This is a genomic window from Salinibacterium sp. SWN248 (assembly GCF_015864575.1).
GTDB lineage: Bacteria > Actinomycetota > Actinomycetes > Actinomycetales > Microbacteriaceae > Rhodoglobus.
On sequence record NZ_JADYWW010000001.1, the window covers coordinates 1,304,640 to 1,532,780 of the forward strand.

Sequence of the window (228,141 nt, forward strand, 5' to 3'; positions counted from 1 at the left end):
CGCACGATCGGCTCCCTGGCAATGCGCACTTCACGTTCCCGGGTTGCGAGGGGGACTCTCTCTTGTTCCTATTGGATGTCGCAGGTTTCAGCGTTTCGACGGGTTCCGCTTGTCAGGCAGGGGTGCCAGAAGCGAGTCATGTTTTGCTCGCGATGGGTCTCGACGAGCCCACTGCTCGCGGTGCTTTGAGGATCTCGCTCGGAGAGTCCACGACGGCTGACGAGGTTGCTCAGTTCGTTGCGGCTTTGCCGCACGCGGTGGAGCGGGCGCGAGGTGCCGGCTATTCGGACCGCCTGACTGTGCTCGGTCGTTAGGGCAACTTTCTGCTCGTGCGGTGCCGCGCACCGTCAGTCTTGACCTCGCCATCATCTATGTGTAAGTTTTTTATTACAGGTGAAAGGATTCTTGTGAATTCTGAAGAGCTCGGAGCGTGGTTGGCCGCGGTGGCTAATCCGCAACGCATGCGCATTCTGGCCGAGCTGTCGAGCGGCCAGAAGCACGTGAGCGAGCTCGCTCGTCGCGTCGGAATGTCCCGCCCCTTGCTTTACATGCACCTCGCCAAGCTTGAGGAAGCGGGTTTTGTCGCCGGCCATCACGAGCTGAGCGACGACGGCAAAGCGCTGAAGCTCTTCGAAGTGGTTCCCTTTCGCGTCACCGTTACGCCGGCTCTGCTCGCGAGGGCAGTGGCGAAAACTGCGGCGACGAGTGCGGCACCTGACATCGCCGTCGACGATGCAACTCCATCCGACAACAGCAATTCTCACGAAGGAACATAATGGAAATCTTCTATAGCCTCTGGTTTTGGATCGCAATCATTGCCGTCACGGGAATCATCGCGGGCGTGATCACCAACGCGGTCAACAAGAGGGCCGAAACGGCCAAATACGTCGCAGATGCGCACGCGGGCGGCGATTATCGGGCGCTCGCCGAGCAGACGCTCGAAGCCAATCAGGTGCTCATTCAGCGCCTGGATGCCGTTGAACAGCGCCTCGCTGGCGTCGAAAAGACACTCACCGACATCCCGCAGTAAGAACTTGCCCAGCAACTCGTCTCGTACACTTGATGTATGAAGGTTTTAGCGGCGATGAGTGGCGGAGTGGACTCCGCGGTTGCTGCCGCGCGTGCAGTCGAGGCAGGGCATGAGGTTGTTGGGGTGCATTTGGCGCTGAGCCGGCAGCCAGGAACCCTGCGCACCGGTGCCCGCGGTTGCTGCACGATTGAAGATTCCATGGATGCCCAGCGGGCCGCCAACATGATTGGCATCCCGTATTACGTCTGGGACTTCTCCGAGCGCTTCAAGCTCGATGTCGTCGATGACTTCATCGCCGAGTATTCGGCCGGACGCACTCCGAACCCCTGCATGCGCTGCAACGAGCGCATCAAGTTCGCGGCTCTCCTCGAGAAGGCTGTCGCCCTAGGGTTTGACGCTGTCGCTACCGGCCATTACGCCAACATCGTTGAAGATGACAACGGCAACCGTGAGCTTCACCGCGCTGCGGCCTGGGCGAAAGACCAGTCCTACGTTCTTGGTGTGCTCACGACCGAGCAGCTCGCGCACAGCATGTTCCCGCTCGGGTCTACGCCGTCGAAGGCAGAGATTCGTGCTGAGGCCGCAGAGCGTGGTTTCTCGGTAGCGAACAAGCCTGATTCTCACGACATTTGCTTTATCCCTGATGGCAACACTCGCGGCTGGTTGGCCGACAAGGTTGGCGCAGAGCAGGGCGAAATTCTCGACCGCAATGGCGAGGTTCTCGGCAAGCACGAGGGCGCTGTCGCGTTCACGATCGGCCAGCGCAAGGGCCTCAACGTCGGTTATCCCACGGATGACGGCAAGCCCCGTTTCGTGTTGGAGATCCGTCCCAAGACCAACGAGGTCGTTGTCGGGCCCCGCGAAGCTCTTGCCCTCTCCGAAGTCGCCGGCACCAAGTTTTCGTGGGCTGGGCTTGATCCGCTCGCCTCGGGTTTCATCGGCGAACCCGGTGCAAGCTTTGAGTGCCATGTTCAAGTGCGCGCACACTCCGACCCGATGCCGGCCACCGCTCGGATTGCCCCGGCAACCGAGGGCGTCGACAACGTCGGCGATGCGAAGGGTCCCGAGCTCATCGTGCGGCCCCACGAGCCGCTCATTGGTGTCTCGCCCGGCCAGACTGCGGTTCTTTACGTTGGCACGCGAGTGCTGGGCCAGTGCACAATCGCACGCACCGTTTCTGCGGTTCCGGTCGGGGTCTAACACTCCTCGATTGGCCCCTCGGTCGGCTCTCCTGCGGAGTCGGCATGGTTGCACACTCAGAAGTCAGTGCCGCTGTTTACACTTGAGGCGTGGCTACTAGCACCGAGAACTCAGGTTCCTCCCACTCGTCCGACGACCAGGTCGTTGAGACAACCGATCCGTCGCTCGCCGAGGCGCGGCACGAGGCAGAAAGCCTCACCACGCGCATCCTTGAACTACGTGATGCGTACTACGTGCGCGACGAAGTGCTGGTCGATGACGCCGAGTATGACGGTCTAATTCAGGGGCTCGAGAAACTTGAGACCCTGCATCCTGAACTCCAGGGCCAAGACAGCCCGACCCTGCGCGTTGGCGGTAAGGCAGCCACCCTCTTCGATCCCGTTGAGCACGCCGAACGCATGCTGAGTCTCGACAACGTCTTCTCGCTCGAAGAGTTCGCTGAATGGGCCGCGAAGGTGCAGCGCGATTCTGCGCGCGACGTCGACTTCTTGTGCGAGCTCAAGATCGATGGGCTGGCGATCAACTTGCGCTACATCGATGGTGTGCTCGTCAGTGCCGCCACCCGGGGCGACGGTCGCGTGGGCGAAGACGTGACCGAAAACATTGTGCGCGTGGAAGGCATTCCGCAGCGACTGGCGGGCACCGGGCATCCGCCCATCGTTGAAGTGCGTGGAGAGGTGTTCATTCCGCTCGAGCTGTTCCGCGAGCTGAATGCCGAACAGGCTCGCATTAGTGAGAAGGTTTTTGCGAACCCGCGCAACGCTGCGGCGGGGTCGCTTCGTCAAAAGTCTCAGGGCAAATCTGAAGAGAAGCTTGCCCACATGCGTCGGCGATTGTCGTCGTTGCGGATGCTCGTGCACGGCATCGGCGCGTGGAATGGTGAGCGTGAGGGCCACGAGCCCATTCGCACCCAGAGCGAGATCTACGGTGTTCTTTCCGGTTGGGGCCTGCCGACGAGCAAGTATTTTCGAGTAGTGCCGACGGCGGGCGAAGTAGAAGAATTCATTCGCTACTACGGCGAACACCGGGACAGCGTTGAGCATGAGATCGACGGCATTGTGATCAAGGTCGATGAGCTTGCACTTCACGACGAGCTCGGCGCTACCTCTCGCGCGCCGCGGTGGGCGATCGCCTACAAATATCCGCCCGAGCAAGTGAACACGAAGCTGCTCGACATCGTGGTGGGAGTGGGGCGCACCGGTCGCGCAACACCGTATGCGGTCATGGAGCCGGCGCTCGTTGCCGGGTCTGTCGTGCGGCAGGCAACACTGCACAATCAGGATGTCGTCAAGCGCAAGGGTGTGCTCATCGGCGACACCGTTGTGCTGCGCAAAGCGGGCGATGTGATCCCCGAGATTCTTGGCCCAGTCGAAGAACTGCGGGATGGCAGCGAGTACGCCTTTGTCATGCCCGCGAATTGCCCAGAATGTGGAACGCCGCTACGGGCGATGAAAGAGGGCGATATTGACTTGCGGTGCCCGAATGCCAGCAGTTGCCCCGCTCAAGTGCGAGGTCGTATCGAACACGCCGGCAGTCGGGGCGGGCTCGATATCGAGGTGTTGGGTGAGGTAATTGCTCGTGCCCTGACCCAGCCCCGCGAACCCGAGATTCCTCCGCTGATCAACGAGGCGGGGTTATTCGATCTCACGGTGGAAGATATCTTTCCGATTGTCGTTGCAGTGCGTGACTCCGAGACGGGGGAGGTGCTCGTCAACGACGACGGCTCCGAGCGACTCGTCACTCCGTTCCGGCGTGCACGCAAGTTCACGGGCAAAGACGCTGACCCCGAGTTCGATGCCGACGCGACCGAATTTTCTGGAACACCCGATTGGGTGCCGTCGAGCAACGCGATAAAACTCATCGCCAATCTTCAGGAAGCGAAAACCAAACCCCTCTGGCGACTCCTGGTGAGCCTCAGCATCCGCCATGTCGGTCCGGTCGCCGCGCGTGCTCTCGCCGACTACTTCGGCTCGCTCACCGCCATCCGCGAGGCCACGCGAGAAGAACTTGCCGCCGTAGATGGCGTGGGCGGAATCATCGCTGATTCTGTGGGGGACTGGTTCGAGGTCGATTGGCACCAAGAGATCGTGCAGCGGTGGACAGATGCGGGTGTGCAATGGTCAACTCCCGGTCATGCCGGCCCCGGCGCCGCTCAGTCCAACGACGGGATTCTTGCCGGATTGACCATCGTTGCGACGGGCAGCCTCGATGGATTCACTCGTGAAGGCGCACAAGAGGCGATCATCGCGGCGGGCGCTAAAGCGGCCTCCAGTGTGAGCAAAAAGACTGACTATGTTGCCGCCGGGCCGGGTGCCGGTTCCAAGCTCACCAAGGCGGAGCAATTGGGTATCCCGGTGCTCGACGCTGCACAATTCGCTCGTCTGCTCAAAGGTGGCCCTGAAGCTATTTAAAACTATGCAAAACGACAGTAATGCCTTTGGTTTACCCCCGAACAGGGCGCGATTGCCTTAGGATTGCCTGAACGTGTTCGTGTGCGGGGATGGCACATGGTCAATGTTCCTGAGGGGAATACCCGTCGTTGCTGATTGAAATTGCATTCGTTCTAGCTACCTCGGTCGTCGGCTTACCCGCCACCGAGGTCTCTGGCGTGCCCGAAGTGCACTTCAGCTCGATTGTCACCAGCGATGCACCGGCCCCCTTTGTGGGTCCCGTCGTCGACACCACTGGGGCGTTGAGCGGCTCCGCGGTAGGAACATCCACGTTCAGCGGTCGTACTCTGACAGCCCTCGCGAGCATTCCCACTAGCGGCATTGCGGAGTATCTTGCAGCCCGCCCGGGTACCGTGGAACAGATCCTTTCAGCGCAGCCGCCCGCGCAAGAAGTGGCTCTCTGGTGGGGCGACCTCGCGATTGACCGCCAAGAAGCGTTAGAAGTAGCGAGTCCCCAACTCCTCGGCAACCTTGAGGGCGTGCCGTACACGATTCGCGATGTCAGCAATCGCACGGTGCTTGACGAGACAATCGCCGAGCTCAATTCGGTTGCGAATTCGGATGCCGGTCGTGCCGTGCAGCAGAGCGCACGTCAACAACTCAGCATGTTGTCCTCCATTTCGGAGGCTCTGGTCTTTGATAGTTCTAACCCCGAACGCACTCTGGTCACCTTGGATGTCACGGGGCAGGGTCGGGCTGCCATTGTGCTTGGCGACCTGAACGACGCCGACTACGTGAGTTTCTTGGTGCCGGGCATGTTCTTCACCATTGAGGGGCAGATGTCGTTTTGGGCGGATGCCGCCAACACTCTGTACACCGAGCAACAGGCGTGGCTTGAGCTCTTTGATTCTCAGTCGGTCTTCACGAGCAACGAAACGGTCGCCACCGTGGCGTGGATTGGCTACGACACCCCTAACCTCACCAATGTGGGGGCGATCGATAACGCCGTACAGGGGCGTGACACTCTGGCGAACGCCATTCTCGGTTTGCAGGCGCAACGTGGTGCCGATCAGCCCTACATCTCGGTAGTCGCACACTCGTACGGAACGACGGCGGCGATGATGGCGTTGTCGGAATATGACTTCGATATTGATGCCTTAGCAATGGTGGGTTCGCCCGGAAGCCCCGCAGAGTCCGTCGCTGATTTGAATGTGCGCGATGGCAACGTGTTTGTCGGCGAGGCCGCGTGGGATCCGATTCCCAACAGCTCCTACTTCGGGGCCGACCCTGGCACGGCAACTTTCGGCGCTCATTCTCTCGGCGTGAATGGCGGCTTCGATGTGCTGCAGAAGCAAGAACTGGCTGGCTCTGTTGGCCATAATGAGTACTTCACTCCCGGCTCTGAAGCGATGCGTAATTTTGCGTTGATGTGTATCGGTCGCGGTGACCTAGTCATCCCCGAAGACGCTTCCGTCGTAGCGCGAGCAATCGGCTCAACGGCTCACGATCAGAGCTGATTCGAGCCTTGTCGCTCCTCGCTACGCGCTAAGCCGAATACACTTATACGGTTCCCTGTCTGTTTCCCATCTTCGGAGCTCCATGACTGACACCAATCCTGGTGCGATCACCAGCGAGGTCGTTTCGCACCTCGCCTCGCTCGCCCGTATCGCCCTCACCGCCGACGAAATCGAGAAGCTCACTGGCGAGCTCGGCGCAATTGTCGATTCTGTGGCCAAGGTCAGCGAAGTCGCTACCGACGATGTTCCCGCAACAAGCCACCCGATTCCGCTGAGCAATGTTTTCCGTGCCGATGTTCCCGGTGTCACGCTCACGACAGAGCAGGCCCTGGCCGGAGCACCCGAGCACGATGGTTCACGTTTTGCGGTTAGCGCGATTCTGGGAGAAGAGCAGTAATGGCAGATCTGAACGACCTCACCCGCATGTCGGCATCCGACTTGGCAACAAAGCTGAGCTCGGGCGATGTGTCGTCGGTTGAAGCAACCCAGGCGCACCTCGACCGCATTGCTGCCGTCGATGACAAGGTCCACGCGTTCTTGCATGTGTCGGCGGATGCTCTGGCCAACGCCAAGCGCATCGACGAGCGTCGCGCGGCAGGGGAGTCGCTTGGCGAGCTCGCCGGTGTTCCCGTTGCGGTCAAAGACGTGTTGTGCACGATCGATATGCCCACCACTGCTGGGTCCAAAATTCTTGAGGGCTGGGTTCCGCCGTACGACGCGACGCCTGTTGCGAAGCTGCGTGCGGCCGGTCTGATTCCGCTCGGCAAGACCAACATGGATGAGTTCGCCATGGGGTCGTCAACCGAGCACTCGGCGTATGGTCCGACTCACAACCCGTGGGATCTCGACCGCATCCCCGGTGGCTCCGGTGGAGGTTCGGCCGCGGCAGTGTCTGCGTTTGAAGCTCCGCTTGCTCTCGGTTCTGACACTGGTGGATCGATCCGTCAGCCGGCATCCGTGACGGGTTCTGTTGGCGTCAAGCCCACCTACGGTGGAGTATCGCGCTACGGTGCGATCGCGTTGGCGTCGTCGCTCGATCAGGTTGGCCCCGTCTCGCGCACCGTTCTCGACTCGGCGTTGCTGCACGACGTCATTGGTGGCTGGGACCCGCGCGACTCCACGTCGCTCAACGAGCAGTGGCCGTCGTTTGCTGCTGCCGCTCGTGCCGGTGCCACCGCCGAAAGCCTCAAGGGCGTTCGTGTTGGTGTTATCAAGCAGCTCGACAGCCCCGGCTTCCAAGCCGGCGTCTCGCAGCGCTTCCACGAGGCACTGCAGTTGCTCACTGATTTCGGTGCCGAGATCGTTGAAGTGGATGCTCCGCACTTTGAGTACGCCGTCGAGGCGTACTACCTCATCCTCCCCGCCGAGGCCTCGAGCAACCTCGCCAAGTTTGACTCGGTGCGCTTCGGCCTCCGTGTCACGCCCGAGGGTGGCGGAACCGTCGAAGACGTGATGGCAGCGACCCGCGAAGCCGGTTTCGGTGACGAAGTCAAGCGCCGCATCATCCTCGGTACCTATGCCCTCAGCGCTGGTTACTACGACGCGTACTACGGCAGTGCACAGAAGGTTCGCACACTCATCCAGCGCGACTTCGCTGCGGCCTTCGAGAAGGCTGACGTTCTCGTCTCGCCCTCAGCGCCCACCACCGCGTTCAAGCTCGGTGAGAAGCTCGAAGACCCGATGGCGATGTACCTCAACGATGTGACGACCATTCCGGCGAACCTTGCCGGCATCCCAGGAATGGGGCTCCCGATGGGGCTCGCTCCTGAGGATGGTCTGCCGACCGGCTTCCAGATTATGGCTCCGGCTCGCGGCGATGCTCGACTCTACGAAGTCGGCGCGACACTTGAGCGTTTGCTTGAGCAGCAGTGGGGTCACACCCTGCCGAGTCAGGTTCCGTCGCTCGGCTAGTTGCCTGCGGCTTGCCGCTCGCGGTAGGCGATTTGATTCATCCGGTTTCCACAACGGATGCTGCAGAACCGGCGTGAGCCGTTGCGCGACAGATCGGCCATGAGGCCTTCGCAATCGGGGGCTTGGCAGCGCCGTAAGCGCCACATGGCGTCGGAGCGCACAACGTCGACGAGCGCAAGGCCGACTTCGGCCTGAATGCGCTCGGCGAGGGGCGCTTCGGGGTCGTTGGCGTGTAGGTGCCAATCAAAGTCGCCGTGCCGCGCTAGGAAGGGCAGCGCCTTTGCTTCGGCGAGCATCGCGTTGATTTCGACGGCGGCATCGTCGCGGGTCAACTTCCAGACCTCACGGATGCGGTCGCGAACGGCGCGCACTTCGGTGACTTCGTTGGTGTCGCGGTCGATGCGCCCGCTGAACCGGAACTGCATGATGAGAGCGTGCACGTGATCGGCCGTCGAGAGCTCGTCGGCGCCCGATCTGCTCGCGAGTTCGTGTGTATTTCCGAGCAGAACGGCAAACTCGAGACTCTCCACGGTGTCAGGGGCAAAATGCAATTTGACTCCTTATTTGTTTCGAGACTAGCGTCAGCAGAAATACTCGTCAATCTCGTTCAAAGTAGTCGCCCATGAAACGCTCATCCACAACTCTCGGTTTGCTTATTGCCCTTGTTGCCGCCGCTAGTTTTGGGCTCTCCGGAGCGCTCGTAAAACCAGTCCTCGAAGCCGGGTGGAGCCCAGCTGCCGCCGTAACGCTTCGCGTGCTTATCGGTGGCGCAGTGCTCGCTCCGTTCGCGATCCTGGCGCTCAAAGGTCGCTGGATCGCCCTGTGGTACGCCCGCAGTCGCATCCTCCTGATGGCCATCATTGGCGTTTCAGGAACCCAGTTGGTCTACTTTGCGGCGATCGAACGCATCCCAGTCGGCATTGCGATTCTTCTCGAATACATGGCGCCGTTGCTGCTGGTTGCCTTTTCGTGGGTCACGTCGCGGCGCACGCCTAAGGCCGTTGTGCTCATCGGTTCCGTCGTCGCCCTCGGCGGGCTCATCCTCGTGGTCTCCCCAGAGGGTTCCGGGGCCCTTGATCCACTCGGAATCATGTTCGGTGCCTGCGCTGCTATCGGCGCCGCCGTGTATTACGTCGTTGCCGCGCGCACGAGCGAAGGGCTTCCCGCGGTGGCGCTGGCCTCAGCTGGCCTGCTCATCGGAGGCATCATTCTCGGGCTTGTCGGCCTCGTCGGCATTGTGCCGTTCGATATGCCGATGGTGGATGTCACGGTGCTGGGCGTTGTGGCTCCGTGGTGGGTTCCGCTGCTCATCGTGGGTATCGTCGCGACCGGTATCGCGTATTCGACGAGCATTATGGCGAGCGAAATGCTCGGTTCCCGCCTCGCGTCTTTCGTCGGATTGCTCGAGGTTGTCACGGCAGCGATCTACGCGTGGTTGCTGATCGGCGAGAACCTGTCGATCATGCAGTTCATCGGGGGAGCACTCATTTTGGCGGGAATCGCCTTCGTTCGCTCCGAGAAATCCGAGGAGTTCAGCGACTTCACGATTGAGGCCGAAGCTATTCCGAGCGACGACGATGAACCAATTTTGGCGCCAGCATCCGCGCCGCTCGAACCGGGTACCGATACGGTGCCGTTGCGCCACGTACAATCATCTGGTGGCTAAAGCTGAATTGATGGACTACGACAAAGCACTCGAACTATTTGAGCCGACGCTCGGTTTCGAGGTGCACGTCGAGTTGAATACCCAGACCAAGATGTTCTCGGATGCTCCGAACCCGGCAGCATCCGGTGCTGAGCACGGCGAACCGAACACCATGATCACTCCGGTGGATCTCGGCTTGCCCGGCAGCTTGCCTGTCGTCAACGAAGAGGCGATCAAGTATTCGATCTCTCTAGGCCTTGCGCTCGGCTGCCAGATTGCGCCGAGTTCGCGCTTTGCCCGCAAGAACTATTTCTACCCCGACCTGGCGAAGAACTACCAGATCAGCCAGTTCGATGAGCCGATCGCGTTCGAGGGTTCTGTCGACATTGAGCTCGAGAGCGGCCGCACGATCACGATTCCGATCGAGCGCGCGCACATGGAAGAAGACGCCGGCAAGCTCACGCACGTGGGTGGCGCAACTGGTCGCATCCAGGGTGCCGAGTATTCGCTCGTCGATTACAACCGTGCTGGCGTTCCCCTCGTCGAGATCGTCACGCACATGATCACGGGCACCGAAGCGGATGCTCCCGAGGTCGGCAAGGCCTACGTTTCGGCTATTCGTGACATCGTTCGTTCGCTCGGCATCTCCGAGGCGCGCATGGAGCGCGGCAACTTGCGCTGTGACGCGAACATTTCGTTGAGCCCGCGCGGCTCCGGAAAGCTCGGAACGCGCACCGAAACCAAGAACGTGAACTCGATGCGCAGCGTCGAGCGCGCGGTTCGTTACGAAATCCAGCGTCAGGCGGCCATTCTTCAGAAGGGTGGCACGATCACTCAGGAGACGCGCCACTGGCACGAGGACACCGGCGTCACGAGCGCTGGTCGCCCGAAGAGCGATGCTGATGACTACCGTTACTTCCCGGAGCCTGACCTTTTACCGGTTGAGCCGTCGCTCGCACTGATCGAAGAGCTGCGCGCGGCACTTCCTGAGCCTCCGGCAGAGCGTCGTCGTCGACTTCAGGCGGCCTGGGGCTTCACCGATCTTGAGTTCCGCGATGTTAATAACGCGGGCCTCTTCAGCGAAATCGAAGCGACTATCGAGGCTGGCACGACGGCGGCTCAGGCTCGCAAGTGGTGGACAGGCGAGATTGCTCGACTGGCCAACATCCAGAGTGCAGACCCGAGCTCGTTGATTACCCCCGCGGATGTCGCGGCTCTCGTCACGCTCATCAACGATGGTGTTCTCAACGACAGTCTGGCCCGCCAGGTTCTCGAGGGTGTCATTGCGGGCGAAGGTGCTCCTGCCGAGGTTGTCGAGAGTCGTGGACTCAAGCTCGTCTCGGATGACGGCCCGCTCATCGCGGCGATCGATGAGGCACTTGCTGCTCAGCCTGATGTTCTTGCGAAGATTCGCGATGGCAAGGTTCAGGCTGCCGGCGCAGTTATCGGCGCAGTCATGAAGGCAATGAAGGGTCAGGCTGACGCCGCTCGCGTGCGTGAACTTGTCTTGGAGCGCGCTTCCGCCGAATAACGCGAGCAGCGCTTGTCGGCTGCAGGCAGTACCGTTGTGGTCATGTCTGATTCTGCTGAACTCGTTGTCGAAATCCACGTACCGCTTACCCCCGACGCCAATGCGGCCGAGGGCGAGTCGCGGTTCCCGTGGATCGAATCGCTCGTGGAATTCACGAACGAGCTCGAAGAGGGTGGCGAGATTTTCGTTGTCGAAGAGGGCGACGTGTTCAACGACGCTTATGTCATCGTGATCACGGGTGCCGACGAGTCGACGCTCACCGGTGTGGCCAATCGTGTGGCGAACCTTCCCGGCATCCCGACCGGTGTTTTTGCGGTTGTCACGGATGCCGATGCTGACGAGTTGGGGCAGGGCACGGTCGTCGAGATTTCTTAGTCGCATGCACAGTCGCGCCCGCATCCAAACTTAGTCAAATTTGTTTGATTTGGAGCGCGGGCGGCATACACTGGAATGGCACCGCAGCCGCCAGTGTGAGCGCGTGATTATCCGCCGCACCGACGAGGAACCATCCGTTCCGTCTGCAGTAGCTTCGTACTACTGAAGAGCTCAACACCATGACACGCAACATCCCCGTGGGCGCAACCACTGGCCCCATTTCTGTACCCACGAGCATTTTTTCTGCGCACCTGCGATGGACAACGATCGGGGCGTTCGCCCTGATCTTCTTGGGCGCTTTTGAAACGCTCGCGGTTACTACGATCATGCCGACGATCAGTCGTGATCTGAATGGCCAAGCGCTCTATTCGGTCGCGTTTTCCAGCACGCTGGCAGCGAGCGTGATCGGAATGGTGCTTGCTGGTCAATGGTCTGATCGCACGGGGCCAGCCAAGCCGTTGATCGCCGCAATGGTGGTTTTCACCCTGGGGCTGCTGGCGGCAGGCTTCGCCGGAACGATGGGCATTTTCATCGCCGGGCGCTTTCTGCAGGGCCTCGGCTCCGGAGCCCTCATCGTTTCGCTCTATGTGGTTGTCGCACGGTTATATCCGGCGGCGCTGCATCCGAAAATCTTTGGGCTCTTCGCTTCCGCGTGGGTGTTGCCCTCGTTGATCGGCCCACCTCTTGCGGGTGTCGTTGCTGAGCAGATCAGTTGGCACTGGGTGTTCTTTGGTGTCGTGTTTCTGGTGCTGGCGGCGGCATCCGCGATTTTGCCTGCGATTCGCATCCTGATGAGTCAGCCGGTGGTGCCCGCCGAGAAGTCGTCGGGCGGCCGCGCTGTGGTGTGGGCGATCGTTGCGGCCCTGGCGGTGATGGGCATCAGTCTCGGTGGTGAACGCGACGGGGCGCTCGCGTGGCCGCTGGCCGGGGGAGCGTTCGTGATCGTCATCATTGCGCTGCGGCCATTGCTGCCGACAGGTTCGTTGAGCTTCCGCCGCGGACTGCCCGCCACGATCGTGTTGCGCGGCTTCTTCGCTGCTGCCTTCTTCTCGACCGAGGTCTACCTGCCTTACCTGCTGAACGAACGTTACGGTCTGCCCGCCTGGGCGGCCGGTCTCATCCTCACCGTCGGCGCGGTCTCGTGGGCGGTGGGCTCAGCGCTGCAGGGGCGACTTCCCGAATCCATTTCTCACGGCCAGGTCGTTGTTGCGGGCGCGCTCTTGCTCAGCGTCGGCATCGCTACCCAGTTCATCACTGCCTATTTCATGCTCTCGCTGTGGGTGGCTGCAGTGGGGTGGCTCGTCGCGGGCGCCGGTATGGGCATCACGTTCCCGCGGCTCTCCACCCTCGTGCTCAGCCATTCCAGCGCTCGAGACCAGGGTTTCAATAGTGCTGCGCTGTCGATTTCGGATGCCGCTGGTGGCGCCATTGCGATCGCCTTCAGCGGTCTCGTCTTCGCTGCCGTCGGCGGGCTCGTGGACGGGGCGGGCTTCGTCGCTGCGCTCGGTCTCGCCGCAGTCGTGGCTATTGCTTCCGTGCCGGTCGCACTGCGCGTTCGCACGTAATAAATCTCTTTGTTAAGCACTGTTTCGGTCTGTTACGGCGTGCTCTCGCGACCGCCGCGGATTGCGATTACCGTCGCCGCATGACACTTCTCACGAATGAAACCACGACCATTGATCTCGCTGCCGACCGTGCAGCCCGACTCACCGCTGCCGGCGCTGCCTGGAACTCGCGAATTGCTGCCAAGCCAGCCGCAGCCGAACTCACGTACGCCGTCACCGGCAAGGGGGTCGGCTCTGTCGGCACCGTACTCAAGGCAGGAAAGCATGTCTTCCACATCGACGAGCCCGAGGGACTCGCCGGGGATGATGTTGCCGCCAGCCCCGTTGAGATTGCTCTTGGCGCGCTGATCGCCTGTCAGGTAGTCGTCTTCCGTCTCTACGCTCAGGCGCTAGACATCCAAGTAGATGACATCTCGGTCAAGGCTGAGGGTGACCTCGATGTTCGCGGCCTCTTCGGAATCGACGAGAACGTGCGCAACGGCTTCGGCGCCATCCGTCTCTTCGCGACCATCACCGGTCCAGAGTCGCAGGAACGTTACGACGAGTTGCGTGACGCAGTCGACGCCCACTGCCCCGTACTCGACCTGTTCGCGAACCCCACCTCAATCACCACTCAGGTGGTCAAAGGCTAAGGGCACCCCATGATGATGCCCTCTGACATGCTCGACCGGTAGCTCAGGCTACCGGTCGAGTTTTTTAACTCCCGTGCCGGTTGAGGCCCGCACTGCCAGCCAGCACAACCGCACAATCCCGCCCCGAACGGGGTAGACCGTTTCGCGCCGCCAGCTTCAGCACGCCCCCTACGCTGGAGATATGAGCCGCACAACCGAGCCACGTCCCTGGATTAAACGTCGCTCGAGTCAGATCGGCTTAGTCGCTTTGTCTCTCGGTATTGCTGCTGCTCTCGTCTGGACGCTGAGCCCCTGGCCCGCAGCACTGCTCATCCGGGCGATGTTCGAGGCCGATGCCTCCAAGGTTGTCGCCGAGATGGAAGGCCACGCCACGACTGTTCCCCTCACCGCGACGCTGGATGAGGTGTACGGCGATGCGGGCGCGGAGACCTCGCTCGATGTCTATTCTCCCGCCGCGTCATCCGGCCCCCTCGCGACTGTCGTCTGGATTCACGGTGGTGCCTGGATCTCGGGCGACAAGTCGAACATCACCCCCTACGCCCGCAATCTGGCCGCCGAGGGATTCACTGTTGTCGCGGTGAACTACACGGTGGCGCCCGATGCGATCTACCCCACTGCGCTCACTCAGCTGAACGAGGCGATGGGCTATCTCGTTGACAATGCTGAGCGCCTGCAGATCGATCCCGACAACATTGTGTTCGCGGGAGACTCTGCTGGTTCTCAACTCAGCGCCCAACTCGCCACGGCCATCACGAACCCCAGCTATGCGACGACGCTCGGGCTCACACCAACCCTGAGCGCTGACCAACTGAGCGGAGTCATTCTCAATTGCGGCATCTATGACGTCAGCGGCATCCCTAATGCTCCGGGGCTTGGCGGTTGGGGTTTCCGCATCGCGTTGTGGGCGTACATCGGCGACAAGGACTGGTCTGATCAGCCCGGTGGCGACGAGATGTCGGTCATTGACGATGTAACGGCTGACTTTCCGAGCACGTGGATCTCCGGTGGCAACGCTGATCCGCTCACCCCCTCGCAGTCGGTGGCCTTCGCTGACGCCCTCGACACTCTCGGGGTCGACACCACACGTGTGTTTTACGCGGACGATCACGCCGCGCAGTTGCCGCACGAGTACCAGTTCCACCTTGATTTTGAGGATGCTCGCTCTGCATTCGACTCGACGGTCGCCTTTGTGAAGTCCGTCGAGCAGTAACTCGCCAGTAGCTCGTCAATATCGCGACTGCAGACTGTCGAGTACGCTCAAAGTATGAAGCCCGAGTTCGAGTTCACGTCTGAGATCACGCCGTGGTCGTCGAAGCCGAGCGTCTATTTTGTGCAGGTGCCGCCGGATGTCGGAGCCGACGTTAAAGAGATCCCGTCACCGCCGCGGGGGTTCGGTGCCGTCGCGGTAGAGGTCACTATTGGCTCCACCACGTGGACGACGTCGATCTTTCCCAACAGCAGCGTGGAAGACAGCTTCTTCCTCCCCGCGAAAGCCGCTGTGCGCCGCGCTGAGGGTCTAGAGCTCGGTGACACGGTTCAGGTGGCTATTCAGCTGATTTAGCGGGCTGCAGCGCGCGTGGTAGCCGCTGCGGTGTGGGCAAGGGCTACGCCGGCCACACCCCGATGATGATCGCCATAACCACAATCGTCACGAACTCGTGGCTCACATTCAACACGGTGAGGCCGTTGGGGCGCCCATCGAACTGGTCGTGAGTGATGAAACGTGCCGCGGTGAATCCGCCCCACAACACGATGCTGGTCAAGACCGTGTTGAGAAAGAAGCTTCCGCCGTAGAAGTCAGAGGCGATGAACGCGGCGCCGGCAAGAATCCAGGCCGTAAAGAAACTCACGATGACCGTGACCACAATTGGTCGAACGGCATCCGCGGTGTTGCCGCTGGGGGTGACGTTGGCCGCTTTCATCCAGTAGTTACCAAATACGCGCGGGGAATACCAGATGGTGCCGACGATCATGCTCGATAGCGTCGCAAGAATGACGGCGATGTAGTTAATTTCGGGAACCATGACAACCTCCGGTCGATAACGGTCACCGAAGCCTACTCTCCGAGCGACTAGCCGGTAATGCTCTCTTCGAACCGTTGAATCGGGTCGTACCAGCCCTGCTCGAGCACGTAGCTCTGGAACTGCTTGTCGAGGCCCAGAATTACCGCGAGACCAACCACTAGCAGAATGATGCCGATCACGCGCTTGAAGACACCGTTGGGGTTGGCGAGCCAGCCGAGTTTGCGAGCGAATGCCTGACCGAGAAACGCGATCATGAGCAGTGCGACGGCGAGGCCGATGGCATACACCACGATGTAGAGCAGGCCCTCTGCGAACGAGACCGGCAACACTGTGGCCAAGATGAGCGCATAGGTGGGGGAGCAGCTGCTGAAGGTCGGGCCGAGTGCTGCACCGAGCATCACATCTCCGCCAAGACCGCCGCGCGAATACGAGCGGTTCATGACAGCGTTCGCCCGGTTCTGGATGCCGGTGGCGAGCATGAATCGTTCCCACAGCGCCGGGAACACCAGCGTGAGTCCGAAGATGATGAGGATGCCGCCGGCAATGATCTGCCACACCAGCTGCGGGATTCCCAGCAGAGCTGTCGTTGCTTTGAGCAGCAGGGTGAAGATGATCACCGACCCTGCGAGGCTCACCGCGATAACCACAGGGCGGAACCACTGGCGTTCAGCCACCGTGGAGTCACTACTGGTGCGCGCGATCGAGCCACCCACGATGACCGGCAACAGTGGCAGCACGCAGGGCGCAGCAACCGTCAGAACTCCCGCCACAAACGAGAGCAGAATCAGGCTGAGCATCGGGGCCTAGCCGAGGGCGGTGAGAACCGCGTTCAACGTGGGTTCGACGGTCGCAACAAAGTTGTCTTGTACCTTTTCGCCGTTGGCATCGACCTCAACGAACGTGGTCTGCTGGGTAACGCCGTATTCGGCGCGGAGATCCTGGTTGGTGTCGTAGTCGACCTTCACGATCGTGATTCCAGAGGGAACGCCCGAAGCCTTGATGTCGCCGTCGGCGGAGACGCACTGGGGGCACCACGTGGCGTGGAAGAACAGGATGACGCGACCATCGGCATCCGCAATGGCCGAGGGGCTGTAGTCGACGTAGTCACCGCCGCCATCGTTCTCGATGGCAACAGCGTCGTCGGTCTCGGCGCCGGAGTCGCTTGAGCTCTCCGAACTTTGAGCTGCGCTGTTAGCGGCAGGCGACTCGCTAGAGTCGTTCGAGTTCTGGGCTGAGACGATCCAGACTGCTGCAATAACAACGACGGCAAGAGCAACAATGACCGCGACAATTCGCTTGTTCATGCCTCTAGTAACGCACGCGGCCTCAAAATACTTCCGCGGCTGGCGAAATTTCTCTGGTTATACCCAGACTTCAGCGGTGTGCGAATACAGCTTGAGATCGCCGAAAGTCAGGGCACCTGTGAATCTGGCTCGCGTATACGGGAGCAAAACCATGAGCGCTGCGCCCGCTTTGTGCTCGACTCTCACTTCAATGGCGTCAGACTTGAGCGACGCAATTCTCGTGTTCGAGACGATGGCGCTGCAGCGAGAAATGGCCGCCATCTGGCGCAACTGAGTCACGGTTTGCGCAATCAGTTTCTCGGCATCTAGGTGCTTCTTCTTCAATGCTTCGTCAGCAGTCATTTCAAGCACCCGGCCGCTGCCATCCGTCATCAGCGCGAACGTCATGAACTCACTCGCATGGCCCAAATGGCTTCGTGCCACATTGAGCGCAGAGTCGAGAATTCGATCAACGTCAGCCTGCTGCTCGGCGTTGAGCGCGTCCCTCCACGATTTCATATTCCAAACCGTAGCGACTCTCACACCCGCTTGTCCTGCGAAGCGCCCAAATCACCCGCGTTTTGGTGTCAAGACTGATTCTCACGTTGTGCACTCGATTGCGCCGATTTTCCACGTTCGTCGCACCGCTGCGCTAACGTCGAACCATGCAAAAAGCGCAGCTAACCAGTGCACAGCGGGGCCATTCTCTTGTTGCGGGAGCGGTTGCCCACGCCTTCTTCGCTGTGGGTTGGCTCATGCTCGGCTTCGTCGCCCTCGGCGGGGGACTCACTCTGCTCGTCGGTGGCACAGCAGCGGGAGTGAGCGGTCTCTTTGGCGATGTGCCGGCGGTGCGTGACGTGGTGAGCGGTGCGGGCAGTGTGATCGGCACCGTGATTATCGTGGTCGCCATCGTCGCGCTTCTCTTGGTGGCGCTCGCTGCATTTGCGAGCATGTTCTTGCTCAAGCGCGGCGGCGTTCGCAAACCGTGGCAGGTCACCTTCCAGTCCCTCGGCATTGTTGCGCTGCTCGATGTCCCCCTCTTTGTGGCCTATCTCACGATCGCGGCGAATGTCACCGACTCTGCTGTTGGCGGCACGGTTCTTCTCGGCCCCGTCGTCGGTATCCTCGGCTCCGCCATTGTCGGCGCCCTGGTCTGGTGGTGGATGGCATGGTCGCGTCGTGGATCAGCATCCACATTTGCTGGTGTCACAGCTACGGCATCCGCGACCGCCGTTCCGACTCAGCAAGCACCGAGCGTCGATGGGGATACTGGCAGCCACGAAAAGTAGTCGTTCGAGTTTCAGCAGTATCGAGCAGAGAGTGCATGATGACGGCACGGATTGAAACACTGATCATCCTCGGAGCAGGCGGAGACCTCACGTCGCGCTTACTCTTGCCCGGCCTTGCGTCATATCTGGGCGGTGGCGAAGCGCAAAAACTCACTCTCATCGGCGTGGATCGTCAAGAAATGGATGACGCGGCCTGGCAGAAGCGCGTCGCGACATCGTTTGCGGCTCAGGCTTCGCCCGCTGCTGACGCCGTGGCCAGTGCAGCGCACTACGTGCAGGCCGACGTCACTGACGCGCAACAAGTGCGCGACGTGATCGAGTCGGCTACCGGCCGTGTGGCGTTGTATTTCGCCTTGCCTCCGGCGGTCGCCCATCAGGTTGTTTCGGTGTTGGCGACCATTGATTTGCCCGAGGGGATTGTGCTTGCCCTTGAGAAGCCCTTCGGAAGCGATGAGGCCAGCGCTCGTGATCTGAACCGCGTGTTGCAGACGATCGTGCCAGAACAGCAGGTCTTCCGGGTTGATCATTTCTTGGGCAAGTCGACGGTGCTGAACCTTATCGGTTTGCGGTTCGCTAACCGTGTCTTCGAGCCGCTCTTGGCCGCACCTAATGTGGCAAAGGTCGAGCTAATTTTTGATGAGGCGCTCGCGCTCGAAGGTCGGGCTGGCTATTACGACCGCGCCGGCGCTGTGGTCGACATGATCCAAAGCCACTTGCTGTTGGTGATGGCGCTTACTGCGATGGAACCACCGGCGAGCGTGAGCTCAGAAGACTTGCGGGGGTCGATGGCTCAGGTGCTGCGAGCAACGCGCGTGCAGAGTATCGACGGCACGTGCGCTCGCCGTGCGCGCTACACCGCGGGCACGATCGGCGACCGCAGCCTTCCCTCGTACGGTGACGAGAAGGGCGTGAACCCTGATTTCGGCACGGAGACTCTGGCTGAGGTCACGTTTGAGATCGATAACTGGCGTTGGGCTGGTGTGCCGTTTGTGTTGCGCTCGGGCAAGGCCATCGGCAATGCCCGTCAAGATATCGTGATTACCTTCGCGCCGGTTCCGCACCTTCCCTACGGCCTCACGGGCAGCGAAGATCCCGCGAAGCTCACTATTTCAATCAAGCCGGCAACTCTCGAACTCGATCTCATCGTGAATGGCGCTGGCGATCCGTTCACGCTCGACCGCACGCAACTCACGACCACCCTCGGCGCCCCGGCCATGAGTGCCTACGGCGAAGTGATTGCATCTCTCGTTGAGGGGGATCCAGTGTTGTCGGTGCGCGGAGATGTCGCTGAACAGTGCTGGCGAATTGTCGCTCCCGTGCTCGAGGCATTCCGCACTAATCAGGTTCCTTTGGAGGAGTACGAGGCGGGTTCGTCCGGCCCGGGATCGTGGGAGTCAGCATGACCAGCACCGGCCGTCGTGGGGTGACCGCAACCGCGCAGGCCCGCACACGAGCGAGCGCCCGCCAGGCCTACGACTACTCGGGACCGCTTGACCCTGCGCAGTTCTATCCTCGCTTCGGCCCCTTGCCGGCGGTCGTCACTGTGCTCGAGCAGTCCGGAACGTGGGATGCTGTCGGTCACACCCGACGATTAGTGCTCTCGGATGGTGGTCACGTGGTTGAGACGATTACCAACGCGGATTCTCCCGAACTTTTTGCTTACGAACTCAGCGACTTCCAGAAGCTTTTTGGCCTGCTCGTTTCGGGGGCGCGAGCAGAATGGCGGTTCGATGACCGTTCGACCGGTTCGCGCATCCGCTGGTGCTATACCTTCTTCGCGAAGCCGGGGCGAAGCTGGATCGTGTGGCTGATCATTCGCCTGTGGTGGGGGCGTTACATGCGTCGGGTGTTGCCGCCAATTGCGCGTGAAGTGGAGCGGCTCGCGGCTCGCTAGGGGAGCGCAGTTACCGAATCGTTGCCATAAATGGCGCTGTTCACATCCTGCTTCCACCCTTCTCACAACTGGCGCAAAGATGCGCTTGTGACAATGGCTGGTATGTTCCGATCGAGATTTGCCGTTGCGTTAGCCGCAGCGCTCTACTTCGCCGCCCTGGCGAGTCTCGCTTTCGTGATCGCTCCGGGCAGTAACGGTCGCTTCTGGATCTGGACCACCGTTGCGTTTATCCCCGTTGGTATTTTCTTGGTTGGAATGTTCGGTCGTCGCCGTTGGTGGGCAGCACTCGCCTTCAGCATCGTTGCCGCAGCGTGGCTCGAAGCCGCCCAGACGGTGTGGATGCCCGTCGGCTACGCGGATGTCGTTGACATTCTGCTCGCGGCTATCGGTTCCGGAATCGGTGTTTCTTCCGCCGTGGGCATCGCGCTCTGGCGAGAGCATGCCCAACGCCCGGCAGCCACCTTCGCGCAACCGTCGACGAACCTTGCGAGCTCCCGTCGCGCCTCCGCCAGCAACTCGGCGGCACCGCTTAACCTCGATCGGTGACTGACGACCGCTATTCCCACGACGTTCTCGCTGACTTCTCGATCAAACGCGGGCCAGCAGTGCTCCCGAAGGTTCCGATCGAATCCGGGATGGTCGTCGAGGTAATCGCTGACGGTTACGTGGGTGCCCTCGTTGGTTTTGCGAACGGGCTCATGGAACTCGAAGACCGTCGCGGCAGTGCGCGAGCGTTTCCTCTCGGCAGCGGCTACCTCATCGACGGCGTGGCGGTAGAGCTCGTCAAGCCCGCGCCGAAGGCTCCCGCCGCCCGCAAAACAGCCTCAGGGTCGTTTGCGGCCCCCGAGCAGCGTGCCCGCACCGCGCTCGCGAGTCGCATCTATGTCGAAGGCCGCCACGATGCGGAACTCGTCGAAAAAGTGTGGGGTGATGACCTGCGCGCCGAAGGCGTTGTCGTCGAATTCTTGGGCGGTATCAACGACCTCGAGAAGATCGTCGCCGACTTTGCACCCACCTCCGACCGCAAGTTGGGAATCTTGGTCGATCACCTTGTTCCTGGCTCGAAGGAGAGTCGAATTGCGGATGCCGTGGGGCGCGGCAAGTACGGCCAGTACGCGCTCGTGGTCGGGCATCCATTCGTCGATGTGTGGCAGGCCGTGAAGCCACAAAGCCTCGGAATTGCTGCCTGGCCATCGGTGCCGCGCACGATCGAGTGGAAGCACGGCATCTGCGAAGCATTCGGCTGGCCGCACGAAGACCAAGCCGACATTGCTCGGGCGTGGCAGTTCATTCTGTCGAAGGTCACCAACTTCGGTGACCTTGAGCCAGCGCTCTTGGGGTGCGTTGAACACCTCATCGACTTTGTCACGGTCGATCAGGACTCCTAAAGCGGCCCCGCAGCACTATCAGTCGAGCTGGGGAATCACTTCGCGGGCGAGGAAGTCGAGCTGGTCGAGATCGTGGAAGTCCATGATTTGGAAGTACACGCGTGTGAACCCGAGTGCCTGCAGCTCTGAAATTTTGTCGACGACTTCGCTGGCAGTTCCCGCGAAGCCGCCAAGACGCAGGTCGGCGGGAGTTGCGTTGGCTGCGGTAGCGCGCGTCTCGACCTGAGCTTCGGTGGCGCCGACAGCGGTCGTGCCGGCAATGGAAAGCACGAGCGTGGCGGGGTCGCGGTCGAAGTGCTCGCACGCGGCACGCACGCGGTTGATGCGCTCCTTCAGCGGTGCGATGGTTGCAAAGCCCGCGTTGTATTCGGCGGCAAACTGAGCGGTGAGCGCCGGCGTACGGCTTGGACCACTGCCGCCGATGATGATCGGCAATGGGTTCTGCACGGGCTTCGGCAGCGCGGGCGACTGGCTCAGCTGGTAGTGCTTGCCCTCATACGAGAAGGTCTTTCCGGGCTCCGTTGCCCAGATGCCGGTGATCACGTCGAGCTGCTCCTCGAGCATCCCGAATCGCTTCGCCGGGAACGGGATGCCGTACGCAGCATGTTCGCGCTCGAACCAGCCGGTGCCGAGCCCCAGCTCCACGCGGCCGCCCGACATGTCGTCGACCTGAGCCACCTGAACGGCCAAGATTCCCGGATGCCGAAAGGTCGCCGAGGAGACGAGCGTGCCCAAACGAATCGTCGAGGTTTCGCGCGCCAGCCCTGCAAGAGTCGTCCAGGAGTCCGTTGGACCAGGCAGCCCGCCGTTGCGGTCATCCATCGTCACGTAGTGGTCAGAACGGAAGTAGCCGTTGAAACCGAGCTTCTCTGCGGCTTGCGCGAGAAGAAGCTGATTGGTGTAGCTGGCGCCGTTCTGAGGTTCAGTGAAGATGCGGAAGTCCATACGCCGAGCCTATTGATGATTAGACTGGGTGGCGAACACGGGAGTCCGGTGAGCCGGGCTGAGAGGGAGCTTCTCCAAGCTTCGACCGTCGAACCTGATCTGGATCATGCCAGCGCAGGGAGCAGACACTCTTGAAACCCGTGCCATTCACTAGTGAAAGGCACGAAAGTGACCACAACAGCACCATCCTCATCCACGTCCACCCCGACGAAGCCCGGATCGCGTTTTCAGTGGCGGGTGATCGACATCGTCGTGGCGAGCGTTATTGGCGTCGCAAGCGGTTTGATCTTCGTCGTCTGGAATGTCGCCTCCACGCCGGCTCTCGCTCCCTTCGCGGCGCTCCTTCCTGGCCTGCAGGCCGTTGGCGGTGGTTTCTGGCTCTTCGCCGGCGTGCTCACCGCACTCGTCATCCGCAAGCCGGGTGCCGCGATTTACGGAGAGATGGTCGCCGCCTCCGTGTCGGCCCTTATCGGTAACCAGTGGGGTGTACTCACGCTCGTGAGCGGCTTCACACAGGGCATTGGTGCCGAGATCGTCTTCGCTGCCTTCCTCTACGCCAACTGGCGCGTCAGCGGTGCGATTCTTGCGGGCGCCGGTGCCGGCCTCGCGATGGCTATTACTGACTTGCTGCTCTGGTACCCGGGATCAGCGCTTCCCTTCATCATCATCTACACGATCGCCGCCATCGTCGGCGGGATGCTCATTGCTGGCCTCCTGTCGTGGCTCGCGACACGCGGTATTGCCGCAACCGGAGCGCTCAACCGCTTTGGTGCTGGCCGCGAGATTGCGAAACGGGTCTGAGCCCCACCACGCCTGTTGGCGTCACCGTCGCAGGATGGGGGTGGCGCCATTCCAGCAGGCTCGCTTGGGCGGTACGCGGTCTCGATCTGCGTATTGAACCGGGCGAACGCGTGTTACTCCTCGGCGAGTCCGGGGCGGGAAAGTCAACGTTTCTGCATGCCCTCGCCGGGGTAGTCGGCGACGACGAAGGCGAAACAGAAGGTTCCCTGCTCGTTGCGGGCGAGCATCCGGCCGCCCATCGTGGGCGCACCGGTCTCGTGATTCAAGACCCCGACAGCCAGGTGATCTTGGAGCGCGTCGGAGACGACGTTGCGTTCGGTTGTGAAAACTTGGGTGTTCCGCGCGACGAAATCTGGATTCGTGTGCGTGACAGTCTCGCCTCCGTCGGCCTCGAGGTTGCTCTCGACCGCAACACCAGTGCGCTCTCGGGCGGTCAGAAGCAGCGGCTCGCGCTCGCCGGGGTGCTGGCCATGCGACCCGGTTTGATCGTGCTCGACGAACCAACCGCCAATCTCGACCCCGCGGGGGTGACCGAGGTTCGGGATGCCGTCATCCGCGTCGCCGAGGCAACCGGCGCCACGATTGTGGTTGTCGAACACCGCGTCTCGGTGTGGAGCGATGTTGTTGATCGCATCGTGGTGCTCGCCGCCGGAGGGGGAGTCATCGCCGATGGCGCACCCGCCGACGTTCTCGCGCGGCAGGGTAAAGAGCTCGCCGCTCGGGGAGTCTGGATCCCGCAGTTTCCGCCACCGCGCCCGGTGCGGGCAGTGCGGGGCCCGCAACACGCGCTCCTCAGCGCTCAGCAGTTGACCGTGGGTCGCGGCAAAGAAGCCCTGGGGGCTCCGCTCGACCTCCAGATCATGAGCAGCCACGCTCTGGCAATCACCGGCCCCAATGGCGCAGGCAAGTCAACGCTCGCGCTCACCCTTGGCGGGCTTTTGTCGTCCGTCAGTGGTGCTGTCGTGGCGAGCCCGGCGCTCGCGAATGGAGCGGGCGAGCATCCGATCCGCTGGAAGTCGCGTGAACTGCTCACCCGTATCGGCACCGTGTTTCAAGATCCCGAGCACCAATTGCTGACGAGCACAGTGCGCGCAGAACTCGAAGTGGGCCCGCGGGCATTGAAGCTCCCCGAGAGCGAAGTGGATGCTCGCGTCGACGAGTTGCTCACCCGGTTGCGCCTTGACCGGCTAGCCGACGCCAACCCGTTCACTCTCTCGGGCGGCGAGAAACGTCGCCTGAGCGTCGCTACAGCCCTCGCTACGCGCCCGCAGGTGCTCGTGCTCGATGAACCTACGTTTGGGCAAGATTCGCGCACCTGGAGCGAATTGCTCGCCCTGCTGGCACGACTCGTGGATGACGGAAGCAGCGTAATCGCCGTCAGCCACGATCTCGATTTCGTCGATGCACTCGCCGACTCAACGGTCGTGCTCGAATGATCCCTATCGCGTCGGTGAATCCCGTGGCCAAACTAGGAGCAGGGCTCCTCGTGAGCCTGTTCTTGCTCGCCACGATCGACTGGGTGTCGGCCACGACCGCGCTCGTGCTCGAGCTTGCCATCATCGCGTTCTTCGGGATTGAGCCGAAACGATTCTGGCTGCGCACTTTGCCGGTGTGGGTGGCGGCGCCGCTGACCGCTCTCACGATCCTGCTGTATGGCCGCTATGACGGCACCGTGTACTTCGAATTCTTGTTGATCAGAATCAGTGATGGTTCGATCGAGCTCGCCCTCGCGACCTTCTTGCGGGTGCTCGCGATCGGCCTGCCCGCCGTCGTGTTGTTCATCTCGATCGACCCCACCGACTTCGCTGATGGCCTCGCTCAGCGACTTCGACTGCCCGACCGCTTCGTTGTTGGCGCGTTAGCAGCCGTGCGCATGGTCGGGCTCTTTCTCGAGGATTGGCGCTCTCTCGAACTAGCCCGTCGCGCTCGTGGCGTGGCAGACCGTGGTCGCCTCCGCCGTATCGCCGGTCAGGGTTTTGCGTTACTTGTGCTCTCGATCCGTCGAGGCAGCAAACTGTCTATTGCGATGGAAGCGCGCGGTTTCGGCGGCGATACGACCCGCACGTGGGCCCGGGAGTCGCCGTGGGGGCGGGCTGAATGGCTCACGCTGCTCGTGGGTCTGCTGATCGGCATTACCGCTACAGTCGTTGCCGTGCTCACGGGAAGTTGGAATCTCATTGTTGGCTAGCGCGCAGCCGCCTGCTCCGCGCTGGCGGTGTCTTATCGACGGTCGCTCTGGTTCGGGCAAGACCGAACTTGGCCGCGCCATGGCCGCAGCCTGGCCAGAGGTTCAGCTAGTGAAACTCGACGACTTTTATCCCGGCTGGGATGGCTTGGATGCCGCTAGCGCCCTCGTTCCGCGCATCCTCACCGAGTTGCGGTGGCAAGAATGGAACTGGCTCACCAACGAGCCGGGGCCTTGGCACGAGCTCGACGGCGATCGCCCCCTCGTGCTCGAGGGAATCGGTGCCCTGAGCCGCGCATCCGCCCCTCTCGTCGACCACAGCATTTGGGTCGAGCTCGACGACGCCTCACGCAAGAAGCGGGCCCTCGACCGCGACGGAGACACCTACGCCCCACATTGGGAGCGGTGGGCACGCCACGAGCTCCGCTTTATGGCGCGCGAGAACCCCCGTGAACTGGCGGATGAGACGCTCGACGGTGTCGATATCTCACGCTGGTTCGCTGGGCGTTAGTTGGACTTGTTCCACACCTGAATGAGGTCGGTTCCGCGCGGGTTGACCGTCATCACGTCCCCTTCGCAGGTGAGCACTAGCCCGAGCATGTCATCGAAGTCGCTGCGGGGAATCGTGTACTTCAACTCTTCGACAGGCTCATCGGCGAGCACTGCCGTGGTATCGACCGTGTAATCGGAGATGTCCCAGTCGCGGGGGATCGCGACATCCACGTTGATGAGGGCCTTGCCGACGACGGTTCCCGTGTAGGACTGGGTGATCGTCATGACTTGATCTGTCTTGGGCTCAGCGCTAATTGTGAACACGAGGTCTGACTCGATCGTGAGAGCACCAGTGCTCTCCCACGTGAGAGTTTGTCCGCCGCTAGGTTCAACAGCCTTCGCCGGAACGTCTTCAGCGGGTAGTTCTGCCAGAAGCTTTTCAGCGAGATCAGCAGTGTCGAGCGTCCACGTGTGACCCATCGCGCACAATTCCATGGCCGTAGGCGGCTCGCTGGTATCGGCGGGTTCGATCAGTGCGCAACCAGACAGCACCAGCAGTGCGGCGGGGGCCATCAACAACGCACTCGCGCGCTTGCTCGAAATCATCAATCCTCCTGAGGTTCGTGACACTCACGAAATCCTACGCGGTCAGGACCGGATGTCGGCTCACCGACCGCTAGGCCCAGCCGAGTTCATGCAATTGCTCGTCATTGATGCCGTAATAGTGGGCGATTTCGTGCACGAGAGTGATGTGAATCTGTTCTTTCAGCTCGTCGAGCGACTCGCTCACGGCCAGCAGTGGTTCCCGAAACAGGACGATGCGGTCGGGCAATTCGCCAAAGCCGTACTGACCGCGCTCGGTGAGGGCAACACCGTCGTACAGGCCGAGCACCGAGAGCGACCCATCGTCGGGGCGATCTTCGGTCACAAATACGACGTTCTCAAGCCTCTCAACGATCTCGTCAGAAAGTGCATCAAGACCTTCGACAACGAGCGTCTCGAACTGTTGGGCATCGAGATTCTCCATAAACCCAGCTTGCCAGCTTCTGCTGGGAGAAATGACAGTGCGCTCTCCGGTGAAACTCCCGTTGTGGTCTTAGCAAACCGATAGAAACTTTCTTTAGCGTCGCACTCATGCAAAGAAAAAAGTTATGGGGCGTAGTCAGCACTACCGTCGTTCTCACTCTTACACTCGCGAGCTGCTCCGTGGGTTCGACTGACACGGCAGGAAGTACAGGGACCACCGACTTTGTGAACGTGAGTCTCACGACTGAAGCGGACTCGTTTTTCGACTCTGCTGTTGTCCACTCGATCGAAATTGACGTCGATAGCGACGAGGTTCTGGCGATGGTCGAGACGTATCTCGATTCCGGCGATAAGGAGTGGCTGGAAGCGACCGTGGTTATCGACGGCACGACCTACGAGCAGGTGGGAATCAAGCTCAAAGGAAACTCGAGTTTGCGCGGAGTAACCGCGGACACTCCCATTGAAGAATTGCCCTGGAGAATTCGTCTCGACAAGTATGTTGACGGACAAAGCATCGAGGGAGTCACCGATGTTGTGGTGCGCTCCAACAACACTGAGACCTCACTGAACGAGGCTGTTGCTCTTGAGACGTTGAGCGCGGCTGGGTTGGCGAGCGAAGAATCAGTTGCGACACGGTTCTCCGTGAACGGAAGCGAAGAGACTCTGCTTCTCACTGTCGCGGTGCCGAACCAATCATGGATAGAACGAAACTACGAGGCCGGCTTGCTGCCCTCGGATGATGGCATCCTCTGGAAGGCAGAGAGCGAAGGCGATTACTCCTGGTTAGGTGACGACCCGGAGCTCTACACGGACGTGTTTGATCGCGAGGCCGGAGATGATGACTACGAGCCCCTAGTCGACTTTCTCGATGTCGTAAACAACACGACAGACGAAGAGTTTGTCGATCAACTTTCCGACGTTCTCGACGTGGAATCCTTCGCGCGCTATCTCGCGGTTGAAGATCTCATTGACAACTTTGACGACATTGATGGGCCTGGCAACAACTCGTACCTGTATTACGACCCAGATTCTGGACTCATGTCAGTCCTCGCCTGGGACCATAACTTGGCGTTCGGCACGGTAAACGAAGCCGGCGGCGCTACCGCGGGCGGCGCAGCACCTGAAGGTGAGCTTCCCGAAGGTGAGCGTCCGGGCGGCGCCGCTGAGGGTGCTGCTCCCGGAGGCTTGCCTGCCGAAGGCGGCGGGGATGCCGCAGGCGGTGGACAGTCTCAGCAAGGCAACAACATTCTGACAACACGGTTCACAGAAACTCCGGAGTTTGCTGCGATGTACGAGGATGCGCTCGACGAGTTGCAGGAGGAGATTTTCGAGAGCGGGCAATTTGCCAGCATCGTGGAGTCGCGCTCCGAAACGCTTGCTGACGAGGCAGCTGATCTCATCGACGGCGCAGTGCTGGAATCCGAAACGGAAGCGATACTTGCCTACTCGTCCGGTGAAGTGCAAGAAACCACGGCAGGGCAAGGCGGTGCTCAAGAAGGCACGCGACCGGGCGGTCGATGATTCATAGGTCGCTCGCTGCAGGGCGCCGGTAAAAACAAAAATGAGGCCCAACCCCTCGCGAGACATCGTGCTCGTCTCGAGGGGTTGGGCCTCATTATCTTGGGGTGAACGACGGGGCTCGAACCCGCGACTTCCGGCTCCACAAGCCAGCGCTCTACCAACTGAGCTACGCCCACCAAGGTTGTTTTTCGCCCTGCGGCGATAAGCAACTGTATAAGTGTATTACAACCGCGGAGCGAATCCAGCCACTACGTCAGCAGAAATTGCTTGAACCTGTTCTGTCGTCGGTCCTGGCTCGCCCACAAAGACCGCTTTGCGGTAGTAATCGAGCTCACGAATCGATTCGAGAATGTCGGCAAGAGCCCGATGTCCTCCGTTTTTGTCTGGGGCGTTGAAGTACACGCGCGGGAACCAACGCTTCGAGAGCTCTTTGATCGACGACACATCGACGCTGCGGTAATGCAGGTGAGTGTCGACGCGTGGCATGTACTTGGCCAAGAAGGTGCGGTCGGTGCCAATGGTGTTGCCGGCCATCGGGGCGGTGCGGGCGTTGGGCACGTAGCGCACGATGTACTCGTTCACGGCGAACTCGGCGTCAGCAAGAGAAACCCCGTTGGGCATCTCTTCGATGAGTCCGCTCGAGGTGTGCATGGCGGTGACGAACTCGCCCATATTTTCGAGAGCAGCCTCACTGGGCTTGATGACAATCGTCATACCCTCATCGACGGGAACGAGGTCGTAGTCGGTGATCACCACCGCAACTTCGACGAGTTCGTCGATTTCGACATCCAATCCCGTCATCTCGCAGTCGATCCAAACCAGATAATCAGCGTGTGATGCCATGACCCGATTCTACCGCTCCTGAAATGTCACCAGCGTTCGTCCACTCTTGTCTGGTAAACCTGTGGTCATGAGCGAATCAACCCCCACTCTCGCGCACGGCGACGAGTACATCGTGTTTTTTGTCGGCGGCCCGTACAACGGCCAGAACGATACGCGTATTGCGACCGAGGAGGGATGGGATGATTATGTGACGCTGATCGCTGCAGACGCTGTAGGTTCCGAAACGCAATTGCGTTACGAATCTCCGGTAGCGAAGCAGGTCGGCGACAAAGTCCACGTGACATATACGTGGGATCAGGCCGATAGCGACCCTCTGGAAGACCTTGACGAACGAAACGACCTCTAACAACAGCATCTCTGAACAGCCAACGGTGCTGTTCTTTTCGTCTGCCTTTTGTGACCCGTGTGCGACGGCGCGCCGAACCCTCGACGAGGTGGCGCGCCTCGTGCCGGCGGTGACCTATGCAGAATTGGATGTCGCGCGTGAGGCAGAGCGAGCCGAGCAGGCTGGCATCACCTCTACGCCCACCATCGTGATTGTGTCTGCGCAGGGCGAAGAAATTTTTCGCGCTCAGGGTGCGCCAACGCTCAACCAGATGCTGGTGGCGCTCGCGAAAGCCATCTAGCGACTAACGCGCTATCGTTTAACGCGTATACCCCGCCCTCGTAGCTCAGGGGATAGAGCAGGAGCCTTCTAATCTCTTGGCCGCAGGTTCGAATCCTGCCGAGGGCACCGCATCGAAGGGGATGGTCCTGACGTGAACACACCGAACAAAACGGCCCCCACCACGGTCACCGTTGCCGAGTTCATCGACTCCGTGCCGACCGAACGGCGGCGGGATGAGGCGCAGACTCTTCTGGATATCTTTGGCCGTGTCTCTGGCCAGCCTGCAGTGATGTGGGGCACATCCATCATTGGGTTCGGCTCTAGTCACTATCGGTATGCCACCGGTCGTGAGGGAGATACGGCCACGATTGGTTTTTCTCCGCGCAAGGCCACAATCTCGCTGTACACGGCTCGCAATTTTCGGGAGTTCCCGGAGCTGCTTGAGCGACTGGGAACCCATGAACTGGCGGTGGGCTGTCTTTATGTCAAGAAGTTGGCGGATGTCGATCTTGCGGTTCTCGAGGAGTTGCTGACGCGAAGCTATGAGGTCGCCCGTTTTGATTACGATGCGCTCGCCGAGGATGACTGAGGCTCCGGCGTGAACCGTAGGCGGGCTCTCCTGGCGGCCGCGGTAGCTGGTGTGGCGCTAATCACCGTCTCGGGGTGCATCGCAGGGCCGGAGCCGACGGTCGCAGTTTTCGAGGTCCCCAGTGGTGGTCAGTTCACGATCGAGCTTGTGACCCCGGAACTCGTTGAGCATGCTCAGGCACTGCTGGCGGGGGAGAACCTGGCCGCGGTGCCTCAGGGAGTCGTCGTGCGGGAACCGTCGTCGGTAAACATGCCGTGGTCGTGGCACATCGACCCTGCCACGCTTGAGTTCACCAACATCACGACCGAGGCGTGCGATGGTATTCCGCAGTATGTCGAGGATGAGATTCTGACCTCAGACAGTTTTTGTCCGTGGTCTGCTCGTGTTATTGCGGTTGAGGGACCTGACGCCTAGGCCGTGTGGTGGTCCACGTTGTTAGTCGCGCTCGGGAGTGATGACGACTGTCGGAGTCGGTTCCGAGCCTGACGCGGTAGCGGAAGACGGCGGTGTGGACGAACCCGTAGACGGTGTTGAGCTGCCTTCGGCGGCTTGACGCGACGCCCATTCTTGCTGCTTGACGACGAGCTCGTCTTCGGCTTCGCCGGTTTCGTATTTCCAGCTGGCGAGGTCTTGAGCGAAGAGCTTCTTGGCGCGACCGGGACGGGCTTGCCAATCGATGAGGCCGTCTTGCAGCTCTGCGAGGTCTTGTTCGGCCTGGAAGCTGTAGTTGACGGAGTTCTTCTTCATGGCCGCGAGCTTGTGAGAAGCCCAGTCGGCGGCGATGTTTGCACCCTTGAGGGGGAGGAGGCGCACTCGAACTTCGGCTTCGCTTGCCTGGTAGTCGACGTGCTCTTTTTCGCCGGCGGAGAGAGTGCTCCAGGCAGCAGCGCGACGGCCCGATGAAATAAGAGCAGCGACGGCGGCAGCCTTGGCTTGGCGGTCTTGGTGGCCGATAAGGCGACGCAGCGAAGAGCGCGCGATAAGCCCGACAATGATTCCTCCGACAACGATCGCGAGGAAGGGCACTAGAGCGTTCGTAACAAACGTCCAGCCTGCATCGGAGTTGAACCAGTCGACGATGTCGTTCCACCACTCAAGAATCATGTTGGCACTGTAACCCGGCTAGCGCACGTGACCCGATAGCGACAGGCGCGTCACATCAAAACCGGAAGATATCGAGCGCATCGTCGATGGTCCAGAAATCGCCGAGGGGCAAGAAGCGACGCTGGCGTTGCAGCATTCGCTTGGCTTGAAAGCGGAATCCTGCCGCAGATTGCCAGCGGTGAACGTAGCCCAACACTTCGCCATCTTGGCGGGTGATGCGCCACAGATCGTCGTTGAGTTGAATAGTCACAACGCTTGAGCGAATCGAGCGCGTAGGGCCAGCGAAATCGAGAGTGGTGGTCATGGGTGCTCCTGACAAATATCGAACGCGAATGTGTGTAATTCGAATATATGTTCGAACGCTGACATTTGTCCGTTAGGAGCACCTCAATGACGAGGTTGGGTTAGCGCAAAGCTGTACCGTCGACCGCGAGCGGCTCGATGGCGGCAAGTTCGGCATCCGTCAATGCTGGGCCTTCGAGGGCGGCAAAGTTGTTCTCCAATTGCGAGACGCTGCTGGCTCCGACGAGAGCTGAAGTGATCTGCGGATGCCGCAGCACCCACGTCAGCGCGAGCTGAGCAAGGCTTTGTCCGCGGTTATGAGCGATCTCGTTGAGGGCGCGAACACGCTGCAGGTACGTGTCGCTAAGGGCTCCGGGTTGAAGCCAGCGACCTTCAGCGGCGCGAGAACCTTCGGGGATCGTGCCGTCCATGTAGCGGTCGGTGAGTAGCCCCTGAGCAAGCGGCGAGAACACGATGCTGCCGGCGCCGATCTGGTCGAGTACGGGGAACAGCCCGTCTTCGATGTGCCGATCAAACATGTTGTAGCGGGGCTGGTGAATCGTGAGCGGAATGCCGTATTCGGCGAGTGCTTCTTGCGCGGCGAGGGTCTGTTCGGGGGTGTAGCTAGAGACGCCGACGTAGAGCGCCTTGCCCGAGTTCACGGCCGTCGCGAGGGCGCCCATGGTTTCTTCGATGGGAGTCTCGGGGTCGGGGCGGTGGTGGTAATAAATGTCGACGTAGTCGAGGCCCATGCGGGCGAGGCTGGCGTCGAGCGAGGAGATCAAGTACTTGCGCGAACCGAAGTCTTGGTACGGGCCCGGGCCCATGTCGAAGCCGGCCTTCGTCGAGACGATCATTTCGTCGCGGTAGGGGACGAAATCGTCGGCGAAAATCTCGCCAAAGTTGCGCTCGGCGGCGCCGATTTCAGGGCCGTAGTTGTTGGCCAGATCGAAGTGGGTTATGCCGAGGTCGAACGCGCGGCGCAGGATCGCTCGTTGCGTTGCGCGGGGGCGGTCATCGCCGAAGTTGTTCCACAATCCCAACGAGATCGCGGGAAGTGTGAGGCCACTGCGGCCTACGCGGTGATATTCGGTGGTGTCATATCTAGTGGGGGAGGCTTCGTAAGGCATTCGTTCAGCATATGCCCAGCGACTGAGGGAACACAGCACGCGAGGTGTGCGTTGTATGAGACATCCAGCCCAAGAAAGTAGGCTCAACTTATGCACACATTTCATCTCGCAGGCGGCTGTTTCTGGTGCCTCGACGCGGTCTACCGCACCCTTAACGGCGTCACCGACGTAGTCTCTGGATACACCGGCGGCACAGTGCCCAACCCCAGCTATGAGCTGGTTTGCACTGAGACCACGGGCCACGCGGAAGCGGTTGCGGTTACCTTTGACCCTGAGGTCATCCCCGACGAAGTAATTCTCGACGTGTACTTCACCCTCCACGACCCGCGCCAGTTGAACCGTCAGGGCAACGATGTTGGTTCGTCGTACCGTTCGGCGATGTTTTATGAGGATGACGAACAGAAGGCGCTCTTCGAGGCGGCCCGTGACCGCGCATCCGAGTATTGGGATGGCGGCATTGTCACCACGATCGAGCCTCTCGACACCTACTACAACGCTGAGTCGTATCACCAGGACTTCTTCGCGCAGAACCCCGGCCAGGGGTATTGCATGGCGGTTGCGTTGCCCAAGGTCAACAAAATTCGTTCATCGTTCTCGAGCTACATCAAGTAGTACTCGGCAGCGACACAATCTGTGCGCCGTCTCGCACGAAGGTCTTTATCTTCGTCGCGAGGCGGCGTACGGTCGTTAACGAACGACACTGGCGTCGCTTTCTTACTAATTCGAAGGAGGTTCGGAAATGACAAACCACACTCTGACCGGACAAACCTGGGTGGCATTCACGCAGGCGGGAGCAGTTGGCTCGGTGCACCGGGTAACAGACGGGTTCACCTTCAAGTTATTGAAAGACGAAGACTATCGAGCGGTGTATCCGACTCTGGATGCCGCGAAGGCTGCCCTGCACGCAAACCTGCTTCCCGGCACGGCGTGGCCTGAGTTCCGCGAGCACTAGGCTGACCGACCACTTCTCCTGATAGCGGGCGCGGTGTGTCCGGCATCCACAGATGCTTTCACGCACCTCGCTCGCTTTGGCGTGCTGACGAACACTGGTGTCAGACGGATGCCGGGTCGGCTTCCCGGCACGAGTGTCGGCCCGCATCTGTCTCCCACATCGGCCGCGTTGTTCGCTTCGTGGCCCAGACCAAGGAGCAGATATGTCAGACACCATTACCGTTTCGGGGCTCGTCGCGACGACCCCACGGCACATCGTCACGAGCGAGGGCCTGCCGATTACATCATTCCGGCTCGCATCTACGCAGCGTCGGTTTGACCGCAGCAATCAGCGGTGGATCGACGGCGAAACCAACTGGTACACGATCACCTCGTTTCGCCAGCTCGCGATCAACAGCGCTACGTCGATCGGTAAGGGCGATCGCGTCGTGCTCAGCGGGCGGCTGAAGATTCGCGAATGGGAGAACGCTGACCGCAGCGGCACCAACATTGAGATTGAAGCAGACTCGCTCGGTCACGATCTCATGTGGGGCACTGCTCAGTTTTCTCGAACCATCTCCAGCGTGAGCTCAGCGAGTCACCAGACCGAGAGCGACGATACGTTCCCCGCAGCTGACGCTGACGCTGACGCTGACGCTGACGCCGCTGAAGAAGGCAAGCTCGTTGCAGCGGGAAGCAGCGCAGTCAAACCCTTCTGAGCGGATCGTGCGCGCAAGCAATCTAGACTTGATGCGGCCCTGAAGTCTCGTGGCCGATGAAGGGAATGCAATGCGCGTACGACCCACTCGCCGACTCGGTGCAGTTCTTGCCCTTACCTTGGCGGCAGCAGTCGCGCTCAGCGGTTGCGTAGCGGAGACGCCCGAACCGACAGCAACCCCCACAACATCAACGACGCCGGCTCCCGAAGCCAGCGAGACTGCCCCCATGCTGCGCCCCGGCGAGAATGCCGTCGCTAATCGTCGATTCTTCGACCAGATCAACACCGAGTACTTCGAAGCGAACGGTCGCGGAGATGGCCGCAGCATCGTCGACAACCTCATCGAAAACGGTTTCGAGAAGCAAGACATGGAAGTTACTGCAGACACCACTGCAATCGGCCTCGCCACAGACTCCATCGTGGTCTCCGTGCGCATCAAGGGAGAGTGCCTGCTTGGCCAGTTTGCTCCCGATAACTACGTCTCATCCATCGAACCGCTTTTGGGCACCGGTGGCTGTCTTGTCGGAAAGACGCGCGCAATCGACTGGTAGTCCCTAATCGGGTTCGACTCACGCTCAGCGCTCCGTAGAATGGTCACATGGCCGAATTCATTTATTCCATGGTGCGCGCGCGAAAAGCGGTCGGCGACAAGCTCATCCTTGACGACGTCACAATGTCGTTCTATCCCGGCGCGAAGATTGGTGTGGTCGGCCCTAACGGTGCCGGTAAGTCCACAATCCTCAAGATCATGGCGGGCCTCGACATCCCCAGCAACGGTGAAGCCCGCCTGAGCCCTGGGTATTCCGTCGGCATTCTCATGCAGGAGCCCGAACTCGACGAAACCAAAACGGTTCTCGAAAACGTGCAAGAAGGCGTTGGACCGATCAAGGCCAAGGTTGACCGTCACGCGGCCATTGGCCTCGAAATGGCTGAGCCAGACGCCGACTTTGACGCGCTCATGGCTGAAATGGGTTCGCTTCAGGAAGACATCGACGCTGCTGATGCGTGGGACCTCGACTCCCAGCTTGAACAAGCAATGGATGCCTTGCGCACCCCGCCAGGAGACTGGCCCGTCAACAAACTCTCCGGCGGAGAGAAGCGCCGTGTTGCGCTCACCAAGCTGCTCCTTCAGAAGCCTGACCTGCTGCTTCTCGATGAGCCCACTAACCACCTCGATGCCGAAAGTGTTCTTTGGCTCGAGCAGCACCTCTCCAAGTACCCGGGCGCCGTACTGGCCGTAACCCACGATAGGTACTTCCTCGACCACGTCGCCGAGTGGATTGCTGAAGTTGACCGCGGTCACCTTTACCCCTACGAGGGCAACTACTCCACCTACCTCGAGAAGAAGCAAGAACGTCTCCAGGTTCAGGGCAAGAAAGACGCCAAGCTCGCGAAGCGTCTCTCGAGCGAACTCGAGTGGGTGCGCTCCAACTCCAAGGGCCGCCAGACCAAGTCGAAGGCTCGACTCGCACGCTACGAAGAAATGGCGAACGAAGCGGAGAAGACCAGAAAGTTGGACTTCGAAGAAATCGTCATCCCGATGGGGCCACGCCTCGGCGCGCAGGTCATCGACGCCAAGAACCTCAAGAAGGGTTTCGACGAGCGCATCCTGATCGATGGGCTCAGCTTCACCCTTCCCCGCAACGGAATTGTGGGAGTGATTGGCCCGAACGGTGTCGGTAAGACCACGCTGTTCAAGACCATCGTGGGGCTTGAGCCGCTCGACTCTGGAGACCTGAAGGTCGGCGAAACAGTCGACATCTCGTACGTCGACCAGACTCGTGGCGGTATCGACCCCAACAAGACGCTGTGGGAAGTTGTTTCTGACGGCCAGGACTACATCCAGGTCGGCAAGACTGAAATTCCGTCGCGCGGGTACGTCTCGCAGTTCGGCTTCAAGGGTCCAGACCAGCAAAAGAAGGCCGGTGTGCTCTCCGGTGGTGAGCGCAACCGCTTGAACCTCGCGCTCACGCTCAAGCAGGGCGGAAACCTTCTCCTGCTTGACGAACCGACTAACGACCTGGACGTCGAGACTCTCGGAAGCCTCGAAAACGCGCTCCTCGAGTTCCCCGGCTGCGCTGTGGTGATCACTCACGATAGGTGGTTCCTCGACCGCATCGCTACCCACATCCTCGCCTATGAAGGTTCGGAAACGAATCCCGGTTACTGGCACTGGTTCGAGGGCAACTTCGACGCTTATGAAGAGAACAAGATCGAGCGTCTCGGCCCCGACGCGGCCAAGCCTCACCGCAGCGCCTACCGCAAGCTCACCCGCGACTAGCCATGAGATTGCACATCCCGCTCCCGCTGCGCTGGTCAGACGTTGACGCGTACCAACACGTCAACAACGCCGAAGTGTTTCGTCTCCTCGAAGAGGCGCGCATTCACGCATTCTGGCCAGTAGCGGGAGCGGATGCGCCCCTCACCGCCGTGCTCGATGGTCGTCCAGGCGGCGCCACCATGACGCTTATTGCGCGTCAAGAAATCGAATACCTGCTTCCGATCCCGTACATGCGCGAACCCATCGACATCCAGATGTGGATCGGGCGCGTCGGGGGAGCAAGCCTCGAAGTTTGCTACGAGATTTACACTCCCGTGGGCGTAGAGCCTCAACAACTTTTTGTTCGAGCATCCACCACATTGGTGCTTGTTGATGCTGCAACCTCACGGCCCATGCGCATTAGCCAAGCGCAACGCGCTGTATTCAACGACTACGCCGAGGAACCGCTTCAATTCGCCAAGCGGCGCTAGTCGCACGCGCTAATTCCGAAGTGCTAGCTGTCAGACGCTAGGTGCCAAGCGCTAGCTGTCAGACGCTAGTTGCCGAGCGTCGCGTCGTCGTCGCCTTCTTCATCTCTGAACTCGGCGTCGAGGTCAGTGGGCTCGAACCATTCGGCGATAGCGTGCGCGCCACGCGCTTCGAGCAGCGGAGCCGCCAGCTGGAAGAGTTCTTTGCGGCTCTCGATACCTGAGCCCAGCGGCAGAGCTACGTCGATGCCAGCAGCCTTCGCTTCGCTCGGGCTCATTCCCACACTGCCCGCAATTACCGCGAGCCACCCGCTTGGGCCTTTGGCGCCGCGCAGGTAGTCAACAACTTTGCCGTCGAGCGACTGCGAATCGAAGCGGCCCTCGCCGGTAAGAATGATGTCGGCGCTGGCGATTACCTCGCTCAACCCGATCGCATCGGCAACCAGCTGGGCGCCGGGAACCAACTCTGCGCCGAAGAGCGCCACAAGAGGAGTGGCCATACCGCCGCCGGCTCCCATGCCGGGCAGGGCGCAGATTCCGGCGGCAGAGAAGCCGCGTTCGGCAGCCAGCGGTGTCTCTGCCAGCACTTCGGCAAGTCTGGTGAGCCCGGCATCCAAGACAGCGACATCGGATGCCGAAGCCCCCTTCTGAGGCCCGAAGACGTGGGCTGCGCCCTGTTCTCCCACCAGCGGGTTGGTCACATCGACGGCGATGCGCCACTGCGTCTCCCGTGCGCCGGCGATGAGCCCGCTGAGGTCGATCGTTGAGAGGGAGGCTAGCGCGCCTCCTCCGGGTGCCAGTTCGTTGCCCTCGGCGTCGAGGAATCGCGCACCGAGCGCGCGGAGGATGCCCGTACCGCCGTCGGTGGTTGCGGAGCCGCCGAGAAAGAGCGTCACGTCGCGCGCGCCATTGTCGATGAGGCGTGCGGCGATGAGGCCGACGCCGTAGCTGTCGGCACGCAGCGCCTGCAGCGGAACATCGCTGACGTAGGGGAGTCCATTGGACTGTGCGGCTTCGATGATCGCCCGGCGACCTTCGCTGTCGAGTCCGTAGCTGGCTTCGCGTTCGCGACCGATGGCATCCACCGTCGTCATCGTGAGCGCCGGCTGGAGCCAGGCGGCCAGTACGGCATCGAGTGAGCCTTCTCCGCCGTCAGCCATGGGGAACGTGAGCACAGTGGCTGACTCGGGAAGCATTTCGCGGGCTCCACGTTCGAGAGCCGCTGCGGCATCCGCAGCGCTCAGGCTGCCTTTGAACGAATCGGGAGCGATGACGACGACAGGATTATCAATTGCTGGCACCATTCGACCCTAGCGTGACACCGGATGGTTGCCGTGCGCACGCAAAAAGGGGCCGCCCGAAGGCGACCCCTTTTCGTGAGTTACAGCACCGAAGTGCTGAAAGCTACAACAGTATTAGCTGGTGAGGCCGTCTACGTAGTCCTGGTTCGCTGCAATCCAGTCAGCAACGATGGGCTCGAAGTCGGTTCCTTCGTACTCGTTGTACATGACGTTCTCGAGCGAGTAAAGCAGCTCGGAGTCCATCTTGAAGCTCGAGATCCACTCGGTGACCTCAGGCATGTCGTCGCTCAGGGTGTCGCGTGCGAAGGAGTGAATTTCTTCAACGTCTCCGAGCGTTCCCTCGGGGTCAGCAAGGTCCTTGATGTCGAATGCATCGTAGGCCCAGTGCGGACGCCAGAGAGTGACGGCAATGTTCTCGCCGTTGTCGAGTGCAGCCTGCAGTTCAGCAAGCATGGCGGGGGTCGACGAGGTGAGAAGTTCCATGTCGTCGAGGCCGTAGGTCGGCATGGTGTTGTTCAGGACTGCTTCAGTGAGTCCTGCACCAGGCTCGATACCAACGATGCGGTTGCCGAAAGCGTCAGCGTTTGCTGCGAGCTCGTCGAGCGAATCGATGGGGGCATCAGAGTTGACTGCAACGGTCAGGCCAGCTTCGCTGTTCCATGCGCCGAGGTCTTCAATGGTGTCGCCGTACTCTTCCATCAGGCTTGCGTGAGTGATGGGGAGCCATCCGTCAAGCGCGATGTCGTAGTCACCGGTGCTGAGGCCCGAGAAGATCGGGGTAACGTCAGCGTATTCGAGCTCTACGTTGTAACCCTTTTCTTCAAGGATTGCCTTCCAGAGGTACGAAACTGCTTCGCCCTCAGGCCATCCGTTGAATACGGCAATGCTGAGATCCTTGCTCTCAACAGCGTCGCCGGACGCGGTGTCGTCTCCGCCTGCGGCGCAAGCCGACAGACCGAGGAGCGCAGCGGCTCCGATTGCAATTGCAGCACGTGTCTGCTTCTTCATTGTGTCGTCCTTTTCTGTCAACGCTAAAGCGTCGACGATGTTGACGTCGATGCATACAGGATTTTCTGCATGCGGGAAACGAGCGCGGGTTGGCGCCCGAAAATTAGCGAACGGGGGGAGTGTGTTCGGCTGGTTCGGTCGTAGCGGCCGAGCTGTCTGCGGTGGTGTCAACCACTTCCGATTCTTCGCTACGGCTACGAACCTTGAAGGACTCGATAATGAACTGGAAGTAGCCCTTGCCCGATCCGAAGGATGCCGTGAGGCGGTCCAGGAAGATGGCCAAGATAACTACAGACAGTCCAGCCTCGAAGCCGAGTGCGACATCCGCTCGGCTCAAGCTCTGGATAACGGGCTGGCCGAGGCCGCCGGCACCAACCATGGACGCGATAACGACCATGGAGAGCGAGAGCATGATGACCTGGTTGATACCGGCCATGATTGACGGCAGAGCCAGCGGAAGCTGAATCTGTCGAAGGATGCGGCCGGGCGATGCGCCGAAAGCCTGGCCGGCTTCAACAACTTCGCTATCCACACCGCGAATTCCGAGTTCCGTGAGGCGAACACCGGGTGCAAGAGCGAAGAGCACGGTCGCGACGATTCCGGGAACGTCACCAATGCGGAACAGGATGAGCGCAGGAATCAGGTAAACGAAGGCGGGCATCGTCTGCAGGAAGTCCAAGATCGGCTTCACGATGGTCGAGACCGTTCGGTACTTAGCCGCCAGAATTCCTAACGGAACACTGATAATGATGGCTAGGAAGGCCGCGACGAGCACGAGCGCCATGGTGTCCATCGCGTTTTCCCACTGGTCAAGCGTGAGAATGAGCAGAAAACCAAGGATGCTTCCTACCGAGAACATCCAACCGCGAGCCACAAAAGCAATGACGGCGAAGATGATCAGGATGACCCAGAAGGGTGGGGAGGTGAAGAGGAAGTTCATTCCGTCGGAGATCGACGCAATGATGAACTTAATGACGTCGAAGAAGGCGCCAAAAGTTTCAGTGATGTAGTCAATACCGTTTTCGACCCACTGGCCGAGGGGAATTCTGAGGAAGTCGTTCATCGTGCGTCCTCCTTCGCGTCGGAGCTCGTATCGCTGGCGTCAAGGGCGTCGGTGATGACCGAGGTCGAGACGGTAAGAGGCGGTTCGATGGCTTGAAATTCATCGGTGTCGGTCGTGACGTTGCCGAGAGCAGCAAGCAGAGTAACGCGAGGTACGACACCGCGCAGGCGGCCACGCTCGTCGAGAACGGCGAGCGGAAGGGGGCTTTCGACCGAGGGAACGAAAAGTTCCGACAGGTAGGTGTTTTCGTCCACCGCGTTGTATTCGTCGCTCAAGATTGTTGTCAGGTCGCTGACGCCCTTGCGGACGAGCCTCATGACGTCAGCATCGCGAACGACGCCCTGGAGCGTGCGGTCGCGGCTGATCACGAAAGCCGTTGAGGTCTGAAGGTCACGCATGACCTTCAGTGCTGCGCGCGGTCCGCCACTGGCGAAGACCGTCGCACGGACGGGCTCCATGACGCTGGCGGCCGTGAGAACACGCGAGCGGTCAACATCCTGAACGAACTGAGCAACATAGTCGTTGGCCGGGTCGGTGAGGATGTCTTCTGGCGTGCCGATCTGAACGATGCGGCCGTCACGCATCACTGCGATGCGATCTCCGAGGAACATTGCCTCGTTGAGATCGTGAGTGATGAAGATGATGGTTTTGCCGAGTTCGGTCTGAAGCTCAAGCAGCTGCTCTTGCATTTCGCGACGAATCAGCGGGTCGAGAGCACTGAATGCCTCGTCCATGAGGAGGATGTCGGTATCGGCAGAGAGGGCGCGGGCCAGGCCGACGCGCTGCTGCATTCCACCGGAAAGTTCGGAGGGCATCTTGGAGCCCCATCCCTTGAGACCAACGAGGTCGATGGTCTTCTGGGCGCGAGCGAGACGTTCAGCCTTCGGCATTCCCTGAACTTCAAGGGCGTACGCGGCGTTCTCAAGAACGGTGCGGTGCGGGAACAGGGCGAAGTGTTGGAACACCATCGAAATGTGACGGCGGCGAACCTCGCGAAGCTTGGGACCGGAAATGCCGGTGATCAGGTCGCCACCGACGGTGACGCTGCCCGATGTGGTGTCCCACAGTCCGTTAAGCATGCGGATGAGGGTGGACTTTCCGGATCCGGAAAGGCCCATGACTACGAAGATTTCACCGGGGCGAACGTCGAAGCTCGCATCGATGACGGCTGCTGTTCCCAGGTCCGTAATCTCATCGCGGGTGGCGCCATGCTGAAGCCGTTCAACGGCTTCCTGTGGACGGCGGCCGAACACCTTGTAGATGTTCTTCGCGCTAACAGCAAATTTCTCGGTCACATTCTCCTGATTACTCGGCACCTTAAGGGCTTCGCTTCTCTCAATTACGGTCCGGGTTGAACGCAGGGCTCTGTCAATTCCAAGGTGGTTCTGCTGGGAAAAGATAGGGGAGCGCTTTCGGAGCAACTCCACTGCGAAACAACCGTACGAGCGACATCCCGGTGACGGGGTGGCGCGCGCGGCCTGATTTCGTAGCACCTTGCCTACAGGGCCCAAAAAAGGGGCACACCGGCAGCAAGGCCGATATCAACGGTAACGTTTTTTGGGTTTTTCCGCAGTTTCAGGTCCACCAGATTGGGGACATCCAGTGACGGCGACCGGGCGCGATCCGCGGCACAGTAGGGATCGAGCGGGGTCATCTTTGTTACTTGTTTGTTACCTATCGGAACTAAAAGAGCCGTCCAATTTGACGAATCGGGGCCTTCTAGCGAGGAGGGCGCACCATTCCCTCTTGCGCAACGCTCGCGATTAAACGGCCAGAGCGATCGTAGATTCGACCGAGCGAAAGGCCACGGCCACCAATGGCAGTCGGAGACTCCTGCACATAGAGGAGCCACTCATCCACTCGAGCTTCGCGATGCCACCACATGGCGTGGTCAAGACTCGCCACCTTGATTCCGGGTGTGACCCAGGCGAGGTCGTGGCGTCGCATGATTGATTCCAGAATTGAGTAGTCGCTCGCGTACGCCAGCGCTGCCCGGTGCAGGTTCATGTCGTCGGGCATCGGGCCAACCGATTTGATCCACACGGCCTGATGCGCGACGCTGCCGCCATCAACGCTCATAAAGATGGGCGAGGTGACGTAGCGCATGTCGAAGGGGCGCTCAGATGCCCAATAGCGAGCGACCGGATGATCGACGCTCGCCAGTGACTCAGCGGTCGTGGGCAGCGACTCCGGGTCAGGAAGATCTGCGGGCATGTCGATCTGGTGGTCGAGGCCTTCATCGTCATCCTGGAACGAAGCAATTGCCGACAAGATCGGCACGCCATCTTGATACGCCTGAGTGCGCCGCGTTGAGAAGGAGCGACCATCGTGAATGCGGTCAACAGAGAACGTGATCGGAAGGTTCACGTCGCCCGGGCGGAGGAAATATCCGTGCATGGAATGCACGACGCGGTCCTCAGCGAGAGTGCGCTGCGCGGCAACGAGAGCCTGCGCTAACACCTGGCCGCCGAAGACGCGGCCCTGCGGCATCCACTGGCTGGGACCAGTGAAAATGTCTTCGCTTGTTCGTGCGCCGGTGTCGGTCAGATCGAGGGCAGTCAGAAGCCCAGACATAGGGTCGCTCATGCCTGTAGTTTAGAGGCCTATGACTGGATCGTTTACTTTGGTGGATTCCCTGGCGCTGGGAGATCTGCAGGTTTTCTTGGGCCGTGCCGCCCGAGTCGATGAGGGCTCTGTGCGACTCATCGGTGGCGCCGGCGTTCTCGCCGTCTATGTATCCGTTCTTCACCCTGCCGGGCTCCTTGACCAGAGCCCCACAGTGCTGGGACTTCGCACCTTCGCTTTGTCATCAACGGATGATTTCGATGCCGTCGTTCCGGTTCGCTCCCTGCTTGGCCGCATTGAGAGCGCCGTCGAGGCTTCTGCCGCTAGCTTTTCTGAGCCTGTTGCCGTCAACTTGCCGATGAGCGTCAACACCGTCACGTGGGCCGCGATTACGCCACCGCGCGGGGGATGGGTCGCGATCGATTCTGTTCCGAGTGCCGTGCTTGAAGAAGCAGCGCGGGCGGGCATTGAAGAAGTCGCCGCCGCTATTCCCACCGGAACCGGCGAAGCGATTGTGCACAAAGTGCGCACCGAAGTATGGGGGCGTCCGCTAGACGAACCCGACTACGTGCCCGCGGGTGCAGGGTTCGCAGCCGTTAGCTTGGGTTTTCTCGCCGATGATGAGGCGGCATCGGTCTATGAATCTGGAGCGTGGACGCGACTATCGACTAAGCGCGGTCACATTCTCGTGAAGCGCCGCGCCTGGTCAGTCGCGCGCTAGAGGGTTTCTACTGCCCGGCTGAACAACATGCCCATGAACACGACTGTTGTCGCAAACATGATGGCCGTGACGCCGAACGCTGCCCACATCGGCGCGAGTCCTTGACCGGTGCGCTTCTTGACCACAACACAACGGCCGATGACGTAGATCAGCCAACCGAGGAAGATGAACGCCCAGTGGAAGGGGCGGTCGATGCCGCGATGATCGAGTTCGCGTCGGTCGAAGATCGCCAAGGGAATGTTGACCAGGAACATGAGCCAACCCGAGATCATCATCCACAGGTAGCCGGGGTCAACGAGCAGACGTAGCTGGGCGTCGGTCGGAGTGTCGGTCGGGCGCGGGACAAGAGCGTCAAGGTCGATGGCGAACAGGCCGGGAAGTGAAATCAGCGGCAAGAGCACGAATACCCACATTTGCCAGGTGTTCGTTCCGGTATCGCTGACGTCGCTGGGGGCTGCATAGGTGTAGTTGGCGGCCGGGTTCACGACTGGTGGGGTAGCAACCGTTGCTGCTGGCGTCGTTGTCGCTGCCGGCGTCGTTGCGGCAGGAGAAACGGGCGTAATTGGAGGCACCGAATTCGCCGCTGCTGATGGCGTCGCGGCAGGGAAAGCCCCCGATTGCGCCGAGGATGTAGCTGTTGCTGCCGCTGCCGCTGCAGCGGCAGGAGCAGGAGTCGGCAACGGGGTCGCATCTTCGGGCACCGTGTTGGCAGCAGCCCAGGCGGTTCCACTCCACCAACGGGGTGCGGCTCCTCCGGCGGGATCGCGATACCAGCCGGCAGGAGGAAGGGGAGTCGATGCGTCGTTCACCCTGCGATTCTAACGGCGGCGAGAGGCAAATCTGACACTTACTCGGTGGCGACACTCCGCCCCGCCACGCTTCGACCGGCGGCACGCCCGCTGAAAAGGCAACCGCCGAGAAACGTGCCCTCGAGCGCGCGATAGCCGTGCATCCCTCCGCCTCCGAAACCGCTGGCTTCTCCGGCCGCCCACAAGCCGGCAACGGGTGCGCCATCGGCGTCGAGCGCTCGTGCCGAGAGATCAGTCTGGATGCCGCCCAAACTCTTGCGGGTAAGAATATTCAGCTTGACCGCAATCAGCGGTCCCGCTTTTGGATCGAGGATGCGGTGGGGCTTGGCCACCCGAATCAGCTTGTCTCCGACGTAGTTGCGCGCCTGGCGCAGCGCAGTGATTTGGGAGTCTTTGGTGAACTTATTGGTGAGTTCGCGATCCCGAGCTTCAATCTCGCGGCGCACGTGAGCGGCGTCGATCGCAATGTCGGGGGTGAGGTTCTGCATGCCGTCGAGTAGCTCGTCGAGAGTGTCAGCCACCACGAAGTCAGCGCCGTGCTTCTTGAACGCTTCGACGGGACCGGTGGCGCCCGTGCTGAGCCGTTGCTTGAGCAACTCGCGCATGCTTTTGCCCGTGAGGTCGGGGTTCTGCTCGCTGCCCGAGAGGGCGAACTCCTTCTCGATGATCGACTGTGTGAGCACGAACCAGGAGTGGTCGTAGCCGGTGGAGACGATGTGCTCAAGCGTGCCGAGAGTGTCGAAGCCGGGAAACAGGGGAGCGGGCAAGCGGTGTCCGGTGGCATCGAGCCAGACGCTCGAGGGGCCGGGGAGGATGCGGATGCCGTGCTTCGGCCACACCGGATCCCAGTTCTGGATGCCCTCCACGTAGTGCCACATGCGGTCGCCGTTGATGAGGCGAGCTCCGGCGCTTTCAGCGATGCCGAGCATCCGGCCGTCGACATGCGCGGGAACGCCGCTGAGCAAATTCTTGGGTGCTGAGCCCAATCTGGTGGGCCACTGGGCGCGCACGAGATCGTGGTTGCCGCCGATTCCACCCGAGGTCACGATCGTGGCGGGAGCACGGAGTTCGAAATCACCGACTACGGTTCGGTTGCTTGCCGCACCACGCACCGCGTCATCCGGGGCCAGTGTTGCTCCACGGACGCCCACGACGGCACGGTTCTCGGTAATCAGTTCATCGACACGGTGGCGCACGTGAAGGGTGGCGAGCCCCTTCTCGATGCCGCTGCGGAGAGCCGCAACAAACGGCTCGATCACCGCGGGGCCGGTGCCCCACGTGATGTGAAACCGCGGAACCGAATTGCCGGGGCCCAGGGCGGTATTCCCGCCGCGTTCGGCCCAGCCAACAACGGGGAAAAACTTCACCCCGCGCTCGCGGAGCCACTCGCGCTTCTCGCCGGCAGCAAACTGAAGATAGGCCTCCGCCCAGCGGCGCGGCCACTCGTCTTCGTCTCGATCAAAACCGGCAGTGCCGAACCAGTCCTGCGTAGCGAGCTCGAGAGAGTCTTTGATGCCCAGCCGTCGCTGTTCCGGCGAATCAATGAGGAACATCCCGCCGAACGACCACCACGCTTGGCCGCCAAGACTCGCCTCTGGCTCCTGCTCGACGAGCGCGATGCGCTTGCCCGCCGCGAGTAATTCAGCCGCCGCGACCAATCCGGCGAGGCCTCCGCCGACAACGATCGCGTCCAATTCGGGGGACTGCGGCATCCGTGACTCCTTCGACACTCGGTGCCGCCGACATTGGTGACCCCTGCGCTGACAGTATGCCGGTCATCCTCACAATCTGGGGCAACTTTGGCGTGGAACCTTGTGCCCCGCCCACGGGGTAGGTACCGTCAGATTAACTCCGAGCGACGAGGCTCGGATCAACCTGCGATTTACCAATCGCGGTTGTGAGGATCGCTAGAGCGCAGCACATCAGCAGGCGCGCTGGCGGATCGGAGAAACGATGAGTACCACCGTGCCCGTGAAAGCCCAGATGTCTGGAGCGAAGAAGCAAACTCCTGAGTTTGTTCAACTTCTTGACCCAGACGGAAAACGGTTAAGCGACGAACTCTATGACCCTTGGGTGTCAGACGTCACCGGTGATCAGCTCGCAAGTCTCTATGAAGACCTCATCATCGTGCGCCGTATCGATACGGAAGCAACCGCTCTGCAGCGTCAGGGCGAACTTGGCCTTTGGCCACCACTTCTCGGGCAGGAAGCCGCTCAGGTCGGCTCTGCCCGCACTCTGCGCCCCGACGACTTTGTCTTCTCCAGCTATCGCGAGAATGCGGTGGCGTACTGCCGCGGAGTGCAGCTGCCTGACCTAGTGCGGGTCTGGCGCGGCACAGCAGCCTCTGGTTGGGATCCTTTCGAAGTCGGAATGGCAACGCCGGCCGTCATCATCGGTGCCCAGACGTTGCACGCCACCGGCTATGCCGTTGGCTGCACATTCGACGGCGTTGACAGCGTTTCGGTTGCGTACTTCGGCGATGGTGCGACGAGCGAGGGAGATGTCAGCGAAGCGATGGTGTTCGCGGCCTCCTTCAACGCTCCCGTGATTTTCTTCTGCCAAAACAACCAGTGGGCGATCTCTGAGCCTGTGGGGCTTCAGGCTCAGCGGCCGATTGCCGACCGTGCTCCGGGGTTCGGGATTCCGAGCATCCGGGTCGATGGCAACGACGTGTTGGCCGTCATGGCGGCAACCCGCAGTGCCCTTGACCGGGCGCGCAATGGCGGTGGGCCCACGTTTATCGAAGCCGTGACGTATCGTCGCGGGCCGCACACGACCTCCGATGACCCGAGCCGCTATGTTGACCCGGTTGTTGCCAAGGAATGGGAAGCGAAAGATCCCATTGCGCGCGTGGAAGCCTTTTTGCGCAGCGAAGGGGTGCTGACCGACGAACTGGCGGCATCCATCCAGGCTCGAGCAGATGCAGTGGCGGCCGAATTCCGCGCCGGATGCTTGGCGCTGGAGAACCCCGAACCGCTCAGCGTGTTCGACAACGTCTATGCAACCGAGCACTCGGGGCTCACGCGTCAAAAGAGCCAATACAAGGCCTACCTCGAGGGATTCGCCAAATGACTGAACTCACTCTTGCGAAAGCTCTCGGCTCTGGCCTGCGTCGCGCCCTCAGCGACGACGACAAAGTTGTCTTGCTTGGTGAAGACATCGGTACTCTCGGTGGCGTTTTTCGCGTGACCGACGGTTTGCAGCGCGACTTCGGCAAGGACCGTGTGATCGACACCCCCCTCGCCGAAGCCGGAATCATCGGTATGGCGGTGGGCCTCGCCTTCCGTGGCTACCGCCCGGTCTGCGAAATCCAGTTCGACGGCTTCATCTATCCGGGCTTCGACCAGATCGTTGCCCAGGTCGCGAAGCTGCATTACCGCACAGCAGGCAAGGTGCGGATGCCGCTGACGATCCGTGTGCCGTATGGCGGAGGTATCGGCGCTGTCGAGCACCACTCGGAGTCACCGGAGGCGTACTTCGCCCACACCGCTGGACTGCGCGTGGTCACGTGTTCGACGCCGCAGGATGCCCACAGCATGTTGCGCGAAGCAATCGCGAGCGATGACCCGGTGCTGTTCTTTGAGCCCAAACGTCGCTACTGGACCAAGGGCGAGGTCGACGAAGACGCCACCGCTCTGCCCATGGGCAAAGCGCGTGTCGTGACCGAGGGAACCGACGTCACGCTCGTGACCTATGGCCCCCTCGTCGCCACCGCTCTGGATGCCGCAGTCGCCGCCGCCGATGACGGCGTTTCTATCGAGGTGGTTGATCTTCGCTCGCTCTCTCCGGTCGACTTCGACACTGTTGAGGCGAGCGTGCGCAAGACAGGGCGGCTCGTGATTACCCACGAGGCCTCGGAATCTGGCGGCCTCGGTGCCGAGATAGCCGCAACGCTCACCGATCGCTGTTTCTACTTCTTGGAGGCGGCTCCTGTGCGCATCACGGGCTTCGATGTGCCGTACCCGGCCGCAAAGTTGGAGGACCACTTCTTGCCTGACCTTGACCGCATCCTTGACGGTGTTGACCGTGCGCTGGGTCGCGTGAATTCACTCACCGGTTGGAGCGCGTAATGGCTGTTAAAGAGTTTGCTCTGCCCGATTTGGGTGAGGGTTTGACCGAGTCTGAGATCGTTGAATGGCATGTTGCTGTCGGCGACCTTGTGACGCTCAACCAGCCCATTGCTGAGGTGGAGACCGCCAAGGCGATTGTCTCCCTGCCTTCGCCAGTCGCCGGCAAGATTTCGGCCCTGCACGCTGAGCCCGGTTCAACCGTGCAAGTGGGTACGCGTATCGTTACGTTCGAGTTGGATGGTGGCCCAGACGCCGCCTCTGACGCCGCTGGCACTCCGGCTGGCGGTGGTGCCTCTGCTGGCGCTGGCGCTGGTGCTGGTGCTGGAACTGGCGCTGGCACAGAGAGCGCGAAAGCGGATAGCGCAGGACAGGCCCCGGCCGCTGAGGTTGCCCCTGAGCGCAACGCCGTACTCGTCGGGTACGGTCCCGCCGTTGAGAGCGGCAAGCGCCCTACGCGCAAGCCTCGCGCCGTGCGTGCGGCATCCGCAGCGGCAGCGGAAGCCCCTTCGGCTGCGACTGTTGCAGAACCCGCGCCAGTGGCCGCGCCAGTGCCTGCACCCGAGACCGCGCCACAGACGGCGCCTGAGCCTGCAGTTACTCCCGCTGACGCCCGCACCAAGACGACTCCACCGGTGCGCAAGCTCGCGGCCGATCGCGGCGTCGACCTGACGCAGCTGACCGGCACGGGCCCCGAAGGCATCATCACTCGTGATGACGTGCTGAGTGCGGCCGAGCAATCGTCCGCCCCAGCGGCGACCAGCGAGGAGAGTGCGGCGGGATCACCGGCACCGCAGGCGGCGAGAGCCTTCGCGGGCACTCGTCCGCGCGAAACCCGCACCCCGATCAAGTCGGTGCGTAAGGCAACCGCGGCCGCGATGGTGGCGAGTGCGTTCACGGCACCCCATGTCACCGAGTTCTTGACGATCGATGTCACGCGCACGGTGGAGCTGGTAGCGAAGCTGAAGGCGAAGGGCACCGCAGCATCCGTTCTCTCCGTCGTTGCGAAGGCGCTGTGCATCGGTGTGGCGCGTCATCCGTCGCTCAATTCGCGGTGGGATGCCGAGGCGAACGAGATTGTTGAGTTCGGTTACATCAACTTGGGTATCGCTGTCGCGACGCCCCGGGGCCTGATGGTGCCGAACCTCAAGGATGCGGATGCCATGAGCCTCGCCGAACTCACCGACGCGATCGGCGACTTGGCGCGCAATGCGCGAGCGAGCAAAGCAACTCCGGCCTCGCTCAATGGTGGAACTATTTCGATCACCAACGTGGGCGTCTTCGGTATTGACGCGGGCACCCCCATCCTGAACCCGGGAGAAGCCGCGATTCTGGCGATGGGTGCTGTTCGCAGGATGCCGTGGGAACACCACGGCGACATTGCCCTCCGCGACGTCATGACGTTGAGCCTGTCGTTCGATCACCGGCTTGTCGACGGTGAGCAGGGCGCCCGTTTCTTGACCGATGTCGGTTCGATTCTGAACGACCCCGGCACCGTTTTGACGATGGTGTGAAAGCAGCGGTGGCCGCAACAGGTAAGAATGGTCTTATGACCGAGAATCTCGACCCTGCTGCGGCCACCACTCCTTCACGCGCACCGCGCCGTTTGCTGGTGGGTGTCTTTGCGCTCGCGGCATTCGTGATCGCGGCAGACCAGCTCAGCAAGTGGTGGGCTGAAACCAACCTCGGCGGCGGCATCAACATCCCCATCATTGGTGATCTGCTGTCGTTCCAACTCGTCTACAACCCCGGCGCCGCATTCTCTCTCGCCGAGGAATACACCTGGGTGCTCACGATTATTGCGGCGCTCGCCGTCGTCGCGATCACGTGGTACGCGTGGACGGTTCAGTCGCGCGCCTGGGCCATCGCGCTCGGCATGCTCCTCGGTGGTGCGATCACTCACCTTGGTGATCGCCTGTTCCGTGACCCCGGTTTTGCGCGCGGTCACGTCGTCGATTTTATTAACTACAACGGCTACTTCATCGGCAACATCGCCGACATTGCCCTCGTGGGCGGTGCGATCATGATCGTCATCATTTCCATCATGGGAATCGCCGCCAAGCCCGAAGAGGCAACGGCATCGAGCGCGGATGCTCCAGCGGAAGCAACGACAACCGAATGACCGATCTCAGCCTGCGCATGCCCAACACGCGTCTGCGGGCAGTGCTCAACCTCGGAACGCAGCGCTCCCCGGCGCTCGACCTCCCGCCAGCACTGAAAGCTCCCGAGCTCTTCGGCGACTGGGATGACGAAGCTCAGGTGAGCGATCTCTACGTCGAGTATGCCGATGGGCAACTGCACTTCGAAACAACGAGTGCGGGCAGTAATCACCATTTCCACACTCCGGCTGGTGAGCATCGCGGCTCGAGCCCGTGGTCGGCTAACGACACCCGCGTGCTCCTGCAGTGGGCAACGCAGCTTGCCAGTGCCTTTCACGCGCTGCTGCCGAAGCTGCTCGACGACATCACCCAGGCCGCGGCGTGGCATGATGCCGGGCTCGACCTCTACATTTGCGAGGTCGAAGAGCCGGTGCAGCTCGATCTGCTCGAGATCGAGGTCGAGGGAGAGCTCTTGACGCTCCCGTGGCTCGGTGCCGGCACCGTGACGCACGACCACATCGAGGGCGAGAATCATCCGATTGCGCTGCTCTGGGGTGCAGGGGATTCCGAGCCCGACCGACCGATTGCTCAAGCGTGGACCGATCCGCGCACGGGCGAGCCGCGCTCCAAAGCTGTGCCCGGTATTGACTGGAACGTCATCGGTCTTGCTGCCGAAGAAGTGTTGCCGTGGCTTGAGGGTATTTACCTCAACCACCATGTGATTCCGGATGCCGCGGGCACGCTCTTGAACGCCGTATTGCGGCGTTTGGGCGGCCTGTCTTCAGACCGCGCCTCGTCCTAGCGCTTCGTAGCGCTTCGTAGCTAGTCGAAGCTGATCGACGGCTCGTCGCTGACAGACAACGTCAGCACGGCCTTCTTGATCAGATCATTACCTTCGATCGAGCGTTCGAGCTCACGCAGTTGACGTGCGACTTCTTCTTCGCGGTGGTTGCCCTCCAGGTCGATGGCGGCCACGACGAACAGTTGTGACGGGCCAACAAACTCGAGGTGCAGGTAGGTGACGCGACTGATTTCGGGATGCTCGGCGAGAGCCCGCCCCGCTACAGCGCGCGCAGCATCGCCCGGCGTTTGACCGACGAGAAACCGACGATTGCGGTTGATGAGAACGACCGCCACCACACCGAGAAGGAGGCCGATCGCAAGAGAACCAACGGCATCCCACACTGAATTGCCCGTGAGCTGGTGCAGAAGGATGCCGAAGAAGGCGATGGTGAGGCCGATCAGGGCGGCAGCATCTTCGGCCAGCACCGCACGAAGGGTGGTGTTGGAACTGTTGAGGGCATATTCGAGGGTGCGGCGGCCGAAGCGCGCGGCTCCCTTTTTGGCTTGGACCATCGACTGCACGAAGGATACGCCTTCGAGCACAGCGGCGATCCCGAGCACGAGGTAGGCGATGCCGAAGTCACTGGCGGGTTCGGGGTCGATCAGCTCGGAGATTCCGTGCTGCACCGAGACGACAGCGCCCGCGGTGAACAAACCGACGGCCGCGAAGAGTGACCAGACGTAGGCCTCACGCCCGAATCCGAGTGGATGGCTCGCGTCGGCGGGTTTTACCGAGCGGCGTTCGGCAATGAGGAGAAAGATCTCATTGCCGGCGTCGGCCCACGAGTGTGCGGATTCGGCGAGCATCGAAGCCGAACCGGTGATCAATGCTGCGATCGATTTTGCAATTGCTACGAGAAGGTTGGCAACGAAGGCGACCACGACGGTGCGCACTTGTGCCGTTTTCTTGGGAGCGTCACTCATAGTTGCACGCTAGTACCGTGGCTCCTAGCCGCGGTACGCAGGGCTGGTCGATCAGCACCGAGCGCTGCGTCAGTCTCCGACTGCACCGGTGATCCTAGTGTCGCTCCTGGCTTGAAAACGAAGCGTCGCTGCACCTGGAAGCTGATGATGTAGAGCGTCACATCGGAGAAGACCTTGGCGATGACGAGCGGAACGCCCCAGTCGACGAGCACCGAGAGCCACACGTAGCTTGAGGCGACGAGCGCGAGCGCGAGAATGACGTAGCGCAGGGCATCCCGCGCCACATGTTCGCGATTGCTGGCGTTGAACACGAGGTGGCGGTTGATGAGGAAGTTCACGGAGGCGCTCACGAGCCGTGCGCCGACCACTGACACGAGCAGCGACTGGGTGAGGGCAAAGAGGATGAAGAGGCCGATCGCGTCGATCAGGAAGGCCGCCAGCGACGAGGAAATGTAGCGCAGCAGTGGCGCGAAGACTTTCACCGAATCAACGATTGGTCGAAAGTGCGAAGAGGCATTGTGCTGCAAGTAGACCGTCTCAATCTCGATTTCTTCAATCCGGATGCCGGCCGAGCGCGACCCGAGCAATGCATTCAGTTCGTACTCGAACCGTTCGCCCTTCACGCCGAGTAGCCAGTCGAGCATGGTGGCGGGGTAGCCGCGCAGCCCGGTCTGAGTGTCGCGCACGGCAACACCGGTGGCGAACTTGAAAGCGGACCGCGAGACCGCGTTGCCGAAGCGGCTGCGGGTGGGAACGTCGCCCGCGAAGGCGCGGCCGCCGAGCACCATCGCGCCGTCGGATGCCTGCAGTTGGGCAACCACGCGCAGGATGTCGCCCACTGTGTGTTGGCCGTCGCTGTCGGCGCACACAACGCCTTCGCCCGGGTGATTCTTGCGGATGGAGCGGAAGCCGAACTTGAGGGCGTGACCCTTGCCGCGGTTGTCGTCGTAGCCGATCACGTCGGCGCCGGCGTGCTGCACGGCAGCGAACAGGTCGGCATAGGCCGGGCCGCTGCCGTCATCCACCACGACGACGCGGAGCAGAGGGGCAGTCGCGCGCAGATCGCCCACGAGCTGCAGGAGCCGGCCATCCGGTTCAAATGAGGGGATGAGGATGATCATGATGCGGCTCCCACGTAGAGGATGTCTGAGGTTTCGCGTTCTCCGCCGTTGGACGGTTGGTTGACGACGGTGCCGTTGAAGTACATGGTCGAAGAGCCGCCGCCATCGAGGTTGTAGGCGGTCGTGGCCCCCAGGCTCTGCATGATCTCGGCAAGCTCGGGCAGGGTCACGCCGGCGCTGTAACCGGGGTCGCGGCCATCGACGACCACGAACACGAGGTGGTTATCGTCGATCACGCCGACCGCGGTGCGCGGCTGTTCGCCCTGGATGGAGTGATTGCCAAAGTTGGTGTCGATCTCGACGTTCTCGATACCGGCAACGACATCGCCGTCTTCGACAATTTCGGGCCCGAAAGAGAGCGTGTTCCAGACGCCGTCGGCGATCAACTCGTCGGCAGAGGTAGTGGTTTCGTCATAGACCTCGACGCTGCCGTCGAGATAGAACGCGAGCCCATCGCGGGCCGGTTCGTCGCGGTAGGTGACACCGTTGCGGATGACGATGCCAGTGTCTCGAAAGCCGTAGTAGTCGCCATTGATGGCGAAAATCGCATCGTGTTCAGCGGCGATGGACGAGGTGAGGTCGATGATGTTCTCGCCGAAGCTGTTCTGGGCAAAGGCCGACCGCAGGGCGGTCGCATCGGTGAGTTCGACATCCGCGACGTAGTAGGTGACGGTGTCGGCTCCGCTGCCAGAGACGACCGTGGAGATTGTGACGTTGGCGTCGTCGGAGGTATAGCTGGTGTCGGTAAGAACGGGCTCGGTCGTCGCTGCGGCCGTCGGCTCGGTACTCGTGGTGGTGGTGCTGTTGTCGGCTTCGTACTGGGCAACATCCGAAATCTCGACGTGCTCAATGACAAATCGATCGAGAGCCCACGCAGCGGTGCTGCCCAGACCGAGCACGAGCACCAGCACGGAGCCGATGACGATGTGCCGTTTTCGAAGAGGTTTCTTTCGCATACGTCAAGAAATACGCGCGGCAGCTATCACTCTCTAATGGGGACGCTGTGAGCTTGCCATGACGTTTGAGGGAGTCTTCGGTGAGCGCGCGCCGGGTGAGTGGCCGCTAAAAGTCGCGGCTGCTGGCGGGGTCTGTCGCTGACTGCGACGAGTAGCGGCCGAGGTGAACTCGTCGCGAGAAACGGATGATCGGGCGAATCAGCATTTCGACACTACCCAGCACGAAGAGCCAGGTTCCCGCGTGCGTGAGCTCGGGCGTGAAGAAGAAGATGCTGCCCACGAGAAAGAGCAGGCCGATCAGGATGTCGTTGACGATGCTGATGACTTCGTAGCGTTGGCGAATAACCAGTTCTTCGCGCCCGATCCGCACGACAAGCGGGTGGGAGGTGCTGTCGCCGTTGCTCGTGCTGCTGTCAGTAGCGGGAGGGGAGTCGCCCATGCGTTTCATCCTTCGGTTGGTTAACGCGCGTGGCCCACAGTTTCGCAGTCTCAGTGATTCGATGCCACACGGGATGCATCACTGGGCGCCGCACGGGCCGCCTCGCCCACTGCCGCACAGCGACCTGGAGCGCACACGAAAGGGCCTGCGACCGATCGGTCGCAGGCCCTTCGTCCTCGGGGGAGGTGCTGGGTGGTGGTTAGTCGTCGGTAGGCGCTTCTTCGACGGCCTCAGCGTCACCATCACGGTTGGGTCGATCTGCGACGTCGCCGCGATCGCCGTGGCCTGCGCGGGCGCCCGGCGTTCCTTCGCCCTTGCCAGCGCCGACACGTTCGTCACCAGAAGCTTCTCTGGTGGCTTCGCGGTCAGTTCGAAGGTCAGCAAGTGCGGTGGTTACCGTGTCTTCGTCAACGTTGAGTTCGGCAGCGAGAGCCGTCACGAACGCAGCCTGGCGGGCATCCTTGGCGGCCATCTTTTCATCGGCGGTCGCGTCTTTATCGAGGGTTGTTTCGGATGGTTCGGTTGCGTCGCGCACTGCGGTCACCGCGTCGGAGACTTCGGTTTCGGTGAGTCCGAGTGCGGTGGCGAGGGTTGCAGCATCAAGTCCGGCGCCTCCGTGGCCGTGACCACGGGGAGTGCGGTCGCCGGTGGCGGAAGTGCCCGATTCAGAGGCGCTTGAGCTGGAGGTGGCGGTTGTGAGCGTCTCGGCCTGAGCGGGCAGGGCCACTGCAAGTCCGACGCAGGAGGCCAAAACTACTCCGGCCGCTCCTGCAATCAGTGTCTTCTTCATGGTTGATCCTTTTCGTCATTTCCGGAATCTCCGGGGTGTGAAGGCAACACTGCGGGCCGGGTCTATCAAGGCCCTGTGCTGGCGCTGCACGCCCCGTGGGGAAGTGCTGATGTAACCCAATGAGGCGGCTATGCGCGGCGTTGAGTTCGGCCGCGGGATGCCGGCGGCTGGCGGCGAGCGAGTGATTAGGCGTTGAGCGCGCGGCTATGCGTCGAGGGCGGCCAACGCCATCCGCTCGAGCACGTCGCGCGTCGCGCCCGCGCGCCCGCTGTGGGGAGTGGAGTTGATGAGCCCGAACGTGGCGTGGGCACGCGTGCGCAGCTCGGTGGTTGCGGCATCCGGATGCAGGCGGGCGAGTGTGGCAACCCACTGCTCGACATAGCTGCGCTGCAGGGCGCGAACCTCGTGGCGGTCGTCGTCGGTGAGGCTGTCGAGGTCGCGATCTTGCACGCGGATGACGTTGGCATTGCGGAGCGCAAATTCAACATGAAACTGAACAAGGTTTTCGAGCGCGGCGCGTGCTGTGGGGGCGTGTTCGATCACGGTCTGGGCTCCGGCGCACAGGCTGGAGCTGGCATCCACGAGTATCGCGGCGAGCACGTCTTGTTTACCGTCGAAGTGGCGGTAGACGGCGGGGCCGCTCACGCCGGCGGCAGCACCGAGTTCTTCGAGCGAGACGCGCGTGAAGCCGCGCTCGGCGAAGAGGCTGGCGGCGGCGTCGAGGAGGGCCTCGCGGCGGTCGGCCTTTGCTTGGCTTCGCGGAGTTGGCGTCTCGTTCATGTTCTGAGTCTAGACAGTTCGGTTAATGCTCGCTAACCTAAATTGAGTTAGTAATGACTAACCCAAGTGGCCACAAGCTGCGCTGAACGAAGGTGTTCGATGGAGAAGATTTCCTCGGCCGCTCAACCGTCCCACCCGACGTTTGTGGCCAACGAAGAGTCAATGCGCGGCCTTGTCGAGCAATTGCGCGAGCGACTCGCGACGACGGCTCTCGGCGGCTCTGAGAAATCTCGCGAACGCCACGTCTCCCGCGGCAAGCTGCTGCCGCGCGACCGCGTCGATGAACTGCTTGACGAGGGCAGCCCCTTCATCGAGATCGCCCCGCTCGCCGCGAATGGAATCTACGACGACCAGGCTCCCGGCGCTGGCGTGATTGCCGGCATCGGCCTCATCCACTCTCGCCCCGTGCTCGTGATCTCCAACGACGCGACGGTCAAGGGCGGCACCTACTTTCCGCTCACCGTCAAGAAGCACTTGCGGGCGCAAGAGATTGCGTTCGAGAACAAGCTGCCGTGCGTCTACCTGGTCGACTCGGGCGGCGCTTTCTTGCCAATGCAGGACGAGGTCTTTCCCGACCGCGACCACTTCGGGCGCATCTTCTACAACCAGGCTCGGCTCTCCGCGGCCGGCATCCCGCAGATCGCCTCGGTCATGGGATCGTGCACCGCGGGTGGAGCGTATGTGCCGGCGATGAGCGACGAAACGATCATCGTGCGCAATCAGGGCACGATCTTCTTGGGCGGCCCGCCACTCGTGAAGGCCGCCATCGGCGAGATTGTCACGGCCGAAGAGCTCGGCGGGGGAGACGTGCACGCGCGCACCTCCGGCGTCACCGATCACCTCGCTGACGACGACCGCCATGCGCTCGAAATTGTGCGGGACATCATCAAGACGATCCCCAAGCCTGCCGCTCCCGCGTGGGATGTCGTCGCCTCGCGGCCGCCCGCCGCGAACCCCGACGAGCTCTATGGCGTCGTGCCGACCGACGTGCAGAGCCCCTACGAAGTGCGCGAAGTCATTGCGCGGCTCGTCGACGGCAGTGAGTTCCACGAGTTCAAGAAGGAATACGGCACGACCCTCATCACCGGGTTTGCGACGCTGCACGGGCATCCGATCGGCATCGTCGCCAATGCCGGGGTGCTGTTCAGCGAGTCGGCGCTCAAGGGCGCCCACTTCATCGAACTGTGCGACCAGCGCGGCATCCCGCTGCTGTTCCTGCAGAACATTTCTGGCTTCATGGTCGGCAAGGAATATGAAGCCGGCGGCATCGCCAAGAACGGCGCCAAGATGGTGACGGCGGTCGCCACCACGCGCGTTCCCAAGTTCACGGTCGTGATCGGTGGCTCGTTCGGGGCCGGCAACTACTCGATGTGCGGTCGCTCCTATTCGCCACGTTTCTTGTGGATGTGGCCCAACGCCCGCATCTCGGTCATGGGCGGCCCGCAGGCTGCTGCCGTGCTCTCGACGGTGCGCCGCGATCAACTCGGCGAAGACGCCTTCACCGACGACGACAAGGCCGAGTTCGAGAAGCCCATCCGCGAGCAGTATGAACGCCAGGGCAGCCCGTACTATTCGACAGCCCGCCTGTGGGATGACGGAATCATTGACCCCAAAGACACGAGAGACGTGCTCGGCATGGCCCTCGATATCGCCGCGGCTACCCCGCTGCCAGACCCGGGCTTCGGCCTCTTCCGGATGTGATGGCGATGTTCTCTGCTGTTCTGGTCGCCAATCGTGGCGAAATTTCCTGTCGCATCACGCGCACCCTGCACTCCATGGGCATCCGCTCGATCGCGGTGTACACCGAACACGATCGTGACGCGAAGCACGTTCGAGTCGCGGATGCCGCGGTGCTGATCGACAGTTACCTCTCGGTCGAATCGATCGTTGCTGCCGCGCATGCCGTTTCGGGTATGAATGCTGACGCGATCCACCCGGGCTATGGCTTCCTCTCCGAAAACGCGTCCTTGGCCGAGGCCTGTGCCGCCGCCGGAATCACGTTCATCGGCCCCGGCGTCGAAGCGCTTGAGATCATGGGCGACAAGATTGCGTCGAAGAAGCACGTGACCGAGCGTGGTGTCGCCGTGATCCCCGGCATCGCTGAGCCGGGCATGACCAACGACGATCTGGTGGCCGCTGCGGCCGAGGTCGGGTTCCCGCTGCTGATCAAGCCGTCGGCCGGTGGTGGTGGCAAGGGCATGACGATCGTTCGTGAAGCCGATGCCGTTGCGGGCGCGCTCGACTCTGCTCGCCGCGTGGCCAGTGCTGCGTTCGGCGATGACACCCTCTTTCTTGAGCGCCTCGTGGAGAAGCCCCGGCACATTGAGGTGCAGGTGCTGGCCGATAGCCACGGCACGACAATTCATTTGGGCGAGCGCGAATGTTCGCTGCAGCGCCGCCACCAGAAGATCATCGAAGAAGCCCCGTCGCCGCTGCTCGACGAGGCAACGCGGCAGCGCATCGGCGAAGCCGCCTGTGAAGTCGCGCGCAGCGTGAGCTACGTCGGCGCGGGAACCGTCGAGTTCCTCGTCTCCGACAATGCCCCCGACGAGTTCTTCTTCATGGAGATGAACACGCGACTGCAAGTGGAGCATCCGGTCACCGAAATGGTCACGGGCATCGACCTCGTGGAGTGGCAAGTGCGCATTGCCGCCGGCGAGAAGCTCACGGTGGAGACGCCAACGCTCACCGGTCACGCGGTCGAGGCGCGCATCTACTCCGAAGACCCCGCCAACGACTTCTTGCCCTCCGCCGGTCAGATCGTGCACCTGCACGAAGCTGCCGACGGCAGAGCGGCCAGCGCCGGCACAAGCAGCGCCGCCCCAGCCACAGCCGGCACAGCCGCGACCAGCGTCCGCGTCGACAGCTCGCTCATCCAAGGCGGCACAGTCTCGGCCAACTACGACCCGATGCTCGCCAAGGTCATCGCCCACGGCGCCACCCGCGCCGAAGCCCTCCGAGCCCTTGACCGTGCCCTCGCCGACACTGTCATCCTGGGCGTCACCACCAACATCGAGTTCCTGCGTGCCCTGCTCAACCGCGATGACGTAAAAGCCGGAGATCTCGACACCGGCCTCATCGAACGAGCTCTGGCCGAGATCGAGTTCGCTGCCCCCACCCGGGCGGTGCTCGCGGCCGCAGCCCTGAGCATCCATTCCGAGCGCTGGATGCCGGGCTCACCCTGGCAACGCCCCAGCGGTTGGCGCGTGGGTCAGCATCGCCCGGCCCGCTACCGTCTCGCGAGTGCGGGGCAGGTGCACGAGGTTTTGGTTGCCGGCCCGCCCGACGCAGCGGAAGTCACCATCGACGGCACCACCACCCCGGCTCGCCTGACAAGCACCGGCATCGAGTGGGGCACGCAGAGCATCCGCCTCACAATCGAAACGGTTGATGCCACGGTGTGGATCGCGCAGGAGGGCACTTCCTGGGCTCTCACTGCGCAGTCCCGCGCCGAGTCACTCGCGGCCCACCGCGCGACGCTCGCGCGGGTAGCCGGCGTCATCGATCCCGAACTGCGTTCGCCCATGCCCGGCACCGTTGTTGCGGTCGCCGTCGCGCACGGAGACTCGGTGACCGCCGGTCAGACGGTGCTCACGATTGAAGCCATGAAGATGGAACACCCCGTTGTCGCAACCCTCGATGGGGTTGTCGACATCAGCTTGAAGCCTGGCGATCTGGTCACACGCGATCAGATCGTTGCCCGAATCGAATCGCCACAAGCGAGCACTGAAGGAGAAACCTCATGAGTCACGACGCTACCCGCGGCGAAATCACCCACCTCGGCCTCACCGATGAGCAGCTGAAGTTGAGCGCTGACGTGCGCGACTTCGCTGACAAGGTTGTTGCTCCGGCAGCGTATGAGTACGACACGAAGCGTGAACTACCCTACGGCATCATCGCTCAAATGGGTGAGATGGGGCTCTTCGGTCTGCCGTTCCCCAAGGAATTCGGCGGGCAGGGCAAAGACTACGTATCACTGTGCATCGCGATTGAGCAGCTTGCTCGCGTTGACCAGTCGATCGCCGTGACGCTCGAGGCCGGCATCGGTCTTGGCGCCATGCCGATCTTCAAGCACGGTAGCGAAGAGCAGAAGCAGCAGTGGGTTCCGATGCTCGCGCGCGGTGAAGCTCTCGCTGGTTTCGGTCTGACTGAAGCGGATGCGGGCTCCGATGCCGCGGGAACCAAGACCACTGCCGAGCTCGTCGATGGCGAATGGGTCATCAACGGTACGAAGCAGTTCATCACTAACTCGGGCAGCGAGATCACGAAGGTGGTGACGGTCACGGCGGTTACGGGTCGTCGCGAGAATGGTCGGCCTGAGCTGAGCGCTATTCTCGTTCCGAACGGTACGCCCGGGTTCACGGTGCACCCGGCCTACGACAAGGTCGGCTGGCACACGTCTGACACTCATCCGCTGTCGTTCGACAACGTGCGCGTTCCCGAAGCGAACCTGATGGGGGAGCGTGGCCGTGGTTTCGCGAACTTCATTGAGGCTCTGGATGAGGGTCGCGTCGCGTTCTCAGCACTTTGCACGGGTGCGGCTCAGGGTTGCCTCGAGGAGTCAATCCGCTACGCCAACGAGCGTCACGTCTTCGGCCGTTCGATCGGTTCGAACCAGCACATTGCGTTCAAGATTGCGCGGATGCAGGCCCGAGTTCACTCGGCACGCTTGGCAACGTACGACGCAGCCCGCAAACTGGTTGCCGGAGTTCCTTTCAAGATGGAGGCGAGCTTGGCGAAAATGATCAGCAGCGAGGCGGCCATGGATAACGCTCGGGATGCCACCCAAATCTTTGGGGGCTATGGCTTCATGAACGAGAACCCGGTCGCCCGCCACTACCGCGACTCGAAGGTGTTGGAGCTGGGTGAGGGCACCACTGAGGTGCAGATGATGGTCATTGCTCGTGAGTTGGGGTTCGCAACCCTATGACCGGCAAACGTATTCAGCAGCGCGGTCTCTGGTTCGACGAGTTCGAGCAGGGCGCGGTCTATCTGCACGCGCCCGGCCGCACCGTCACCGAGGCCGACAATGTTCTCTTCACGACGATGACGATGAACACGCAGTCGCTGCACTTGGATGCTGCGTGGTCGGAGCAGCAGCCTTTCGGGCAGCGTCTGGTGAACTCGATGTTCACGCTCTCGACGATGGTGGGGGCATCCGTTGCTCAACTGACGCAGGGCACGATTGTGGCGAACTTGGGCTTCACAGAGGTCAACTTTCCGCATCCGCTCTATCACGGTGACACGATGTATTCGGAGTCTGAGGTGCTGGAGAAGCGGCTCTCGAAGTCGCGCCCCGGCCAGGGAATCATCTCGTTGCGGCACACGGCCAAGAACCAGGACGGTGTTGTGGTGGCTGTTGCGACCCGTTCGGTGATGGTCTGGACTGAGGAGGGCGCACCGTGAGTTTTACTTTAGGGCCGTCGATTCTGTTTGTTCCGGGCGATCGCCCCGACCGTTATGCCAAGGCGCTGGAGCGCGCGGATGCCATCATCATCGACCTTGAGGATGCCGTCGCCAGTGTCGACAAGGCTGCGGCCCGCGCTGCCCTGATCGCTAACCCGATGGATCCGGCCCGCACGATCGTGCGACTGAACCCGGCCGGCACGGAGGATCACGACAGTGACCTCGAGGCGTTGGAGCAGACGGAGTACCGCACGGTGATGCTCTCGAAGTCGGAGTCGGTTGCTGACTTCGATGCGCTCACTGACCTCGACGTGATCGCCCTGTGCGAGACGGCGCGGGGTGTGCTGGCGGCCACCAGTTTGGCGGCGCTGGATTGCGTGGTTGCCCTCATGTGGGGTGCTGAAGATTTGGTGGCATCGCTCGGTGGTTCGTCGTCGCGCGAAGATTCCGGCCCCTACCGTGGCGTCGCATTGCATGCGCGCTCGTCTGTGTTGTTGGCGGCTGGTGCCTACTCGAAGGCTGTGATTGATGCGGTGCATCTCGACATTGCCGACACCGATGGTCTGGCTGCTGAGGCTCGGGATGCCGCAGCACTCGGGTTCACGGCCACGGCCTGCATTCATCCCTCTCAAGTTGCTATCGTGCGCGAAAGTTATGCGCCCACGGTCGAGCAAATCGCCTCAGCCCGAGCACTTCTCGCCGCAGCGGAATCGCAGCCCGGAGTCTTCAGCTTCGAGGGCCGCATGGTCGACGGGCCCATCTTGCGTCATGCGGAGTGCGTTGTTGCTCGGGCGGGGTTGCGCTAAAGCTAAATTGCCGCCCCTTGTATTCCCAGCGCTCTATGGGCAAATTCTCATCGAAGCACCATTAATCCGCGGGGGCCGTCCAGCGGGCGGAGTCTTGGGTTACTGTTTGGACCCATTGCTCAACTGTTTTGTTGGCCTTTGATGGCCCAGTTCAGATCATCCGACGTATGTAACAAATTGTGTACTGAACTTCGAACTTTTTGTGCCAACGTCATTGAAAATTGGGAAGCGGGGAAAACGAACCTCTCTATCGAGGCGGTGGAGTCTCTACTCGACGGAGGTCGGTTTCAATTCGACGATTTACTGCGGTTCAGCGATTTCGAGCCGCCCCAGACGGCTAGTTTAGGCGCGGTTCTCACTAGGAGCAGGCCCAGAGCGCTCGCCGAGTGAAAAGAACTTATCGTGCGTGGGGGGAAGCCGAAAAGGCGGTAGTCCAAGCTTTGAACTGAGATCTTCGATCATCTGTCGGTGATAAGGATAAAGCTCCTGATTCGCTCGCTCGACAGCAGCTTCCAAAGTCCCGCCGTCGTGAGAATCGATCTCACCCAAGATACGACTCGCTTCGAACGTTACAACGTGCTCCGAAAATAGAACTCCGATTACTTCGCTCTCGTCTGTGGCATCTGGGCCACCTTCACTTTGAGTGATTTCAGACTCATCATCCGTGGAGGCGCTTATCGTGGCGTCCATACGAGTTGTAATGCGAACCATTCTGTCTCCAGCTTTGAATTCCGCATTCGGAATCCCGTAAGAGACCTCAGTCCCGAGCCCCTGAAGCGTTGGTTTCTTCGGCCCGCGTTGAATGCCACATGCCTGCAAGAAAATGCTCTCGACTTCAAAATCGACTTCGTTGATCATTATTTCTGCCTCCGAGAGCTCGAGCAGTCCGGTGAGTCTGTTCCGACCAAGTGCGACTCAGGTGCCAAATGCGCGCTCCAACTGTAACGACGATCGTAAGCAATCCGAGTGATCCTCTCCGGAGCTCCGACAGTTTTAGCGTCTATGTCCACTCCGGCATCGACCATCGTCAAGCGATGAGATAATTGGCCTTTGCTCATTATCGTCTGTCGGTAAACGTCGATCTCAACGCTCTCGCGACTCGCGGGAGCGCGATGAATTCGTGGCCGAATAGGCGGTAACGAGTGGTTTACGGATTCGGCTGTCATGAATACTTCATATTCGAGGGCTGCCAGTGTCCGGGCCAAGCTGGCGATCGTCAAATTGCCATCACCGTTGAGGACCTGTGAAATACGGCCGGCGGTCACGCCCAACGCTTCTGCGAGTGCGGCCTGGGTAAACCTCGTATTCTGCATTGCTTGCTCGATCAGAAGCAGTACCTGGCGCTCAAGGCGGGCTGCTTTTCGTTCTCGCAAGCGCGAGGCAGAAATCTGAACGACAAGCTTCGAATTCTCATTCTTTTGTGAGAGCAGCTTGGTCCGCGATGGCCTTTGTGTTTTTGTCATGTTCTAAATCCTCCACCCTTACCTGATAGCTGTTCTGCAAGTCAGCTTCGTCGGTCTTTTGGCCAATTTTCTTGAACCAGTGGCCGAGACGAATGAACTTGTCCATTTCCTCTGGGATATAAAAATTTCGGTTCTTGCCCTGACCCATCGCCCATTTGCGTTCACCAGACTTTGGGGAGAAATTGCCTATACCGTCTGTGTCGTAGTAGGTGAGTCGTACGTTCTTTTCCCTTAGCTCCCAAATCCCGTCATGCAGGTAGTTGTAAGCTGCGAGCGGAAGGTCCTCGCCTGTGCACAGCGCCCATATCTTGTCCTCGAGACCCTCCAAAAGCCGCGCTGGACCATCGAAGTCGGGGAGGGTCTCTTCCTCTAGGCCATCTAGTAAGCTCACCGCCGGAAGCGAGCCGTCAGCCCTCATTCCGTAGCAAACGTGGAAACTCACTACTTCTGAATCAAATATAGGTGAGCGATCAGGTTTAGTCAAAGCTAAACTCCTTCGAGGTCCGCGTGATTATCAGCAAATAATGAGCACATCTCCAACAGTAGCGTCGCTCTCGCGTAAGCAGGGGAAAAGGGCCGGAGACTCGGCGGACAAGCGGGTGATCTCAGCCCAAACTCGGCATCGCAGCGCAGGAGAGGCCCGGGACATCGCCCCGCCTGCATTATGCAAAAGCAGCGGCAGCGGCAGCGGCAGCGGGCATCCGGGTTCACGTTGAAAGTCATGCACCGCACGCGTAGACAAGGTGCCTGCATTCCTAGACGTACTTGTTCTGCTGTCAATGCCCCTCAGCGAGGGTCTTTGGGTTCACGCCGGCGCCCTCAATGTCGGGATGCTCCGGACACTTCCACGCCTCAAAGCCATCGACCCTTGATCTGCCTGCGTCGACGGGTGCGCGGCGATGGTGAACTTGATCTGGTGCGTAGCGAGGCCGTTCTTCATTGCGATCGTGTTTGCGAGTTCGGCATAGTCGTCCCCGAGGAGGTGTCGCCGATTATGCGGTCGGTGCTCTTGTCGACCAGAACCCTTGTCGCCCCGGGTGTTTCAGCAATGCGTTGGTCGGAAAACCATCCGCCTGTGTTCGGGGATCGCAGGTCAAGGTCTACAAGCCCCGCAGCTTCTCTCGCAGTTGGTCAACGGTGGGTGCGCCGGCAAAGCCATCCGGGGTGACGTAGCGGCGGCAGGCAAGCCCGACCGGGGCATCCGGCTGGGCAAAGGGATCCACGCCATTGAAGAGGATGCTCGGCGACCCGCGGAACCCCACGCGCTCAGCTTCCTCGACCGTGTCGACCAGGTGTCGCGACACCGTGATCTGCGGGAACTCTCGTACGAGCTCGGTGATGTGCTGATCGGCAACCCTCCAGTTGGGGCAGCCCTCGAAGTATTGCAGCGTGATCTCCATACCCTCACGGTAACCCCTGAAGTTCAGACGAAGCTGAAGCGGTGAGGCGGGCGTCACAGCGCGCGCGACCAATATAGTGGGCGTCATGGCCATCACTAGCCCCGCTATCGAGACGCTTCGGCGTGCAAAGGTAACCTTTCGGCTCATGCCCGATGCGGATGCGCAGGGCGAGGACCCTACCGAGCAGACACAGGGTCTGATCAAACCGTTCCGTCCGCTCGCCTGCTTCTGCGTGTACCGAGAGAAACTCCCACCGGTGTTCGTAGTGCTTTCGCCAGAGCGCACGATAACTCAGCACAAGGTCGCCGATGCCGTAGCCGACACCATTACGTCGATTGAGTCGCGAAAGCCCAGCGACATCGCGACACGGCTAGGGATCGAACGCGCCCCAAGGGTGCCTTCGCGGGTCATCGTGGATGTTGCCCTGACCAAGAAGACCAGACACCTCATGCTTCCCAGCGGTGCGAAGGGTCAAACCATCGTCATCAGCCCCGAGGGCCTAATCGTTGGCTTCGACGCGCATGTCTGGGATGTGAGCGACGCACCGGTGTGGGAACGCGTGGAGCCCTACTTCGCCGTCACTGCCGACGGGATCCGATCACTCGAGCCCAACAAGAAATATTTCCACGTGAGCCCCGGTGAAATCTACTTTCCCGAGGTTCGCCAAATCGTGAGTGTCGGCGCCACGGACGAGTACATGGAGTGCTTCGACCGCGCGCTTCTGGCGGGCAAGAAACATCACCCGAAGCCGTCACAGACCGAACACGCGGCAGCACATTTCAAATTCCTCAAGGAACGTTAAATGCACATCGCGCACGGTGGGGATGTCGAGAAAACCCCACCGTGCGCGACGGCGGAAAGTTAGCGGAACAGAGCGCGGCTGCGCCTAGCTGATGCCGTTTCCGGTGTAGGCATACACGTCGAGGTCGTCGCCGCTGACCTCAAAAGTGACGACAAGGTTGGTGTCGTTGTCGGCATACCAACCGTGGTATTCGAAGATGACCCCGCCGGCGTCGTAGTCATTGTTCACGTAGTAAGCGCCGTCAACACCGAACATGTCGGCAACATCCTGATAGCTCGTGGCGTCTCCGCTGAGGTTTGCCGCCTTCAGCTCCTCGAACGCCGCAGCGAAATCATCCGCTGGGATCAGCGGGTAGTCCTCGGGGAAGGCCGTGACATCCAATTCCTCGACATCAACCGTGTATCCCGCTGAGTCTTCCTCTGAGCTGATTGCGCCGGTGCCGTCGATGCTTGCGCTGCCGCTGCTACAGGCCGTCAACGTTAGAAGTAGTGCGCTGGTAAAAAATAATGCTGTGAGGCTCTTCACAATCCCTAATCCTTAGTCGTAGTCATTCCGAGTATTGGTTGCGGATAACCTCTAGGCACTAACGGAGTGACGCCTCATGCACAGAGGCCCCACCGACCACCGCCGGTCGAGACGTGAATTGGCTGTGCTCGGGTGCTGGGGCTCGCTATCCGGCGCCAGTTTAGGGAAGGCCTGTTGCTGAAGAAAGCGCAATAGACCAATTTATGACGAATAGTCGAGATTAATCCTCGAACGTATTGACCATGGCGTGCGCGGCACGGTCGAGGTACGCCCAGATTTCGGCATCATAGAGGGGGTGGGGAGTTTTAAAGTGTCGAGGGCTGGGATTCGCACCGCACCGTGCACAACTAGGTCAACATACAGCGTGGATTCTGTGCCGCCCTGTCGAGTCGTGACGCGGAATCCTCGAAGGGGCTGCTGCCGCTTTGGCGATCATCATCTTTATCGCTGGCATCTCTTGAAAGGATCAGCGTTCGTAGCAGATGCCATCGCCGTCGCCGTCGCGACAGCTGAAATAGCCCTCTCGAATCTTGCGTTCAATCTCAAGGTTAAAGAGCCGCTGTCTCTCTTCCTCCGCAGCCCGCCGCACTTGTGCATCCGCCAAGTTATTCTCTGCAAGATCCCTACACGTGCCTAGCCCTCCTACGGAGTTCCGGACACCGTCATTGGCGGCTGCGGCTATCAGCGGTGAATACTCAAGTTGCGCGCCACTCAGATCTGATTTCGGAATGTAGCTCGTGACCGCGGCGTCGTTGTGGTGGTCGATGTCATAGCCGCCGCTGAACTGCGTTGCTGAAGGCTCCCACCAGCCGGTGCTCACCAGCTCTTCATTAGCAGAATTAGCGGGTGCGTCGTCTAGATCACTGGCGTCTCGGAGAACATGAAGGAATCCATCCCCTTTACTTGCGCTGCGGACCACGAGCACGCGTGACCCCAGAGGGATTACAGCCTCTAGAGCAACCCGCGCGTTGTCGAAATCGGCTTCGGCCGAGGGGCTTGCGCATCCGCCCGCGATTGGGCTAATCAAGTCGAGATCGATCGTGGCATCGTCGATGATTATTCTCCCGAAACCCTCAGTTGTCGAAGTAACGGTGCCAACGAAACGTTTTTCGTTGAGATGAAAATCAGTCCTAAGCGTCGCCGCGATCGCGTCGACCGACTCTGACTTTTTGAGAACTAGAAGATCGGCGAATTCCCCGTCCTTCATCGGTGTACCAACGATCGGATCTTGGCCGACGACCGCCCAATTTCCCCTTACCCAAGCAATTCGATCAGCCTCAGAAGCATCTTGATACTCCACCGAGAAATCGAACTCGTCCGCGATCGCCCGCACGTCTGCAAAATTCAGCCCAACGAGCTGTGGCATATAGAAATCGTGGCCGTAAGGCAGAGGAAGATACTCGCGCTCCATGAGCCCAAAATTGGTTGGATTGGGAGCCACTTCGTCTGATGTGGGCGATACCTCAGGGGCTGAGATCGTAGCTGCGGTCGAACAGCCGCTAATTAGTAGAACTGACAGTACCAAGGCGATTGAAGCGCGGCGTTGCAACATACGTTCATGCTACGGGGTCGACAGCTGATGGGTAGTTCTCCTGAGTCGATGATGAATCGACGTGTGAGGCAGTGCAACCCGACAGCTTTGGCCACATCCGAATATTCTATGGGCGAGATGTGTGGCTGGAAGCAATGCGTTCCACGAGGTAGAACGGCTAGTCCTCAAACGTATTCACCATGGCGTGCGCGGCACGGTCGAGATACGCCCAGATTTCGGCATCGTAGAGCGGCGGCAATTCGAGAGTGTCGAGGGCGTTGCGCATGTGGTGCAACCAGCGGTCACGGGCATCCGGGTTCACCTTGAAGGGCATGTGGCGCTGGCGAAGGCGGGGGTGTCCGCGTTCCTGGCTGTACGTGTTCGGGCCGCCCCAATACTGTTCCAGGAAACCCGTGAGGCGCTGGATGGCACCCTCAAGGTCGGGCTGCTCTGGGTACATCGGCAGCAAAACCTCATCCGTTGCGACGCCCACGTAGAACTCGCGCACGAGCTTCTCGAACGTGGCGCGACCGCCGATGAGTTCCCACATCGAATCGGCCGGAGCATCCGGAGTCACTGCTGGCTTCGCAATGATGCGAATCTTGGGGCGCTTCGCGGGTTCAGCCGTGTTGCTAGGTTCAGCCGCATTCGCACCCTCGGCCACGTTCTCGGCACCGGCACCAGCTACGTTCTCCGGCCCAGCCACATTCTCGGATTCGGTCATTTCTTCGGCTTCTCCTCGGGAAAACTCACGGGCACCGGGCGCGTGCGGGGCGGTCGTGCACCTCGCACACTCGCAGCACCCTCAAAGCCACTCAACACGATCGAGTTCAAAGCGGGAAGTTTGACACCCGCCTCGTCCAGATCCTTCTTCAAGCGGGCCCGCAACTCGCGAGCAACATCATCCTTCGTCGCGGATGCCGTCTTCACCACCAGGCGAACAACCACCGCCTCCGACGAAATAGATTCAATGCCCCAAATCTCGGGCTTCTCCAAAATGCGGGTAGCCCACTTGGGCGTCTTCGACAGATCAACCGCGGTCTTCAGGATGCGCTCCTGCACGGCATCCACATCAGAGTCATACGGTACAGCCAAGTCGATGATCACGCGGGCCCAGCCCTGCGACATATTGCCCACTCTGGTGATCTCACCGTTGCGCACAAACCACAGGGTGCCGTTCACGTCGCGAACCTGTGTGGTGCGGATGTCGACCGACTCCACCACACCCACAGCGGGCCCGAGGTCAACAATGTCGCCCACGCCCAACTGATCCTCGGCCACCATGAATAGACCGTTCAGTACGTCCTTAACGACGTTTTGGGCGCCGAAACCGAGCCCGGCACCGGTTGCAGCCGTGATGAGCGCGAAGGCGCCAGTGGCGTTCGGCGCGAAGAGGTCGAAGAGCAAGATCATCACGATGATCACAATGACGACGGTGACGATACTGGAAAGCACGCCGCCGAGGGTGCGCGTGCGCTGAACGACTCGAACCGCAGCCAGCGGCGAGGTCAGCAGAACTTGGGTGTCGTGAATGTTTTCTTTGTGTTTGACACCGTTGACGACGCGATCAACAACGCGCTTGATGACGAACAGCAGCACGAAGCGCAGCAACCACGCGCCGACAACAATCGCGAGGCCGCGCAGCAGATGAAGGCTGCCGTCAATGGCGCCAAGGGTGGCCCACAGCCCATCCCACGTGAAATCTTCCATGCTCGGAGCCTAGCGAGTGACTTCTGTGTAGTCACCGCTAGGCCCCAGCATGCCCGCCGTGAGGCGGCTGAAAGGGGTTAGGAGTTGTCGCGAGCCTGAACGATTAGCGCACGCTCAACACCCGCAAGGTTTTCCACGATGATGCGGCGCAGGGCCGGCACATCGGGGTTCGCCTCGAGCCAGGCGTTCGTGGCATCCACGAGACCCTGGTTAGCCAACGGTGCCGGATAGAGGCCACGCAGGACCGTCTCGGCAATCGCGTAGCTGCGGTTCTTCCACACATCGTTGATCGCCTCAAAGTACGGAGCCACAAAAGCTTCCAGCACAGCGGGGTCGTTCACGTGGGTGTAGCCCATGGTCACGTTGCGCACGATCGCGTTCGGCGCCTTGTCACTCTTTACGAGCGAGTCGAAGGCGGCCTGCTTGCCCGCCTCCGTGGTGATCGTGGCGCGAGCGCGGGCCGCAGCCTGCTGGCCGTTTGCCGTCTTGTCCTTGGCGAGAGCCTCATCCACTTCAGCATCACCGGCAGCACCGTTGAGCACGAGGCCCTCCAGAAGCTCCCAGCTCAGGTCAGTATCAATCTCAAGACCCTCGAGCGTGGTCGAACCGCTGAGCAGAGCGCGAAGCACCGTGACGTGCTGTTCGGTGGAGGCCACATTCGCGAAGTACTTCACGAACTGGAACTGAGCATCCGATCCCGCTTCAGCACTCTGAGCGAGACCCCACAGGGTGTCGCCAATCTTCTCGATCGTGGCGGCACGACGTTCGGGAGCAACGTACTGCTTAGCAACCAAAACCAGCTGCGCGAGCGTGGTGCGGATGGTGGTCGACTCGGTCTCCGACGCAATGTTGCCGAGAACCAGGGCAACATAATCGCTGGCCGGAGTCTCAGCATCGCGAGCAGCATCCCAGGCGGCACCCCACACGATGGCGCGAGCCAGCGGGTCAGTGATGTCAGAGAGGTGCTTCATCGCGACAGCAAGCGAGGAGTCATCGAGACGGATCTTCGCGTAGGCAAGGTCGTCATCGTTGATCAGGATGAGGTCGGGGCGCGTCGTGCCGACGAGCTCGGGAACCTCGGTGCGCTCGCCCACAACATCGATCTCGATGCGGTGGTGGCGAACGAGCTTGCCGTCCTGCAGGGAGTAGTACCCGATGGCCAGACGGTGCGGGCGAATCGTGGGGTAGTCCTCGGTGGCGGTCTGAACGATCGCGAAGCTTTCGACGGTTCCGTCTTCAGCGGTCACCACATCCGGGCGCAGCGTGTTCACACCAGCGGTCTCAAGCCAGAGCTTGCTCCACTCCATGAGCTCGCGGCCACTGGTCTTCTCCAGCTCGACCAGCAGATCCTTGAGCTCGGTGTTGCCGTAGGCGTGCTTCTTGAAGTACGCGGCCACACCCGCCATGAACGCTTCGAGGCCAACCCAAGCAACGAGCTGCTTGAGAATCGAGCCGCCCTTGGCATAGGTGATGCCGTCGAAGTTGACGAGAACATCATCGAGGTCGTTGATCGAGGCATAGACGGGGTGGGTCGAGGGAAGCTGGTCTTGCTTGTACGCCCAGCTCTTCTCCATAGCCGCGAACGTGGTCCATGCTTCGGTCCACTCGGTAGCTTCAGCAGTAGCGATAGTCGATGCCCACTCGGCGAACGACTCGTTGAGCCACAGGTCGTTCCACCACTTCATGGTGACGAGGTCGCCGAACCACATGTGAGCCAGCTCGTGCAGAATCGTGACAACGCGACGTTCCTTGATGGCGTCGGTCACCTTCGAACGGAACACATACGTCTCGGTGAACGTGACAGCGCCCGCGTTCTCCATGGCACCCGCGTTGAACTCGGGCACGAACATCTGGTCGTACTTCTCGAAGGGGTACGGGTACTGGAAGTGCTTTTCGAAGTACTCGAAGCCCTGCTTGGTCTTCTCGAAAATGTAGTCAGCATCGAGGTACTCGCTCAGCGACGCACGCGTGAAAATTCCGAGGGGGATGACGCGGCCGTCGCTCGAGGTGAGCTCGTCGCGAACCTCGGCATACGGGCCCGCCACGATCGCGGTGATGTAGCTCGACATGATCTGAGTGGGCGGGAACTCCCACGTGGCGTTCTCGCCATCCACCACAGGCTCAGGGGTTGGCGAGTTGCTGATCATGGCCCAGCGTGCCGGTGCGGTCACCGTGAACTGGAACGTGGCCTTGAGGTCAGGCTGCTCGAACACAGCGAACACGCGACGCGAGTCGGGCACCTCGAACTGCGAGTACAGATAAACCTCTTCATCAACAGGGTCAACGAAGCGATGCAGGCCCTCACCGGTGTTGGTGTATTCGGCATCCGCCACAACCTCAAGAACGTTGTTCTCAGCAAGGTTGTCGAGCTGGATGCGCACACCATCGTTCACAGCAGCAACATCAAGAGCGGTGCCGTTGAGCGTGACCGAATCAACCGTGCGGGTGATCGAATCAATGAAAGTGGATGCGCCAGCAGTGGCAGTAAAGCGAACAGTCGTGCTGCTCTTAAACGTCTCAGGACCCGTAGTGAGGTCGAGCGCAATCTCATAGCTGTCAACGTTGACAATCGCTTTACGTTCTTGCGCTTCAACTCGGGTGAGGTTCTCTCCGGGCACGTACAACTCCTTCAATTGGGGGCGGTTTGTGACCGCACCTATCTACCTTATGCCGCACCCCGGCAATGTAACCAGTGGCGTTCACAGGCAACCGTAGACTGGAGGAATGCGCATCCATATCGCCACCGATCACGCCGGCCTCGAGTTCAGTGCCACCCTGCAGCAGCACCTCACGGATGCGGGTCACCAGGTCATCGACCACGGCCCGGTTGCCTACGACGCTCTCGATGATTACCCCGGGTTCTGCATCGCCGCAGCCCGTGGTGTTGCCGCCGACCAGGCCGCCGGTGTTGACGCGCTTGGTGTTGTCTTTGGAGGGTCGGGAAACGGTGAGCAGATCGCCGCCAACAAGGTTGTGGGCATCCGCGCTGCTCTCGTCTGGAATGACTCGACCGCCGCTCTGGCCCGCCAGCACAACGACGCCAACGTCATCTCTATCGGCGCTCGCCAGCACACTGTCGACGAAGCCACCCGCTTCATCGACCTCTTCATTGCGGAGCCCTTCTCGGGTGACGAGCGTCACGCCCGCCGCATCGCTCAGCTCGCCGAGTACGAGACGACTGGCGCTATCGCCGCGCACCCCTTCACCGACTAATGCCTGAGGGGCATTCCGTACATCGCATCGCGCGCCAGTTCGCGCTGCACTTCGTCGGCAAAACCGTCGCAGTGTCGTCTCCGCAAGGTCGCTTTGCTGCGGGAGCCGAACGCATCGATGGGTTGCGGATGCTCAGCGCCAAAGCCGTGGGCAAGCAGATGTTCCTCGAATTCGAGCACGACCGCTGGCTGCGCGTGCACCTCGGGCTCTACGGAGCGTGGGACTTCGCGGGCAATTTCACTGCCGATGCGACTACGGCATCGGCTGCCGGGCGTATGGGGCAGACCAACCAGCACGGCACTGTTGTGGGGGAGCACGAGGATTCGCTCGCGAGCATCGGTGCCCCACGGCGCACTCGCTTGCGCATGTCGGAGCAAGAGAAAGCCAGCGACACCGTCTCAGAGTTTCCGCCCGAGCCCATCGGCGCCGTGCGCGTTCGGCTGCTGACCGACACGACGTGTGCTGACCTGCGCGGGCCCACCGCGTGCGAAGTGCTGAATCCCGACGAAGTGCAGGTCGCGCTCAACAAGCTCGGGCCCGACCCGCTCGTCGACGACAACGGCGAGGCCGAAGAGCGTTTCGTCGCTACCGTTCGCAAGAAGCAGACGGCTATCGGCATCCAACTCATGGATCAGTCGATCGTCAGCGGTATTGGCAACGTCTACCGCGCCGAGATTCTGTTCCGCGCTCGCCTCGATCCGCATACGCCGGGCAAGCTCATTCCCGAAGAACTGGTGCGCGAACTCTGGCGCGACTGGGCACACTTGCTAGAAATCGGTGTGCGTACCGGCCAGATGATGACGATGGATGGGCTCACCGGCGACGACTACACGGCCGCGCTCGCGAGCAGGGATGACCGTCACTGGGTGTATCACCGCGAAGGTCTGCCGTGCCGTGTGTGTGGCACGAACATCGCGATGGAACTCGCTTCGGCCCGCAAGCTGTACTGGTGCCCCAGCTGCCAAGCGCCACTAGGTAGCTAAAGTGTGTCACCGCTCTAACTGCGCGTACGCTAGCTCAGAACTAGCCGCAGAAATGACAAGGGCACTACCGAGTGAAACTGACTAACGCGCGCATCGTCGGCGACGATGCCTCCGCCCTGGTCGATGTCACCCTCACCGAGGGACGCATCTCCGCTATCGAACCCCACGGGCAGTCGGCGGATGCCGCTGGCGACGTTGCTGCAGACAGCGACGCTGCCGATCACGACACCATCGATCTCGACGGCCGCTGGATCATGCCCGGCCTGTGGGATCAGCACGTGCACTCCAGCATGTGGGCGCAGCAATCGCAGCGCCTTGATCTCAGCCACACGACCTCGGCCACCGAAGTTGCTGTCACCCTCGCGACCTCGGTGCTCCCGCAGTCCGACGGCATCATCGTGGGGCAAGGCTTCCGCGATGCCCTCTGGCCCGACCAGCCCACTCGCGCCCTGCTCGACTCGGCCGTCTCCGACATCGCCGTCGTGCTCGTCAGCGGCGACCTGCATTCCTGTTGGCTCAACAGCCTCGCGCTCGAACGCTTCGGCTTTTACGACCACCCCACCGGGTTCCTGCGCGAAGAAGAAGCCTTCGCTGTCGGAAGTGCGCTCAGCCGAGTGGAACCCGACATTCTTGACGGTTGGATCCGTGACGGGGCTGCGGAAGCGGCATCCCGTGGCGTCGTCGGAATCGTCGATCTCGAAATGACCTGGGAGTTCGAGAACTGGCAGCGCCGCATGCTCGAAGGGTTCGATCTGTTTCGCGTGCGCGTTGGTGTTTACCCGCGCTTCCTGGAACGCGCCATTTTCGAAGGCCTCGCCACCGGGCAACAGTTGGCGCCGCTGCTCGAAGTCGGGCCGTTCAAGATCATCACTGACGGCTCTCTCAACACCCGCACCGCGTACTGCGTCGAGCACTACCCGGGCGAACCACACAACAGGGGAGTGCTCAATATCCCCGCTGATGAACTCGTCGAATGGATCCGCACCGCCAGCGGCGCCGGTTTGTCGCCCGCCGTGCACGCCATCGGCGATGACGCGAACACGCTTGCCCTCGACGCTTTTGAAATCGTCGGATGCCGTGGCCGAATCGAGCACGCCCAGTCACTTTCTGAATCGGACTTGCCTCGCTTCGCGGCTCTCGGAATCGCAGCGAGCGTGCAACCCGAACACGCCATGGATGACCGCGATGTTGCCGACGCTCTCTGGCCCGGACGCAACCACCGCACGATCGCGCTGCGTTCCATGCTCGATGCCGGCATCGAACTTCTGATGGGATCGGATGCTCCGGTCGCCCCGCTTGACCCGTGGGCAGCGATCGCGTCGGCTGTGAGTCGCAGCCGCGATGGGCGGGAGCCGTGGTATCCCGAACAGCGCATCACCGTAGCCGAAGCTCTCAAGGCCTCAGTGCAATCGACCATTGCCGTGGGCGAAGTTGCTGACATTGTCGTGACACGCAAAAACCCGCTCGACTGCAGCGGTGAAGAGCTGCGGGCGATGCGGGTTGACGCGACGATCCTGGCCGGGCGCTTCACTCACAACCAGCTGTAGCTACTACGAATCGTAGGCTCAACTAGTCGCGCGCGAAGCGACCGCCAGAGAAGTTACTTGGTGGCGAGGTGAGCGAAGAGGAACCAGCGGTCCTTCTCCAGCCCACGGGCGATCTCAATCGCGACGTCTTCGCTGACCTTGTCGAGCTCACCGAGCTCGTCGACGGCAGTGCGGACGGTCACGAGAGTCGCGTCGATCGCGGCGATAACCTGCGCGATGACCTCGTCGGACTGCTGGAAGCCAGCGGTCATGCTGGGGGTCGTTGCCTTCGCGCCGACGGTCTGCGTGCGAGCGTCAATCGGAAGTCCGAGAGCGACTACGCGCTCTGCTGCCGTGTCAGCCCACTCGCGGGCGTGGTCGACGATGACGTCGAGAAGTTCATGGACGGCCTGGAAGTTCGCGCCGCGAACGTGCCAGTGAGCCTGCTTGCCGTCAATCGACAGGGCCGTGAGGTCGGTGACGACCGGGCCGAGGAACTGGGCAACACCCGAGGTGACATCAGGGTCTGCTGAGGTCTGCGGAACTGCTTTAATTTCGGTCATTGTGTGCTCCTTCGTTGTTCTACAGGTACAACGCTACGTCGGTGCAAAAAATTCGCAAGCAAGCTGAGGCAACGCTAACCCGCTGCAACACGCGGTTTCCGGCAGTGCCGAATGGATGCCAGTCTGCAACGCCGAGCTCGCTCACGGGGGATATCCCCACTGCCGTTTTGTGTGCATCCACGCTGGGGAGTATTTCTGGTTTTCGCGATTCTGTAGGAGACGAACATCCGCCCCGCCAATGCGCGAGACTAAAGCGAGAGACTTATGACTACAGACACTGTGACGAAGCCCCGAAACCCCTATTGGCAGCTGTGGCGCACCACTCCAAAAGAGGTGCTCTATCTGATCCTCGGATTCCCGATTGCGATAACCGGATTCGGCGTGGCAATGTCGCTTGTCGCTACCGGGATCGGCACACTCGCGGTCTTTCTTATCGGGTTCTTTGTCATGATTTTGGCGTTGTATGTTGGCCGCGGCTTCGGGCTGGCCCATGTCAACCTTCTGGAATGGACTGGCCGGGCCCGTCTAGAGCGCCCGGATTGGCAAGACGACCGAGCCGCTACAGGGTTCGGCGGCTGGCTCGCTGCGACGCTTGGCAACGCGCACTACTGGCTGTACCTGCTGCACACCACAATTCTTGGCTTCATTCTCACGATCATCACGTGGACGATCTCCTTCGTGTGGCTCACCGTCGGACTTACCGGAATCTTCGCGTGGGCCCTCGATGGTGAAGTGCAGACGGGCGACCCCGACTGGTCGATCGGCGAGTGGTCCTTCGGCCTCTTCGGGGTCAACACTGCCGGTTGGAACCCTGTAATTGCCGACAACATCGTTGCGTTCGTCATCGGCCTCATCTTCATCGCCACCCTCCCGTTCGTCACTCGCGGCCTCGTTCTGACCCAGTGGTGGCTTGCCCGCGGAACCCTCACCGCCTTCAAGTCGGATGGTCTTCGCCGCGAAGTGCAGTCCCTCGAAGAGTCGCGTGGCGCTGCCCTCTCGGCAGAAGGTCATTCGCTTCGCCGGCTGGAGCGTGACATCCACGACGGCCCCCAGCAGCGTCTCGTGCGGTTGCAGATGGATCTCGCGGCTGCTGAACGCCAGCTCGATACCAATCCAGACAAGGCTCGCCAGTTGCTCACGGAAGCCCAAGCGCAGTCGGCTGAAGCGCTCGAAGAACTGCGGGCTCTGTCACGCGGGTTCGCACCGCCACTTTTGCTCGACCGTGGCCTTGTGGCAGCCCTTGAATCAGTAGCCGCGCGCGCAGCCGTGCCAACGACGCTCACCTCCGATCTCCCGATCCCGCTCGTTTTGCCGGGCGAAGTCGAGCGTGCGTCGTACTTCGTTGTCGCTGAATTGCTCACCAACGTCGCCAAGCACGCTCACGCTGGCCATGCCTCCGTTCGGCTTCTCACCGAGCAAACGGATGGCCGTCCCTGGCTCCTCGTTCAGGTCACGGATGACGGCCAGGGCGGTGCCGCGGTGCTCGCCGACCACGGTCTTGCTGGCATCGAAGAACGTGTTCGCGGTGTCGGCGGACGCCTTGAGATCGAGAGCCCCGCTGGCGGGCCAACGACGGTAACGGCGCGGCTGCCTTTGCCCAAACTGAGTGCAGATCGGGCGCCCGTTGACCTCTAGTCTTAAGCGCATGAGCCCTTTGCGCGTTGCTGTTGCTGATGATTCGGTACTGCTGCGCGAAGGGCTCGTGCGTGTGCTCGTCGAAGCCGGCTTCGATGTTGTCGGTGCGTTCGGCGATGCGGATGAACTGCTCGCGAACCTCGATGACTGTGCTCCTGATCTTGTGGTGCTCGACGTGCGCATGCCGCCGACGTTTCGGGATGAGGGAGTGCGGGCTGCCATTCGCTTGCGTGAATTGCGGCCCCAGATCGGCATCCTCTTGCTCTCGCAGTATGTCGAGGTTGTGTACGCGCAAGAGCTGCTCTCCTCGGGTCGCGGCGGGGTCGGCTATCTGTTGAAGGATCGCGTTGCGTCACTGGATGAATTGCAGGATGCGGTGGAGCGGATTTCTGCCGGCAGCACGGTGCTCGATCCCGAGGTTGTTGCTCAACTCGTCGGTCGCCGTCAGGATCCGCTGATGTCGTTGACTCCGCGTGAGCACGAAGTCATGACGCTCGTGGCCGAGGGACGCACGAATGCGGCTATCGCCAAACAGCTCGTCATCGGTGTTGGCGCGGTCGAAAAGAACGTGACCGCAATTTTTCAGAAGCTGAATCTCGAAGATTCGGGCAGCGACCACCGCCGCGTTCTCGCGGTGCTCACCTGGCTGCAGCGCTAGCGTCGCCTTCTTTCTGCTTAGCGAAGGGCGCTGAATTTGGTGTTGAGCGTCTTGAGATCGCGGATGCGTCGCTCGAGCGTAATGCCGAGGAACAACACGATCGCGCCACCGACTACAGCCCACAGCCACCACGAGGTCAGCTGGTAGAAGCTGATGAGCGCGGGAGCAAAGGTGTGCGAAGCGTGAATGAGAACGACAACGGTGGCAATGATGAGGGGCGCTTTGAGCTTCAGCCAGGCTCCGAGCACGATGATCGTCACGCCGACGATTCCGAGAGCAACAATGCGCCACTGAGTTCCCGCGCTATCGGTGTCCACAAACGTCGCGATGAGACTGGGGGCCAGCAGCACAACGAGGCCGCCGCTAAGCCACTGCATGCTGCGCGCATCCGGATCGCTCACCATCCGCAGCCCTCCGTGGGCGAGCAGAGCCACCCCGAGAAGCACAGACACCCACTCGAGTGGCTCCACGAGCGTTCCGAAGTACCCGATCACGCCGAGGATGCTGGCGAGAGTGAAGGCGAGGTAGCTCATGCGGTGGGTAAGCGGTCGCGTAGAGGCACGAGCCGCGAGTACGAGAAGAACGCTGCCGAGTGCGACCAGACTAATGATGCGAACGGTGTCGACCGACGCGTTTCGCTGGTCTGTGCCGAGTAACGTCAGGATTTCCATCCCATAAAGCAGCACGAGGGCACTGCCGAGCAGCACTTCGCTCATGGCTGCCCACCCCGGGCGGTTCTCGTCACGAGAGAATCCACTGGCAGCGGCACCGAAGCTGGCGAGAGCCAGCAGCGCAACCGCGACCAGCAGACCGGAGTCGAGTTCGGGCAACAGCCCTCTATTTTCAGACAGCAGGATGAACGCCCGTGACGCGGTCGCGAGAATGAGCCCGGATGCGGACGCAATGATTGCGACGCCCCAGAAGTCGATGAGCTCGCTGCGTGGCTCTACGAAGGCGGCAGCCACTAAGAGAGCTCCGCAGAGTCCCGCGATGATGAGAGTGCGGAGTCCGTTGCCGTCTGCAGCATTGAGCGCGAGGGGGAGCACCGCAATGAGCAGGCCGACGAGAGCGATCGCCGGTGCGGAAGCTAGCCGCGCCGCTCTCAACTCTGCGCGTGCAATCAGTATCGAGAGGACGATCACGACGGCGCTGAGAGGCAGAACGTACGCTTCAAGAGCTTCTACGCGGGCCTGATCGAGTCGAAGCCACAGTGCCCACGTGCCAAAGGCCACCGCAGCCCACACCATGTGGCAGCGAAGCGATGCCGATCCGAACACTCCGTCAGTCGAAATGGAACTGAGTAGCAGCGCGACCGACACAAACAACACGATCAGCCATGGAGTGCTCTGTGGCTCGAGAACCGCACTCACCGTCGTGATTGCGGCAACCGTAAGAGCACTGATCTCACTTGCTCGACGAACAGCGCTGCGGTGATCCCGCAGTCGCAGAATCATGCTGAATGCAGCGACGAGCACAGCTGCCGTTGCGGGAGCGAGTTCGATCACGACTGCCGAGAGCTCGAGTAATCTGCCGGTGCTATCGAACAGCCAGGCGGTCGCGGGGGCGAGAGCTGCCGCTGCGGCAATGTTCTCGGGCACAAACGTGTGTGCGCCTCGAGCGAAAATGGTGAAGCTCAACGCCACGACGAGGAGCGCGGCACCCACGGTATTGATGACGGCTACATCGAGCATGAAAGGAGCAGTGACTCCTGATCCGCCGACGACGTTCGCGTTCCAGAAGTGTGCTCCGGCGAATGCGGTCGCGCCAAAGCCTGTCCACCAGAGCGCTTGCGGTTCGAGCATCGCGACCTCACGCGAGCGAATAATCAGTGCTCGTGCGATCATCCCGAAGCCAAGGATGGCGGCGATCAGCCAGAACTCGAGGTACTGCACGACGCCCAGGGCGTAGGTCGCGAGTGCAATGAACGACGCGAGGGTGAACGCAAGGTAGGTCACGTGGGGGGTGAGAGGCGGCGTCGCGAAGCGCGCGCCCACAACGAGAAGCACCGCGCCAAGAGCGACTAAGGCAAGCACCCGGATGTCGGTGAGCGGTGTCGACGAAGTAGACGGGTCAATCACGATGATGCCTTCAACCACGGACAGCAGTGTCACGGCGGCGCCGAGCAGCACGGGCCCCGACCGCTGCCACAGGGTGGAGTGCGAGACACGCGCGAAACCGGCGGAGGCGAGTCCGAAACTCGCGATCGTCATGACGGCTACAGCCCCGATGAGCCACACTTCTGCTTCGGGCAGCGCGCTCGGTGCGGCGGTCACGGAGTAGAGAACGCGCGCTGCTGTGGCGGTGATGAGTCCCGTGGCTGAGGCGACAACGGCGATTCCCCAGAAACTGAGCAACGACTCGCGCGGCGCAATGAACGACGCGGCGATCAGGAGCGCCGCACACAGGGCGGAGATGACTAGGGTGCTGGTGCCTGAGCCACTTGCGGAGTTCAGCGCGAGCGGCACAATGGCGATAAGCAGTCCAGCGAGAGCGATGAACGCTCCAGAACGCAGGCGGGATTCGCGTAGTTCTGCTCTGGCCGTAAAGATGGCGATTGCCACCACAACCGCGGCAAGCGGCAGTACGTAGGCCTCGAGAGCCTCGACTCGGTATTGCTCAAGGCGTAGCCACAAGGCCCACGTGGCGAATGCGACCGCACCCCAGATAACGAAGCGCCGTGGCGAACGTGAGCCTACGATTCCGTCGGCGGAGATCGATGCCAGCAGAAGGGTGATCGAGACGAGAAGCGCGATCAGCCAGTGTGTCTCGTGGGGCTGAAGAATTGCACTCGCTGTGGTGAACAGTGCAACGGTGAGCGCGCTGAGTTCAGCGATACGTCGCACGAATGTGTGTCGGCCCCGCACACGCAGGGCCATCGTGAGCGCTCCGACGAGAACGGATGCCGTGGCCGGCGCTAACTCGATCGCTATAGCGCCGAGACCAGCGGTACGGCTCGCACTATCGAGTGCCCACACCAGTGCGGGCGCGAGCGCCGCAGCGGCAACGAAGCTTTCGATCGAGCGCCCTGTCGGTGCACTCGTTCCACTCGTTGCGCTCGCAGCATTCGTAGCGCCCGTATTTGCTGATGCTCGGGCAAGCAGCGCGGTGTTGTTCAGCATGGTGACGATGAGCACTGCGACGAACAGCACAGAGACGAGCAGACTGATGGACGTGAGGCTCAGGGCGAGTGGTGCATTCGCGAAAGGGGCCCCGCTGCCTGTTGCTACCCAAAGAATGGTGCCCGCAACTGCGGTGCCGACAATCCCTATCCACCACAGAACCTGTCGTTCGAGGGCGGTCACTTCGCGGGTGCGGGGCCAGAGCGATCGCGCGCTGATGACGACGGCGAGAACCGAGACGGTCATCCACGATTCGAGCGGATGGGGATCGAGGGGAGTGAGTGCGAATTGCAGCTGTTCTCCCACGCCCGCGGCCGCGAGCAACAGCACAAGCATCGTCAAGCCCAGCATCGTCGTGCGAACTGAAACAACGGTCACGAGGTAGCGGGCGGCAAAGAGCACGGCCGCGGTGCCGAGGCTGGCGAGAAGCCACGTTCCGTAGCTGGACCATCCTGAACCGAAGGCAAGCGCTAGCGGTGTGAAACCGCCCAGGGCAAGAATGACTGTGCTGAGGCGCAGTCCGGGGCGGCGGCGCTGGCTCACACCGATTGCCACGACAGCCAGTACAGCTAGCGCAAGCCACACCGCAACAGCGAGCAGCAGCGTTCCGGCCAGCGGCGCTGCTAGGGCGAGCGCGGCACCTGCGCTCGCGAGCAGCAGAGAGAGCCGACCGCGGAGTTGCCGCGTGGCCCACCACGCCAACGCCATAATCGCTGGAACGCTGAGGAGGGCAAGCTGAGGCCACCCATTGTCGCTGATGGCGAACGGCGCGCTCGCCGCGGTGGTGCGGCGCAGGGACGTCTGAGAGAAATACTGCAGCGCTACAGAGAGCGACGCACTGAGGGGCGCGATCAGCGCAATCGCGGTAATCGCCCACACGCCGAGCGATGCCCACAGGGTGGTACTCCGGCTTGTCGCGCCGAAGTGTCGCCCGCTCGCCTCGCTCAGCACCGCAAGAGTGGTGAGCGCAGCGGCAACGGAGAACACCGCGATAGGGGAGTCGTTCGATAGGAGAGTCGACACTGCTGTCGCGATCGTGAGACCTGCGATCATCGCGAAAGTGTTGCGGATGATCGGATCGAAGGCCGCACGATGAGCCGCGACGCTGTGGATTGCCGCTACCGCGCCCAAGACGAGGAGCCAGATTCCCGTCGAGCGATTGCCAGCGAATTCTGACGAGACGAACAGAGAGATGATGGCGCTGAAGAACCCGATCGAGAGCCCCAGGTAGGCGAAAACGAGCATGGTCGTGCGCTCTGCTCGCCCCGAGTATTCTCCGTGCGCAGCCATGAGGTAGATGAGCGTCGCGGTGGTGAACGCCACCATGGGGAGCAGCACATTGGCCTCAGGGAACCGTCCGTCGGCCAAGCCGGCGACGACGAGGGCAGCTGCGGGCGGGAAAGCCACGAACGCCACCACATTGACGAGCCTGATTGTGCTCGCCCGATGCCACCACATAAATCCCAGCGCAGCGACGATCATCGCTGAGCCCCAGTACGTGCGGCCGGCAGAGTCGCCGACGACAAGTAATTCATTCGCACGCACAGCGTAAATATCGAGTCCGACTAGCACGATCGCAAGCGCGGACAGCGCTTCAGCGGTAGCGGAGAGCCCACGCTTCTTCACCACGGTTGCCCCGACGATGCTGGCGATAGTGATGGTTGCGATGATCGCCGACCGCCAAATGAGCCCAAAGCTAATGAAGGCGTAAATAAGGAAGAAGATCGCGCCGACCGAGAGCAGCGACACTCCCACGATCAGCAGGATGACTTGGATGCCAGCGTGCGAGCGAGCAGCGGCGGCGGCGTCGATCGTTGTCGGAGCTGTGGCTTCAGTGGTGGGTGGAACTGAAACGGGAGTCAGCATCGCGGAAGCGACCGGGGTGGGAGCAGCGATGGGAGCGGACTGCGGGAACTGCGGATGCACCGGAGCCTCGATCGGAGCCGGCGGCTCCGGGGCCGCAACGGTCTGATTGCTGGATTCCAACATGGCGGCCACGAGGGCTGCGCGTTGTGCTGCTGCAGCTTCGAGCGCAGCGTATTCGGCATCCCGAACTTCGTCACGAACGCGTTTGCGTTCGGCGGCGGTCTCGAAACGGATCTTGCCGATGAGCTCGAGCCGGGAATCGAGCAGAGCCGCGACGTCGAGTGATTCTTCGCGGAGAAGGGCGGCATCCGGGTGATTGAGATCAAGCCCACATTGTGAGCACACCGCGGAAGGCGGGAGCGTGACAAAGCACGCCGGGCATCGCGAAGTATCTGTGAGGTCTAGCGGTCCACGGGGAAAAAGAACGTGACCGACGTGCTCTATGAACGAACGCGGTGCATCAACCATGTACTCGGGACTTCCTTTCGGGAGGAAGCCCCAGAGTATCGCTGACTAAAGCTTAAGAAGCGATAAGCCGCGAAAGTGTGGACTGATTGTGGTTGTAACCATTCGCAGCCTGGATTTCGGGACGAGGCTTTTCGAGACGGTTAGTCCACGCCTTGCCGTCCCACCAGCGCAGCATGTGGCTGCCTGCGGGGTCCGGGTACCAGCCGAAGGGAGGAAGTTGGGTTGCAGTGTTAGACATCGGGGGAGTCCAAAGGTGCCCTGCCACGAGGGGCGATACGGGTGTGGCATTCGATCCAGCCGCGGAGGATCAGTTCGGGGGTAACGGCTATCCCCAGTATAGGGGGCACGCTAGAGCCCTGACAAGAGGTCACTTTCCGCGGCGAGGGTGACTTCGGAGTTCGAGTCTGCATGGGTAAGATAGAGCCGTGAACATCTTCGGTTTCGTAATCTCCTTCGTGCTCTTTGTGGGCGGCATCTACATGATGGGCGAAGCTTTCTACGTGGAGGGCCTTGAGTCGGTCGTATTCATCGGCGGCTTGCTTGTTTCCACGGCGGGCGTCTTCATTCCCATTCACGTCATGAAGCGCGTCGACAGCTAGCGCACAATGGCGAGCCTTCTTAGCCGGCTCGCTCCACTTGCGTTGACCCTGCGAGGGTCAAAACGCATGTTCAGCGATCCAGAGCGCACTCTCGCGCGGATCGCTGAGCTTCGAAAGCATCCAGTTTCGTTTGATCCACCGGCATCAATTGCCCGGCACGTGAATGTTTCGTCTCACGATGTTGGTGGCTGGCCCGTGTTTACGATTGCGCCGAAGACGCCATCGAACGCTGGTCATGTTGTCTACCTTCACGGCGGGTCGTACGTGTTCCAGATCAATCCGCTGCACTGGAAATTCATCGCCCGCTTAGTTCGTGCAACGGGAACCACCTTTACGGTCCCGATCATGCCTCTGGCACCGGAGGGGCGCGCTGCGGTCGTAGTCGACCGCGCAGCAACGATCGTTCAGTCGATTGTCCAAGACGTCGGTGCCGAGAACGTCAGCATCATGGGGGATTCCTCGGGCGGCGGGATGACGATGGCGGTGTCAATGGAGCTGCGCGATCGCAAGCTTCCGCCGCTTCACGCGATAGTGCTCATCGCACCCTGGCTCGACATCAGCGGCACGGATCCGATGCTCGCAGAGATTGCACCGCACGACCCGTGGCTTGCTGTTCCCGGCACCCATGCGGCTGGGGCGCTCTATCGAGCCGAGCTCGACGAAAGCGATTGGCGGGTCAGCCCCATCCATGGCGATCTCAGCGGACTGGGGCCGATCACCCTTTTCACGGGCACACGCGATCTTGTGCACGCGGATGCGCTGCGCCTTCGTGAGCGCGCACAGCACGAAGGCTTCGCCCTCGACTTCCAGGTGGGGGAGGGCATGATCCACGATTACCCACTCTTACCGATTCCTGAAGCAGCGCACGCCCGCAGGATCGTTGAACGAGCAATCGTGTGCGGTGGCTCGACGGTGTGACGAGCTAAGACCAACACGCTACGCATCCGGCCAAGGATGGCGCAGCCGGATGCTGTGCGTCAGTTAACGAACGAAGGCCACCTCAACCGAGGTGGCCTTCGTTCTGTAGTGGAGGGGATACGGAGAATCGAACTCCGGTCATCAGTTTGGAAGACTGAGGCTTTACCATTAAGCTACATCCCCACTTGGCACCCGATCATGCTGTGCACCGAGGAATACTGTACCCGAAACCTAGCAAAGTACGAAGTCGAGATCGCTGCCCGCGTAATCTGCCCCATATTTGCTGGGTTCTGGCCCCGTAAATGCTGCAAGCGCGGCCCGAAAAACATTGATCTTGGTATCTCGTCAACATTCGGTGCGCGCTCAGGCTAGACTTGCCGAGGTCAAATTTGTACCGGCATTTCTACGTGATGCCATGACCGTAAGACAGCACGGCGCCCCGGGGCGTAGCTCAGCTTGGTAGAGCGCTCGGTTTGGGACCGAGAGGTCGCAGGTTCGAATCCTGTCGCCCCGACGAAATACACCATCGAATTACAGGAGATCCACGACGTGAAGACAACCGTTGAGAAACTGAGCCCGACCCGCGTCAAGCTCAACATCTCGGTCACCCCCGAAGAACTCAAGCCGAGCATCGATCACGCGTATGGCCACATCGCCTCGCAGATCAACATCCCCGGCTTCCGCAAGGGAAAGGTTCCGCCGCAGCTGGTAGACCAGCGTGTCGGCCGCGAAGAGATCCTGAACCACGCGGTCAGCGACGGACTTGACGGTTTCTACCGCCAGGCCGTCACCGAAGAAGAGATTCGCGTTCTCGGTCGCCCCGAGGCAGACATTGTCACGTGGCCCGAGGTCAAAGACTTCAGCGGAGACCTCGTTCTCGCTATTGAGGTTGACGTTCGCCCCGAGTTCGACATGCCCGCCTACGACGAGCTCACCCTCACGGTTGAAGAAGTCAAGGTTTCGGCAGACGACGTCAAGGACGAGCTCGACACCTTGCGTGCCCGCTTCGGCACGCTCGTTACGGTCGAACGCCCCGCCACGAAGGGCGACTTCGCTCAGCTCGACCTCGTCGCCAAGATTGGCGAGACCGAGGTTGACTCCGCAACCAGCATTTCCTACGAGCTCGGCTCGGGTGAACTGATCGAAGGCATCGACGAGGCACTTGACTCGCTCAGCGCCGGCGAATCGACCACCTTCGAGTCCGTACTGCTCGGTGGCGACCACGAGGGTGGAACCGCTGTAATCAGCGTGTCGCTTCTCACCGTCAAGGAGCGCGAGCTTCCCGAAGCAGACGACGACTTCGCTCAGATGGCTAGCGAGTTCGACACCATCAAGGAACTCAAGGCAGACCTCAAGGAGCAGATCAAGCGCTCCAAGTCGTTCGGCCAGGGCGCAGAAGCTCGCGACCAGATCGTTGACGAACTGCTCAAGAGCGTTGAGATCCCCGTTCCCGAGAAGCTCGTTGAAGACGAAGTTCACCGTCACCTCGAGAACGAAAACCGCCTCGAAGACGACGAGCACCGCGCCGAGGTCGTTATCGCTAGCGAGAAGACCTTCCGTTCGCAGATCTTGCTCGACTCCATCGTTGAGTCCGAAGAGATCAAGGTCAGCCAAGAAGAGCTCACCTCGTACCTCGTGCAGGGCGCACAGCAGTACGGCATGGAGCCCGGCGAGTTCATCCAGATTCTGGACAAGAACGGCCAGATCCCGGCCATGGTTGCTGAGGTCGCTCGCAGCAAGGCTCTCGCAGTCGTGCTCAGCAAGGCCAAGGTCGTTGACACCAAGGGCAAGTCGGTAGACGTTTCGGCATTCACCGCCGTAGCAAACGCCGAGCCCGTTGAGGAAGCTCCCGAGGTTGCTGCAGTAGAAGCAGCAGACGACGAGTCCTAAAACACTTCGCTTAACCCTCACGGCCAACTAGTTATCTAGTTGGCCGTGAGGTCGTTAATGGGCTGTTTCGCTTGAACTACCGTGTGATGGTGTCGAGGAACAGCTTCGCGTAACGGGCGCTATTGATCCCGAGCGCCACATCAATTCGGCGGAAAAGGGGATCTCCGGCTCCGGCCTGGTCGTGGCCGGCCGTGCGATGATCCACGACCGTTTGTCCGCGAGTGAGAGGATCAGCCAGGCTCACTCGCACCGGCAGATGTGTGGTGCTGAGTCCATCCGGATCGATCGCAGCGCACACCGCGCCCGCATCGCCAATATCGCCGTGTCCATCACCGGCGACGCGCACCTCACTGCCTTTTACTGTGACCAAATGCTGCAGCAGGCGCCCGGCGAGCTGCGTGCCGGGTTCGGGACTGGCGGCGAGCCGAACGATGTCCTCAGGCGGGATTGTCACGGCATAGAACACATCCAAGCCATACATGGTGATGGGGGCGCCAGAGGTCAACACGATTTCGGCGGCCTCGGGATCGTGCCACGTATTGAACTCGGCAACCGCAGTGGCATTGCCGACAGAGGCTGAACCTCCCATGAAGACGATCCGCTCCACGTTGTCTAACACTTCTGGGTACAGTCGCACGAGAAGCGCAATGTTGGTCATCGGCGCAAGCGGCACGAGCGTTACCGGCGTCGGGCTCGCCAGAATTTCTCGACGCAGCAGTTCAACCGCGTGTAGTGGCACGACAGTGCGCGACGACTCGGGCAAACCGAGGTCGCCAAGACCGTCAGCGCCGTGCACGTGAGCCGCTGAATGAGCCTCCGAGAGCAGCGGACGGTGAGCGCCTGCCGCAACCGGAATATCTCCCGCGCCCGCAGCGTCCAAGACCGTCAGAGTGTTGCGCACCACCTGCTCGAGGCTCGCATTGCCGGCGACGCACGTGACAGCCCGCAGATTGACTCCCGGATGCCGCACCGCCAACAGGAGCGCGAGCGCGTCATCAATTCCGGTATCAACGTCGAGAATCATTTGCTGCATTCGGCAATGCTAATGGTCGCAGGGAACCTGCCGACGCTGAGGCGACTGAGGGGAGTGGGGTGCCGTAGTGCTGCCGTAGCAAGCGCTGGGTGACGCTACTCGGCCACGAGCTCCGCTGCGTAGCCCCGCACCGAACGCTGATAGATCGGCAAATAGTTCGCCAATGCCATCAGTGCAACCGAAGCCCCCAGGGTGGGATCGCCGCGAGTAGTGAGGGCAAGGGCGAGAAATGCGGCGGTTGGCCCCGTCCACTCATCGTCGGGATGCTCGTGCAACTGCTGCTCGAGCAAAGCAATCGACTCATCGACGCGACCAAGATTGCGCAGCGTACTCGCCAACTGGATGACCGCGCGTGGCCGCAGGGCGGCATCCAACCCATTGTTAAGAGCACTGCGGTACAGCGGCTCTGCCTCAGTCTCACGACCGGCATAGTCGCGGGCGCCCGCTGCCTCGAACAACGCCTCAGCGTCGTCAGGGGCACGTTCAGCAACGAGCTCATCAATTGCTGCGACAACATCTCCCTCGGCCATAGTGGCGGCGTGGGCCCAAATATCTGCGATTCGATCGCGCCAAGTCTGCTGCATTTAGCGAGCCTACAAGCAGCCACCGGCGACGCGGTACTTTGCCTAGGGCGAACACGACAGAATAGCGGCGCGTACTCGGATAGATTCGTATCACGCGATAACTGAAATGGAGCGCAACAATGGCCCAACCGGCATTGGTCTCGAGCATCTTCGACCAACTCCTCAAGGACCGCATCATCTGGCTCGGCTCAGAGGTGCGCGATGCAAACGCGAACGAGATCTGCGCAAAGATCTTGCTGCTCGCCGCAGAGGATCCCAAGCGCGACATCTACCTTTACATCAACTCACCCGGTGGATCCATCACCGCGGGAATGGCGATCTACGACACGATGAAGTTCGTGCCGAACGACATCGTCACCGTCGGCATTGGCCTTGCCGCCTCGATGGGGCAGTTCCTGCTCTCCTCGGGCACCAAGGGCAAGCGCTACATCACCCCCAACGCGCGCGTGCTCCTGCACCAGCCGTCGGGTGGATTCGGTGGAACCGCTGCAGACATCCAGACTCAGGCTGGCGTCATCCTCGATATGAAGAAGCGCATGGCCGAGCTCACCGCCGAGCAAACAGGCAAGAGCGTCGAGCAGGTTCTCATCGACAACGACCGTGACAACTGGTTCACGGCCAAAGAAGCCCTCGAATATGGCTTCGTCGATCACCTCCGTGAATTCGCCTCTGACGTAGTTGGCGGCGGCGGAACTGAAGACAACGCAACCGGCAAGAAGGACTAATTATGGAGAACTTTAACCTCGGAGCACAGGCTCCCGCCGGCATTGGTCGTCCGGATGCTGACGCTCGCTACATCTTGCCGACGTTCGAAGAGCGCACGGCCTACGGCTACAAGCGTCAAGACCCATACGCGAAGCTGTTCGAAGACCGCATCATCTTCTTGGGTGTGCAGATCGACGACGCTTCCGCTGACGACGTTATGGCTCAGCTTCTCGTTCTCGAGAGCCAGGACCCTGACCGCGACATCGTCATGTACATCAACTCACCCGGTGGCTCGTTCACCGCGATGACGGCGATCTACGACACGATGCAGTACATTCGTCCGCAGATTCAGACCGTTGTTCTCGGCCAGGCTGCGTCAGCGGCTGCCGTGATCACTGCCGGTGGAACCAAGGGAAAGCGTTTGGCTCTGCCCAACGCTCGCATCCTCATCCACCAGCCCAGTGGTGGTTCTGAAGGCTCAAGCCAGGCTTCGGACATCGAGATTCAGGCTCGCGAGATTCTGCGCATGCGCGGATGGCTCGAAGAGACCCTGTCGTTCCACTCGAACCGCACCCCTGAGCAGATCAACAAGGACATCGAGCGCGACAAGATCCTGAGCGCAGCTGAGGCAATGGAGTACGGTCTCATCGACCAGGTACTCACGAGCCGCAAGACGCTTCCGGCGATCACGAGCTAGTTCTACGTTCTCAACGTTACTGAGGCCGTTACCCATTGCGGGTGGCGGCCTCAGTGCGTTAACTGCGTTACGCCAAGGCCCAATCTCGCCACACGGTATCGAGCGGCGAGAGGTGGGTTTCTCGTCCAAGCCACCGTGCAAGGCCGCCCGGCTCCTCGAAGTCGAGCACGACTGCACCGAGATCGATGGACGACGCGGGTGCCCGCACGCCAGCAAGCAACACAGTATCCATGACACGCTCGGCACCAAGGTGACCCCAGACGGGTGCGCTTCCATCGAAATCTTGCTGCTCAATCAACACGGGGACAGCGTTTGCCGAGACGGAGGTTCGGGTCATCACCCGACCGCCTTTTTCCCCTTCGCGCCCTAACACAAGAGTCTCCCGAATGAGCGCTACAGCGCCTTCATCCAACTCGACGTCAAGGACCCGCTCGACGCAGGCGCCGTCGGCGATGATGAACGGGAGGGTTGCCCAAGACAATTGGGCTCCAGCCTGCAGCCGGACCTGAATCGTCATGGTCGCAGACTGCCCCTCACCGTCGTACGCAACCATTCCGCCAATGTCTTCGAGGGTGAGGCGGCAACCCGCGCCGACCGTAATTTCGATCGCAACAGTGTCGCCGCCGAGCAAGAGCGCGCCCCCGGCGACCAGAGCGACATCCGCTGACTGATCCGTGCAGGAGATGAGTCGCGGTATGAGTATTCCTGCCCTTAACTCCACGCGCGCGTTCCCTGACGCGTTCGCGTTTACCGAGACTCGCGTGACTCGCGAAGCCGCATCAGACTGCACGCGAAGGCCTTAAGCTCTCACTGGATGGTCGTGGTCGTGGTCGTGGTCGTGGTCGTGGTCATGGCCGTGGTCTGAACTGGGACTGTGGGTGTGAATCACAGCTTGGCCGCCCTCATCGAGGTGACTATGCGGCGCCATCGGACCGGGGTCTTGGGGGCTGTGGGTTCCGGAGCGATAGGCGGCGAGCATTTCGAGCACCCACAGCCGTAACTGGGCAATCGAGTTGTCATCCGTTCGCGACAGGGCAATAACGGGCCGACCTTCGCGCGCGTGAGTTGCGTCAGAGACCATCGTCGCGACATCAACGCCGACGTAAGGCGCGAGATCTGTCTTGTTCACGACGAGCAGATCGGCGCGGGAAATGCCCGGGCCACCCTTGCGCGCTACGTCACCACCACCGGCGACATCAAGCACGAAAATTTGCGCGTCTACGAGGGCGGGAGAGAACGTCGCCGTCAAGTTGTCGCCGCCGGACTCGATGATGACAATGTCGAGGGGAGCGAAGTCGGCTTCAAGATCTTCGGCAGCCAGCAGGTTCGCCGTCACGTCATCGCGGATCGCTGTGTGCGGGCACGCTCCCGTCTCCACAGCACGGATTCTCTCGGGATCCAGTACTCCAGCAGACCGCAGGAATCGCGCATCCTCATCCGTATAGATGTCGTTGGTAATGACACCCAGTCTCAGTTCCTCACCAAGGGAACGACACAGAAGTGCGATGAGCGACGACTTTCCGGTTCCCACTGGACCGGCTATTCCCAGACGTAGTGCGCGGGAGGGCGCGTTTTTTTCAGGCACGGAACAACCTCTTCTTCATAACGGAGTGAGCCTCAGCCCACCCCTCGGCTTGCGGAGCGCCCAAGGCGGGGATCGCCTCAGGCGTAGTGATAAGTGAGAGCTGATGGACAAACGGTTCGGCTACTTCGCAGGCATTGAGCACCCAGGTAACAACTGTCGCGGGGTCGATCGGGTCGAGCTTGAGTACGGCGGATGCTGCATTCTGAACCTCTTCGTAGACGACAAGACGAACCAGGTCGGCTGGCTTCATCAGGGCGGTTGCCGCTATCGCTCCGAGCACGACGGCCCGGGGTGGCCGTCGCAGCTGAGCGCAGAACGCAATTGATGCGCTGCTCGGCCATACGGTGCGGCCGATCCTTGTGTAGCCGCGACCGAGGAGTCGGGAAGCGTCGCGCAATGCCGGGCTAGGGGTTCTCGCCGCCCAGGCCGCGATTAGAGCGTCTATCCCCGACGGCGCGGCTTCGCTGATGAAATGATGCCGTGCCACTACCGCCGTTCCGGCTTCGACGAGTGTTGTCGAGCGTGTTTTGCCGGCAAGGAACGAGGGGATGTCGTCTCGCTTGAGCCCACCAAGCAAAGCAGGTTCCATTCCCGCCGAGTGAGTGTGTCCGCCGGTGGGCAGGCGCGCATCAGCGAGGAGCATCGCGAGCGTCCCCGAGTCGACCATCAGAACATCGTGTAGAGCTGAGCGAGGGGCAGGGTATCGACGGGAGCGGGCACGACAAGTTCGTCATCGATCGAGATCGCGAAGGTATCCGGACGAATATCGATCTTCGGGAGCGTGTCATTGTTCTTCAGGTCATGCTTGGTCACTTCCCGAGTGGACTGCACGGCGACAACGGTGCGCCCAAGTCCCATCCGTTCCTCAAAGCCGTCATCAATTGCGGCCTGCGCGACGAACGAGAGTGAGAGTCGGTCGCCAATGGCATCCGCAAATGATGGTCGCATGAGCACCGGCTGCGGGGTAGGGATTGAGGCGTTGGGATCGCCGAGAGCGCCCCACGCTAAGCCTCCTCCCTTGATGACAACTTCGGGCCTAATGCCGAAGTATCGCGGATCCCACAGCACCAAGTCGGCCAGCTTGCCCGGCTCAATGCTCCCTACTTCTTTATCGATTCCGTGACCGATGGCGGGGTTGATTGTGTATTTAGCGATGTAGCGCCGTGCGCGCTCGTTGTCGGCCGGGTGCGCGACGCCCAATGACCCACGCCGTGCCTTCATGACGTGGGCAACCTGCCACGTGCGGGAAATAACTTCACCGATTCGACCCATCGCCTGAGAGTCTGACGACGTGATCGACAGTGCTCCGATGTCGTGGAGGATGTCCTCCGCAGCGATCGTTGTTGCGCGAATTCTGGACTCAGCGAAAGCGAGGTCCTCCGGCACCGACGCATTCAAGTGATGGCACACCATCAGCATGTCGAGGTGTTCCGCAACAGTATTTATGGTGTGGGGGAGCGTCGGGTTCGTTGATCCCGGGATGACATTGGGCAGAGACGCGATCGACAAAATATCGGGCGCGTGACCGCCGCCAGCACCTTCAACATGAAATGCGTGGATGCCGCGTCCGCCGATCGCATCGATCGTGGACTGCACATAGCCGGCTTCGTTGAGCGAATCGGAGTGCAAAGCGACCTGTAGACCGAAGGTGTCGGCTGCCTCAAGAGCCGCATTGATCGCTGCAGGTGTCGCGCCCCAATCCTCATGAATCTTGAAACCACCAGCACCGGCTAATGCCTGTTCCTTGAGCGCCTCTGGCGAGACGGTGTTGCCCTTGCCCAGCAGGAGCAGATTCACCGGCAGGCGATCCATGGCGCGGTGCATGGTTTCCAGATGCCACGCGCCGGGGGTGACAGTGGTGGCCTTTGATCCCTCGGAAGGTCCGGTGCCGCCACCGACCACGGTAGTGATTCCTGTGGCGAGCGCTTCATGAATTTGGGAAGGGGAGATGAGGTGAACGTGAGAATCAATACCGCCGGCGGTGAGGATGCGACCCTCTCCCGAGATCACGTCAGTCGATGGGCCGATCACGAGTAGGGGATGGACGCCGTCGGCGATGTCAGGGTTTCCTGCACGGCCTAACGCAACGATTCGTCCATCTTTGATGCCGACATCCGCCCGCTGAATGCCCCACCAGTCGAGCACGATGGCATTCGTAATGACGGTGTCTAGCGCGCCTTCGGCGCGAGTGCGCACGCCTTGAGCCATAGACTCTCGAATCGATTTGCCGCCACCGAATACGGCTTCTTCTCCACCAACGGTGAGATCGCGCTCGATTTCGATCCAGAGGTCGGTGTCGCCGAGGCGTATCTGGTCGCCCGCAGTAGGACCATAGATTGCTGCGTAGCGTTGTCGGTCAATGGATACCATCGAGTTGCTCCTTGCCTGCATGCGAAAGCTGGAGGCCGGGAATGCGCCTCGCTCCCTGAATTGCGACCGCGTCGAGTTCTCGAGACGCACCTGGTTCGAACCGTTGCGATGTTCCCGACGGGATATCGAGCCGGAAACCGTGGGCCGCTTCGCGGTCGAAGGTGAGGGCGGCGTTCGCGTCCGGCAGGTGAAGATGAGACCCGATCTGGATAGGCCGATCTCCAGAGTTGAGGAAGACAACGCGAATACGCTCAGCCTCCGTGCGGTCGGCATTCAGTTCGATGATTCCCGGTCGAATTCTGAAGGCGCCCGGCCCTTCGGAGCGTGCACTAGCCATGATCTATCTCCCTCTTACTGGATGGGGTGATGCAAGGTGACGAGCTTGCGGCCGTCGGGAAAAGTTGCTTCTACTTGAACGTCGAGGATCATGTCGGCGACACCGGGCATCACTTGGGCGCGCGTGAGCACCTCCCGGCCTTCGTCCATGAGGTCGGCGACGAGCGCGCCGTCGCGGGCGCGTTCGATTACCCAGCTACTGAGCAACGCAATGCTCTCCGGGTAATTAAGGATGACCCCGCGGTCGAGTCGCTCCCGAGCGACCATCGCCGCAACGCTGAGCAATAGTTTTTCGGTATCGGCAGGTGTGAGATGCATCAGACGCCTTCTTTCATCATCGGCTGAGGAGTAACGAATGCAGAGGTGCGATCGCTGTGTGATCGTCCGATTGCCAGCACAACAAGCCAGCCAACAAGGATGAGCCCCGCTAGTACGAAGCCAAGAGATGACACTTCGGCACCCGAGATCCAATTCAGTACACCCGCAGTTCCTCCGGATGCAGTAACCGCCGAAGCGAGCTGCACGACACCGACAACAACCGCGACGGTGACAGCGACGACAGTCATTCCGACGCTGAAGGCTCGTTGGACGCGTGAGGAGCGCGAGCCTGGTCGGTAAACGCGGCTCGCCATGAGGCCTTGAAGGGTATCCATCGCGGTCATTCCTGCTGCGAACAGAATGGGAAGCGCGAGCACAGCCCACAGCGAAGTAGACGAGAGAGCGGCTGCGCCCAACAGGACGAGAAGCCAGATCTCTGTGGCGGTATCGAGGCCGAGTCCGAACAACAGACCGACTACGTACATTCGACTTGGTCGATCCACAGCCTTATCGAAACGTCCGAGTAGCCAAGTGACGGGGCCACGAACTCCGTGACTATGGGAACGGGTGAGCGCAATAATGTTGGCAGCGGCGATGACGAGCAGGAAGACTCCTGAGATCGTGGGGCCGTAGACAGTCGTGGTGAACTGAACCGCTGAGCCGTCAGCTGCCATGGCGGTTTCCAGTGCCTGCCCGAATGCCATAAGAAGCACGCACAGGACCGTGACGATCGTCGAATGCCCCAGCGCGAACCAAAAACCGACGGTGCCGCGCGCTTCGCGGGGCGACGTCGCGAGTCGTCGGGTCGTGTTGTCGATGGCGGCGATGTGATCGGCATCAAAAGCGTGACGAACTCCCAACGCGTAGGCGGTGAGCCCGATTCCGAGAGCGACGGCCAACCCGCTCGCTGCGCCCGAGGAGTCCGCTGCTGACGGCGCGCTCGCGAGAACGAGCGCGCCGAACCCGACGACGTGGAGCGCAACGATGGCACCGAGAACGCCCCAGGGGCGGTTCATGCGTGTGGTCGTGGCAGACCGTGACGGCAGGCTCACGACTTATCCCTCGGTCTGATCGTCACTGCGACCGGAGAGTTCACTGACGAGGGTAAACAATGCCGAATGATCGAGGTCGCCGTCGCCGCGGGCTTTGAGCGAACCCATGAGCTGCGCCACCACGGCTCCGAGAGGAATAGCGACCCCCGCCTCCCGTGCCGCAGCCGTAACGATTCCCAAGTCTTTGTCGTGCAAGGTCACACGGAAGCCCGGTGCGAAGTTTCTGGAGAGCATGTTCGGAGCTTTCCGCGAGAGAACTGTGCTGCCGGCAAGACCTCCCGAAAGCACCTTCACTGCGGACTCCATGTCTACTCCGTGGGCTTCGAGGAAGACGAGAGCTTCGGCGACGAGTTCCATCGTGCCGGCCACGATGAGCTGATTTGCAGCCTTTACCGTCTGACCAGAACCTGACGGGCCCACGTGAACGATCGTTGATCCAACAGCGTCGAAGACGGTGGAAGCCTGAGCGAAAGCCTCGGCTGATCCTCCGACCATGACGGATAGTGCACCCTCCACGGCTCCCGCCTCACCACCCGAGACCGGCGCATCGAGCATATGAATCCCTGAGCTCGCTGCTTCTTCGGCCAACCGGATAGCAACATCCGGTCGGATCGTCGAAAAGTCGATGACGAGGGTGCCCTGCGGCACACGTGCGAACACGCCGCTTTCGCCGCTCAATACAGACTCGACATCGGGGGAGTCCGGCAGCATCGTCACCACAATTTCGGCGCCGGCGATCGCTTCTTCGACGCTCTGTGCGCCTGACCCGCCCTGCGCAATGAACGTGTCGACGGCGGCCCGGCTGCGGTTAAACCCTGTGACGTCGTGGCCAGCGGCAACCAAGTTGGCCGCCATAGGCGCGCCCATGATGCCGAGACCGATGAATGCAATTTTTGTCATAGTGAAGAACCTCTCGTTACTGAAACTGTGATCGATGGGAAATCATTGAGATTGGCGATGCTGGCTTGAGTGTCGCCAGTGGACGGCTTGTACTCGAGCGCGACCGCCCCGGTATAGCCCTGCTCGGTCAATTCGCTGAGATAGCGGTCTAGATCGAGCGTTCCGGAGCCGGGTTCTCCTCGGCCAGGGAAGTCCGCGATTTGTACATGCGCAACGGATGAGGCGTGACTCTTGATAGCGGCTGAAACGTCATCCCCGTTCGCGGCTAAGTGGAAAATATCGAGCAAGAAAGCAACGTTGGAGTGTCCGGATGCCCGGACGCGATCTACCACCGCGATAGCGTCCGCCGCGGTACGCAGCGGATAAGGCTTGGGGCCGCTCACGGCTTCGATGAGCACTGTCGCCCCGATGGTGGCGGCAGCGTCGGCGGCAAAGCCGAGGCTCTGGATCGCGAGCTCATCCTGTGCTTCCGGAGTCGAGGTCTCGACTCGGTTTCCATAGAGCGCGTTGAACGCTCCCACGTTGAGGCGCGAACCGATGGCCGTTGCGATTTCCACGCTGTCGCGAAATTCTGCTTGGCGGTCGGGAAGAGAGAGGACACCGCAATCGGGCCCGAAAAGGTCACCAGCAAAGTAGTTGAGTCCGACAAGCTTCGCTCCGGAATCGTCAATAGCCCCGACAAACTTGTCGACGTCGCTATCAGTGGGCGAAGCAGAATCGAACGGCCACCAATATTCGATCGAATCGAAACCAGCGTTATAGGCGGCGGCTGGCCGCTGGAGGAGGGGCAACTCCTGGAACAGCAGCGAGCAATTGGCGACGTAGGTGGAACGTTGGGGGGAGTTCATGCGATGTCCTTACTTGAGTCCGGAAGAAGCGAGGCCCTGCACGAAGAAGCGCTGAGCGAAGAGGAAGAGGAGGATCAGTGGCACTGTGGCCACAGCGGCGCCCGCGAACGTCAAGCCCCAGTTGGGCAGCTCACCCGCAGATACCGACTGGGCAATGGCGACCTGAATGACCTGATTCTGAGAACTTTGCACGACCGTCAACGGCCAGAGGAATGCGTTCCACGAGAACAAGAAGGTCACGAGGCACAGAGTTGCCAACGATGTGCGCACGTTGGGAAGGATGATCGACCAGAACACCCGGAAGTGTCCTGCACCATCGAGTCGTGCCGCCTCATCCAACTCCATCGGGATCTCTTCGAAGGCTTGCTTCAGAAGGAAGAGCCCGAAAACGCTCGAGACCCAGGGAAGCGCGACAGCGAGGAGTGTGTCTTGCAGGTTGAGGCCAGCAATTACCCCATACATCGGCACGACAAGCGCTTCTGCCGGAAGCATGAATGTTGCGAGGATCACCGCGAAGACCACGCCGCGGCCCTTGAACGAAATTCTCGTCAACGCATAGGCAGCGAGGGTGCAGACCACCAGGGTGCCGCCCACTTGGATGAACGCGACGATGAGCGAATTGACGAGAGCGAGACCGATTCCTTTTTCGAAAAGCGCCACAAAGTTGTCGATCGTTCCGCCGACGGGAAGAAATACCTTCCACGAGAGCGGGTTGAGATCATCGAAGATCGCGGTCTGATTTTTGAATGCAGACGACACCATCCAGAGGTAGGGCAGGAGGAATGCGCCCACGATGATGGCAATCACTACAAACGAGACGCCGAAGCGAGCGATAGTCATGGGGAGTCGGCGAAGCTGATGTGGTTCCGCTATGCGTTGAGTAGTCATGGCGCCCTCCTAATAGTTCCAACGAGTGCGAAGTAGCCGCATCTGGATCAAGCTGATGATGATGGCGAAAGCAAGCACGACGAGCGCCATTGCGGAGGCGTAGCCCGGCTGCTGAAGAATGAACGCCGTCTTGTAGATGTGATAAATGATGAGGTTCGTCGTGCCCTGAGGGGCGCCACCCGTCATGATGTACGCCGGCGCAAATGCTTGGAGTGCGAAGACAGTCATCACTACGACAATGAACAGGGTCGTGCGGGAGAGCAGCGGAAGAGTGATGCTGAGCGTGCGACGGAGGGGCCCGGCTCCATCCATATGTGCTGCCTCGCTGAGCTCGGCGGGAACTGCTTGCAGTCCACCGAGAAAGAGAACGGTTGCCAGGCCCACTTGTTGCCAGACGGTCATCACGATGATGGCGGGGAGTGCTTGGGTGGTGTCGGTGAGAAAACCTGCGGACGGAATTCCAACTGTCGCGAGCACCGAGTTGATCAACCCCGTCTCATTGAGCAGGAACGTCCAGAGTGTCGCGACGACAACCGACGAGGTGACAACGGGAAGAAAGATCATGGTGCGTACGAGAGCCCGAGCGGGCAGCTTGCCGTTGAGAAAAACCGCCAGTGCGAAGGACGCAGGGACGACAAGAACAAGGACACCGAGAATGAACGCGAACGTGATCAGCAGCGACTGGATTGTCTCTGCATCCGTGAAGATCCGGATGAAGTTGTCCGCACCGACGAAGGTTGCGTTGTCGGGGCTGAAAAGGCTGTAGTCGAGCACGCTGCTGCGAGCCATGACTGCCAGCGGAATGTATTGAAAGACCAGCAGAAGCAGAAGGAACGGGGTGAGGAAGGCAAGCGCAGGTAGTGCGCCCTTCCCCATCGCGCTCTTCGATCTGCGCCTGGGCGGAAGCGAAGTGCTTCCGCCCAGGTCTCTGACCGCGAGCGGCGTGGAATCGATCGGGCCAGAATGCATGACGATGTTTCCTGTTCTACTTCGAGAGGATCGGGTCGAGCTTGGCGACTGCCTGATCGAGCTCAGTCTTCGGATCCGCTCCGTAAGCGATGTTCTTCAGCGCTGCAGTCACGTAGAGGTCATACGCGTCGAAGTGCGGTCCGGGAGGACGCGGTACGCCCCACTCCTGGATCTCTTCGACGGGAATGTTCAACGGTGCTTCGCTGAGCGAAGGCAGTGCTTCGGTCGTCGACACCAACACTGGAATCCGGAGGTTGTTCTCAACCCAGTCGAGGTACTGGTCACCGGTGTCCATAGCGACGACGGCCGTGGCCGCGGCCTCCGCGTTGTTCGAACGTGCGGTGACGCCGAATGTAACAGCGCCGGTGTGCACAACAGGGGTAACGAGATACGGCGTTGGGCTCACACCGAAGTCCACTCCCGCGTTAGTAAGAGTCGTAGCGTTGGAGCTCACTTCGAGGTCGAAGCACGCCTTGCCATCGATCAGCGCATTGGGAAGACCAGTCTTCGACGTCACAGCATCCGGGCCTTCGAACAAGTTCTGGTAGAAGGTCGCACCCTCGATAGCTTCAGGCGTGTTCAGCCAGCCATCGACAGTGGTTCCGTCGTCAGAGATTGCATAGAACGTCTTGTACGCCGATGATGACTCAGGAGCAGTGGGGTCTCCCATGCTGCGCAAGAAGAGCTGATCGCGGTACGACGTTCCCGGGGTGCCGTCTCCGAGTCGTGACGGTGCGAGACCGTACACGGTCGACCCAGCAGCCTCGGTTGCCGATACCTGGCAGGTCAGCATTGCGGCTTGCGCCTCTGGCCATGTCCACGCGGTGTCAAGAGAGGTGGGAGGTGTGATGCCGGCTGCATCAGTCAGCTCCTTGTTGAAGTACAAGGAGAGAGTGTCTTGCTCGTTGCCGGGCGAGTAAACCTGGCCGTCCCACGAGTTCTCTGTCAACGTCGCTGACGTCACGTCGTCAAACCAGCCATCGGGCAGGTAATCGTCAAGGGGAAGCAAGAAGCCCTGCGATGCGTAGGACGCGGTGCTTGGAGCGTCGAATCCGACAATGTCTGGCGGGTTCGACGACGGCGCGAGTACCGCGATCTTTGCTGCCAAGTTGCCGAACGGAACTTCGTCCACGGTGAAAATGACGCATTTGTTGGCGGCTGTGTAGGCATCCAATTGCTCGTCAGTGGGGGAGTTGTTTTCTGCGCGGAGTACGGAGAGTTCCGTTACGCCGTCCTCGCAGCCTGCGATGGTGGGGGTGGAGCCGGCAGAACATCCGGCGAGAGCCATAATGGCTACCGTCCCGACCGCCGTGCTCAGTGTTGCGATGTTGCGTTTCATTGTTTTCCCTTGCTTAGGTGGAGCGAAATATTCGAAACGTGAAGAGCAGTGGTTATCGCTGGATAGAGACACACTCCTTCAGCAGTCGATAGAAGACGTCAGCGTTCGCCGTCAATGCGACGTAGGCGTTCGGTTCTTCTATGCCTCGGTGACGAACGTCGATAACAGTCCTGCCGAAGGTGCGCACTCCTGTTGTCTCGATGCCGACGTGAAGGTGGTTAAGAGGAAGGACAGCGGGGTCGAGCAGATACGCGATGCAGACGGCATCGTGAATGGGGGCGCTGTCGGGAATCGCCTGTGGCTGGCTTTCATCGTGGGCGACGATGCGCTGTTGGATACAGATCGCGGTCGCCAGACCAGCGGGGGTACTGAGAGCGTGAAGCTCGGATGCCTGTGCTCCGGTGACGAGTGCGTCGTGCGTCGCGTCGAGGGGAACCAGAACAATTCGCTTGAAGCCGGCTTTGAAAACGACGTCAGCAGCTACGGGGTCATGCCAGATGTTCGATTCTGCCGACGGCGTTGCGTTGCCGAAAGCGTGCGCGCCACCCATGATGACGATCTCGTCGACCTTCTCGATGATCGAGGGGTCGAGGGTGATCGCAGCCGCGATGTTTGTCAGTGGACCGACTGGCACCAGCGTGATGGGTTCAGTACGAGCTCGCAGCGTCTCGACTAACCACTCGACAGCGCCCTGCGTTTGAGCAACCGAGGTGGCGGGCGGGAGGTCGAGCTCCTTCGGGTGCATCTTTCCGCCGCTGTGATCGTCCGAAGGGCTGGGCTGCGGTACGCCGATAGGGCCGAATGGCTCATCGAGTCCCCGATAGACAGGGATGTCGGAGCGGTTGATGTAGTCGAGCACGCGAAGCGTGTTGTCAGTCGTATTCTCGACCGGACGATTGCCCCACACGGTGGTGCACGCAACGAGGTCGATCTCTGGCGATAGCGCTGCCATCATGATTGCAATCGCGTCGTCAGTTCCTGTGTCGACATCGAGGATGATTGACCGTGGCATGTAATGTGCTCCTTCTTGGTTGGTGATGATGAGGATCAGACCGCGAGTGCGGGGTCTGTCCGGAAGCGATCGTTCAGCATTTCTCCACGGAAGTCCTCGCGTGGGAACTCGCCGTCAGCGAAGACGACGACGCCGCCGCATACGGTCACGCTCGGCCACATCCGCAATGTCATGCCGGCGTAGGGCGAGTAATCGATGGGCGAGTGAAGATCTTCGATCCGTACGACTCGCTCACCTTCCTCGAGGATGACGAGGTCGGCATCCATACCGATTGCGACCTTGCCTTTGCCTTCGAGACCGAATCTCACGGCGGCATTGCGCGAGGTGAGTTCGATGAGGCTTTCCATGCTCATGCCGTTGTCCACGACAAGGTGCGTCAAGAGCAGCGGGAGCATGAGGCCGATACCGGGCAATCCAGGCTTGGAAGTTTCCCAGTCAGTTTTTGCGGCGCTTGGCCATTCGTTGTGGTCGGATCCGAAGAAATCGATCTCGCCCGCGAGAACTGCCTCGGTAATGGCGTCGGAAAGACTGCGGTCGCGGATGGGCGGGGCAACTTTGCCCTCCGGGCCAATTGCCGACTCAGTGCTGAGCACCATGTAGTGAACACATGATTCAAGCGCCGCGCCCGGGTAACCCAATGCCTTTCTGGCTTTGATCGCTTCCAAGCTCGAGACGTGCACGATCGATACTTGGCAGCCTGCCTCTTCTGCAAGATAGAGAGCGGTCCAGGCGGCATCCCCTTCGGCGATGGTGGGGCGCGATCGCTCCCACCCTGCGAGCGAGTCGAGCCCAGCGGTGCTTTCCGTTTGCATAGCAGCGTCGACGATGTCGCCATCTTCGGCGTGCACCAGTGCTTGAGCACCGTTGGCTACGATCGCGGCGAATGCTTCTCGCATTTGCGCGTGGTTGAGGCTTCCGATTCCGCCCAGATTCTTGGCCTCTTCGCCGCGATACGGCATGAAGATCTTGAACGTGCGCATGCCTTCTTTGGTGGCCTGCTCGATTTCTGAGACTTGGCCCATATTCATGAGGCAGCCGTGGAACATCACATTGATCTGAGACTGAGCGCGTGCTGCGGCAAGGCCATCGTGGAACGAGTCAAGAAGCGACGGGGTACCGAACTGTACGTAATTGAGCGCAGTGGTGCAGCCACCGGCAAGCGCGCCGCGCGACTCAGCGGAGAAATTATCGTCCGGTCCAAGGCCGGGAATGTGGTTGTACTCGTCAGCGCGCTGGTTGATGTGAGCGTGGGAATCGATCGCACCGGGAATCACCCAGCGACCCGCGGCATCCGTCGTTTCTGTTGCGTGGCCTAAATCTTGCACGTTGCTCGACATTGCGACGATGACGCCGCCCTTGATGCCGATGTTGTAGAGCGCGTCGTCGTCGGAACGAATTTTTGCGTTCGTGATGACGAGGTCAAGTTGCTCGGCGGGCGCGGAGGCGCTGTGATCGTGGGACATTACTGTGCCATCCATTCAGTCTTCAGATAATCGGTGTCGAGGTAACGTTCGGAAAGTTGGGTGCGGTACCACTCGTCTCGCTCTGTTTCATCGAGGGCTCGGTACTCGCGCCACAGGAGTCCGATGGCTACCCCGGCGTAAAGCTGGTAGTCGAGAACATGGGCGAGCGCCTCGTGGTCGTTCAGGAGCGCGTCGGCGCTTTCAGTGGTGAGCGTTTGAGGGGCCAACGTGACGAAGTCAGCGAATGCTGCGCTCTCGACCGCTGCGAGCGAGTCAACGTGGGGTCGTCCTTCGGGGCGGGAATCGACGTACGTCACGAGATCGTCGTAAAGAGCGAGCCACTGGCTCCGTTGAGGCTCATCGAGCCAGAGCGCAGAGCTGAAGAGCATGAGGGCGTGGTGCCGGATCATCGTGTAGTCGTCCACTAGCCCGTCGAGCTGAATTTGGAGAATGTCGTTCGTGATCGACATTTGGATGCGACTGGTATCGGTCAGCAACGTGCGGTACGACGGGTTCGCGTCGAGCACCGGAGCATAAGCGATCTCGATGAGTTGGAGAAAGAATGCTGCATCAGGAAGATGCCAGATGCGGCGAACTTCTTGGCTTGAGTCCAACCACGTCAACATGAAGTTTCCGAAAGTCCAGTCGGTCTCGTCGTCGGCGAGCACACCGACGACGTCGGCGCGATGCGCAACGGGCCCCGCTAAGGAGAGCAGGTGATCAGAATGCGACTGGGCCTTCGCTACCCACGCTGGCACATCAGCCGTGACAACGGGGGCACAGGTTGGTGCGTGGTGGTGAGGCGAGGGGAGTGAGGAAAGAGCCACAGCCTTGGTTCCTTTCGAATCGCCGGATGAACGTGCGATGTGAGGTTTGTTTAGCGATCTACGCGGGTAGATTGTGGACTATACAAACAGACCGTTTCGTCAGGGTCAAGCACTAATTTTGAAAATGGACCAGTGATTACGCAGATTTAACGTCGAAGAAACATGGAAATCTGCGTGAATTCTTTCTGTACGCACGTTTATTGCCTACCCGCGTAGATATTTTTCGGGTAAAGTGATTTTTCTTTAGCCTTCCACCTTGGATTGCGACATGATCGTCTGTGCGGCGTGTGCGCCGTCAACGTGCTCCGAACGGCACAGGGGAAAGCACTGATGAATAGGGAATCGGATACACCTTGGTAACCAGAGACGATGTTGCTCGCGAAGCGGGCACCTCTACTGCCGTTGTCAGTTACGTCATGAACAACGGCCCCCGCAATGTTGCCGCGCCGACGAAACAGCGTGTGCTCGATGCGGTTGCTCGGCTCGGTTACCGCCCTAATGCCACTGCTCGCGCTTTGGCCTCAGCGTCCAGCACGGTATTAGGGCTGATCGCTTCGGACATCACCAACCCCTACTGCAGTGAGCTCGCCATCGAGGTGGAGAACTCCGCACTTGCCCGTGGCCATTCGCTGCTGCTCGGAAACGCCATGAATAGCGATGAAAGGCAAGCACGCCACCTTCGCTCGTTTATGGAGCACCAAGTGCGCGGGATTCTCTTCGTCGGAAGCACGGACGAGCGTCGTTCAAGTCATGAAGAGACGTCTAGTGTGCTTGAGGGCAACCACACACCACTCGTGTTTTTCGACCGCCCGGCAAGCGAGCTTGGAGCGACCGCGATACTGGTCGACAACCGTGGTGGAGGTTTCGCCGCCACCTCTCACCTACTCGACCACGGGTACGAATCCGTTGCGTGTTTCTCTGGCCCGGCGCACCTGTATGGAGTCAGCGACCGACTAGCCGGGTGGGGCGATGCTCTCAAGGCAAAGGGTATGAAGGTCGACGACCACGAGGTATTCGAGAGCGAATTCGATCGCTACAGCGCTTTCGCGCTCGCACGGGATATTTTTGCGCGACCCACGCGCCCGCGGGCAATCTTCGTCCATAGTGATGAGCAAGCGTTCGGAATCATGACCGCGGCGACGCAAGCGGGGCTCAGCATTCCCGAGGACCTGGCGCTCATTTCTTTCGATGGGCTCAAGGAATCGAGCATCGTCTTGCCCCGCCTCACGACCGTCCAGCAACCGTTCCACACTGCGGCCTCGCTCGGGGTGGATGTTCTTCTTGACGCAACTCCGGGTTCTCAAGAAGCGCCCCACAATCGTGTTCTTCCGCTGGACCTCACCATTCGTGAAAGTTGCGGCTGCAGATAATGGCTGGCTCGGCCTGCTAAGACTCGTCTTTCTCGTCCTTATTGCGCTTCGCAGTAATCAAGAAGATCGCTACTCCCGCAACTAAGACCAAGGCGACCGCTCCGCCCACGAGCACGACCGTGCCGGCGTTTGCGGCAGCAGCATCACTATCCGCGTCGTCCTGCGCTGGGTCGGTTGCATCTGCCGGGGGAGTGGACTCCTCGAGTGTTCCGCCGCCACAGGCTGGAGGCCCGCTCAGTGGGTCGGAGATCGTCTGGTCGGCATCCGGTTCCCACGTGAAGTCGATTTCGTCTGACACGGTGTGGCCATCGGCGGAGACCAGTTGCCAGAGCATCCGGTAGTCGCCTGCTTCGCCCAGGGTCGCGCCGGTCGACAGTGTTGAATCGCGGATGGTGAAGCAACCGTCACCGTAATACCCGCCGCTCGAATCCAGGATCTGAATCGCGAACCCGCCACCGTCGCCGGCAAGGTCGAGCAGGGTGTCGTTTGTGGTGACCGAGAACTCGTCGGGGAGCACGGTGAGGGTGTCGCCCTCAAGCGGCGTGCTTTCGACGAGGTAGTTGTGCGCGTACGCGGGCGCGGCCACGAGCAGCGTGAGTGCTGCTAGCGTGGCCGCGCCGAACGCGGCGCCTCTGCGAATAGCTTGACGCATAGGGTGAACTACTTTGCGGTGGGGCGGCGGAAGGCGAATGCTGCTACGAGACCGGCGAGGCCAGCGACGAGGCCGGCGATGCCGAGACCGCGGGCAACCGGGTCGCCGCTGCTTGCGGATTCGGCGGAGTGCATTTGCTCGTCGGTTTCGTCAGCGTCGTGGTCACCGGTGTCGCTGTCAGCTGCAGCGTCGTGGTGGTCGACGGCCTCGTCATTGACGTAGAGGATCGGCGCCGGCTTCTCTGCATCCTCTTCGACACCGTTCCAGCTCACGACGCTTCCGTCGGTGTAGGTCTGGTCGGCCGCGAGTACGACACTTCCGACATCAGGAACCGGGCCGAGGGAGACAGGCAGGAGCAAGAGTCCGCCATCACCGAGCTCTGAGCCAGCCTGAGCGGTCCACACGATCGAGGTCACCGCCTCCGTGATCTCGCTTTCGCCGATCATGACAGGCTCGGGCAGTTCGCTGTGCACGAGTTGAGCATCCCAGCCGGCTACCGGCACGAAACGTACGCTCGTGAAGGGAGTGTCGGTAGGCAAGAACAGCTCAACCCGGTTGGTCTTTTCGGTTTCAGATTCGTTGGGAACCTTGACCGTGATGAGGGCGTAGTCGCCAGGGTCTGCCTGACCGGGATCGATCGTGACATGGGCCATGGCGGCGAGTGGTGCTGCAATGGCGAGGGCGGCTCCCGCCGAGAGCGCGAGTGCAGCTTTAGTGAAATTCTTCATTAGTTTCTTTCTCAAAAGGGGTCGCGAAAGTGCGACAAATATCGGGGATGCTGGGCGGCGTAGTGCTAAACCGCAGGCATGGTGGCTGGTGGGCCCCGATAACGCGTGATGGAGAGAACTCGTGCAACAAGCGGCGTTGCCGGCGCTGCGACAGGCACAACGCGGAACTCGAGAATGCGTGTTCCGGCGATGCTCGCGGATGCGAGAAGCCGCGACACAAAGACGCGGGCCGTTTCGAACAGCCCCCAGAAGGCAACCTCGGCGTAGCGGAACATCAGAATCGTGACCGCTGCCGCCGCAAGATGCGAAAGCGACATGGTCGAGTCCGCAGTCTGGGTCGCCGAGGAGAAGTCAAACGTCATGGCAGCCATGTTGTGCGGCGCGATACCTTCCGGCGCCAGCATTGAACTAAACAGTGTGTGGTACATCGCCTGGCTCACCAGAATGGCAGCACTGAGGCGAACAATCGAGACCGTGCGCCCGGCCAAAAGGGTGCAAATGGCGACGGAGATGACGAGCGAGACGCCGATGCCGAACATCGACGGAGATGCTCCGCCAGCGACGACGTGGGAGAGAGCTGCGGCACACGTAGCAAACAGCGCAGCTAGGCCGCCGCGGAGCACGCGCGTTGCACGAGTATGCATGGGGCCCCTTCTGTTAGCTAGGTCGAACTCGTTAACCCTAGTTCGTATCCGTAGGCACATTCGCTTGGTCAGATGACGCTTGTTTCGACGCGCCGAAACGCCGCCGGTAATTGTGACGGAGACTGAACGAATATCGGGTTAGGCTCGTTATCAAGGTATTTACTCAAGGAGAGGAACCGGCATGGCCCGAATTGGGGAAAGCGCGGACCTGCTCAAGTGTTCCTTCTGCGGCAAAAGCCAAAAGCAGGTACAGCAATTGATCGCCGGTCCGGGCGTATATATCTGCGACGAGTGCGTAGATCTGTGCAACGAGATCATTGAAGAGCGTCTTGCTGAAGCTGGCGAAGAAACGTCGAGCGAGTTCGACCTGCCTAAGCCGCGTGAAATCTATGACTTCTTAGAGGAATACGTCATCGGCCAGGAGGCAGCTAAGCGCTCGCTTTCGGTGGCCGTCTATAACCATTACAAGCGTGTTCGTGCTCGCAACACCATCACTTCGGCGGATGCCGTGATTGATGACGTCGAGATCGCTAAGTCGAACATCCTGCTGATCGGTCCTACCGGTTGCGGAAAGACGTATCTCGCTCAAACTCTGGCCAAGCGCCTCAACGTGCCGTTCGCTGTAGCGGATGCCACAGCCCTCACCGAGGCCGGCTATGTCGGTGAAGATGTCGAGAACATTCTCCTCAAGCTTCTGCAGGCTGCTGACTATGACGTGAAGCGCGCGGAGACGGGCATCATCTACATCGATGAGATCGACAAGATCGCTCGCAAGGCAGAGAATCCCTCCATCACGCGCGATGTGTCAGGAGAGGGTGTGCAGCAAGCGCTGCTCAAGATTCTTGAGGGCACCGTCGCTTCTGTTCCGCCGCAGGGCGGCCGCAAGCACCCGCACCAAGAGTTCATTCAGGTGGATACCACCAACGTGCTCTTCATCGTGGCTGGCGCATTCTCTGGTCTCGAAGAAATCATCTCGAACCGCGCTGGTAAAAAGGGCATCGGCTTCGGTGCTCCGCTGCACAGCAAGGGCGACGATGTGAACCTCTTCGGCGAAGTTCTGCCAGAAGACCTCCACAAGTTTGGTCTCATCCCTGAGTTCATTGGCCGGCTGCCTGTTGTGACCACGGTCACGCAGCTCGACCAAGTCGCCCTCATGGACATCCTCACCACTCCCAAGAATGCTCTCGTGCGCCAGTACCAGCGCATGTTCGAAATTGACGGCGTTGAGCTTGAGTTCGAACACGATGCCCTCGAGTCGATCGCTGATCTTGCCGTGCTGCGTCAAACGGGTGCTCGGGGCCTCCGTGCGATTCTCGAAGAAGTGCTCGGCCCGATCATGTTCGATGTGCCCTCCGACGAAACCGTCGGCCGCGTCATTGTTACTAGGGCGGCGGTGCTGGAAAATGCAGCGCCCACGATCGTGCCTCGCAAGCCGGTGCGTGCGGAGAAGTCGGCCTAACCGCAGTCCTTTACAAGCGCAGGTGACCCACTGGGTCGCCTGCGCTTTCTGGTTTTAAGGCGGATGCGGGCTATGAACGCGCGCCCGCTGTGCCGATTTTCACCCCATCATCCCGGTACTTTGCAGGCGTGTGGTCTCGCGCCATTGACATTTGCCCGTACTTAATTCTATGGTTTGTTTAGTCCTGAACTAAGGGGAACCAATGGCGATTCGTCCGATGGCACGTACCGATGTAAACCGGTCAGCAATCCTTGCTCACCTGGGTGCACACGGTCCGGCATCCCGTGCTGAGCTTGCTCGCACGCTGAGCCTCTCACCGGCCCTCATGACGCAACTCACCAAAGACTTGCTCCACGACGGCCTCTTGCGGGAGCTTGAGCACCAGCCGTCACAGGGCGGACGACCGGCGCGGATGCTCGGCCTCGTCTCCAGCGCAGGGCGCGCGGTTGGCGTGAAGGTGGCCTCCGATCATGTGGCTTTCGTCGAGGTCGGAATCGATGGCATCGTGCTGCGGACGGCGAGCGAACCGTTCGACGCGTCAGCCACCACGATGCTCATGACGCTTGCTGGGCTGCTTCGCTCGTTCATCGCTGGCGGCTCGTCGGCACCACTCCTCGGCATTGGCGTCGGTGTTCCCGGCTCTGTTGATTCGCAAGCCGCCGGAGTGGTGAGTTCGACCCAGCTGAAGTGGAACAACGTGCCGATCGGGGCCACGCTGCGTCGGGAGCTGGGGTTGCCAGTACTCGTCGAAAACAACGTGAACGCTCTCGCGATGGCGGAGCGTCTTTACGGTCTCGGCCGTCGTCACCGCAACTTTCTTGCCGTGACGATCGGAACGGGAATCGGCGCCGCAATCGTGATCGACGGTCTCATCGTCCGTGGCTTTGGCGGCGGCGCGGGAGAGATCGGTCATATTCCCGTGCGCGACAGCGGTCCCCGCTGTACCTGCGGAAACACCGGATGCCTCGAGACCTTTGTCTCAGAGGGCGCACTTGTCGCGACGGCGCGCGATCGCGAGATCATCGCTCCCGGAGCGGGAATTGCGGCACTTCGCGACGCGGCAGATCGCGGCAATGCCGACGCCATCGCTGTCTTCGGCGAGGCCGGGCACCTGCTTGGTCGAGCAATTGCGGGGCTCGTGCATGTTCTTGACCCTGAGATTGTGATCCTGCTGGGGGAGGGCACTGCGGACTGGGGGCACTGGTCCTATGGCTTTGAGCCGGCTTTCCGTGCTGCGCTCATGCCTGCTCGGCGCGGTGTTCCCGTTGCAGTCGAGACCTGGCAAGACGCCAGCTGGGCGCAGGGCGCAGCGACTCTCGTGCTCGCGACTCCGTTCGACGCCGAAGGCATCGCCGGCGAGCAAGGCGACTTGGTTCGTCAGCGCCTTGTGCAGCAGGCGTCTCCGCAGGAGAACTCCTGATGGTTCTGCCGACCGCCCTCGACGCGCCAACGGTGCCCGCACCGTCGCGTGCGCCACGAAGCAGGAAAAAGCCGCGCGCCAGTGCAGGCTATGTGCTGACCGTGCTCGCCTTCCTGCTGCCGAGTGCCATCCCACTGACTCTCTTCGTGCTCGGACCCATGGTTGCGGCCGCCTGGATTAGCTTCACCGAGTGGAATCTCATCACTCCCATGGAATTCATCGGATGGGAGAACTATCGTTCACTCCTCGCCGACGAACGCACCGGAGAAGTCTTCCTCCACACAATCGGGTACATCGCCGGATATCTTCCCCTCGTCTACATCGGCGGATTGGCGCTAGCGCTCGCACTCAATCAAGCCCTCAAGGGGCGGTCCCTCTGGCGCGGAATCTACTTTCTGCCGGTTGTAACGAGTTGGATTGCCGTGGCCATCGTGTGGCGCTGGCTTCTCAACCCCAACAACGGTGTCGTCAACCTCGCGCTTGGCTGGTTTGGCATTGACGGCCCGGGCTGGTGGACAGACCCTGACTGGGCAATGATCTCGATCATCCTTGCCAGCTCGTGGAAAGACCTCGGCTTCGTGATGGTGATTCTGCTTGCGGGGCTGCAGACGATCAACCCTGACCTGTATGACGCCGCCAAGGTGGACGGTGCTGGCGCCTGGAGTCGATTCCGGAACGTCACGATTCCGATGCTGAGCCCCAGCACGTTCTTCGTCGTGGTGATTTCACTCATCAACGGCTTCCAAGTCTTCGACCAAGTCTATGCCATGACGGGCGGCGGACCGGGCGGGTCTACGCAAGTGGTCGTTCAGCAGATTTACGACCTCACCTTCCGCTATGGCGCTGCGGGCGAGGCATCCGCCCTCTCATGGTTGCTCTTTATCGTGATCCTCGCGGTTACCGTGATTCAAATTATTGGACAAAAGAGGTGGGTTCACTATGGCTAAATCGCCGCGCACTCGCCCCAGGATGATCGTCTTGCACGTTGTCGTTATTGCTGGCGCGATCGCGATGTTCTTCCCCTTTCTGTGGACGTTCATCACCTCGATCACTCCGGGCGCTGGATTTTCTATCGCTCCCCAGCTGTGGCCGGAAAACCCATCATTCGAGGCGTACCGAACGCTGTTCACTGAGCGTCCCTTCGGTCGCGTCGTCGCGAACAGTGTGGGGCTTGCCCTCGTGACCACGCTGGCGCAACTCTTCACGAGTGCCACCGCTGCGTATGCGTTTAGTCGACTCCCATTCCGCGGCCGTGGCGTTGTCTTCGCGGTCTACCTCGCGACGATGATGATTCCGTTGCAAGTGCTCATCGTGCCGCTGTTCGCCGAGCTCAAGGCATTTGGGCTGCTCAACACCTACCTCGGAGCGTTGCTGCCGACGTTCGCGAGCGCTTTCGGTATCTTCTTGCTTCGTCAGGCCGTGAACCAGGTTCCGCGGGAACTCGACGAGGCCGCGAAGCTCGACGGCGCCGGTCACTTTCGGGTGTTCACGCAAATCATTCTCCCCAACATCCGGCCCGCTCTCGCCACCCTCACTGTGTTCGCCTTCATGAGCAGCTGGAACGCGTTTTTGTGGCCGCTCGTGGTGCTGCGCTCGCCCGAGTTGCAGACTTTGCCGATCGCTCTAGCCGGACTTCAAGGTCAATACACGACCGCGTGGGACGTCGTGATGGCCGGCTCGATCGTGAGCATATTGCCGATGCTCGCGCTCTACATTTTCGCCCAAAAGTACATCATTCAGGGCGTCGCAAGCTCAGGGATCAAGTAAGGCCCCGGGACACCAGAGATCCAATCATCACGTGACATCAAAGGAGATATCTAGCATGAAACGTTCACTACTTGCTGCGGGAGGAATCGTCGGCGTCTCAGCACTGCTCTTGAGTGCGTGCGCCTCCGAGCCCGCCAGCGAAGACGGCCCCGTCACCATCACCTACTCGAACTTCACCTCTGCCGGCGGAAACGAAGACAACCTGCAGACGATTGTTGATGCGTTCGAGGCGGAGAACCCCACCATTACCGTTGACATCACCACGCTTCCCTACGGTGACTACTTCACAACATTGCAGACAGACCTCGCGGCCGGAACAGTGGCGGATGTCGTAGACACCAACTACGACTTCTTCCCACAGTTGGCATCGAGCGGTTCGCTCGCCCCTCTCGAAGTGACTAACCCCGAGTCATACCGTGAGTCGCTCATCGACGCCTATGCCGTTGATGGCACGAGCTATGGACTACCCAGTTCGTTCTCCGATGTTGTGCTCTATTACAACGCTGATCTCTTCGATACGGCCGGACTCGACTACCCGACGAGTGACTGGACCTGGGCTGACGAACAGGCAGCTGCTGACGCTCTTACCGATTCCGCTAGCGGAACCTGGGGCGACCACCAGCCTGTGTCGTTCTACGAGTTCTACAAGGTGCTCGACCAGAACGGTGCATCGTTCTTGAGTGACGACAGAACCTCCGTCGCGTTCAACACGCCCGCGGGCATCGAGGCAGCCGAGTGGCTCACCGACAAGAGTGGCACGGTGATGCCCACGATTGAAGAGGGTCAGGGCACAGCAGACTTCGACACCAACCTGTTCCTCGAGGGCAAGCTCGGGATGATGCACTCCGGCATTTGGGTCTTCGGCGCCCTCGCCGACGCACCATTCACGTGGGACATCGCCGTAGAGCCCGGAAATACCCAACAGGCCAGCGCAGTGTTCTCCAACGCGGTAGGTGTGTCAGCAGCATCCGACCACATTGCCGAAGCGACCGCGTTTGCAGAGTTCCTGACGTCGTCCCAGACAATGATCGATGTCCGTCTCGACAGCGGTTGGGAACTGCCGCCGACAAGCGACGAAGATCAGCTCGCCGTCTACCTCACCAAGGACACCCCGGCTAACCGTCAGGCGGTCTTTGACTCGCTCGACTCGATTGCGCTCACCCCGCTCGTCGAGAACGGCCAGCAAGAGATGCAAGACATCGTGACCGAGGAACTGATCGAAGCACAAGCTGGGCGCAAGTCAGTTGCTGACGCTCTGGCCAGTGCTGAAGAACGCATCAACGCAGTAATCGGATAGCACGTCTCCCGAGTGAGGCTCATCCCGTTCACGCGGGGTGGGCCTCCCTCCCAGCTGGCCCAGGAGGGCACTTCATGACTTCACGCCCGGACGACGAGTCCCTCGCGTCTCTCGCAGCGCACAGCGTCGAGCTGATCTCGGCACTGCAGCACCCCAGTGGTGCGTACCCTGCGAGCCCCACCTTTTCGGCCTACACCGGCTACTCCTGGTTCCGCGACGGCGCCTTCATCGCTGATGGAATGTCGAGCGCCAACGCGATCGATTCCGCATCACGTTTCTTCGACTGGTGTGCGAGCATCCTTATCGCTCGGCGGGGCCAGATCGAGACCATCGAGCGAGCCGAAGCGGCGGGCGCTCCGCTCGCAAACTCCCAGATGCTCGCTACCCGTTTTACCTTCGATGGTGTCGAGGGCGACGACGACTGGTGGGACTTTCAAACCGACGGCTACGGCACGTGGGTGTGGGCCGTCGTAGCCCATGCTCAACGACACGGGCTTGAGCTGGAGCGCTGGCGCGAGGGCATCGAGCTCTCCGTCCGCTATCTGCTCGCGACGTGGGAGCGCCCCTGCTTCGACTGGTGGGAAGAGTTCGAGACCGAACGTCACGTCTCGACGCTCGGCTGCGTGGTTGCCGGGCTGAGTGCTGCGGCATCCACTGATGTGCTCTCGGTCGACGTCGCCACCCGTGCCAGAGCTGCCGCGAGTGCTGCTCGCGAACTTATTGAGACGGACGGTGTTCGCGACGGCCACCTCGTCAAATGGCTGGGATCGGATGTCGTAGACGGCTCCCTTGCTGCCCTCATCTCTCCGCTGGCGGTTGTCGACGGCTCACGGACCCTTGCCAGGGCGACCGTAGCCCAGATCGACCACGACCTCACCGTCGATGGCGGTGTGCACCGCTACCTCGGCGACACGTTCTACGGCGGGGGCCAATGGCCACTACTGAGTTGCATGCTCGGCTTGGCCTTCGCAGCCGGAGGCAATACCGCACGCGCACGTAGCCAGCTGCAGTGGGCGGCGGAGACGGTGACCACAGATAATTTCCTGCCCGAGCAGGTCGACGATGACCTGCTTGACCCCAGCCGAGTCGCGGAATGGCGTGAACGCTGGGGGAGCGTGGCCACACCGCTGCTCTGGAGCCACGCGATGTACGTTCGCCTCGCCGTCGAGATTGGCGTGTACGTGCCGCCCGCACACCCGCTGGCGTCGTTAGCCACCACCGAAGCCCGTCACGGAAATGAAAGCGAGACCGACTAGTGCTGAGACATAGACCACTGGGCTCGGGGCATCCGTACTCAGTTGACACTGAGCAGCGTCACCCCGCCCTTCCGATTGCCGGCGAAGCTCTGCGCCTGGGAGTTCGTGCAACAGCGGATGTCGACGTTGTCACTCTCGAATGGGATGACGGAGAGTCGGTCACCGACTTCGCCCTCGAACGAGTGCAGCAGCGCTCGCGGGGCCAAGCCGTCGACGGCGGACACCTTGCGTCGGCACAAGCGAAACTGGCACGCGCAAGCACCGGATTCGCTGTTGATGTTTCTGCACTCACCGCAGCGGCGCAGTATCGCTATCGGTTCGTCGGCGGCCCAACGGCGGCCCCGCGATCACAGTCCACTCGGTGGTTCGACGTGCGAGTGGCCGGATGGCGCACTGCGCCTGATTCGATCGTCGCCGCTGACGAGGCGGTTGGTCTTGTCACCGGCAGCACCACTGTTCTCGACGACGGCGAACGCATCCACCGGGTTCGGTTCGCGCTGCGGCTCGACGAGCGTGAGCACGTCTCCGGGTTCGGCGAACGTTTTGACGCCCTCGACCAGCGCGGTGCACGCCTTGATTCGGTTGTTTTCGAGCAGTACAAGTCTCAGGGTGCGGAACGCAAGACCTATCTGCCGATGCCGTTTGCTCACGTTATTGGGGGACGCGGTTGGGGTTTCCATGTGCGCACCAGCAGACGTGTGTGGTTTGACGTAGCCGACAGCGATGCCGGGATGTTGTGGATCGAATCCGAGGTTGATTCGCCCAGCGACGCCTCCGACGTGCTGTCGGTTGGTGGCTATGCGGGAACTCCGGCGACGGTGCTCGATCAGTTTCTCGCTGAGGTCGGCCGTCCCGAAGTGTTGCCGAGCTGGGTTCACCGTTTGTGGGCGAGCGGCAACGAATGGAACACTCAAGCCGAGGTCATGCGTCAGATGGATGCGCATCGGGAGCACGGCATCCCGGTCGGGTCTGTTGTTATCGAGGCGTGGAGCGATGAGAGCACCTTCACGGTGTGGCGGGATGCGCAGTATGCGCCGAATGCGAACGGTGGGCCGCTGCGGCTCAACGACTTCAGTTTTCCCGCAGAAGGTGCCTGGCCTGACCCGAAAGGCATGATCGACGAGTTGCATGATCGCGATGTGCGCGTGCTGCTGTGGCAGATTCCGCTCATCAAGATGCGCCCGCATCCTGTGGGTCAAGCTCGGTTCGACGCGGAGGCAGCGCAGCGAGAGAACGTGCTGATTCAGGATGAGACGTCGCGCGGTGCGCTCAAGCCGTACCGCAATCGCGGTTGGTGGTTTCCGCTGTCGCTGATGCCTGACCTCACCGACGATCGTTCAGCTCAGTGGTGGACGGAGAAGCGTCGTTACCTCGTCGAGGATCTGGGTGTTGACGGTTTCAAAACTGACGGTGGCGAGCATGCGTGGGGTTCCGAACTTCACTATCAGGATGGCCGCCGTGGTGACGAAAAGAACAACACCTTCCCGGTTCACTATGCCCGTGCCTACGGCGATCTCCTCAAGAGTGCAGGCAAAGCGCCAGTGACGTTCTCGCGCGCGGGGTACACCGGATCACAAGCGCACGGTGCCTTCTGGGCCGGAGATGAGAACTCTACGTGGGATGCCTTCCGCTGGTCGCTGTTTGCCGGGCTCAATGCGAGCGCGTGCGGCATCCTCTACTGGGGCTGGGATCTCGCTGGTTTCAGCGGTGATGTGCCCACGGCAGAGCTCTACGTTCGATCACTTGCGGCCGCGGCCTTCGTGCCAATTATGCAATATCACTCAGAGTTCAATCACCACCGATCGCCGAGTCGTGACCGAACCCCCTGGAACATCGCCGAGCAATCAGGGGATGCACGCGTTCTCGAGATGAGTCGCAGCATCGTCGAACGGCGTGAACGTCTCGTGCCGTACCTCACCGCCGAAAGTGAGTGGGCCGTTTCTGCTGGCACGAACGTCATGCGGCCGCTGTTCTTCGACTGGCCTGACGACGAGCGCCTCTGGGGGCAACCTTTGCAGTGGATGCTCGGGCGCGACATTCTCGTATCGCCCGTGACTGACGAGGGCGCCACCGATCACACGGCGACTCTTCCTCGTGGTGACTGGGTGTACGCGTTCACTGGCGAACGGGTTGAGGGCGGCAGCGTCGATACTCGCGCAGTGCCGTGGGAGCAGGTGCCTGTGTATGTGCGCGCTGAGGCCTGGGAACGACTGAAGTTTACGTTCGGGAACGAGACCTGAAGTGGTGTTCCTGAGGGCGATCGCACCGGGCAAATGCATCGCAGCCGAATTCGGGGGAAGCTGCGAAGAGATCGCCCTCAGGACACCGTGCTAGGCGACGTCTAAGACTGAGGGGGCGCGACAAGCGCGACCCGCACTATTGTGCACGACTACAGGGGGTTCGCGAAAGGTTTTCACCAATTTTTGTGGAGCGAGCACAATAAATCGTCCACACGTGCGGTTTTGGTAGGAGTTTCGGACAATACGTCCCTTGAATTTTCGCGGTTGTGGCGCAAAAAACGCGGCAGTCTCCGAAAAGGCTGCCGCGTTTCTGGCGTGACTGGGCGCCCACTTGGGGCGCCCGGCGCAGTTGCGGTGCTGCGGTGGCTAGTTTAGCCCGCGACGGTTCAACAAAGGCTGCAATTCGGCGTCACGGCCGCGGAAATCGCGGAACGCCTCGAGCGGGTTCTTCGAGCCGCCCACACCGAGGAGTCGCGAACGGAAGCGGTCGCCGTTGGCACGGGTGAGCCCACCGTTTTCGGTGAACCACTCGACCGTGTCGGCGTCCAACACTTCACTCCAGATGTAGGAGTAGTAGCCAGCGTCATAGGCCGAGTTCGCGAAGATGTGCTGAAAGTAGGTGCTCGAGTACCGGGGCGGCACCGCGGGGTTGTTGAGGCCGACCTCAGCCAGCGCCTGCGCTTCAAAAGCGGCGACATCCGTCACGTCGTCATCTGACGTGATGCGGTGCCAGGCCTGATCGATGAGGGCGGCAGCGAGGTATTCGCTCGTGAGGAACCCCTCATTGAACGCGGCGCTGGCCTGAATGCGCTCCACAATCTCGCGCGGCATCGGTTCGCCTGTTTCGTAGTGCTTGGCGTAGTTGTCGAGAACCTCGGGCCAGAGCATCCACATCTCGTTGACCTGGCTGGGGAACTCGACAAAGTCGCGGTAGGTGTTGGTTCCCGCAAACTTGGGGTACGTCACGCGAGCGAACAGGCCGTGCAGGGCGTGTCCAAACTCGTGGAACAGCGTGTTGACCTCGTCGTAGGTGAGGAGCGTGGTCTCACCCGCGGCGGGCTTCGGCACATTGAGGTTGTTGGTGACGATCACCGGATGCCCGAGCAGATCCGACTGCGAGATGAGCGAGTTCATCCACGCTCCGCCGCGCTTGGAGTCGCGCGTGTAGAGATCGAGAGTGTAGAGGCCGACCTCGCTGCCATCCTCGTTCGTGACTTCGAATACGCGCACGTCGGGGTGGTACGCCGGCAGGTCGCGACGTTCGGTGAAGGTAACGCCGTACAGCTGGGTCGCCGCAAAGAACACCCCGTCGCGCAGCACGCGCTCGGCCTCAAAATAGGGACGCATCTGGGTGGTGTCGACGTTGTACTGCTCGGCGCGCACCTTCTCGGCATAGAACGCCCAGTCAGCTGCCGTTACCTCAGTGCCCGCAAGCTTCTCCAACGCGGCATGTTCCTCTCGCGCGTTGCGTGCCGCGGCCGGAGCGAGCTTACCAAGCATGTCCGCGACTCGCTGAGGCGTCTGGGCGGTCTCATCGGCGGTGACCCAAGCGGCGTGGCTTTCGTAGCCGAGAAGGGCTGCACGCTGCGAACGCACCTTCGCAATCTCGAGCACGAGCTCGCGGTTATCGAACGTGCCGCCGCGGATGCCGCGCGAGCGCGATGCTGCCAAAACACGGCCCCGAACGTCGGCGTTCTTCAACACCGAGAGGTGTGGCTGGTTCGTGGGCAGAATGAGAGTGATGAGGTATTTGCCCGTGAGTCCACGATCGTTGGCCGCGCTGGCAGCCGCAGAAATCTCTGACGGTTCAAGACCATCAAGTTCCTGGATGCTGTCAACCACGATCGCAAGATCGTTGGTGTCGGCAAGCAGGTTTTTCTCGAACTTCGTGGTGAGGGTCGAGAGGCGCGAGTTGTAGTCGCGCAGAGTCGCCTTCGACTCTTCGCTGAGGCCCGCGCCAGCAAGCGTGAACTCGGTGAAATAGCGCTCGACAAGATAGCGGGCTTCGGCGTCCAACTCGGTGTCGTCGAGTCCTTCACGAATGCCGCGGATGCGTTCGTAGAGCGCACTGTTGAGACTGATGGCGTCATTGTGCGCGGCAAGTTGGGGAGCGATGACTTCTTCGAGTGCATCCGAAGCTGCATCACCATCGGCAGAGGTCTTGTTGAAGAAGACGATCGCGACCCGGCTGAGTAGCTGACCGCTCTTTTCAAGCGGGATCATCGTGTTCTCGAACGTGGGCGGGTCTGGCTGCGAGGTGATCGCTTCAATCTCTGCGAGCTGCTCTGCCATGCCTTTGTCGAAGGCGGGCGCGAAGTGCTCATCTTCGATGTCGGCAAAGGGTGGCATGCCGAAGGGCAGGGTGCTGGGCTCAAAGAAAGGATTGGTCATTCATCTACCCTATTCTCGGAAGATGACGAGCGAGCGATATACCCACGGCCATCACGAAAGTGTTTTGAAGTCTCACACGTGGCGCACGATCGCTAACTCGGCCGCGTACTTCGAGCCACGCCTTGAGGCGGGGCTCTCGTTGCTCGATATTGGGTGTGGACCGGGAACGATCACGGCCGAGTTTGCCGAACGACTTGCTCCTGGTCGTGTTGTGGGGCTGGATGCCGCTTCCGCAGCGATCAAAAAAGCGTCGGCTTTCACTGCTGACAACCTCAGTTTTGTGATGGGGGACGCGTATGCGCTGCCGTTCGATGACAACAGTTTCGATCTCGTGCATTCGCATCAGACGCTGCAGCATTTGGGCGACCCGGTCGCGGCTCTTGTGGAGATGAAGCGGGTTGCCAAGCCGGGCGGCCTCATTGCGGTGCGTGATGTCGACTATGCGGGCACCATTTGCTTCCCTGAGCCGCCGGGGCTGAAGGTCTGGGCCGACCTCTACGACGCGGTGCACCGCAGCAATGGGGGAGAGCCGAATGCGGGTCGGCGCCTCAAGTCGTGGGCGATGCAGGCGGGATTGGCTGACGTCGCAACGTCGGCATCGATCTGGAACTTTTCCGACGAAGTCGACCGGGAGTGGTGGGGCAGCATGTGGGAGGCGCGAGTGCTGGAATCGGCGTTTGCTGCGGATGCTCTAGGGAAGTCGTTGGCGACGCAGGATGTGTTGCAGCAGATCAGCGATGCGTGGCGTGAGTGGGCTGATTCGCCCGAGGGGTGGATGGCGATGCCGCATGGGGAGATTCTCGCGCGCGTGTGAGTGTGACTGTCTCTGCTGCCTCTGCTGTCTCTGCTGGCTCGGCGCGCGGTGTCTGCTCTATGACCTAGCAGCCGATGCCGGTGGGGTTGGCGATGCAGTCTTGGTCAACGAGGACTGTGGTGGCGTGCCCTGCTGTGGCGGTGAGGGGCGGCGCGATGATGGTGAGGGTGCCGACGACGTTCTGCCAGCTGCTGCCGGCGACACGGTATTCGGCGGCGTAGGTGACGGCGAGGGTGATCGTGTAGTTGCCGGGTTCTTCGTAGACGTGGCTGGTGGGCGTGGGATCGAACTCGGTGATCCGGTATTTGTCCCAGGTTTTGCCGGGGTTGCTAGTGGTTGCGGTGCTGCCGTCGCCGTAGTCCCAGTTGTAGGCGATGGGGGTGAATCTGACTTGCGCGGTGCCACCGAAGAGGGTGCCGTCGACAACATGGGCGGATGTCGTGGCGTAGAAGTTGGTGTCGAGGCCGACGATCATCCACTGGTTGGGTTGCATCCCAGCGGTGGGGGTTTGTGGGCGGAAGCTGGCGACATCGGAGATCGTTACGGGGCCTGTGGTGGCCACGTCGGCGGGCGGCGTCCACGGCACGCACTCGATGCGTTGGATGTCGCACCATGCTTCCTCGACGCTGTCGAGCTCATCGTCGACGGGAATGTAGGCGACGCCGTCAGCCTCGTAGCCGGAGTCGAAGTTCCCGTCGCCTGAGCCGACGTGCTCTTGCGTAGCTTCTAGCTGAACTGTTCCGTTGCCAACGTCAGCTTGAGGGCACGAGCCAGAAAGTTTGCCAGCTAGTGTGCAGTCGGGGGACGAGGTTTGCAGGGGTCCACCTAACCCGCTTGCCCCAAGCAACAGAGCTGTCGACAGCAGAATGAGCTTGGTCAGCATTTTTCGCCCCAAGGCTCCCGGTCAGAGACTCGCAGCGCATGAGCGGAATCGGAATAATCGAATGTGATCTGAGCGAGTTCGGTCGAAAACACCTCATCGGTAACGCGAGTGCCGTCAGGGTTGACTAGATAAACGTCCGACAGGTCTTCGCAGACGTAAATCACCAGCAACTCGTGGAGCGACCCGTCCCTTGAATAACGCTGTAGTTGTGCGTCGTTGAACCTGACTTCACCGATGCTTCGAGTGTCCGCCTCCGCAAGTCGACTGTGAGACTCAATTAGCCCAGTGAGTTCGTCGCCGATAGCCACCGTAGCTAGGAGGCCTTCGTCGATGACGCCCTCGTTCAGATGAAAGTTTATAACTCGCAGGTATTCCGCATAAGCCTCTTCAGCCGCAGCCAGCGCTTCTTCGTCGGTCGCGTAGGGCGCGACGAAGGTTGAGGTTGGCGCAGGTGCGGTACTCGCGTCGGAGGGCACGCAGCCGCTCAACGTGGCGAGGAGGAGGGCGCCAATCGATAGTCGTAGGAGATTCGGTTGGCGCATACTACGACGCTAAACATCTGGGCCGATTGTGGTGCTCAACTATCCACAAGACCAGGTGTTGCTCGCTCCGGGCTGACGAGTGCGTGAGCACTGGCGCGGAGCGGGCAACAATCAATGTGGCTAGGAGCTAGGTGCCTTAGGAAGCAGCTTCTTCTACGGAAATGCTGCCATCGGCACCTTGGCGCACGGTGGTGCCATCGTCTAGTTCTGCGACTGGCCGCGATTCAAGCCAGGTGAGCGTCCAACGCCACGCGCTCGTATCGAGGTGAGCGACATCCGCTTCAACGCCAGCAATCGCTTCGCACATTTCTGCCGAAAGACGTTCGGGAACCGCTGCTCCGACCGACCATCGTGTGCCGAGCTGCACTACACGCTCTTTTCGTACAAGATCCACGACGTGCGGTCAGCAACCTTGTCGTAGAGGCGCTTCGCGCTGTCATTCTCCTTGTTGGTGATCCAGCGGAGCTTTCCGCCACCATCTTCTGCTGCACGGGCAGCGATGTCATCGATGATCGTTCCGGCAACTCCGGCACCACGGTGCTCAGGGTCAACGTAAAGGTCATCCATGAACCAACCCCACGAAGCGGTGAAGGTATCGGGCAAACGACGGTAGAGCCCAAATGCACACACAATGCCGGGATCGGGAGCGCCCTCAGGAGCTACAGCTACAACTGCGTTGAGTTGTGCTGAGTCATCCATGAGCCATTCCCAGACACCCTGAACGATGGCATCGGTGAACTCGGTTTCGTAGAACACTCCGTAGTTGACGAAGTGATCTTTCCAGACTTCGAAATCGGTTTCTTGAATATCGCGAACGGTGTACGAAGGCTTCTCTGAGTTCGTCATTTACTCAACAATACGCGGTTTTGGGGTTCGACGCCGAACTCGACGCCGAACCCTTTGCCGGACTTTACACCGAAGCTTCGGGGGCTGCCTCAACCAAAACGATGTCGCGAACCTCAATCTCTTCCGCTTCAACAATCGTGAGGTCATGGATGCGACCCACAGCCTTCAAATCGTCGATGGCCGCAGCGATCAGGGCTGGTCCCGCGAGGGTAGCCGAGGTCACTTCAGTCTTCTGCGAAGCCTTCGCGTCTGTTTTAGCGCGTCGGATGCTGATGAGCGCTTGGCTAACCGCGTGGAACAGTCCGCTCGGCTCTGCCGTAACACCGAGTTCGTCGGCGGTAGGCCACGATGCCGCATGCACCGAGGTGTCGTGCGTCCAGCGCCAGACCTCTTCCGTAGCGAAGGGGAGGTAGGGCGCGAAGAGACGCAAGAACACGTCGATGGCGGTGTGCAACGCACGGTTGGCGCTTGCCTGGGCTTCGGGAGTTCCGGCGCCATAGGCACGTTCCTTCACGAGTTCGAGGTAGTCGTCGCAGAAGGTCCAGAAGAACTTCTCGGTGACTTCAAGTGCCTTCGCGTGATCGAAGTTCTCGAGAGCCGTTGTGGCTTGGTCGACAACGGACGCGAGCTCAGTGAGCATTTCGAGGTCGAGCGCTTCGGTAACGACGGCAGTCGAGCCCGCAGCAACAATGGGCGCCGGGAACGAGTAAACGAACTTCGAGGCGTTCAAGACCTTGATCGCAAGACGGCGACCGATCTTGATCTGCTTCGGGTTCTGCGGGTCAAACGCTGCGTCAGTACCGAGGCGACTGGATGCTGCCCAATAGCGCACCGCATCCGAACCGTGGTCATCGAGCATGCCCTTGGGCGTAACAACGTTGCCCTTCGACTTGGACATCTTTTTGCGATCGGGGTCGACGATGAAGCCGGAGATGCCGGCGTTACGCCACGGCACAGTGCCGTGCTCAAGTTCAGAGCGCAACGCGGTCGAGAACAACCACGTACGAATGATGTCTTGGCCCTGACTGCGCAGCGAGTAGGGGAAGACCACGTCGAAGAGCTCGGGGTCGGTCTCCCAACCACCGGCAATCTGTGGGGTCAACGACGAGGTCGCCCACGTGTCCATGATGTCGAGTTCGCCCTCGAAGCCACCGGGAACACCACGCTGGTCTTCCGTGTAACCGGGAGCGGTGTCTGAGGACGGGTCGATCGGCAGCGAAGCTTCGCTGGGGACGATCGGGGCACCCTTTTCGCCGTCGGCATCGAGCTCGTACCAGACGGGGATCGGCACACCGAAGAAGCGCTGGCGCGAAATGAGCCAGTCGCCCGTGAGGCCACCAACCCAGTTGTCGTACCGAACGCGCATGTGATCGGGGGTGAAGTTGATCTGCTTACCGGCCTCAAGAAGGCGGCTGCGCAGCTTCTCATCGCGGGCACCATTAGTGATGTACCACTGGCGCGTCGAAATGATCTCGAGAGGCTTGTCGCCCTTTTCGAAGAACTTCACCTGGTGCTGAATCGGCTTCGCGTCGCCGATCATTTCGCCAGACTCCTTGAGCAGAGCGACCATGGCGGCTTTCGCGCTGAAGACCGTCTTGCCCGCGAGTTCTGCGTAGGCAGCCTGAGCGGCGTCGCCCACGATGACATCGGGAGCGTCGGCAATGATGCGACCGTCGGCACCGATGATCGTGCGGTTCGGCAGATCGAGCTCGCGCCACCAGACAACGTCAGTGACATCACCGAAGGTGCAAATCATCGCGATTCCGGAACCCTTGTCTTGCTGAGCAAGGTGGTGAGCCAGGATCGGAACCTCAACACCGAAGATCGGCGTCGTGACCATCGTGCCGAAGAGGTGCTTGTAACGCTCGTCATCGGGGTGAGCCACGAGCGCAACACACGCCGGTAGAAGCTCGGGGCGCGTCGTCTCAATGTGGATGTCGTCGCCATCCGCCTGGTGGAAAGCAAGACGGTGGTAGGCGGCAGGCTGCTCTTTGTCTTCGAGCTCGGCCTGCGCAACAGCGGTGCGGAACGTGACATCCCACAGCGTCGGAGCGAACGCCTGGTAGGCCTCGCCACGGTCGAGGTTGCGCAAGAATGCACGCTGAGCAGCACGCTGAGCGTCGTCACCGATGGTGCGGTAGGTGAGGTTCCAGTCAACGCTCAAACCAAGCTGGCGCCAGAGGCCTTCGAACTGCTTCTCGTCTTCGGCGGTCAGCGTCTCGCACAGCTCAACAAAGTTGCGGCGAGAAATGGGCAACTGCGCGGCAGCCTTTGTTGACTTGCCTTCGCCACCCTGCTGAGGAGGCTCGAAGCCCTCGTCGTAGGGGAGCGTGGGGTCGCAGCGCACACCGTAATAGTTCTGAACCCGACGCTCGGTGGGCAGACCATTGTCATCCCACCCCATCGGGTAGAAAATCTCCTTGCCACGCATGCGCTGAAAGCGCGTGACCAAGTCCATGTGGGTGTAGCTGAAGACGTGGCCAATGTGCAGGCTGCCGGATGCCGTTGGCGGGGGAGTATCGACCGAGAAGACACAGTCAGATCCCTCAGCAAGCGCCTTCTGGCGATCGAACCGGTACGTGCCTTCGTTCTCCCACACGGGAGCCCACTTGTTTTCGAGGCCTTCTAGGGCGGGCTTTTCGGGAACGCTCGACGACATAATTACTCCGGTTCGATATGTGCGGCACCGAGTCAAAGAAGAGGTGCCTGAGTGTGAGGTGTACTACCAATCGTAACGGACGGCGTCGCATGAGGTCGCGCCGCGCGAGGACGTCTAGTTCTTTGTCACTGTGACCGTTTTGTGGGTGAGGTTTCCACCCGCATCCTCGAGCGTCACCGTGTAAATCTCGGTCTCATTGCTGCACTGGTAATCAAAGGTATACGTCGCGGTGGTGGGAACCTCTTCATACGGCTCCTCCTTCGCGTTGGTGGTGCGCACCCCAAACCACGCCATGGTTGCGTCGGCGCTGCTCCAGGCAAAAGTGAGCTGACTTGTGGGGTTCGCAGCGGTGCAGTTTGCGCTGGTGGGCGCGCTGAAGGTGGCGAATGACGGACTCGCGGTTGCGGGCGGCGGAGCAGTCGTCGGCTCAGCAGTCGGCTCTGCTTCCTCCGTGGCAGAAGTGCTGGGCGTGGGAGTCTCGCTCGGTGTGGCCGAAGGGCTCTCCGATGGAACTGGCGTGATGTCGCCACCAGACCCGCGAGAGAACAGCAACGTCAGCATGATGACGACTGCAATCAGTAGCACCCCGCCAATGATCGACAAAATAATGAGGAGCTTGCGCGACTTCGGTTCCGGCGATGACGGAGGATCGAGCGGCGGCCCGACCGGAGGCTCACCGCCACCCGGAGGTGGTGCTGCTCCCGCCGGCTCAAACCGCACCGTGGGCGCGTCACCATTCTGCGCATCGAAACGTTTGGTTGGTTGATCGTCACTCATGGCTTAGCTCCAAGATGGGGGATCATGCAAGCAGTCCAGCGTGGCTGAAGCCTAACCCCGCGCTTCGACCCTGTCGAGAGGATCTCAGCAACCGCGCAGCTCAGCGATCGTGTGGTGAGAGAGGTGCCAGCGCGGTGTCGAACGCACGGTTCACGAAGGGTTCGAGTCGTCCGCGCTGGGGGCCAGCATTGGCCCACTCTTGCGCAGCAGAGACGACACACGCGATGAGAGCGTAGGCGTGGGTGCGCGCGGTCGCCGCATCCACCCCGTGGCGCTCGAGGAAGCCACTCAGTAGGCGAGCCTGCGTCGCAAAGCGGCTCATTGCAGACGCCTGCAGTTCCGTCGCGCTACCAATCAGGTCGTACTGGGTGAGCACAAAAGGCACATGGCGCGATTCCAGCTCCGCCAGTGAACGCAGCATCGCCTGACGGATAGCAAGCGGGGCGGATGACGCGTCGCCGGTGTCGGTCGGCTGATCAGCCAGCGCCGCCCTCAGCCGCTCGGTCGCGGCATCCAGCTCGACCCAAAAGACTTCGCCCTTGGCCTCGAAATAGTTGAAGAACGTATTGCGGCTCACCCCGGCACGGGTAGCGATCTGATCGACGGTGGTGCCGGTGTAGCCATTCTCGATAAACAACTCGAAGGCAGCCTCTTGCAGGAGTTCGCGGGACGCAGCGGGTGGGCGGCCACGGGTGGGAGTGCGGGGAGGTGTCACCGCATCATCCTCTCACTCGTGGGAGAGCCGCAATCAACGACCGGGTATACGGATGCTGTGGCGCGATAAAGATTTCATCCGTCGGGCCCGTCTCCACAATGCGGCCCTCGTTGATGACGGCCACCCGATCACTCATGTGGCGAATCACCCCAAGGTCGTGAGAGATGAAGAGATAGCTGAGGTGAAGGTGGCGCTGCAGCTCGTCGAGCAGATTCAGCACGCGAGCCTGAGTGGAAACATCCAGTGACGATACCGGCTCGTCGCAGAGGATCGTCTGCGGCCCCGGCGCGAGCGCGCGAGCAATTGCCACCCGCTGGCGCTGGCCGCCCGATAAGAGCAGCGGGCGACGGTTCTTCACCGCGCGAGGCAGACCGACAGCATCGAGTAGCTCATCTGGCGTCGTCAGTGACTGGTGGTTCGCGGATGCTCCAGCGCTCAACGCATCGGTGAGGATGCGCTCGACGCTCAAGCGAGGATCGAAGGAGCTCAAGGCATCCTGATAAATCGCACCCAGCGTTGGGCGCAGCGGGCGGCGCTCGCGGGCATTCAGTGACCCCCACTCGTGGCCGGCGAGCAGCACTTCGCCGCTGTCAGCTGTCTCCAGGCCAAGGGCGATGCGCGCAATGGTGGTTTTGCCGGAGCCAGACTGGCCGACAAGGCCCAGAGTGGTGCCGGAAGCGAGGGTGAGCGAAACGTTGTCGAGCGCCTGAATTGCCGCCCCGTGCGGGGTGGGATAGCGGCGAGATACTCCGCGCAGTTCCAGCGCCGGTAGCGAGGAAGCGGCGGCGGTAGCTGTGGCAGCAGCTCCGGCGCTCGCGGAAGTGTCGGGGACAGTGACGGCTTCGGCATCCGATGGCAGCGTCAGAGGAATGCCGCGCGTCACGTCAACCGGAATGGCTGCGAGCAACTGCTGGGTCGGCACTGTCGCCGGCGCTCGCAGCAAGCCCTTCGTTTCACCGGTTTCCACAATGCGGCCTTCGCTCATGACGGCCACGCGGTCGGCGACGCGAGAGACAACGGCCAAATCGTGGGTGATGAGGATCATGGCGGTGCCGTTGTTGCGCAACGACGACAGCAAGTCGAGCACGCGCGCTTGCACCGTGACATCGAGAGCGGTGGTGGGCTCGTCGGCGATGATGAGGGCAGGGCCGGCCGCGATTCCGGCAGCGATGAGGGCGCGTTGGCGCAGCCCGCCCGAGAGTTCGCCGGAGCGTTGCCGGGCTCGCAGCGCAGGATCGGGAATGCCCACGGCATCGAGCAGCTCAAGCACACGAGCCTGACGTTCGCGCTGGCTGAGGGTGGTGTGTAGCCGCAGCACATCATCGATTTCGCGGCCGACCGGGCGCAGCGGGTCGAGTGACACGAGCGCATCCTGCAACACCAGCCCAATGGATGCTCCGCGAATCGTTCTCCACCGTCGAGCACCGGGTGCCGGAAGGCTTTCTCCCGCCAAACTCAACTCGCTGAAGCTCACGTGGGCTCTGGCGGGCGCAAGCCCGAGCAGGGAGCGAGCTGTGACGCTCTTGCCTGATCCCGACTCTCCGACAATGGCGAGGCATTCGCCGGCGGCGACGTCGAAGCTGACATCGTCAACGGCCGGGCGGGCGCTGCGGTCGAAGTGCACGCTGAGGTTGCTCACGCGCAGGAGCGGGGTGGCGGTCATCCGCGGGCCTCCTGGCGGGTGCGGGCGTTGAGGGCGCGGCCGAGCACGGTGAACGATGCGGCGGTGGCGACGATAGCCAGACCGGGGAAGACCGTGAGCCACCAGGCGACGTCGATGTAGGTGCGGCCGCTCGAGAGCATGGCGCCCCATTCGGCGGCGGGCGGGGCGACGCCGAGCCCGAGAAAGCCGAGCGAGGACGCCCACACGATGGCTTGACCAACGCCCAGGGTGCCGAGCACAAAGATGGGCGAGAGCGCGCCGGGCAAAATGTGCTGCCACACGATGCGCGCCCGCGAATGGCCGAGAACGGTCGCTGCCTCCACGTAGCTGGCGTTGCGCACACTCCGCAGTTGGCTGCGGATGATGCGGGCGTAGCCGGGCGCGGTAGAGAGGCCAACCGCCACGGTCGAGGTGACCACTCCGGGCCCGGCGATCGCGATGAACACGAGAGCGAGCAGCAGGCCGGGAAGAGCAAACATGACCTCGACGATGCGGGTGCTCACGAAGTCGCCGAGTCTGCTGCCGAGCCCGCCTAGGAGCCCGAGAATGAGCGCAAGGCCAAGCCCGACCGCGGTGGCGGCGATTCCGATGAGGAGGGAGTTTCCTGCTCCGAAAACGACGCGGGTGTAGACATCGCGACCGGACTCGTCAGTGCCGAAGAAGTGGGCAGCCGATGGCGCTTGGAAGGCCTCGGCAGGGGCAACGGCATCCGGGTCAGCGGTCGTGATGAGCTGCGGCGCGAGAGCAGCGGTCAGAATAAGCGCAAGTACGGCCAGCGCGATGATGACGTCGGTGTTGCGAAGCCACCCGCCGCGGCCCCGGATGCCGAGAGCGCGTCCCGAGGGCTGCGAGAGACGGCCAGCCAAGATTTCGGTCATCGTGCTGCCACCTCCGTCACGCGAGGGTCCACGATGCGGTCGACGACATCCGTTGCGATCGTGACGATGATGAAGGTCAGCGCCGAGAGCAGGGCGACGGCGGTAACGACGGGAATGTCGCGAATGGTGACAGCGCTGAGGAGGGTTCTGCCGAGGCCCGGCCGGGCAAAAATCGTCTCGACAACAACGGCGCCGCTCAGGAGTGAGCCGAAGGCCCAGCCAGAGAGGGAGATGCCGGGAAGGGCTGCGTGGCGCAGCACGTGACGAAGGCGCACACCCCATTCGCTTTCGCCGCGTGCCCGCGCCGAGAGCACGAAGGGTTGTTCGTAGGCGTTGGTAAGGGACTCGCGCATCACTTGGCCGAGGAAGCCGGTGAGGGGCAGAGCAAGGGTGAGCACGGGCAGAACAAGACCGAGGGGGCCGGGGACGCTAATCGGGGGAAGCCAGTGCAACGTATTGCTCAGCAGAATGATGAGCAGCGATGCCAACCAAAAATGGGGAACGGCAGCCGCCAAAAGTTCGAACCCGGACCCCAACGCGCGTGCAACGCGACCGCGACCGCTCGTAGCCAGCGTGAGGGCAAGGGCGCCAAACCAGGCCACTACGAGCGAGGCAAGCGTGAGCACGAGCGTTGACCAGAGTTGTGTCAGTACATAGGGAGCCACCGCCACCTTGAGCGCGTACGACGTGCCGAAGTCGGCGACCGCGAGCTTGCCCATCGCCAGAAAGTACTGAACGATCAGCGGCTGGTCGAGGCCATAGTCGGTGCGAATCTGGGCCACGGCTTCGGCGGACGCTTGAGAACCGGGGCCACCCAGAATCGCATCCACCGGATCGCCCGGAATCAATCGCAGCGCGAAGAAGATGACGGTTGCGACAGCCCACAAAACAAACACGCCGCCGCCCACCCGGCGCGCGATCCACCCCAGCGACCGCAATCGGGTCGCTGGGGTGGAGACACTCGCTGCTGTAGGAGCGTCAGTCGAAACTGTCACAGAGGGCGTTCCTCTAGTTACTCAACCACGCATCGTAGAACGTTGGCGCTGCCACGGGAGGCAACGCCCGGAATCCCTCAACACTCGTGCTGTAGAGGTAATGGTTCTGCTGGTCATAGAGGGGCAGAACATAGAAACCGTCAACAATGATCGACTGAGCCTCGGCGTACAGGTCTTGGCGCTCGCTGGCATCCGATGTTTCGCTGGCCGTCGTGAGGATGGCATCGAGGGCGGGGTCGCTCAGCTGGGCCAGGTTCGCGTAGTAGCCGCTCGGAGCCGGAATGATCGAATCGGAGTGGTACAGGATGCGCAGCACGTCAGCGCCGACCTTCGTGTACGGAGCGCTCACGAGGTTGTACTCGTTCGTGAACAGAGCGCCATACCAGGACGACAAATCTGTCGGCTGCAGGATGACCTCAAAACCGACGTCCTTAGCGGAAGCCTGAATCTGCTCAAACAGTGACTGCTCAGCGGGGATCGACTGGTTCGTGCTGATCGGGAACGTCAGGCTCAGGCGCTCGCCGTCTTTCGTGCGGTACCCGTCGGAGTCGATCGTGTCCCAGCCGGCCTCGTCGAGCAGGGTCTTTGCTGCCTCCGGGTCGGTGGTGAACACGTCTGGGGTCGAGGTGCCCGCGGCTTCGACGCTCGAGAGCACCGAATACGAACGCTCGGCCGTTCCAAAGAACAGGCTCTCGATGCCGGGGTTGACATCCACAGACCGGATGAAGGCTTCGCGCACCCGGATGTCGTCGAACGGCGCCTTGCCCGAGTTCAGTTCGATGCGGTTGGCGGCGCCGGGGCGCGGTGCATCGAGTTCTTCGATGGTGGCCACGTCGGCGGCGGACGAGATGTTGTTGGGCTGCGCGTTATCGATCACGTCAACGTCGCCCGACTGGAGGGCGGCATAGCGGGTGGCGGCATCCGGAATGAAGCGCCACTCAATAGCGTCGAGACGGGCCGCACCGGTGTGCTCGGCGTCAGCGGGAGCCGAGTTGTAGTCCTCGTTGCGTTCGAGGGTGACCGACTGCTGCTTGACCCAGTCGGTCACGATGAAGGGGCCGGTTCCTACAGGGCTCTCACAGTTGGTGGCTTGATCGCGTTCGAGCGCGGTAGGGGACTGGATGCTCACCCACGGCTGCGAGAACGATTCCAGTAGCGCGCTATCGGGTGCTGACAGGGTGAAGCGCACCTGATCGGCGGCGACGGCTTCGATGCCGTCAATCTTGCCCACGGCGAGGTAGCCGGTGGAGGACGCGGTGTCGGGGTCTTTCAAGTGCTCGATGTTCGCTTTGACGGCCTCTGCGTCGAAGGGGGTGCCGTCGGTGAAGTTCACATCGTCTCGCAGCGTGAAGTCCCAGGTGAGTCCGTCTTCGCTCTCGGTCCAGTCGGTGGCGAGCCACGGGATGATTTCGCCGTCATTGTCCTTGGAGACCAGTGACTCGAGGTACTGGGTGCTGATGAGTCCCTGCGGGTAGTTGCCGCCGACGTGCGGGTCGAGGCAGCCAGGCTCGGCATCTCCGGTCGCGTACACGAGCGTGCCTCCGTCAACGGGCTCAGCAGCCGGTTCGCTGGCCGCTGTGCAGCCGGCAAGCAACGCGGCGCTGGCCGCGATCGAGAGGGGGAGTAACAGGATGCGGGGCGCGTTCACGGGGATCCTTTTGTGGGGGAGAAATACTGCTCGGGTGCGAGACACTCAATTATTGTTGAACTGAGTACATTAAGTCCAACTGAGCAAAAAACCGGGCCGGTTTGCCTGAGCAAAACCGACCCGGTTGGTGAAACTAAAAGAGCGAGCGTTAGTCCTGCTTGCGCGAGAACTTGGTGGCGATCTTCCACGTGGTGGGGATCACGGCTGCGGCGATACCTGCCTTGATGAGGCCACCGATGATGAAGGGGTAGAGACCCCAGGCCAGAACCTGCTCGAGCGTTCCGCCGGTCACGATGGCGAGCCACGTGAGACCGAATGCGAAGGTGACGACAGTGCCACCGAGGAACGACAGCGCGGCGCCGAGGAACTTCTTGTCCCAGTCGCGCTGGGCGAGCCAGCCGGTGAAGGCAGCAGCGACGATGAAGCCGATGATGTAGCCGCCGGTGGTGCCAGCAAGAACGCTGATGCCAGAAGAAGCTTCGCTGAAGACGGGGAGCCCGACCACACCGAGCAGTGCGTACAGCGCCATCGAGATCGCTCCACGTGTCGCACCAAGCGAAGCGCCAACAAGCAGCACAGCGAGGGTCTGGCCCGTGATCGGTACGGGGTAGAGCGGAACGACAACTTGGGCCATCACAGCAGTCAGGGCGGCGCCGGCGGCAACGAGCGTGATGTCAGTGGCGAGGCTACGAGAAAAGACGGTGTCGGCGAGCGTGGGCCGGCCGAGGGTCAAAGTGAGAGTCGACACGCGACGCTCCTTTCCTTTGTCTGCGAACTGTGAAGAGCCCAGCCTGAATAGGCGGGTGCCTGAATAACCCTAGTCATAGTTCGCGGGCATCGGTGTGCGCCGCGTGCTAACAAACCTGCTCAGATTTGTGCGATGCGTAACAATCGCGATTCTCACGCCGCCGGAGCGACCGGCGCTGCAACGGCTGTCGCATCGCCGACTATCGGCGGAGCCAAGAACAATGTGCCCTGGATGATGCTCCCCGCAAAGGTGCGCAGCGCTACGAGTACCCAGGCGCCCACAAGAGCTACGAAGCTCACGAGTGCCATCACCTCGAGCACCGCGGAACCGGTAGCCACGGCGAGCACGCTCAGCGCAACCACCATGTTGCCCACGGGGAAGGTGAACGACCACCACGTGAGGCTGAACGGCAGGCCGCGTCGGGCGGTGTGCACGGTCATCGTGATTGCTAGCGCCGTCCAGAGGAGTGCAAAACCTAATGTGGGGACGCCGTAGATGAACCCGAAGAAGCTGAGAGCCTCGGCGAGCTCAGCAGACACCGCGGAGGGGGCGATCGCCCCAAGAACAATCGCGGCCGTAATGGATTGGCCGAGTGGGCCAAGCACAATCCACAGGGTTGGAACCGCTGCGGAGTTGCCCATGTTGTGTCATGCCAGTCGTCCCCAGATCAGCGGGAGGATCACCGCGGTGGCGATCATGCTGAGACCGAACATCGCGTAGCAGGCGATCAGCATCGTCAACCGTGCCTCGCCCTCAGGCAAGAACGGGATCAGCGGTGCTCCGGCTGCTGCCGAGACCAGGGGAGGGACCACGGGCATGATCCAGCCTCCGAACGGCGATTGATCTGTGCCGGATGACGACGTGAAGGTCAAGAACGGGACAATCACGGCGGTGGCGAGGCCAAGGACGGTGCCGATTGACCACAAGATCAGTGCGACGGTGAGCGCGGCATCCGCCCCCATGATGTCGGGGCCGAAGAGCAAAGCACCGGCACCGATAGTCAGAATTGCCAGCGGTGGAGCCCCATAGAAATGAACCATTGCCGGATGCCGGTGGTGCGAAAGCGCGACCTCCCGGTGGGCGATCCAGTGTGCTGCGCTCGCGGCGATCAGCCCAAGGAGCAATACCGTCGCGATCACCCAGACGGTGCTCGCAAACACGTGGAGTTGCGGAGCGATCAGGGGAAGCGTTGCGGCAGCGTTCGCGACGATGCCCGTGCCCATAACGGAGGCAAACCAGTTGGGGCTGATGTGGGAGATCACATCGCGGGGGCTGCTGAGGTCGCGCAACAGCACGCGGCGGCGAGGAATCTGGCTGCTCATGAGTCGTTTCTGAAAGTCGGAGGCGCGACGGGTTCGGCCCACCGGTGCAACCGCGGGTATTCGTGCAGCATTCCCGTAGCCTTGAGCCACCCCGGTGTCGCGCAGCGGTTGTGCGCGGCGACGGGGCATGCCGCGCTTCGTTCTGCAGTGGAGGAACCATGACCGAACTCGTGATCGTTGCCCTCGTGGTGTTCGCCTTCGCGATGGTGTCGCGCAAGCTTGCGCTGTCTCCTTTGACCGCGCCGATGGTCTTTACGGCTGTGGGCATCCTGTTGGGTGTTGTGGGTGCGCGGTGGTTTCAGCTCGACCTCAAGAGCGAGGTCGTCTCGATCCTCGTCGAGGCCACCCTCGTCTTGGTGCTCTTCACGGATGCGGTACGCATCGATCTGCGAGCGTTGCGCAAGCAGATCTTTCTTCCGCTGCGCTTGTTGGGTATCGGCCTGCCGCTCACGATTGTGCTCGGGGCAGTCGCCGCGGCGGCTCTCTTTGGCAAGCTCACCTTCATCGAGGCTGCTCTCATCGCCGCGATTCTGGCGCCGACGGATGCTGCGCTCGGCCAAGCGGTTGTCAGCGATAAACGGTTGCCGGTTCGCCTTCGGCAGGCCCTCAACGTAGAGAGTGGCCTGAACGACGGAATCATGGTTCCGGTTGTCACAGTCTTTCTGGCGATTGCCGCCACCGAAACGGGAGCCGCTTCGGGCGAGAGCTGGGGTCTGTTCGCGGCTCAGCAAATTGGGTTCGGGGTCATCTTCGGTGGGGTTGTCGGAGTACTTGGCGGGTGGTTGTTGAGCCGAGCGTCGAGCGCCGGATTTGTTGACGGCATTTACCGCCAGCTGGCGACCATTGCCATCGCGGTCGCAGCGTTTGCGAGCGCCGGTGTTGTTGGCGGCAATGGATTTATTGCCGCGTTCGTGGCCGGTCTCGCGTTTAGTGCGGTTGCTCGCGACCACTGCGAGGATGTTCAAGACTTCACTGAAGACGGGGGGGAGTTGCTCAGCTCGATCACGTTCTTGGTGTTCGGCGCGGTACTCGCAGCACCGATCCTCACCTCGCTCACGTGGCAGATCGCGCTCTACGTGGTGCTGTCGTTGACGGTGGTGCGCATGGTGCCCGTTCTGATTGCGTTGGCCTGGTCAGGAACCCGCTTCGAGACACGGCTCTTCATCGGCTGGTTCGGGCCGCGGGGGCTTGCCTCGATTCTGTTCGCGCTGCTGGTGTTCGATGAGCTGAGCGGGTCCGTGGCCGACACTGTGTTCTCGGTAGCCGTGTGGACGATCCTCGTCAGTGTCTTTGCGCATGGCGCGACGGCAAGCCCGTGGACCGCGCGACTTGCGCGCCGTCTGAGTTCGGCTCCGGCATCCGCGGCCGAGATGAAGCATGTGCAGGAGATGCCGGCACGTCGTCGGTTCTGAGGCGCACGGTGATCCACCGAGAGCGCGCTTGTGCTAGTCCAACTAGAACAATTATGATGGCGTCATGCTAGTTCGAGTGGATCCCGCGTCCGAGACGCCGCTCTTCGAGCAACTCGCGGCGAGCATCCGCCAATCTGTTATCGACAAGACGGTCACAGCAGGGGAGAGGCTCCCCAGCGCACGAGAACTAGCCAGCTCTCTCGGCGTCAACATGCACACCGTCTTACACGCCTACCAAGAATTGCGCGACGAGGGATTCATCGAACTCCGCCGTGGTCGTGGAGCAATCGTTGCCGCCACCGCCCAGAGCTACGATTCGCTCGCCGACGGCATCACCGCTGTTGTTGCTGAAGCGCGCGCCCACAAGGTTTCACTCGCTACTCTTACCGCCCTCATCCGAGAGGAATACCAATGACCCTTCCCGCCGAGAATGTTTCGCCCCAACTCACGCGAAACCGCCGTCTGATCATCGTGATCGGCGTGGTGATCCCGCTGCTCATTACTATGGCCGCGGCCTTCGTCATGGCGCTCTGGGTTCCCGAGCTGCCGAACCCCGTAGCCTCGCACTGGGGAACCTCTGGACCCGATGGCTATTCCACGGTGGGTAGTGTCATCGCCCTTCCGCTGCTGATGACTCTGGTCTTCGCCGGCCTTGCCGCGTTCGCGAGTTGGAAGGGCGCGCCCAACGGTGGCATGCTCTGGGCGCACAAAATCATGGTGGCGGCATCCGTCTTCCTCTCCATTTCTCTGAGTGTGACCGCGGCCGGGTCGCTCGCCGTGCAGCGCGGGCTCGAGAACGCCGAGAATGCTCCGGCGATCGCAGGCATTGCGCTTGTGGCTTTCCCGATCGCGTTTGTTATGGCCGTGTTCGCCTGGCTCATGCTTCCGCCTGCCGAGTACATCAAGTCGACCTCGGTTGCCGCGCAGCCGATCAAGGGCAGCGTGACGCAGCGCGTTCATTTCTCCAGCACCACTCGCGTAGGAACCGGAGTTGTCGTGGTGGCTGCTGTTGCACTCGGGGCTCTCGGAATCGCGCTGGGTATACAGGCGGTCAGCAACCCCGCTGAACTCTTGCTGCCGGCCGTTATCGGCCTCGTTGTGATGGCACTCGCCGTGAGCACCTTGTCGTGGCGCGTGACCATTGACCAGCGTGGACTGCGGGTTCGTTCCGCCTTCGGTTTTCCTCGGGCGACAATTGCGCCCGACCAGATCGCGTCCGTTGCCACGGTCGAAGTGAACCCCATCGGCGAGTTTGGTGGCTACGGCTGGCGTTGGGCTCCCGATGGTCGCAGCGGCATCGTGCTTTCCAAGGGTGAAGCCCTCGAGGTGACGCGCACGAATGGCAAGAAGTTCATCGTCACGATGCACGATGCGCAACTTGCCGCAGAAGCGCTCGCCACGGTCGCCAAGAAATAGCGCTCAACGGCAAGCTAACTCGCGTATCATGGGGGCACACGCTATGAACCGGCTATCACCGGGGAGCGTTCGGAAGAAACCATCTCAACTTCAGCTTCGGCGGGGGAGCAGGCGGCGGTAGAACCGAACGGGTAAGCCCGTTACAGCGATATGAGTGGTGTGCCTCCGGGTGCATAAGCGGGGTGGTACCGCGGCTGAAAGGTCGTCCTCGTGCAGATTATTCGCACCTACGTACCACTGGAGCCTCATGTCGTATCCCCGCCACAGCTCAGACGATTCCGTCGCGCCGTCCCCGAAGTTTCCGGCGATCGAAGAGCAAGTGCTCTCGTACTGGAAGGCAGACGGCACTTTTCAGGCATCCATTGATCAGCGTGAAGGCGCCGATGAGTGGGTCTTCTACGACGGCCCTCCTTTTGCCAATGGCCTCCCGCACTACGGTCACCTGCTGACTGGCTACGCCAAAGACCTCTTTCCGCGCTACCAGACCATGCGCGGCAAGCAAGTGCACCGTCGCTTCGGCTGGGACACCCACGGACTCCCCGCTGAACTCGAAGCGATGCGCCAGCTCGGCATCACCGAGAAGAGCCAGATCGAAGAGATGGGCATCGACAAGTTCAATGCCGCCGCTCGCGAATCGGTGCTCAAGTACACCGGCGAATGGCAAGAGTATGTGACGCGCATGGCGCGTTGGGTCGACTTCGAGAACGACTACAAGACGCTCGACGTCAACTTCATGGAGAGCGTCATCTGGGCGTTCAAGCAGCTGCACACAAAGGACCTCGCCTACGAGGGTTTCCGAGTGCTGCCCTACTGCTGGAATGACGAAACCCCGCTTTCCAACCACGAGCTGCGCATGGATGACGACGTCTACAAGATGCGTCAAGACCAGACCGTCACGGTCACGTTCCCGCTCGACGGTGTGAAGGCAGAAGCGCTGGGGCTCACCGGCGTAAAGGCTCTTGCCTGGACGACCACCCCGTGGACGCTCCCCACCAACCTTGCTCTCGCTGTCGGCCCCGACATCGACTACGCGATTCTGCCTGCCGGCCCGCTCGGTGCTGGCGACGGTTCGGAACAGGGCTCCGCCCAGTTCATGCTCGCGGGCGACACCATCGCGGCTTATGCGAAAGAACTCGGCTACGAGACCGCTGAGGAAGCTCTCGCTGCAGTCACGCGCACTATCAAGGGTGCCGAACTCGCGGGCGTTCGCTATGACCGCCTCTGGGATTTCTATGCGGATGCCGAAACGTACGGCACCGAAAACGCGTGGCAGTTCTTGGTCGCCGACTACGTTGCCACCGGTGAAGGTACTGGCATCGTGCACCAGGCGCCCGCCTACGGTGAAGATGACCAAAATGTGTGTGCCGCTGCCGGCATCCCCGTTGTTATCTCGGTTGACGATGGTGGCAAGTTCTTGCCGTCGGTGCCGCCCGTTGAAGGCATGCAGGTGTTCGATGCCAACAAGCCGCTCACGAAGTTGCTGCGCGAAGAGGGCCGCCTGCTCAAGGTTGCCAGCTACGAGCACTCCTACCCGCACTGCTGGCGCTGCCGCAATCCACTGATCTACAAGGCTGTGTCGAGCTGGTTCGTCAAGGTCCCGGAGTTCCGCGACCGCATGGGCGAGCTCAACCAGGAGATCAACTGGGTTCCCGAGAACGTCAAGGAAGGGCAGTTCGGCAAGTGGGTGAGCAATGCCCGCGACTGGTCGATCAGCCGCAACCGCTATTGGGGTTCACCGATCCCGATCTGGAAGAGCGACAACCCTGACTTCCCGCGCGTGGATGTCTACGGTTCCCTGGCCGAGATCCAAGCGGACTTCGGCCGCCTGCCTCTCAACCACGAGGGCGAGCCCGACCTGCACCGCCCGTTTATCGATGAGCTGACGCGCCCGAACCCCGACGATCCGAGTGGTCAGTCGACGATGCGTCGCATCGAAGACGTGCTCGACGTGTGGTTCGATTCGGGCTCGATGCCGTTCGCTCAGGTTCACTACCCGTTCGAGAACCAAGAGTGGTTCGACACCCACAGCCCGGCCGACTTCATCGTGGAATACATCGGTCAGACTCGCGGATGGTTCTACACCCTCCACACGCTCTCGACGGCGTTGTTCGACCGCCCTGCCTTCTCGAACGTCATCAGTCACGGCATCGTGCTGGGCAATGACGGCCAAAAGATGTCGAAGAGCCTGCGCAACTATCCGGATGTCTCCGAAGTCTTCGAGCGTGACGGTGCTGACGCGATGCGTTGGTTCCTGATGTCGAGCTCGGTGATCCGTGGCGGAAACCTCATGGTCACCGAAGAGGGCATCCGTGATGGTGTTCGCCAGATGCTGCTGCCGCTGTGGAGCACGTACTACTTCTTCACTCTCTACGCCAACGCTGCCGATAACTATGAGGCGAGCTGGCGCACCGATTCGACACACGTTCTCGACCGCTACTTGCTCGCTAAGACGCGAGAGCTGATCGAGGATGTCACCGTTGAGCTCGACGCACTCGACAGCCCCATGGCAGCGGCCAAGCTCCGCGACTTCGCCGACGTGCTCACCAACTGGTACGTGCGTCGCAGCCGTGACCGCTTCTGGAGCGGCGACGACAAGGATGCCTTCGACACTCTCTACACGGTCCTGGAGACCGTCGCGCGAGTTGCTGCCCCGCTGCTCCCGCTCGTCTCCGAGGAGATGTGGCGCGGCCTCACGAACGGCCGTAGCGTTCACCTCACGGACTGGCCTGACGCCTCAGCGTTCCCTGCTGACCACGATCTGGTTGCAACGATGGACCGTGTGCGCGAGATCGCCTCGAGCGGACTTGCTCTGCGCAAGGCGCGCAGCCTGCGCGTTCGACTGCCGCTGGCTTCGCTGACGGTCGTGAGCGACACTCCCGCAGCCCTCGCACCGTTTAGCGACATCCTTCGCGATGAGCTCAACGTCAAGGTTGTGAAGTTTGACGCTCTCGAAGAGGGTTCGTTGGAGAGCTTCGGCATCACCAAGAAGCTCACCGTCAACGCTCGGGCTCTCGGCCCGCGCGTCGGCAAGCAAGTGCAGCAGGTCATCAAGGAGGCCAAGGCCGGCAACTGGGAGACCACGGCCGACGGTGTTTCCGTCGACGGGATGCCGCTGGAAGCCGGCGAATACGAACTCCAGATGGAAGCGGCCGATGAGGCCAGCGCAATCGCGTTCCTCTCCGAGGGTGGCTTTGTGATCATTGACACTCAGCTCACTCCGGAACTCTCAGCGGAGGGCCTCGCGCGCGATGTCATCCGTGCGATTCAGGATGCCCGCAAGGCGGCAGGATTCGACGTGAGCGACCGCATCTCTCTGACGATTGGTGCGCTAGACCCCGCCGACCACGAGGCCATCGGATTCCACAGCGCCATGATTTCCTCAGAAACGCTTGCAGCGCAATCCACCGTTCAGGCCTTCGCGAATGACCTCGAAGAGGGCACACTAGAGGTGCACCGCACGCAACTCGCGGCAGGAAAATACGCCAATATCGGCGCGCTGGTGATCGACATCACCAAGATGGGAACGACCAATGTCTGACCGCGATGATGAACTCGGCAACGACGGCCAATTCGATGAAAACGGCGACCCCATTGAGGCGTCGCTGACCGACGAAGAACGCGCCGAACTCGGCCCGGAGCATCCCCTCGCCGACCTCAGCCCTTTTGCTGATGGTTTTGAGGGCACGAACATCGACGAGGATTCAGACTTCGAACTCGAAGACACTGAATACCTCTCGGATGCCGACAACGTGTTCGAAGAACTGCTTGCGCGAGTGGGGGAGCAGGCGCCTCAACCGCGTCTCGAAGCAACTCGTCGCGCCGTCGAGTTGATCGGCGACCCGCAGCGCACTTACCCCGTTATTCACATCACGGGCACGAACGGCAAGACTTCCACGAGTCGCATCGTCGAGAGCATTCTGCGCGCCTACGGGCTGCGCACAGGGCTCATGACGAGTCCGCATCTGGTGCGCGTCAACGAGCGCATCGTGATTGATGGCCGGGCGATTTCGAACCGGGCACTGGCCGAGAACTGGGCTGACATCCGTCCGTTCCTGCTCATGGTCGATGCCGAGCTGATGGCCAAGGGCGAAGAAGCGCTCACCTACTTTGAGGCGCTGACTGTGTTGGCATTCGCGAGCTTTGCGGATGCTCCTATCGATGTGGCCATTCTTGAGGTTGGCATGGGCGGCGAGTGGGATTCTACGAACGTCGCCGACGGTCAAGTTGCCGTGTTCACGCCGATTGCGCTCGATCACACGCATCGTTTGGGCACGACAATCGCGCAGATTGCGCGCACCAAGGCGGGCATCATCAAGCCGGCTGCCGCGATCGTGTCGGCTATTCAGTCGTCGGATGCTCAGATCGAGTTGGAGCGCGCCGCAGACCTTACCGAGTCCACAATTGGTGTCGAGGGCGATGCTTTTGAACTCCTCAGCAGCAACGTTGCCGTGGGTGGCCAACTTATTTCGGTGCGGGGACTCGCAGGCACCTACTCTGATCTGTTCATGCCGCTGTTCGGTGAGTTCCAGGGGCACAACGCCGCGCTCGCTATTGCTGCCGTCGAGTCGTTCTTGGGCGCTGGCAGCCAGGCGCTCGTTCACGATGTGCTCGCTGAGGGCCTCGCTACCGTCGCGTCGCCGGGGCGACTGCAGGTTATTGGTGCGGAACCCACCGTGATTGTGGATGCCGCTCATAACCCGCATGGGGCAGCGGCTCTCGCCGTGGCGCTCAAGGAATACTTCACCTTCGAAGACATCGCTTTTGTCATCGCTGTTGTCGACGACAAGGATGCTGCCGGCATCGTGGAGGCTCTTGCCCCCATTGCTAATCGCTTCTATGTGACGGCATCGCAGTCTGACCGGGCCGTTCCTCCGGAGGAACTCGTTGAGACCGTTCGCGCGTTTACCGATGAGACCACCGATTTTGATTCCTTTGCTGAAGCAATGGAGTTGGCGCGCAGCTGGGCGGCAGAAAACGAACGCCGGGCGGTCGTCGTGACCGGTTCCATCACTCTTGTTGGCGAGGCTCTTGCTCTCGCTGAGGCAGAGGGCTGGAAGCCGTGACCTCCGCACCCACGGTTCGCCGAAAGCGCACCGTCACCGAACTGCTGCTGAGCATCGTGTTGGTGCTCGATGCCACGCTGATCTTCTTCGTAGCGCTCACGGCGTTCGGGCTCAAAGCCCTCGCTCCGGCCCCGGCGTTCATCGGGGGAGCAGTTCTGATCGTCGTGTTCGTCGCGCTTGCCCGGATGCTGCACCGCCCGGGGGCCCTCTGGGTCGGTTGGGCGCTGCAGGTCGGTCTCATTGCTCTTGGTTTCATCCTCACGCCGATGTTTTTCGTGGGGGCAGGTTTCGCTGGCATCTGGATCTATTGCTTCATCAAGGGCCAGCAACTCGACCGCGCCAAGGCCGAAATTCTTAACACCCAGTCCATGACCACCCCCTCTGAGGAGACACAATGAACATCGAAGAGACCCTTGTACTGATCAAGCCTGACGGCGTTGCTCGCAATTTGACCGGTGAAATCCTTCGCCGTATTGAGGCCAAGGGCTACCAGCTCGTTGACGTGCGTCTCGTGCAGGCGGATGTCGACCTTCTGTCGCAGCACTACGCCGAGCACGAAGGCAAGCCGTTCTACGAGCCGCTGCTCGACTTCATGCAGTCGGGGCCGACGGTCGCGCTGCGCATCGCGGGCAACCGTGCGATCGAGGGATTCCGTTCTCTCGCGGGCACGACCGACCCAACCACGGCAGCTCCCGGAACTATCCGTGGAGACCTCGGTCGCGACTGGGGCCTGGCTGTTCAGCAGAACCTCGTACACGGCAGTGACTCGCCTGAGTCCGCAGCGCGTGAGCTTGCACTCTGGTTCGCCTAAATCGCTTTCCTGAACTCTTATAGCTCTCACGGGCAAGCGACGGATTAGCGCGGCATTCTCAGCGGCTAAACCGTTCAACCCACAACACAATGGCGAGGGCCTGACAACCGTCAGGCCCTCGCCATTGTTGTGTTCCCCTGGGGGAATATGTCCTACAGGTAGGACAGAGCGTCGAGTCGAATCTGGGCGACAATCGCGATGATGATGTAGCCAACAATCGTGATCACAGGGACCCAGCTGTAGGCGGTGCTGGCGGCCTTGCGGAGCGAACGGGGAGCGCGAATCGCGCCTACTTTGATGTTGCGCAGTGTCACAGCCCAAAACATGGGGATCGTGACCGACCACACAACCATGCACCAGGGGCACAGCGTGCCGAGGTTGAAAATGCTCTGGTAGGCGAGCCAGAGAATGAACGCGAAGGCGCCTGCTGCTCCGATGTTGAAGGTGACCCAGAACCAACTATTGAAGCGCGCTCCGGCGAGTATTGCGGCGCCGACTACAACTGGCGCCATGAACGCCACCAGTCCAATGATGGGGTTGGGGAAGCCGAACAACGCGCCCTGTGCTGACTCGAGGTTGGCTGCGCACTGCACCACGATGCTGAAGTCGCAACTCAATACGGCATCCGGATTTTCGAGCACATGGAGCTTCTCCAGTGTGAGCTGGAACGACGCCCAGAGCCCCACAAGCCCAGCGAATATCAGAAAAATAGCGAGGGCAATGGGCCTGTTGCGAACCCCGGAAGCAGTCATGCTGGGATTATCGCACGCGCGTCAGGCTCACTTTCTGAGAATGCATGCGATAATGAAGCGTAGTTATTCCGAGCCGCGCTCGGAACAACACCAAGAAGTCTTCCCGGGCATAGCGACCGGACCAGTTGCGCAACGCTAGTTGTGTGAGTCGGATAGCCAGTTCCGAAGTGCTGTGAGAGAGCACAACTGCAACGCGAGCCACGGGCCCGTTGCAGGACCTGAAGAATTAGTAGCGGTTCCTGAACCATAGGTTTGGTGGGGGAATAGCGCACGAGAGAGTACCCGGTGGGTGGCGCGGTCGCCTACAAGGGCTAGGAGTACACCAGCAATGGTGAATGAAAGCAATAATTCGAAAGATGTTCCCAAGAAGAAGGGCCTTTTCGGCCGTATTCTTCCTTCGGCAAAAGCGCCGGTAGAGAAGCCAGCGGCACAGAAGCCGCCGGTCGACTCACCCGTCGCTGACGCTCCGGTCGCCGCGAGTGAGCCCCGTGCAGCGAAGTCTTCTCAGCGTCCCGCTGCGAAGACGGCAAGCGAACACCTTGGTCGCGAGGTCCCAGATGCCGTCACCGGCATGAAGGCTGAAACTGCGAGCGAGCCCACGGCCGCGAACTCCGAGGCAACCGCGCCAGCTGCAGCTAAGGCAGACGTGAACGCAGACGCAAAGGCCGGTTCACCAGCTCCCGCACGCTCACGCTCACGCAAGAGCCCGGCCGCTAAGACACCGGCCGAAAAAGCGAAGACCGAGAAGGTAACGACCGCGAAGGCAGCTCGACTGACGCCGCCGTCGACGACGTCGCTGCTCTTTCAGGCACCTGATCTTCCCGACCTGCCAGAGCTTCCGGCCCGGTCGTCGCGTTCGCGCAACGACAACAATGCTGGCTCTGACAACCGCAGCACTGACAACCGCGACGGTCGGGACAACCGCAGCAAAGACGACAGCGATAGCCAAGACGAAGCGGGCAACGTTCGCCGTCGCTCACGTCGTCGTTCTGGTGAGGATGCTCGTCCCGGTGACGAGTCGCCCAACACCGTTGTGCGCGTTCGCCAGCCTCGCAAGCAGGCAGAGCCCAGCAATGAACCCACTCGCGTCAAGGGCTCCACTCGCCTTGAGGCGAAGAAGCAGCGCCGCCGTGATGGCCGTGATGCTGGTCGTCGTCGTCCCGTAGTAACGGAGAGCGAGTTCCTCGCGCGCCGTGAAAGCGTCGACCGCGTCATGGTGGTCCGCTCGAAGTTTGATCGCATCCAGATTGGTGTTCTCGAAGACGGCGTCTTGGTCGAACACTATGTAGCGAAGGCTCAAGACGCGAGCCTCATCGGCAACGTCTATCTCGGTCGCGTTCAGAACGTTCTGCCCAGCATGGAAGCAGCCTTTGTCGACATCGGGCGTGGCCGCAACGCTGTGCTCTACTCCGGTGAAGTCGATTGGGATGCTGCCGCTGAGAACTCTGCTGATGGCAAGCCGCAGGCTCGCCGTATTGAGCTCGCGCTCAAGCCAGGTGACCGCGTTCTTGTTCAGGTTACAAAAGACCCGGTAGGCCACAAGGGTGCCCGACTCACGAGTCAGGTTTCTTTGCCCGGTCGTTACCTCGTCTACGTTCCCAATGGTTCGATGAGCGGCATCAGCCGCAAGCTGCCCGACACGGAGCGTTCGCGTCTCAAGAAGATCCTCAAGGGTGTTCTTCCCGAGAACGTCGGTGTCATTGTGCGCACCGCCGCGGAGGGCGCGACTGAGGAACAGCTCACGCTCGACGTGAACCGTTTGACTAACCAGTGGGCTGACATCAGCGCGCAGGTTGAGAACGCTCAGAACCAGGGCCCAGCATTGCTGCACTCTGAGCCTGACCTTCTGATCAAGATCATTCGTGATGTATTCAACGAAGACTTCCACAAGCTTGTTATCGAGGGTGACGACGCTCGCAAGACAATTGAGGGCTACGTTCGTTCGGTCGCACCTGACCTGCTCGATCGTCTGCAGGCTCACGAGGGAACCGTTGACTCCTTCGAGGAGTACCGCATTTCTGAGCAGATCGAGAAGGCTCTCGACCGCAAGGTGTGGTTGCCCTCGGGCGGTTCGCTCGTCATTGACCGCACGGAAGCGATGACGGTCGTTGACGTCAACACCGGCAAGTTTGTCGGCTCCGGCGGCAACCTTGAAGAGACCGTCACCAAGAACAACGTCGAAGCTGCGGAAGAAATCGTTCGCCAGCTGCGTCTGCGTGACATTGGTGGAATCATCGTGGTCGACTTCATCGATATGGTTCTCGAGTCCAACCGTGACCTCGTTTTGCGTCGCCTCGTGGAGTGCTTGAGCCGTGACCGCACGAAGCACCAGGTTGCTGAAGTGACGTCACTCGGTCTCGTGCAGATGACACGTAAGAAGCTTGGTCTTGGCCTGCTTGAGACGTTCAGCGAGAACTGTGAAGTGTGTGCTGGCCGCGGTGTTGTCGTTCATCACGACCCCGTCACTAAGCACCGCTCGCAGCCGACACAGAACGAGCAGGCTGGCGGTGGACGCCGTGGTCGCAACCGTGGCGGCAACAACAACTCCGGCGGTTCGAACAGCAACTCGGGCAACTCGAACGGCAACAACGGCAACAACAACGGCAACGGTGGTGGATCGCAAACCCAGCAGTCCAACAACTCCGCGAAGACTGCTGCTCCGTCTTCGGCTCCCAGCAATGGCACGCACGCGATCACTGAAGACGTGCGCAACGCGCTTGCTCGTGTCGCCGCGAGCACTGTGGTTCCCACCGTCGAGAACTCGGCGAGTGAAACTCCAGCAGTGGATGCCGCGGCATCCGCTCCCGCAGCGACAGAGACAGCGGCGGCTCCCGAGCCCAAGAAGTCACGACGCAGCAAGGGCGGAAACAAGTCATCTCAGCCCGCTCAGCGCGCGAGTGACGCTGTCGAGCCGGCCGCCGAAGCTTCTGTTGCCATTTTCGACATTCCCATCACGAAGACTGAGAGCTCGACTCCCAAGATCAGCACGCAGGATGCGGAGCAGATTCTGGGTTCGGTTCTCGAGGCTCTTCCTGAGCCCAAGCAGCCTGGTCACGGCAAGGCTCGCGGTTCACGTCGCGCCAGCAGCCAGGGAAAGATTGTTACCGCAACGCCGACTGACGACAACTAGTTATTCGACACTCGGCACTTTAGTAGTTTCGAGTTTGTAAGGTTTATCCGTGAGCACCACTTTGCCAGCGAGCGTCGATGATCACCATCATCAGCATGATCATCGGCCTCGCCGCTCACGCAACCGTTGGTTGTGGCTGGCTATCGGCACGATCGGTGTCGCGGCAATCTTCGCGCTGCGAGCGTTCACTGGAGAGCTAGAGTCCGTCGGCGTCCCGGGTCTCACCGCTGATCTCCTCACCCTGGCGACGAGTGTCATCATCGAGTCGCTGCCGTTCGTTGTGCTCGGCATCCTGCTGTCAATCGTGGTGCAGACGTGGCTTCCGGATGACCTGCTGATGCGGTATTTGCCGCAACGTCCGGTGTTGCGTCGGGCCGCAATCTCGCTATTCGGTATTGCGTTACCCGTGTGTGAATGCGGCAATGTTCCACTGGCTCGCGGGCTTATCCTCAAGGGCTTCTCAGTGCCCGAGTCGATGACGTTCCTGTTGGCGGCGCCGATTATCAACCCGATCACGATTGTGACGACTCATCAGGCTTTCGGCTTCGATGATGGCATCCTCGTGGGGCGAATTCTTGGTGGCCTTGCGATCGCCAACATCGTGGGTTGGCTCTTCAGCTTGCACCCGCAGCCCAACGCGATGCTCACTGGTCGTTTCGCTCAGCAGTGTGCGGTGGGTTCTCACGGGCCCCGTCAGTCACGCACAGAAAAAAGTCTCGACATTTTCATGCGCGAGTCCAGCGTGCTCATGCCAGCGGTGTTCATCGGCTCGCTCATCGCGGGCGCCATTCAGGTTGCGGTACCGCGAGACGTCTTGGTGTCGCTCGGTAGCAATCCACTCTGGTCGATTCTCGCAATGATGGCGCTGGCGTTCGTGATCTCAGTCTGTTCCAGCGTTGATGCGTTCTTTATTTTGCCCTTTGCCAGCACCTTCATGCCCGGTTCGATCGTGACGTTCCTGGTGTTCGGACCGATCATCGACATCAAGATGCTGGCCATTATGCGCACTACCTTTACGGCCAAGGTGCTGCTGCAGCTATCGCTTGTCGTTGCCCTGATGAGTGCCTGTATCGGATTGGTGATCAACTATGTGGTCTAGCCTCCAACGCTGGTGGGGCGTCATCCTGATTCTCGTGGCCGTAAGCGCCACGGTGTGGCTTGGGGCGACTCAGCAGCTTGTTCTCTACATTCACCCCCGCTATGTGGTGTTCACGGTAGTTATGGCGGCTCTCGCGCTCGTGATGGGTGTGCTGAGCCTCGCAATCCGTCCGGCTAACACCGAAGAAGCGGTGGCTCCGCGCGGGTGGTCGCGGGTTGTTGGGGGAGTAGCGCTGCTTCTTTCTGGTGCAATCGCTCTCACGTTGGTCATTGTGCCTCCGACGACGCTGTCGAGTGCTACCGCAAGTCAGCGCGACATTGTTGGTTCCACGGTGGGCAGTGATAGTCAGAACGTGGATGAGGTCGCGAATGCCGACGATGAACTCATCGCGAGTTTCACAGTCGTAGATTGGTCGTCCTTGCTCCGTCAAACAAGCGATCCGAATTTCTATTCGAACAAGACGGCGGATGTCGTGGGCTTCATCACGGCCAGCGAAGATGATCCCGCCAACATTTTCTATCTCTCGCGCTTCACCGTCACGTGCTGCGCGGTTGACGCGCAGCCCACGGGTGTTGCCGTCTACGCCCCAGACTGGGCGAACGAGTTCGACGTTGATGCGTGGGTGGAGATCACCGGCTCTTTTGAGATCAACCCGAGTTCGCGCAGCGATCTGGCGCTCGTCCTTGTTCCGGAGACGATGACTGTTGTGGAGCGGCCGAGTGAGCCATATCTCTATTAGTGCACGCCCTCCGGAGACGGAGCACAGCATCCACTCGTTCCGGCGAACTTTCGCATGGACGATTGCTGTGCTGTTGGTGCTGTGCGGAATCTTTCTCGGGCTGGGGTACCTGCAGGGACCCAAGTTGTCGAGCGCTCAGGTCGACGTGGATGCGGTGGTGTCATCGTCAGATCAAACGTTGCGTCTCTTTGCGAACCAGACTCTCGCTGCTGTGGACTCTGACGCGGTCACTGTTGATCCGGATGTCGCGGCAACGGTGTCGAGTGAGGGCGACCTGATCTCGGTGCAGTTCGCGGAAGCGTTGGACTACAACACGGAGTACACGGTGTCGGTAGACGACGTCGTGAGTCCCTCTGGTGGGTCTGAGTCCACGCTGAGTTATTCGTTCACGACGGGAGAGCCGACGCTCTACTACCTTGACCGTGGCGTACCGAGCGACGAGATCGTGCAGACCGGAATGAGTTCGCAGGAGCGCACCGTGGTGTACTCGGGCGAAGGCATCCAAGAGTTCGTGCCGGTGGGGGACGTGTTTGCGGTTACGACCGCGGCTGCTGATCGCACTGGAACCCTCACGCTCGTGAACCCCGACACGGGAATCACAGAACAAGTGTTACTTCCCGAGGTCGGTGAAGTCGCAGATCTGGATGCGGCCCGCTCGGGTTCACTCTTAGGTTTCACGATTTCGAGTCTCGATCCGGGACCAATTCCCACGGTCTCGCACACTCTGTACACGATGGATGTTAATCGTGGCCGTGACGTCGTAGCCGTAACTGACTTGGATGGCGACCCCATGCGGGTCGTTGGCTGGCAATTTGTGCCTGGTTCGTCCACGATTGTGGCGCTCACGACTGAGAGCACGCTCGTGCGGGTCGATACGGCATCGGGCTTGGTGGTGCCGCTCGGTGGCTACTTCGAGTTCGATCGTGTCTCGGCTGACGGCTCAAACGTGGTGGTCGTTGATCCGCGTGGCAGTGCGGCGGTCGCACTCTCCGACGGTACCGAGTTGCGTTTGAACCCGTCGACAATCGATGGTGAGCAGCCTTTCTTGGGGCAAACCGATGCGGATGCTGCAGGAAACCTGGTTGCCAAGATGGTGTTGGTGGATGCCGACGGCGGCTCGTTCAGCAGTGTGCTGGCTTTCGATGACGGTGAGGCTTCGCGCATCCTGTACCAAACGGTTGATGACAAGGGTGCAATTTTGGACTTCCACGTGTCGCCAAACAACCAGTTTGTGGCGGTTGAGGTGCAACCGAACGTCTCGAACTTCGACTCAGATGAGTATGTGAAGAATCCGCGTCCGCAGAGCGTGACGACCTACCTTGTGGAGATTGCGACGGGCGCGGTGACGCGCAGTGTTGAGGGATTCGGGCTCGTGTGGCGCTAGGTTCGTCCTATGGCAGCGATTTCTGACCTCAACGAGTTAGTTGCGTCAATGGAGCCTCATCTCAACGAGGGCGTCTTCGTGTTCGCGACGGTGGGCTCGCTGGCGGAGGTCGACGAGTCTTCGATTGTGGCGCTGATGCGGGAGCCTGAGGGGCTTTCTGTCGTGATGTCCGAGGCGGATGCCGGGCGTCAGGGCATCGCGCATGAGTTCCGCTCGTCGTGGATCACACTTACGGTCACGTCCGCTCTCGAAGCTGTGGGGCTAACGGCAGCGTTTGCGCAGGCGCTCGGTGATGTTCAGATCAGCTGCAACGTCATCGCCGGACGTCACCACGACCACATCTTCGTACCCACTGATTCGACGGATGCCGCCCTTGCGGCGCTACGCGGACTGCAGGTGTCCGCTCGTTAGGTGGGCCGCAAATGGCCTGGCGCGCGTCTCAGGAGCGTGCTGACTATTTCGCTGGTCGGTCGCGTTGGGCTACGCGCAGCCCGCTCGCTTCGAGCCTGCGCACGAACTCGCGCACGCCGACGGGTTGCGCTCCGAGAGTGACGAGCTGCGTCCACATGCGGGCAGGTACGTCGTAATGGTCGAGGTCGAACCCGCGGCGGGGGATGCCGGCCCGGCTCGCAAACTCGTGCAATTCGTCGAGTGATACGTCGCTGACGATGTGCGCCCAGACCGTGTCGTGGGCTGGCCAAATTGGCTGGTCGATCAACACGGTCATACTGTGAGCCTAATTGACGGCGAATCGTGAGGTGGAGGTTTTGACCCAGTGCCCATTCGCAACGTACTATGGACTCTGCTGCACCCGAGTTGTGGTTCCGATCGTCGAGATCGTGACCAATGTTGGTGTACACGTTCTCGTTTTCGTCGGGTCAAGATCATGATTGATTCAGTCGAAAGCTACTGCAGCGTGTCGTTTGACCGGGAGTGCCCACGTCGAGTATTGTTGATCCTTGGCGTGTGCTGGGCAAAGCCCGCAGAATTCGCCACAAGCTTCAGTAGTTCTAGCTATTCAATCGTTAAGTAAGGGTCAAAAGTGGTTTACGCAGTTGTGCGCGCCGGTGGGCGGCAGGAGAAGGTAGAGGTCGGCACGATTGTCGTTCTCGACCGCATCGCAGCCGACAAGAACGGCAATGTTGAGCTCGCTCCAGTTCTGTTCGTTGACGGCGACAAGATCACTCACGACGCCAAGGCGCTTGAGAAGATCAAGGTCGTTGCCGAGGTATTGAACGATGAGCGCGGTCCCAAGATCGTTATCCAGAAGTTCAAGAACAAGACCGGCTACAAGGTTCGCCAGGGTCACCGTCAAGAACTGACCCGTATCAAGATCACCAGCATCAAGTAACTGCTGACGGACGTAAAGGACTTCTAGACAGATGGCACATAAAAAGGGCGCAAGCTCCACCCGTAACGGCCGCGATTCCAACGCACAGCGCCTCGGCGTAAAGCGCTTCGGCGGCCAAGAGGTTCTCGCCGGCGAAATCATCGTTCGCCAGCGTGGCACTCACTTCCACCCCGGCGTTAACGTCGGCCGTGGCGGCGACGACACTCTGTTCGCTCTCGCACCGGGCGCCGTTCAGTTCGGCGCAAAGGGCGGCCGCAAGGTCGTCAACATCGTTTCCGCGTAACTTTCCGCGGCATTTCCACGCAGCCTGCTTGCAGGCACGCGTTACAGCGAAGAGCGAGCTTCGGCTCGCTCTCGCCATTTAAGATGGCACTACAGGCCAGTCATTAGCTCACGAGAACAGGAGGAACCATTGTGGCATCGTTCGTCGACCAGGTAACCCTTCATCTCCTAGCAGGCCATGGTGGCAATGGGTGTGTTTCGGTCAAGCGCGAGAAGTTCAAGCCTCTCGCCGGCCCCGACGGTGGCAAGGGCGGTGACGGTGGAGACATCGTTCTCGTCAGTGACCCGCAGGTAACAACACTTCTTAATTACCACCGCTCACCGCACCGCAAGTCTCAGCACGGTCAGCCCGGTCAGGGTGACCACAAGGCGGGCACCGCCGGCGCAGAGCTGCTGGTTCCTGTTCCCGTCGGCACTGTGGTCCGTGATGCTTCCGGTGAAGTTCTCATCGACATGGATGCCCCGGGAATGCGACTGATCGTTGCTCCCGGTGGTCAGGGCGGACTCGGCAACGCTGCGCTGTCATCCACGAAGCGCAAGGCTCCTGGATTCGCGCTGCTCGGCACGCCTGGCTTTGAGGGCGATATTCACCTCGAACTCAAGACTGTTGCTGATGTCGCACTCGTCGGTTATCCCTCCGCGGGAAAGTCGAGTCTGATCGCCGCCATGAGCGCGGCTAAGCCCAAGATCGCTGACTACCCCTTCACGACTCTCCACCCCAACCTCGGTGTGGTTGAGTCTGGCGAGGTCCGCTACACGATCGCTGACGTTCCCGGTCTTATCGAGGGTGCCAGCGAAGGCAAGGGGCTCGGCCTCGAGTTCCTGCGCCACGTTGAGCGCTGTACTGCTCTGTTGCACGTCCTTGACTGTGCAACTTTGGAGCCCGGTCGCGACCCCATCACTGACCTCGATGTCATTCTTGGTGAGCTTGCGGCGTATCCCGTTCCCGAGGGGCAGAAGCCTCTCCTGGAGCGCGAACAGATCATCGCCCTCAACAAGGTCGATGTTCCTGAGGGCAACGAACTTGCTGACATGGTCAAGGCTGAGCTCGAGGGCCGCGGTTACCGCGTCTTTGAAGTCTCGGCAGTCTCCCGCCACGGTCTCCGTGAACTTTCTTTCGCCTTGGCAGCACTCGTGCTCGCCGACCGTGAAGCCCGCATCTCTGAGCCGGCCAAGGAGCGCATTGTCTTGCGTCCCCGCGCCGTGAACGCGAAAGACTTCGCGGTCAAGGTCGAGGGTGGCACCTACGGCAACATCTACCGCGTGGTGGGCGATAAGCCCGAACGTTGGGTTGCCCAGACAGATTTCACCAACGAAGAAGCCGTGGGCTACCTCGCTGACCGTCTCGCACGCCTCGGCGTTGAAGACGATCTCTTCAAGGCGGGCGCTGTTCCCGGTTCTACCGTCATCATCGGTGCTGGCGGAGGCGTTGTCTTCGACTGGGAGCCGACGTTGTCCTCTGCCGCAGAATTGATTGTCGCGCCGCGTGGTACTGACCCGCGACTCGACGACAACCCCCGCGAGACCAACCGCAGCCGCCGCCGCAACTACCTTGAGCGCATGGATGCCAAGGCCGCTGCACGTGCGGAGCTTGAGGGCGAGCGCGAAGCTGGCGTGTGGCAAGACGATGAAGGTTTCGCTATTCAGCGTGACGATGAGCCGGAGGATCGTGACTAACAAGCCCACCGTGCGCGCCGAGATTCCTCGTGCGCGCCGCATCGTTGTCAAAGTCGGCTCTTCGTCGGTGAGCGGTGCCAACGTGGGCCAGATCGGTGCTCTAGTTGATGCTCTCGTGTCAGCTCATGCCACCGGTTCTGAAGTCATTCTTGTATCATCCGGCGCAATCGCCACCGGCATCCCTTTCTTGAAATTGGATGGTCGGCCGACCGATCTCGCGACCCAACAAGCCGCGGCTGCCGTGGGCCAAAACGTGCTCATCTACCGCTACCAAGAGAGCTTCGACCGCTACGGCGTTGTCGCCGCGCAAATCTTGTTGACGGCGGGGGACATGGAAAGCCCCACCCACCACAGCAATGCTCAGCGCGCGCTCGAACGGTTGCTTGGGCTGAAAATCCTGCCCATCGTGAACGAGAACGACACAGTCGCAACCCACGAGATCCGCTTTGGTGACAACGATCGCCTTGCCGCGCTCGTCTCGGTGTTGGTTCGAGCAGATGTGCTCGTGTTGCTGTCGGACATTGACGCGCTGTACACGAAGCCGCCGTCTGAGCCTGGAGCTGAGCGCATAGACGTGGTGTCGTTCGCGAATGACCTCAGCGATGTCACTTTTGGCGACATCGGTGCGGCTGGAGTCGGAACCGGAGGCGCGGGAACGAAGGTTGCTGCTGCCAAGCATGCTGCGGCGGCTGGCATCCCGGTATTACTCGCTGAAACAGGCAGCGTCGCTGCCGCTCTGGCGGGGGAGTCGATCGGGACCTGGTTCGAGGCAGACCCCGCCGCTCTGTAGCTGCCGCCGTAGTTTGCGCTGTAGTCATCGCCGCGTAACGTTCGAGTGGGGTGGATGAGCGCCGCTACACTCTGATCATGGGTGATTCAGTAGCAACCGCGCTTTCTATTGACAACAAACTTCACGCCGCACGTGCCGCATCGCGCACTCTGGCGACCGTTACTACGGTGCAGAAGAATGCCGCGCTCGAAGCCATTGCGGCCGGTGTGGTTGCTCACGCCGACCGAATTGTTGAGGCGAACGCGCGAGACCTCGAACGTGGTCGCAGCAACGGCATGACCGTGGGGCTCCAAGACCGACTTCGGTTGACCCCGGAACGAATCGCGCAGCTCTCTGCAGCAGTGCTCGAAATCGTTGAGCTTGCTGATCCGGTCGGCACCGTTGTGCGCGGCTCAGTACTGCCCAACGGGCTTTCGGTGGCGCAAACACGTGTGCCTTTTGGTGTCGTCGGGGCGATCTACGAAGCTCGACCCAATGTCACGATCGATATCGCTGCCCTCGCGCTCAAGAGCGGTAACGCTGTGCTCCTTCGGGGTGGCTCGGCTGCCGAAGACTCCAACCGCGTGCTCGTAGAGGTTATTCAGTCTGCGTTGTCGAGCGTCGGCATCGACCCGGCATCCGTCCAGACCGTCGACGAATTTGGCCGCGAGGGGGCTAAAGCGTTGATGCAAGCCCGTGGCTTTGTCGATGTGCTGATTCCGCGCGGAAGCGCTCAGCTCATCCAGGCCGTCGTTACGGAGTCGACAGTTCCCGTGATCGAGACCGGAGCGGGAATCGTCCACATTTTCTTGGATGAGTCTGCCGACGAGACCACCGCGGTTGAGATCGTGCACAACGCGAAGGTTCAGCGACCCAGCGTCTGTAATGCGCTTGAGACACTCCTTGTGCACGAGGCCGCCGCTGAACGACTGATTCCTGCGGTGCTGGCGCGGTTGGCCGAGGCAGGCGTCACGATTCATGCTGATGAGCGCACTCGCGAGCTGTTCCCGTCGGCAGAGATCGCCGACGCCGACGCGTGGTCAGTCGAGCACTTGAGTTTGGATGTCGCGGTGCGGGTCGTCGCCGACCTCGATGCTGCGATCGAGCACATCGACGCCTACTCCACGAAGCACACGGAATCGATCATCACGAATGATCTCGCGAATGCGGATCGCTTCCTTGCAGAAGTGGACTCCGCCGTGGTCATGGTCAATGCCTCCACCCGCTTTACCGACGGTGCGGAGTTTGGTTTCGGTGCCGAAGTGGGCATCTCGACCCAGAAGCTGCACGCGAGAGGCCCGATGGGGTTGCCGGAACTTACGAGCACCAAGTGGGTTGTGCGCGGCAGCGGTCAAGTCCGCGGCTAGACTGTTAGTGGTTTTGTGAATGGAGATCTGATGTCGATTTTTCTGAACGTTCTTGCGTCGAGCGAAGAGCTTGCGCCTCTCGTGCTGCCTGCACTTGCTTTCCCTCTCATTGCGGCGGTCGTGTTGACGACTCTCGGTTTCGTCACGTGGAGCTTCCGTGATGTTGCGAACCGTCATGTGGCTAAGCCGGCGAAGGCTGGCGACGCTCACGGCGCGGGCCACTAAGGCCTTTTTGTGACCGCCGAGACGGCGCCACGGCGCGAACGCATCGGCATCATGGGTGGAACCTTCGATCCCATCCACAACGGCCACCTTGTTGCGGCCAGTGAAGCTCAGCTTCAGTTCGACCTCGATCAGGTTGTGTTTGTTCCCACGGGTAAGCCGTGGATGAAGGACACCGTAACGTCGGGGGAGCACCGCTACCTTATGACGGTCATTGCGACCGCAGCGAACCCCGGCTTCAACGTCAGCAGGGTTGACCTCGAGCGTGAAGGTGCGACCTACACGATCGACACCCTGCGCGACATGCGCAAGACCTATCCTGACGCCGACCTTTTCTTCATTACGGGCGCGGATGCCGTGGCTCAAATCATGGAATGGAAGGACGTTGACGAGGTCTGGACACTCGCCCATTTCATAGCAGTTTCACGGCCAGGACACGCCTTAACCATTAGTGGATTGCCTGAGCAGGGCGTAAGCTCGCTAGAAGTGCCGGCGCTTGCGATCTCATCTACCGATTGCCGAAACAGGGTCAGTCGGGGTTACCCGGTCTGGTATCTGGTTCCGGATGGTGTCGTTCAGTACATCGCCAAGCACCACCTATATCGGAGTATTTAATGACCACTTTTCACGATCCGCCGCCGCAGTCGCGACGTGCGGCGCGTCAGAGTGAGCGCACACACTCGTCCGACGAGCAGCCCACAGTTGAAGGATTCACCACCTTCCCGTCGCAAGCCGACGACACCGACACTTCTGACGTTAGCCACACACCTCGCAGTGCGCCCACCTCGCCGCCGGCAGCCCCGGTTTCGGCTCCTGTCGCACCGCCTGCCGCTTCTCAACCCGCCGCCGCCGCTTCATATCTGAATGCGCCGCCGCCCGCTGTCAGCGGCCAGAACAATTCCGCTCTCGCACTGCCTGCGCCTTCTGTTCCTACCGCGGCACCCGCAGCTTCCACCGCTGCCGACGTGAGCCAGTTGACGCGCCGTGAGTTGCGCGAACTGCGTGCTCGCGAAGAAGCCGCCAACGACACGACTGCTGCTCCCGTTGTTCCCGTCGTTTCACCGGCTCAGGCCGCGCCGACACAAGCTGCTGCTGCACCTGCTGCACCCACTCAGTCGGCGCCTGCGCCTGCTGCCTCGACTCCGCCGGTTGCTCCTACTGTTTCGGCGCCGGCTTCAGACGCGGCACCGGCTGCCGCAGCACGTCCTAGCCTTGCCGATCTCGCTGCTGCCGCATCCGCTGCTGCCGTCGCTGAGTCAAAGCCGGCCAGAACAGCCGACGAACTCTCGTTCACGCCTGATGCCCAGGTCTACATTGAGCCGCCAGCACTGGTGGACCCTCTTGCTGTTGTTCCAGAAGCGGCTGCGGCCGCTGCGGCTCCCACGGATGCGCTCAGCGCCTTCGAGTCGCTCTTGGCTAACCCCGACGGTTCAGCCAAGGGCGCGACAACTCCCGCAGCTCCACGGTCTCCGCTCGCAGATCTTCCTGCACCCAGCGGTGCTGCCGTACCGAGCGCGAGTGCTGCGGGTGGCCCCGTCACCAAGGTGATGCCGGCTGCCACGCCCGAACAAGGTGCGAAGTCTGACTCGACTGCCGCGACTGCGAAGCCTGAACAGTCGACGCGTCCCACTGTTGAAGGCCTTCTCGGGTTCGACGCAGCGCCAGCGGCTACGAAGCCGCAAGCGTCGTCGACCCCGACCGGTTCGACTCAGACCACATTGAGCAATGCCCGAGCAGAGTTTGATGAGCTCGCGCGCAAACGTCTTGATGGCGACGTAGCTGCACCAGTGGCGACGACGAAGCCCCCCATCGCTCCCGTTGCGAAGCCGACGACTGCTCCTGCTGCACAAGCACCTGCTGCACAGGCTTCGGCAGCTCCCGCTGCGGCACCAGTTATTGCGGCATCCGGTATTTCGATCGGACACTGGTCCAGCCAAGCAAAGGCGGACGACGAGACGAACAACGCGATCGTCACGCGCACCATCGGCAGCGGAAGCAGCGCAACCAACGCTCTTGTCTTGCCAGCGATTCCGTTTGCTACCGACATCCGTGGTCCGCTGACCTCGAGTGGCGAAGCGATGCTCACCGGCTCAATCGACCTCCCGAGCACTCTCTCGGCGAGCGGCGTTTCTGACCGCTTCGACAAGGGCGACATTGACTCTCTCCTGGATCTCAACGACAGCGACATGGTGTCGACTGATTCGGCGCCCGTGCGCGCGGTCAAGGCCGTCAGCACCTTCTCCAACCAGTCCGTTACGCAGACGCAGAAACCCAAGGGCACGCGTGCTTTGACGGTACTGCTCATCTCAGCAGCGTCGATGGCTGTTGTCGTGGCTGGGCTGCTCGTGGCGGCCTTCGCCTTCAACATGTTGTAGGTTTAACTCTTTGCCTTCAGCTTTTTTCCGATTAAGGATCCTGTGACTGCTTCTCCTCGTGCCAACGAGCTACTTTCCATCGTCGCGAATGCCGCCGACGCCAAGCAGGCGACGGACATGGTTGCGCTCGACGTCACCGGTCCCATGCCGTATGCCGATATTTTCTTCCTCGCGACCGGTCGCAACGAACGTAACGTTCAGTCGATCGCCTCCGAGATCGAAGAGAAGATGATCGCCGCTGGCGCTAAGCCATTGCGTCGCGAAGGCCGTGCTGAGGGTCGCTGGATCCTGCTCGACTTTGGCCACGTCGTTGCGCACATCTTCCATGAGGAAGACCGCCTCTACTACTCGCTCGAGCGCCTTTGGAGCGACTGCCCCGTCATCCCGATCACCATCACGCCTGTGGCAACAGACGCTGATGCTGATTCGGAGTAACAAACTTCACACTTCGTAACCCAATTTGTGTGGGTTGCACCGTGCTGGTTTGCTTGTTTTAGCCGGGCAGTTCGACCCCGGGGCGACTCTCACCAGTCACCTTCTCCCACTGGGGTTTCATGATTACGCTTTCTTCCGTCACCAAGACCTTTGGTGATGCCGCGAATCCAGTTCGCGCCCTCGATGACGTGAGTCTCTCCGTCGCGAGCGGCGAGATCTTCGGAGTTATCGGCCAGAGTGGTGCGGGCAAGAGCACGCTCATCCGCACGGTCAATCTTCTTGAGCGTCCCGACTCGGGAACGGTCACCGTTGCTGACCGCGAACTCACCGCGCTCAGCGACCGCGAACTGCTTCAGGCCCGTCGCGAGATCGGCATGGTCTTCCAGCAGTTCAACCTGCTCGATAGCCGCACCGTTCGCGGGAACGTTGAACTGGCTCTTGAAATTGTGGGCGTTGAGCGTCGTCAGCGCACCGCACGCACGAATGAGATCCTCGAACTTGTTGGCCTTGAGCACAAAGCTCAGCAGTACCCGGCTCAGCTCTCGGGCGGTCAGAAGCAGCGCGTCGGTATTGCCCGGGCGTTGGCATCCCGCCCCCGGGTGTTGCTCAGCGATGAAGCGACGAGCGCGCTCGACCCCGAAACCACCGACTCGATCTTGCAGTTGCTGCGCAGCCTCAACAAAGAGCTGGGGCTCACGATTTTGCTCATCACGCATGAGATGGATGTTGTCAAAAGCGTCTGCGATTCTGCAGCGCTCATGAGCGGTGGCCGCATTCTCGAACATGGCCGTTTGGTCGATTTGCTGAGTCAACCGGGCTCGCAGCTGGCTCGTGGGCTCTTTCCGCTTGGCGAATTGCCCGAAGGAACCTCCACCGTTATCGACGTCACGTTCGTGGGCCTGTCTTCTGAGCGCCCCGTCGTGGCCCAACTGGCTAGAACTCATCACCTCGATGTTGGTCTGCTCGGCGCTGCGATGGAAACTATCGGAGGCGCACAGTCGGGTCGCACGCGCCTTGAACTGCCCGGCACCATCGAGCAGCACACCGCTGCGATTGATGACCTGCGCGCTCAGGGCCTCGTTGTTGAGATTGTGAGGAGCGGACGATGATTGACTCCAACGCTCCCGGCTTCTGGCCGCAGCTGTTTGACACCCTCCTGAAGGCAACGGGGGAGACCCTGTACCAGGTGGGCGTCACGATGCTCATCACGCTCATTCTCGGGCTCGCCCTGGGAACGCTGCTTGTCGTCACTGATCGCGGCGGCATCCTCGAGCGTCCCTTCGGCAGCATTGTCGCCGGCCGCATCATCAACGCGGTTACCCAGACCGTCGTCAACCTCGGTCGGTCCATCCCGTTCATCATCTTGATGATCGCGCTGATTCCGTTCACGCGCTTACTTCTCGGTTCGGCGTTTGGTGTCACGGCCGCGATTGTGCCGCTGACCGTGGCGGCGATCCCGTTCTACGCCCGCATCGTCGAGATCTCGCTGCGCGAAGTAAACGAGGGGCTCGTTGAAGCGGGCCATTCGCTGGGAGCGACTCGTTGGCAGCTCGTGTTGAAGGTAATCATTCCTGAGGCTGTTCCTGGCCTCATCCGTGGCTTTACAACGACAGTGGTGTCGATTGTGAACTACTCCGCCATTGTGGGCGCGATTGGTGGTGGAGGTCTGGGTGATGTTGCTATTCGCTACGGTCACCAGCGCTACAGCGTCATCCACATTGTGGCGGTCATCATCGTGTTGGTGGCGATTGTGCAGATCGTTCAAGTGGTCGGCGCGCGCCTGGCCAACCGAATGTCTCACCGCTGACGCGGTCGGCGGCTTACCCCCACGTAGTTCTCTTCTATCCCATCTGTTTCACCCTTCACCAAAGGATTAGTAATGTCACGCTCCAAATTCTTCTCACTCTCGACCGTTGCCGCCGCTGGCGTGCTCGCTCTCACTCTGGCCGGATGCTCGGCTCCCGCCGAAGAGGCCGCTCCGGCTGATGGCACTCTCGGTTCATTGACCGTCGGCGCCACGGCAACGCCGGCTGGGGAGATCGTTCAGTTCGTTATCGACAGCGGACAGGCTGAAGCTGCTGGCCTTGAACTCGACATCGTAGAGTTCACCGACTACACCACGCCCAACCCTGCGCTGAGCGAGGGTAGCCTCGACGTCAACCTGTTCCAGCACGCACCGTTCCTCGACCTGTACAACGAGAACACGGGTGACACCCTCGCCGTTGTCGGCCAGGTATACCTCCCGCCGCTGGCGCTGTACTCGAAGACCGTTGACGAGCTCGCTGATTTGCCGGATGGCGCCAAGATCGCCCTGCCGAACGATGCCAGCAACGAGGGCCGTGCGCTTCTGTTGCTTGCGGAAGCCGGACTCATTGAGACCACGGATGCCCCGTCGACCGTGTCGGACATCACCGCGAACCCCAACGACTACAACTTCATCGAGATTGACGCAGCAAGCCTGCCGTCGGCTCTCGATGACCAGGACGCGGCGATCGTGAACTTCAACTACGCCGGCGCTGCTGGACTGTCGGGTGACCTGCAGTTGGTTACCGAGGGCACCTCAAGCGTGTATTACAACGTGCTCGCCACCCGCGATGAGCTCACGAGCGACCCGCGCGTCACCACGCTCTACGAGCTGCTGACCTCGGACGAAACGAAGGCGTACATCAACGACTTCTACAACGGACTCGTTATTCCTGTTTCCTAGCCAGAGGCCGAATGCGCCTAGCGTAAGCGGCATTTCATGGTGTGAAGGGCGGCCAGCATCCATCGGGATGCTGGCCGCCCTTCACTCTTTCCCCACAATTTTCAGAGACAATTGGCTGGGAATCGCTCAGATGGTTCTGGATGTGCCAAGCGTGTAGTAATCTTGACAAGTTGCGTTTTCGAAAGAAAACAAAACAGATGGGTCCATGGCGCAGCCCGGTAGCGCACCTGCATGGCATGCAGGGGGTCAGGGGTTCGAATCCCCTTGGATCCACCATTTAGCCCCGCAATCGTAAAGATTGCGGGGCTTTTTCGTGTCCGCTCGGCGCGTGATGCAGTGCGGCAACTCCCAAGGCATCAGCCCAGCCGCTAGCCTGAGCGAGAACGATCCGGAGTGCGCCGCGCGAAGTAACTGCAGCCGGCGTGCATCCATCTCCCGCAGAGCTGAATGGAAGACGCGCCGATGCACGAAGTTACCTGCCCTCACTGTGGCAAAGCGTTCACTATCGATGAAGCAGGCTATGCCGACATCGTGAAGCAGATTCGTGACCGGGAGTTCGAGAGCGAACTGCACGAGCGACTGGAGTCGGCCGAGGCAACGAAGAAGGCCGAGATTGAACTCGCTGAGGCGAAGATCGCGCGCGAGTTGCAGGCTGAGGCGTCGAAGAAGGATGCCGCCATTCAAGAGCTCAAGGCACAGCTGGATGCGGGCGCTGTTGCCCAGAAGCTCGCGGTTTCCGAAGCGTTGAGTGCTGTGCAGGCCGAGCGCGATTCCCTGGCGAATGAGCTTGAGAAGACGCAGCGGGAGCGTCAGGCTGCGGCCGATCTCGCCGAGGCCAAGCGGGTCAATGAGTTGCAGAAGGCGACAGCCGAGAAGGAAGCCGAAATTCAGTTGCTGAAGTCGAAGCTTCAGGCAGCGGGCTCGGAGCAGCAGCTGGCGCTTTCTGCCGCGGTAGGCGCCGTGGAGAAGGAGCGCGACGGGCTCAAGGGCACGCTCGAGCGTGTGGAGCTGGAGAAGAAACTCGCCGAGACCTCGATGAAAGACAAATACGAGACCCAGATCAAAGATCGTGATGATGCGATTGAGCGACTGCGCGACATGAAGGCGCGGCTCTCGACCAAGATGATTGGTGAGACGCTCGAGATTCACTGCGAAACCACGTTCAATCAGATTCGCGCCACCGCGTTTCCGCGCGCTTACTTCGAGAAAGACAACGACGCTCGCAGCGGCAGCAAGGGCGACTACATCTTCAAAGAAGCGGATGAGTCGGGCACCGAGATCGTCTCCATCATGTTCGAAATGAAGAACGAAGCTGACACGACAGCCACCAAGAAGCGCAACGAAGACTTCTTGAAAGAGCTCGACAAAGACCGGAACGAAAAGGGCTGCGAATACGCGGTGTTGGTATCGTTATTGGAGCCCGATAGCGAGCTGTACAACTCCGGGATCGTGGATGTCTCCCACCGGTATCCGAAAATGTACGTCGTGCGCCCCCAGTTCTTCATCCCCATCATTACGGTGCTCCGCAACGCGGCGCTCAACTCGCTCACTTACAAGAATGAGCTTGCGCTCGTGAAGGCGCAGAGCATCGACGTGACGAATTTTGAAGAGGAACTCGACTCGTTCAAGTCAGGTTTCGCGCGCAACTTTGACTTGGCGTCTCGCAAATTCCAGACGGCGATCGACGAGATCGACAAGTCGATCGATCACCTGCAGAAAACCAAGGATGCCCTGCTCGGCACGAACCGCAACCTGCGTCTCGCCAACGACAAAGCTCAAGATGTGACGATCAAGAAGCTCACGCGCGGCAACCCTACGATGGCCGAGAAGTTTTCCGACCTGAACAAGGGCGACGACTAACGTTCGAGCGGCCTCACGGTGTCGCGCCTGCTCTTCGATCCGTGGCTGAGCTGCCGCGGGCCGCTAGCGCGTAGCGATCGGCGTCGTCGGCGGCGCCGACGCGGGCTTGCGCACGCGGGCCTTGAACCACGCTGTGTCGGGAATGCGAGCGAGCAGGGGCCCGGCGATGATTGTCATGAGCACGTAGGCGGTGGCCAGAGGGGCGAGCATCGGTTCGATGCCGGCACCGACCGCGAGCCCCGCGATCACGATAGAGAACTCTCCACGCGGTGTGAGAGCCAATCCTGTGCGCCAGCGACCGGGCGCAGCAATTCCGGCGCGCTTTGCGGCCCGGTAACCGGAGAACGCTTTTGTGCCGATGGTGAGCACGGCCAGGGCGAACGCGGGAAGCAGCACCGGGATGATGTCTGCCGGTGATGTGGAGATCCCAAAGAACACGAAGAATACGGCGGCAAACAGGTCGCGCAGGGGAGTGATGAGTTGCGCTGACTGGTGTGCCACGGGCCCGGAGATGGCGATACCGACGAGGAAGGCGCCCACCGCTGCCGAGACGTTCACAGCCTCAGCGAGGCCTGCGACGAGCATCGTGAGTCCGACTACTCCGAGCAGCAAGGCTTCAGCGTTCTTCTGGGGGAGTAAGCGCGACAAGACGCGACCATGCCGGAGCGCCACGTAGAGGATAGTGACGACGACAGCAACAGCGATCGCCACGGTAATGGAACCCTGCATCAAGCCGGCACCGATCACGAGGGCAGACAACACCGGCAGATAGAACGCCATCGCAAGGTCTTCCATCACCAGGATCGAGAGAATCACTGGCGTCTCCCGGTTGCCCAGTCGCCCGAGGTCTCGAATGACCTTGGCAATGACTCCGGATGAGGACACCCACGTCACTCCAGCGAGAGCAACGACAGCGGCGGGCTCCCAGCCGAGCAGAATGGCGAACAGGGCGCCAGGGAGCGCGTTGAAAACCGCATCCAAGATTCCCGAAATGCGCGACGTCTTGAGATTCGACATCAGCTCTTCAGCGGAATACTCAAGGCCCAGCATGGCTAAGAGCAAGATCACGCCAATTTGAGATCCAACTTCGAAGAAGTCTTCACTGGCTTGCAGCGGAAGAAGCCCGCCCTCGCCCACAGCTAGGCCCGCAAGAAGATAAAGCGGGATCGCCGAAAAACCGAAACGCGCGGCAACTCTGCCCAACACGCTGAGAACAAGCAGGAGAGCGCCAACCTCGATGAGTAGCTGCGTCGTCTCATGCATACGCGACTCTTAGCTTGGACCGTTATTGATGAGCTTGCCGAGTGCGTCGAGACCCTGGCGGGTGCCGACAGCAACAATGACGTCACCCGACTCGAAAACAACCTCGGGACCTGGCGACGCGACAACGTCGTTGCCGCGCACGATGGCGACGATGGAGGCACTGGTGAGAGTGCGGGCTTTCATATCGCCCATGGGGTGGCCGACGAAGCCAGAGCCACTCGGCAGCGAGATCTCCTCGGTGAACAACCCCTCGGCCTTCTCTCCGAGTGCAGACAGGCGGCTGAGAGTGAGCGAGGAACCGAGAACCTCCGCGATGGCGGATGCTTCATCATCGGTCAGCGAGATTGACGCAGCATTCGAGTCAGGATCATCCGCGTTGAAGAAAGCGAGATCGCGTTCTCCTGACCGCAGCGAAACCACGCTGACGCGGCATCCAGAATTGGTGATTACGTCGTTACGCACACCAAAACCGGGAAGGTCAATTCGTTCGATTCTTACGCCCACGGTTCCAACTTACCAATTCACTAGTGGCCAATAGTCCAGCGAGCAGCCTACGCCTGTTAGGGCGCATCCCCTACTATTCGGGCGACCCCGCCCGAGGGCGTGGCGCTGGCGGTGGCGGAATCTCTTTAGCCGCGATCACTTTCGCCAGTTCGATGGTCTCAAGCCCACGGTTTGTCGCGACCACACAATGGGTGTCGTCGGCGAGATGAAAGTAGCCAAGCGAGTCAGTGGCGCGCCCATCGTCGATGAGATGGCGCACAACAACGCGGGTGCCGCTCGTCGTCGCTTTCAGAAACTCGGCCGGAGTCACCATGAGCTCTTGTCGTAGTCCTTCAAGAAGATGCCGAACAGATCTTCGCCGTCTTCGCCGCGCACAATCGGGTCATAGACCCGGGCCGCACCATCGACAAGGTCGAGCGGCGCGTGAAAGCCCTCTTCTGCCAACCGCACCTTGGTCGGGTGGGGGCGCTCATCCGTAATCCAACCGGTGTCGACGCTCGTCATCAGAATGCCGTCGCTCTCAAACATTTCGCGCGAGCTTGTGCGGGTGAGCATGTTCACGGCTGCCTTCGCCATGTTGGTGTGCGGATGCCCCGGCCCCTTGTAACCGCGACCAAACACGCCCTCCATTGCCGACACATTCACAATGTATTTGCGTCGAGCAGTGGAGGCGGCCATCGAGGGACGCAGCATCGAGATCAGCACGAACGGCGCCGTGGTGTTGGCGAGCTGCACTTCCAGCATTTCGAGGGGATCGACCTGATCGACGTGCTGGGTCCACGAGTTGATGGAGTCGAGGTCGGGCACGAGACCACCGGCGTCAATCGCCGTGCCCGCAGCGAGGCGCTCAAGCGAGCTTGAGCCTGCCGTCATCGCTTGCTCGGTCAGTTCTTCGGCACGCGTCGCAGCAGCCGCCAAAATCGGATGCGCAGCAACCGACTGCGCGAGAGCCTGCGGATGCGGGTCGCTCGTGTGGCCAAAGGTCGTGAGCTCGGGCAACGGTCCATCGGGCAGCGGCGCAAGCTCACCATCGACGAGCGGCTGGTACGCGCCGGGAGTGCGCCGCACGGTCTGCGTGGCGTTATTGATGAGGATGTCGAGAGGCCCCTGCTCGGCCACGGATTCGGCGAGCCCGATCACCTGAGCGGGGTCGCGGAGGTCGATTCCGACGACACGGAGACGGTGCAGCCAGTCTGCCGAATCAGGCAGGCTCGAGAAACGACGAACGGCATCCCGCGGAAAGCGCGTCGTGATGGTCGTGTGCGCGCCATCCCGCAGCAAACGCAGCGCAATGTACATGCCGATCTTGGCGCGGCCACCGGTGAGGAGGGCACGCTTACCAGTGAGGTCGGTGCGGGCGTCACGCTTGGCGTGATTGAACGCCGCGCAGTTCGGGCAGAGCTGGTGATAGAACGAATCGACCGTCGTATAGGGCTGCTTGCAGATGTAGCAGGGGCGGGCCTTGATCAGTTCGCCTGCCGACGGCGTCGTTGTGGCTGTCGAGATCGGGATGCCGCGGGTCTCGTCATCGATGCGATCGGCAGCACCCGTGGCAGTCGCGGCAATTACTTGGCGATCGGCATCAGCAATAGTGGCGCGTTTCTCAAGACGACGCTCTTTTTTCACGGCCTTGAACATTGCGGCGGTTGCCCGACGCACCGTCACAAAGTCGGGGTGCTCTTCATCCATGCCGGCCATCTGGCTGAGCACTTTGAGGGTGGTTTCGAGTTCACCCGGATCCACAACGGTGAGGTCATGTTCGGGAAGATCACTGGAATTAGGCACACCCGATTCTACCCGCGCTACCGGCGCTTCTTGGCTCATACGGGAACGAACGAGCCGTATGCTGGCGAGATGATCCTCAGCGTTGTGCTCGCCCTCGCCGGCTCCGTGTTTTATGGGGTCTCAGACTTCTTCGGAGGCTTGAGCACACGGCGGTTGCGGGCTGTGCCGGCGACCACGATCATCCACGTGTTCGCGACTGCATCGCTGCTGTTGGCGATGCTTTTTATTCCCGTGAGTTTCGAAGCGGGCGCGATGCTGTGGGGTGGTCTTGCTGGGGTCGCAGCCATTGTCGGGTTGCTGTCGTTCTACGCGGCATTGGCGGATGGGCCGATGAGTCTGGTCGCCCCGCTGATTGCCGTCGTCGGTGCTGTCGTGCCGGTCGCGTTCGCGGTCATTGTCGGGGAACAGCTCCCGCTTCAGGCCTGGATCGCGATCGTGATCGCTCTCATTAGCGCCCTCCTGGTGTCGGTCACGCGATCCGACGCCACCGTGCGGGTTCGTCCCCGCACCGTTGTCGTGAGCATCGTCTCCGGCGTCAGCCTCGGCAGCGCTCTCATCGCTCTCGACCACGCCCCCGAGTCCGCGGGGCTCGCTACCGCGGTCGTCGAAATCGTCGTGGGGCTCGCCGCGATGCTGTTGCTTCTGGCCGCAACTCGTCTCAGCACTCCGATCCGCCGCTTCTTCGCACAGTTCGATCACCAGCCCGAAGGTGGCCCCGTGGGGAGTGTGAGCCGGGCGCGAATTTTGGCCGCCGCCGGTGGTGTGCTCGTAGGGGCGTCCAATGCGTTCATCCTTTTTGCGCTTCAGGCGGGAAGCTTGGCGGTTGTTTCAGTGCTCGTGAGCCTGTATCCGCTCGCCACGATTGTGCTCGCTCGCTTCACGCTGCAGGAGAAGGTCAGCCGTATTCAGCTTCTCGGAATGTTGCTCGCCCTCGTCGCTTCGGTGATGCTCGCGCTCAGCTAGCGTGCTCCGAGGGTTGCTGACCCGGCTACGGTGGAACAATGGCCTCACTTCTGGATGCGCTTCCGACGCCCTTTGACGCAGACGCAACCTATGACGCTTTCGTCGGGTGGGCATCCGATCGCGGGTTGACTCTCTATCCCGCGCAAGATGAAGCCGTCATCGAACTCGTCTCGGGCGCGAACGTGATCCTCTCAACCCCCACGGGCACCGGCAAGTCTCTCGTCGCTATTGCCGCGCACGCCATCGCGCTGGCCCAGGGCCAACGCACGTTTTACACGGCCCCGATCAAGGCGCTGGTGAGTGAGAAGTTCTTCGCGCTCGTCGAGGTCTTCGGTGCCGAAAACGTCGGCATGGTCACCGGCGATTCATCCGTCAACGCCGATGCGCCCATCATTTGCTGCACGGCAGAGATCCTCGCCAATCTTGCGCTGCGTGAAGGCGCGGATGCCCGGGTCGACCAAGTGGTGATGGACGAGTTCCATTTCTATGCCGACCCCGATCGCGGGTGGGCGTGGCAGGTGCCGCTGCTGATCTTGCCGAAGGTGCAGTTCGTGTTGATGTCGGCCACGCTTGGCGACATGCAGCCGTTGGCGGATGACCTCAGCCGTCGCACCGGCCGCGAGACGAGCCTCATCACGGGTGTGGAACGCCCCGTTCCCCTGCACTACTCGTGGGCGCTCACCCCGATTCACGAGACGGTCGAAGATCTTCTCTCGACGGGCCAAGCCCCGATCTACATCGTCCATTTCTCGCAGGCCGCAGCGTTGGAACGTGCCCAAGCGATGACGAGCCTCAAGGTCGTGACGCGCGAGCAACGCGACGAGATCGCTGATGCCATTGGTGACTTCCGCTTCACGACGGTGTTCGGTAAGACGCTGTCACGCCTCATCCGCTCGGGCATCGGTGTGCACCATGCCGGCATGCTGCCCAAATACCGTCGCCTCGTCGAACAACTGGCTCAGCGCGGACTGCTGCGCGTCATTTGCGGAACCGACACTCTGGGTGTCGGCATCAACGTGCCCATCCGCACTGTTCTGCTCACCCAACTCACTAAGTACGACGGAACGCGGATGCGCCAGCTCACCGCGCGCGAATTCCACCAGATCGCGGGCCGAGCGGGCCGTGCCGGCTTCGACACCGCCGGAACAGTGGTTGCTCAAGCGCCCGAACACGAATCTGACAACGCCAAGATGGTGGCCAAAGCGGGGGACGACCCCAAGAAGCTGCGCAAGCTCGTGCGTAAGAAGGCTCCCGACGGGTTCGTGACTTGGAGCGAAGCGAGCTTCAACCGCATGATCGCGGCCGAGCCAGAGCAGCTCACGAGCAACATGCGCATGAATCACGCCATGATCCTTAACGTGATCGCCCGCGGGGGAGATGTGTTTTCGAACGTGCGCACTCTCGTAGAAGACAACCACGAACCCCGCACCAAGCAACGTGAACTGGCAAAGCAGGCGCTGGCGATCTACCGCACCCTGCGCACCGCCGAGATTGTCGAAGAACACCGCGTCTCCGACACCATGATCGTGGATGGCGAAGAAGTCGAGAGCTTCGACGAACGTATTGAGATTCGACTGACCGTCGACCTGCAGGCGAACTTCGCTCTCAACCAACCCCTCTCGCCGTTTGCCGTGGCATCCTTCGACCTGCTCGACAAGGAATCACCCACGTATGCGCTGGACATGATCTCGGTGCTCGAAGCAACGCTCGATAACCCGCGACCGATTCTGTCGCAGCAGCAGTTCATGGCCCGGGGTGAAGCTGTCGCGGCGATGAAGGCCGAAGGCATCGAGTATGACCAGCGCATGGAACTGCTCGAAGAAGTCACCTGGCCCAAGCCGCTCGAGGAGTTGCTCACGGCCGCGTTCGAAATGTACAGCGCGAGCCAGCCCTGGATCGGCGACTTCGAACTCAGCCCCAAGACTGTCGTGCGCGACCTCTACGAACGAGCCATGACCTTCGCCGACTTCGTTGGCTTCTACGGTCTTGCGCGCAGCGAAGGTCTGGTGCTGCGCTACCTGTCCGATGCCTACCGAGCAACACGTCAAACAATTCCGGATGACGCCAAAACCGACGAACTTCTCGACCTCATCGAGTGGCTCGGCGAACTGGTGCGCCAGGTCGACTCGAGCCTCATCGACGAGTGGGAAGCCATGACAGCGGGGGTCGACTCCTCCACCAGCGGCGAGCCCGTGCTGCCGCCGACCCCGGCATCCGTTGTCACGAATGGTCGGGCCTTCCGGGTGCTCGTGCGCAACGAAATGTTCCGCCGCGTGCAGCTGGCGGCCCGCGATGATGCGGTCGCTCTCGGCGAGCTGGATGCCGCAGCCGGCTTCGATGAGGAGGCCTGGGGTCAGGCACTCGACCGCTACTTCGACGAGCACAACACCCTCTCGGTGGCGGGCGACGCGCGCGGCCCCGCCATGATCGCCATCACCGAGGAGCCGGGCCAGTGGCACGTGCGTCAGATCATTGAAGACCCCGCGGGCAACCACGACTGGGCGATTACGGCGACGGTTGACCTCGCCGAATCTGCCGTTGAGGGTATTGCCGTGGTTCGCGTGACGGGATTCACTCGCCTTGATTAGCCGCGGCTCGGCATATTCGCGCCCAGATCGGTGTTGAATTCTTCTATGCTCCGCAATCAGCGTTTCGTTCTCGTTGTCGCGATTCTCGCGTCCTTTGTAGCGTTTCTCGACGGCTCTGTCATTAACGTTGCCCTTCCGGCGATCAGTGCTGAGTTGGGCGGTGGGCTGAGCACGCAGCAGTGGGTTGTCGATGCGTATCTCATTACGCTCGGTTCGCTCATTCTGTTGGCGGGGTCACTCTCCGACGTTTTCGGCCGCATCGTGATTGTGCGCGTCGGGCTTATCGGATTTGGGGTTGCGTCGCTGTTGATCGCGGTCGCGCCGACGGCAGAATTTCTGATTGCGTTCCGTGGACTGCAAGGGGTGGCTGGAGCCTTGTTGGTTCCGAGTTCGCTGGCGCTCATCATGTCGTCGTTCCGGGGTGCTGCTCAGGCGCACGCGATTGGCCAATGGACCGCGTGGACGAGCGCCGCCTTTCTCGTCGGGCCCGTTCTCGGGGGACTCTTCGTCGACCTTCTGAGCTGGCGCCTTGTCTTCGCGATCAATGTAATCCCGATTGCCGTCACCCTCTGGATGATCGTGTTGCTCGGTCACAAAGACGAACGTAAGGCCAATACCCGCATCGATTACCTGGGTGCAGTGTTGGGAATCGTCGGTCTCGGCGGCCCCGTCTTCGCGCTCATCGAGCAAGGAAATTACGGCTGGGGGAGCCCCGTCGTGTTCGTACCTCTCGTGGTCGGCATCCTGAGCCTTGTCGCTTTCGTGTTCTGGCAGAGCAGGGCGCCGCAGCCCATGTTGCCTCTCGAGCTGTTCCGCCACCGCAATTTCAGTATGGGCAATATCGCCACGATGTTCATTTACGGTGGGCTGGCGCTCGGCGGTTTCATCGTCGTCATCTACCTGCAAGAAGTGGCGGGCTACTCGGCCACTTTTGCGGCGCTGGCGTTCTTGCCGTCGTCGATCGGCATCATCCTGCTTTCTTCCTACTTTGGGCGGCTCAGTGGCCGGTATGGGCCTCGCTGGTTCATGACGCTCGGCCCGCTCTTGGGGGCCAGCGGCTACATCACGTTCTTGGGGATGGGAGAGTCGGTCAACTACGTCACCGAGGTCTTGCCGGGCGTGCTTCTCTTCGCCGTGGGCATGTCGATGACCGTTGCTCCACTCACGTCAGCGATCTTGGGGGCGATCTCCGCGGAACAGGCCGGCATCGGCTCTGCCGTCAACAATGCCGTATCCCGCATCGCCGGGCTCATCACCGTCGCCCTCATCGGCGTGATCGTCGTGGGGCCGCTCGCCCCCGAAAACTTTCACCGGGTTGTCATCGTGATGGCATCGCTGCTGTTCGCCGGGGCGCTGGTGTCGTTCCTGGGCATCCGCAATCCCTCTTCGGTAGATCCTGCGATTCCGGATGCCGCTCCGCCGCTGTCCTGAGGCCGCTCTGCGGTTCAGTTGCTCTGCTGTTCGGCGGCTCAGCCGAGCGCGTTAGCTGAGCTGCGGTGCCGACAGCAACAAGAGCACCACGCTAATCAGCGCCGCGGCGATGCTGAGGCGAAACAGCATCCGCTTCATAATGTTGCGGGCGATGAGCGTCAGGCTCACGACGGCAATCGCGAGGATCGCGGCGACGCCGAGATAGCCGACGATGGTGGGTGGTGTGCCCGGCCCGAACACAATGGTGAGCGATGCGGCCACGAGGCTGACCGCAATAATGATTCCGGATGCTCGGGAGCCAAGGTAGTGCGGCAACCCCCGCACACCGGTCTCCCGATCATCCTCCAAATCCGGAAGCACGTTGCTGAAGTGCGCGGCCACGCCGAGCAGCGACCCGGCGGCGATCACCCACGCCGCTGCGAGGTGCGGCGGTTGCGCGGCCAGTGTCACGATGGCGGGCAGGGCCCCGAAGCCGGTGATGTACGGCACGACGGAGGCAGCCGTCGACTTGAGTCCGAGGTTGTAGAACCAGCCGCTGGCGAGAAAGACGGCATGGGCGAGAGCGGCGAGCGGGCCAAGAGTCAACGACAGTCCGACGGATGCCACTGCCGAGACGATGGCAATGGTCGCCACGAGTCGTGTCGACACTTCGCCGCTCGCGATGGGTTTGTCTGTGCGTCCGGTGCGGCGATCGCGGGCAACATCAAGCCAGTCGTTGGAGAGTCCGACGGAGATCTGGTTGAGCAGAATCATGACCGTCACTACAGCAACGCGCCAGCCGTCGAGGCCGGCACCCCACGCCAACGCGCACGCGATGAGGGTTACGGCAACGGTGGGTCCAGGGTGGGTGGACCGGGCAAGGGCGCGCAACATGAGGCAAGAGTAACGTTTGGCACGAGTCGTGATGCTTACTCACAGACATTGTGTCCTATGTTGATCCTGTGAGTGATGTTTTTGATGCTTCGGTGCTCGCCGCCAAGCTGCCAGGTACGTGGGCGATTGCGGCGACCAATTTTCCTATGTGGCTCGATGGCACCCGTCATAATCCTGAGTTCACCTATGAGCCTGCAGAGGGCGAAGAGCTCACGCTTTCCGACACGGTCAGCTACACCACCCGTTCCGGCGAAACGAAGACAATCGTGGGCACAGACCGGCTGCTGGGCGACGAATTTGTGTGGCGCGGTCAGGGCTGGCTCAAAGTGTTGACGAGCCGCTGGCAGGTAGTCGGGGCCGATGACGCTTTCGACACCGTTGTGTTGCGGTTCTCGCGGTCGAGGCTTACTCCGTCGGGGATCGACATCATTACGCGCAAAAATGTTGAGGTGCCCGATGTGCGCACGACGGTCGCCCATGCAACAGACGAGTTTGGTCTCACCGCCGAAGATTTCGCCTCTCTCACTTGGCTTTCTTAACCTCGGTTTTCTGATCCCGGGTACCATCGCAGCATGACGAGTGCGCGCCGACTTCCTGCGTTTGCGGTCGCACTTGCTGTCACCGTCGCGCTCGTCGGCTGCACGACCACCACGCAATCTGCCGTCGTGCCAGCACCGACCTTTGCGCCGCGTGCGGATCCGGTGCAGGCCGATCCGATTGCGCAGTATGCCCGCGATCGTCTTTCCACGATGACGGTGAGGCAAAAAGTCTTGAGCATGCTCATGGTGCACATTCCGGGAGTGTCTCCGGCCGAGCGGATCAGTGCGGAGTTCGCGGATGTCGGTGGCTTCATCTTGATGGGCGACAACATCCCGAGCACGCTCAGCCAGCTCACCGCTGACACTGCAGCACTCAGTGACGAGGCTGGCTTGCCAGTATTGGTCGCCACTGACCAGGAGGGCGGCATCGTGCGTCGCGTTCCGACGGATGATGCGGCATCGGCCAATGAACTGCGCGATCGTGACCCTCAAGCCACCTTCGACGCCTTTGCCCAACGCGGCGCCCTGCTCGAGTCGGTGGGGGTCTCGGTCAACTTCGGAATCGTTGCCGATGTGGCAAGCGACCAATCAAGCTTTATCTACGAACGCTCCTTTGGCGGCACGGGGGCGGATGCCGGGGCTCGCGTCGCCGAGGCGGTGGAGGGTGAATCTCCGATTCTTTCCACTCTCAAACACTTTCCGGGTCACGGGGCAGCGGCGGGAGACTCACACTCAAGCATCCCGACGACTGCGCTGTCATTTGACGACTGGAAATCCACTCACGCGGTGCCGTTCGAAGGCGGCATCGCCGCCGGCGCACCGCTCGTGATGTTTGGGCACCTTCAGTTCACCGCAGTTGACCCGGAGCCGGCCACCTTTTCGGCACGCTGGCATGACATCCTGCGCGACGATCTGGGGTTTGACGGGGTGTCAATCACCGATGACATGGGCATGCTGGAGCGCTCCGGAGTAGCGGAATACTCCAACCAGATCACTAACGCGGTGCGCGCTATCGAGGCGGGCAACACGATGCTCCTGTATGTCGGCGCCGTTGATGCTTCCGGCATCGTGACCGCCGTGTCGCACGCTATTGATGAGGGTGAACTCGACGAAGCTGTCATCGACGAGGCTGCGCTGAAGCTACTCGAATTGCGCCGTGGCCTATCGGGCGAGACCGGTCGCTTCGTGCACTGTCTCGCTGACTGCGTCACGATCGCAGGCTGACGAACAACCTTCGGCGGCTCAATTGCTAGCCGGTTGGCTTGTCGCCGACGATTTCTTCGTGCACGCGACGAACATCCTCCAATAGCGAACCGATCAAAATCCAGTGCTGCGGATGCGGTGTCAACACCGTGAGCGGAGCAGTGAGAGTGAGCAGTTCCCGCGTCGGAGGCGCGGCTTCTCGCTCGCTCGGGGAACGGCCACGCAGCCGCAGGTCGTGGGCGGCGCGTTCGAGCTCGCCCGCGATGGACAGCGCAACGGGGTCGGTCGCGAGGTCGGAGTCGTAGCGGTCGTGAATGGCGCGCGCCATCCCGAGCGTTCGTGTCACAAGCACGGTGAGCATCGCGAAGAGCTCCCGGTCGCGGTGCAGCATCCGGTGGTGTTTGCTGCGCCGGGGATTCAACGTCAGGCTGTCCGCACCCTTGCGCAGGGCGGCGGCGGCGGCGTCACGAAGCTCTTTGAGGTGGCGTGAGTCGGCGAGCAAAACATCGAGTTCGGCATTCGTTTTTGGCGCGCGTAGTGCGGAAGCGAGAGATTCCAGTGCAGCGGCGGTGTGCTTCGTGAGCAGTGACACCGCAGTGTGCGCGGGGCTCACGATGACGGGCGCAACAATCGCAAGGTTCACGATGAGACCGATCATGGCACCGATGATCGTCTCGATGATGCGGTCAACGGCATATTCAGCATTCTGGCCACCCAGCGCGATCACCAGCATGGCACTGATGGGAATCTGGTTGGCAGACCCCGCACTGAGTTTCAACGCCCACGCGAGCACCACTGCAAGCACGATCACCATCAGGATGACCCAGCTGGAGTCTCCGAAGAGTTGCCCAGCCCCGAGAGCGATAACGACTCCCGCGACCACACCAATACTCCGCTCGAGGCCCTTTTCGATCGACTGCGTGACGCTGGGCTGCACCACGAGTAACGCAGCGATTGCAGCGAAAATGGGCAGCGGTTGTTGCACGACAAAACCAGCAACAAGCCACGCAATAATTGCCGCGACAGATGTCTTTAGTACCTGCAACAGCGGAGAACGACGCGCAATAACAAGCGTCGTTACGAACTTCACCGGGGTGTCTTTGCTTCCGAAATCGCATCGGCGGCGCGCACGAGTGCCAAGTGGCTGAGCGCTTGAGGGGTGTTTCCCGCTTGGCGGTTGTTCACAGTGTCGTACTCCTCGCTGATGAGACCGACATCGTTTGCGAAGCCGACGAGGCGATCCATGAGGGTGGTCGCGTCATCCATTCGCCCGGAGGAGGCGTACTGCTCAACCAACCAGAAGGAACATGTGAGGAACGGGTTCTCGCCATCAGGCAGCCCATCGACACCGCTTTCGGTGAGGTATCGCAACACGAGGCCATCGGAGAGCAGCTCTTCTTCGATTGCCGCGACCGTTCCCAGCATGCGGGGGTCATCGGCGGCAATGTAACCGACCTGGGGGAGTTGCAGTAGCGACGCGTCTACGCCGGTGCCACCGTAATACTGCGTGTAGGTGCCGCGCTCGGCATCCCAGCCTTCGCGCTCGATTTCTTGGTGAATCTCTTCGCGGATCTCTTTCCATTTCTCAATGGGGCCCTCGAGTCCAAACTCTTCGACCGCGGTAATCGCGCAGTCCATCGCTGCCCAGAGCATTACGCGAGAGTGAGTGAAATGACGTTCTGGCCCGCGGATCTCCCAGATGCCGTTGTCTGGGCGTTTCCAGTTGTCTTCAACGTGAGACATGAGGGCACGCTGTAGTGGCCACGAAAAGTCATTCTCGTGCACGCCGGAGCGCCGAGCGGCCTGAAGGGCCACCATGACTTCGCCAAACACATCGCCTTGGAACTGGTCGAAAGCGCCGTTGCCCACACGAACGGGCGAAGCTCCTTCATAGCCAGGCAGCGAGGTGAGTTCGCGCTCTTCGAGCCAGCGCTCACCTGACAGTCCGTACATAATTTGAACATCGGCGGGGTCACCAGCAATGGCGCGGAGCAACCACCGGCGCCAGTCTTCGGCCTCGGAAACATAGCCGTGGTCGAGCAGAACGTGAAGAGTCAGTGCCGCGTCGCGGAGCCAGACATAGCGGTAGTCCCAGTTGCGGGTGCCCCCGAACCACTCCGGCAGACTGGTCGTCGCCGCAGCCACGATTCCGCCGGTGTCTTCGTGGGTGAGCACGCGGAGAACCAGTAGCGATCGCTTGACGATCTCGCGATACTGCTCCGTCGGCTCGCAATGTGCCGACCAGTTAAGCCACCACTGACTTGTGGTCTCGAGCACAGAATCCACGTTGACCTCGGCTGGTGGATTGCGGTGCGCGGGGTACCACGTCATGGTTAAGTCGCGAACCTCGCCAGCACCCACGGTGAATTCACCACGGTGCGTGTGGTCTGACGCGTGCATCTCGACGCCGCGAGCGACGATGGCATCGGGGCCGGCAACGCCGATGATGGCGTGACCGCCCGATTCGGGCGCTTGGTGCAGCCACGGCAAAGCGGTGGCATAACCAAAACGAATCAAAAGCTCGGCATACATTTCTACGCTGCCGCTGATTCCCCGCACACGGCGAATCACGTCGGCCCGGCGGTTGCCGTGGGGCATGAAGTCGGTGACTTCAACTTCGCCGTCTTCTGTCACCCAATTGGTGACGAGGATGAAGGTGTTGTCTTGGTACTTGCGCGTCGCTGTGACGGTAGCGGGAGCGTCCACGCTCGCCCGCGGAGCCACTAACCAACGGCCATGGTCCTCGTTGCCAAGCAACGCTCCAAACATCGATGCGGAGTCGAATCTCGGAAAGCACAGCCAGTCAATACTGCCGTCTTTTCCGATGAGGGCAGCAGTCTGACAGTCGCCGATGAGGGCATAGTCTTCGATAGGTAACGCCATTGTTCAATCATTGCAGCGTAAAAGGCCGTGACCCTGTACATCGGTGCATCGTGCGCCAAATTTAACAAAAAATGTGACGTTAGTCGTTGATGAGACCGAGTTCACGCAGCTCAATAGCAAGGCGTGCACCGTCTGGCGCAAAACGCCACGGGATCGAGGACGTTTCTTCGTCCTCTGCCGACCGGCTCCGTCCACCGGCGAGAACTGCTTCACCGGTCGAGAGCTGGCGGATGGCGACGGCGGAGACGTTGTCGGGATGACTACGAGCGAATTCGCCATAGATCTCTTCGTCATGTTGGCCATCATCGCCCACAAGGAGCCACTTCACGTTCGGAAACTCTGCGGCTAGACGTCGCAGCTCGGCACGTTTGTGCTCAGCGCCGCTGCGGAACCAACGATCGTGGGTTGGCCCCCAGTCGGTGAGCAGCATTGCTCCGCGCGGGTAGAGATTGCGCCGAAGAAAGCGAGTGAGCGTTGGGGCCACATTCCACGCGCCGGTCGAGAGATAAATCACGGGAGCGATGGGGTTCGCGCGAGCGATCCTGTCGTACAGCACGGCCATGCCCGCTACCGGGCGTCGGGCGTGTTCGTCGAGCACGAAGGTGTTCCAGGCGGCGAGAAGCGGGCGAGGAAGCGCGGTAACCATGACGGTGTCATCGACGTCAGAGATCACGCCGAAAGTCGACTGGGGGTCCACTACGAAGATGTGGGCGGTCGCGGGCTCCGCACCAACGGAATCAAGGGTGGCGGTCTGCCAGCCGGGGCTGAGGGTGGCACTAATTTGAGTATCAATAACGCCACCGCGGCTCGGGGTGACTTCCACTTTCGTTCCGCCGATGGTCACGGTGACGACTTCGTCATCAACGGGGATGCTGAAGAAACTGCGCCAGCCACGTACTTTCTCGGCGCGCTTCTTTGATGTCTCGGTTCCTCGAGTCAGCACTACACGGCACAGCACTCGGGCCCAGCCGGGAGCACCATAACTGCTGTACGGGATGATCGTGGTGGTGAGGCCGCGCTTGCGACCACGACGTTCGCGCCACCGGTGAAACGAATCCTCGATGCGGGCGGCTCGATGAAGGAACTCGCCCGCCGTTTTCGACGAAGTGCTGGATGTGCTGGTTCGAGCCATTACTCCAGCCTAGGGCGACTGGTGGTCATCCGGGGTGCACAAGCGTTCGCTCCGGTGGCCTAACGCTGCGGCTCAGCGCGCAATTGTTCACTCAACGTTGCGGATGCGGTAACCATCGCGTCGACTAATAACTGGTCGCCGCGGGTGTGAGGGTCGATCCATTCGTCGATGGCGTCCTTAGCGACAATGACCGGCATCCGATCGTGGATGTCGGCAAGTGCTCCGGTTGCCGCCTGCGTCAACATTGTGGTCGTCAGATGCCAGCGCGCGGGATCACTCGGGTCGGCTGCGGGATCTTTCCACCACGAGTAGAGGCCGGCGAAGAAGAGGAGCCCTTGGGGCGGCGCTATGTAATAGGGAACAGGCTTCGGCCCGCTCTTTTGCGTTTCGAAGTATCCGATCGCGGGCAACACGGCACGTTGGCTGATTACGGCGGAGCGAAAAGTAGGTTTCTCGGTCACTGTCTCGCTGCGAGCGTTGAAGGTTGGATACTTTCCGCGCAGCACAGGAGAGAACGGGGGAGTAAGCCACCACTGGGCGAGTGCGGCTCGGGGGATCAGCTCTGACTTCGGATCGTCGCGGTCGCTCACCGTCTTGAGCAGGATCGGCACCTGATCGGTCGGACGCACGATGGGGGTTGCTAGCCAGTCAGCTTGCCACTCCTCAGGAGGTCTACCGGTCGCCGAAACAAATTCGGTGATCATCTGATTCACCGTGTCGTCCATCGCAAATCGACCGCACATATATGAATTTTACGGCTCTTTGTCAGAAAAAGTGAGCTTCTACCCCACGTAGAACAATCGTTCTAAAGGTTAGGATTGATCAGACACCGAGAAGGGGGCCATTGTGTCCGCACAAACAAGCACCGTTGAAATCGTGACTGAACCAGCAGTCTCGCTACGCAACGAGCCCGTGCAAGCACGAAGCACAGCTCGTTTAACCGCACTACTTGATGCAGCTGCATCCATCGTCGACGAGGTCGGCATTGAGCGACTCACCACCGCTATGGTTGCCGAACGCGCGGGAGCGTCGATCGGTACCGTTTACCGTTACTTCCCCGACCGCATCGTTCTGCTTCAGGCTTTGGGTTCGCGCAACTTTGAGCGCGTCATGACTCGCATCACGGATGCGATCAATGACCCAGCCCACGCCGACTGGCGTGCAGCGCTGAGCACCGCGTTCGAATCCGTTATCTACACGTACCGCACCGAACCAGGTTTCCGCGGATTGCGCGTAGGAGACCAGCTTGACTTGCGCCCGCTGCCGAACGGCCGCACGCACAAGTCGTTGGTTGCTGAGCGCATCGTTGAAGCACTGTCGGCTCGTTTTGGCGTAGAGAACTCTGCGGCAACGCGGTTCACGCTTGAAGCGGCTCTCGAGATGAGTGATGCCCTTGTGGCGCGCGCATTCTTGATGAACCCTCAGGGCGATGACGAATTCATTACGGTGAGCACGTCGTATGTTCGAGGCTTCATTATGGAGAACATCGGCTGGTAGTTCAGTTCGCTCTGTGCGAATTTGCCTTAGTTATACCCAATCGGGAATGACAGCGGCGTCGAATACTGTTTAGCTAATAGTGCTGGCAAGTGTCGATCCGCGTAGAGGCGCGAGGAATGAGCCGAAATTATGATTGAATTTCGAGCAGTAACCAAGCGTTTCCCCGACGGGACCGTGGCCGTAGAAGACTTTAATCTCGTGATTCCGTCACGCAAGATTACGGTCTTCGTCGGCTCGTCCGGCAGCGGTAAGACAACGCTGCTGAGGATGATCAACCGCATGGTCGATCCCACGGATGGCGACATCGAGATCGATGGCGTCAGCATCATGAGCAAAGAGCCTGTTGCTCTGCGGCGCAGCATTGGCTACGTCATGCAGAACTCTGGGCTTCTTCCGCACTTCAAAGTGATCGATAACGTCACTACGGTGCCCATGCTTAATGGGGTGCCGAAAAAGAAGGCGCGTGAGCAAGCGCTCGAACTGCTCGATACGGTCGGCCTCAGCCGCGGCTTGGCTGACCGCTACCCGAGTCAGCTCTCTGGTGGGCAACAGCAGCGCGTCGGTGTGGCGCGCGGGCTTGCTGCCGACCCCAACATCCTGCTGATGGATGAGCCCTTCGGCGCGGTTGACCCGATCGTGCGAGCGGAGTTGCAGCAAGAAACTATTCGGCTGCAGCATGAGCTCGATAAAACGATCGTGTTTGTGACGCACGACATTGACGAAGCATTCTTGCTCGGCGATCAGGTTGTCATTCTCGAAAAGGGCGCCAAGATCGCTCAAGTAGGCAGCCCCACCGAAATCATGGCAGCTCCTGCCAGCGATTTTGTGGCCAATTTCATTGGCACCGACCGTGGCAAGCGTGCGCTCACGCTCAAGAAAACCGCGAACGGCACGATTCTTGTCGACAGTGAAGGCCGCGGCGCCGGCGTTCTTGTAGGAGGGTCAGAGCTCGCGTGACCTGGATCATCAATAATCTTGATCTGATCTGGGGCCTCACGCTCGAACACGTTCGGTTGAGCATTCTGCCGATCGTTCTTGGCTTCCTCATTTCGATCCCCCTCGGGTGGCTGGCGTATCGCTTCAAGCTCACTCGGGGCATCCTGCTGACCCTCGCTGGTCTGCTCTATACGATTCCCTCGCTCGCGCTTTTCGTGATCCTTCCACCCTTCTTGGGCATTAGCTTCTTGAGCGAGCTCAACATCACGATCGGGCTCACGCTGTATGCCGTGGCGATCATGGCTCGCTCGGTGGCGGATGCTCTGGCCTCGGTTGACCCTGCGATCCGTCAATCAGCGACCGCCGTCGGGTTCGGCGGCTGGCGTCGTTTCTGGACAGTGGACTTTCCGCTCGCAGGCCCCGTCGTACTCGCCGGCCTCCGTGTCGCCGCGGTGTCGACGGTGAGTCTGGTTACCGTCGGAATCCTGATCGGTGTCGAGAGCCTCGGCTACCTCTTCACTAACGGCTTTCAGCGTCGCATTTTGGAAGAGATTTTCGCTGGCGTTGTCATGACCGTGATCGTCGCATTGCTCATTGACCGTGGGCTTGTGCTGCTCGGGCGGCTGCTCATGCCGTGGGCTTCTGTTTCGAAGAAGAAGTCGCCTGCTCCCGAACTGAAAGGAGCACCCGCGTGAACCTTCTCGCCGAAGCACTGCAGTGGCTGTTCTCTCCTGAGCGCCTTGAGGGCAGCAACGCCATCCCGTTGCGTCTCGAAGAACACCTCTTCTATACCTTAATTTCCGTCATTATCGCGGCGCTTATTGCAGTGCCTCTCGGCTTCTACATCGGGCACACGGGCAAGGGTCGCGACTTTGCTGTCGGGCTGTCAGGAGCGGCACGAGCGCTACCGTCGTTCGGGCTCATCCTGCTTCTCGTGTTGTTGATCGGTGTGACCTCGATCCAACTCCAGCTCGCCGCGATCACCGCGTTTGTGCTACTCGCTATTCCCTCGATTTTGGCCGGAGCGTATGCAGGAATTGAGGCGGTAGACCGTCGAGTGATCGATTCTGCTCGTGCAGTCGGCATGACGGAATGGCAGATCCTGTGGAAGGTGGAGGTTCCCCTCGGGCTCCCACTGCTGATCGGTGGGCTCCGCGCCGCAACCCTGCAGGTGGTCGCGACGGCAACTCTCGCGGCCTACGTGGGTCTCGGCGGTCTCGGGATATACATTTTCCGCGGGCTACCGCTTCAGCGCTATGACGAGATGCTGGGCAGCGCACTACTCATTGCGGCGTTAGCGCTCGTGCTCGATGGTGTTTTCGCACTCCTCCAGCAATTCGCGATTCCCCGCGGAGTTTCGGCTGGGCGTGCTAAAGATGTCCGAACGTCGTCACCTCGACGACGTCCGGTGGCAGCAAAAGTTGCCCAAGAAAGAAGAGGATAGAAATGTTCACAGCTAAGAACAAAGGCCGGCTCGCGCTTGGCGCCGCCGCGGTCGGGGTTGCAATTGCCCTGTCAGGGTGTGCAACTAGTGATCCCCTGGACACTGGATCGAGTGATGACAACGCCTCTAGCGACACCATCGTCGTAGGATCGCAGGCTTATTACTCCAACGAAATTATCGCCGAGATCTACTCGCAGGCACTCGAAAACGCCGGCTTTGATGTGGAGCGTCAGTTCCAGATCGGTCAGCGCGACGCCTACCTTCCTGCTCTTGAAAGCGGCGAAGTAGACATCATGCCCGAGTACACGGGAAACCTTCTCCAGTTCTACAGCGCCGACACCACGGCTACCGCTTCAGACGAGGTCTATGCAGAACTCGCTGACGCACTTCCTGAGGGTCTCACCGTTCTCGACCAGGCATCTGCCGCCGATCAGGACTCCTACAACGTGACTGCTGACTTCGCCGCAGAGAACTCGCTTGTCACGCTCGCGGATCTGGCTGGCGTGAGCGACCTCAAGCTCGGCGGCAACGCTGAACTCGAAGAGCGTCCTTACGGCCCCGCCGGTCTTGAAGAGACTTACGGTGCAACCGTCAGCTTCACCGCTACCGGCGACACGACCGTTGACGCTCTCGTAGCGGGAACGATCACCATCGCGAACGTCTACAGCGCCGACCCGCGTATCCAAACCGAGAACCTCGTGACGTTGGAAGACCCCGAGGGCCTGTTCTTGGCTTCGAACGTGGTGCCGATCGTCAATGCAGATATCGCTGACTCTGTTGCTGACGTGCTCAACGCTGTGAGCGCCAAGCTCACTCCTGAGGGCCTCGTTGCTCTCAACGTGCAGAGCACCGTTGACAAGATGTCGTCCGACGACATCGCTAGCGCATGGTTGAGCGAAAACGGCCTGAACTAACGCAGGCTAAAACACAACACACTGCTGGCTAGTCCAGCACCGAGGGGCGGATGCACGTGCATCCGCCCCTCGGTCGTTAACGCCTATTCGCTGTCCTGATGTTCCATGTGACGTTGTTGCGAGCGGTGCAGCAGTTTTTTGGCGATCACGGTGCCGATGGCGAGAACCGCGACGATCGCGACGAAGACGTAGCCCGCGTAGTGGAGTTGATCGAGAAGCTCACGAAAACTGCCTGCCGTGAGCGCGCCGACCGAAACGTAGGCGATCGACCAGATGCTCGTCGCAGGCACGGTCCACGCCATAAAGGTGCGGTAACGCATCGTGCTCATGCCCACTGTTACGGGAATCAGCGAGTGCAGCACGGGAAGAAATCGCGAGATGAAGACGGCAATGCCACCGCGGCGTCCGAGATAACGTTCGGCCTGCACCCAGTGTTGTTCGCCAATGCGTTTACCCAGCCGCGAGTGCCGAATCTTGGGGCCGAAATAGCGTCCGAGAGCAAAACCAACGCTCTCGCCAATGAGGGCTCCCACAATCACGACGGCGATCAGGATGCTCGCCTCGAACACACTGCCTACCGCGCTGCTCGCCACTAACACGACGGTGTCGCCGGGCACCAGAAGGCCAACCAAGATTGAAGTTTCCAACATGATGGCAACGCCAGCCAGAACCGTGCGCAGGACTGGGTCGACCGACTGCACCGTGTCGAGAATGTAGCTCAGCGCATCATTGACCCACTGACTGAAGCCACCAGCGGCAGCGATCGGCTCAGTGTTTAGGGCGAGGTCAACGAGATGCACAGATCGAGCCTAGCGAGCGAAGCCGAAAGCGAACTGGCTAAATACGCCGAGCCAGAGCGCCAAGCCGCGTGCGCCACTGTTCGAGGCGACCAGGCTTTTCTGCCAGCTCCGGGCCATCGATCCATTTCGAGACAATACGGATGCCGTGCAGGGCATTCACGACCCACACTTCGGTGCCCTCCAGCTCTGCCGGGGTCACTGCTTCTTCGTGAGTATCGAGCCCGAGCGCCCGCGCCAAGGTGAGGACGCTGCGCGCCGTGACGCTATCGATTCGCTCGAATTCTGTCGGTGGGCCGCACAGGATCTCGCCGCGCCACCACAACACAGCGCTATAGGCACCCTCGATGACATAGCCCTCGTCAGTGAGGAGTATCGCTTCGTCTGCTCCGTGGGCGCGGGCTCCCGCCTGCAACGCTCCCATCGCGTCGATATCGGGGCCCTTCACCGTGGGCTCAGTGCGCGGGTCATCACCCTGAAAGCTCGCAGCCGTAGCGGAACGGCGAAGTTCGGGATTCGCGCGCAAGCGCAGAAAGAACTCGGCTCCGCGGAGCTCTACACGCGGAAACCACGTGCCAGCGCGGGGGAGAGCGGCGATCGCCGCCGTGAAGAAATTGTCGGCAGTTTCTTGCTGGCTGGCGGGTACGGCATCCAGAAATCGTTGGCGGTGAAGATTGAGGGCGAGCACCGAACCTGACGTGACGAGCCACGAATCGGCAACGATCATCGGAACTGCCGGCACCTCCTGAGGTGAGATCTCGAGGAGTTTGTCGTTCTGCCACCGATATATTGCGTCCGCACTCATAGGCTTAGGTTATGCGCTCTCGCGTCTTGACTGCTGACCTGCCGCGCTGGGTTGATCCCGCGGCGGTGTTTAGCGAACTCATGGCACAGTGTGCTTCGGATGTTGCTGGCGCAGTCTGGCTCGACAGCGGTGCTGCGGCTCAGTCTGGGCGCAGCTATCTCGCTGTGTCGAGCAGAGCCGTGCTGAGCACTGATCTCAACGAACCTGTTTTCGAGTGGATGCGCCGCGAGTTCACCATTCCGGAGGTCGATCACTCCGCCGCCCCCGCTGGCTTCCGTTTGGGCTGGATCGGGTGGCTGGGCTACGAACTGCGCGGCGAATCCCTCGGTGTGCCCATCACGACACCCGCAGCGACCCCGGATGCCGCCTGGCTGTGGGTAGACCGCGTCATTGTTTTCGATCACGGGTCTCAGTCGCTGAGCCTGCTCGCTCTCGGCGAGAGTTGGACGGGAGAGCTCGCGCTGTGGCGCGAGCGTATCGCGGCGCTCGTAGAGACCGCGGCGACGCGCCCCACAGCTCCAGCCCCGGCGCCGCTAGCAACCTTTGGCTCGGCCCCAGCCCCGGCGCCGACTTCAGGGCCCGTGCCCATCGCCGTCTGGCGCGACTCCGACTCCGAGTATCTCGAGATGATCGCGGCCTGCCAGCGGTCGATCGTTGAGGGCGATGCCTATCAGTTGTGTCTCACGACGAGCGTGCACGTCGACCACGTGGCTGATCCGGTAGCGACGTACCTTGCTTTGAGGCAGGTAAACCCGAGCCATCACGGCGGCTTCCTGCAGGTGGGGGAGACCGCCCTGCTCAGCTCAACGCCCGAACAGTTCTTGGCGATCGATCCCACGGGGCTGATTGAGACGAAGCCCATCAAGGGTACCCGTCGCCGCAGCACCGATCCTGCGGAAGACCGGCGGCTTGCCGCCGAGCTTCTCGCGAGCGACAAAGAGCGCGCCGAGAACCTCATGATTGTGGACCTTATGCGCAACGATCTCGGTCGTGTCTGCGAGGTCGGGTCCGTTACGGTGCCGACGCTGTTCGCCGTGGAAAGCTACGCCACTGTGCACCAGCTTGTCAGCACCATCCGGGGTCAATTGCGCTCTGATGTTAGTGCCGTCGATGCGATCAGGGCATCCTTCCCGGCGGGATCAATGACGGGCGCCCCCAAACATTCGGCGACCCTCATTCTCGACACTCTCGAGCGTGCTCCGCGCGGCATCTACGCCGGGGTCTTCGGGTATGTGGGGCTCGACGGTGCCGTAGACCTAGCTATGGTCATCCGCTCCATCGTCATGGATGCTCGGGGCTCAACGATCGGCGCCGGCGGAGGTATTACGGCTCTCTCGGTGCCCGACGAAGAGCTCGCCGAGGTCAAGTTGAAGGCGGCCGCACTGCTGCGAGTGCTCGGTGTTCCGGCCGGCTAAGGGCCCGTGCATCCACTCTCGGCCGTAGTGAACGACCGGTCTACCGTGCGGCTGTGTACTGTGAGAGACGTCAACTCATAGACAATGGAATTGCCCGACACTTTTTGGCCCCCTCGAGCGCGGCCGTGAGTTGGGTAATCTTAGATCTTCCCTGTAACGAATTGAGAGTGTTTACGTGACTGAGCAGCCCAACTTTGCTGGTGCACACGACGACCGCGATGGTGCCTCGGACTACGATGTAGCCGCCATCCACGCCAAGTGGCAAGCCAAGTGGGAAGAGCTCAAGCCGTTCGCGACGAGCGACCCGGACGACAAGCGTCCGCGCAAGTACATTCTTGACATGTTCCCGTACCCCTCGGGCGACCTGCACATGGGCCACGCCGAGGCGTATGCCTTTGGTGACATCGCTGCACGCTACTGGCGTCAGCGCGGTTTCAACGTTCTGCACCCCATCGGCTGGGACTCCTTCGGTCTCCCCGCCGAGAATGCAGCCATCGAGCGCGGTATCGACCCTCGTGGCTGGACGTACGACAACATCGACCAGCAGAAGAAGAGCATGAAGCTCTACGGCGTCTCCTTTGACTGGGATCGCGTTCTGCACACGAGCGACCCCGAGTACTACAAGTGGAACCAGTGGTTGTTCCTCAAGATGTACGAAAAGGGCCTCGCGTACCGCAAGGATTCCTGGGTCAACTGGGACCCGGTAGATCAGACTGTTCTCGCGAATGAGCAGGTTCTGGCTGATGGCACGTCCGAGCGTTCCGGCGCCGTCGTTGTCAAGAAGAAGCTCACGCAGTGGTACTTGAAGATCACCGACTACGCCGACCGTCTTCTCGACGACCTCAACCAGCTTGAGGGTGCGTGGCCGTCGAAGGTTCTCACGATGCAGCGCAACTGGATCGGCCGCTCGATCGGTGCGGATGTCGACTTCGAGATCGAAGGTCGTGACGAGAAGGTCACTGTCTTCACCACGCGCCCCGACACTCTCTATGGCGTGACCTTCTTGGTCGTCGCCCCCGACGGTGATTTGGCTGCTGAACTCGTGGAGAACGCGAGCGATGACGTGAAGGCGTCATTCGCTAGCTACCTCGAGCAGACTCAGAAGCAGACGGAGATTGAGCGCAAGGATGCCGGTCGCGAGAAGACCGGTATTCCTCTCGAGCGCTTCGCCATCAACCCGGTCACGGGCGAGCGCATCCCGATTTGGGCTGCCGACTACGTTCTGGCTGATTACGGTCACGGCGCGGTTATGGCTGTGCCTGCCCACGACCAGCGCGACCTTGAGTTTGCGATCAAGTTCGATCTTCCCGTGCGCGTTGTGCTCGACACGAATGCGCCGATCACTGGTCTGATTCCTGTCCTCGAGCTTGACGAAAACGGCATGGCTATCCTTCCGGATGATCTGCCGCCCTTGAACCCGCGCGAGACAGGCAAGTCGCTGCAGGGTGATGGCCGCATGATCAACTCGGGCCCTCTCGATGGTTTGAGCAAGAACAATGCGATCAAGAAGATCGTGGAGCAGCTTGAGGCTGCTGGCGCCGGTCGTGCTGCGAAGACGTACCGTTTGCGCGACTGGCTGATCAGCCGCCAGCGTTTCTGGGGAACCCCCATCCCGATCATCCACGGTTCGGATGGCGAGCTGATTCCGGTTCCCTTCGATCAGCTGCCTGTTGAACTGCCGTCGACGGAGGGTCTCGACCTGAAGCCGAAGGGCAAGTCGCCTCTCGCCGCCGCCGAAGACTGGATCAACGTTGAAGACCCGCGCGATGGCAGCCCAGCTCTTCGCGACGCTGACACGATGGACACGTTTGTCGATAGCTCGTGGTACTTCTTGCGGTTCTTGTCGCCGAACGACTCTGAGCAGGCATTCGATCCCGCAGAAGCAGAGAAGTGGGCTCCGGTCGACCAGTATGTCGGTGGCGTTGAGCACGCGATCCTGCACTTGCTCTACTCGCGTTTCATCACCAAGGTGCTGTTCGACCTCGGCTACGTCAGCTTCACTGAGCCCTTCAGCGCGCTGCTGAACCAGGGCATGGTGCTGTCTGAGGGCAAGAAGATGTCGAAGCGCAGCCGCAAGGCTGTCACGTTCTCGGGCGAAATCGCCGAGCACGGTGCCGATGCGCTTCGTTTGACGCTGGCCTTCGCGGGCCCGCCCGAGGAGAACATCAACTGGGAAGACGTGTCGCCGGCGGCGTCACACAAGTTCTTGGCTCGCGCATTCCGTGTCGTGCGGGATGTCACGAGTGCTCCCGAGATCGAGTGGAAGACGGGCGACACCACGCTGCGTCGCGCCACCCACCGCTTCCTCGCTGATGGCCCCGGCCTTGCCGAGTCGTTGAAGTTCAACGTTCTCGTTGCTCGCATCATGGATCTCGTCAATGTCACCCGTAAGGCCATCGACACCGGTGCTGGCGGCGGCGACGCTGCAGTGCGTGAAGCCGCCGAAGTCATCACGATCGCCCTCAGCCTGTTCGCTCCGCACACGGCAGAAGAGATGTGGGAGAAGCTCGGCTACGAGCCCACGGTCGCTCTTGCCGGCTGGCGCAAGGCCGACCCGGCGCTCCTCGTTGAGGAATCGGTGACGGCTGTGGTTCAGGTCGATGGCAAGGTCCGTGACCGCCTCGAGGTTTCGCCCAAGATTGCGGGTGCCGACCTCGAAGCTCTTGCCATGGCATCCGAAGCTGTCAAGCGCACCGTCGGTGACCGCGAGATCGTCAAGGTCATCGTGCGCGCTCCCAAGATCGTGAACATCGCGACTCGTCAACAGCCCACCGAAGGCTAAGCCACTCCACACGTTGCAACTAAGCGCGCTCCGAGCAATCGGGGCGCGTTTAGTTTGTGCAGGTGGAAGAGTTTGAGCAGGCCCGTCAAGCGCGGCTACGCCCCCCCCCCCCCGTTTAGGGGTAGACAGCTCAGCAAAACCTGAGTTATTCTTCCAATGATGGCCGGTTGGCCACGATCAATGTAGATCAAATTGGAGGAAGACAATGGAAGAATTGGTCGCTCGAATCGAAAAGGACCACCTTGAAGCTTTAAAGCGCGTTGAGCTGGACTGCTGCTCAAACCCTGTCGCGACGTAGCAATAGTTGGGAGGGAGCGCTGACGCTCCCTCCCATTTGTTCGCCGAGGGACCAATAAAGGGGAGAAGATTGATTAGCGAAACATACAAACGAACAGCTCTATCGCGGATCGAGGGCAGGCCCTCCGAGACGTTGGAGCGTCAGTTGGGCGAGTGCCTAAAGTACTTGGCAATCGTATCGATGACCGAGGGGAGGCGAATTCCAGTTACCCCAGAGGTCGACGACGTGTGGCATGAACTGCTGCTTCAAACAAGCAGCTATCGTCAGTTATGCGGCTCGCTGCCAGGAAAAAAGTTTCTGGATCACGAATCGATAGACCCACTCTCTTACAACGAGCGAGTGGGAGATGCAGCCTTCGTGCGGGAATGGGTCCAATGGATTCCCGACTACGTACAAAGTTTCGGTCCTTTCACCGCTGAGGTAGCCCAAGATTGGAACGTTGTGCGATTTTTGCAGGATGAACTCGCAATGTCTCTAGACCAGATCAATGAATTTGGGGCAAATAGCGAAGCGATTGCCGTCGTACCACGAGATTCCCTGTGGTCCGCTCTTTCCTAACGCGAGGAAGCCTTGCAGCGTTGGGCGCGTTTATTCCGAGCGTTCGTCCTGTCCTCATTCTTGGCATATTGGTCGTTTCTTACGACGCATCTGTGCAGACAGTGGTGGGTCTTACTGGAACCTACTTTGGGCTTGCTCTCGTCCTCGTGGCCGGTTTTACGGTTTCGGCGATCTTCCGACTATCTAGATTGAAGAACGAGAGCGTCGAAGCCCTCCGGGCTCCGATTACCGAAGAGTTTCGACTCGCGAGTGGTGCAGCGGTGTCGTTGGGGGTTTTTGCGGCCGCTGGTGGGTTTCTATTGCCACTCGTTCTCAGTGTCGACCCGGTCCTGTTTCGTACGTATTGGTTCGGGGCTGCGTTGTCGCTCCTAATCTTGCCGTTTTCAGCAACCCTCCTTGGGGTCTATCAGACTCGGAATCGTGATGGAGAAAACCTTGCAATTGCGGTAACGGCTGCGCTTTTTCAGGTTCTAGTTGCCGTCTCTGTCGTTGCAGCGGAACTATCTTCTTTGAACGCGGTCTTAGTCATTGGGGTGAGCGGGGTGGTTAGCGACGTGGGTGCTCTGGTTTATCGGCTCAAGCGTTTGGGATTCGAAGAGGGTACTACCCGCCTTGTTTTAGCGGATAGCGTGCGCCTTTTTGTCGCCAGTCCTATACATGCTATTCGTGAGTTGCCCAGTCGGCTGAAACCAGCGCTTGATGGTCTTGTGCTCATGACAGTTTTCACTGTCGCGGGCACGGTCGCTGCAGCTAGCGGTCCGAGAGACGGAGCAGTTGTTGTGCTGGTGGTTGCGTTGATGCGGGCTGTAGTCATTCCGCTTAAGCAATTTGGATTGGTTGGAGGGCGACTTATCGCTCAAGCGGGAGGGACGCTGGCGGATGATCGGGCTAGATTCCTTCAGCTAACGGCGATAGCAACGGGGATCCTCGTATCAATTGCGGCGAGTCTATTAGTAGTTCGAGCCATAGCTACACCATTAAGCCTGATCCCTTGGATGATCGTTTCGATGATGGCGCTACAGCTTTGTATGGAGCCGGTCACAGGCTTCGGGTTTGGGGCGCAAAAAGTGCTGACATCCCCCACATTCGGCCTTAAGAGCCTCGTCGTTATTTCGTTGGGCTTGACCATTCCTGCGCTACTCACTCTTTGGCTGTTGGGCTTGGGATCCGCGGAATCCATCTGGGCGGTTGTATTTTTGGGAAGGCTAGTTTTCTTCTCGTCGCTCGTGATTAGGCTTGCAAACTTGTCATCAGCTTCACAGCTCAGAAGATGAAAAGTCGAAAGGAGCAAGTATTCGCGTTGCCGCCGAAAGGTGTCTCCTTCGCATTGCCGAGTGAGGACTTTCCTGAAGAGCTGAAGAAGCAAGTCGCTAAGCGCATGGTAAGTCTCGAGTGGAACAAATACATAGATCCAGAATTGAACAATGCGCGTCGGCAGCTTAGCGACGCTTTCGCGACCGCTCCAGAGTCTCTCATTTTTACCCATGGTTCAGATGACGCAATAGACAGAGTGGTCTCGGGCATGAAGCCAACCTTTGTCCTGCTGCCCCGTGGTGGTTACCCCGGATACTCGCGTTCTGCGGCCAGTTCGGGCTCGCGATCGCTGGTTTATCACCCTGAATCAACATCAGATGTGCTGGTCGGCATGCTTGAGGGTTGCGTTGGCACAACGCTGGTCTTTTTGTGTTGGCCAGGCAATCCACTAGGGAATTATGATCAGCTCAATGGTTTGCGTGAAATCGTGGCCAACTCGGATCGTGTCGTCGTGGACCTCACATACCTAAATCCGTTGACAACGGAGTTCGTGGCTATTCTGCACGGGATCATTCAAGCTGGAGCCTGCGCGGCCTTCAGCTTCTCGAAAACACTCGGCCTCGCGTCTGCTCGTCTTGGGGGGATTGTGTTGCCCGAAGGGCATCATGCAGTTCTTTCCCGCGGCGAACATTTCCCGTGGACTCTATTCCAGCTTTGCGCCTTAGAGACGGCTCTCTGCTCCGAACCGGAGACGAAGCAACTACTCGCTCGAATGGTCACGAACCAGAAAAAAGTCAAGGCTGCACTCATTTCTTCTATCGAGGAAGTGGGCATTCCAGTGCGAAATGCAGATGCTGACAGCTTTCTAAGCGTCGACTTGGCGAGGCTAGCTGGGGGTGTCGAGGTCGGCACCTTGAAGTTCCCCGTCGGTTCGAAGCAATATCCTTCCCTTGACGTGTTGAGGCTTGACGTGTCGCAGGCGAACGTCTCTTGGATGCAACAGGTTAAGGCCGCGCTGACCTAATCGTTGTTCCTGGCGGCTTCACCTTGAAGGGAAGGTAGCGAGCAGGCGTGGGCGACTCGTCAACAGCCCACCGAAGGCTAAGCAAGTCCACACGTTCAACTCAGCGCGCTCCGAGCGATCGGGGCGCGTTTAGTTTGTGGGGGTGGAAGAGTTTGAGCAGGCCCGTAAAGCGCGGCTACGGGTGCGCGTTGGCGCTGTCATCGTGGTGGTGCTCGTTGCGCTCGGCTGCGCCGTGCTCGCGACCGCACTCACAGGCAGCCCCACTGCCGTAGAGATTGCGCGCGGCGAACTGGGCTCGGGTGACGACGTGTTCGTGGTGGAATCGCCCGCGCTATTTGTGCACGTAACTGGGGCGGTGGTGCGCCCGGGGCTCTTCGAGCTGGCCGAGGGATCACGCGTGATCGACGCGATCGCTGCCGCTGGGGGTTTCACCGAAGACGCGAAGCAGGATCAACTCAATCTGGCACGTGTGTTGACTGATGGAGAGCAGTTCGCCGTGCCCGCAGCTGGCGACGAGGCTGCCGCGGCCACGGCATCCGATGGACGAGTCAACCTGAATACCGCGGATGCCGCTGCCCTCGATACGCTGCCTCGTATCGGGCCCGCGATGGCCGCTCGCATTCTGGCATGGCGTGAGGCAAACGGGCGCTTCACGAGCATCGATGATCTGCGCAACGTCGCCGGAATCGGAGACGCTACCTTCGACGGGTTGCGCGACCTGGTCACGGTATGAATCTCGACCTGCGGCTCAGCCTGCCCGTAGCGGCTGCGTGGCTTATTGCCGTTGTCGTGATTGGGGTGCCGGGGTGGGCGCCTGCTGTCGCCATTGCATTGTGGCTTGCTGCCGGGGCGCTCATTGCGGGTGCGCTGCTGAGCCAACGGCGTTTTTTCGCGAGCGTCGCCTTGGGATGTGCTCTGGCCGCGTTGTGCTCCACGTCTGTCGCTGTTCATGCTGAGACACGTCAGCCCGAAGCGCTGGGCGAGCTGGCTGCGCAGCACACGACGGTTACTGTCATCGCGACAACCACCTCTGCCGTCAGTGACAGCGCCGACTTCTTTCAGGCAACCATCACCACTCTCGAGGCCGACGGCGAATCAACCCAACTCGAGTCGCCCGCTCTGATCTTCACGGAACGTGGCGGCTTTGGTGGGGTCGATGCCGCGCCTGATGCACCGAAGCCCGGTCCAAACACATCGAATACCGACGACGAACCGTGGGGGATCGGCGTCACATTCACGGTCACGGGTACCTTGGCGAGCACTGCCCCGGGCGATGGGCGGGCAGTGCTGCTCTTCGCGACTGACGCGCTCGAGTGGCGGGCCGATCCTGACTGGCAATTCGACTGGGCGAATCAACTGAGACGCACGTTTGCGGCCGCCACCTCGTCGTTGCCGGGTGGTGGTGGGGAACTTCTGGGCGGGCTCGCCATCGGCGATACCAGCGCCGTGAGCGATGATCTGGATGCCGCCATGAAGACAAGTTCGCTGAGTCACCTCACGGCGGTCTCGGGCGCCAACTGCGCGATTGTCGTCGGGCTAATCATGGCTCTCGGCGGCAGGGTCGGTGCCCAGCGGGCTGTGAGGATCGGCATCTCGATCCTTGTGCTGCTTGCATTCGTGATTGTTGTCACTCCCGATCCGAGTGTGCTGCGCGCAGCGCTCATGGCAACGTTCGTGCTGATCGCGCTGGGCAGCGGCAGGCCGATCCGAGGAATGGCGGTGCTGTCACTCGCGACGATCGCGCTCCTCGTCTTCGACCCATGGCTATCACGCAACTTCGCGTTCGTGCTCTCAGTATTCGCCACGGCAGGTCTCCTGCTCTTTGCCGAGCCGCTCGCGCAGTTTTTGGGGCGTTGGATGCCGCGGTGGCTGTCACTGGTGATCGCCGTACCGTTGGCCGCCCAGCTGGCCTGCCAGCCCGTGCTGCTCCTGTTGCAGCCCTCGTTGCCCACCTATGGAGTTCTCGCCAACGTGTTGGCGGCACCCGCAGCGCCCATCGCTACCGTGGTTGGCCTCGCGGCCTGCGTGGCGCTTTCCGTGATTCCGCTGATCGGATTAGCGCTCATGTGGATTGCGTGGCTTCCCTCCGCCTGGGTCGCGGCGGTGGCGGAGTACTTTGCAGAAGCGCCGTGGGCCCGCATCCCCTGGTGGGACGGTTGGGTGGGCGTCGTGACGCTCAGCGTCCTGACGGCGCTTCTCCTCGCGGCCCTCGTGGCCAGTGGAGTCTGGCGGGCCCACGCGCTGAAGTTGCTCGCGATCGCAACCACGTGTGCGCTTGCTGTCGTGGCGGGCTCAGCCGTGAGCGCCGCCGTGACCTGGCCGAGGGACTGGCAGTTCGCGCAGTGCGATGTCGGGCAGGGAGACGCGGTCGTCGTTCGCAGCGGCGGCACAACGGCACTTATCGACACCGGCGCTGAGCCTGAACTTCTCGAAAGTTGCTTGGAACGGTTATCAATAGACCACATCGACCTGTTGGTATTGACCCATTTCGATCACGACCATGTCGGCGGGACTGAGACAGTCGTAGGGCGGGTTGGCGCTGCCGTGGTTGGTCCGGTCAGTTCACCAGAAGACGAGGCTGTGCTGGAGGCTCTCGCGGCCGCAGGGGCAGCGGTAACGGAGATTCACGCGGGAGACCGTGGTCAGCTCGGGGAACTGCAGTGGAGCATCTTGTGGCCGACTGCGCAACTGTCCGGCATAGAACCCGGAAATGACGCCAGCGTAGTCATCGAGTTTCGTCCGCGAGCCGATTGCGTGGAGCAGTGCCTCAGCGCCGTGTTCCTCGGCGACCTTGGCGAGAGTGCTCAAGCGCGACTCATCGCGGCTCAGACATTCAGGCCAGTGGATGTCGTCAAAGTCAGCCATCATGGCTCTGGCGATCAATACCCGGCCCTCTACACCGAACTAAAGGCCACCCTCGGACTCATCGGAGTCGGAGCGGACAACGGCTACGGGCATCCAACCGCTGATGCCCTCGCCATGCTCGACGATGCAGGCACCGCGGTGGCGCGGAGTGATCGTGATGGCCTCGTTCTGGTGTCGCCCGCGCGCCGGCCTGGCGTGGTTGTGGTGTGGTCGAACGGTGCTGGATCTCCTGCGGGGTGAAGGCGTGGCCACGCCAGGTGCAGCGCGTCGCCGGCGCTGAGGCAGCGGAGTTTCTCTCACAAGAGTTCGAGCCACTAAAGTGAGAGCCGTTGCAATAGTGCAGTCGTTCGGGATTAGCGCCGGCGATACAGGGAAATACCGGTTTGTAAGGGGTTCGTGCGTGCAGGACGAAAAGAAAAATGTCGAACGCGCCTACCTCATTCACGTCGCGGCAGCCACGCTCCTTGTTTTTCTCGCTGGAGTCTTCGCTGCCGCTACGACGCCCTACTTTGGTGGTCCCGACGAGCGCAATCACTACAATTCGGTGGTTCGTGTGGTGGACGGCGGAGGGTGGCCGCTCCCGTACGAAGCAGGAATTGAACCATCCGTACATCGAGCGTGGCTCGAGTCGGGGCGAACTCTCTCGAACGTGCCAGCAATCGATCCAGTTCCACTCGCGACTGACCGTTCTAATGTGCTCGCTGAGTTCGACAACGACATTTCTGATATCGACAACATGGTGCAGCATCCACCGCTGTACTACTTCCTCACGGCGGGTGCCGTTGCTGCAACCGGTACGGATAACCTGCGGTGGGATCAGGCTTTTCTCCTGATGAGAATTTTTTCGGTCTTCTTGGTGAGCATTTCGGTGCCGGCCATTGCCGGTACGGTTCGGGGTCTCACGCGATCTCGATCGCTCGGAATCATCGGCGCGTACAGTCTCCTGACCATCCCGTTCTTCGTCGGTTTCGCAGGGTTGATATCGAACGACACCCTTCTGGTTCCTACGATCAGCGGAGCACTCTACCTTCTCGTTCGAGCGTGGCGTAAACCCCATCAGATGGTGGGATTGTTCATCGCCGCAGGGTTCGTCTTTGGCCTTGCTCTATTGACGAAAGGATTCGCGCTGTTTGCGATTCCGCTCGTGTTCGGTCTCTCACTTGTTGCTGCTTTTCGCAGCACTCCGCGGAGAAAGCACTGGTTATTGCTGGGCTTTATTCCATCCGCGGTTGCTGCGCTGGTCGGCGGCTGGTGGTGGATCCGTAATCTCATTCTGATTGGCTCGATCCAACCGAGTGTCGCGGGCAATCTCAGAACACCGCTGAGCGAACCACTCGCCGATATCGACGTCCTCAAGTACTTTGCCAAGTTCTGGCTGCGCTTGAACTCGCTGTTTTGGGCTCGGGGGGTGCGTCCAGAAGATGGTGGTCAGACTCTGCCGGTGGTTCTAGTGGCAATCGCTGGTCTCGTTCTCGTGGCTGCCGTGATCATCGTCGTGTTCTATTCACGCAATCGCGCTATCAGCCTTCTTCTCTTGTCGTTCCCCGCAATCGTGATCGCCGTACTATTTGTGAATTCGTACAGCGTCTACGAGACCTACGGCGTCGCCGAACGCGGAGTGCAAGGCCGCTACGTCTTTGGCGGCATCGTGGCCTACTCGATGGTCTTCGCGAGTCTGTGGGGGATCATCGGGCGAAAGTTGGCGCTTCGGGCGCGGTCAGTGGCATTCACCGCCGTGATCCTGGGCAGCTGGCTCATCGCTTGGGCCCATAACTGGTGGCTATTGCTGTCGTCATGGCCGAACCGCTATTCCTCGGACAGCGGGGCTATCGACGCCGCCACAGCATATTTCGATCTCCCGACCTTCGCGTACTTCGCTCTCACAGCGGCAGCGCTCGTCACCGTTGCCCTCGCCTTGGTGTTGGGTTCGCGCCTCGCACCGGGCGCAGGATTGGCCGCAGATTTCAGCGATGACCAGATACTGGAAGCTGAACCGCGCGTACTGAACGATGACTCGGCGGAGGGCGGAGCGCGCAAGTAAGCGGGCACGGCCTCGGCACCATACCGCTGTCGGCCATTCGCCCGCGTCTACACTCTTCGGCCAAAGCGGACAGCGACGATGACTCCTGGCGTGGTTTTCGTGTGGTCGGAGAAGGATGTGGGCGCCCGGCATTAGGCTGGGTTTGCAGTTCTAATTGAGGAGTCTTGTGGCCGCCAGAACCCCCGCCCGATCGCCGGCAAAGTCTAAAGTCGCGATCCCGCAATTGGCGTGGAACAAGGTGCGCCCAGCTCCCATTGTGCTTGTCAGCGGCACCGAAGGTTTCTTGGCCGATCGTGCCATCCGCATGCTGCGCGACACCCTCAAAGTCGAAGACCCCAGCCTCGAGGTCAACGACCTAGAGGCAGACCACTACGGTCCGGGCGAGCTCATCAGTCTCGCGAGCCCGTCACTGTTCAGTGAGCCCCGGATGATTCGGGTCACCAACGTCGAGAAGTGCACGGATGCATTCATCACCGAAACGCTGTCCTACCTCGAAGCGCCGGCCGACGACACCTATCTAGTGCTTCGTCATGCCGGGGGAGTGCGCGGCAAGAAGCTGCTCGACGCAATCCGGGCGGGCAAAGGCGGTGGCATCGAAGTCACGTGCCTCGAGCTCAAAAAGGATGCCGAGAAATACGATTTCGCATCCGCCGAGTTCGCAGCACAGCGTCGACGGGTTACCCCCGGAGCGCTCCGAACGCTCGTCTCCGCCTTTTCCGCTGACCTCGCGGAGCTCGCCGCAGCCTGTCAGCAGCTACTCGCCGACGACGCCGATGAAATCAACGAAGCAACAGTCGCCCGCTATTACTCGGGGCGAGTTGAAACGAGCGCGTTCAAGGTCGCCGATTCCGCGATCGCCGGGCGTTCTGGAGAAGCTCTCGTGCTTCTGCGTCACGCGCTAGCTTCAGGCGCCGACCCGGTACCAATCGTTGCCGCGTTTGCTTCGAAACTGCGCACCATGGCCAAACTTTCCGGAGGATCAATGTCTTCCGGCCAGGCCGCCAAGATGTTCGGGATGGCCCCCTGGCAAGCCGATCGGGCGATGAAAGATCTGCGGGGCTGGAGCGATGCGGGGCTGGGCTCCGCCATTGAGGCAATTGCCGATACGGATGCTCAGGTGAAAGGTTTGGGGCGCGACCCTGTCTTTGCGCTGGAACGCATGATCTCTGTGGTGGCCGCGCGCGGCATCCACTAGACCGACGGAGCCGCGACACTGCGTCATCGCAGCATTGCAACGTCGCGCTTAACCACGAAAGCCCCTCACCGCGAACGATGAGGGGCTTTCGTGTGTTCGGCGTACTGCCGATCAGAGGTCTTTAGAGTGCTGCAACCTGCTTGGCCATTGCCGACTTGCGGTTGGCTGCCTGGTTCTTGTGTACGACGCCCTTGCCGGCTGCCTTGTCGAGTGACTTGGAAGCGAGCTTCAAGTTCGCGAGAGCGGCGTCTTTGTCGCCGGCCTTGATCGCTGCGCGCGTTGCGCGAATAGCGGTCTTGACTTGGCTCTTGACCTGGCGGTTGCGATCTTGTGCCTTCTTGTTGGTACCAATGCGCTTGATCTGCGACTTAATATTTGCCACGTGTATGTGCTTTCTTGTTTGTGGATCAGAGATGGTGGGCGGCCGTGGAAGAGAATCGACGTTCTGATTCCCGGCCGCGATGCGCATACTGTTCGACGAAGAACCTTATGCATAAGCCAACAGGCAACGTTACCAGCGCTGTGGAGCTATGGCAATTGCAGAGCAAACCTGCGCGGTGTGCTTGTCGGCTTGTTACAGACTACTGACCATGAGCGCCTCACGTTCTGTGCCACGCCTGAGTCCCCGAAGTGCACCGCAGCACTGCCAGTCTGTCCGGAGCCTCGGCTGCCGAGTATCCGGTCGTCCCTCCCTGTTTTTCGGGGGTTACCCCGCTACCCGGTCCGGTTCTGTTTTTCTATCGTGGAGGTATGACTTCTTCACACGCTTCTTCCACTGTCGTAGTTCCCGAATCCGCAGCAGCGGAGGCTCCCACCTTTGATGAGCGTGCCGAGCTGGCGGCTGGCCCTGATGGGGCGAGCGATGCGTCGGCCGATCCTGCAACCGATTCACAGCTTCCGTCGACGTCGACGTCACCGCAGCCCGCAGCTTCCACTCCCGTGGGGAAGTCGAGTGCTCGCACGATGAGCATCCTCGCTCTCAGCCTCGGTATTGCGTCGGTCTTCTTCGCGCAGACCATCGTGGTGCCTTTGGCTGCCGTGATTCTGGGCGTTTTCGGCCTGCGGGATGAACCAACCGGGCGCGGTTTCTCTATCTGGGGCATTGTCTTGGCGTGTGTAGCAACGTTCGGCTGGGTCTTTATTGTTATTGCTGGCGCCCTTATTTCCTTGCCCTTTATCCTTCTCGGCGCCGCACTTTAGGCGAATCGCAGTCCAGCCCGCACCGGTAACGGCGCGGGCTTTGGCCTGTCGCAGCGGTGGGTGCGCGCAGGATCGTCGGCTTCATGGGAGAATTGGGCGGATGTCTCCTCGCGCCTCTTACACACTTGAGCCTGCTTCGACCGATCCTGCGTTTATCCGCAACTTTTGCATCATCGCGCATATCGATCACGGCAAGTCCACCCTCGCTGACCGCATGCTGTCGGTCACGGGGGTTGTTAGCGACCGCGATATGCGGGCGCAGTACCTCGACCGCATGGATATTGAGCGTGAGCGCGGCATCACCATCAAGAGCCAGGCTGTGCGCATGCCCTGGTCCCTTACCGATGAAAACGGCAAGGAGCAGTCCTACGCGCTCAACATGATTGACACTCCCGGCCACGTTGACTTCACCTACGAGGTCTCGCGTTCGTTGGCGGCCTGTGAGGGCGCAATTCTTTTGGTGGATGCGGCCCAAGGTATCGAAGCTCAGACTCTCGCCAACCTCTACTTGGCGATGGAGAACGACCTCACGATCATCCCCGTGCTCAACAAGATCGACCTTCCGGCGGCTGATCCCGACAAGTATGCCGAAGAAATTGCAGGCCTCATCGGTTGTGACCCCTCGACCGTTCTTCGCGTCTCGGGCAAGACCGGCATGGGCGTTCCCGAGCTTCTCGACGAGGCAACGCGCCTCATCCCGGCCCCGGTCGGTGACCCATCGGCTCCTGCCCGCGCGATGATTTTCGACTCGGTGTACGACGCGTACCGCGGCGTCATCACGTACGTCCGCATGATCGACGGCAAGATGTCACCGCGCGAGAAAGTCATGATGATGTCGACGAAGTCGGCGCATGAGTTGCTCGAGATCGGGGTGAGCTCGCCCGAACCGACCCCGACGAAGGGGCTCGGCGTTGGTGAGGTTGGTTATCTCATTACCGGTGTGAAGGATGTTCGCCTGAGCAAGGTCGGCGACACGGTCACGAACTTTGCCAAGCCGTCGACGCAGCCGCTCAAGGGTTACTCCGAGCCGAAGCCGATGGTTTTCTCGGGTCTGTACCCGATCGATGGTTCCGATTACCCGGTGCTGCGTGAGGCTCTCGACAAGCTCAAGCTCTCGGATGCTGCGCTGGTTTACGAACCCGAAACGTCTGTGGCGTTGGGCTTTGGTTTCCGTTGTGGGTTCCTCGGCCTGCTGCACTTGGAGATTGTGCGCGAGCGTCTTGAGCGTGAGTTCAATCTCGACATGATCGCTACGGCTCCATCCGTTATTTACGAAGTAATGGGCGACGACAAAAAGTTCACGACGGTCACGAACCCGAGCGAGTTCCCTGGCGGCAAGATCGCAAGCGTTTCTGAGCCGATGGTGAAGGCATCCATTCTGACGCCGAAAGACTTCGTCGGAACGGTCATGGAGCTCTGCCAGTCGCGTCGAGGCACCATGCAGGGCATGGAATACGTCGGCACCGATCGCGTTGAGCTGCACTACACGATGCCGCTTGGCGAGATCGTGTTCGACTTTTTCGATCACCTCAAGAGCCGCACTCAGGGCTATGCGAGCCTCGACTATGAGCCCAGTGGCGACCAGGAAGCTGACCTGGTGAAGGTAGACATTCTTCTTCAGGGCGAAGCGGTTGACGCGTTTAGCGCGATCGTGCACCGCGATAAGGCGTATGCCTACGGCGTGCTGATGACTGAGCGTTTGAAGAATTTGATTCCGCGCCAGCAATTCGAGGTGCCGATTCAGGCCGCGATTGGTGCACGCATCATCGCCCGTGAGTCGATCCGCGCGATGCGCAAAGACGTTCTCGCCAAGTGCTACGGCGGTGACATTAGCCGTAAGCGTAAACTCCTTGAGAAGCAGAAGGAGGGCAAGAAGCGCATGAAGATGGTTGGTCGTGTCGAAGTTCCGCAGTCCGCCTTTATCGCTGCGCTTTCCGGTGAAGTCGAAGCCGGGAAAGAGAAGAAGTAGACCTATGGATGCCCGCACCTACCCCAATGCGCCCGTCACGTACGGAGCGGTAGGTGCCACGCGCGGCAGCACTTTCACGGTGCTGCCTCCCGCTGGTTTCCGTCGTGTGCAGCGAAGTGCTCGCATCGGGCATGGTGAGCAGCGCTGGGCTTTTGCTCGCGAACAGATCCTTACCTGGGGCGTAAAGCGTCGCAGCGGGTTTGGTGTCACGTTGTTGCCCCGCGATCCACATGGCGAACTTCGCGATCTCTCCGCTGATAGCGCGGATCACCCTTTCGTTCGTCCCGGCGACACCATTGTGCTCTCGGTAGGCCGTGGGCGGTACACAGCGCACGAGCCGGTGCGCGTTGTGTATGTCGTTGATGACCCCACGGTTGCTGGCTTTGCCTATGGAACCCTTGAGGGCCATCCTCTGCGCGGTGAAGAGTCGTTCATGATCGAACGTCGCGACGACAACTCGGTGTGGATGACGGTGCGTTCGTTCTCGCGGCCGGCATCCTTCAAGTGGATGTTGCTCTCACCTGCTTTACGAATCTTTCAGTACCTCGTGGTGAGCCGCTACTTGCGCGCCCTCGCGGGAGCAATTCCCGCGAAGCTGCCGGGTGAGCAGGATGGCGCTGCGCCGATAGAGCCTGCGGCGTAGCTCGCAACGCTAGCGGGCAAGTATGCCCTCTCGCACAGCGCCTACCACTAGCCGCGCGTTGCTAGTCCGTCGATAGCGCCGAGCACATCGTCGAGGCCGTTCTCGAGGTTTTCGACAACGACGAGTGCACTGGTTTCGCGGAGGTCGGCGATGCTATAGGTGCCGGTAGCAACCGCGATAAAGGGGATGTTCGCAGAATCCGCGGCGAGGCCATCATTCGGGGTGTCACCAACGATCACGCTGGGTTGGTCTCCGAGCACGGTGGCGACGAGCGCGGTGAGGTGATGGCGGTCGGGGGAGCGATCGCCGAAGAACGAGGTCTCCCAATTGAAGTCTTCTGCGGCATAGCCTGCAGCAAGAAGCTTGACGCGGGAATGCTGATGGCCATTGCCGGTAAGGAGCGCGTTTGCCCAGCGATGGTCGGCGGCGGCCCGAAGTGCCTGTGGCCCTCCGGTAACAGCGGAACGCACGTAGCCATTGTCGTGCAACGCCTGCGTGCGCACATCGAGCTCGGTGAGCACATCGTCGAGCAGAGTGGCGGCATATCCGTTGAGCACGAGCAGATCGGTGAGGATCTGTCCTTCGGTCTTGCCGTGGGGGTTTGTGATGAGCTTCGCGGGCGCAGCACCGGTGACTCTGGTGAATGCATCGAGGTAGACGGCAGCTCCGTCGGTCGAGTTATGGATGAGCGTTCCGTCGATGTCCCACAGGATGTGCATAGTCACTCATCCATGCTCCCATGTCCGGGGTGCGACAATTGACGTGTGCCCGCATGTCATAGTGTTGGCACGCTTTCTTCACCGTGTGTTAAGGGGATTAGTTCGTGCCAGGTGCGTTGCCGATTGCTGATCCTGCCCCTCTAGACGGGGCGCTGCCCGAGAGTGTCGCGGTTGACTCTGCGAACCGCGACTGGAGTGTGTACATTCACGTGCCGTTCTGCCGGGTTCGTTGCGGGTATTGCGACTTCAACACCTACACGGGTGAGGAGCTGCGGGGAGCGAAGCGCTCGGACTATGCCACCGAGGCGGTTGCTGAGATCAGGCAGGCATCCACGGTGCTGTCGGATGCGGGCGTTGCGCCCCGAAAAGCATCAACCGTTTTCTTTGGGGGTGGCACGCCAACGCTCTTGCCCGTTACTGATCTCACGCGGATGCTCGCTGCGGCCCGGGACACCTGGGGTTTCACGGATGACGTCGAAGTCACCACCGAAGCTAATCCTGACTCTGTCGACCGCGACTACCTTCTCGCTTTGAAAGAGGCCGGCTTCACGCGGGTATCCTTCGGCATGCAGTCCGCGGTGCCGCATGTGCTTGCTACTCTCGAGCGCACTCATGATCCTGAAAAAGTTCCTCACGTCGTGAAGTGGGCGCGCGACGTTGAGCTCGACGTGAGTGTCGACCTCATTTATGGCACGCCGGGGGAGTCGCTGGCTGACTGGGAGCGTTCGCTCGATCACGCGATCGCCCAAAACCCGGACCACATCTCGGCGTATGCGCTCATTATCGAAACGGGCACGAAGCTAGCCGCCCAGATCAAGCGTGGTGATGTCGCCCCCGTTGATGACGACCTGCAGGCCGACATGTATGAGCTGGCAGACGCGAAGCTCGCCGCGGCCGGTTATGACTGGTACGAGGTCAGCAACTGGGCCAAGCGTGATGCGAACCCGGCGATCAGTCACGTGAGCCGCCACAATCTCGGATATTGGTTGGGCAACGACTGGTGGGGTGTTGGCCCGGGTGCACACAGCCACGTGGGCGGGGTGCGATGGTGGAATGTGAAGCATCCGGCAGCCTATGCCGATCGAATCGCAGCCGGTCACTCACCGGGGGCGGGTCGAGAGACGCTCGCAGATTCCAGTAAGTATCTTGAGCATGTGCTTTTGCGTGCTCGCGTTCGCAACGGTCTGACCACGGCGTCGCTCGATGCAGAAGGCCGCACGGCGGTTGCCGGTCTTATCGCGGATGAGTTGGTGGAGGCCAGAGCCGCTATCGGTGGAACTATTAACCTCACGCTTAAGGGGCGCCTGCTTGCGGATGCCGTGGTACGACGATTGCTAGCAGACGCCCCTGTTTAGAGCGACACGGTGAGTGACACTGTGTTAGAGCGCCACCGTCGAGTTACTTAATGAACTCGATGGTCAGCGGGTACTTGTAGGCCTCGCCCTTGTTAGCAGCGACGGCGGCGATGATGCTGAAAATGATGATTACGATGCCGACACCGATGATCAAGAAGAGGCCGATGAAGATCGTGGTGAGGACGACACCGATCGCGTAAGCGATCGCCATCGTGATCTGGAAGTTCAGTGCGGTGCGGGTGTGGGCCCGCACGAACGGTCCGCGGTCCTTGAGTACGAGGTACCCGATAAGAGCGGGAATGAAGCTGAAGAAGATTCCGCCGACGTGAATCAGTGTCGACCAGAGCTTCTCGTCGCTCGGACTCATCGGTTGGATCGGCGCGTACGGCGAGGTGGGTGGTGGTGTGGAATCTGACATGACTCCATTAAACCCTGCATTGGCTCAAAGCGTGCATTGGGAAATGAGAAAGCCCCGAGAGCCGAAGCTCTCGGGGCGAAACCCGATCGGTCTAGCCGATGAGGGCCATTACTGCGAAGAAGACCCTACTTGATGAGGCGAAGTGCGAAGGGGTAACGGTAGTTTGCGCCGTCCTTCGCTTTGGTGAAGCCGATGATCGAGAAGATTACCGACACGACGAAGACGATCGGGAGCAAGATAGCGCCGATGAAAACGGCTACCAAAATGTTCGAGATGATGTAGGCGATCGCGATGGTGATCTGGAAGTTCAGCGCTTCTTTGGCTTCAACGTTGGTGAAAGCACCGCGGTCTTTGAAGACCAACCAGATGATCAGAGAGGGAAGGAAGCCGATGATTCCGCCCAAGTGAGCGAACGATGCCCACTGGTTGTCTTCGGTTGCGGTCAATTGTGCGGCCGGCTGCGGTGCTGCGGGCTGCGGGTTTGCGTCAGTCATGTGTTCGTGCCTTTCAGGTGAACGAGGGAACTTCCCGGGTTTCATCAAAGTGCTCGGTGTCACACCTGAGCATTTCCACAGAAAGGTAGCGCTCAAGTACAAAGACACGCTAGCGGTATGGCACGCGCGGTGCAACGGGTGTGTCGCGGAGTGTCGAGTAAGATTGGCAGTCGAACGGATTGAGTGCCAATCAGGAAAGGTGGGTGGTGGCATGGTTTCCGCCCGCGGACTTGACGTGCTTCGAGTCATCGTGCAGGACTACGTTGCTACGCGCGAGCCTGTCGGTTCTAAGTCGATCGTTGAACGGCATTCTTTTGGAGTGTCAGCAGCGACGATTCGCAACGACATGGTTTTGCTCGAAGACGAAGAACTTATTACGGCGCCGCACACCTCGTCGGGGCGTGTGCCCACCGATAAGGGCTACCGTATGTTTGTCGACCAACTGGCTGACTTGCGACCCCTGACGAGCGCGCAGCGTCAAGCAATCGAGTCGTTCCTCGGCCAAGCTGACGATCTGGATGACGTGCTTGCGCGTTCCGTTCGCCTGCTGTCGCAGCTCACCAACAGCGTCGCTCTCGTGCAGTACCCATCGCTGGCAACGGCCAGGGTGCGCCATGTGGAGCTAGTTCCGCTCACGGCGACGCGGATCATGACGGTGTTTATCACCGACGCTGGTCGAGTCGAGCAGCGACTTATTGATCTCCCAGAGGCGCTTGATGAGGTGTTCTTGGGCGAGTTGCGGGCGAAACTCAACTCGGCTCTCAACGGGCAGTCATTGCCCGAGGCTGCTGAGCGACTTGCAAGTTTTGCTGAAATTTTCCCAGCTGAACGCCGTCCTTTTGTCGCTCAAGTGACGTCAAGTTTGGTGGAACAGGTGTTGGCTAACCGTGCCGACAAGCTCGTTTTGGCTGGCACCGCAAATCTTGCACGAACCGAGCAAGACTTTACCGGCAGCATTTTTCCTGTACTTGAGGCAATAGAAGAGCAAGTAACGTTGTTGCGCCTCTTTGGGGAGATGGAAGTAGCAAATGGATCAGTTTCTACTCGCATCGGGCGAGAGAACGCAGAATTTGGACTAGAAGAGACATCGGTCGTCACGGGAGGGTATTCCTCCTTCGGCGGCGGTGTTTCGCGGTTGGGCGTGCTTGGCCCAACGCGAATGGATTATTCGAACAACATGGCAGCGGTTCGCGCGGTAGCGCGGTACCTGTCACGACTTTTGGAAGAAAACTGAGCTCGTAAGGAGCAATCGGAACTTTGGCAGATCACTACGAAGCCCTGGGCGTTGCGCGCGAAGCGACGCCAGAAGAAATCAAGAAGGCATACCGCAAGCTTGCTCGCGAGCTGCACCCTGACGTGAATCCGAGCGCGGATGCGTCGGAGCGCTTTAAGTCGGTGACGCATGCGTACGACGTATTGAGCGATCCGCAGCAGCGCCAGCAGTACGACATGGGCGGCAGCGGCGGAGGATTCGGCGGAGCCAACTTCGGTTTCGGCGACATCTTCGAAACGTTCTTTGGTGGCGGCGGTGGCGGCCAGACCGCTGGTCCTCGTTCGCGTCGTGAGCGTGGCCAGGATGCTCTGCTGCGCATTGAGGTCAGCCTCAAGGACACGATGTTTGGCGTCACGCGCGATATCGAGGTCAACACTGCTGAACTCTGTGAGACCTGCGAGGGCAGCTGCACGGCTCCCGGAACCTCGCCGATTCGCTGCGACATCTGTCAAGGCAGCGGCCAGATTCAGCGCCAGGTGCGCAGCCTTCTTGGCAACGTCATGACGTCAAGCCCCTGTGGCACATGCCGCGGCTATGGGAACATCATCGTGAATCCTTGCGCTACGTGTGCAGGCCAGGGCCGTGTGCGAGCGCAGCGCACGATCTCGGTGGATATTCCTGCCGGCGTCGAGACCGGTCTGCGCTTGCAGATGCCCGGTCAAGGTGAAGTTGGCCCCGCTGGTGGCCCGCACGGTGACCTGTTCTTGGAGATCAAGGTTCGCCACCACGACATTTTCAGCCGTTCAGACGATGACCTGCTTGCGACCGTTGAAGTGCAGATGATCGACGCGATCATGGGTACCACGGTCATGCTTGACGGGCTTGACGGCGAAGTCGAGGTAGGCATCAAGCCGGGAACGCAGAGTGGCGAGGTGCTCACGGTCAAGGATCGTGGAATCACCGCCCTTCGCGGTGGCGGTCGTGGTGACTTGCGATTGGGCATCCAGGTGGTTACGCCCACCAAGCTCAGCGGTGCGGAGCAGACCTTGTTCAAGCAACTGGCTGCTGTACGCAAGAGCAAGCAGCCGCATTTCGCCGAATTCCAGCAGGGCTTGTTCGCGAAGCTCCGCGACCGGTTCCTGTAGGTCGCCGTGGCTCACCTCTATATCGATGAGGAGCTCGGTGACACGAGTGTCGGCGATACTGTTTCGCTCGGCAATGCTGAGGCGCGCCATGCGGTCACCGTCTCGCGGTTGAAGGTTGGCGAAGTCATTGCCATCAGCAACGGTGCGGGTCTCGTGGTCTCCGGTCCGGTTGTCACGGCGGAACATACGCAGCTCACGATTGAGGTTGCCGAAGTGCAGCAGTCGCCTCGGCGTACCCCCGCGGTATTCCTCGCGCAGGCTCTTGCCAAGGCCGACCGTGATGAGCTCGCCGTGCAAGTGGCCACTGAGCTGGGTGTCGACGGTGTTATTCCCTGGTCGGCCGCACGCAGTATTTCGCGCTGGCAAGGCCCCAAGGTCGCCAAGGGGCGCGACCGCTGGGCAGCAATTGTGCGGGAGGCGAGCAAGCAGTCGTTGCGCACGTGGCTTCCTGACGTGCTCGATCTTGTGACGACAAAGCAGTTGGCAGCGTTTGCGTCAACGACGCGGATGCTCGTGCTCGAACCTACTGCGACAGAAACGCTTGCGGACCTCGACGTCGACGACCGTGACATCGTTCTGGTGGTGGGGCCGGAGGGTGGTGTCGCGGATCACGAGCTGGCGCTCCTTACGGCGGCCGGTGCATCCACGATTCGACTGGGTAGTGAAGTGTTGCGCACCTCAACTGCGGGCCCGGCAGCTTTGGCGGCTTTGAACGTCAAGCTTGGCCGTTGGAGCTAGAGGTTTAGGCTAGAGACATGTCTGATTCTCCCTCGATCTTTACGAAGATCATTGCTCGCGAAATTCCCGCCGATATTGTCTTCGAGTCAGATTCGGTGATCGCTTTTCGAGACATCGCCCCGCAGGCGCCCGTGCACCTGCTCATTGTGCCGAAGACCGAAGAGTTCGCCAACGTGACAGAACTTGCTGCTGGCAACCCTGCACTTTTGGCCGACATTGTCGCGGTGGCGCAGAAGCTTGCCGACGATTACGCAGGCGGACAGTACAGACTGATTTTCAACACCGGCGAAAACGCTGGTCAAACCGTTTTCCACGTGCACGCACATGTGCTCGGCGGAAACCTCGAGGAAGGCACCCTTGGTCACTCGTGACTCTGAGTCCGAACGTTCTACAGACCGCACAAGCGTCTCGATTGAAGTAGACGGTGTCGCCATGGTGCGACTACTTGGTCCGCAAGATCGACTCTTGCGAGTGGTGGAGAGCAAGTTTTCCGACGTTGAAATGCACGTCCGCGGCAACGAAATCACTCTGAGCGGTCCACCAGAGTCGGTGGAATCCGCTCAAGAACTCGTGGATGAACTGGTCACTATGGTGCGCGGAGGACACGACTTGGGCGAGATTGAGGTCGACGCTTCGGCGCGCATCCTGCGACAGAATCAGGGCAGCCCGAAAACGCTCCTTGGCCAAACAATCCTCACGGCACGCGGAAAGGCGATTCGCCCGAAGACGCTTGGTCAGTCGCAGTACGTCGACGCGATGGACAACAATACGATCGTGTTCGGAATCGGCCCGGCCGGCACCGGAAAGACGTACTTGGCGATGGCCAAGGCCGTGCAGGCGTTGCAACGCAAAGAGGTTGACCGCATCATCCTGAGCCGACCCGCCATTGAGGCGGGGGAGCGTTTGGGATTCTTGCCCGGTTCGTTGACCGACAAGATCGACCCTTATCTGCGTCCGCTCTACGACGCGCTCAACGACATGATGGATCCCGAACTTGTGCCTAAATTGCTTGCAGCGGGCACTGTTGAGGTTGCCCCGCTCGCCTACATGCGCGGTCGCACGCTCAACAACTCATTCGTTGTGCTCGACGAGGCCCAAAACACTACGCCGGAACAGATGAAGATGTTCCTCACGCGTCTCGGTTTCGATTCCCAGATGGTGATCACCGGCGACATCACGCAGGTCGACTTGCCCGAGGGGGCAAGCGGACTCAAGCTCGTCTCGAACGTGCTTCGCGACATTGACGACATCCATTTTGCTGAATTGACGAGCGCTGACGTTGTGCGTCATAGCCTCGTCGGGCAAATCGTGGACGCCTACACAACCTATGACGCTGAGAAGCAGCGTGACGAATACAACCGCAAAAATCGGTCGCCGAAGCGCAGCCGCAACCACGAGGGACGCTAGCGTGTCGATTGAGATCAATAACGAGTCAGGCGTCGACGTCGACGAGCACGCCTTCCAACGCCTGTGCACCTTTGCGCTCGACCAGCTTCACGTGCACCCGGATGCCGAGCTCGGCATAGTCTTCGTCGACGAGGCCGCCATGGAGCAGCTTCACGTGCAGTGGATGGACGAACCAGGTCCCACCGACGTCCTGAGCTTCCCCATGGACGAACTGCGCCCCGGCACAGAAGACCGCCAAACCCCCGCGGGGTTGCTTGGCGATATCGTCGTCTGCCCTCAGGTTGCGATTTCGCAGGCCGAGACCGCTGGTCATTCGCCGCTCGACGAAATGCTCTTGCTGACGACTCACGGTTTACTTCACCTGCTCGGCTTCGACCACGCAGAACCGGAAGAAGAGAAAGAAATGTTTGGCCTTCAGCGCGAGATTCTGTCGGGGTTTGCCCTTGCAGACCGAAATAAGTAGCCGGTCATGCTGATCGGCATTTTTATCACCGTGGCGATCCTGCTGGTGTCGCTTGGTGGTTTGCTCGCGGCCGCAGACTCGGCGCTTACGGTGATGAGCCGCAGCGATCTCGTCGAACTTGCGGGGCGCAGTCGCGCCCAAAAATCCATCATGGCGATCTCGGTTGACACTGGTGCTCACATCAACGCGCTCAATTTCATGCGCATTGTTGTGGAAACCACGGCGGCAGTATTGGTCACCCTCGTCTTCGCGTCTGCGTTCGAGCAGTGGTGGCTCGTATTGCTTCTCAGCGCGCTCATCATGACCGGGGCATCGTTTGTGCTCGTCGGTTCCAGCCCCCGCAGTGTGGGACGCGCGCACTCTCGCAAGGTGCTGCAGATCTCGGCGACGTTGGTGCGCAGCATCCGCGTCATCCTTGGTCCGATTGCGGATGCGCTGGTGGCGCTCGGTAACCGAGTGACGCCTGGTCGTCCCCGCACGGCAACCTTCTCGAGTGAAGAACAACTGCTCAGCATGGTGGATGAAGCCGCCGAGCACGAAGTTCTTGATCAGGATGATCGTGACCTCATCCACTCGATCTTTGAGTTCAACAGCACCGTGGTGCGTGAGGTCATGATTCCGCGCACCGACATGGTGACGGTCGAGGCCGAGGTCACGGCCAGTGCTGCCATGGGGCTCTTCTTGAGCCGTGGTGTATCGCGAGTGCCAGTGATCGGCGAAGACATTGATCAGGTGATGGGCGTGCTCTACCTGCGCGACGTTGCCCGTGTCGTCTACGAACAGCCGGCAGAAGCCGACAAACTGACGACTCAGGAACTCGCACGACCGGCGCTCTTCGTGCCCGAGTCGCAACGTGCCGATAGTTTGTTGCGGCAAATGCAGCTCGAATCGAACCACTTGGCCATGGTCGTCGATGAGTATGGTGGAATCGCGGGGTTAGTCTCGTTGGAAGACCTCATCGAAGAACTTGTTGGTGACATCTCTGACGAGTACGACCGTGAAGTTGCCGAGTTCGAAGAGTTGGCTGACGGAACGTTCCGCGTGAGCGCGCGACTACCGATCGACGAGCTGGGTGACCTGTTCGGCCTCGAACTCGACGATGACGAAGTTGACTCGGTTGGTGGACTCATCATGAAAACGCTGGGGCGACTGCCGGAGAGCGGTGCTGTTGCGCACTACTCCGGGCTCGTGCTCACCGCAGAACGTACCGAGGGGCGTCGCAAACGCATCAGCACAGTGCTGGTATCGCGAGACCCTTGGCTTGATAATCAGCAAGACCCACGCTCGAATGAACGAGAGAACGGTGAATCACAGTGACCGACGCCAGTGAATTCAGAGCAGGATTCGTGACCTTTGTAGGTCGACCCAACGTGGGAAAATCCACACTGACGAACGCGCTCGTGGGGGAGAAGGTGGCAATTACGTCATCGAAGCCGCAGACCACCCGCCGCGCCATCCGCGGGATCGTGCATCGTGAAGACGGCCAGCTCATCATCGTGGACACCCCCGGTATGCACCGTCCGCGCACGCTGCTCGGCGAGCGACTCAACTCAATCGTGCAAGACACTCTCGGCGAAGTTGACGTTATTGGCCTGTGCATTCCGGCCAACGAAAAGATCGGTCCAGGCGACCGCTACATCAACGAACAGTTGGATTCCTTCCCTCGCGCTAAGAAGGTCGCGATTGTCACGAAGATCGATGCGTCGTCGCGCCCCGGTGTTGCCGAGCAATTGAAGGCCGTAGCGGAACTGCGCGACTGGGACGAGATCATTCCGATCTCGTCGTTCGACAGCATCCAGCTCGACATCCTCTCCACCGAGCTCGTCAAGCTCATGCCGGTCTCCAACGCCCTCTACCCGGATGACGCTGTCACCGACGAGTCGACGGAGTCGCGCGTTGCTGAACTCATTCGTGAAGCCGCCCTCGAGGGCGTTATGGATGAACTGCCGCACTCGATTGCCGTCACTATTGACGACATGATCGAGCGCGACGACAAAGACCTTCTCGAAGTCTTCGCCAACATTTTCGTCGAGCGCGATAGCCAAAAGGGCATCATTATCGGCAAGGGTGGCGAGCGCCTTCAGGATGTTGGGGCACGCGCTCGTGCAGAGATCGAGAAGCTCGTCGGCAAGCAGATCTTCCTCTCGTTGCGCGTAAAGGTTGCCAAAGAGTGGCAGCGTGACTCTAAGCAACTGGGCCGCCTCGGCTTCTAAGTCGCGGTTCTGTAACCAATCACTCGTTGCGGCGCGGGCAGTGCTAGTCTGAAAATGTGTTGTTCGGTCTGCTCCTCCTTAGCTGCCGCGACGAGTCCTAATAGAGGCCTCCCTCGTCGCGGTGTTTGTCATTGGCTGACCAGATCCGTAACGAGTGGCCCACAAGGCTTTGAGAACAGCAGGAGCACACCATGAAGAACAATCAGTCCGCATCATCGATGCCGATCCACAAGTACCGTCCGTATCACGAGATCATCCCTGTTGATCTGCCGGACCGCACGTGGCCGTCCAAGCGCATCACCGAGGCACCCCGCTGGTGTGCCGTCGATCTGCGCGATGGCAACCAAGCTCTGATCGACCCGATGAGCCCCGAACGTAAGCGCATTATGTTCGATCTGCTCGTAAAAATGGGCTACAAAGAGATTGAGGTTGGCTTTCCCTCGGCCAGCCAGACCGACTTTGATTTCGTTCGCTCGCTCATTGAGACCAACGCGATCCCGGATGACGTCACCATTCAGGTGCTCACGCAGGCTCGCGAAGAACTGATTGTGCGCACCTACGAGTCGATCAAGGGCGCTAAACAGGCGATCGTTCACCTCTACAACTCCACGAGCGTGCTGCAACGTGATGTCGTGTTCCGCAAAGACAAGCAGGGCATCATCGATATCGCCCTCAACGGCGCTCGCATCTGTAAAGCATCCGAGGCAATGGTTCCTGAGACCGACGTCTACTACGAGTACTCGCCCGAGAGCTACACCGGCACCGAGCTCGAGTTCGCGGTTGATATCTGCAACCAAGTGCTCGAAGTCTTCCAGCCCACGCCGGAGCGCAAGGTCATCCTGAACCTGCCTGCCACCGTCGAAATGGCTACCCCCAACGTCTACGCCGACTCCATCGAGTGGATGTCGCGCAACGTGAATCACCGTGAGAGCGTCATCATCTCGCTGCACCCGCACAACGACCGTGGAACCGGAATCGCTGCGGCCGAGCTCGGCTACATGGCTGGCGCTGACCGCATTGAGGGCTGCCTGTTCGGAAACGGTGAGCGCACCGGAAACGTTGACCTCGTCGCTCTGGGCCTCAACCTCTTCACGCAGGGCATCGACCCGCAGATCGACTTCAGTGACCTCGACGAGATTCGCCGCACCGCTGAGCACTGCAACCAGTTGAAGGTGCACGAGCGCAGCCCGTGGGCTGGCGACCTCGTCTACACGGCCTTCAGCGGATCGCACCAAGACGCCATCAAGAAGGGCTTCGAGTCGATGGCGGCTCAGGCCGAACGCGAGGGCAAGCACGTCAACGAGCTGGTCTGGGCTGTTCCGTACCTGCCGATCGACCCCAAAGATGTTGGCCGCGGCTACGAAGCCGTCGTGCGCGTGAACTCGCAGTCAGGTAAGGGCGGCGTCGCCTACCTACTCAAGACCGACCACAATCTCGACCTGCCGCGCAAACTGCAGATCGAATTCAGCGGTGTCGTTCAGTCGAAGACCGACTCCGAGGGTGGCGAGGTATCGAGCGAACAAATCTGGACCTCGTTCCAGGATGAATACCTGCCGGCATCCGCAGATCACGCGGACCAGAAGTGGGGGCGGTACGAACTGCTCGCTACTCGCGCGACGAGTGCCAACGATGGCGAAGTGAGCCTTGAGGCTCGCCTGCGCGTCGACGACTCCGAGATCGATGCCAGTCACGTCGGAAACGGCCCGATTGATGCATTCTTGGGAATGCTGTCCGCTCAGGGCCGAGGCATTGAAGTGAAGCTCTACGACTACGTCGAGCACACCATGAGTGCCGGAAGCAATGCGCAGGCTGCTGCCTACGTTGAGCTCGACATCAACGGCCAGCGTCTCTGGGGCGTTGGCATCGACGGGGATATCTCGCGGGCGTCGCTCAAGGCGATCGTCTCAGCGGTAAACCGTTGGGTGCGTGCGACCCAGAACGCTCCCGAATCAGAATTGGTCGCAGGCTAGGTCTGCGCTTCACGAATGCCCGGCAGCTCAGCGCTGCGGGGCATTCGTGCGTTAACAGCGGTACTGCGGATGAGCGTGGGGCAAAGGTTTGCTGGCAGGCTCACGCGAAGCTTGGCTAGCGTGGCGGGCGACGGAATTTGGGAATCCCGTTGATGGTGCGCTGTTCGGGAAGGGTCCAGTTGAAGAGCACTGCGAGCACACGCACGCCCACCGTGATCCCGACGCAGATTGACGCGGCGAGAAGAACGGGAACGTCAAAGTTGCGCATGATTACCAGACTCGTTGTGCCTGATACCGCGGCCACCGCGTAGAGCGACCCCACGTGCATGAGCGCAATCGGCATTGAGAGCAGCATGTCACGCAGAATGGAACCACCGACGGCGGAAATGACCCCCACAAAAATGGCCGGCACATCGGGTAATCCCATTGCAAGCGCTTTGGTAGTGCCGATCGCGCCAAACAAGCCAATCGTCAGGGCATCGAGCAGCGTAACGAGCGGACCCAACCGGGCGATGAGGCGTTCGAGCAGCATCCCGAAGAGCGCGGCCCCGGTCGCGACCAGGAGGTACCAGTTGGTGGAGAGCACGGCGGGCACTTCAGAAAGCACGATGTCGCGCACCATGCCACCGCCGAAACCCGATGAAATGCCAATGATGGCGACGCCGAGGAGATCTAGACGGCGATCACGAAACTGGGCGGCAAACATCGCGCCCTGCATTGCTCCGACGCCGACCGCTAACAGCCCCGCCCACAGCGGAATCTCGAAAGTCTCGTTCACGCACCATTCGTACCACGCGCGGGCCGGGCGGCGCAGTTGTGCTCTGGGCAAGCCTGCAATCGCCGGGTGAACCGCTAGTGCCGACCCGCCGCGCTGCCGACCAGCCGCACTGCTGCTGCGCTGCTGCTGCGCTGCCGACGTGCTTCCCTCGCCCTGCCCCTGCCCCTGCCGCTGCCGCTGCCGCTGCTGCCGCTGCCGCTGCTGCTGCTGCTGCTGCTGCTGACGCGCCGCCGACGTGCTCCCTCGGCCACGCACCCACTCGGCGCCGCGCGCACTTTCGGCCCGGCCCACGTTGGAAACTCAGGAAAAGCGGTCGGGCGGAGTGTGAGAAGCCCGAGTTTGTGCGCTTCGGGATTCGGAACTCGCGTCGATCTCCTGAGTTTCCGACAGGATCGACGTTCAGAGCGGCACACGGCCCGAAGCGTCAGGGCGAGGCTGCGGCGTTCTCCGCATACCGCGCGAATGTCGTGTGGCCAGCACCTGAGGGCGTGCCGAGGTGGTCGCCGCGAGCGAAAGACCGTCCGACGGGGCCGGGTAGGGGCAGCGCCCGCGTCGGGCGGCGGCGGCCGTGCGCGACATTCCACTGCCGCGCCAGCTCACGGAATTCCAGCTGTTCTGGGCCTGCGAAGTCAGCGACGCGTTGGGCGGGACCAGCATCCACGAGTTCGACTAGGCGCGCGGCGACTTCCTCGACGGCGACGGGCTGCATGGTGAACGCGGGCACGATCGTCACCGGAGACCATCGCTGAGCTCTCAACAGCCCGGCAACAAAACTATGAAACTGGGTGGCGCGAAGGATCGAGTAGGGAGCCCCTGACGCGGCGATCAGTTGCTCGCTGAGGTGCTTGTCGCGGTAGTACGCGAACGCGTGTTTATCGACGCCGACAATCGACATGAAGATGAGGTGCTCAACAGGATGCGCAACGAGGGCATCTAGGAGATTTTTGGTGTGCTGCGAGTCGTGAGCATTCGCGCCCGAGGCAAGGTGCACGACCGTGGTGACTCCGGCGAGAGCATCCGACAGTCCGATGCCGGTAGCGAGGTCTGCGACGACGGTGTCTGGGATGTCGCTGGAGCGGCGGCTGAGCGATCGCACGGGCTGGCCGGCGGCGCGGAGTAGCTCCACGGTTGGTCTGCCGAGGGCGCCGGTCGCGCCGGTAACGAGAATCATGAGATCGCCTCCCTGCGGCAACGGGCATGGGGTGCCGGCGATCACCGCTGTGCACAATGTACCGCGCGCAGAGCTCCGGGGGCAGGGCGCTGAGTGAAACGGCGTCTCTGCGGGCCGTCGTTCAGCAAACTTGCGACAAGCGGAGGATACTTGTGGAGTGCCAACTTATCGTGATGAAGCCGTCGTGCTGCGCACCCACAAGCTGGGGGAAGCTGACCGCATCGTCACCATGCTGTCGCGTGAGCACGGCAAGATCCGCGCGGTAGCCAAAGGGGTGCGTCGTACTGCCTCCAAGTTTGGGGCGCGGCTGGAACCCTTCATGGTCGCCGACATCCAGTGCTATATCGGGCGCAGCCTCGACATCATTCAGCAGGCTGAATCGTTGGGGTCGTATGGCTCAGAGATCACGGCCGACTATGCGAGCTACACCGCGGCGAGCGTGATGGTCGAAACCGCTGACAAAGTCACGGATGACGACGGCTCGTTGCAGCAATACCTTCTGCTGGTCGGCGCGCTGCGGTCTCTGTCGCGGCGCGAGCACAACCCGAGTCTCACCCTTGACTCGTACCTCTTGCGTAGCCTCTCGATTGCGGGCTGGGCGCCGAGTTTTGTCGACTGCGCGGTGACAGGCGCTCCCGGGCCGCATTCGGTTTTTGTGGCGCAAATGGGTGGTGTGGTTGCCGACGAGGTTGCCCCGCCCGGTTCGCCGCGACTCAGCCCCGACACTCTTGAACTGCTCGGCGCGTTGCTCGCCGGCCAGTGGGATGTCGCGGAAGCCTCGGAAGAACGGTCGCGTTCCCAAGCAAGTGGCGTCGTTGCCGCGTACACCCAGTTTCATTTGGAGCGCAGTCTTCGCTCCATTCAGCATGTGGATCGGAGCGCATGAGCCGCGTAGCAAAAACTCACAAAGATGCCGTCGAGTTTCGCCCGCTGGACTGGACGGGCATCCACCCTCCGGTGATGCCGAAGGGCTCTGTTCCCGAGCACATTGCGATCGTGATGGATGGCAATGGTCGCTGGGCGAATGCTCGCGGGCTGACGCGGGTGGAAGGCCACAAGGCGGGCGAGGCGAGCCTGCTCGATGTGGTGGCTGGTGCCATCCAGATCGGTGTCAAACATGTCAGCGTGTATGCCTTCTCGACCGAAAACTGGAGTCGCTCGCCCGAAGAAGTACGCTTTCTCATGGGCTTCAACCGCGATGTGCTGCACCGTCGCCGAGATCAGCTCAACGAGTGGGGCGTACGCGTGCGGTGGGCCGGGCGACGCCCGCGCCTGTGGACCTCGGTAATCAAAGAGCTGCAGTTTGCCGAGAAGCTCACGGAAAAGAACAGCACTCTGACGCTCACTATGTGCGTCAACTATGGCGGCCGTAACGAGATCGCGGATGCCGTGCGTTCGATTGCTGATGACGTTGCGGCGGGAAAATTGAAGCCGTCCGCCGTCTCAGAGAAGCTCATCCAGAAGCGTCTGTATCAGCCTCAATTGCCTGACGTCGACCTGTTTGTGCGGTCGTCGGGGGAGCAGCGGATGAGTAACTTCATGCCCTGGCAGAGCGCGTATGCCGAGATGGTCTTCTTGGATACGCTGTGGCCAGATTTCACGCGCGAAGATTTGTGGCGTGCAATCGAGATTTACGCTGGCCGCTCGCGCCGCTTCGGTGGCGCAGTCGATGCGCCGACGGGTGAGGCTAGCTAACACCACTGCGTATTTCACGGCACTTCTCCCTGCGATCTCTTCGGGGGAGCTGAACCGTTGGTGAGCGCTAGTCACCCCTTTTGGTCAGGGTGACTTTAAGGTGTATTCTGTGTTCAGGTCAGCATGACTCTTACCGAAGGGAGTGGCGATGCAACAGAGTGAGCAAGCAATCTCGCTCGCGGTGTCCACCGTGATTTTTGCGCTGCGCCCTATTCCCGAGTCGGGGGAGAGCGCGCTGTGGATTCCATTGGTGCGTCGCACCCGCGAACCCTATGCCGGTCAGTGGGCGTTGCCCGGTGGTTGGGTTGACAACCACGAGAGCCTCGAAGACGCAGCCGCGCGCAACTTGCTTGAGACAACAGCTCTCGAGCCGGCTTACCTCGAGCAGCTCTACGCCTTCGGCGATGTTGAGCGTTCGATTGGATCTCGCGCGGTGTCGATTGTCTACTGGGCGCTCGTGCGCCAAGAAGAGGCAGACCGGGCTACCGAGGGTGAGAATGTGCGCTGGTTCCCGGCAGACAACCTGCCCGAGTTGGCGTTCGATCACAACGTCATCGTCGACTACGCCCTCTGGCGTCTCCGCACCAAGATGGAATACTCGCGCATCGCCCGGGCCTTCCTGGGGGAGACTTTTACTCTGAGTGAACTGCGCATTGTGCACGAGGCTGTGTTGCAAAAGCAGCTCGATCCCGCCAATTTCCGTCGTCAGATTGAGAATTCGGGTTCACTGGTTCCCACTGATCACGTTGTCTCGGGAGGGCGTCACCGGCCTCCGAGGTTGTACCGCTATGACGAGGGCGTTGAGCTCGTTGACAATGGCCCGCTCGGCCGCTTAAAGACAGGGAGCACTCGTGTCATCCATTGATTCGACTATTCAGCGCATCACGAAGACGGGCGACGGGGAAACCTGTGCGCCTGAGCTAGCCGATGGTCCGTGGACCTTCGATCTGGGTGTTCCGAGCTATGGGCCAGGGGCTTCGATGGGCGACGTCATCCCAACGGGAGCACCTCGTCAGGGCCAGTTGCCTGTCGAATATCAGAAGGCCTCCAACGAAGACCTCCACGCTCGCATCGTCGCTGCCAAAGCGACCCTCGGCGACCGTGCCGTCATCCTTGGCCACTTCTATCAGCGCGATGAAGTTGTGCAGCACGCCGACTTCCTCGGCGACTCGTTCCAACTTGCCAACGCCGCCCAAACCGTGCCCAACGCCGAAGCCATTATTTTCTGTGGCGTGCACTTTATGGCCGAAACCGCCGACATCCTCGCTCGCTCCGATCAGGCGGTCATTCTCCCGAACCTCGCTGCCGGTTGTTCGATGGCCGACATGGCCGACATCGATTCGGTTGAGGAATGCTGGGAACAGCTCACCGAGATCTATGGCACCGAGCCGGATGCCGATGGCCGCGTTCCGATCATCCCCGTGACGTACATGAACTCGTCTGCTGCGCTCAAGGGGTTCTGCGGTCGCAACGGGGGAATCGTCTGCACAAGCTCGAACGCCACTACCGTGCTGGAATGGGCGTACGAGCGCGGTCAGCGCGTGCTGTTCTTCCCCGACCAGCACCTCGGGCGCAACACGGCAAAGAAGATGGGTATTTCGACCGATCTCATGCCGATGTGGAACCCGAACAAGCCTCTCGGCGGTAACGACGCTGAGACCCTCAACGAAGCGAAGGTTGTGCTCTGGCACGGCTTCTGCAGCGTTCACAAGCGCTTCAATGTTGGTCAGATCGAGCAGGCTCGCGCTGAGCACCCCGGTGTTCGTGTGATCGTGCACCCCGAGTGCCCGATGCCCGTTGTGGATGCCGCTGACGAGGCGGGGTCGACCGACTACATCCAGAAGGCTGTTGCTGCTGCGACCGAACCGACAACGTTCGCGATCGGTACCGAGATCAACATGGTCAACCGTCTCGCTGCCGAGTACCCGCAGCACACGATTTTCTGCCTCGACCCGGTCGTGTGCCCGTGTTCGACGATGTACCGCATTCACCCTGGCTACCTCGCGTGGGTTCTTGAGGGGCTCGTTCGCGGCGAAGTGCTCAACCAGATCACTGTCGCTGACGATGTGGCAGTACCGGCTCGCGTGGCCTTGGAGCGGATGCTCGCCGCGAAGCCACCGGTAACGACGAAAGAAGCGTAACCATGGCACGGGTCATTGTTGTCGGCACAGGTATCGCCGGTCTCATCACCGCCTACCGCGCAAGTGCTCACCACGAAGTGGTCCTCGTGACCAAGTCGGAGCTCGCGGAGAGCAACACCAAGTACGCCCAGGGCGGTATTGCTGCTGTGCTGTTCCCCGATGACACCGTGGCCAGTCACGTCTCTGACACGATGATCGCTGGCGCAGGACTGTGCGAGCGGGATGCCGTGGAAGTGTTGTGCAGCGAGGGCCCGTTGCGCGTGCAAGAACTCATCTCTCTCGGAGTGGAGTTCGACCGCATTGCCAATGGTGAGCTCGCTCGGGGACACGAAGCGGCGCACTCGTCGCGGCGCGTCATCCACGCGGGCGGAGATGCAACGGGGCTTGCCATCGAAGTCGCCCTTTTGCGGGCGGTTCGAGCGTTGGCCGTCGAGACCTATGCGTACACGTTCATGCGCGATCTCGTGACGGAGACGGATGCTGACGGCACGCCGCGCGTCACCGGTATCGACGTCATTGCTCCCGACGGCAACTCGCGCGTCATTGACGGCGACATTGTCGTTCTCGCGAGTGGTGGAGCAGGCCAGCTCTACAAGCACACCACGAACCCGTTCGTCACTACAGGTGACGGTGTTGCTGCCGCCTACCGCGCTGGTGCCGCTCTCGCCGATGTCGAATTCTTCCAGTTCCACCCGACATCGCTCGCGGTGCCCGGCAACCCGCTCGTCTCCGAGGCGGTTCGCGGTGAGGGCGCAACCCTGCTCGACGAGAATGGCAAGCGCTTCATGTTCGACGTGCACCCCGATGGCGAACTCGCCCCGCGCGATGTTGTCGCTCGCGGCATTGCTCGCGCCATGGAAAAGCAGGGCGGGCGACCGATCATGCTCGATGCCACCGCCCTCGGTTCCGAGTTTCTCGCCACACGATTCCCCGGCATCAGCGAGGTCTGCGAAGAGCACGGCTTCGATTGGGGCACAGAACCGATTCCCGTGACGCCTGCTGCGCACTACTGGATGGGTGGCATCCGCACCGACATCGACGGCCGCACGAGCGTGCGCGGTCTCTATGCCGTGGGGGAGGCATCCTGCACCGGTGTGCACGGAGCCAACCGTCTGGCCTCCAACTCGCTGCTCGAATCGCTCGTTTTCGCCTGGCGTGCTGCGGATGCTCTCAATGAGCCCCAGCGGGCCATCGAGATTGATGCGCTCGAGCCGCAGTTCGAGATCACGGGCAAAGAGCCATTCACGCGCGATCAGTTGCGTGAACTGATGTGGAGCCACGTTGGTCTTGAGCGGGACGCTACCCGCCTCGAAGAAGCCTCCGCGATCTTGGCGAGCTGGCATTCCGAATCCAACACGGTCGAGGGCGCCGAGAACGCGAACCTGCTCGACCTCGCACGCCTCGTCGTCGTCGCGGCGCTCCGCCGTAAGGAATCGCGCGGAGCCCACGAGCGCACCGACTACCCGGAGACCCGCGAGGAGCTCGCGTTCTCCACGCGCTGGGCGGCAGTCAACGTAGCGGGCGACTTCATCCCGGCAGAAGACCAAGCAGAAACGATCAAGCGATGAATCAGCAGCTCGTTGACAATGTCATCCTGATGGCCCTCGCCGAAGATGCGCCGTGGGGTGACATCACGAGCGATGCGTTCGTGCCCGAAGACGCCACCGCCACCGCTGTTCTCAATGCGCGTGAGGCGGGGGTCGCCAGTGGCCTCGATGTCTTCGCTCGCACCTTCCAGCTGGTGGATGCTCAGGCTGAGGTCACGCTGCAGGCCAGTGATGGCGACTCGTTCACCGCCGGCCAGCAACTTGCTTCGGTGTCCGGTAACGCCCGCGCCGTTTTGCGGGCGGAGCGCATCGCTCTCAACCTCAGCCAGCGGATGTCGGGAATCGCCACCCGGACCGCGGCGTACGTCGCGCAGGTGGCGGGCACGCACGCGCGGGTTGTCGATACGCGCAAGACGACTCCGGGCCTCCGGGCTCTCGAACGCCACGCTGTGCGTTCGGGTGGTGGCCACAACCACCGCTTCAGTCTCTCGGATGCTGTGATGGCCAAAGACAACCACCTGGCGGTTCTCGCTGCGGCCGGTATCGAACTTGGCGAGGCCATTCGTCTCGCTCGTGCCCGGATCGGTCACACCACTCACCTTGAGGTCGAGGTGGATCGGCTCGACCAGGTTGAGACTGTCGTCTCGGCGGGCGTCGACACCATCATGCTCGACAACTTCTCGCTCGAAGATCTGCGTGCGGGTGTCGAGCTCGTGGCTGGCCGCGCCATCGTCGAGGCCAGCGGAGGCGTGAACCTCGATACCATTGCCGCGATTGCTGCAACCGGTGTCGATGTCATCTCGGTAGGGGCCCTCACCCACAGCGTTCGCTCGCTCGACCTCGGGCTCGACATTGCGGTGAGCGCCGCCACCTCATGATCTTTCTCGACTCCGCCGCAACCACACCTGTGCGCCGTGAGGTGCTTGAAGCGATGTGGCCGCTGCTGACGGGAGACTTCGGCAACCCGTCCAGCCACCACGAGCTGGGGGAGTCCGCGAAGCGGGCCCTGGATGCCGCCCGCACGAGTGTTGCCGCATCACTGGGGTGCCGGGCATCCGATGTCGTATTCACGTCGGGGGGCACGGAGTCAGACAACCTCGCCATCAAGGGCCTCGCGCTGGCCGAGCCACGCGGACGCCACATCGTCACGAGTGCGATTGAGCATGAGGCCGTGCTGGAGTCCGTCGACTATCTCGCGCGCATTCACGGGTTCGAAGTCACGGTACTGCCGGTGGACGCTCACGGTCTTATCAACCTTGACGAGGCTCGGGATGCCCTGCGCCCCGACACCACGCTCTGCACTGTCATGTATGCCAATAACGAGATCGGTGCTGTACAGCCCATTGCAGCGCTGGCTGAACTCTGCCGCGCCCAGGGGGTGCCTCTGCACACGGATGCCGTGCAAGCTGCCGGCTGGCTCCCTCTCGACGTTGCCGGGCTGGGCGTCGCTGCCCTCAGCCTGTCCGGACACAAGCTCGGAGCGCCCAAAGGTATCGGTGTGCTGATGGTCAAGGGGCGTCGCAGTCTCGAGCCCGTGTTGCACGGGGGAGGCCAGGAGCGCGGCAAGCGCTCGGGCACCGAAAACGTCGCAGGGGCTGTTGGATTCGCTCATGCCCTCGTGCTCGCCGAGACTGACCGGGCTGAGCGTGCGGTCAGGATCGCGCAGCTGCGGGATGACTTCGTCGCTGATGTGCTGGCGCGGGTTCCCGCTGCGATCTTTACAGGGCCAGCGTTGGCTGCCACACCCACCCGTCTCCCCAACAATGCCTCATTCTGCTTCCCCGGCACCAGTGGAGAATCCCTCCTGCTCGAGCTCGGTCGCGCTGGCATCATCTGTTCAGCCGGTTCGGCGTGTGCCGTCGGCAGCGACGATGTCTCGCACGTGCTGACCGCGATCGGCATTGACGAAGCGATCGCCCAAACGGCGGTGCGGTTTAGTCTCAGTGGGGATACGACAGCGGAACAGCTCGCCACGGTCGCCGCCGAGATCGAAACGGCCTACCGGGCGGTGCGCTCGCTCTCCGGGTAGCGCCTCGGCAGTACCGCACGCTCCAGTTTCGTAGTTACTCCTGCGCCGGGTAGTCCTTCAGGCCCCAGACATCTCCACCCAACGCGGTCAACGTTGCAATAGTCGTCGCCACGCTCGGGATCCGCGTTGCCCCCGGCTGAATGACGTACTGAATGGTGCGCTCACTCGAGGGCTGCGGGGCATGGATGCTCACGCCCTCCGGCAGCGTCAGTGACGACAGCGCCAGCTGGGGGAGAAGCGCCACCCCCAGCCCGCGGGAGACAAAGCTCAGTACCGCGAGAGCGTTATCCGTCTCCAACCCAATCTCTGGGGCGAAACCCTCGATGTTGCACAGGGCAAGCAAATGACCGCGACAGAGGGCACAGCCCGCAATCCACGCGTCGTTCGCAAGATCGGCCAGGCTCACACTGTCGGCATTCGCTAGGGGATGAGTGTCCGGAAGCACCAGTACCACCGGCTCCGTGAACAGCGGCACCGTCGTGTGGCCGCCATCACGCGACAAGTGCGGGTCGGCACGGTCCTCCGGGTACGAGAACGTAATTGCGAGATCCGCTGAGCCGTCCCGCAACAGCTGCAGCGCCTGCGGAGGCTCAGCCTCGACATAATTCACCGTCAAATTCGGATGCTGCTGCCGCAACTGACGAATCAACCGCGGCACGAGCGTCGACGACGCGGTCGGGAAAGCTGCGATGCGCACCGTTCCGCTCGAGAGGCCGGCTAACTCTGCGAGTTCGGCGCTCGCCGCATCCACCGCATTGAGTACAGTCACGGCGTGACTGGCGAGGGCGCGGCCAGCTTCGGTGAGGCGCACCCCGCGGCCCGAGCGCACCACAAGCGCGAGCCCGAGTCGCGACTGGGCGCGAGTGAGGTGCTGACTGAGGGCGGGCTGGCTGTAGCCGAGAACGCGGGCCGCTTCGCTGATCGTGCCGTGTTCAGAAATCGCGCGAACGATGCGCAGCGAGAGAAGGTCTGGCGTGGTGTCCATCGACCAAGCATAACTAAACGTGATCGTTGGTATCCCAATCATGCTCTTGTGGCATATATCCGGGCGCGGGAACATGGTGGCATGACCTCTCCAGCTCTGGCCAGCGCCATCGACAGCTTCGCGAACACCCGCGGGTACCTTTCCGCTGCCACCATGGGGCTCCCCACGTGCGCCGCCGTCACCGAGATGACTGAGAAGCTCGGGCAGTGGGCTACCGCAACCTGCAACCCCATGAACTATGGCGACATCGTCGAACGCACGCGTAGTCACTACGCGCGCCTCGTCGGCGTGGACACCAGTCGCGTCGCGATCGGATCACAAACCTCGGTCATGGCATCCCTCATCGCCTGCTCGCTGCCGGCCGGTTCCGAAGTGCTCGTCGTCGAATCCGACTTCACGTCAATCGTGTTCCCGTTCCTGCAGCACCGCGACCTTCAGGTGCGCGCCGTGCCCCTGGCCGAACTCGCGGATGCCATCACCGATACCACCGCGCTCGTCGCGTTCTCGCTCATCCAATCCTGCAACGGCAAGGTCGCCGATGTCGCGGCGATCACCGCCGCTACCGACCGTCACGGAGCTCGCACTCTCTGCGACATCACGCAGGCCGCCGGCGTTTACCCCGTGGATGCCAGCCAATACGATGCGACCGTGTGCCACGCCTACAAGTGGTTGTGTTCGCCTCGCGGCGTCGCGTTCCTCACAATCTCCGAGGATTTCGCCGAGCACATCACGCCAGTGCAAGCCGGCTGGTACGCGGGGGAAGACGTCTGGTCGAGTGTGTACGGCACCGACATGAACCTTGCGAAAGACGCTCGCCAGTTCGACGTGTCACCCGCGTGGCAGGCTTGGGTCGGTGCCGAGCATCCCATCGCCATGTTTGCTGACCTCGATATCGCCGAAGTCTGGGAGCACTGCACCGGCCTCGCCAACTTGCTGTGCGACGAGCTCGGAATCGAACGCCAGAATCAGGCCATCGTCACGTGGCCGGATGAATCGGGCGCCGACCTCGCCAAGCTGACGGCCGCTGGCATCACCGCCTCCGGTCGCGCTGGCCGTCTTCGCGCCGCATTCCACCTCTGGAATACCGAAGAAGACGTCGCGGCGGTTATCGCTGCGCTGCGTGTCTAGCTAAACTGGATGTCCGCCGACCGTGCATCCAGCTCGGCAGACTATTGGAGTTTCTGTGGCTACGCCTAACCCCCTCGACGCCGTTATCAACCTCGCCAAGCGCCGAGGTTTTGTCTTCCAATCGGGAGAGATCTACGGCGGTTCACGCTCAGCCTGGGACTATGGCCCGCTGGGAACCGCCCTCAAAGAGAACATCAAAAAGCAGTGGTGGCAGACCTTCGTTCAAGGTCGCGAAGACGTCGTCGGGCTCGACTCGGCCGTCATCCTGCCTCGCAAGGTCTGGGAAGCATCCGGTCACGTCGAGGTCTTCTCCGACCCGCTAGTCGAATCGCTGCACACCCACAAGCGTTACCGCGCTGATCACCTTCTCGAAGCCTACGAAGAGAAGCACGGGCACCCTCCCGTCAACGGGCTTGCCGACATCCGCGACCCTGACACCGGTCAGCCCGGATCGTGGACCGAACCGCAGAACTTCTCAGGGCTCCTCAAGACTTACCTCGGCCCCGTCGACAACGAAGAGGGAATGCACTACCTGCGCCCCGAAACCGCGCAGGGCATCTTCACCAACTTCGCCAACGTCATGGGTGCTGCTCGTATGAAGCCGCCCTTCGGAATCGGCCAGGTCGGAAAGTCCTTCCGTAACGAGATCACGCCCGGAAACTTCATTTTCCGTACGCGTGAGTTCGAACAGATGGAGATGGAATTCTTCGTCGAGCCCGGCACCGACGAAGAATGGCACCAGACCTGGATCGACGAATCCATGAAGTGGTACACCGACCTCGGCATCAACCCCGACAACCTGCGCTTCTACGAGCACGCTCAAGAGAAGCTCTCGCACTACTCCAAGCGAACAGTGGATGTTGAGTACCGTTTCCGCTTCGCCGGTAGCGAGTGGGGCGAGCTCATGGGCATCGCTAACCGCACCGACTTCGACCTGCGCACGCACTCCGAGGCATCCGGTTCTGACCTGTCGTACTTCGACCAGGCCAAGGACGAGCGTTGGACGCCGTACGTGATCGAGCCTGCGTTCGGACTCACCCGCGCCCTCATGGCCTTCCTCATCGATGCTTATGCCGAAGACGAGGCGCCCAACGCGAAGGGTGGCGTCGACAAGCGCACCGTTCTGCGCCTCGACCGTCGGCTCTCGCCAGTAAAGGTTGCCGTGCTGCCGCTGTCGCGCAACGAGCGCCTGTCGCCGATGGCGCGTGGCGTTGCTGCTGACCTGCGCAAGTACTGGAACGTCGACTTCGACGACGCCGGTGCGATCGGTCGTCGATACCGTCGTCAAGACGAAATCGGAACCCCGTTCTGCGTCACGATCGACTTCGATTCGCTCGACGACAACGCGGTCACGATCCGTGAGCGCGACACGATGGAACAGAAGCGCATGCCGATCGAAGAGCTGCGCGGCTACCTCGCGCAGGAGCTCATCGGCTGCTAGATCCTGCGGCCAGGCTCTCAGAGTTTCTCGCTGACGGCCCGCACTGCGACACAGCGGACCCGGACACGTTCCGGGTCCGCTTTTCTGTGTGCGCGGTCCTTCGCTGTGGTGGTCTTCGCTGCAGCTCGACGTACCGCCGGACCAACCGCTCTCATCCCGCGGGCTCCCGTCAGAAACTCAGGAGATTCGAGTTCGCGCGCGATTCTGTCGGCGTCAGGCCCGCGGTATCCCGGGCCTCTTGTCGGAGGCACCGACGGATCTCCTGGATTTCCAACTACGACGTGTCATCAACAGGCCCCGCGCACCCCAATAGTCAACTGATCGCCGCCTCTCATGCCACGCGGCGACAACCGCGGTGATGCTGTCGTCATGGTGGATGTACACGAACTGGTTGATGAACTTGGCGGGCTTGCGCAGAAACGTCAGCTGGTCGTGCGGGGAGCCCGCGACCGTGATCTCACCCGAGCAGTCAAGCGGGGCGAGGTCGTCAGGGCACGTCAAGGTTGGTACACAACGGGCGCGGAGGCAGAGTTGCGCGTTCGAGCCGCGCGAGTAGGGGGTCGCCTCACCGGTATCTCCGCGATTGCAGACTGGGGTGGCTGGGTTTTGAGGGAGCATCCGCTGCAGGTGTCAGTGC

Annotated in this window: 222 protein-coding genes, 5 tRNA genes, 1 pseudogene and 1 riboswitch (1 of these 229 cut by a window edge); of the genes and pseudogenes, 135 read left to right on the top strand and 93 right to left on the bottom strand. The window is 61.0% G+C overall.

Going from position 1 to position 228,141, the window contains the following annotated elements; translation table 11 throughout:
• From I6E73_RS06210 to gatA, 8 genes are all read left to right on the top strand, one after another.
• On the top strand, positions 1-314 hold the 3' end of the coding sequence (locus I6E73_RS06210; RefSeq protein WP_197123914.1) for a cysteine desulfurase family protein. 865 nt of this gene lie to the left of the window's left edge; the window shows 314 of its 1,179 coding nt (coding positions 866-1,179); its start codon lies beyond the left edge, outside the window; it ends in the stop codon at positions 312-314.
• A gap of 93 nt (positions 315-407) precedes the next feature.
• Complete coding sequence (locus tag I6E73_RS06215; protein WP_307783841.1) at positions 408-776, top strand: ArsR family transcriptional regulator; 369 nt, start codon at positions 408-410, stop codon at positions 774-776.
• Positions 776-1,030, top strand: coding sequence for a hypothetical protein (locus I6E73_RS06220; protein ID WP_197123916.1), 255 nt, complete (start codon positions 776-778; stop codon positions 1,028-1,030). Before I6E73_RS06215 ends, I6E73_RS06220 begins: the two co-directional genes overlap by 1 nt.
• Before the next feature lie 36 nt (positions 1,031-1,066).
• Positions 1,067-2,230, top strand: coding sequence for a tRNA 2-thiouridine(34) synthase MnmA (mnmA, locus tag I6E73_RS06225; protein WP_197123918.1), 1,164 nt, complete (start codon positions 1,067-1,069; stop codon positions 2,228-2,230).
• An 89-nt stretch (positions 2,231-2,319) separates the two neighbouring features.
• Complete coding sequence (gene ligA / locus I6E73_RS06230; RefSeq protein WP_197123920.1) at positions 2,320-4,641, top strand: NAD-dependent DNA ligase LigA; 2,322 nt, start codon at positions 2,320-2,322, stop codon at positions 4,639-4,641.
• Between the two features lie 128 nt (positions 4,642-4,769).
• On the top strand, positions 4,770-6,137 hold the full coding sequence (locus I6E73_RS06235; protein WP_197123922.1) for an alpha/beta hydrolase: 1,368 nt from the start codon (positions 4,770-4,772) through the stop codon (positions 6,135-6,137).
• 82 nt (positions 6,138-6,219) lie between these two features.
• Positions 6,220-6,534 (top strand): Asp-tRNA(Asn)/Glu-tRNA(Gln) amidotransferase subunit GatC, encoded by a 315-nt coding sequence (gene gatC, locus I6E73_RS06240; protein WP_197106017.1) that lies wholly within the window; start codon positions 6,220-6,222, stop codon positions 6,532-6,534.
• Between the two features lie 8 nt (positions 6,535-6,542).
• Positions 6,543-8,048: an Asp-tRNA(Asn)/Glu-tRNA(Gln) amidotransferase subunit GatA gene (gene gatA / locus I6E73_RS06245; RefSeq protein WP_197125177.1), complete on the top strand. Its 1,506-nt coding sequence runs from the start codon at positions 6,543-6,545 to the stop codon at positions 8,046-8,048.
• On the opposite strand, the gene I6E73_RS06250 is transcribed toward gatA, so the two are convergent.
• A complete protein-coding gene (locus I6E73_RS06250; RefSeq protein ID WP_197123924.1) occupies positions 8,045-8,599 on the bottom strand; it encodes a CGNR zinc finger domain-containing protein in 555 nt (184 codons plus the stop codon). The two genes, gatA and I6E73_RS06250, sit on opposite strands and share 4 nt — an antisense overlap.
• 71 nt (positions 8,600-8,670) lie before the next feature.
• Between I6E73_RS06250 and I6E73_RS06255 the strand changes: the two genes are divergently transcribed.
• The 7 genes from I6E73_RS06255 to I6E73_RS06285 all read left to right on the top strand — a co-directional run bounded on the left by I6E73_RS06255 (position 8,671) and on the right by I6E73_RS06285 (position 15,357).
• The gene (locus tag I6E73_RS06255; protein WP_197123926.1) at positions 8,671-9,714 is read left to right on the top strand and encodes a DMT family transporter; all 1,044 of its coding nucleotides are present in this window, start codon (positions 8,671-8,673) and stop codon (positions 9,712-9,714) included.
• The gene (gene gatB / locus I6E73_RS06260) at positions 9,707-11,224 is read left to right on the top strand and encodes an Asp-tRNA(Asn)/Glu-tRNA(Gln) amidotransferase subunit GatB (RefSeq protein ID WP_197123928.1); all 1,518 of its coding nucleotides are present in this window, start codon (positions 9,707-9,709) and stop codon (positions 11,222-11,224) included. Before I6E73_RS06255 ends, gatB begins: the two co-directional genes overlap by 8 nt.
• A 42-nt stretch (positions 11,225-11,266) precedes the next feature.
• Positions 11,267-11,599 carry a glutamyl-tRNA amidotransferase gene (locus tag I6E73_RS06265; protein WP_231599668.1) on the top strand — a complete coding sequence of 111 codons (333 nt, stop codon included), beginning with the start codon at positions 11,267-11,269 and terminating at the stop codon, positions 11,597-11,599.
• Positions 11,600-11,778: 179 nt separating this feature from the next.
• The gene (locus tag I6E73_RS06270) at positions 11,779-13,164 is read left to right on the top strand and encodes an MFS transporter (protein ID WP_197123930.1); all 1,386 of its coding nucleotides are present in this window, start codon (positions 11,779-11,781) and stop codon (positions 13,162-13,164) included.
• Positions 13,165-13,244: 80 nt separating this feature from the next.
• Positions 13,245-13,796, top strand: a complete 552-nt coding sequence (locus I6E73_RS06275; protein ID WP_197106011.1) for an OsmC family protein — start codon at positions 13,245-13,247, stop codon at positions 13,794-13,796.
• A gap of 181 nt (positions 13,797-13,977) precedes the next feature.
• The gene (locus tag I6E73_RS06280) at positions 13,978-15,006 is read left to right on the top strand and encodes an alpha/beta hydrolase (RefSeq protein WP_197123932.1); all 1,029 of its coding nucleotides are present in this window, start codon (positions 13,978-13,980) and stop codon (positions 15,004-15,006) included.
• A gap of 54 nt (positions 15,007-15,060) precedes the next feature.
• Positions 15,061-15,357 (top strand): DUF1905 domain-containing protein, encoded by a 297-nt coding sequence (locus tag I6E73_RS06285; protein WP_197123934.1) that lies wholly within the window; start codon positions 15,061-15,063, stop codon positions 15,355-15,357.
• 43 nt (positions 15,358-15,400) lie between these two features.
• On the opposite strand, the gene I6E73_RS06290 is transcribed toward I6E73_RS06285, so the two are convergent.
• The 4 genes from I6E73_RS06290 to I6E73_RS06305 are packed head-to-tail and all read right to left on the bottom strand — an operon-like array spanning position 15,401 to position 17,622.
• A complete protein-coding gene (locus tag I6E73_RS06290; protein WP_197106008.1) occupies positions 15,401-15,820 on the bottom strand; it encodes a DUF1761 domain-containing protein in 420 nt (139 codons plus the stop codon).
• 47 nt (positions 15,821-15,867) lie between these two features.
• Positions 15,868-16,617, bottom strand: coding sequence for a cytochrome c biogenesis CcdA family protein (locus I6E73_RS06295; protein ID WP_197123936.1), 750 nt, complete (start codon positions 16,615-16,617; stop codon positions 15,868-15,870).
• A 6-nt stretch (positions 16,618-16,623) separates the two neighbouring features.
• Positions 16,624-17,124 carry a thioredoxin family protein gene (locus I6E73_RS06300; RefSeq protein WP_197123939.1) on the bottom strand — a complete coding sequence of 167 codons (501 nt, stop codon included), beginning with the start codon at positions 17,122-17,124 and terminating at the stop codon, positions 16,624-16,626.
• Between the two features lie 57 nt (positions 17,125-17,181).
• The gene (locus I6E73_RS06305) at positions 17,182-17,622 is read right to left on the bottom strand and encodes a hypothetical protein (RefSeq protein WP_197123941.1); all 441 of its coding nucleotides are present in this window, start codon (positions 17,620-17,622) and stop codon (positions 17,182-17,184) included.
• Between the two features lie 146 nt (positions 17,623-17,768).
• On the opposite strand from I6E73_RS06305, the gene I6E73_RS06310 reads away from it, so the two are divergent.
• The 5 genes from I6E73_RS06310 (at position 17,769) to I6E73_RS06330 (ending at position 21,674) form a co-directional block, all read left to right on the top strand.
• On the top strand, positions 17,769-18,392 hold the full coding sequence (locus tag I6E73_RS06310) for a hypothetical protein (protein WP_197123943.1): 624 nt from the start codon (positions 17,769-17,771) through the stop codon (positions 18,390-18,392).
• Between the two features lie 35 nt (positions 18,393-18,427).
• Entirely contained in the window at positions 18,428-19,795 is a 1,368-nt protein-coding gene (locus I6E73_RS06315; protein ID WP_307784238.1) for a glucose-6-phosphate dehydrogenase, read from the top strand.
• On the top strand, positions 19,792-20,286 hold the full coding sequence (locus tag I6E73_RS06320) for an SRPBCC family protein (protein ID WP_197123945.1): 495 nt from the start codon (positions 19,792-19,794) through the stop codon (positions 20,284-20,286). Before I6E73_RS06315 ends, I6E73_RS06320 begins: the two co-directional genes overlap by 4 nt.
• 102 nt (positions 20,287-20,388) lie before the next feature.
• Positions 20,389-20,832 (top strand): VanZ family protein, encoded by a 444-nt coding sequence (locus I6E73_RS06325; protein ID WP_197123947.1) that lies wholly within the window; start codon positions 20,389-20,391, stop codon positions 20,830-20,832.
• Positions 20,829-21,674 (top strand): DUF3097 domain-containing protein, encoded by an 846-nt coding sequence (locus tag I6E73_RS06330; RefSeq protein WP_197123949.1) that lies wholly within the window; start codon positions 20,829-20,831, stop codon positions 21,672-21,674. The genes I6E73_RS06325 and I6E73_RS06330 overlap by 4 nt, the downstream gene beginning before the upstream one ends.
• A gap of 18 nt (positions 21,675-21,692) precedes the next feature.
• Here the strand turns inward: I6E73_RS06330 and I6E73_RS06335 are convergent, their stop codons facing one another.
• Positions 21,693-22,619, bottom strand: coding sequence for an LLM class F420-dependent oxidoreductase (locus tag I6E73_RS06335; protein WP_197123951.1), 927 nt, complete (start codon positions 22,617-22,619; stop codon positions 21,693-21,695).
• Between the two features lie 26 nt (positions 22,620-22,645).
• A riboswitch (TPP riboswitch) is annotated at positions 22,646-22,754 on the top strand.
• Positions 22,755-22,787: 33 nt separating this feature from the next.
• Here I6E73_RS06335 and I6E73_RS06340 point away from each other — a divergent pair.
• The 4 genes from I6E73_RS06340 to I6E73_RS06355 are packed head-to-tail and all read left to right on the top strand — an operon-like array spanning position 22,788 to position 26,116.
• Positions 22,788-23,420: an ECF transporter S component gene (locus I6E73_RS06340; RefSeq protein WP_197123953.1), complete on the top strand. Its 633-nt coding sequence runs from the start codon at positions 22,788-22,790 to the stop codon at positions 23,418-23,420.
• Positions 23,417-24,856, top strand: a complete 1,440-nt coding sequence (locus tag I6E73_RS06345; RefSeq protein WP_197125182.1) for an ABC transporter ATP-binding protein — start codon at positions 23,417-23,419, stop codon at positions 24,854-24,856. The genes I6E73_RS06340 and I6E73_RS06345 overlap by 4 nt, the downstream gene beginning before the upstream one ends.
• Complete coding sequence (locus tag I6E73_RS06350; protein WP_197105998.1) at positions 24,853-25,608, top strand: energy-coupling factor transporter transmembrane protein EcfT; 756 nt, start codon at positions 24,853-24,855, stop codon at positions 25,606-25,608. Before I6E73_RS06345 ends, I6E73_RS06350 begins: the two co-directional genes overlap by 4 nt.
• Complete coding sequence (locus I6E73_RS06355; protein WP_231599669.1) at positions 25,601-26,116, top strand: ATP-binding protein; 516 nt, start codon at positions 25,601-25,603, stop codon at positions 26,114-26,116. Before I6E73_RS06350 ends, I6E73_RS06355 begins: the two co-directional genes overlap by 8 nt.
• On the opposite strand, the gene I6E73_RS06360 is transcribed toward I6E73_RS06355, so the two are convergent.
• Together I6E73_RS06360 and I6E73_RS06365 are read right to left on the bottom strand one after the other, a co-directional pair.
• Entirely contained in the window at positions 26,113-26,703 is a 591-nt protein-coding gene (locus I6E73_RS06360) for a hypothetical protein (protein ID WP_197123955.1), read from the bottom strand. The two genes, I6E73_RS06355 and I6E73_RS06360, sit on opposite strands and share 4 nt — an antisense overlap.
• A 70-nt stretch (positions 26,704-26,773) precedes the next feature.
• Positions 26,774-27,124: a metallopeptidase family protein gene (locus tag I6E73_RS06365; RefSeq protein ID WP_197123957.1), complete on the bottom strand. Its 351-nt coding sequence runs from the start codon at positions 27,122-27,124 to the stop codon at positions 26,774-26,776.
• Between the two features lie 230 nt (positions 27,125-27,354).
• On the opposite strand from I6E73_RS06365, the gene I6E73_RS06370 reads away from it, so the two are divergent.
• Positions 27,355-28,644: a CotH kinase family protein gene (locus tag I6E73_RS06370; RefSeq protein WP_307784240.1), complete on the top strand. Its 1,290-nt coding sequence runs from the start codon at positions 27,355-27,357 to the stop codon at positions 28,642-28,644.
• 100 nt (positions 28,645-28,744) lie between these two features.
• Here I6E73_RS06370 and I6E73_RS06375 read toward each other — a convergent pair.
• Positions 28,745-28,820: transfer RNA gene (locus I6E73_RS06375), tRNA-His, on the bottom strand.
• A gap of 46 nt (positions 28,821-28,866) precedes the next feature.
• Entirely contained in the window at positions 28,867-29,487 is a 621-nt protein-coding gene (orn, locus tag I6E73_RS06380; RefSeq protein ID WP_197123968.1) for an oligoribonuclease, read from the bottom strand.
• Between the two features lie 67 nt (positions 29,488-29,554).
• On the opposite strand from orn, the gene I6E73_RS06385 reads away from it, so the two are divergent.
• The 5 genes from I6E73_RS06385 (at position 29,555) to I6E73_RS06405 (ending at position 31,097) form a co-directional block, all read left to right on the top strand.
• Complete coding sequence (locus I6E73_RS06385) at positions 29,555-29,833, top strand: oligoribonuclease (RefSeq protein ID WP_197105993.1); 279 nt, start codon at positions 29,555-29,557, stop codon at positions 29,831-29,833.
• Positions 29,811-30,113, top strand: coding sequence for a co-chaperone YbbN (locus tag I6E73_RS06390; protein ID WP_197123970.1), 303 nt, complete (start codon positions 29,811-29,813; stop codon positions 30,111-30,113). The genes I6E73_RS06385 and I6E73_RS06390 overlap by 23 nt, the downstream gene beginning before the upstream one ends.
• Before the next feature lie 34 nt (positions 30,114-30,147).
• Positions 30,148-30,220: transfer RNA gene (locus I6E73_RS06395), tRNA-Arg, on the top strand.
• A gap of 25 nt (positions 30,221-30,245) precedes the next feature.
• Positions 30,246-30,683, top strand: coding sequence for a DUF1801 domain-containing protein (locus I6E73_RS06400; protein ID WP_197123972.1), 438 nt, complete (start codon positions 30,246-30,248; stop codon positions 30,681-30,683).
• Between the two features lie 9 nt (positions 30,684-30,692).
• Positions 30,693-31,097, top strand: coding sequence for a hypothetical protein (locus tag I6E73_RS06405; protein WP_197123975.1), 405 nt, complete (start codon positions 30,693-30,695; stop codon positions 31,095-31,097).
• A gap of 21 nt (positions 31,098-31,118) precedes the next feature.
• On the opposite strand, the gene I6E73_RS06410 is transcribed toward I6E73_RS06405, so the two are convergent.
• From I6E73_RS06410 to I6E73_RS06420, 3 genes are all read right to left on the bottom strand, one after another.
• Positions 31,119-31,787, bottom strand: a complete 669-nt coding sequence (locus I6E73_RS06410) for a hypothetical protein (RefSeq protein WP_197123977.1) — start codon at positions 31,785-31,787, stop codon at positions 31,119-31,121.
• Positions 31,788-31,842: 55 nt separating this feature from the next.
• Positions 31,843-32,091 (bottom strand): hypothetical protein, encoded by a 249-nt coding sequence (locus I6E73_RS06415; RefSeq protein WP_197123979.1) that lies wholly within the window; start codon positions 32,089-32,091, stop codon positions 31,843-31,845.
• Positions 32,092-32,191: 100 nt separating this feature from the next.
• Positions 32,192-33,199: an aldo/keto reductase gene (locus tag I6E73_RS06420; protein ID WP_197123981.1), complete on the bottom strand. Its 1,008-nt coding sequence runs from the start codon at positions 33,197-33,199 to the stop codon at positions 32,192-32,194.
• Positions 33,200-33,289: 90 nt separating this feature from the next.
• Between I6E73_RS06420 and msrA the strand changes: the two genes are divergently transcribed.
• The 6 genes from msrA (at position 33,290) to I6E73_RS06450 (ending at position 37,598) form a co-directional block, all read left to right on the top strand.
• Positions 33,290-33,811, top strand: a complete 522-nt coding sequence (gene msrA, locus I6E73_RS06425; RefSeq protein WP_197123983.1) for a peptide-methionine (S)-S-oxide reductase MsrA — start codon at positions 33,290-33,292, stop codon at positions 33,809-33,811.
• Positions 33,812-33,938: 127 nt separating this feature from the next.
• Positions 33,939-34,151, top strand: coding sequence for a methyltransferase (locus I6E73_RS06430; protein WP_197105985.1), 213 nt, complete (start codon positions 33,939-33,941; stop codon positions 34,149-34,151).
• Positions 34,152-34,353: 202 nt separating this feature from the next.
• Positions 34,354-34,848, top strand: coding sequence for a single-stranded DNA-binding protein (locus I6E73_RS06435; RefSeq protein ID WP_231600579.1), 495 nt, complete (start codon positions 34,354-34,356; stop codon positions 34,846-34,848).
• 70 nt (positions 34,849-34,918) lie between these two features.
• Entirely contained in the window at positions 34,919-35,398 is a 480-nt protein-coding gene (locus I6E73_RS06440) for a hypothetical protein (RefSeq protein WP_197123985.1), read from the top strand.
• A gap of 47 nt (positions 35,399-35,445) precedes the next feature.
• On the top strand, positions 35,446-37,128 hold the full coding sequence (gene ettA, locus I6E73_RS06445; RefSeq protein ID WP_197105983.1) for an energy-dependent translational throttle protein EttA: 1,683 nt from the start codon (positions 35,446-35,448) through the stop codon (positions 37,126-37,128).
• Positions 37,129-37,130: 2 nt separating this feature from the next.
• Positions 37,131-37,598, top strand: a complete 468-nt coding sequence (locus I6E73_RS06450) for a thioesterase family protein (RefSeq protein WP_197105982.1) — start codon at positions 37,131-37,133, stop codon at positions 37,596-37,598.
• A gap of 65 nt (positions 37,599-37,663) precedes the next feature.
• On the opposite strand, the gene I6E73_RS06455 is transcribed toward I6E73_RS06450, so the two are convergent.
• From I6E73_RS06455 to I6E73_RS06475, 5 genes are all read right to left on the bottom strand, one after another.
• Positions 37,664-38,899 carry a glycerate kinase gene (locus I6E73_RS06455; protein WP_197123987.1) on the bottom strand — a complete coding sequence of 412 codons (1,236 nt, stop codon included), beginning with the start codon at positions 38,897-38,899 and terminating at the stop codon, positions 37,664-37,666.
• Positions 38,900-39,010: 111 nt separating this feature from the next.
• Entirely contained in the window at positions 39,011-39,904 is an 894-nt protein-coding gene (locus I6E73_RS06460) for a glycine betaine ABC transporter substrate-binding protein (protein ID WP_197105980.1), read from the bottom strand.
• A gap of 103 nt (positions 39,905-40,007) precedes the next feature.
• Positions 40,008-40,967, bottom strand: coding sequence for a proline/glycine betaine ABC transporter permease (locus tag I6E73_RS06465; RefSeq protein WP_197105979.1), 960 nt, complete (start codon positions 40,965-40,967; stop codon positions 40,008-40,010).
• Positions 40,964-42,262, bottom strand: a complete 1,299-nt coding sequence (locus I6E73_RS06470; RefSeq protein ID WP_197123989.1) for a glycine betaine/L-proline ABC transporter ATP-binding protein — start codon at positions 42,260-42,262, stop codon at positions 40,964-40,966. The genes I6E73_RS06465 and I6E73_RS06470 overlap by 4 nt, the downstream gene beginning before the upstream one ends.
• Positions 42,263-42,686: 424 nt before the next feature.
• Positions 42,687-43,541 carry an acyl-CoA thioesterase II gene (locus I6E73_RS06475; protein ID WP_197125184.1) on the bottom strand — a complete coding sequence of 285 codons (855 nt, stop codon included), beginning with the start codon at positions 43,539-43,541 and terminating at the stop codon, positions 42,687-42,689.
• 31 nt (positions 43,542-43,572) lie between these two features.
• Here I6E73_RS06475 and I6E73_RS06480 point away from each other — a divergent pair, with 31 nt between their 5' ends.
• A complete protein-coding gene (locus tag I6E73_RS06480) occupies positions 43,573-44,253 on the top strand; it encodes a hypothetical protein (protein WP_197123991.1) in 681 nt (226 codons plus the stop codon).
• On the opposite strand, the gene I6E73_RS06485 is transcribed toward I6E73_RS06480, so the two are convergent.
• Both I6E73_RS06485 and I6E73_RS06490 read right to left on the bottom strand, forming a co-directional pair.
• Positions 44,250-45,062: a DUF2510 domain-containing protein gene (locus tag I6E73_RS06485; protein ID WP_197123993.1), complete on the bottom strand. Its 813-nt coding sequence runs from the start codon at positions 45,060-45,062 to the stop codon at positions 44,250-44,252. The two genes, I6E73_RS06480 and I6E73_RS06485, sit on opposite strands and share 4 nt — an antisense overlap.
• 38 nt (positions 45,063-45,100) lie before the next feature.
• A complete protein-coding gene (locus I6E73_RS06490) occupies positions 45,101-46,774 on the bottom strand; it encodes an FAD-binding dehydrogenase (RefSeq protein WP_197123995.1) in 1,674 nt (557 codons plus the stop codon).
• A 241-nt stretch (positions 46,775-47,015) separates the two neighbouring features.
• Here I6E73_RS06490 and pdhA point away from each other — a divergent pair, with 241 nt between their 5' ends.
• The 5 genes from pdhA to I6E73_RS06515 are packed head-to-tail and all read left to right on the top strand — an operon-like array spanning position 47,016 to position 52,030.
• A complete protein-coding gene (gene pdhA / locus I6E73_RS06495; RefSeq protein ID WP_197123997.1) occupies positions 47,016-48,134 on the top strand; it encodes a pyruvate dehydrogenase (acetyl-transferring) E1 component subunit alpha in 1,119 nt (372 codons plus the stop codon).
• Positions 48,131-49,132 carry an alpha-ketoacid dehydrogenase subunit beta gene (locus tag I6E73_RS06500; RefSeq protein WP_197123999.1) on the top strand — a complete coding sequence of 334 codons (1,002 nt, stop codon included), beginning with the start codon at positions 48,131-48,133 and terminating at the stop codon, positions 49,130-49,132. The genes pdhA and I6E73_RS06500 overlap by 4 nt, the downstream gene beginning before the upstream one ends.
• Entirely contained in the window at positions 49,132-50,643 is a 1,512-nt protein-coding gene (locus I6E73_RS06505) for a dihydrolipoamide acetyltransferase family protein (protein WP_197124001.1), read from the top strand. The genes I6E73_RS06500 and I6E73_RS06505 overlap by 1 nt, the downstream gene beginning before the upstream one ends.
• 35 nt (positions 50,644-50,678) lie before the next feature.
• Positions 50,679-51,251: a signal peptidase II gene (locus I6E73_RS06510; RefSeq protein WP_231599672.1), complete on the top strand. Its 573-nt coding sequence runs from the start codon at positions 50,679-50,681 to the stop codon at positions 51,249-51,251.
• Complete coding sequence (locus tag I6E73_RS06515; protein ID WP_197124003.1) at positions 51,248-52,030, top strand: hypothetical protein; 783 nt, start codon at positions 51,248-51,250, stop codon at positions 52,028-52,030. Before I6E73_RS06510 ends, I6E73_RS06515 begins: the two co-directional genes overlap by 4 nt.
• A 20-nt stretch (positions 52,031-52,050) precedes the next feature.
• Here the strand turns inward: I6E73_RS06515 and I6E73_RS06520 are convergent, their stop codons facing one another.
• The 6 genes from I6E73_RS06520 to I6E73_RS06545 form a co-directional block, all read right to left on the bottom strand.
• A complete protein-coding gene (locus I6E73_RS06520; protein ID WP_197105970.1) occupies positions 52,051-52,995 on the bottom strand; it encodes a cation diffusion facilitator family transporter in 945 nt (314 codons plus the stop codon).
• On the bottom strand, positions 52,992-54,116 hold the full coding sequence (locus tag I6E73_RS06525) for a bifunctional glycosyltransferase family 2/GtrA family protein (RefSeq protein WP_197124005.1): 1,125 nt from the start codon (positions 54,114-54,116) through the stop codon (positions 52,992-52,994). The genes I6E73_RS06520 and I6E73_RS06525 overlap by 4 nt, the downstream gene beginning before the upstream one ends.
• Positions 54,113-55,072, bottom strand: a complete 960-nt coding sequence (locus tag I6E73_RS06530; protein ID WP_197124007.1) for a phosphodiester glycosidase family protein — start codon at positions 55,070-55,072, stop codon at positions 54,113-54,115. Before I6E73_RS06530 ends, I6E73_RS06525 begins: the two co-directional genes overlap by 4 nt.
• A gap of 106 nt (positions 55,073-55,178) precedes the next feature.
• Positions 55,179-55,511 carry a YrhK family protein gene (locus I6E73_RS06535; protein ID WP_197124009.1) on the bottom strand — a complete coding sequence of 111 codons (333 nt, stop codon included), beginning with the start codon at positions 55,509-55,511 and terminating at the stop codon, positions 55,179-55,181.
• A gap of 199 nt (positions 55,512-55,710) precedes the next feature.
• Positions 55,711-56,301, bottom strand: a complete 591-nt coding sequence (locus tag I6E73_RS06540; protein ID WP_197124011.1) for a hypothetical protein — start codon at positions 56,299-56,301, stop codon at positions 55,711-55,713.
• A 204-nt stretch (positions 56,302-56,505) separates the two neighbouring features.
• The gene (locus I6E73_RS06545) at positions 56,506-57,081 is read right to left on the bottom strand and encodes a TetR/AcrR family transcriptional regulator (RefSeq protein ID WP_129071718.1); all 576 of its coding nucleotides are present in this window, start codon (positions 57,079-57,081) and stop codon (positions 56,506-56,508) included.
• A 99-nt stretch (positions 57,082-57,180) separates the two neighbouring features.
• Between I6E73_RS06545 and I6E73_RS06550 the strand changes: the two genes are divergently transcribed.
• The 5 genes from I6E73_RS06550 to I6E73_RS06570 are packed head-to-tail and all read left to right on the top strand — an operon-like array spanning position 57,181 to position 63,293.
• Positions 57,181-58,782, top strand: a complete 1,602-nt coding sequence (locus tag I6E73_RS06550) for a carboxyl transferase domain-containing protein (RefSeq protein ID WP_197124013.1) — start codon at positions 57,181-57,183, stop codon at positions 58,780-58,782.
• Positions 58,783-58,787: 5 nt separating this feature from the next.
• Positions 58,788-60,827, top strand: coding sequence for a biotin carboxylase N-terminal domain-containing protein (locus tag I6E73_RS06555; RefSeq protein ID WP_307784243.1), 2,040 nt, complete (start codon positions 58,788-58,790; stop codon positions 60,825-60,827).
• Entirely contained in the window at positions 60,824-62,011 is a 1,188-nt protein-coding gene (locus tag I6E73_RS06560) for an acyl-CoA dehydrogenase family protein (protein ID WP_197124017.1), read from the top strand. The genes I6E73_RS06555 and I6E73_RS06560 overlap by 4 nt, the downstream gene beginning before the upstream one ends.
• Positions 62,008-62,487, top strand: a complete 480-nt coding sequence (locus I6E73_RS06565) for a MaoC family dehydratase (RefSeq protein ID WP_010203097.1) — start codon at positions 62,008-62,010, stop codon at positions 62,485-62,487. The genes I6E73_RS06560 and I6E73_RS06565 overlap by 4 nt, the downstream gene beginning before the upstream one ends.
• Complete coding sequence (locus tag I6E73_RS06570) at positions 62,484-63,293, top strand: CoA ester lyase (RefSeq protein WP_197124019.1); 810 nt, start codon at positions 62,484-62,486, stop codon at positions 63,291-63,293. Before I6E73_RS06565 ends, I6E73_RS06570 begins: the two co-directional genes overlap by 4 nt.
• 342 nt (positions 63,294-63,635) lie before the next feature.
• Here I6E73_RS06570 and I6E73_RS06575 read toward each other — a convergent pair whose 3' ends face one another.
• The 4 genes from I6E73_RS06575 to I6E73_RS06590 all read right to left on the bottom strand — a co-directional run bounded on the left by I6E73_RS06575 (position 63,636) and on the right by I6E73_RS06590 (position 66,156).
• The gene (locus I6E73_RS06575; protein ID WP_197124021.1) at positions 63,636-64,151 is read right to left on the bottom strand and encodes a hypothetical protein; all 516 of its coding nucleotides are present in this window, start codon (positions 64,149-64,151) and stop codon (positions 63,636-63,638) included.
• The gene (locus I6E73_RS06580; RefSeq protein ID WP_197124023.1) at positions 64,151-64,756 is read right to left on the bottom strand and encodes a helix-turn-helix transcriptional regulator; all 606 of its coding nucleotides are present in this window, start codon (positions 64,754-64,756) and stop codon (positions 64,151-64,153) included. The genes I6E73_RS06575 and I6E73_RS06580 overlap by 1 nt, the downstream gene beginning before the upstream one ends.
• On the bottom strand, positions 64,704-65,240 hold the full coding sequence (locus tag I6E73_RS06585; RefSeq protein ID WP_197124025.1) for a hypothetical protein: 537 nt from the start codon (positions 65,238-65,240) through the stop codon (positions 64,704-64,706). The genes I6E73_RS06580 and I6E73_RS06585 overlap by 53 nt, the downstream gene beginning before the upstream one ends.
• 616 nt (positions 65,241-65,856) lie before the next feature.
• Positions 65,857-66,156: a thioredoxin family protein gene (locus I6E73_RS06590; RefSeq protein ID WP_197124027.1), complete on the bottom strand. Its 300-nt coding sequence runs from the start codon at positions 66,154-66,156 to the stop codon at positions 65,857-65,859.
• An 85-nt stretch (positions 66,157-66,241) separates the two neighbouring features.
• Here I6E73_RS06590 and I6E73_RS06595 point away from each other — a divergent pair, with 85 nt between their 5' ends.
• Entirely contained in the window at positions 66,242-66,958 is a 717-nt protein-coding gene (locus I6E73_RS06595) for a hypothetical protein (RefSeq protein ID WP_197124029.1), read from the top strand.
• 84 nt (positions 66,959-67,042) lie between these two features.
• Here I6E73_RS06595 and I6E73_RS06600 read toward each other — a convergent pair whose 3' ends face one another.
• The 5 genes from I6E73_RS06600 to pepN form a co-directional block, all read right to left on the bottom strand.
• Positions 67,043-67,435, bottom strand: a complete 393-nt coding sequence (locus I6E73_RS06600) for a hypothetical protein (RefSeq protein ID WP_197124031.1) — start codon at positions 67,433-67,435, stop codon at positions 67,043-67,045.
• Between the two features lie 514 nt (positions 67,436-67,949).
• A complete protein-coding gene (locus I6E73_RS06605; RefSeq protein WP_197124033.1) occupies positions 67,950-69,035 on the bottom strand; it encodes a hypothetical protein in 1,086 nt (361 codons plus the stop codon).
• Between the two features lie 157 nt (positions 69,036-69,192).
• Complete coding sequence (locus I6E73_RS06610; RefSeq protein WP_197125186.1) at positions 69,193-69,564, bottom strand: globin; 372 nt, start codon at positions 69,562-69,564, stop codon at positions 69,193-69,195.
• Between the two features lie 170 nt (positions 69,565-69,734).
• Complete coding sequence (locus tag I6E73_RS06615; RefSeq protein ID WP_197124035.1) at positions 69,735-70,724, bottom strand: mechanosensitive ion channel family protein; 990 nt, start codon at positions 70,722-70,724, stop codon at positions 69,735-69,737.
• Positions 70,725-70,801: 77 nt separating this feature from the next.
• On the bottom strand, positions 70,802-73,342 hold the full coding sequence (gene pepN / locus I6E73_RS06620) for an aminopeptidase N (protein WP_197124037.1): 2,541 nt from the start codon (positions 73,340-73,342) through the stop codon (positions 70,802-70,804).
• 106 nt (positions 73,343-73,448) lie between these two features.
• Between pepN and I6E73_RS06625 the strand changes: the two genes are divergently transcribed.
• The 3 genes from I6E73_RS06625 to I6E73_RS06635 all read left to right on the top strand — a co-directional run bounded on the left by I6E73_RS06625 (position 73,449) and on the right by I6E73_RS06635 (position 76,467).
• A complete protein-coding gene (locus I6E73_RS06625; RefSeq protein WP_197124039.1) occupies positions 73,449-73,937 on the top strand; it encodes a ribose-5-phosphate isomerase in 489 nt (162 codons plus the stop codon).
• On the top strand, positions 73,937-74,920 hold the full coding sequence (locus I6E73_RS06630; RefSeq protein WP_197124041.1) for an Fpg/Nei family DNA glycosylase: 984 nt from the start codon (positions 73,937-73,939) through the stop codon (positions 74,918-74,920). The genes I6E73_RS06625 and I6E73_RS06630 overlap by 1 nt, the downstream gene beginning before the upstream one ends.
• Positions 74,921-74,991: 71 nt before the next feature.
• Entirely contained in the window at positions 74,992-76,467 is a 1,476-nt protein-coding gene (locus tag I6E73_RS06635) for an amidohydrolase (protein ID WP_197124043.1), read from the top strand.
• A gap of 53 nt (positions 76,468-76,520) precedes the next feature.
• On the opposite strand, the gene I6E73_RS06640 is transcribed toward I6E73_RS06635, so the two are convergent.
• On the bottom strand, positions 76,521-77,009 hold the full coding sequence (locus tag I6E73_RS06640) for a Dps family protein (protein WP_197124045.1): 489 nt from the start codon (positions 77,007-77,009) through the stop codon (positions 76,521-76,523).
• Between the two features lie 264 nt (positions 77,010-77,273).
• Between I6E73_RS06640 and I6E73_RS06645 the strand changes: the two genes are divergently transcribed.
• Both I6E73_RS06645 and I6E73_RS06650 read left to right on the top strand, forming a co-directional pair.
• Positions 77,274-78,644, top strand: a complete 1,371-nt coding sequence (locus tag I6E73_RS06645; protein ID WP_197124047.1) for a sensor histidine kinase — start codon at positions 77,274-77,276, stop codon at positions 78,642-78,644.
• Positions 78,645-78,654: 10 nt separating this feature from the next.
• Positions 78,655-79,302 carry a response regulator transcription factor gene (locus tag I6E73_RS06650; protein WP_231600582.1) on the top strand — a complete coding sequence of 216 codons (648 nt, stop codon included), beginning with the start codon at positions 78,655-78,657 and terminating at the stop codon, positions 79,300-79,302.
• Between the two features lie 17 nt (positions 79,303-79,319).
• On the opposite strand, the gene I6E73_RS06655 is transcribed toward I6E73_RS06650, so the two are convergent.
• Together I6E73_RS06655 and I6E73_RS06660 are read right to left on the bottom strand one after the other, a co-directional pair.
• The gene (locus I6E73_RS06655; RefSeq protein WP_197124049.1) at positions 79,320-84,632 is read right to left on the bottom strand and encodes an SCO7613 C-terminal domain-containing membrane protein; all 5,313 of its coding nucleotides are present in this window, start codon (positions 84,630-84,632) and stop codon (positions 79,320-79,322) included.
• A 175-nt stretch (positions 84,633-84,807) separates the two neighbouring features.
• Complete coding sequence (locus tag I6E73_RS06660) at positions 84,808-84,993, bottom strand: DUF2510 domain-containing protein (RefSeq protein ID WP_197105935.1); 186 nt, start codon at positions 84,991-84,993, stop codon at positions 84,808-84,810.
• Positions 84,994-85,180: 187 nt separating this feature from the next.
• On the opposite strand from I6E73_RS06660, the gene I6E73_RS06665 reads away from it, so the two are divergent.
• Together I6E73_RS06665 and I6E73_RS06670 are read left to right on the top strand one after the other, a co-directional pair.
• Complete coding sequence (locus I6E73_RS06665) at positions 85,181-85,354, top strand: hypothetical protein (RefSeq protein ID WP_197105934.1); 174 nt, start codon at positions 85,181-85,183, stop codon at positions 85,352-85,354.
• A 66-nt stretch (positions 85,355-85,420) separates the two neighbouring features.
• Positions 85,421-86,272: an alpha/beta hydrolase fold domain-containing protein gene (locus tag I6E73_RS06670; protein ID WP_231600583.1), complete on the top strand. Its 852-nt coding sequence runs from the start codon at positions 85,421-85,423 to the stop codon at positions 86,270-86,272.
• A 109-nt stretch (positions 86,273-86,381) separates the two neighbouring features.
• Here the strand turns inward: I6E73_RS06670 and I6E73_RS06675 are convergent.
• Positions 86,382-86,455, bottom strand: a tRNA-Gly gene (locus I6E73_RS06675).
• A gap of 257 nt (positions 86,456-86,712) precedes the next feature.
• Here I6E73_RS06675 and I6E73_RS06680 point away from each other — a divergent pair.
• Positions 86,713-86,786 (top strand) — tRNA-Pro (locus I6E73_RS06680).
• A gap of 35 nt (positions 86,787-86,821) precedes the next feature.
• Positions 86,822-88,162: a trigger factor gene (tig, locus tag I6E73_RS06685; protein WP_197124053.1), complete on the top strand. Its 1,341-nt coding sequence runs from the start codon at positions 86,822-86,824 to the stop codon at positions 88,160-88,162.
• Between the two features lie 76 nt (positions 88,163-88,238).
• Here the strand turns inward: tig and I6E73_RS06690 are convergent, their stop codons facing one another.
• Together I6E73_RS06690 and I6E73_RS06695 are read right to left on the bottom strand one after the other, a co-directional pair.
• A complete protein-coding gene (locus I6E73_RS06690; RefSeq protein WP_231600584.1) occupies positions 88,239-89,195 on the bottom strand; it encodes a nucleoside hydrolase in 957 nt (318 codons plus the stop codon).
• Positions 89,196-89,290: 95 nt separating this feature from the next.
• A complete protein-coding gene (locus I6E73_RS06695) occupies positions 89,291-89,779 on the bottom strand; it encodes a tetratricopeptide repeat protein (protein WP_197124055.1) in 489 nt (162 codons plus the stop codon).
• A 119-nt stretch (positions 89,780-89,898) separates the two neighbouring features.
• Between I6E73_RS06695 and I6E73_RS06700 the strand changes: the two genes are divergently transcribed.
• Together I6E73_RS06700 and I6E73_RS06705 are read left to right on the top strand one after the other, a co-directional pair.
• Positions 89,899-90,504 (top strand): ATP-dependent Clp protease proteolytic subunit, encoded by a 606-nt coding sequence (locus I6E73_RS06700; RefSeq protein ID WP_197105930.1) that lies wholly within the window; start codon positions 89,899-89,901, stop codon positions 90,502-90,504.
• A 2-nt stretch (positions 90,505-90,506) separates the two neighbouring features.
• A complete protein-coding gene (locus I6E73_RS06705) occupies positions 90,507-91,181 on the top strand; it encodes an ATP-dependent Clp protease proteolytic subunit (protein ID WP_100388715.1) in 675 nt (224 codons plus the stop codon).
• Between the two features lie 67 nt (positions 91,182-91,248).
• On the opposite strand, the gene I6E73_RS06710 is transcribed toward I6E73_RS06705, so the two are convergent.
• The 15 genes from I6E73_RS06710 to I6E73_RS06780 all read right to left on the bottom strand — a co-directional run bounded on the left by I6E73_RS06710 (position 91,249) and on the right by I6E73_RS06780 (position 105,088).
• Positions 91,249-91,902, bottom strand: coding sequence for an urease accessory protein UreD (locus I6E73_RS06710; RefSeq protein ID WP_197124057.1), 654 nt, complete (start codon positions 91,900-91,902; stop codon positions 91,249-91,251).
• A gap of 78 nt (positions 91,903-91,980) precedes the next feature.
• Complete coding sequence (gene ureG / locus I6E73_RS06715) at positions 91,981-92,766, bottom strand: urease accessory protein UreG (RefSeq protein ID WP_197124059.1); 786 nt, start codon at positions 92,764-92,766, stop codon at positions 91,981-91,983.
• Positions 92,759-93,433 (bottom strand): urease accessory protein UreF, encoded by a 675-nt coding sequence (locus tag I6E73_RS06720; RefSeq protein WP_197124061.1) that lies wholly within the window; start codon positions 93,431-93,433, stop codon positions 92,759-92,761. The genes ureG and I6E73_RS06720 overlap by 8 nt, the downstream gene beginning before the upstream one ends.
• Positions 93,433-95,136 (bottom strand): urease subunit alpha, encoded by a 1,704-nt coding sequence (locus tag I6E73_RS06725; RefSeq protein ID WP_197124063.1) that lies wholly within the window; start codon positions 95,134-95,136, stop codon positions 93,433-93,435. The genes I6E73_RS06720 and I6E73_RS06725 overlap by 1 nt, the downstream gene beginning before the upstream one ends.
• Entirely contained in the window at positions 95,123-95,473 is a 351-nt protein-coding gene (gene ureB, locus I6E73_RS06730) for an urease subunit beta (RefSeq protein ID WP_197105925.1), read from the bottom strand. Before ureB ends, I6E73_RS06725 begins: the two co-directional genes overlap by 14 nt.
• Before the next feature lie 14 nt (positions 95,474-95,487).
• Positions 95,488-95,790 carry an urease subunit gamma gene (locus tag I6E73_RS06735; RefSeq protein ID WP_197124065.1) on the bottom strand — a complete coding sequence of 101 codons (303 nt, stop codon included), beginning with the start codon at positions 95,788-95,790 and terminating at the stop codon, positions 95,488-95,490.
• Positions 95,790-96,842: a HoxN/HupN/NixA family nickel/cobalt transporter gene (locus tag I6E73_RS06740; RefSeq protein ID WP_197109779.1), complete on the bottom strand. Its 1,053-nt coding sequence runs from the start codon at positions 96,840-96,842 to the stop codon at positions 95,790-95,792. The genes I6E73_RS06735 and I6E73_RS06740 overlap by 1 nt, the downstream gene beginning before the upstream one ends.
• A 3-nt stretch (positions 96,843-96,845) precedes the next feature.
• The gene (locus I6E73_RS06745; protein ID WP_197105922.1) at positions 96,846-97,742 is read right to left on the bottom strand and encodes a 2-hydroxy-3-oxopropionate reductase; all 897 of its coding nucleotides are present in this window, start codon (positions 97,740-97,742) and stop codon (positions 96,846-96,848) included.
• On the bottom strand, positions 97,739-98,590 hold the full coding sequence (locus I6E73_RS06750; RefSeq protein WP_197105921.1) for a hydroxypyruvate isomerase family protein: 852 nt from the start codon (positions 98,588-98,590) through the stop codon (positions 97,739-97,741). Before I6E73_RS06750 ends, I6E73_RS06745 begins: the two co-directional genes overlap by 4 nt.
• 9 nt (positions 98,591-98,599) lie before the next feature.
• Positions 98,600-99,478, bottom strand: a complete 879-nt coding sequence (locus I6E73_RS06755; protein WP_197105920.1) for a carbohydrate ABC transporter permease — start codon at positions 99,476-99,478, stop codon at positions 98,600-98,602.
• 9 nt (positions 99,479-99,487) lie between these two features.
• Positions 99,488-100,354: a carbohydrate ABC transporter permease gene (locus I6E73_RS06760; RefSeq protein WP_197109780.1), complete on the bottom strand. Its 867-nt coding sequence runs from the start codon at positions 100,352-100,354 to the stop codon at positions 99,488-99,490.
• A gap of 109 nt (positions 100,355-100,463) precedes the next feature.
• A complete protein-coding gene (locus I6E73_RS06765; RefSeq protein ID WP_197109781.1) occupies positions 100,464-101,786 on the bottom strand; it encodes an ABC transporter substrate-binding protein in 1,323 nt (440 codons plus the stop codon).
• A gap of 52 nt (positions 101,787-101,838) precedes the next feature.
• Positions 101,839-102,798, bottom strand: a complete 960-nt coding sequence (locus I6E73_RS06770; RefSeq protein ID WP_197105917.1) for a nucleoside hydrolase — start codon at positions 102,796-102,798, stop codon at positions 101,839-101,841.
• A 35-nt stretch (positions 102,799-102,833) separates the two neighbouring features.
• Entirely contained in the window at positions 102,834-104,276 is a 1,443-nt protein-coding gene (locus I6E73_RS06775) for a dihydroorotase family protein (protein ID WP_197109782.1), read from the bottom strand.
• The gene (locus tag I6E73_RS06780; RefSeq protein WP_197124067.1) at positions 104,261-105,088 is read right to left on the bottom strand and encodes a hypothetical protein; all 828 of its coding nucleotides are present in this window, start codon (positions 105,086-105,088) and stop codon (positions 104,261-104,263) included. The genes I6E73_RS06775 and I6E73_RS06780 overlap by 16 nt, the downstream gene beginning before the upstream one ends.
• Before the next feature lie 353 nt (positions 105,089-105,441).
• Between I6E73_RS06780 and I6E73_RS06785 the strand changes: the two genes are divergently transcribed.
• Positions 105,442-106,458, top strand: coding sequence for a LacI family DNA-binding transcriptional regulator (locus I6E73_RS06785; RefSeq protein ID WP_197109784.1), 1,017 nt, complete (start codon positions 105,442-105,444; stop codon positions 106,456-106,458).
• A 16-nt stretch (positions 106,459-106,474) separates the two neighbouring features.
• Here I6E73_RS06785 and I6E73_RS06790 read toward each other — a convergent pair whose 3' ends face one another.
• The 3 genes from I6E73_RS06790 to I6E73_RS06800 all read right to left on the bottom strand — a co-directional run bounded on the left by I6E73_RS06790 (position 106,475) and on the right by I6E73_RS06800 (position 108,482).
• The gene (locus tag I6E73_RS06790) at positions 106,475-107,110 is read right to left on the bottom strand and encodes a copper resistance CopC family protein (protein ID WP_197124069.1); all 636 of its coding nucleotides are present in this window, start codon (positions 107,108-107,110) and stop codon (positions 106,475-106,477) included.
• 8 nt (positions 107,111-107,118) lie between these two features.
• Positions 107,119-107,838 (bottom strand): YcnI family protein, encoded by a 720-nt coding sequence (locus tag I6E73_RS06795; RefSeq protein WP_197124071.1) that lies wholly within the window; start codon positions 107,836-107,838, stop codon positions 107,119-107,121.
• A 65-nt stretch (positions 107,839-107,903) separates the two neighbouring features.
• Positions 107,904-108,482 carry a hypothetical protein gene (locus I6E73_RS06800; RefSeq protein WP_197124073.1) on the bottom strand — a complete coding sequence of 193 codons (579 nt, stop codon included), beginning with the start codon at positions 108,480-108,482 and terminating at the stop codon, positions 107,904-107,906.
• A 181-nt stretch (positions 108,483-108,663) separates the two neighbouring features.
• On the opposite strand from I6E73_RS06800, the gene clpX reads away from it, so the two are divergent.
• From clpX to I6E73_RS06835, 7 genes are all read left to right on the top strand, one after another.
• A complete protein-coding gene (gene clpX, locus I6E73_RS06805; protein WP_197105910.1) occupies positions 108,664-109,941 on the top strand; it encodes an ATP-dependent Clp protease ATP-binding subunit ClpX in 1,278 nt (425 codons plus the stop codon).
• A 202-nt stretch (positions 109,942-110,143) separates the two neighbouring features.
• Positions 110,144-111,361, top strand: a complete 1,218-nt coding sequence (locus tag I6E73_RS06810) for an ROK family transcriptional regulator (RefSeq protein ID WP_197124075.1) — start codon at positions 110,144-110,146, stop codon at positions 111,359-111,361.
• The gene (locus I6E73_RS06815; RefSeq protein ID WP_197124077.1) at positions 111,361-112,308 is read left to right on the top strand and encodes a carbohydrate ABC transporter permease; all 948 of its coding nucleotides are present in this window, start codon (positions 111,361-111,363) and stop codon (positions 112,306-112,308) included. The genes I6E73_RS06810 and I6E73_RS06815 overlap by 1 nt, the downstream gene beginning before the upstream one ends.
• Entirely contained in the window at positions 112,301-113,128 is an 828-nt protein-coding gene (locus tag I6E73_RS06820) for a carbohydrate ABC transporter permease (protein ID WP_197124079.1), read from the top strand. The genes I6E73_RS06815 and I6E73_RS06820 overlap by 8 nt, the downstream gene beginning before the upstream one ends.
• 55 nt (positions 113,129-113,183) lie before the next feature.
• On the top strand, positions 113,184-114,425 hold the full coding sequence (locus I6E73_RS06825; protein WP_197124081.1) for a sugar ABC transporter substrate-binding protein: 1,242 nt from the start codon (positions 113,184-113,186) through the stop codon (positions 114,423-114,425).
• A 74-nt stretch (positions 114,426-114,499) separates the two neighbouring features.
• A complete protein-coding gene (locus I6E73_RS06830; protein ID WP_197124083.1) occupies positions 114,500-115,681 on the top strand; it encodes a glycoside hydrolase family 15 protein in 1,182 nt (393 codons plus the stop codon).
• Positions 115,681-117,921 carry a TIM-barrel domain-containing protein gene (locus I6E73_RS06835; protein WP_197124085.1) on the top strand — a complete coding sequence of 747 codons (2,241 nt, stop codon included), beginning with the start codon at positions 115,681-115,683 and terminating at the stop codon, positions 117,919-117,921. Before I6E73_RS06830 ends, I6E73_RS06835 begins: the two co-directional genes overlap by 1 nt.
• Before the next feature lie 366 nt (positions 117,922-118,287).
• On the opposite strand, the gene I6E73_RS06840 is transcribed toward I6E73_RS06835, so the two are convergent.
• A complete protein-coding gene (locus tag I6E73_RS06840) occupies positions 118,288-120,312 on the bottom strand; it encodes a M3 family metallopeptidase (protein ID WP_197124088.1) in 2,025 nt (674 codons plus the stop codon).
• A 22-nt stretch (positions 120,313-120,334) separates the two neighbouring features.
• Here I6E73_RS06840 and I6E73_RS06845 point away from each other — a divergent pair, with 22 nt between their 5' ends.
• Complete coding sequence (locus I6E73_RS06845) at positions 120,335-121,126, top strand: methyltransferase domain-containing protein (protein WP_197124090.1); 792 nt, start codon at positions 120,335-120,337, stop codon at positions 121,124-121,126.
• 64 nt (positions 121,127-121,190) lie between these two features.
• Here I6E73_RS06845 and I6E73_RS06850 read toward each other — a convergent pair whose 3' ends face one another.
• The 13 genes and pseudogenes from I6E73_RS06850 to I6E73_RS06910 form a co-directional block, all read right to left on the bottom strand.
• Positions 121,191-122,009: a PKD domain-containing protein gene (locus tag I6E73_RS06850; RefSeq protein ID WP_197124091.1), complete on the bottom strand. Its 819-nt coding sequence runs from the start codon at positions 122,007-122,009 to the stop codon at positions 121,191-121,193.
• Positions 122,003-122,551 carry a hypothetical protein gene (locus I6E73_RS06855; RefSeq protein WP_197124093.1) on the bottom strand — a complete coding sequence of 183 codons (549 nt, stop codon included), beginning with the start codon at positions 122,549-122,551 and terminating at the stop codon, positions 122,003-122,005. Before I6E73_RS06855 ends, I6E73_RS06850 begins: the two co-directional genes overlap by 7 nt.
• A 136-nt stretch (positions 122,552-122,687) precedes the next feature.
• On the bottom strand, positions 122,688-122,918 hold the full coding sequence (locus tag I6E73_RS06860) for a hypothetical protein (protein ID WP_197124095.1): 231 nt from the start codon (positions 122,916-122,918) through the stop codon (positions 122,688-122,690).
• Positions 122,918-123,397, bottom strand: a complete 480-nt coding sequence (locus tag I6E73_RS06865; RefSeq protein ID WP_197124097.1) for a GNAT family N-acetyltransferase — start codon at positions 123,395-123,397, stop codon at positions 122,918-122,920. Before I6E73_RS06865 ends, I6E73_RS06860 begins: the two co-directional genes overlap by 1 nt.
• Positions 123,398-123,461: 64 nt before the next feature.
• The gene (valS, locus tag I6E73_RS06870) at positions 123,462-126,056 is read right to left on the bottom strand and encodes a valine--tRNA ligase (protein ID WP_197124099.1); all 2,595 of its coding nucleotides are present in this window, start codon (positions 126,054-126,056) and stop codon (positions 123,462-123,464) included.
• A 114-nt stretch (positions 126,057-126,170) separates the two neighbouring features.
• Complete coding sequence (locus I6E73_RS06875) at positions 126,171-126,833, bottom strand: hypothetical protein (protein ID WP_197124101.1); 663 nt, start codon at positions 126,831-126,833, stop codon at positions 126,171-126,173.
• Positions 126,834-126,933: 100 nt separating this feature from the next.
• The gene (locus I6E73_RS06880; RefSeq protein ID WP_197124103.1) at positions 126,934-127,548 is read right to left on the bottom strand and encodes a TetR/AcrR family transcriptional regulator; all 615 of its coding nucleotides are present in this window, start codon (positions 127,546-127,548) and stop codon (positions 126,934-126,936) included.
• A 4-nt stretch (positions 127,549-127,552) separates the two neighbouring features.
• The gene (gene nikE, locus I6E73_RS06885; RefSeq protein WP_197124105.1) at positions 127,553-129,211 is read right to left on the bottom strand and encodes an ABC transporter ATP-binding protein; all 1,659 of its coding nucleotides are present in this window, start codon (positions 129,209-129,211) and stop codon (positions 127,553-127,555) included.
• Positions 129,208-130,089, bottom strand: coding sequence for an ABC transporter permease (locus I6E73_RS06890; protein ID WP_197124107.1), 882 nt, complete (start codon positions 130,087-130,089; stop codon positions 129,208-129,210). Before I6E73_RS06890 ends, nikE begins: the two co-directional genes overlap by 4 nt.
• Positions 130,086-131,084, bottom strand: coding sequence for an ABC transporter permease (locus tag I6E73_RS06895; RefSeq protein ID WP_197124109.1), 999 nt, complete (start codon positions 131,082-131,084; stop codon positions 130,086-130,088). Before I6E73_RS06895 ends, I6E73_RS06890 begins: the two co-directional genes overlap by 4 nt.
• A gap of 13 nt (positions 131,085-131,097) precedes the next feature.
• Positions 131,098-132,732 carry an ABC transporter substrate-binding protein gene (locus I6E73_RS06900; protein WP_197124111.1) on the bottom strand — a complete coding sequence of 545 codons (1,635 nt, stop codon included), beginning with the start codon at positions 132,730-132,732 and terminating at the stop codon, positions 131,098-131,100.
• A 148-nt stretch (positions 132,733-132,880) separates the two neighbouring features.
• Entirely contained in the window at positions 132,881-133,480 is a 600-nt protein-coding gene (locus I6E73_RS06905; RefSeq protein ID WP_100388731.1) for a biotin transporter BioY, read from the bottom strand.
• A gap of 152 nt (positions 133,481-133,632) precedes the next feature.
• A pseudogene (locus I6E73_RS06910) lies at positions 133,633-134,931 on the bottom strand (TDT family transporter).
• A gap of 29 nt (positions 134,932-134,960) precedes the next feature.
• Here I6E73_RS06910 and I6E73_RS06915 point away from each other — a divergent pair.
• The 7 genes from I6E73_RS06915 to ndk all read left to right on the top strand — a co-directional run bounded on the left by I6E73_RS06915 (position 134,961) and on the right by ndk (position 143,504).
• Complete coding sequence (locus I6E73_RS06915) at positions 134,961-136,214, top strand: sodium:proton antiporter (protein WP_197124113.1); 1,254 nt, start codon at positions 134,961-134,963, stop codon at positions 136,212-136,214.
• Between the two features lie 64 nt (positions 136,215-136,278).
• Entirely contained in the window at positions 136,279-136,629 is a 351-nt protein-coding gene (locus I6E73_RS06920; RefSeq protein WP_197124116.1) for a GntR family transcriptional regulator, read from the top strand.
• Positions 136,626-137,630: a DUF1648 domain-containing protein gene (locus I6E73_RS06925; RefSeq protein WP_197124118.1), complete on the top strand. Its 1,005-nt coding sequence runs from the start codon at positions 136,626-136,628 to the stop codon at positions 137,628-137,630. The genes I6E73_RS06920 and I6E73_RS06925 overlap by 4 nt, the downstream gene beginning before the upstream one ends.
• 247 nt (positions 137,631-137,877) lie before the next feature.
• Entirely contained in the window at positions 137,878-141,168 is a 3,291-nt protein-coding gene (gene ileS, locus I6E73_RS06930; protein WP_197124120.1) for an isoleucine--tRNA ligase, read from the top strand.
• Entirely contained in the window at positions 141,161-142,693 is a 1,533-nt protein-coding gene (locus I6E73_RS06935; protein WP_197124122.1) for a folylpolyglutamate synthase/dihydrofolate synthase family protein, read from the top strand. Before ileS ends, I6E73_RS06935 begins: the two co-directional genes overlap by 8 nt.
• Complete coding sequence (locus I6E73_RS06940) at positions 142,690-143,091, top strand: DUF4233 domain-containing protein (protein WP_197124124.1); 402 nt, start codon at positions 142,690-142,692, stop codon at positions 143,089-143,091. The genes I6E73_RS06935 and I6E73_RS06940 overlap by 4 nt, the downstream gene beginning before the upstream one ends.
• A complete protein-coding gene (gene ndk / locus I6E73_RS06945) occupies positions 143,088-143,504 on the top strand; it encodes a nucleoside-diphosphate kinase (RefSeq protein ID WP_009772535.1) in 417 nt (138 codons plus the stop codon). Before I6E73_RS06940 ends, ndk begins: the two co-directional genes overlap by 4 nt.
• A 152-nt stretch (positions 143,505-143,656) precedes the next feature.
• Here ndk and I6E73_RS06950 read toward each other — a convergent pair whose 3' ends face one another.
• Entirely contained in the window at positions 143,657-144,256 is a 600-nt protein-coding gene (locus I6E73_RS06950) for a vitamin K epoxide reductase family protein (protein WP_197124126.1), read from the bottom strand.
• 328 nt (positions 144,257-144,584) lie between these two features.
• On the opposite strand from I6E73_RS06950, the gene I6E73_RS06955 reads away from it, so the two are divergent.
• From I6E73_RS06955 to I6E73_RS06975, 5 genes are read left to right on the top strand one after another with little or no spacing between them, the layout of a single operon-like run.
• Positions 144,585-147,386 (top strand): Rne/Rng family ribonuclease, encoded by a 2,802-nt coding sequence (locus I6E73_RS06955; RefSeq protein ID WP_197124128.1) that lies wholly within the window; start codon positions 144,585-144,587, stop codon positions 147,384-147,386.
• Positions 147,387-147,435: 49 nt separating this feature from the next.
• On the top strand, positions 147,436-148,485 hold the full coding sequence (locus I6E73_RS06960) for a permease (RefSeq protein ID WP_307784245.1): 1,050 nt from the start codon (positions 147,436-147,438) through the stop codon (positions 148,483-148,485).
• The gene (locus I6E73_RS06965) at positions 148,475-149,224 is read left to right on the top strand and encodes a TIGR03943 family protein (protein ID WP_197124130.1); all 750 of its coding nucleotides are present in this window, start codon (positions 148,475-148,477) and stop codon (positions 149,222-149,224) included. The genes I6E73_RS06960 and I6E73_RS06965 overlap by 11 nt, the downstream gene beginning before the upstream one ends.
• Positions 149,205-150,608 (top strand): Ig-like domain-containing protein, encoded by a 1,404-nt coding sequence (locus I6E73_RS06970; RefSeq protein ID WP_307784246.1) that lies wholly within the window; start codon positions 149,205-149,207, stop codon positions 150,606-150,608. The genes I6E73_RS06965 and I6E73_RS06970 overlap by 20 nt, the downstream gene beginning before the upstream one ends.
• A gap of 9 nt (positions 150,609-150,617) precedes the next feature.
• Positions 150,618-151,019, top strand: a complete 402-nt coding sequence (locus tag I6E73_RS06975; protein ID WP_197124132.1) for an ACT domain-containing protein — start codon at positions 150,618-150,620, stop codon at positions 151,017-151,019.
• Between the two features lie 43 nt (positions 151,020-151,062).
• On the opposite strand, the gene I6E73_RS06980 is transcribed toward I6E73_RS06975, so the two are convergent.
• Positions 151,063-151,335: a DUF4031 domain-containing protein gene (locus I6E73_RS06980; protein WP_197124134.1), complete on the bottom strand. Its 273-nt coding sequence runs from the start codon at positions 151,333-151,335 to the stop codon at positions 151,063-151,065.
• 315 nt (positions 151,336-151,650) lie between these two features.
• Between I6E73_RS06980 and rplU the strand changes: the two genes are divergently transcribed.
• The 14 genes from rplU to I6E73_RS07050 all read left to right on the top strand — a co-directional run bounded on the left by rplU (position 151,651) and on the right by I6E73_RS07050 (position 163,653).
• Entirely contained in the window at positions 151,651-151,959 is a 309-nt protein-coding gene (gene rplU / locus I6E73_RS06985) for a 50S ribosomal protein L21 (protein WP_009772527.1), read from the top strand.
• A 31-nt stretch (positions 151,960-151,990) separates the two neighbouring features.
• Complete coding sequence (gene rpmA, locus I6E73_RS06990) at positions 151,991-152,242, top strand: 50S ribosomal protein L27 (RefSeq protein WP_197105879.1); 252 nt, start codon at positions 151,991-151,993, stop codon at positions 152,240-152,242.
• Between the two features lie 131 nt (positions 152,243-152,373).
• Positions 152,374-153,918 (top strand): GTPase ObgE, encoded by a 1,545-nt coding sequence (gene obgE, locus I6E73_RS06995; protein ID WP_197109811.1) that lies wholly within the window; start codon positions 152,374-152,376, stop codon positions 153,916-153,918.
• Positions 153,911-154,708 carry a glutamate 5-kinase gene (gene proB, locus I6E73_RS07000; protein ID WP_307784247.1) on the top strand — a complete coding sequence of 266 codons (798 nt, stop codon included), beginning with the start codon at positions 153,911-153,913 and terminating at the stop codon, positions 154,706-154,708. The genes obgE and proB overlap by 8 nt, the downstream gene beginning before the upstream one ends.
• A 77-nt stretch (positions 154,709-154,785) precedes the next feature.
• Positions 154,786-156,054, top strand: coding sequence for a glutamate-5-semialdehyde dehydrogenase (locus tag I6E73_RS07005; protein ID WP_197124136.1), 1,269 nt, complete (start codon positions 154,786-154,788; stop codon positions 156,052-156,054).
• A gap of 30 nt (positions 156,055-156,084) precedes the next feature.
• Positions 156,085-156,279 carry a hypothetical protein gene (locus tag I6E73_RS07010; RefSeq protein ID WP_197105876.1) on the top strand — a complete coding sequence of 65 codons (195 nt, stop codon included), beginning with the start codon at positions 156,085-156,087 and terminating at the stop codon, positions 156,277-156,279.
• 9 nt (positions 156,280-156,288) lie between these two features.
• Complete coding sequence (nadD, locus tag I6E73_RS07015; RefSeq protein ID WP_197105875.1) at positions 156,289-156,891, top strand: nicotinate-nucleotide adenylyltransferase; 603 nt, start codon at positions 156,289-156,291, stop codon at positions 156,889-156,891.
• On the top strand, positions 156,891-158,651 hold the full coding sequence (locus I6E73_RS07020) for a hypothetical protein (protein WP_197124138.1): 1,761 nt from the start codon (positions 156,891-156,893) through the stop codon (positions 158,649-158,651). The genes nadD and I6E73_RS07020 overlap by 1 nt, the downstream gene beginning before the upstream one ends.
• A gap of 42 nt (positions 158,652-158,693) precedes the next feature.
• Complete coding sequence (gene rsfS / locus I6E73_RS07025; RefSeq protein WP_197105873.1) at positions 158,694-159,086, top strand: ribosome silencing factor; 393 nt, start codon at positions 158,694-158,696, stop codon at positions 159,084-159,086.
• A 119-nt stretch (positions 159,087-159,205) separates the two neighbouring features.
• Positions 159,206-160,195 (top strand): methionine ABC transporter ATP-binding protein, encoded by a 990-nt coding sequence (locus I6E73_RS07030; protein ID WP_197124148.1) that lies wholly within the window; start codon positions 159,206-159,208, stop codon positions 160,193-160,195.
• Positions 160,192-160,893, top strand: coding sequence for a methionine ABC transporter permease (locus I6E73_RS07035; protein ID WP_197124151.1), 702 nt, complete (start codon positions 160,192-160,194; stop codon positions 160,891-160,893). Before I6E73_RS07030 ends, I6E73_RS07035 begins: the two co-directional genes overlap by 4 nt.
• A 72-nt stretch (positions 160,894-160,965) precedes the next feature.
• Positions 160,966-161,793 carry a MetQ/NlpA family ABC transporter substrate-binding protein gene (locus I6E73_RS07040; protein WP_197124153.1) on the top strand — a complete coding sequence of 276 codons (828 nt, stop codon included), beginning with the start codon at positions 160,966-160,968 and terminating at the stop codon, positions 161,791-161,793.
• 199 nt (positions 161,794-161,992) lie between these two features.
• A tRNA-Ala gene (locus tag I6E73_RS07045) sits at positions 161,993-162,069 on the top strand.
• A 186-nt stretch (positions 162,070-162,255) separates the two neighbouring features.
• Positions 162,256-163,653: a DUF2130 domain-containing protein gene (locus tag I6E73_RS07050; RefSeq protein WP_197124155.1), complete on the top strand. Its 1,398-nt coding sequence runs from the start codon at positions 162,256-162,258 to the stop codon at positions 163,651-163,653.
• 63 nt (positions 163,654-163,716) lie between these two features.
• Here the strand turns inward: I6E73_RS07050 and I6E73_RS07055 are convergent, their stop codons facing one another.
• From I6E73_RS07055 to I6E73_RS07070, 4 genes are all read right to left on the bottom strand, one after another.
• Positions 163,717-164,916, bottom strand: a complete 1,200-nt coding sequence (locus tag I6E73_RS07055) for a cation:proton antiporter (RefSeq protein WP_197124157.1) — start codon at positions 164,914-164,916, stop codon at positions 163,717-163,719.
• Between the two features lie 9 nt (positions 164,917-164,925).
• Complete coding sequence (locus tag I6E73_RS14860) at positions 164,926-165,420, bottom strand: cation:proton antiporter regulatory subunit (protein WP_197124159.1); 495 nt, start codon at positions 165,418-165,420, stop codon at positions 164,926-164,928.
• A gap of 73 nt (positions 165,421-165,493) precedes the next feature.
• Positions 165,494-165,733 (bottom strand): hypothetical protein, encoded by a 240-nt coding sequence (locus I6E73_RS07065; protein WP_197124161.1) that lies wholly within the window; start codon positions 165,731-165,733, stop codon positions 165,494-165,496.
• Positions 165,727-167,244 carry an SDR family NAD(P)-dependent oxidoreductase gene (locus tag I6E73_RS07070; protein WP_374189159.1) on the bottom strand — a complete coding sequence of 506 codons (1,518 nt, stop codon included), beginning with the start codon at positions 167,242-167,244 and terminating at the stop codon, positions 165,727-165,729. The genes I6E73_RS07065 and I6E73_RS07070 overlap by 7 nt, the downstream gene beginning before the upstream one ends.
• A gap of 30 nt (positions 167,245-167,274) precedes the next feature.
• Between I6E73_RS07070 and I6E73_RS07075 the strand changes: the two genes are divergently transcribed.
• Genes I6E73_RS07075 through I6E73_RS07085 form a run of 3 tightly spaced genes read left to right on the top strand, consistent with a single transcriptional unit; the run spans position 167,275 to position 172,187 of the window.
• Positions 167,275-168,168, top strand: a complete 894-nt coding sequence (locus tag I6E73_RS07075; RefSeq protein WP_197124165.1) for an EamA family transporter — start codon at positions 167,275-167,277, stop codon at positions 168,166-168,168.
• Positions 168,169-168,206: 38 nt separating this feature from the next.
• On the top strand, positions 168,207-170,756 hold the full coding sequence (locus tag I6E73_RS07080; protein WP_197124167.1) for an RNA helicase: 2,550 nt from the start codon (positions 168,207-168,209) through the stop codon (positions 170,754-170,756).
• Positions 170,757-170,801: 45 nt separating this feature from the next.
• Positions 170,802-172,187, top strand: coding sequence for a DHA2 family efflux MFS transporter permease subunit (locus I6E73_RS07085; RefSeq protein WP_197124169.1), 1,386 nt, complete (start codon positions 170,802-170,804; stop codon positions 172,185-172,187).
• 51 nt (positions 172,188-172,238) lie between these two features.
• On the opposite strand, the gene I6E73_RS07090 is transcribed toward I6E73_RS07085, so the two are convergent.
• Positions 172,239-173,060: a UbiA family prenyltransferase gene (locus I6E73_RS07090; RefSeq protein WP_197105861.1), complete on the bottom strand. Its 822-nt coding sequence runs from the start codon at positions 173,058-173,060 to the stop codon at positions 172,239-172,241.
• A gap of 68 nt (positions 173,061-173,128) precedes the next feature.
• Here I6E73_RS07090 and I6E73_RS07095 point away from each other — a divergent pair, with 68 nt between their 5' ends.
• On the top strand, positions 173,129-173,599 hold the full coding sequence (locus tag I6E73_RS07095; RefSeq protein ID WP_307783856.1) for a hypothetical protein: 471 nt from the start codon (positions 173,129-173,131) through the stop codon (positions 173,597-173,599).
• Between the two features lie 33 nt (positions 173,600-173,632).
• Complete coding sequence (locus I6E73_RS07100; RefSeq protein WP_197124171.1) at positions 173,633-174,823, top strand: glycoside hydrolase family 3 N-terminal domain-containing protein; 1,191 nt, start codon at positions 173,633-173,635, stop codon at positions 174,821-174,823.
• Between the two features lie 25 nt (positions 174,824-174,848).
• Here the strand turns inward: I6E73_RS07100 and I6E73_RS07105 are convergent, their stop codons facing one another.
• The 4 genes from I6E73_RS07105 to I6E73_RS07120 form a co-directional block, all read right to left on the bottom strand.
• Complete coding sequence (locus I6E73_RS07105; RefSeq protein WP_197124173.1) at positions 174,849-175,892, bottom strand: FUSC family protein; 1,044 nt, start codon at positions 175,890-175,892, stop codon at positions 174,849-174,851.
• Positions 175,889-177,685 carry a glycoside hydrolase family 15 protein gene (locus I6E73_RS07110; protein ID WP_197124175.1) on the bottom strand — a complete coding sequence of 599 codons (1,797 nt, stop codon included), beginning with the start codon at positions 177,683-177,685 and terminating at the stop codon, positions 175,889-175,891. The genes I6E73_RS07105 and I6E73_RS07110 overlap by 4 nt, the downstream gene beginning before the upstream one ends.
• Positions 177,686-177,764: 79 nt before the next feature.
• The gene (locus tag I6E73_RS07115; protein WP_197124177.1) at positions 177,765-178,817 is read right to left on the bottom strand and encodes an App1 family protein; all 1,053 of its coding nucleotides are present in this window, start codon (positions 178,815-178,817) and stop codon (positions 177,765-177,767) included.
• A gap of 59 nt (positions 178,818-178,876) precedes the next feature.
• On the bottom strand, positions 178,877-179,560 hold the full coding sequence (locus I6E73_RS07120; RefSeq protein ID WP_197124179.1) for an SOS response-associated peptidase: 684 nt from the start codon (positions 179,558-179,560) through the stop codon (positions 178,877-178,879).
• 103 nt (positions 179,561-179,663) lie between these two features.
• Between I6E73_RS07120 and I6E73_RS14865 the strand changes: the two genes are divergently transcribed.
• From I6E73_RS14865 to I6E73_RS07145, 5 genes are all read left to right on the top strand, one after another.
• Positions 179,664-180,314 carry a TetR/AcrR family transcriptional regulator gene (locus tag I6E73_RS14865; RefSeq protein WP_197124181.1) on the top strand — a complete coding sequence of 217 codons (651 nt, stop codon included), beginning with the start codon at positions 179,664-179,666 and terminating at the stop codon, positions 180,312-180,314.
• 129 nt (positions 180,315-180,443) lie between these two features.
• Positions 180,444-181,271 (top strand): ABC transporter ATP-binding protein, encoded by an 828-nt coding sequence (locus I6E73_RS07130; protein ID WP_197124184.1) that lies wholly within the window; start codon positions 180,444-180,446, stop codon positions 181,269-181,271.
• Positions 181,268-181,945 carry an ABC transporter permease gene (locus I6E73_RS07135; protein ID WP_197124186.1) on the top strand — a complete coding sequence of 226 codons (678 nt, stop codon included), beginning with the start codon at positions 181,268-181,270 and terminating at the stop codon, positions 181,943-181,945. The genes I6E73_RS07130 and I6E73_RS07135 overlap by 4 nt, the downstream gene beginning before the upstream one ends.
• Positions 181,942-182,694 carry an ABC transporter permease gene (locus tag I6E73_RS07140; protein WP_197124187.1) on the top strand — a complete coding sequence of 251 codons (753 nt, stop codon included), beginning with the start codon at positions 181,942-181,944 and terminating at the stop codon, positions 182,692-182,694. The genes I6E73_RS07135 and I6E73_RS07140 overlap by 4 nt, the downstream gene beginning before the upstream one ends.
• A 2-nt stretch (positions 182,695-182,696) precedes the next feature.
• Positions 182,697-183,608, top strand: coding sequence for an ABC transporter substrate-binding protein (locus I6E73_RS07145; protein ID WP_197124189.1), 912 nt, complete (start codon positions 182,697-182,699; stop codon positions 183,606-183,608).
• An 83-nt stretch (positions 183,609-183,691) separates the two neighbouring features.
• Here the strand turns inward: I6E73_RS07145 and I6E73_RS07150 are convergent, their stop codons facing one another.
• Positions 183,692-184,372, bottom strand: coding sequence for a DedA family protein (locus tag I6E73_RS07150; RefSeq protein ID WP_197107131.1), 681 nt, complete (start codon positions 184,370-184,372; stop codon positions 183,692-183,694).
• Positions 184,373-184,445: 73 nt separating this feature from the next.
• Positions 184,446-185,210, bottom strand: coding sequence for an aminotransferase class IV (locus I6E73_RS07155; protein WP_197124191.1), 765 nt, complete (start codon positions 185,208-185,210; stop codon positions 184,446-184,448).
• Between the two features lie 11 nt (positions 185,211-185,221).
• On the opposite strand from I6E73_RS07155, the gene I6E73_RS07160 reads away from it, so the two are divergent.
• The 9 genes from I6E73_RS07160 (at position 185,222) to holA (ending at position 198,642) form a co-directional block, all read left to right on the top strand.
• A complete protein-coding gene (locus I6E73_RS07160; protein ID WP_197124193.1) occupies positions 185,222-186,625 on the top strand; it encodes an anthranilate synthase component I family protein in 1,404 nt (467 codons plus the stop codon).
• A 175-nt stretch (positions 186,626-186,800) separates the two neighbouring features.
• Positions 186,801-189,407: a leucine--tRNA ligase gene (gene leuS / locus I6E73_RS07165; RefSeq protein WP_197124195.1), complete on the top strand. Its 2,607-nt coding sequence runs from the start codon at positions 186,801-186,803 to the stop codon at positions 189,405-189,407.
• A gap of 523 nt (positions 189,408-189,930) precedes the next feature.
• A complete protein-coding gene (locus tag I6E73_RS07170; protein WP_197124197.1) occupies positions 189,931-190,263 on the top strand; it encodes a hypothetical protein in 333 nt (110 codons plus the stop codon).
• A 20-nt stretch (positions 190,264-190,283) separates the two neighbouring features.
• Complete coding sequence (locus I6E73_RS07175; protein WP_197124199.1) at positions 190,284-191,537, top strand: hypothetical protein; 1,254 nt, start codon at positions 190,284-190,286, stop codon at positions 191,535-191,537.
• Positions 191,534-192,541 carry an aminotransferase class I/II-fold pyridoxal phosphate-dependent enzyme gene (locus tag I6E73_RS07180; protein WP_197124201.1) on the top strand — a complete coding sequence of 336 codons (1,008 nt, stop codon included), beginning with the start codon at positions 191,534-191,536 and terminating at the stop codon, positions 192,539-192,541. Before I6E73_RS07175 ends, I6E73_RS07180 begins: the two co-directional genes overlap by 4 nt.
• Positions 192,542-192,683: 142 nt before the next feature.
• Positions 192,684-193,274, top strand: coding sequence for a ComEA family DNA-binding protein (locus tag I6E73_RS07185; RefSeq protein WP_307783857.1), 591 nt, complete (start codon positions 192,684-192,686; stop codon positions 193,272-193,274).
• Positions 193,271-195,646 (top strand): ComEC/Rec2 family competence protein, encoded by a 2,376-nt coding sequence (locus I6E73_RS07190; protein ID WP_197124203.1) that lies wholly within the window; start codon positions 193,271-193,273, stop codon positions 195,644-195,646. Before I6E73_RS07185 ends, I6E73_RS07190 begins: the two co-directional genes overlap by 4 nt.
• Positions 195,647-195,806: 160 nt before the next feature.
• On the top strand, positions 195,807-197,447 hold the full coding sequence (locus I6E73_RS07195; RefSeq protein WP_197124205.1) for a DUF2142 domain-containing protein: 1,641 nt from the start codon (positions 195,807-195,809) through the stop codon (positions 197,445-197,447).
• 166 nt (positions 197,448-197,613) lie between these two features.
• On the top strand, positions 197,614-198,642 hold the full coding sequence (gene holA, locus I6E73_RS07200; protein WP_197105843.1) for a DNA polymerase III subunit delta: 1,029 nt from the start codon (positions 197,614-197,616) through the stop codon (positions 198,640-198,642).
• Positions 198,643-198,763: 121 nt separating this feature from the next.
• Here holA and rpsT read toward each other — a convergent pair whose 3' ends face one another.
• Positions 198,764-199,024, bottom strand: coding sequence for a 30S ribosomal protein S20 (gene rpsT, locus I6E73_RS07205; protein WP_197105842.1), 261 nt, complete (start codon positions 199,022-199,024; stop codon positions 198,764-198,766).
• Positions 199,025-199,392: 368 nt separating this feature from the next.
• Between rpsT and I6E73_RS07210 the strand changes: the two genes are divergently transcribed.
• The 3 genes from I6E73_RS07210 (at position 199,393) to I6E73_RS07220 (ending at position 202,454) form a co-directional block, all read left to right on the top strand.
• The gene (locus I6E73_RS07210) at positions 199,393-199,842 is read left to right on the top strand and encodes a DUF4190 domain-containing protein (RefSeq protein WP_197124207.1); all 450 of its coding nucleotides are present in this window, start codon (positions 199,393-199,395) and stop codon (positions 199,840-199,842) included.
• A 100-nt stretch (positions 199,843-199,942) separates the two neighbouring features.
• A complete protein-coding gene (gene lepA, locus I6E73_RS07215; protein WP_197105840.1) occupies positions 199,943-201,811 on the top strand; it encodes a translation elongation factor 4 in 1,869 nt (622 codons plus the stop codon).
• A 4-nt stretch (positions 201,812-201,815) separates the two neighbouring features.
• On the top strand, positions 201,816-202,454 hold the full coding sequence (locus I6E73_RS07220; RefSeq protein WP_197105839.1) for a DUF1990 family protein: 639 nt from the start codon (positions 201,816-201,818) through the stop codon (positions 202,452-202,454).
• 47 nt (positions 202,455-202,501) lie between these two features.
• Here the strand turns inward: I6E73_RS07220 and I6E73_RS07225 are convergent, their stop codons facing one another.
• Positions 202,502-203,173 (bottom strand): HAD family hydrolase, encoded by a 672-nt coding sequence (locus I6E73_RS07225; protein WP_231600843.1) that lies wholly within the window; start codon positions 203,171-203,173, stop codon positions 202,502-202,504.
• A 104-nt stretch (positions 203,174-203,277) separates the two neighbouring features.
• Here I6E73_RS07225 and hemW point away from each other — a divergent pair, with 104 nt between their 5' ends.
• Complete coding sequence (gene hemW, locus I6E73_RS07230; protein WP_197124211.1) at positions 203,278-204,528, top strand: radical SAM family heme chaperone HemW; 1,251 nt, start codon at positions 203,278-203,280, stop codon at positions 204,526-204,528.
• A 43-nt stretch (positions 204,529-204,571) separates the two neighbouring features.
• On the opposite strand, the gene I6E73_RS07235 is transcribed toward hemW, so the two are convergent.
• Positions 204,572-204,946 carry a DUF4870 domain-containing protein gene (locus tag I6E73_RS07235; protein WP_231599681.1) on the bottom strand — a complete coding sequence of 125 codons (375 nt, stop codon included), beginning with the start codon at positions 204,944-204,946 and terminating at the stop codon, positions 204,572-204,574.
• A 125-nt stretch (positions 204,947-205,071) separates the two neighbouring features.
• Complete coding sequence (locus I6E73_RS07240; protein WP_197105836.1) at positions 205,072-205,440, bottom strand: DUF4870 domain-containing protein; 369 nt, start codon at positions 205,438-205,440, stop codon at positions 205,072-205,074.
• A gap of 211 nt (positions 205,441-205,651) precedes the next feature.
• Between I6E73_RS07240 and hrcA the strand changes: the two genes are divergently transcribed.
• From hrcA to leuA, 9 genes are all read left to right on the top strand, one after another.
• On the top strand, positions 205,652-206,674 hold the full coding sequence (hrcA, locus tag I6E73_RS07245; protein ID WP_197124213.1) for a heat-inducible transcriptional repressor HrcA: 1,023 nt from the start codon (positions 205,652-205,654) through the stop codon (positions 206,672-206,674).
• Between the two features lie 23 nt (positions 206,675-206,697).
• A complete protein-coding gene (gene dnaJ, locus I6E73_RS07250; protein ID WP_197124215.1) occupies positions 206,698-207,798 on the top strand; it encodes a molecular chaperone DnaJ in 1,101 nt (366 codons plus the stop codon).
• A 6-nt stretch (positions 207,799-207,804) separates the two neighbouring features.
• Positions 207,805-208,536, top strand: a complete 732-nt coding sequence (locus I6E73_RS07255) for a 16S rRNA (uracil(1498)-N(3))-methyltransferase (protein ID WP_197105833.1) — start codon at positions 207,805-207,807, stop codon at positions 208,534-208,536.
• A 17-nt stretch (positions 208,537-208,553) separates the two neighbouring features.
• Complete coding sequence (locus tag I6E73_RS07260) at positions 208,554-208,907, top strand: histidine triad nucleotide-binding protein (RefSeq protein WP_197105832.1); 354 nt, start codon at positions 208,554-208,556, stop codon at positions 208,905-208,907.
• Positions 208,894-209,943 carry a PhoH family protein gene (locus I6E73_RS07265; RefSeq protein ID WP_374189160.1) on the top strand — a complete coding sequence of 350 codons (1,050 nt, stop codon included), beginning with the start codon at positions 208,894-208,896 and terminating at the stop codon, positions 209,941-209,943. The genes I6E73_RS07260 and I6E73_RS07265 overlap by 14 nt, the downstream gene beginning before the upstream one ends.
• 1 nt (position 209,944) lies before the next feature.
• A complete protein-coding gene (ybeY, locus tag I6E73_RS07270; protein WP_197105830.1) occupies positions 209,945-210,406 on the top strand; it encodes an rRNA maturation RNase YbeY in 462 nt (153 codons plus the stop codon).
• 6 nt (positions 210,407-210,412) lie between these two features.
• On the top strand, positions 210,413-211,723 hold the full coding sequence (locus tag I6E73_RS07275; RefSeq protein ID WP_197124218.1) for a hemolysin family protein: 1,311 nt from the start codon (positions 210,413-210,415) through the stop codon (positions 211,721-211,723).
• The gene (era, locus tag I6E73_RS07280) at positions 211,720-212,619 is read left to right on the top strand and encodes a GTPase Era (RefSeq protein ID WP_197105828.1); all 900 of its coding nucleotides are present in this window, start codon (positions 211,720-211,722) and stop codon (positions 212,617-212,619) included. Before I6E73_RS07275 ends, era begins: the two co-directional genes overlap by 4 nt.
• Positions 212,620-212,810: 191 nt before the next feature.
• Positions 212,811-214,589: a 2-isopropylmalate synthase gene (leuA, locus tag I6E73_RS07285; RefSeq protein WP_197105827.1), complete on the top strand. Its 1,779-nt coding sequence runs from the start codon at positions 212,811-212,813 to the stop codon at positions 214,587-214,589.
• A 115-nt stretch (positions 214,590-214,704) separates the two neighbouring features.
• On the opposite strand, the gene I6E73_RS07290 is transcribed toward leuA, so the two are convergent.
• Together I6E73_RS07290 and I6E73_RS07295 are read right to left on the bottom strand one after the other, a co-directional pair.
• Positions 214,705-215,367 carry a trimeric intracellular cation channel family protein gene (locus I6E73_RS07290; protein WP_197124220.1) on the bottom strand — a complete coding sequence of 221 codons (663 nt, stop codon included), beginning with the start codon at positions 215,365-215,367 and terminating at the stop codon, positions 214,705-214,707.
• Between the two features lie 424 nt (positions 215,368-215,791).
• On the bottom strand, positions 215,792-216,538 hold the full coding sequence (locus I6E73_RS07295; RefSeq protein ID WP_197124222.1) for an SDR family oxidoreductase: 747 nt from the start codon (positions 216,536-216,538) through the stop codon (positions 215,792-215,794).
• A 157-nt stretch (positions 216,539-216,695) separates the two neighbouring features.
• Between I6E73_RS07295 and recO the strand changes: the two genes are divergently transcribed.
• The 7 genes from recO (at position 216,696) to I6E73_RS07330 (ending at position 223,950) form a co-directional block, all read left to right on the top strand.
• A complete protein-coding gene (recO, locus tag I6E73_RS07300) occupies positions 216,696-217,424 on the top strand; it encodes a DNA repair protein RecO (protein WP_197105824.1) in 729 nt (242 codons plus the stop codon).
• The gene (locus tag I6E73_RS07305; protein ID WP_197124224.1) at positions 217,421-218,233 is read left to right on the top strand and encodes an isoprenyl transferase; all 813 of its coding nucleotides are present in this window, start codon (positions 217,421-217,423) and stop codon (positions 218,231-218,233) included. The genes recO and I6E73_RS07305 overlap by 4 nt, the downstream gene beginning before the upstream one ends.
• Before the next feature lie 148 nt (positions 218,234-218,381).
• The gene (locus tag I6E73_RS07310) at positions 218,382-219,098 is read left to right on the top strand and encodes an NUDIX domain-containing protein (protein WP_197124226.1); all 717 of its coding nucleotides are present in this window, start codon (positions 218,382-218,384) and stop codon (positions 219,096-219,098) included.
• Positions 219,085-220,374 (top strand): quinolinate synthase NadA, encoded by a 1,290-nt coding sequence (nadA, locus tag I6E73_RS07315; RefSeq protein WP_197124228.1) that lies wholly within the window; start codon positions 219,085-219,087, stop codon positions 220,372-220,374. The genes I6E73_RS07310 and nadA overlap by 14 nt, the downstream gene beginning before the upstream one ends.
• Positions 220,375-220,376: 2 nt before the next feature.
• The gene (nadB, locus tag I6E73_RS07320) at positions 220,377-221,942 is read left to right on the top strand and encodes an L-aspartate oxidase (protein WP_197124230.1); all 1,566 of its coding nucleotides are present in this window, start codon (positions 220,377-220,379) and stop codon (positions 221,940-221,942) included.
• Positions 221,939-222,799, top strand: a complete 861-nt coding sequence (gene nadC / locus I6E73_RS07325) for a carboxylating nicotinate-nucleotide diphosphorylase (protein ID WP_197124232.1) — start codon at positions 221,939-221,941, stop codon at positions 222,797-222,799. Before nadB ends, nadC begins: the two co-directional genes overlap by 4 nt.
• Positions 222,796-223,950, top strand: coding sequence for a cysteine desulfurase family protein (locus tag I6E73_RS07330; protein ID WP_197124235.1), 1,155 nt, complete (start codon positions 222,796-222,798; stop codon positions 223,948-223,950). Before nadC ends, I6E73_RS07330 begins: the two co-directional genes overlap by 4 nt.
• A 34-nt stretch (positions 223,951-223,984) precedes the next feature.
• Here I6E73_RS07330 and I6E73_RS07335 read toward each other — a convergent pair whose 3' ends face one another.
• Positions 223,985-224,935 (bottom strand): LysR family transcriptional regulator, encoded by a 951-nt coding sequence (locus tag I6E73_RS07335; protein WP_197124237.1) that lies wholly within the window; start codon positions 224,933-224,935, stop codon positions 223,985-223,987.
• Between the two features lie 81 nt (positions 224,936-225,016).
• Here I6E73_RS07335 and I6E73_RS07340 point away from each other — a divergent pair, with 81 nt between their 5' ends.
• Both I6E73_RS07340 and I6E73_RS07345 read left to right on the top strand, forming a co-directional pair.
• On the top strand, positions 225,017-226,063 hold the full coding sequence (locus I6E73_RS07340) for an aminotransferase class V-fold PLP-dependent enzyme (protein ID WP_197124239.1): 1,047 nt from the start codon (positions 225,017-225,019) through the stop codon (positions 226,061-226,063).
• A gap of 55 nt (positions 226,064-226,118) precedes the next feature.
• On the top strand, positions 226,119-227,504 hold the full coding sequence (locus I6E73_RS07345; RefSeq protein ID WP_197105815.1) for a glycine--tRNA ligase: 1,386 nt from the start codon (positions 226,119-226,121) through the stop codon (positions 227,502-227,504).
• Positions 227,505-228,141 lie beyond the last annotated feature (637 nt).

What these genes read in the sequence shown, in the direction of transcription:
- I6E73_RS06460 (WP_197105980.1), bottom strand. Translation starts at nt 39,904, where the DNA reads ATGAAGAAGCAGACACGTGCTGCAATTGCAATCGGAGCCGCTGCGCTC.
- I6E73_RS06550 (WP_197124013.1), top strand. Translation starts at nt 57,181, where the DNA reads ATGGAGAAGATTTCCTCGGCCGCTCAACCGTCCCACCCGACGTTTGTG.
- I6E73_RS06350 (WP_197105998.1), top strand. Translation starts at nt 24,853, where the DNA reads ATGATCCCTATCGCGTCGGTGAATCCCGTGGCCAAACTAGGAGCAGGG.
- ileS (WP_197124120.1), top strand. Translation starts at nt 137,878, where the DNA reads ATGTCGTATCCCCGCCACAGCTCAGACGATTCCGTCGCGCCGTCCCCG.
- I6E73_RS06605 (WP_197124033.1), bottom strand. Translation starts at nt 69,035, where the DNA reads ATGTTGCAACGCCGCGCTTCAATCGCCTTGGTACTGTCAGTTCTACTA.
- I6E73_RS07085 (WP_197124169.1), top strand. Translation starts at nt 170,802, where the DNA reads ATGCTCCGCAATCAGCGTTTCGTTCTCGTTGTCGCGATTCTCGCGTCC.
- I6E73_RS06920 (WP_197124116.1), top strand. Translation starts at nt 136,279, where the DNA reads ATGCTAGTTCGAGTGGATCCCGCGTCCGAGACGCCGCTCTTCGAGCAA.
- I6E73_RS06455 (WP_197123987.1), bottom strand. Translation starts at nt 38,899, where the DNA reads ATGGTGCCAGCAATTGATAATCCTGTCGTCGTCATCGCTCCCGATTCG.
- I6E73_RS07330 (WP_197124235.1), top strand. Translation starts at nt 222,796, where the DNA reads ATGATCTTTCTCGACTCCGCCGCAACCACACCTGTGCGCCGTGAGGTG.
- I6E73_RS06820 (WP_197124079.1), top strand. Translation starts at nt 112,301, where the DNA reads ATGGCTAAATCGCCGCGCACTCGCCCCAGGATGATCGTCTTGCACGTT.
- I6E73_RS07155 (WP_197124191.1), bottom strand. Translation starts at nt 185,210, where the DNA reads ATGAGTGCGGACGCAATATATCGGTGGCAGAACGACAAACTCCTCGAG.
- I6E73_RS06360 (WP_197123955.1), bottom strand. Translation starts at nt 26,703, where the DNA reads ATGATTTCGAGCAAGCGCGCGAGTGCGTTGTTGATGGCCCCCGCCGCA.
- I6E73_RS06845 (WP_197124090.1), top strand. Translation starts at nt 120,335, where the DNA reads ATGACGAGCGAGCGATATACCCACGGCCATCACGAAAGTGTTTTGAAG.
- I6E73_RS07305 (WP_197124224.1), top strand. Translation starts at nt 217,421, where the DNA reads ATGAGCCGCGTAGCAAAAACTCACAAAGATGCCGTCGAGTTTCGCCCG.
- I6E73_RS06320 (WP_197123945.1), top strand. Translation starts at nt 19,792, where the DNA reads ATGACCAGCACCGGCCGTCGTGGGGTGACCGCAACCGCGCAGGCCCGC.
- I6E73_RS06775 (WP_197109782.1), bottom strand. Translation starts at nt 104,276, where the DNA reads ATGGATGGCACAGTAATGTCCCACGATCACAGCGCCTCCGCGCCCGCC.
- I6E73_RS06505 (WP_197124001.1), top strand. Translation starts at nt 49,132, where the DNA reads ATGGCTGTTAAAGAGTTTGCTCTGCCCGATTTGGGTGAGGGTTTGACC.
- I6E73_RS06770 (WP_197105917.1), bottom strand. Translation starts at nt 102,798, where the DNA reads ATGCCACGGTCAATCATCCTCGATGTCGACACAGGAACTGACGACGCG.
- I6E73_RS07180 (WP_197124201.1), top strand. Translation starts at nt 191,534, where the DNA reads ATGAAAAGTCGAAAGGAGCAAGTATTCGCGTTGCCGCCGAAAGGTGTC.
- I6E73_RS06530 (WP_197124007.1), bottom strand. Translation starts at nt 55,072, where the DNA reads ATGCGAAAGAAACCTCTTCGAAAACGGCACATCGTCATCGGCTCCGTG.
- I6E73_RS06975 (WP_197124132.1), top strand. Translation starts at nt 150,618, where the DNA reads ATGGCAGCGATTTCTGACCTCAACGAGTTAGTTGCGTCAATGGAGCCT.
- pdhA (WP_197123997.1), top strand. Translation starts at nt 47,016, where the DNA reads ATGAGTACCACCGTGCCCGTGAAAGCCCAGATGTCTGGAGCGAAGAAG.
- I6E73_RS06270 (WP_197123930.1), top strand. Translation starts at nt 11,779, where the DNA reads ATGACACGCAACATCCCCGTGGGCGCAACCACTGGCCCCATTTCTGTA.
- I6E73_RS06855 (WP_197124093.1), bottom strand. Translation starts at nt 122,551, where the DNA reads ATGCGCCAACCGAATCTCCTACGACTATCGATTGGCGCCCTCCTCCTC.
- I6E73_RS06745 (WP_197105922.1), bottom strand. Translation starts at nt 97,742, where the DNA reads ATGACAAAAATTGCATTCATCGGTCTCGGCATCATGGGCGCGCCTATG.
- I6E73_RS06410 (WP_197123977.1), bottom strand. Translation starts at nt 31,787, where the DNA reads ATGATTCTTGAGTGGTGGAACGACATCGTCGACTGGTTCAACTCCGAT.
- I6E73_RS06295 (WP_197123936.1), bottom strand. Translation starts at nt 16,617, where the DNA reads ATGCTCAGCCTGATTCTGCTCTCGTTTGTGGCGGGAGTTCTGACGGTT.
- I6E73_RS06465 (WP_197105979.1), bottom strand. Translation starts at nt 40,967, where the DNA reads ATGAACGACTTCCTCAGAATTCCCCTCGGCCAGTGGGTCGAAAACGGT.
- I6E73_RS06625 (WP_197124039.1), top strand. Translation starts at nt 73,449, where the DNA reads ATGCGCATCCATATCGCCACCGATCACGCCGGCCTCGAGTTCAGTGCC.
- I6E73_RS07115 (WP_197124177.1), bottom strand. Translation starts at nt 178,817, where the DNA reads ATGGCTCGAACCAGCACATCCAGCACTTCGTCGAAAACGGCGGGCGAG.
- I6E73_RS06935 (WP_197124122.1), top strand. Translation starts at nt 141,161, where the DNA reads ATGTCTGACCGCGATGATGAACTCGGCAACGACGGCCAATTCGATGAA.
- I6E73_RS06695 (WP_197124055.1), bottom strand. Translation starts at nt 89,779, where the DNA reads ATGCAGCAGACTTGGCGCGATCGAATCGCAGATATTTGGGCCCACGCC.
- nadC (WP_197124232.1), top strand. Translation starts at nt 221,939, where the DNA reads ATGAATCAGCAGCTCGTTGACAATGTCATCCTGATGGCCCTCGCCGAA.
- I6E73_RS07210 (WP_197124207.1), top strand. Translation starts at nt 199,393, where the DNA reads ATGACTTCTTCACACGCTTCTTCCACTGTCGTAGTTCCCGAATCCGCA.
- I6E73_RS07030 (WP_197124148.1), top strand. Translation starts at nt 159,206, where the DNA reads ATGATTACGCTTTCTTCCGTCACCAAGACCTTTGGTGATGCCGCGAAT.
- I6E73_RS06335 (WP_197123951.1), bottom strand. Translation starts at nt 22,619, where the DNA reads ATGGACTTCCGCATCTTCACTGAACCTCAGAACGGCGCCAGCTACACC.
- I6E73_RS06590 (WP_197124027.1), bottom strand. Translation starts at nt 66,156, where the DNA reads ATGGAGATCACGCTGCAATACTTCGAGGGCTGCCCCAACTGGAGGGTT.
- I6E73_RS06595 (WP_197124029.1), top strand. Translation starts at nt 66,242, where the DNA reads ATGGCCATCACTAGCCCCGCTATCGAGACGCTTCGGCGTGCAAAGGTA.
- I6E73_RS06540 (WP_197124011.1), bottom strand. Translation starts at nt 56,301, where the DNA reads ATGAAGAAGACACTGATTGCAGGAGCGGCCGGAGTAGTTTTGGCCTCC.
- I6E73_RS06545 (WP_129071718.1), bottom strand. Translation starts at nt 57,081, where the DNA reads ATGAACGAGACGCCAACTCCGCGAAGCCAAGCAAAGGCCGACCGCCGC.
- I6E73_RS06290 (WP_197106008.1), bottom strand. Translation starts at nt 15,820, where the DNA reads ATGGTTCCCGAAATTAACTACATCGCCGTCATTCTTGCGACGCTATCG.
- I6E73_RS06955 (WP_197124128.1), top strand. Translation starts at nt 144,585, where the DNA reads ATGGTGAATGAAAGCAATAATTCGAAAGATGTTCCCAAGAAGAAGGGC.
- I6E73_RS06440 (WP_197123985.1), top strand. Translation starts at nt 34,919, where the DNA reads ATGCGCGTACGACCCACTCGCCGACTCGGTGCAGTTCTTGCCCTTACC.
- I6E73_RS06645 (WP_197124047.1), top strand. Translation starts at nt 77,274, where the DNA reads ATGACTACAGACACTGTGACGAAGCCCCGAAACCCCTATTGGCAGCTG.
- I6E73_RS06490 (WP_197123995.1), bottom strand. Translation starts at nt 46,774, where the DNA reads ATGCCGCAGTCCCCCGAATTGGACGCGATCGTTGTCGGCGGAGGCCTC.
- I6E73_RS06305 (WP_197123941.1), bottom strand. Translation starts at nt 17,622, where the DNA reads ATGAAATCGTGGAGGGACGCGCTCAACGCCGAGCAGCAGGCTGACGTT.
- I6E73_RS07335 (WP_197124237.1), bottom strand. Translation starts at nt 224,935, where the DNA reads ATGGACACCACGCCAGACCTTCTCTCGCTGCGCATCGTTCGCGCGATT.
- I6E73_RS06630 (WP_197124041.1), top strand. Translation starts at nt 73,937, where the DNA reads ATGCCTGAGGGGCATTCCGTACATCGCATCGCGCGCCAGTTCGCGCTG.
- I6E73_RS06765 (WP_197109781.1), bottom strand. Translation starts at nt 101,786, where the DNA reads ATGAAACGCAACATCGCAACACTGAGCACGGCGGTCGGGACGGTAGCC.
- I6E73_RS07295 (WP_197124222.1), bottom strand. Translation starts at nt 216,538, where the DNA reads ATGATTCTCGTTACCGGCGCGACCGGCGCCCTCGGCAGACCAACCGTG.
- I6E73_RS06480 (WP_197123991.1), top strand. Translation starts at nt 43,573, where the DNA reads ATGACTGGATCGTTTACTTTGGTGGATTCCCTGGCGCTGGGAGATCTG.
- I6E73_RS07220 (WP_197105839.1), top strand. Translation starts at nt 201,816, where the DNA reads ATGGATGCCCGCACCTACCCCAATGCGCCCGTCACGTACGGAGCGGTA.
- I6E73_RS07050 (WP_197124155.1), top strand. Translation starts at nt 162,256, where the DNA reads ATGCACGAAGTTACCTGCCCTCACTGTGGCAAAGCGTTCACTATCGAT.
- I6E73_RS06535 (WP_197124009.1), bottom strand. Translation starts at nt 55,511, where the DNA reads ATGGGCGACTCCCCTCCCGCTACTGACAGCAGCACGAGCAACGGCGAC.
- I6E73_RS06510 (WP_231599672.1), top strand. Translation starts at nt 50,679, where the DNA reads ATGACCGAGAATCTCGACCCTGCTGCGGCCACCACTCCTTCACGCGCA.
- I6E73_RS06275 (WP_197106011.1), top strand. Translation starts at nt 13,245, where the DNA reads ATGACACTTCTCACGAATGAAACCACGACCATTGATCTCGCTGCCGAC.
- I6E73_RS06720 (WP_197124061.1), bottom strand. Translation starts at nt 93,433, where the DNA reads ATGGTCGACTCGGGGACGCTCGCGATGCTCCTCGCTGATGCGCGCCTG.
- I6E73_RS06555 (WP_307784243.1), top strand. Translation starts at nt 58,788, where the DNA reads ATGTTCTCTGCTGTTCTGGTCGCCAATCGTGGCGAAATTTCCTGTCGC.
- I6E73_RS06830 (WP_197124083.1), top strand. Translation starts at nt 114,500, where the DNA reads ATGACTTCACGCCCGGACGACGAGTCCCTCGCGTCTCTCGCAGCGCAC.
- I6E73_RS06705 (WP_100388715.1), top strand. Translation starts at nt 90,507, where the DNA reads ATGGAGAACTTTAACCTCGGAGCACAGGCTCCCGCCGGCATTGGTCGT.
- I6E73_RS06580 (WP_197124023.1), bottom strand. Translation starts at nt 64,756, where the DNA reads ATGACAAAAACACAAAGGCCATCGCGGACCAAGCTGCTCTCACAAAAG.
- I6E73_RS07080 (WP_197124167.1), top strand. Translation starts at nt 168,207, where the DNA reads ATGGCCTCACTTCTGGATGCGCTTCCGACGCCCTTTGACGCAGACGCA.
- I6E73_RS06825 (WP_197124081.1), top strand. Translation starts at nt 113,184, where the DNA reads ATGAAACGTTCACTACTTGCTGCGGGAGGAATCGTCGGCGTCTCAGCA.
- I6E73_RS07120 (WP_197124179.1), bottom strand. Translation starts at nt 179,560, where the DNA reads ATGTGCGGTCGATTTGCGATGGACGACACGGTGAATCAGATGATCACC.
- I6E73_RS06415 (WP_197123979.1), bottom strand. Translation starts at nt 32,091, where the DNA reads ATGACCACCACTCTCGATTTCGCTGGCCCTACGCGCTCGATTCGCTCA.
- I6E73_RS07225 (WP_231600843.1), bottom strand. Translation starts at nt 203,173, where the DNA reads ATGCACATCCTGTGGGACATCGACGGAACGCTCATCCATAACTCGACC.
- clpX (WP_197105910.1), top strand. Translation starts at nt 108,664, where the DNA reads ATGGCCCGAATTGGGGAAAGCGCGGACCTGCTCAAGTGTTCCTTCTGC.
- I6E73_RS06310 (WP_197123943.1), top strand. Translation starts at nt 17,769, where the DNA reads ATGCAAAAAGCGCAGCTAACCAGTGCACAGCGGGGCCATTCTCTTGTT.
- I6E73_RS07235 (WP_231599681.1), bottom strand. Translation starts at nt 204,946, where the DNA reads ATGTCAGATTCCACACCACCACCCACCTCGCCGTACGCGCCGATCCAA.
- orn (WP_197123968.1), bottom strand. Translation starts at nt 29,487, where the DNA reads ATGGCATCACACGCTGATTATCTGGTTTGGATCGACTGCGAGATGACG.
- I6E73_RS07240 (WP_197105836.1), bottom strand. Translation starts at nt 205,440, where the DNA reads ATGACTGACGCAAACCCGCAGCCCGCAGCACCGCAGCCGGCCGCACAA.
- I6E73_RS06650 (WP_231600582.1), top strand. Translation starts at nt 78,655, where the DNA reads ATGAGCCCTTTGCGCGTTGCTGTTGCTGATGATTCGGTACTGCTGCGC.
- I6E73_RS06735 (WP_197124065.1), bottom strand. Translation starts at nt 95,790, where the DNA reads ATGCATCTCACACCTGCCGATACCGAAAAACTATTGCTCAGCGTTGCG.
- I6E73_RS06810 (WP_197124075.1), top strand. Translation starts at nt 110,144, where the DNA reads ATGGCGATTCGTCCGATGGCACGTACCGATGTAAACCGGTCAGCAATC.
- I6E73_RS06790 (WP_197124069.1), bottom strand. Translation starts at nt 107,110, where the DNA reads ATGCGTCAAGCTATTCGCAGAGGCGCCGCGTTCGGCGCGGCCACGCTA.
- I6E73_RS06450 (WP_197105982.1), top strand. Translation starts at nt 37,131, where the DNA reads ATGAGATTGCACATCCCGCTCCCGCTGCGCTGGTCAGACGTTGACGCG.
- I6E73_RS06690 (WP_231600584.1), bottom strand. Translation starts at nt 89,195, where the DNA reads ATGCAGCAAATGATTCTCGACGTTGATACCGGAATTGATGACGCGCTC.
- I6E73_RS07010 (WP_197105876.1), top strand. Translation starts at nt 156,085, where the DNA reads ATGTCGATTTTTCTGAACGTTCTTGCGTCGAGCGAAGAGCTTGCGCCT.
- I6E73_RS07075 (WP_197124165.1), top strand. Translation starts at nt 167,275, where the DNA reads ATGATCCTCAGCGTTGTGCTCGCCCTCGCCGGCTCCGTGTTTTATGGG.
- I6E73_RS07340 (WP_197124239.1), top strand. Translation starts at nt 225,017, where the DNA reads ATGACCTCTCCAGCTCTGGCCAGCGCCATCGACAGCTTCGCGAACACC.
- I6E73_RS06560 (WP_197124017.1), top strand. Translation starts at nt 60,824, where the DNA reads ATGAGTCACGACGCTACCCGCGGCGAAATCACCCACCTCGGCCTCACC.
- I6E73_RS06325 (WP_197123947.1), top strand. Translation starts at nt 20,389, where the DNA reads ATGTTCCGATCGAGATTTGCCGTTGCGTTAGCCGCAGCGCTCTACTTC.
- I6E73_RS07100 (WP_197124171.1), top strand. Translation starts at nt 173,633, where the DNA reads ATGACGAGTGCGCGCCGACTTCCTGCGTTTGCGGTCGCACTTGCTGTC.
- I6E73_RS06255 (WP_197123926.1), top strand. Translation starts at nt 8,671, where the DNA reads ATGAAACGCTCATCCACAACTCTCGGTTTGCTTATTGCCCTTGTTGCC.
- I6E73_RS06980 (WP_197124134.1), bottom strand. Translation starts at nt 151,335, where the DNA reads ATGACCGTGTTGATCGACCAGCCAATTTGGCCAGCCCACGACACGGTC.
- I6E73_RS06815 (WP_197124077.1), top strand. Translation starts at nt 111,361, where the DNA reads ATGGTTCTGCCGACCGCCCTCGACGCGCCAACGGTGCCCGCACCGTCG.
- I6E73_RS06915 (WP_197124113.1), top strand. Translation starts at nt 134,961, where the DNA reads ATGACCGAACTCGTGATCGTTGCCCTCGTGGTGTTCGCCTTCGCGATG.
- msrA (WP_197123983.1), top strand. Translation starts at nt 33,290, where the DNA reads ATGCACACATTTCATCTCGCAGGCGGCTGTTTCTGGTGCCTCGACGCG.
- I6E73_RS06640 (WP_197124045.1), bottom strand. Translation starts at nt 77,009, where the DNA reads ATGACCGAAATTAAAGCAGTTCCGCAGACCTCAGCAGACCCTGATGTC.
- lepA (WP_197105840.1), top strand. Translation starts at nt 199,943, where the DNA reads ATGTCTCCTCGCGCCTCTTACACACTTGAGCCTGCTTCGACCGATCCT.
- I6E73_RS06965 (WP_197124130.1), top strand. Translation starts at nt 148,475, where the DNA reads ATGTGGTCTAGCCTCCAACGCTGGTGGGGCGTCATCCTGATTCTCGTG.
- I6E73_RS06430 (WP_197105985.1), top strand. Translation starts at nt 33,939, where the DNA reads ATGACAAACCACACTCTGACCGGACAAACCTGGGTGGCATTCACGCAG.
- I6E73_RS07310 (WP_197124226.1), top strand. Translation starts at nt 218,382, where the DNA reads ATGCAACAGAGTGAGCAAGCAATCTCGCTCGCGGTGTCCACCGTGATT.
- mnmA (WP_197123918.1), top strand. Translation starts at nt 1,067, where the DNA reads ATGAAGGTTTTAGCGGCGATGAGTGGCGGAGTGGACTCCGCGGTTGCT.
- I6E73_RS06660 (WP_197105935.1), bottom strand. Translation starts at nt 84,993, where the DNA reads ATGTCTAACACTGCAACCCAACTTCCTCCCTTCGGCTGGTACCCGGAC.
- I6E73_RS06850 (WP_197124091.1), bottom strand. Translation starts at nt 122,009, where the DNA reads ATGCTGACCAAGCTCATTCTGCTGTCGACAGCTCTGTTGCTTGGGGCA.
- I6E73_RS07020 (WP_197124138.1), top strand. Translation starts at nt 156,891, where the DNA reads ATGACCACTTTTCACGATCCGCCGCCGCAGTCGCGACGTGCGGCGCGT.
- I6E73_RS07260 (WP_197105832.1), top strand. Translation starts at nt 208,554, where the DNA reads ATGTCTGATTCTCCCTCGATCTTTACGAAGATCATTGCTCGCGAAATT.
- I6E73_RS06950 (WP_197124126.1), bottom strand. Translation starts at nt 144,256, where the DNA reads ATGACTGCTTCCGGGGTTCGCAACAGGCCCATTGCCCTCGCTATTTTT.
- I6E73_RS06750 (WP_197105921.1), bottom strand. Translation starts at nt 98,590, where the DNA reads ATGAACTCCCCCCAACGTTCCACCTACGTCGCCAATTGCTCGCTGCTG.
- I6E73_RS06515 (WP_197124003.1), top strand. Translation starts at nt 51,248, where the DNA reads ATGACCGATCTCAGCCTGCGCATGCCCAACACGCGTCTGCGGGCAGTG.
- I6E73_RS06280 (WP_197123932.1), top strand. Translation starts at nt 13,978, where the DNA reads ATGAGCCGCACAACCGAGCCACGTCCCTGGATTAAACGTCGCTCGAGT.
- I6E73_RS07065 (WP_197124161.1), bottom strand. Translation starts at nt 165,733, where the DNA reads ATGGTGACTCCGGCCGAGTTTCTGAAAGCGACGACGAGCGGCACCCGC.
- nikE (WP_197124105.1), bottom strand. Translation starts at nt 129,211, where the DNA reads ATGACCGCCACCCCGCTCCTGCGCGTGAGCAACCTCAGCGTGCACTTC.
- I6E73_RS06700 (WP_197105930.1), top strand. Translation starts at nt 89,899, where the DNA reads ATGGCCCAACCGGCATTGGTCTCGAGCATCTTCGACCAACTCCTCAAG.
- valS (WP_197124099.1), bottom strand. Translation starts at nt 126,056, where the DNA reads ATGTCGTCGAGCGTTCCCGAAAAGCCCGCCCTAGAAGGCCTCGAAAAC.
- ettA (WP_197105983.1), top strand. Translation starts at nt 35,446, where the DNA reads ATGGCCGAATTCATTTATTCCATGGTGCGCGCGCGAAAAGCGGTCGGC.
- I6E73_RS07035 (WP_197124151.1), top strand. Translation starts at nt 160,192, where the DNA reads ATGATTGACTCCAACGCTCCCGGCTTCTGGCCGCAGCTGTTTGACACC.
- I6E73_RS06565 (WP_010203097.1), top strand. Translation starts at nt 62,008, where the DNA reads ATGACCGGCAAACGTATTCAGCAGCGCGGTCTCTGGTTCGACGAGTTC.
- I6E73_RS06925 (WP_197124118.1), top strand. Translation starts at nt 136,626, where the DNA reads ATGACCCTTCCCGCCGAGAATGTTTCGCCCCAACTCACGCGAAACCGC.
- I6E73_RS07275 (WP_197124218.1), top strand. Translation starts at nt 210,413, where the DNA reads ATGCTGATCGGCATTTTTATCACCGTGGCGATCCTGCTGGTGTCGCTT.
- I6E73_RS06315 (WP_307784238.1), top strand. Translation starts at nt 18,428, where the DNA reads ATGATGACGGCACGGATTGAAACACTGATCATCCTCGGAGCAGGCGGA.
- I6E73_RS06265 (WP_231599668.1), top strand. Translation starts at nt 11,267, where the DNA reads ATGTCTGATTCTGCTGAACTCGTTGTCGAAATCCACGTACCGCTTACC.
- ndk (WP_009772535.1), top strand. Translation starts at nt 143,088, where the DNA reads ATGAACATCGAAGAGACCCTTGTACTGATCAAGCCTGACGGCGTTGCT.
- I6E73_RS06800 (WP_197124073.1), bottom strand. Translation starts at nt 108,482, where the DNA reads ATGCATACTCGTGCAACGCGCGTGCTCCGCGGCGGCCTAGCTGCGCTG.
- nadB (WP_197124230.1), top strand. Translation starts at nt 220,377, where the DNA reads ATGGCACGGGTCATTGTTGTCGGCACAGGTATCGCCGGTCTCATCACC.
- I6E73_RS06755 (WP_197105920.1), bottom strand. Translation starts at nt 99,478, where the DNA reads ATGACTACTCAACGCATAGCGGAACCACATCAGCTTCGCCGACTCCCC.
- I6E73_RS06725 (WP_197124063.1), bottom strand. Translation starts at nt 95,136, where the DNA reads ATGGTATCCATTGACCGACAACGCTACGCAGCAATCTATGGTCCTACT.
- I6E73_RS06365 (WP_197123957.1), bottom strand. Translation starts at nt 27,124, where the DNA reads ATGGAGAATCTCGATGCCCAACAGTTCGAGACGCTCGTTGTCGAAGGT.
- I6E73_RS06610 (WP_197125186.1), bottom strand. Translation starts at nt 69,564, where the DNA reads ATGTGGGAACTCATCGGCGGTCGCGCCACGTTCGAGAAGCTCGTGCGC.
- I6E73_RS07130 (WP_197124184.1), top strand. Translation starts at nt 180,444, where the DNA reads ATGATTGAATTTCGAGCAGTAACCAAGCGTTTCCCCGACGGGACCGTG.
- I6E73_RS07160 (WP_197124193.1), top strand. Translation starts at nt 185,222, where the DNA reads ATGCGCTCTCGCGTCTTGACTGCTGACCTGCCGCGCTGGGTTGATCCC.
- I6E73_RS06795 (WP_197124071.1), bottom strand. Translation starts at nt 107,838, where the DNA reads ATGAAGAATTTCACTAAAGCTGCACTCGCGCTCTCGGCGGGAGCCGCC.
- I6E73_RS06575 (WP_197124021.1), bottom strand. Translation starts at nt 64,151, where the DNA reads ATGATCAACGAAGTCGATTTTGAAGTCGAGAGCATTTTCTTGCAGGCA.
- leuA (WP_197105827.1), top strand. Translation starts at nt 212,811, where the DNA reads ATGAAGAACAATCAGTCCGCATCATCGATGCCGATCCACAAGTACCGT.
- I6E73_RS07145 (WP_197124189.1), top strand. Translation starts at nt 182,697, where the DNA reads ATGTTCACAGCTAAGAACAAAGGCCGGCTCGCGCTTGGCGCCGCCGCG.
- I6E73_RS06520 (WP_197105970.1), bottom strand. Translation starts at nt 52,995, where the DNA reads ATGAGTGACGCTCCCAAGAAAACGGCACAAGTGCGCACCGTCGTGGTC.
- I6E73_RS07040 (WP_197124153.1), top strand. Translation starts at nt 160,966, where the DNA reads ATGTCACGCTCCAAATTCTTCTCACTCTCGACCGTTGCCGCCGCTGGC.
- I6E73_RS06760 (WP_197109780.1), bottom strand. Translation starts at nt 100,354, where the DNA reads ATGGGGAAGGGCGCACTACCTGCGCTTGCCTTCCTCACCCCGTTCCTT.
- I6E73_RS06615 (WP_197124035.1), bottom strand. Translation starts at nt 70,724, where the DNA reads ATGGAAGATTTCACGTGGGATGGGCTGTGGGCCACCCTTGGCGCCATT.
- rpmA (WP_197105879.1), top strand. Translation starts at nt 151,991, where the DNA reads ATGGCACATAAAAAGGGCGCAAGCTCCACCCGTAACGGCCGCGATTCC.
- I6E73_RS06525 (WP_197124005.1), bottom strand. Translation starts at nt 54,116, where the DNA reads ATGATCATCCTCATCCCCTCATTTGAACCGGATGGCCGGCTCCTGCAG.
- I6E73_RS06670 (WP_231600583.1), top strand. Translation starts at nt 85,421, where the DNA reads ATGTTCAGCGATCCAGAGCGCACTCTCGCGCGGATCGCTGAGCTTCGA.
- hrcA (WP_197124213.1), top strand. Translation starts at nt 205,652, where the DNA reads ATGGTTTCCGCCCGCGGACTTGACGTGCTTCGAGTCATCGTGCAGGAC.
- I6E73_RS06385 (WP_197105993.1), top strand. Translation starts at nt 29,555, where the DNA reads ATGAGCGAATCAACCCCCACTCTCGCGCACGGCGACGAGTACATCGTG.
- I6E73_RS07070 (WP_374189159.1), bottom strand. Translation starts at nt 167,244, where the DNA reads ATGAGCCAAGAAGCGCCGGTAGCGCGGGTAGAATCGGGTGTGCCTAAT.
- I6E73_RS07190 (WP_197124203.1), top strand. Translation starts at nt 193,271, where the DNA reads ATGAATCTCGACCTGCGGCTCAGCCTGCCCGTAGCGGCTGCGTGGCTT.
- I6E73_RS06500 (WP_197123999.1), top strand. Translation starts at nt 48,131, where the DNA reads ATGACTGAACTCACTCTTGCGAAAGCTCTCGGCTCTGGCCTGCGTCGC.
- I6E73_RS06435 (WP_231600579.1), top strand. Translation starts at nt 34,354, where the DNA reads ATGTCAGACACCATTACCGTTTCGGGGCTCGTCGCGACGACCCCACGG.
- I6E73_RS06890 (WP_197124107.1), bottom strand. Translation starts at nt 130,089, where the DNA reads ATGACCGAAATCTTGGCTGGCCGTCTCTCGCAGCCCTCGGGACGCGCT.
- I6E73_RS07005 (WP_197124136.1), top strand. Translation starts at nt 154,786, where the DNA reads ATGGGTGATTCAGTAGCAACCGCGCTTTCTATTGACAACAAACTTCAC.
- I6E73_RS06875 (WP_197124101.1), bottom strand. Translation starts at nt 126,833, where the DNA reads ATGAGTGACGATCAACCAACCAAACGTTTCGATGCGCAGAATGGTGAC.
- I6E73_RS07090 (WP_197105861.1), bottom strand. Translation starts at nt 173,060, where the DNA reads ATGTTGCGCGCCCTTGCCCGGTCCACCCACCCTGGACCCACCGTTGCC.
- I6E73_RS06420 (WP_197123981.1), bottom strand. Translation starts at nt 33,199, where the DNA reads ATGCCTTACGAAGCCTCCCCCACTAGATATGACACCACCGAATATCAC.
- I6E73_RS06285 (WP_197123934.1), top strand. Translation starts at nt 15,061, where the DNA reads ATGAAGCCCGAGTTCGAGTTCACGTCTGAGATCACGCCGTGGTCGTCG.
- I6E73_RS06475 (WP_197125184.1), bottom strand. Translation starts at nt 43,541, where the DNA reads ATGTCTGGGCTTCTGACTGCCCTCGATCTGACCGACACCGGCGCACGA.
- I6E73_RS07055 (WP_197124157.1), bottom strand. Translation starts at nt 164,916, where the DNA reads ATGCATGAGACGACGCAGCTACTCATCGAGGTTGGCGCTCTCCTGCTT.
- I6E73_RS07110 (WP_197124175.1), bottom strand. Translation starts at nt 177,685, where the DNA reads ATGGCGTTACCTATCGAAGACTATGCCCTCATCGGCGACTGTCAGACT.
- I6E73_RS06840 (WP_197124088.1), bottom strand. Translation starts at nt 120,312, where the DNA reads ATGACCAATCCTTTCTTTGAGCCCAGCACCCTGCCCTTCGGCATGCCA.
- I6E73_RS06300 (WP_197123939.1), bottom strand. Translation starts at nt 17,124, where the DNA reads ATGAACAAGCGAATTGTCGCGGTCATTGTTGCTCTTGCCGTCGTTGTT.
- ureB (WP_197105925.1), bottom strand. Translation starts at nt 95,473, where the DNA reads ATGGCTAGTGCACGCTCCGAAGGGCCGGGCGCCTTCAGAATTCGACCG.
- I6E73_RS06220 (WP_197123916.1), top strand. Translation starts at nt 776, where the DNA reads ATGGAAATCTTCTATAGCCTCTGGTTTTGGATCGCAATCATTGCCGTC.
- I6E73_RS06865 (WP_197124097.1), bottom strand. Translation starts at nt 123,397, where the DNA reads ATGACGAACTCAGAGAAGCCTTCGTACACCGTTCGCGATATTCAAGAA.
- gatC (WP_197106017.1), top strand. Translation starts at nt 6,220, where the DNA reads ATGACTGACACCAATCCTGGTGCGATCACCAGCGAGGTCGTTTCGCAC.